195 protein-coding genes and 3 pseudogenes are annotated in these 212,667 nt (G+C 61.8%); 80 read left to right on the plus strand and 118 right to left on the minus strand.

The annotated features are described in order from the left end of the window. Positions 1 to 1,479 (minus strand): histidine--tRNA ligase (gene hisS / locus AC0ZT5_RS20005; RefSeq protein ID WP_488497815.1); only part of this gene is annotated, 1,479 nt, incomplete at its 3' end. 250 nt (positions 1,480 to 1,729) lie between these two features. Between hisS and AC0ZT5_RS20010 the strand changes: the two genes are divergently transcribed. Further along, positions 1,730 to 1,978, plus strand: coding sequence for a hypothetical protein (locus AC0ZT5_RS20010; RefSeq protein ID WP_488497816.1), 249 nt, complete (start codon positions 1,730 to 1,732; stop codon positions 1,976 to 1,978). Between the two features lie 52 nt (positions 1,979 to 2,030). Here the strand turns inward: AC0ZT5_RS20010 and AC0ZT5_RS20015 are convergent, their stop codons facing one another. Next, positions 2,031 to 2,669: a DNA-3-methyladenine glycosylase I gene (locus AC0ZT5_RS20015; protein ID WP_184871953.1), complete on the minus strand. Its 639-nt coding sequence runs from the start codon at positions 2,667 to 2,669 to the stop codon at positions 2,031 to 2,033. Positions 2,670 to 2,882: 213 nt separating this feature from the next. Between AC0ZT5_RS20015 and AC0ZT5_RS20020 the strand changes: the two genes are divergently transcribed. Together AC0ZT5_RS20020 and AC0ZT5_RS20025 are read left to right on the plus strand one after the other, a co-directional pair. Then, a complete protein-coding gene (locus AC0ZT5_RS20020) occupies positions 2,883 to 3,626 on the plus strand; it encodes a L,D-transpeptidase (RefSeq protein WP_488497817.1) in 744 nt (247 codons plus the stop codon). A 268-nt stretch (positions 3,627 to 3,894) separates the two neighbouring features. Beyond that, complete coding sequence (locus tag AC0ZT5_RS20025) at positions 3,895 to 4,815, plus strand: bifunctional 5,10-methylenetetrahydrofolate dehydrogenase/5,10-methenyltetrahydrofolate cyclohydrolase (RefSeq protein WP_095088843.1); 921 nt, start codon at positions 3,895 to 3,897, stop codon at positions 4,813 to 4,815. Between the two features lie 22 nt (positions 4,816 to 4,837). Here AC0ZT5_RS20025 and glcF read toward each other — a convergent pair whose 3' ends face one another. The 5 genes from glcF to AC0ZT5_RS20050 all read right to left on the minus strand — a co-directional run bounded on the left by glcF (position 4,838) and on the right by AC0ZT5_RS20050 (position 11,169). Next, positions 4,838 to 6,163 carry a glycolate oxidase subunit GlcF gene (gene glcF / locus AC0ZT5_RS20030; protein ID WP_488497818.1) on the minus strand — a complete coding sequence of 442 codons (1,326 nt, stop codon included), beginning with the start codon at positions 6,161 to 6,163 and terminating at the stop codon, positions 4,838 to 4,840. Positions 6,164 to 6,173: 10 nt separating this feature from the next. Further along, positions 6,174 to 7,379 carry an FAD-binding protein gene (locus tag AC0ZT5_RS20035; RefSeq protein WP_488497819.1) on the minus strand — a complete coding sequence of 402 codons (1,206 nt, stop codon included), beginning with the start codon at positions 7,377 to 7,379 and terminating at the stop codon, positions 6,174 to 6,176. After that, positions 7,376 to 7,960: an ASCH domain-containing protein gene (locus tag AC0ZT5_RS20040; RefSeq protein WP_488497820.1), complete on the minus strand. Its 585-nt coding sequence runs from the start codon at positions 7,958 to 7,960 to the stop codon at positions 7,376 to 7,378. The genes AC0ZT5_RS20035 and AC0ZT5_RS20040 overlap by 4 nt, the downstream gene beginning before the upstream one ends. Before the next feature lie 250 nt (positions 7,961 to 8,210). Beyond that, a complete protein-coding gene (locus AC0ZT5_RS20045; protein ID WP_488497821.1) occupies positions 8,211 to 9,707 on the minus strand; it encodes an FAD-linked oxidase C-terminal domain-containing protein in 1,497 nt (498 codons plus the stop codon). Positions 9,708 to 9,846: 139 nt separating this feature from the next. Then, positions 9,847 to 11,169 (minus strand): DUF3422 family protein, encoded by a 1,323-nt coding sequence (locus AC0ZT5_RS20050; protein WP_477290124.1) that lies wholly within the window; start codon positions 11,167 to 11,169, stop codon positions 9,847 to 9,849. Between the two features lie 208 nt (positions 11,170 to 11,377). Between AC0ZT5_RS20050 and AC0ZT5_RS20055 the strand changes: the two genes are divergently transcribed. The 3 genes from AC0ZT5_RS20055 to AC0ZT5_RS20065 are packed head-to-tail and all read left to right on the plus strand — an operon-like array spanning position 11,378 to position 14,158. Beyond that, positions 11,378 to 12,157: an FCD domain-containing protein gene (locus AC0ZT5_RS20055; protein ID WP_488497822.1), complete on the plus strand. Its 780-nt coding sequence runs from the start codon at positions 11,378 to 11,380 to the stop codon at positions 12,155 to 12,157. Positions 12,158 to 12,200: 43 nt separating this feature from the next. Continuing rightward, the gene (locus AC0ZT5_RS20060; RefSeq protein ID WP_488497823.1) at positions 12,201 to 13,337 is read left to right on the plus strand and encodes an alpha-hydroxy acid oxidase; all 1,137 of its coding nucleotides are present in this window, start codon (positions 12,201 to 12,203) and stop codon (positions 13,335 to 13,337) included. Positions 13,338 to 13,372: 35 nt separating this feature from the next. Beyond that, positions 13,373 to 14,158 carry a metallophosphoesterase family protein gene (locus AC0ZT5_RS20065; RefSeq protein ID WP_488497824.1) on the plus strand — a complete coding sequence of 262 codons (786 nt, stop codon included), beginning with the start codon at positions 13,373 to 13,375 and terminating at the stop codon, positions 14,156 to 14,158. A gap of 35 nt (positions 14,159 to 14,193) precedes the next feature. On the opposite strand, the gene AC0ZT5_RS20070 is transcribed toward AC0ZT5_RS20065, so the two are convergent. Together AC0ZT5_RS20070 and AC0ZT5_RS20075 are read right to left on the minus strand one after the other, a co-directional pair. Next, entirely contained in the window at positions 14,194 to 14,325 is a 132-nt protein-coding gene (locus AC0ZT5_RS20070; RefSeq protein WP_257784452.1) for a hypothetical protein, read from the minus strand. A 294-nt stretch (positions 14,326 to 14,619) separates the two neighbouring features. Beyond that, positions 14,620 to 15,318, minus strand: coding sequence for a type 1 glutamine amidotransferase (locus tag AC0ZT5_RS20075; protein ID WP_488497825.1), 699 nt, complete (start codon positions 15,316 to 15,318; stop codon positions 14,620 to 14,622). A gap of 88 nt (positions 15,319 to 15,406) precedes the next feature. Between AC0ZT5_RS20075 and AC0ZT5_RS20080 the strand changes: the two genes are divergently transcribed. From AC0ZT5_RS20080 to AC0ZT5_RS20095, 4 genes are all read left to right on the plus strand, one after another. After that, positions 15,407 to 16,069 carry a hypothetical protein gene (locus AC0ZT5_RS20080; protein ID WP_488497826.1) on the plus strand — a complete coding sequence of 221 codons (663 nt, stop codon included), beginning with the start codon at positions 15,407 to 15,409 and terminating at the stop codon, positions 16,067 to 16,069. A 31-nt stretch (positions 16,070 to 16,100) separates the two neighbouring features. Continuing rightward, on the plus strand, positions 16,101 to 16,835 hold the full coding sequence (locus AC0ZT5_RS20085; RefSeq protein WP_488497827.1) for a 16S rRNA (uracil(1498)-N(3))-methyltransferase: 735 nt from the start codon (positions 16,101 to 16,103) through the stop codon (positions 16,833 to 16,835). 246 nt (positions 16,836 to 17,081) lie between these two features. Continuing rightward, positions 17,082 to 18,455 (plus strand): glutamate--cysteine ligase, encoded by a 1,374-nt coding sequence (locus AC0ZT5_RS20090; RefSeq protein WP_477225528.1) that lies wholly within the window; start codon positions 17,082 to 17,084, stop codon positions 18,453 to 18,455. 104 nt (positions 18,456 to 18,559) lie between these two features. Then, complete coding sequence (locus AC0ZT5_RS20095; RefSeq protein ID WP_488497828.1) at positions 18,560 to 19,573, plus strand: DUF937 domain-containing protein; 1,014 nt, start codon at positions 18,560 to 18,562, stop codon at positions 19,571 to 19,573. 164 nt (positions 19,574 to 19,737) lie between these two features. Here AC0ZT5_RS20095 and AC0ZT5_RS20100 read toward each other — a convergent pair whose 3' ends face one another. Beyond that, positions 19,738 to 20,028 (minus strand): DUF1127 domain-containing protein, encoded by a 291-nt coding sequence (locus AC0ZT5_RS20100; protein WP_477290140.1) that lies wholly within the window; start codon positions 20,026 to 20,028, stop codon positions 19,738 to 19,740. Positions 20,029 to 20,205: 177 nt separating this feature from the next. Between AC0ZT5_RS20100 and AC0ZT5_RS20105 the strand changes: the two genes are divergently transcribed. Further along, positions 20,206 to 21,162, plus strand: coding sequence for a LysR substrate-binding domain-containing protein (locus AC0ZT5_RS20105; protein ID WP_184871984.1), 957 nt, complete (start codon positions 20,206 to 20,208; stop codon positions 21,160 to 21,162). A 24-nt stretch (positions 21,163 to 21,186) separates the two neighbouring features. Here AC0ZT5_RS20105 and AC0ZT5_RS20110 read toward each other — a convergent pair whose 3' ends face one another. Further along, positions 21,187 to 23,397: a bifunctional diguanylate cyclase/phosphodiesterase gene (locus AC0ZT5_RS20110; RefSeq protein ID WP_488497829.1), complete on the minus strand. Its 2,211-nt coding sequence runs from the start codon at positions 23,395 to 23,397 to the stop codon at positions 21,187 to 21,189. A 119-nt stretch (positions 23,398 to 23,516) separates the two neighbouring features. Here AC0ZT5_RS20110 and xseA point away from each other — a divergent pair, with 119 nt between their 5' ends. Together xseA and AC0ZT5_RS20120 are read left to right on the plus strand one after the other, a co-directional pair. Further along, positions 23,517 to 25,082: an exodeoxyribonuclease VII large subunit gene (xseA, locus tag AC0ZT5_RS20115; protein WP_488497830.1), complete on the plus strand. Its 1,566-nt coding sequence runs from the start codon at positions 23,517 to 23,519 to the stop codon at positions 25,080 to 25,082. 4 nt (positions 25,083 to 25,086) lie between these two features. Further along, positions 25,087 to 26,218, plus strand: a pseudogene (locus AC0ZT5_RS20120) (DmpA family aminopeptidase). 61 nt (positions 26,219 to 26,279) lie between these two features. On the opposite strand, the gene AC0ZT5_RS20125 reads toward AC0ZT5_RS20120, so the two are convergent. Together AC0ZT5_RS20125 and AC0ZT5_RS20130 are read right to left on the minus strand one after the other, a co-directional pair. Next, on the minus strand, positions 26,280 to 26,534 hold the full coding sequence (locus AC0ZT5_RS20125; RefSeq protein ID WP_477225521.1) for a hypothetical protein: 255 nt from the start codon (positions 26,532 to 26,534) through the stop codon (positions 26,280 to 26,282). Positions 26,535 to 26,980: 446 nt separating this feature from the next. Next, positions 26,981 to 27,433 carry a lipocalin-like domain-containing protein gene (locus AC0ZT5_RS20130; protein ID WP_488497831.1) on the minus strand — a complete coding sequence of 151 codons (453 nt, stop codon included), beginning with the start codon at positions 27,431 to 27,433 and terminating at the stop codon, positions 26,981 to 26,983. A gap of 405 nt (positions 27,434 to 27,838) precedes the next feature. On the opposite strand from AC0ZT5_RS20130, the gene AC0ZT5_RS20135 reads away from it, so the two are divergent. Beyond that, positions 27,839 to 28,492 (plus strand): YjbE family putative metal transport protein, encoded by a 654-nt coding sequence (locus tag AC0ZT5_RS20135; protein ID WP_488497832.1) that lies wholly within the window; start codon positions 27,839 to 27,841, stop codon positions 28,490 to 28,492. A 106-nt stretch (positions 28,493 to 28,598) separates the two neighbouring features. Here AC0ZT5_RS20135 and AC0ZT5_RS20140 read toward each other — a convergent pair whose 3' ends face one another. From AC0ZT5_RS20140 to uxuA, 4 genes are all read right to left on the minus strand, one after another. Next, on the minus strand, positions 28,599 to 29,624 hold the full coding sequence (locus AC0ZT5_RS20140; protein ID WP_488497833.1) for an NADP-dependent oxidoreductase: 1,026 nt from the start codon (positions 29,622 to 29,624) through the stop codon (positions 28,599 to 28,601). A gap of 29 nt (positions 29,625 to 29,653) precedes the next feature. Continuing rightward, positions 29,654 to 30,976 carry an LLM class flavin-dependent oxidoreductase gene (locus AC0ZT5_RS20145; protein ID WP_488497834.1) on the minus strand — a complete coding sequence of 441 codons (1,323 nt, stop codon included), beginning with the start codon at positions 30,974 to 30,976 and terminating at the stop codon, positions 29,654 to 29,656. Between the two features lie 404 nt (positions 30,977 to 31,380). After that, entirely contained in the window at positions 31,381 to 32,400 is a 1,020-nt protein-coding gene (locus AC0ZT5_RS20150; RefSeq protein WP_488497835.1) for an isopenicillin N synthase family dioxygenase, read from the minus strand. A 324-nt stretch (positions 32,401 to 32,724) separates the two neighbouring features. Continuing rightward, positions 32,725 to 33,909, minus strand: coding sequence for a mannonate dehydratase (uxuA, locus tag AC0ZT5_RS20155; RefSeq protein ID WP_488497836.1), 1,185 nt, complete (start codon positions 33,907 to 33,909; stop codon positions 32,725 to 32,727). 193 nt (positions 33,910 to 34,102) lie between these two features. Here uxuA and AC0ZT5_RS20160 point away from each other — a divergent pair, with 193 nt between their 5' ends. Continuing rightward, the gene (locus tag AC0ZT5_RS20160) at positions 34,103 to 34,888 is read left to right on the plus strand and encodes an SDR family NAD(P)-dependent oxidoreductase (RefSeq protein ID WP_488497837.1); all 786 of its coding nucleotides are present in this window, start codon (positions 34,103 to 34,105) and stop codon (positions 34,886 to 34,888) included. 649 nt (positions 34,889 to 35,537) lie between these two features. Here the strand turns inward: AC0ZT5_RS20160 and AC0ZT5_RS20165 are convergent. Together AC0ZT5_RS20165 and AC0ZT5_RS20170 are read right to left on the minus strand one after the other, a co-directional pair. Continuing rightward, the gene (locus AC0ZT5_RS20165; protein ID WP_488497838.1) at positions 35,538 to 36,800 is read right to left on the minus strand and encodes a DUF763 domain-containing protein; all 1,263 of its coding nucleotides are present in this window, start codon (positions 36,798 to 36,800) and stop codon (positions 35,538 to 35,540) included. Positions 36,801 to 36,850: 50 nt separating this feature from the next. Beyond that, positions 36,851 to 37,084, minus strand: coding sequence for a hypothetical protein (locus AC0ZT5_RS20170; RefSeq protein WP_477290163.1), 234 nt, complete (start codon positions 37,082 to 37,084; stop codon positions 36,851 to 36,853). Positions 37,085 to 37,569: 485 nt separating this feature from the next. Between AC0ZT5_RS20170 and ku the strand changes: the two genes are divergently transcribed. The 4 genes from ku (at position 37,570) to AC0ZT5_RS20190 (ending at position 40,867) form a co-directional block, all read left to right on the plus strand. Beyond that, positions 37,570 to 38,406, plus strand: a complete 837-nt coding sequence (gene ku, locus AC0ZT5_RS20175) for a non-homologous end joining protein Ku (protein WP_488497839.1) — start codon at positions 37,570 to 37,572, stop codon at positions 38,404 to 38,406. Positions 38,407 to 38,969: 563 nt separating this feature from the next. Then, positions 38,970 to 39,377 carry a hypothetical protein gene (locus AC0ZT5_RS20180; protein WP_488497840.1) on the plus strand — a complete coding sequence of 136 codons (408 nt, stop codon included), beginning with the start codon at positions 38,970 to 38,972 and terminating at the stop codon, positions 39,375 to 39,377. A gap of 179 nt (positions 39,378 to 39,556) precedes the next feature. Beyond that, positions 39,557 to 39,919: a hypothetical protein gene (locus AC0ZT5_RS20185; RefSeq protein ID WP_488497841.1), complete on the plus strand. Its 363-nt coding sequence runs from the start codon at positions 39,557 to 39,559 to the stop codon at positions 39,917 to 39,919. 201 nt (positions 39,920 to 40,120) lie between these two features. After that, a complete protein-coding gene (locus tag AC0ZT5_RS20190; protein WP_488497842.1) occupies positions 40,121 to 40,867 on the plus strand; it encodes an SDR family NAD(P)-dependent oxidoreductase in 747 nt (248 codons plus the stop codon). Between the two features lie 39 nt (positions 40,868 to 40,906). Here AC0ZT5_RS20190 and derI read toward each other — a convergent pair whose 3' ends face one another. After that, a complete protein-coding gene (gene derI, locus AC0ZT5_RS20195) occupies positions 40,907 to 41,347 on the minus strand; it encodes a D-erythrulose-4-phosphate isomerase (RefSeq protein ID WP_488497843.1) in 441 nt (146 codons plus the stop codon). 238 nt (positions 41,348 to 41,585) lie between these two features. Here derI and AC0ZT5_RS20200 point away from each other — a divergent pair, with 238 nt between their 5' ends. From AC0ZT5_RS20200 to dhaL (AC0ZT5_RS20235), 8 genes are all read left to right on the plus strand, one after another. Further along, a complete protein-coding gene (locus tag AC0ZT5_RS20200; RefSeq protein WP_488497844.1) occupies positions 41,586 to 43,064 on the plus strand; it encodes a sugar ABC transporter ATP-binding protein in 1,479 nt (492 codons plus the stop codon). A 40-nt stretch (positions 43,065 to 43,104) separates the two neighbouring features. Beyond that, on the plus strand, positions 43,105 to 44,109 hold the full coding sequence (locus tag AC0ZT5_RS20205) for an ABC transporter permease (RefSeq protein ID WP_488497845.1): 1,005 nt from the start codon (positions 43,105 to 43,107) through the stop codon (positions 44,107 to 44,109). A 98-nt stretch (positions 44,110 to 44,207) separates the two neighbouring features. Beyond that, positions 44,208 to 45,194, plus strand: a complete 987-nt coding sequence (locus AC0ZT5_RS20210) for a substrate-binding domain-containing protein (RefSeq protein ID WP_488497846.1) — start codon at positions 44,208 to 44,210, stop codon at positions 45,192 to 45,194. Positions 45,195 to 45,254: 60 nt separating this feature from the next. Further along, positions 45,255 to 46,025 carry an SDR family oxidoreductase gene (locus AC0ZT5_RS20215; RefSeq protein WP_488497847.1) on the plus strand — a complete coding sequence of 257 codons (771 nt, stop codon included), beginning with the start codon at positions 45,255 to 45,257 and terminating at the stop codon, positions 46,023 to 46,025. A 22-nt stretch (positions 46,026 to 46,047) separates the two neighbouring features. Next, positions 46,048 to 47,040, plus strand: coding sequence for a dihydroxyacetone kinase subunit DhaK (locus tag AC0ZT5_RS20220; RefSeq protein ID WP_488497848.1), 993 nt, complete (start codon positions 46,048 to 46,050; stop codon positions 47,038 to 47,040). 11 nt (positions 47,041 to 47,051) lie between these two features. Then, positions 47,052 to 47,714, plus strand: coding sequence for a dihydroxyacetone kinase subunit DhaL (gene dhaL, locus AC0ZT5_RS20225; RefSeq protein ID WP_488497849.1), 663 nt, complete (start codon positions 47,052 to 47,054; stop codon positions 47,712 to 47,714). Between the two features lie 130 nt (positions 47,715 to 47,844). Then, a complete protein-coding gene (locus tag AC0ZT5_RS20230; protein ID WP_488497850.1) occupies positions 47,845 to 49,923 on the plus strand; it encodes a bifunctional sugar-binding transcriptional regulator/dihydroxyacetone kinase subunit DhaK in 2,079 nt (692 codons plus the stop codon). 59 nt (positions 49,924 to 49,982) lie between these two features. After that, positions 49,983 to 50,636: a dihydroxyacetone kinase subunit DhaL gene (gene dhaL / locus AC0ZT5_RS20235; protein WP_488497851.1), complete on the plus strand. Its 654-nt coding sequence runs from the start codon at positions 49,983 to 49,985 to the stop codon at positions 50,634 to 50,636. 95 nt (positions 50,637 to 50,731) lie between these two features. On the opposite strand, the gene AC0ZT5_RS20240 is transcribed toward dhaL (AC0ZT5_RS20235), so the two are convergent. From AC0ZT5_RS20240 to AC0ZT5_RS20255, 4 genes are all read right to left on the minus strand, one after another. Next, positions 50,732 to 50,989 carry an exopolysaccharide production repressor protein gene (locus tag AC0ZT5_RS20240; RefSeq protein ID WP_488497852.1) on the minus strand — a complete coding sequence of 86 codons (258 nt, stop codon included), beginning with the start codon at positions 50,987 to 50,989 and terminating at the stop codon, positions 50,732 to 50,734. A 461-nt stretch (positions 50,990 to 51,450) separates the two neighbouring features. Further along, positions 51,451 to 51,990: an A24 family peptidase gene (locus AC0ZT5_RS20245; RefSeq protein WP_488497853.1), complete on the minus strand. Its 540-nt coding sequence runs from the start codon at positions 51,988 to 51,990 to the stop codon at positions 51,451 to 51,453. Position 51,991: 1 nt separating this feature from the next. Continuing rightward, positions 51,992 to 52,531: a tetratricopeptide repeat protein gene (locus AC0ZT5_RS20250; RefSeq protein ID WP_488497854.1), complete on the minus strand. Its 540-nt coding sequence runs from the start codon at positions 52,529 to 52,531 to the stop codon at positions 51,992 to 51,994. Between the two features lie 58 nt (positions 52,532 to 52,589). After that, a complete protein-coding gene (locus AC0ZT5_RS20255) occupies positions 52,590 to 53,405 on the minus strand; it encodes a type II secretion system F family protein (RefSeq protein WP_488497855.1) in 816 nt (271 codons plus the stop codon). Between AC0ZT5_RS20255 and AC0ZT5_RS20260 the strand changes: the two genes are divergently transcribed. After that, positions 53,382 to 53,573: a hypothetical protein gene (locus tag AC0ZT5_RS20260; protein ID WP_488497856.1), complete on the plus strand. Its 192-nt coding sequence runs from the start codon at positions 53,382 to 53,384 to the stop codon at positions 53,571 to 53,573. The two genes, AC0ZT5_RS20255 and AC0ZT5_RS20260, sit on opposite strands and share 24 nt — an antisense overlap. On the opposite strand, the gene AC0ZT5_RS20265 is transcribed toward AC0ZT5_RS20260, so the two are convergent. The 3 genes from AC0ZT5_RS20265 to AC0ZT5_RS20275 form a co-directional block, all read right to left on the minus strand. Continuing rightward, on the minus strand, positions 53,557 to 54,528 hold the full coding sequence (locus AC0ZT5_RS20265) for a type II secretion system F family protein (RefSeq protein WP_488497857.1): 972 nt from the start codon (positions 54,526 to 54,528) through the stop codon (positions 53,557 to 53,559). The two genes, AC0ZT5_RS20260 and AC0ZT5_RS20265, sit on opposite strands and share 17 nt — an antisense overlap. Continuing rightward, positions 54,528 to 55,910, minus strand: a complete 1,383-nt coding sequence (locus AC0ZT5_RS20270; RefSeq protein WP_488497858.1) for a TadA family conjugal transfer-associated ATPase — start codon at positions 55,908 to 55,910, stop codon at positions 54,528 to 54,530. The genes AC0ZT5_RS20265 and AC0ZT5_RS20270 overlap by 1 nt, the downstream gene beginning before the upstream one ends. Before the next feature lie 102 nt (positions 55,911 to 56,012). After that, positions 56,013 to 56,858 (minus strand): phosphatase PAP2 family protein, encoded by an 846-nt coding sequence (locus tag AC0ZT5_RS20275; RefSeq protein WP_488497859.1) that lies wholly within the window; start codon positions 56,856 to 56,858, stop codon positions 56,013 to 56,015. A 794-nt stretch (positions 56,859 to 57,652) separates the two neighbouring features. Here AC0ZT5_RS20275 and AC0ZT5_RS20280 point away from each other — a divergent pair. The 10 genes from AC0ZT5_RS20280 (at position 57,653) to AC0ZT5_RS20325 (ending at position 65,836) form a co-directional block, all read left to right on the plus strand. Next, the gene (locus tag AC0ZT5_RS20280; protein WP_488497860.1) at positions 57,653 to 57,874 is read left to right on the plus strand and encodes a Flp family type IVb pilin; all 222 of its coding nucleotides are present in this window, start codon (positions 57,653 to 57,655) and stop codon (positions 57,872 to 57,874) included. Positions 57,875 to 57,973: 99 nt separating this feature from the next. Next, complete coding sequence (gene cpaB, locus AC0ZT5_RS20285; RefSeq protein WP_488497861.1) at positions 57,974 to 59,017, plus strand: Flp pilus assembly protein CpaB; 1,044 nt, start codon at positions 57,974 to 57,976, stop codon at positions 59,015 to 59,017. Positions 59,018 to 59,082: 65 nt separating this feature from the next. Further along, complete coding sequence (locus AC0ZT5_RS20290; RefSeq protein WP_488497862.1) at positions 59,083 to 60,525, plus strand: type II and III secretion system protein family protein; 1,443 nt, start codon at positions 59,083 to 59,085, stop codon at positions 60,523 to 60,525. Further along, positions 60,512 to 60,805 carry a hypothetical protein gene (locus AC0ZT5_RS20295; RefSeq protein WP_488497863.1) on the plus strand — a complete coding sequence of 98 codons (294 nt, stop codon included), beginning with the start codon at positions 60,512 to 60,514 and terminating at the stop codon, positions 60,803 to 60,805. The genes AC0ZT5_RS20290 and AC0ZT5_RS20295 overlap by 14 nt, the downstream gene beginning before the upstream one ends. A gap of 71 nt (positions 60,806 to 60,876) precedes the next feature. Beyond that, complete coding sequence (locus tag AC0ZT5_RS20300) at positions 60,877 to 62,391, plus strand: TadE/TadG family type IV pilus assembly protein (RefSeq protein ID WP_488497864.1); 1,515 nt, start codon at positions 60,877 to 60,879, stop codon at positions 62,389 to 62,391. 6 nt (positions 62,392 to 62,397) lie between these two features. Further along, complete coding sequence (locus AC0ZT5_RS20305) at positions 62,398 to 62,889, plus strand: TadE/TadG family type IV pilus assembly protein (protein WP_488497865.1); 492 nt, start codon at positions 62,398 to 62,400, stop codon at positions 62,887 to 62,889. Beyond that, complete coding sequence (locus tag AC0ZT5_RS20310; RefSeq protein ID WP_488497866.1) at positions 62,883 to 63,518, plus strand: TadE/TadG family type IV pilus assembly protein; 636 nt, start codon at positions 62,883 to 62,885, stop codon at positions 63,516 to 63,518. The genes AC0ZT5_RS20305 and AC0ZT5_RS20310 overlap by 7 nt, the downstream gene beginning before the upstream one ends. Next, positions 63,515 to 64,681: a CpaE/TadZ family protein gene (locus AC0ZT5_RS20315; RefSeq protein WP_488497867.1), complete on the plus strand. Its 1,167-nt coding sequence runs from the start codon at positions 63,515 to 63,517 to the stop codon at positions 64,679 to 64,681. Before AC0ZT5_RS20310 ends, AC0ZT5_RS20315 begins: the two co-directional genes overlap by 4 nt. After that, positions 64,662 to 65,255, plus strand: coding sequence for a L,D-transpeptidase (locus tag AC0ZT5_RS20320; protein ID WP_477225483.1), 594 nt, complete (start codon positions 64,662 to 64,664; stop codon positions 65,253 to 65,255). Before AC0ZT5_RS20315 ends, AC0ZT5_RS20320 begins: the two co-directional genes overlap by 20 nt. After that, the gene (locus AC0ZT5_RS20325) at positions 65,252 to 65,836 is read left to right on the plus strand and encodes a hypothetical protein (RefSeq protein WP_488497868.1); all 585 of its coding nucleotides are present in this window, start codon (positions 65,252 to 65,254) and stop codon (positions 65,834 to 65,836) included. Before AC0ZT5_RS20320 ends, AC0ZT5_RS20325 begins: the two co-directional genes overlap by 4 nt. A 157-nt stretch (positions 65,837 to 65,993) precedes the next feature. Here the strand turns inward: AC0ZT5_RS20325 and AC0ZT5_RS20330 are convergent, their stop codons facing one another. The 5 genes from AC0ZT5_RS20330 to AC0ZT5_RS20350 form a co-directional block, all read right to left on the minus strand. Continuing rightward, positions 65,994 to 66,530, minus strand: a complete 537-nt coding sequence (locus AC0ZT5_RS20330) for a hypothetical protein (RefSeq protein WP_477290201.1) — start codon at positions 66,528 to 66,530, stop codon at positions 65,994 to 65,996. A gap of 206 nt (positions 66,531 to 66,736) precedes the next feature. After that, entirely contained in the window at positions 66,737 to 67,132 is a 396-nt protein-coding gene (locus AC0ZT5_RS20335; protein ID WP_488497869.1) for a hypothetical protein, read from the minus strand. A 196-nt stretch (positions 67,133 to 67,328) separates the two neighbouring features. Next, the gene (locus tag AC0ZT5_RS20340) at positions 67,329 to 68,930 is read right to left on the minus strand and encodes an MBL fold metallo-hydrolase (RefSeq protein ID WP_488497870.1); all 1,602 of its coding nucleotides are present in this window, start codon (positions 68,928 to 68,930) and stop codon (positions 67,329 to 67,331) included. An 11-nt stretch (positions 68,931 to 68,941) separates the two neighbouring features. Further along, a complete protein-coding gene (locus AC0ZT5_RS20345; protein WP_488497871.1) occupies positions 68,942 to 69,778 on the minus strand; it encodes a universal stress protein in 837 nt (278 codons plus the stop codon). Positions 69,779 to 70,005: 227 nt separating this feature from the next. Further along, positions 70,006 to 70,608, minus strand: coding sequence for a pyridoxamine 5'-phosphate oxidase family protein (locus AC0ZT5_RS20350; RefSeq protein ID WP_488497872.1), 603 nt, complete (start codon positions 70,606 to 70,608; stop codon positions 70,006 to 70,008). Between the two features lie 532 nt (positions 70,609 to 71,140). Between AC0ZT5_RS20350 and nthA the strand changes: the two genes are divergently transcribed. The 3 genes from nthA to AC0ZT5_RS20365 are packed head-to-tail and all read left to right on the plus strand — an operon-like array spanning position 71,141 to position 72,778. Beyond that, positions 71,141 to 71,788 (plus strand): nitrile hydratase subunit alpha, encoded by a 648-nt coding sequence (gene nthA / locus AC0ZT5_RS20355; RefSeq protein WP_488497873.1) that lies wholly within the window; start codon positions 71,141 to 71,143, stop codon positions 71,786 to 71,788. Next, positions 71,788 to 72,426 carry an SH3-like domain-containing protein gene (locus AC0ZT5_RS20360; RefSeq protein ID WP_488497874.1) on the plus strand — a complete coding sequence of 213 codons (639 nt, stop codon included), beginning with the start codon at positions 71,788 to 71,790 and terminating at the stop codon, positions 72,424 to 72,426. Before nthA ends, AC0ZT5_RS20360 begins: the two co-directional genes overlap by 1 nt. After that, complete coding sequence (locus tag AC0ZT5_RS20365; protein ID WP_488497875.1) at positions 72,413 to 72,778, plus strand: hypothetical protein; 366 nt, start codon at positions 72,413 to 72,415, stop codon at positions 72,776 to 72,778. Before AC0ZT5_RS20360 ends, AC0ZT5_RS20365 begins: the two co-directional genes overlap by 14 nt. A 61-nt stretch (positions 72,779 to 72,839) precedes the next feature. Here the strand turns inward: AC0ZT5_RS20365 and AC0ZT5_RS20370 are convergent, their stop codons facing one another. After that, complete coding sequence (locus tag AC0ZT5_RS20370) at positions 72,840 to 73,700, minus strand: DUF1194 domain-containing protein (RefSeq protein ID WP_488497876.1); 861 nt, start codon at positions 73,698 to 73,700, stop codon at positions 72,840 to 72,842. A 103-nt stretch (positions 73,701 to 73,803) separates the two neighbouring features. Here AC0ZT5_RS20370 and AC0ZT5_RS20375 point away from each other — a divergent pair, with 103 nt between their 5' ends. Both AC0ZT5_RS20375 and AC0ZT5_RS20380 read left to right on the plus strand, forming a co-directional pair. Next, on the plus strand, positions 73,804 to 78,690 hold the full coding sequence (locus AC0ZT5_RS20375; RefSeq protein ID WP_488497877.1) for an nSTAND1 domain-containing NTPase: 4,887 nt from the start codon (positions 73,804 to 73,806) through the stop codon (positions 78,688 to 78,690). 305 nt (positions 78,691 to 78,995) lie between these two features. Continuing rightward, positions 78,996 to 80,648 (plus strand): alpha/beta hydrolase, encoded by a 1,653-nt coding sequence (locus AC0ZT5_RS20380; RefSeq protein WP_488497979.1) that lies wholly within the window; start codon positions 78,996 to 78,998, stop codon positions 80,646 to 80,648. 80 nt (positions 80,649 to 80,728) lie between these two features. On the opposite strand, the gene AC0ZT5_RS20385 is transcribed toward AC0ZT5_RS20380, so the two are convergent. Beyond that, on the minus strand, positions 80,729 to 81,034 hold the full coding sequence (locus AC0ZT5_RS20385; protein ID WP_477290217.1) for a hypothetical protein: 306 nt from the start codon (positions 81,032 to 81,034) through the stop codon (positions 80,729 to 80,731). Between the two features lie 111 nt (positions 81,035 to 81,145). Continuing rightward, the gene (locus AC0ZT5_RS20390) at positions 81,146 to 81,367 is read right to left on the minus strand and encodes a hypothetical protein (RefSeq protein WP_488497878.1); all 222 of its coding nucleotides are present in this window, start codon (positions 81,365 to 81,367) and stop codon (positions 81,146 to 81,148) included. A 153-nt stretch (positions 81,368 to 81,520) separates the two neighbouring features. On the opposite strand from AC0ZT5_RS20390, the gene AC0ZT5_RS20395 reads away from it, so the two are divergent. Beyond that, positions 81,521 to 82,726 (plus strand): M14 family metallopeptidase, encoded by a 1,206-nt coding sequence (locus tag AC0ZT5_RS20395; protein WP_488497879.1) that lies wholly within the window; start codon positions 81,521 to 81,523, stop codon positions 82,724 to 82,726. Between the two features lie 90 nt (positions 82,727 to 82,816). Here AC0ZT5_RS20395 and AC0ZT5_RS20400 read toward each other — a convergent pair whose 3' ends face one another. The 3 genes from AC0ZT5_RS20400 to AC0ZT5_RS20410 all read right to left on the minus strand — a co-directional run bounded on the left by AC0ZT5_RS20400 (position 82,817) and on the right by AC0ZT5_RS20410 (position 85,553). Continuing rightward, a complete protein-coding gene (locus AC0ZT5_RS20400; protein ID WP_488497880.1) occupies positions 82,817 to 83,149 on the minus strand; it encodes a hypothetical protein in 333 nt (110 codons plus the stop codon). A gap of 569 nt (positions 83,150 to 83,718) precedes the next feature. Next, entirely contained in the window at positions 83,719 to 84,021 is a 303-nt protein-coding gene (locus AC0ZT5_RS20405; RefSeq protein ID WP_488497881.1) for a hypothetical protein, read from the minus strand. Positions 84,022 to 84,650: 629 nt separating this feature from the next. Next, the gene (locus tag AC0ZT5_RS20410) at positions 84,651 to 85,553 is read right to left on the minus strand and encodes a GNAT family N-acetyltransferase (protein WP_488497882.1); all 903 of its coding nucleotides are present in this window, start codon (positions 85,551 to 85,553) and stop codon (positions 84,651 to 84,653) included. Positions 85,554 to 85,795: 242 nt separating this feature from the next. Between AC0ZT5_RS20410 and argE the strand changes: the two genes are divergently transcribed. The 6 genes from argE to AC0ZT5_RS20440 all read left to right on the plus strand — a co-directional run bounded on the left by argE (position 85,796) and on the right by AC0ZT5_RS20440 (position 92,373). After that, positions 85,796 to 86,920 (plus strand): acetylornithine deacetylase, encoded by a 1,125-nt coding sequence (argE, locus tag AC0ZT5_RS20415; protein ID WP_488497883.1) that lies wholly within the window; start codon positions 85,796 to 85,798, stop codon positions 86,918 to 86,920. 11 nt (positions 86,921 to 86,931) lie between these two features. Then, positions 86,932 to 87,855: a 2-hydroxyacid dehydrogenase gene (locus tag AC0ZT5_RS20420; protein ID WP_488497884.1), complete on the plus strand. Its 924-nt coding sequence runs from the start codon at positions 86,932 to 86,934 to the stop codon at positions 87,853 to 87,855. 23 nt (positions 87,856 to 87,878) lie between these two features. Continuing rightward, complete coding sequence (locus AC0ZT5_RS20425) at positions 87,879 to 88,232, plus strand: cupin domain-containing protein (RefSeq protein ID WP_488497885.1); 354 nt, start codon at positions 87,879 to 87,881, stop codon at positions 88,230 to 88,232. A gap of 148 nt (positions 88,233 to 88,380) precedes the next feature. After that, positions 88,381 to 89,844, plus strand: a complete 1,464-nt coding sequence (locus AC0ZT5_RS20430) for an aldehyde dehydrogenase family protein (protein ID WP_488497886.1) — start codon at positions 88,381 to 88,383, stop codon at positions 89,842 to 89,844. A gap of 10 nt (positions 89,845 to 89,854) precedes the next feature. After that, a complete protein-coding gene (locus AC0ZT5_RS20435) occupies positions 89,855 to 90,898 on the plus strand; it encodes a tartrate dehydrogenase (protein WP_488497887.1) in 1,044 nt (347 codons plus the stop codon). 17 nt (positions 90,899 to 90,915) lie between these two features. After that, on the plus strand, positions 90,916 to 92,373 hold the full coding sequence (locus AC0ZT5_RS20440; RefSeq protein WP_488497888.1) for an NAD-dependent succinate-semialdehyde dehydrogenase: 1,458 nt from the start codon (positions 90,916 to 90,918) through the stop codon (positions 92,371 to 92,373). 39 nt (positions 92,374 to 92,412) lie between these two features. Here AC0ZT5_RS20440 and AC0ZT5_RS20445 read toward each other — a convergent pair whose 3' ends face one another. After that, complete coding sequence (locus tag AC0ZT5_RS20445) at positions 92,413 to 93,687, minus strand: NAD(P)/FAD-dependent oxidoreductase (RefSeq protein ID WP_488497889.1); 1,275 nt, start codon at positions 93,685 to 93,687, stop codon at positions 92,413 to 92,415. 16 nt (positions 93,688 to 93,703) lie between these two features. Next, complete coding sequence (locus tag AC0ZT5_RS20450) at positions 93,704 to 94,372, minus strand: haloacid dehalogenase type II (protein ID WP_488497890.1); 669 nt, start codon at positions 94,370 to 94,372, stop codon at positions 93,704 to 93,706. Between AC0ZT5_RS20450 and AC0ZT5_RS20455 the strand changes: the two genes are divergently transcribed. From AC0ZT5_RS20455 to AC0ZT5_RS20490, 8 genes are all read left to right on the plus strand, one after another. Then, positions 94,371 to 94,511, plus strand: a complete 141-nt coding sequence (locus tag AC0ZT5_RS20455) for a hypothetical protein (protein ID WP_477282689.1) — start codon at positions 94,371 to 94,373, stop codon at positions 94,509 to 94,511. The genes AC0ZT5_RS20450 and AC0ZT5_RS20455 overlap by 2 nt on opposite strands. A 180-nt stretch (positions 94,512 to 94,691) precedes the next feature. Next, on the plus strand, positions 94,692 to 95,531 hold the full coding sequence (locus AC0ZT5_RS20460; RefSeq protein WP_477282687.1) for a GNAT family N-acetyltransferase: 840 nt from the start codon (positions 94,692 to 94,694) through the stop codon (positions 95,529 to 95,531). Between the two features lie 10 nt (positions 95,532 to 95,541). Further along, entirely contained in the window at positions 95,542 to 96,915 is a 1,374-nt protein-coding gene (locus AC0ZT5_RS20465; protein WP_488497891.1) for an aminotransferase class III-fold pyridoxal phosphate-dependent enzyme, read from the plus strand. Positions 96,916 to 97,182: 267 nt separating this feature from the next. After that, positions 97,183 to 97,875 carry an HAD-IA family hydrolase gene (locus tag AC0ZT5_RS20470; protein ID WP_488497980.1) on the plus strand — a complete coding sequence of 231 codons (693 nt, stop codon included), beginning with the start codon at positions 97,183 to 97,185 and terminating at the stop codon, positions 97,873 to 97,875. Positions 97,876 to 97,939: 64 nt separating this feature from the next. Further along, positions 97,940 to 99,550 (plus strand): ABC transporter substrate-binding protein, encoded by a 1,611-nt coding sequence (locus AC0ZT5_RS20475; protein ID WP_488497892.1) that lies wholly within the window; start codon positions 97,940 to 97,942, stop codon positions 99,548 to 99,550. A gap of 86 nt (positions 99,551 to 99,636) precedes the next feature. Then, complete coding sequence (locus AC0ZT5_RS20480) at positions 99,637 to 100,587, plus strand: ABC transporter permease (RefSeq protein ID WP_477282683.1); 951 nt, start codon at positions 99,637 to 99,639, stop codon at positions 100,585 to 100,587. Beyond that, positions 100,584 to 101,435 (plus strand): ABC transporter permease, encoded by an 852-nt coding sequence (locus tag AC0ZT5_RS20485; RefSeq protein ID WP_477282681.1) that lies wholly within the window; start codon positions 100,584 to 100,586, stop codon positions 101,433 to 101,435. The genes AC0ZT5_RS20480 and AC0ZT5_RS20485 overlap by 4 nt, the downstream gene beginning before the upstream one ends. Next, on the plus strand, positions 101,432 to 103,087 hold the full coding sequence (locus AC0ZT5_RS20490; RefSeq protein ID WP_488497893.1) for an ABC transporter ATP-binding protein: 1,656 nt from the start codon (positions 101,432 to 101,434) through the stop codon (positions 103,085 to 103,087). Before AC0ZT5_RS20485 ends, AC0ZT5_RS20490 begins: the two co-directional genes overlap by 4 nt. Positions 103,088 to 103,128: 41 nt before the next feature. Here the strand turns inward: AC0ZT5_RS20490 and AC0ZT5_RS20495 are convergent, their stop codons facing one another. Then, positions 103,129 to 103,605, minus strand: coding sequence for an Lrp/AsnC family transcriptional regulator (locus AC0ZT5_RS20495; RefSeq protein ID WP_095091725.1), 477 nt, complete (start codon positions 103,603 to 103,605; stop codon positions 103,129 to 103,131). A 222-nt stretch (positions 103,606 to 103,827) separates the two neighbouring features. Here AC0ZT5_RS20495 and AC0ZT5_RS20500 point away from each other — a divergent pair, with 222 nt between their 5' ends. Then, positions 103,828 to 105,153 (plus strand): NAD(P)/FAD-dependent oxidoreductase, encoded by a 1,326-nt coding sequence (locus AC0ZT5_RS20500; protein ID WP_488497894.1) that lies wholly within the window; start codon positions 103,828 to 103,830, stop codon positions 105,151 to 105,153. Between the two features lie 41 nt (positions 105,154 to 105,194). Here AC0ZT5_RS20500 and AC0ZT5_RS20505 read toward each other — a convergent pair whose 3' ends face one another. The 5 genes from AC0ZT5_RS20505 to AC0ZT5_RS20525 form a co-directional block, all read right to left on the minus strand. Continuing rightward, on the minus strand, positions 105,195 to 106,565 hold the full coding sequence (locus AC0ZT5_RS20505) for an FAD/NAD(P)-dependent oxidoreductase (RefSeq protein ID WP_488497895.1): 1,371 nt from the start codon (positions 106,563 to 106,565) through the stop codon (positions 105,195 to 105,197). After that, positions 106,562 to 106,864 carry a (2Fe-2S)-binding protein gene (locus tag AC0ZT5_RS20510; protein ID WP_488497896.1) on the minus strand — a complete coding sequence of 101 codons (303 nt, stop codon included), beginning with the start codon at positions 106,862 to 106,864 and terminating at the stop codon, positions 106,562 to 106,564. The genes AC0ZT5_RS20505 and AC0ZT5_RS20510 overlap by 4 nt, the downstream gene beginning before the upstream one ends. Continuing rightward, complete coding sequence (locus tag AC0ZT5_RS20515; RefSeq protein WP_488497897.1) at positions 106,861 to 108,846, minus strand: hydantoinase B/oxoprolinase family protein; 1,986 nt, start codon at positions 108,844 to 108,846, stop codon at positions 106,861 to 106,863. Before AC0ZT5_RS20515 ends, AC0ZT5_RS20510 begins: the two co-directional genes overlap by 4 nt. A gap of 3 nt (positions 108,847 to 108,849) precedes the next feature. Next, complete coding sequence (locus tag AC0ZT5_RS20520; protein ID WP_488497898.1) at positions 108,850 to 110,928, minus strand: hydantoinase/oxoprolinase family protein; 2,079 nt, start codon at positions 110,926 to 110,928, stop codon at positions 108,850 to 108,852. A gap of 91 nt (positions 110,929 to 111,019) precedes the next feature. Further along, positions 111,020 to 111,925, minus strand: a complete 906-nt coding sequence (locus tag AC0ZT5_RS20525; protein WP_488497899.1) for a LysR substrate-binding domain-containing protein — start codon at positions 111,923 to 111,925, stop codon at positions 111,020 to 111,022. Between the two features lie 103 nt (positions 111,926 to 112,028). Here AC0ZT5_RS20525 and AC0ZT5_RS20530 point away from each other — a divergent pair, with 103 nt between their 5' ends. Together AC0ZT5_RS20530 and AC0ZT5_RS20535 are read left to right on the plus strand one after the other, a co-directional pair. Further along, the gene (locus AC0ZT5_RS20530) at positions 112,029 to 113,147 is read left to right on the plus strand and encodes an NAD(P)/FAD-dependent oxidoreductase (protein WP_488497900.1); all 1,119 of its coding nucleotides are present in this window, start codon (positions 112,029 to 112,031) and stop codon (positions 113,145 to 113,147) included. 854 nt (positions 113,148 to 114,001) lie between these two features. Next, positions 114,002 to 114,211 carry a hypothetical protein gene (locus AC0ZT5_RS20535; RefSeq protein WP_488497901.1) on the plus strand — a complete coding sequence of 70 codons (210 nt, stop codon included), beginning with the start codon at positions 114,002 to 114,004 and terminating at the stop codon, positions 114,209 to 114,211. On the opposite strand, the gene AC0ZT5_RS20540 is transcribed toward AC0ZT5_RS20535, so the two are convergent. Beyond that, positions 114,155 to 114,574: a hypothetical protein gene (locus tag AC0ZT5_RS20540; protein WP_488497988.1), complete on the minus strand. Its 420-nt coding sequence runs from the start codon at positions 114,572 to 114,574 to the stop codon at positions 114,155 to 114,157. The genes AC0ZT5_RS20535 and AC0ZT5_RS20540 overlap by 57 nt on opposite strands. Between AC0ZT5_RS20540 and AC0ZT5_RS20545 the strand changes: the two genes are divergently transcribed. The 3 genes from AC0ZT5_RS20545 to AC0ZT5_RS20555 all read left to right on the plus strand — a co-directional run bounded on the left by AC0ZT5_RS20545 (position 114,524) and on the right by AC0ZT5_RS20555 (position 116,595). Then, on the plus strand, positions 114,524 to 115,255 hold the full coding sequence (locus AC0ZT5_RS20545) for an AI-2E family transporter (RefSeq protein WP_488497989.1): 732 nt from the start codon (positions 114,524 to 114,526) through the stop codon (positions 115,253 to 115,255). The genes AC0ZT5_RS20540 and AC0ZT5_RS20545 overlap by 51 nt on opposite strands. A 501-nt stretch (positions 115,256 to 115,756) precedes the next feature. Beyond that, positions 115,757 to 116,104: a hypothetical protein gene (locus tag AC0ZT5_RS20550; RefSeq protein WP_488497902.1), complete on the plus strand. Its 348-nt coding sequence runs from the start codon at positions 115,757 to 115,759 to the stop codon at positions 116,102 to 116,104. Beyond that, complete coding sequence (locus AC0ZT5_RS20555; protein WP_488497903.1) at positions 116,089 to 116,595, plus strand: tyrosine-type recombinase/integrase; 507 nt, start codon at positions 116,089 to 116,091, stop codon at positions 116,593 to 116,595. Before AC0ZT5_RS20550 ends, AC0ZT5_RS20555 begins: the two co-directional genes overlap by 16 nt. Here the strand turns inward: AC0ZT5_RS20555 and AC0ZT5_RS20560 are convergent. From AC0ZT5_RS20560 to AC0ZT5_RS20570, 3 genes are all read right to left on the minus strand, one after another. Beyond that, complete coding sequence (locus AC0ZT5_RS20560) at positions 116,540 to 116,785, minus strand: hypothetical protein (protein WP_488497904.1); 246 nt, start codon at positions 116,783 to 116,785, stop codon at positions 116,540 to 116,542. The genes AC0ZT5_RS20555 and AC0ZT5_RS20560 overlap by 56 nt on opposite strands. A gap of 20 nt (positions 116,786 to 116,805) precedes the next feature. Further along, positions 116,806 to 117,015 (minus strand): hypothetical protein, encoded by a 210-nt coding sequence (locus AC0ZT5_RS20565; protein ID WP_488497905.1) that lies wholly within the window; start codon positions 117,013 to 117,015, stop codon positions 116,806 to 116,808. A 76-nt stretch (positions 117,016 to 117,091) separates the two neighbouring features. Next, a complete protein-coding gene (locus tag AC0ZT5_RS20570) occupies positions 117,092 to 117,610 on the minus strand; it encodes a hypothetical protein (protein ID WP_488497906.1) in 519 nt (172 codons plus the stop codon). Positions 117,611 to 117,901: 291 nt separating this feature from the next. On the opposite strand from AC0ZT5_RS20570, the gene AC0ZT5_RS20575 reads away from it, so the two are divergent. Continuing rightward, positions 117,902 to 118,150, plus strand: a complete 249-nt coding sequence (locus AC0ZT5_RS20575; protein ID WP_488497907.1) for a hypothetical protein — start codon at positions 117,902 to 117,904, stop codon at positions 118,148 to 118,150. A 222-nt stretch (positions 118,151 to 118,372) separates the two neighbouring features. Here AC0ZT5_RS20575 and AC0ZT5_RS20580 read toward each other — a convergent pair whose 3' ends face one another. The 8 genes from AC0ZT5_RS20580 to AC0ZT5_RS20615 form a co-directional block, all read right to left on the minus strand. After that, complete coding sequence (locus AC0ZT5_RS20580; protein WP_477226488.1) at positions 118,373 to 118,663, minus strand: DUF982 domain-containing protein; 291 nt, start codon at positions 118,661 to 118,663, stop codon at positions 118,373 to 118,375. Between the two features lie 522 nt (positions 118,664 to 119,185). After that, the gene (locus AC0ZT5_RS20585; protein ID WP_488497908.1) at positions 119,186 to 120,874 is read right to left on the minus strand and encodes an ABC transporter ATP-binding protein; all 1,689 of its coding nucleotides are present in this window, start codon (positions 120,872 to 120,874) and stop codon (positions 119,186 to 119,188) included. Continuing rightward, a complete protein-coding gene (locus AC0ZT5_RS20590; protein ID WP_488497909.1) occupies positions 120,874 to 121,818 on the minus strand; it encodes an acetamidase/formamidase family protein in 945 nt (314 codons plus the stop codon). Before AC0ZT5_RS20590 ends, AC0ZT5_RS20585 begins: the two co-directional genes overlap by 1 nt. Positions 121,819 to 121,916: 98 nt before the next feature. Continuing rightward, a complete protein-coding gene (locus AC0ZT5_RS20595) occupies positions 121,917 to 123,545 on the minus strand; it encodes an ABC transporter substrate-binding protein (RefSeq protein ID WP_488497910.1) in 1,629 nt (542 codons plus the stop codon). Between the two features lie 28 nt (positions 123,546 to 123,573). Further along, positions 123,574 to 124,494 (minus strand): ABC transporter permease, encoded by a 921-nt coding sequence (locus tag AC0ZT5_RS20600; RefSeq protein WP_488497911.1) that lies wholly within the window; start codon positions 124,492 to 124,494, stop codon positions 123,574 to 123,576. A 2-nt stretch (positions 124,495 to 124,496) separates the two neighbouring features. After that, positions 124,497 to 125,345 (minus strand): ABC transporter permease, encoded by an 849-nt coding sequence (locus tag AC0ZT5_RS20605; protein ID WP_488497912.1) that lies wholly within the window; start codon positions 125,343 to 125,345, stop codon positions 124,497 to 124,499. Positions 125,346 to 125,352: 7 nt separating this feature from the next. Beyond that, positions 125,353 to 125,937 carry an ANTAR domain-containing response regulator gene (locus tag AC0ZT5_RS20610; RefSeq protein WP_488497913.1) on the minus strand — a complete coding sequence of 195 codons (585 nt, stop codon included), beginning with the start codon at positions 125,935 to 125,937 and terminating at the stop codon, positions 125,353 to 125,355. Next, positions 125,934 to 127,073, minus strand: a complete 1,140-nt coding sequence (locus AC0ZT5_RS20615; protein ID WP_488497914.1) for a transporter substrate-binding domain-containing protein — start codon at positions 127,071 to 127,073, stop codon at positions 125,934 to 125,936. Before AC0ZT5_RS20615 ends, AC0ZT5_RS20610 begins: the two co-directional genes overlap by 4 nt. Positions 127,074 to 128,030: 957 nt before the next feature. Between AC0ZT5_RS20615 and AC0ZT5_RS20620 the strand changes: the two genes are divergently transcribed. From AC0ZT5_RS20620 to AC0ZT5_RS20635, 4 genes are all read left to right on the plus strand, one after another. Continuing rightward, complete coding sequence (locus tag AC0ZT5_RS20620; RefSeq protein ID WP_488497915.1) at positions 128,031 to 130,256, plus strand: adenylate/guanylate cyclase domain-containing protein; 2,226 nt, start codon at positions 128,031 to 128,033, stop codon at positions 130,254 to 130,256. Between the two features lie 366 nt (positions 130,257 to 130,622). Then, positions 130,623 to 131,780, plus strand: coding sequence for a D-alanyl-D-alanine-carboxypeptidase/endopeptidase AmpH (gene ampH, locus AC0ZT5_RS20625; protein WP_488497916.1), 1,158 nt, complete (start codon positions 130,623 to 130,625; stop codon positions 131,778 to 131,780). Between the two features lie 157 nt (positions 131,781 to 131,937). Continuing rightward, the gene (locus AC0ZT5_RS20630; protein WP_488497981.1) at positions 131,938 to 132,267 is read left to right on the plus strand and encodes a gamma-glutamylcyclotransferase; all 330 of its coding nucleotides are present in this window, start codon (positions 131,938 to 131,940) and stop codon (positions 132,265 to 132,267) included. Continuing rightward, positions 132,168 to 132,428, plus strand: coding sequence for a gamma-glutamylcyclotransferase (locus AC0ZT5_RS20635; RefSeq protein ID WP_488497917.1), 261 nt, complete (start codon positions 132,168 to 132,170; stop codon positions 132,426 to 132,428). The genes AC0ZT5_RS20630 and AC0ZT5_RS20635 overlap by 100 nt, the downstream gene beginning before the upstream one ends. A gap of 218 nt (positions 132,429 to 132,646) precedes the next feature. Here AC0ZT5_RS20635 and AC0ZT5_RS20640 read toward each other — a convergent pair whose 3' ends face one another. Continuing rightward, positions 132,647 to 133,933, minus strand: coding sequence for a mechanosensitive ion channel family protein (locus AC0ZT5_RS20640; RefSeq protein WP_488497918.1), 1,287 nt, complete (start codon positions 133,931 to 133,933; stop codon positions 132,647 to 132,649). Between the two features lie 209 nt (positions 133,934 to 134,142). Between AC0ZT5_RS20640 and AC0ZT5_RS20645 the strand changes: the two are divergent. Next, positions 134,143 to 134,496: pseudogene (locus AC0ZT5_RS20645) on the plus strand (ATP-binding protein); the annotation flags it as partial. A 176-nt stretch (positions 134,497 to 134,672) separates the two neighbouring features. After that, complete coding sequence (locus AC0ZT5_RS20650) at positions 134,673 to 136,058, plus strand: adenylate/guanylate cyclase domain-containing protein (protein WP_488497919.1); 1,386 nt, start codon at positions 134,673 to 134,675, stop codon at positions 136,056 to 136,058. 824 nt (positions 136,059 to 136,882) lie between these two features. Here AC0ZT5_RS20650 and AC0ZT5_RS20655 read toward each other — a convergent pair. Both AC0ZT5_RS20655 and AC0ZT5_RS20660 read right to left on the minus strand, forming a co-directional pair. After that, positions 136,883 to 138,679: an adenylate/guanylate cyclase domain-containing protein gene (locus AC0ZT5_RS20655; RefSeq protein WP_488497920.1), complete on the minus strand. Its 1,797-nt coding sequence runs from the start codon at positions 138,677 to 138,679 to the stop codon at positions 136,883 to 136,885. Positions 138,680 to 139,408: 729 nt separating this feature from the next. Then, complete coding sequence (locus tag AC0ZT5_RS20660; RefSeq protein WP_488497921.1) at positions 139,409 to 139,924, minus strand: substrate-binding domain-containing protein; 516 nt, start codon at positions 139,922 to 139,924, stop codon at positions 139,409 to 139,411. Here AC0ZT5_RS20660 and AC0ZT5_RS20665 point away from each other — a divergent pair. After that, positions 139,923 to 140,054: a hypothetical protein gene (locus AC0ZT5_RS20665; protein ID WP_488497922.1), complete on the plus strand. Its 132-nt coding sequence runs from the start codon at positions 139,923 to 139,925 to the stop codon at positions 140,052 to 140,054. The two genes, AC0ZT5_RS20660 and AC0ZT5_RS20665, sit on opposite strands and share 2 nt — an antisense overlap. Positions 140,055 to 140,490: 436 nt before the next feature. Here the strand turns inward: AC0ZT5_RS20665 and AC0ZT5_RS20670 are convergent, their stop codons facing one another. Beyond that, positions 140,491 to 141,093 (minus strand): TetR/AcrR family transcriptional regulator, encoded by a 603-nt coding sequence (locus AC0ZT5_RS20670; RefSeq protein ID WP_488497923.1) that lies wholly within the window; start codon positions 141,091 to 141,093, stop codon positions 140,491 to 140,493. A 134-nt stretch (positions 141,094 to 141,227) separates the two neighbouring features. On the opposite strand from AC0ZT5_RS20670, the gene AC0ZT5_RS20675 reads away from it, so the two are divergent. Further along, positions 141,228 to 141,620 carry a nuclear transport factor 2 family protein gene (locus tag AC0ZT5_RS20675; RefSeq protein WP_488497924.1) on the plus strand — a complete coding sequence of 131 codons (393 nt, stop codon included), beginning with the start codon at positions 141,228 to 141,230 and terminating at the stop codon, positions 141,618 to 141,620. 125 nt (positions 141,621 to 141,745) lie between these two features. Here AC0ZT5_RS20675 and AC0ZT5_RS20680 read toward each other — a convergent pair whose 3' ends face one another. After that, positions 141,746 to 142,135: a helix-turn-helix domain-containing protein gene (locus tag AC0ZT5_RS20680; RefSeq protein ID WP_488497982.1), complete on the minus strand. Its 390-nt coding sequence runs from the start codon at positions 142,133 to 142,135 to the stop codon at positions 141,746 to 141,748. 13 nt (positions 142,136 to 142,148) lie between these two features. On the opposite strand from AC0ZT5_RS20680, the gene AC0ZT5_RS20685 reads away from it, so the two are divergent. Both AC0ZT5_RS20685 and AC0ZT5_RS20690 read left to right on the plus strand, forming a co-directional pair. After that, positions 142,149 to 142,544, plus strand: a complete 396-nt coding sequence (locus tag AC0ZT5_RS20685) for a DJ-1/PfpI family protein (RefSeq protein WP_488497983.1) — start codon at positions 142,149 to 142,151, stop codon at positions 142,542 to 142,544. Positions 142,545 to 142,687: 143 nt separating this feature from the next. Next, positions 142,688 to 143,365: an HD domain-containing protein gene (locus AC0ZT5_RS20690; RefSeq protein ID WP_488497925.1), complete on the plus strand. Its 678-nt coding sequence runs from the start codon at positions 142,688 to 142,690 to the stop codon at positions 143,363 to 143,365. Between the two features lie 279 nt (positions 143,366 to 143,644). On the opposite strand, the gene AC0ZT5_RS20695 is transcribed toward AC0ZT5_RS20690, so the two are convergent. From AC0ZT5_RS20695 to iolG, 9 genes are all read right to left on the minus strand, one after another. Next, positions 143,645 to 144,664 (minus strand): Gfo/Idh/MocA family oxidoreductase, encoded by a 1,020-nt coding sequence (locus tag AC0ZT5_RS20695; protein ID WP_488497926.1) that lies wholly within the window; start codon positions 144,662 to 144,664, stop codon positions 143,645 to 143,647. Between the two features lie 63 nt (positions 144,665 to 144,727). Beyond that, positions 144,728 to 145,852: a Gfo/Idh/MocA family protein gene (locus tag AC0ZT5_RS20700; protein ID WP_488497927.1), complete on the minus strand. Its 1,125-nt coding sequence runs from the start codon at positions 145,850 to 145,852 to the stop codon at positions 144,728 to 144,730. Between the two features lie 93 nt (positions 145,853 to 145,945). Then, complete coding sequence (locus tag AC0ZT5_RS20705) at positions 145,946 to 146,860, minus strand: substrate-binding domain-containing protein (RefSeq protein ID WP_488497928.1); 915 nt, start codon at positions 146,858 to 146,860, stop codon at positions 145,946 to 145,948. 152 nt (positions 146,861 to 147,012) lie between these two features. Next, positions 147,013 to 148,104 carry an ABC transporter permease gene (locus AC0ZT5_RS20710; protein ID WP_488497929.1) on the minus strand — a complete coding sequence of 364 codons (1,092 nt, stop codon included), beginning with the start codon at positions 148,102 to 148,104 and terminating at the stop codon, positions 147,013 to 147,015. Next, entirely contained in the window at positions 148,094 to 148,843 is a 750-nt protein-coding gene (locus tag AC0ZT5_RS20715) for an ATP-binding cassette domain-containing protein (protein WP_477291572.1), read from the minus strand. Before AC0ZT5_RS20715 ends, AC0ZT5_RS20710 begins: the two co-directional genes overlap by 11 nt. 306 nt (positions 148,844 to 149,149) lie before the next feature. Then, positions 149,150 to 150,124, minus strand: a complete 975-nt coding sequence (locus tag AC0ZT5_RS20720) for a hydroxyacid dehydrogenase (RefSeq protein WP_488497930.1) — start codon at positions 150,122 to 150,124, stop codon at positions 149,150 to 149,152. After that, the gene (locus AC0ZT5_RS20725; protein WP_488497931.1) at positions 150,124 to 150,936 is read right to left on the minus strand and encodes an HpcH/HpaI aldolase family protein; all 813 of its coding nucleotides are present in this window, start codon (positions 150,934 to 150,936) and stop codon (positions 150,124 to 150,126) included. The genes AC0ZT5_RS20720 and AC0ZT5_RS20725 overlap by 1 nt, the downstream gene beginning before the upstream one ends. Positions 150,937 to 150,948: 12 nt before the next feature. Further along, positions 150,949 to 152,385, minus strand: a complete 1,437-nt coding sequence (locus tag AC0ZT5_RS20730) for an NAD-dependent succinate-semialdehyde dehydrogenase (RefSeq protein ID WP_488497932.1) — start codon at positions 152,383 to 152,385, stop codon at positions 150,949 to 150,951. Next, positions 152,378 to 153,397, minus strand: coding sequence for an inositol 2-dehydrogenase (gene iolG, locus AC0ZT5_RS20735; RefSeq protein WP_488497933.1), 1,020 nt, complete (start codon positions 153,395 to 153,397; stop codon positions 152,378 to 152,380). Before iolG ends, AC0ZT5_RS20730 begins: the two co-directional genes overlap by 8 nt. A 108-nt stretch (positions 153,398 to 153,505) precedes the next feature. Here iolG and iolD point away from each other — a divergent pair, with 108 nt between their 5' ends. The 3 genes from iolD (at position 153,506) to AC0ZT5_RS20750 (ending at position 157,159) form a co-directional block, all read left to right on the plus strand. Further along, on the plus strand, positions 153,506 to 155,350 hold the full coding sequence (gene iolD / locus AC0ZT5_RS20740; RefSeq protein ID WP_488497934.1) for a 3D-(3,5/4)-trihydroxycyclohexane-1,2-dione acylhydrolase (decyclizing): 1,845 nt from the start codon (positions 153,506 to 153,508) through the stop codon (positions 155,348 to 155,350). Between the two features lie 91 nt (positions 155,351 to 155,441). After that, positions 155,442 to 156,347 carry a myo-inosose-2 dehydratase gene (iolE, locus tag AC0ZT5_RS20745; protein ID WP_488497935.1) on the plus strand — a complete coding sequence of 302 codons (906 nt, stop codon included), beginning with the start codon at positions 155,442 to 155,444 and terminating at the stop codon, positions 156,345 to 156,347. Further along, a complete protein-coding gene (locus AC0ZT5_RS20750; RefSeq protein WP_477291558.1) occupies positions 156,344 to 157,159 on the plus strand; it encodes an SDR family oxidoreductase in 816 nt (271 codons plus the stop codon). Before iolE ends, AC0ZT5_RS20750 begins: the two co-directional genes overlap by 4 nt. Before the next feature lie 72 nt (positions 157,160 to 157,231). On the opposite strand, the gene AC0ZT5_RS20755 is transcribed toward AC0ZT5_RS20750, so the two are convergent. The 23 genes from AC0ZT5_RS20755 to AC0ZT5_RS20865 all read right to left on the minus strand — a co-directional run bounded on the left by AC0ZT5_RS20755 (position 157,232) and on the right by AC0ZT5_RS20865 (position 179,954). Continuing rightward, complete coding sequence (locus tag AC0ZT5_RS20755; RefSeq protein WP_488497936.1) at positions 157,232 to 158,107, minus strand: MurR/RpiR family transcriptional regulator; 876 nt, start codon at positions 158,105 to 158,107, stop codon at positions 157,232 to 157,234. Between the two features lie 435 nt (positions 158,108 to 158,542). Beyond that, the gene (locus AC0ZT5_RS20760) at positions 158,543 to 159,556 is read right to left on the minus strand and encodes a nicotinate-nucleotide--dimethylbenzimidazole phosphoribosyltransferase (protein ID WP_488497937.1); all 1,014 of its coding nucleotides are present in this window, start codon (positions 159,554 to 159,556) and stop codon (positions 158,543 to 158,545) included. 123 nt (positions 159,557 to 159,679) lie between these two features. Beyond that, positions 159,680 to 160,195 (minus strand): hypothetical protein, encoded by a 516-nt coding sequence (locus AC0ZT5_RS20765; RefSeq protein WP_488497938.1) that lies wholly within the window; start codon positions 160,193 to 160,195, stop codon positions 159,680 to 159,682. Continuing rightward, positions 160,192 to 160,782 (minus strand): DUF2135 domain-containing protein, encoded by a 591-nt coding sequence (locus tag AC0ZT5_RS20770; protein ID WP_488497939.1) that lies wholly within the window; start codon positions 160,780 to 160,782, stop codon positions 160,192 to 160,194. Before AC0ZT5_RS20770 ends, AC0ZT5_RS20765 begins: the two co-directional genes overlap by 4 nt. Then, positions 160,775 to 161,344 (minus strand): MotA/TolQ/ExbB proton channel family protein, encoded by a 570-nt coding sequence (locus tag AC0ZT5_RS20775; protein WP_488497940.1) that lies wholly within the window; start codon positions 161,342 to 161,344, stop codon positions 160,775 to 160,777. The genes AC0ZT5_RS20770 and AC0ZT5_RS20775 overlap by 8 nt, the downstream gene beginning before the upstream one ends. 31 nt (positions 161,345 to 161,375) lie before the next feature. Further along, entirely contained in the window at positions 161,376 to 161,753 is a 378-nt protein-coding gene (locus AC0ZT5_RS20780; protein WP_488497941.1) for a hypothetical protein, read from the minus strand. Positions 161,754 to 162,007: 254 nt separating this feature from the next. After that, the gene (locus AC0ZT5_RS20785; protein WP_488497942.1) at positions 162,008 to 162,712 is read right to left on the minus strand and encodes a DUF1275 family protein; all 705 of its coding nucleotides are present in this window, start codon (positions 162,710 to 162,712) and stop codon (positions 162,008 to 162,010) included. A gap of 151 nt (positions 162,713 to 162,863) precedes the next feature. Beyond that, positions 162,864 to 164,498 (minus strand): NAD-dependent malic enzyme, encoded by a 1,635-nt coding sequence (locus AC0ZT5_RS20790; protein WP_488497943.1) that lies wholly within the window; start codon positions 164,496 to 164,498, stop codon positions 162,864 to 162,866. A gap of 26 nt (positions 164,499 to 164,524) precedes the next feature. Then, positions 164,525 to 165,961 (minus strand): class II fumarate hydratase, encoded by a 1,437-nt coding sequence (gene fumC / locus AC0ZT5_RS20795; protein WP_488497944.1) that lies wholly within the window; start codon positions 165,959 to 165,961, stop codon positions 164,525 to 164,527. Positions 165,962 to 165,999: 38 nt separating this feature from the next. Then, positions 166,000 to 166,779: a succinate dehydrogenase iron-sulfur subunit gene (locus AC0ZT5_RS20800; protein WP_488497945.1), complete on the minus strand. Its 780-nt coding sequence runs from the start codon at positions 166,777 to 166,779 to the stop codon at positions 166,000 to 166,002. 110 nt (positions 166,780 to 166,889) lie between these two features. Continuing rightward, complete coding sequence (gene sdhA, locus AC0ZT5_RS20805; protein WP_488497946.1) at positions 166,890 to 168,683, minus strand: succinate dehydrogenase flavoprotein subunit; 1,794 nt, start codon at positions 168,681 to 168,683, stop codon at positions 166,890 to 166,892. Positions 168,684 to 168,692: 9 nt separating this feature from the next. Further along, positions 168,693 to 169,109, minus strand: a complete 417-nt coding sequence (sdhD, locus tag AC0ZT5_RS20810) for a succinate dehydrogenase, hydrophobic membrane anchor protein (protein ID WP_488497947.1) — start codon at positions 169,107 to 169,109, stop codon at positions 168,693 to 168,695. Positions 169,110 to 169,118: 9 nt separating this feature from the next. Then, positions 169,119 to 169,499, minus strand: a complete 381-nt coding sequence (gene sdhC, locus AC0ZT5_RS20815) for a succinate dehydrogenase, cytochrome b556 subunit (protein ID WP_488497948.1) — start codon at positions 169,497 to 169,499, stop codon at positions 169,119 to 169,121. Between the two features lie 17 nt (positions 169,500 to 169,516). Beyond that, entirely contained in the window at positions 169,517 to 169,843 is a 327-nt protein-coding gene (locus AC0ZT5_RS20820) for a succinate dehydrogenase assembly factor 2 (protein WP_488497949.1), read from the minus strand. Positions 169,844 to 169,962: 119 nt separating this feature from the next. Continuing rightward, positions 169,963 to 170,358: a cytochrome o ubiquinol oxidase subunit IV gene (cyoD, locus tag AC0ZT5_RS20825; RefSeq protein WP_488497950.1), complete on the minus strand. Its 396-nt coding sequence runs from the start codon at positions 170,356 to 170,358 to the stop codon at positions 169,963 to 169,965. Continuing rightward, on the minus strand, positions 170,355 to 170,987 hold the full coding sequence (locus AC0ZT5_RS20830) for a cytochrome (ubi)quinol oxidase subunit III (RefSeq protein ID WP_488497951.1): 633 nt from the start codon (positions 170,985 to 170,987) through the stop codon (positions 170,355 to 170,357). Before AC0ZT5_RS20830 ends, cyoD begins: the two co-directional genes overlap by 4 nt. After that, a complete protein-coding gene (cyoB, locus tag AC0ZT5_RS20835) occupies positions 170,984 to 172,963 on the minus strand; it encodes a cytochrome o ubiquinol oxidase subunit I (protein WP_488497984.1) in 1,980 nt (659 codons plus the stop codon). The genes AC0ZT5_RS20830 and cyoB overlap by 4 nt, the downstream gene beginning before the upstream one ends. A gap of 2 nt (positions 172,964 to 172,965) precedes the next feature. Beyond that, positions 172,966 to 173,931 (minus strand): ubiquinol oxidase subunit II, encoded by a 966-nt coding sequence (gene cyoA, locus AC0ZT5_RS20840; protein ID WP_488497952.1) that lies wholly within the window; start codon positions 173,929 to 173,931, stop codon positions 172,966 to 172,968. Further along, positions 173,846 to 174,916: a heme o synthase gene (locus AC0ZT5_RS20845; RefSeq protein WP_488497953.1), complete on the minus strand. Its 1,071-nt coding sequence runs from the start codon at positions 174,914 to 174,916 to the stop codon at positions 173,846 to 173,848. Before AC0ZT5_RS20845 ends, cyoA begins: the two co-directional genes overlap by 86 nt. Positions 174,917 to 175,165: 249 nt before the next feature. Beyond that, entirely contained in the window at positions 175,166 to 176,452 is a 1,287-nt protein-coding gene (locus AC0ZT5_RS20850; protein ID WP_488497954.1) for a threonine/serine exporter family protein, read from the minus strand. A gap of 188 nt (positions 176,453 to 176,640) precedes the next feature. Next, positions 176,641 to 178,353, minus strand: coding sequence for a thiamine pyrophosphate-dependent enzyme (locus AC0ZT5_RS20855; RefSeq protein ID WP_488497955.1), 1,713 nt, complete (start codon positions 178,351 to 178,353; stop codon positions 176,641 to 176,643). A 168-nt stretch (positions 178,354 to 178,521) separates the two neighbouring features. Beyond that, complete coding sequence (locus tag AC0ZT5_RS20860; protein WP_488497956.1) at positions 178,522 to 179,076, minus strand: helix-turn-helix domain-containing protein; 555 nt, start codon at positions 179,074 to 179,076, stop codon at positions 178,522 to 178,524. 239 nt (positions 179,077 to 179,315) lie between these two features. Further along, a complete protein-coding gene (locus tag AC0ZT5_RS20865; RefSeq protein ID WP_488497957.1) occupies positions 179,316 to 179,954 on the minus strand; it encodes a response regulator transcription factor in 639 nt (212 codons plus the stop codon). Between the two features lie 415 nt (positions 179,955 to 180,369). Between AC0ZT5_RS20865 and AC0ZT5_RS20870 the strand changes: the two genes are divergently transcribed. Continuing rightward, positions 180,370 to 180,693: a response regulator transcription factor gene (locus tag AC0ZT5_RS20870; RefSeq protein ID WP_488497985.1), complete on the plus strand. Its 324-nt coding sequence runs from the start codon at positions 180,370 to 180,372 to the stop codon at positions 180,691 to 180,693. On the opposite strand, the gene AC0ZT5_RS20875 is transcribed toward AC0ZT5_RS20870, so the two are convergent. The 20 genes and pseudogenes from AC0ZT5_RS20875 to AC0ZT5_RS20970 all read right to left on the minus strand — a co-directional run bounded on the left by AC0ZT5_RS20875 (position 180,656) and on the right by AC0ZT5_RS20970 (position 209,332). After that, entirely contained in the window at positions 180,656 to 184,978 is a 4,323-nt protein-coding gene (locus AC0ZT5_RS20875; RefSeq protein WP_488497958.1) for a PAS domain-containing sensor histidine kinase, read from the minus strand. The two genes, AC0ZT5_RS20870 and AC0ZT5_RS20875, sit on opposite strands and share 38 nt — an antisense overlap. A gap of 542 nt (positions 184,979 to 185,520) precedes the next feature. Continuing rightward, entirely contained in the window at positions 185,521 to 187,176 is a 1,656-nt protein-coding gene (locus AC0ZT5_RS20880) for a fatty acid--CoA ligase (protein WP_488497959.1), read from the minus strand. 99 nt (positions 187,177 to 187,275) lie between these two features. Next, complete coding sequence (locus tag AC0ZT5_RS20885) at positions 187,276 to 188,256, minus strand: 3-hydroxyacyl-CoA dehydrogenase NAD-binding domain-containing protein (RefSeq protein WP_488497960.1); 981 nt, start codon at positions 188,254 to 188,256, stop codon at positions 187,276 to 187,278. Between the two features lie 2 nt (positions 188,257 to 188,258). Then, complete coding sequence (locus AC0ZT5_RS20890; protein ID WP_488497961.1) at positions 188,259 to 189,203, minus strand: 3-hydroxyacyl-CoA dehydrogenase; 945 nt, start codon at positions 189,201 to 189,203, stop codon at positions 188,259 to 188,261. A gap of 74 nt (positions 189,204 to 189,277) precedes the next feature. Beyond that, entirely contained in the window at positions 189,278 to 190,063 is a 786-nt protein-coding gene (locus AC0ZT5_RS20895) for an enoyl-CoA hydratase (protein WP_488497962.1), read from the minus strand. Between the two features lie 42 nt (positions 190,064 to 190,105). Beyond that, a complete protein-coding gene (locus AC0ZT5_RS20900) occupies positions 190,106 to 191,332 on the minus strand; it encodes a CaiB/BaiF CoA transferase family protein (protein ID WP_488497963.1) in 1,227 nt (408 codons plus the stop codon). A gap of 26 nt (positions 191,333 to 191,358) precedes the next feature. Then, positions 191,359 to 192,162, minus strand: coding sequence for an enoyl-CoA hydratase-related protein (locus tag AC0ZT5_RS20905; RefSeq protein WP_488497964.1), 804 nt, complete (start codon positions 192,160 to 192,162; stop codon positions 191,359 to 191,361). A 66-nt stretch (positions 192,163 to 192,228) separates the two neighbouring features. After that, on the minus strand, positions 192,229 to 193,449 hold the full coding sequence (locus AC0ZT5_RS20910; protein ID WP_488497965.1) for an acyl-CoA dehydrogenase family protein: 1,221 nt from the start codon (positions 193,447 to 193,449) through the stop codon (positions 192,229 to 192,231). Positions 193,450 to 193,878: 429 nt separating this feature from the next. Next, the gene (locus AC0ZT5_RS20915) at positions 193,879 to 194,319 is read right to left on the minus strand and encodes a hypothetical protein (protein ID WP_488497966.1); all 441 of its coding nucleotides are present in this window, start codon (positions 194,317 to 194,319) and stop codon (positions 193,879 to 193,881) included. Positions 194,320 to 194,630: 311 nt separating this feature from the next. Then, positions 194,631 to 195,869: a 5-aminolevulinate synthase gene (gene hemA / locus AC0ZT5_RS20920; RefSeq protein ID WP_488497986.1), complete on the minus strand. Its 1,239-nt coding sequence runs from the start codon at positions 195,867 to 195,869 to the stop codon at positions 194,631 to 194,633. Positions 195,870 to 195,925: 56 nt separating this feature from the next. Next, positions 195,926 to 197,281, minus strand: coding sequence for an NAD(P)/FAD-dependent oxidoreductase (locus AC0ZT5_RS20925; RefSeq protein ID WP_488497967.1), 1,356 nt, complete (start codon positions 197,279 to 197,281; stop codon positions 195,926 to 195,928). A 374-nt stretch (positions 197,282 to 197,655) separates the two neighbouring features. Continuing rightward, entirely contained in the window at positions 197,656 to 197,877 is a 222-nt protein-coding gene (locus AC0ZT5_RS20930; RefSeq protein WP_488497968.1) for a hypothetical protein, read from the minus strand. Positions 197,878 to 198,000: 123 nt separating this feature from the next. Beyond that, positions 198,001 to 198,219, minus strand: a complete 219-nt coding sequence (locus tag AC0ZT5_RS20935) for a hypothetical protein (RefSeq protein ID WP_488497969.1) — start codon at positions 198,217 to 198,219, stop codon at positions 198,001 to 198,003. 35 nt (positions 198,220 to 198,254) lie between these two features. Further along, complete coding sequence (locus AC0ZT5_RS20940) at positions 198,255 to 199,016, minus strand: ATP-binding protein (RefSeq protein ID WP_488497970.1); 762 nt, start codon at positions 199,014 to 199,016, stop codon at positions 198,255 to 198,257. A gap of 356 nt (positions 199,017 to 199,372) precedes the next feature. Beyond that, a pseudogene (gene poxB, locus AC0ZT5_RS20945) lies at positions 199,373 to 201,093 on the minus strand (ubiquinone-dependent pyruvate dehydrogenase). Between the two features lie 284 nt (positions 201,094 to 201,377). Next, the gene (locus AC0ZT5_RS20950) at positions 201,378 to 203,354 is read right to left on the minus strand and encodes a mechanosensitive ion channel domain-containing protein (protein ID WP_488497971.1); all 1,977 of its coding nucleotides are present in this window, start codon (positions 203,352 to 203,354) and stop codon (positions 201,378 to 201,380) included. Further along, the gene (locus tag AC0ZT5_RS20955) at positions 203,351 to 204,346 is read right to left on the minus strand and encodes an HlyD family secretion protein (protein WP_488497972.1); all 996 of its coding nucleotides are present in this window, start codon (positions 204,344 to 204,346) and stop codon (positions 203,351 to 203,353) included. The genes AC0ZT5_RS20950 and AC0ZT5_RS20955 overlap by 4 nt, the downstream gene beginning before the upstream one ends. Beyond that, positions 204,336 to 206,675 carry an ABC transporter permease gene (locus tag AC0ZT5_RS20960; RefSeq protein WP_488497973.1) on the minus strand — a complete coding sequence of 780 codons (2,340 nt, stop codon included), beginning with the start codon at positions 206,673 to 206,675 and terminating at the stop codon, positions 204,336 to 204,338. The genes AC0ZT5_RS20955 and AC0ZT5_RS20960 overlap by 11 nt, the downstream gene beginning before the upstream one ends. Further along, the gene (locus tag AC0ZT5_RS20965) at positions 206,675 to 207,847 is read right to left on the minus strand and encodes an HlyD family secretion protein (protein WP_488497987.1); all 1,173 of its coding nucleotides are present in this window, start codon (positions 207,845 to 207,847) and stop codon (positions 206,675 to 206,677) included. Before AC0ZT5_RS20965 ends, AC0ZT5_RS20960 begins: the two co-directional genes overlap by 1 nt. Before the next feature lie 156 nt (positions 207,848 to 208,003). Continuing rightward, the gene (locus tag AC0ZT5_RS20970) at positions 208,004 to 209,332 is read right to left on the minus strand and encodes a patatin-like phospholipase family protein (RefSeq protein WP_488497974.1); all 1,329 of its coding nucleotides are present in this window, start codon (positions 209,330 to 209,332) and stop codon (positions 208,004 to 208,006) included. 556 nt (positions 209,333 to 209,888) lie between these two features. Here AC0ZT5_RS20970 and AC0ZT5_RS20975 point away from each other — a divergent pair. Beyond that, positions 209,889 to 210,569, plus strand: a complete 681-nt coding sequence (locus AC0ZT5_RS20975) for a DUF1275 family protein (protein ID WP_488497975.1) — start codon at positions 209,889 to 209,891, stop codon at positions 210,567 to 210,569. A 245-nt stretch (positions 210,570 to 210,814) separates the two neighbouring features. On the opposite strand, the gene AC0ZT5_RS20980 is transcribed toward AC0ZT5_RS20975, so the two are convergent. From AC0ZT5_RS20980 to AC0ZT5_RS20990, 3 genes are all read right to left on the minus strand, one after another. Continuing rightward, complete coding sequence (locus tag AC0ZT5_RS20980; protein WP_488497976.1) at positions 210,815 to 211,243, minus strand: hypothetical protein; 429 nt, start codon at positions 211,241 to 211,243, stop codon at positions 210,815 to 210,817. A 162-nt stretch (positions 211,244 to 211,405) separates the two neighbouring features. Continuing rightward, entirely contained in the window at positions 211,406 to 211,660 is a 255-nt protein-coding gene (locus AC0ZT5_RS20985; protein WP_488497977.1) for a hypothetical protein, read from the minus strand. A 331-nt stretch (positions 211,661 to 211,991) separates the two neighbouring features. After that, a partial coding sequence (locus AC0ZT5_RS20990; protein WP_488497978.1) for an MFS transporter occupies positions 211,992 to 212,667 on the minus strand: 676 nt, incomplete at its 5' end.

The raw sequence follows: 212,667 nt of genomic DNA on the forward strand, positions 1-212,667 counted from the left end.
GGCCTGCGCCGCCAAGATCTTCTTCACCTCGGCGACCAGCTCGCTTTCCGCCACCGTCACCTGGGCCGGGCGCGCGGCGCGCCATTCGGCGTTGTCTGTGATCTCGGCCGACATGCGCGCACCTTCGATCAGGTCCTTGATCTGCAGTTCGCCCTTGGCGCGTTCGTCGCCGCCCTGGATGATTGCGACCGGGCAGCCGCGGCGGTCGGCATATTTGAGCTGCGCCTTCATGCCGGCGCCACCGAGATACATTTCAGAGCGGATGCCGGCGGCGCGCAGATCCGCCACCATCTTCTGGTAGCGGCCGAGGCTGTCGGTGTCCTTGTCCATGACCAGCACGACGACCGGCGCGATCACGTCCGCGCTGTCGAGCTTGCCGAGGTTCTTCAGCGCGGTCATCAGCCGGGAGACGCCAATGGAGAAACCGGTCGCCGGTACCGGCTCGCCGCGAAAGCGCGAGACGAGGCCATCATAACGGCCGCCACCACCGACGGAGCCGAAGCGGACGATCTGGCCGTCCTCATTGGGGATCTCGGCCAGCAGTTCGGCCTCGAAGACTGGGCCGGTGTAGTATTCTAGGCCGCGCACGACGGAACGGTCCATTGCAATACGGTCTTCGGCGTATCCCGCTGCCCGGACCAGGGCTTCGATCGTCTTGATCTCGCCAACGCCTTCCTGGTAGACCGCATTCGTGCTGACGCTGGAATCCTGACCGGCCTGTGCATTCCTCGCTGTCGCACGAAGAACTGCCTCGGCTTGCCCGTCATTCAACCCGGCGCCCTTGGCGAAGTCGCCCTCGCCTTCCTTGCCGCCATCCCAACGCCCCGGCCCAAGCAGAAGTCTCACCCCGTCGGGCCCGAGCTTGTCCAGCTTGTCGATCGCCCGCAGCACCGTCAGCCGGCGGCCGACATTGTCGTCGCCGCCAAGGCCGATCGCCTCCAGCACGCCGTCCAGCACCTTGCGGTTGTTGACGCGGATGACGTAGTCGCCGCGCTTGATGCCGAGCGCTTCCATCACGTCGGCCATCATCATCGCCATCTCGGCGTCCGCCGCCACGCCCGGCGTGCCGATCGTGTCGGCATCGAACTGCATGAACTGGCGGAAGCGGCCGGGGCCAGGCTTCTCGTTGCGGAACACCCAACCGGAGCGGTAGCTGCGATAGGGCTTGGGCAGCCGCTCGTAATTCTCGGCGACAAAGCGCGCCGTCGGCGCGGTCAGGTCGTAGCGCAGTGAGAGCCACTGGTCGTCATCATCCTGGAAGGAGAACACGCCTTCATTCGGCCGGTCCTGGTCGGGCAGGAACTTTCCCAGCGCATCGGTGTATTCGATCAACGGCTGGTCGGCCGGTTCGAAGCCATAGAGCTCATAGACCGAGCGGATCGTCGCCATCATCTTCTCGACGGCGCGGATGTCTTCGGCGCTGCGGTCGGCAAAACCGCGCGGCAACCGCGCTTTCGTCTTTTCCGATTTGTCGGCCATGGAATGGGTACTCGGTGTTTCGTGGCGATGTGCGATAGGAAATTTCCTATTTCCGCAGCGCGCGTGTCCTAACCGATGCAGCTTTGTGCGGCAAGGGTTTGCCGCCTTGCCTCTCCGTGCCGGGAGAAGACCGAACCGAACCACCCTGAAACAAGAACGCACCGAAAATGAAACAATCCCGCCATGGGTACGGCATCGTGCCGACACAATCGCGGCCGATAAGTCGCGCCGACACGAAGGGGTTCGGGCCATGACCAGCACAGCGAGATTCCATGCCGTCGGCGCAGGCGAAGTGCCCACGCGCCTGCGTCCAGCCGACCTCCACGCCCAGAAAATGGTCAGCCAGGCTGCTGGTCCGTTCGAGATACCGGCCGACACCGGCAAGGGACCATCCATGCGCGACGCATTGATGACCGGCCTGCTGGTGATCTACCCGACCGTGGCCACGGTGGTGGCGATTGTCGCCGGGCTTTTCCTGGCCAGCGCCAACGGCACCTGAAGGTACCCACCCGCGCCTTCGGGCGACTCACCAAAAGGGGATGCAAGCGCCGCTACTTCGGCCGCTTGAAAGCCTTTCGCTCTTTCTCGACTTGCTTGCGGCAGACGCAGCCCTCGAGATGGTCGTTGACCAGGCCCATGGCCTGCATGAAGGCGTAGACCGTGGTCGGGCCGACAAAGCTCCAGCCGCGCTTCTTCAGCTCCTTCGAAATGCGAACCGAGACCGCCGTGGTCGGGTTGGCGCGCAGATGGGCGAGATCGACGATTTCGGGCCGCTCGTCCTTGCCGGGTTCGAACTTCCAGAACCAGGCGGCCAGCGAGCCGAATTCATCGGCCATCTCGCGGGCACGCTTGGCGTTGTTGATGGTTGAGACGATCTTGCCGCGATGGCGGATGATGCCGGCATTGCCAAGCAGGCGCTCGACATCCTTGTCGGTGAAGGCGGCGACCTTGTCGAATTCGAAATTGGCGAAGGCCTCACGAAAATTCTCCCGCTTGCGCAGGATGGTCAGCCACGACAGGCCCGACTGGAAACCTTCGAGGCAGATCTTTTCGAACAGCCTGCGGTCGTCCGCCACCGGCCGGCCCCATTCATGATCGTGGTAGTGCAGATAGTCGGGCAGATTGCCGTGCCAAAAGCAACGCGCGACACCGTCGGGGCCGGCGAGCAGGCCGGTGTTTTCTTTTTCCATAGCCAAAGATCCGTTCGTTAATGCGCCTTTGCGCTGCATTTACTGCGGCTTTACCAGATTCCTGAACCCGGCGGTAACCACACCAAAAGCTTTACTGACACTTACGCATTTTACGCATTCCGATTCATGTTTCGGTTGCTGCTTGCGCGCCAATGATCGCTGAACCGGGGGGCGTTTCCACCCGGTCGTATCAGACGATCAAGGTGCGTTCCGATGAAGACAGTTTTGTTTCCCGTGCTCGGCGCCGTGGCTGTGTTTGCCGCAGGCGTCACGCCTTCAACCGCCGGCGATCGCTACGCCGACAGGCCGCCGGTTATGGTGAGCCCCGACCTTTCCGCCCCCTGGGTGCTGCAGCTTGGCCATGCGCCCGGCATCGTTCGCCAGAACCGCCAGGTCGTGCAGCAGCCGCGCCTGCGCTACGCTCAACCGGGGCAGCCTGACCGGGTGCAGACGGCAGCGGTGCAGCAGCCTTCCAAGCGGATGGTCATGCGTCCGCAGATCAACCCGATCTACCTGCCGCAGGAAGTCGCCTATGACGGCCCGCAGAAGCCGGGCACGATCGTCATCGATACGACCCAGAATTTCCTCTTTCTGGTCGAGAAGAACGGCAAGGCACGGCGCTACGGCGTCGGCACCGGCAAACCCGGCTTCGAATGGTCGGGCACGCACAAGATCACCAACAAGCGCGAGTGGCCGGACTGGCGCCCACCGGCGCAGATGATCAAGCGCGAAGCCGCCAAGGGCCGCTACCTGCCGACCTACCTGGCCGGCGGCATGGAGAACCCGCTCGGCGCACGCGCGCTCTATATCGGCACGACCGAGTATCGCATCCACGGCACCAACCAGCCATGGACAATCGGCGGCGCGGTGTCGTCAGGTTGCATCCGCATGCGCAACGAGGACGTCGTCGACCTCTATGAACGGGTCAATGTCGGAACCACGGTCGAGGTGATATAGTTCCGGCGACGAATCACTTGGTCGGCAAAGCACCTCGCTTTTGGCGGCCAGTCTGAAGATATGGGGGACGGGCCGTATGGGGATGCGGCCAGTCAGGAAGGGCAGCACGGGAAACCGCGCTGCCCTTTCCGTTTCGACCGGAGCCTGAGGGTCAGCGAGACACTCCCCGGTCGGCACGTCGCGCAAAAAGCATGACGGTTCGCTTTCGCGCTGCCCTTGGCGATGTTCTTTTGCTATGTCGGCGGCAACCAAGCAAAAGGGTTCACCCATGTCCCTGTCCGACGACAGCCGCTATCTCAAGGGCGGCCCGGTTGCCCAGCGCATCATTGCCGCCGTGCGCGAGGATGCAGCGATCGCCAAAGCCGAGGGGTTTCCGCCCAAGCTGATTTCGATCACCGTCGGCGACACCGCAGCGGTGGATGTCTATGTGCGCAACCAGCGCGCCAAGGCGCAGCTGGCCGGCATCGATTTCGAGGAACGGCGCTTTCCCGCCACCATCACATCAGGCGAACTGGAAGCGGCCATCCACGGCCTGAATGCCGATCCGCGCGTCACCGGCATCATCATCCAGCGGCCGGTGCCGGCGCATATCCCGGTCAGGACGCTGCAGGCGGCAGTGCATCCGCTCAAGGATGTCGAGGGCATGCATCCGGCTTCGATCGGCAATATCGTCTACAACCAGCTCGACCTCGCGCCTTGCACCGCGGCCGCCTCGGTCGAGCTGCTGAAGGAGACCGGCCTCGATCTCAAGGGGCTGGAAGTGGTCATCGTCGGCCATTCCGAAATTGTCGGCAAGCCGATCGCCTTCCTGCTGATGAGCGAAGGTGCGACGGTGACGGTCTGCCATCACATGACGCGATCGGTTGCCGCGCATGCGCGGCGGGCCGACGCGCTGTTCGTCGCCGTCGGCAAGCCTCGGCTGATCAAGGCCGACATGGTCAAGCCGGGTGCGGCGGTCATCGACATCGGCATCAATTCCGAAATCGGGCCTGATGGGTCCAGCCGCATCGTCGGCGACGTCGACACCGAGAGCGTCCGAGAAGTGGCCTCCTGGATCACGCCGGTGCCGGGCGGCGTCGGCCCGATCACGGTGGCGATCCTGCTGCGCAACACGATGGTGGCGCTCAGCCGGCAGCGCGCGCTCTATGAAGCGACCTACGGCACGGCCGACAGGCTGGCGGCCGAGTAAGCGCCGAGACAGCCACAGAGGCCTACTCCGCGGCGATCAGGCTGTCTTCCGCAACGCCGTCCGGCTTTCGCCCGCCATAGGCCCAGTCGAGCAGCTTTATCGTGTGCACCACCGGCATCTTCGCCGCGGACGCGATCTGGGTGATGCAACCGATGTTGCCGGTGGCGACGATCGAGGCCCCCGTGGCCTCGATGTTTTTTACCTTGCGGTCGCGCAGCCTGGCCGAAATCTCGGACTGCAGGATGTTGTAGGTGCCGGCCGAACCGCAGCACAGATGGCCCTCCCGCGGTTCGCGCACGATGAATCCGGCCTTGGTCAGCAATTCCTTCGGCTGGCGGGTGATCTTCTGGCCGTGCTGCATCGAACAGGCCGAATGATAGGCAACGACCGTGCCCGGCTTGCGCACCGGCTCGGGCAGCTCGATCCCGGCCAGATACTCGGTGATGTCCTTGGCCAGCGCCGACACCCGCGCCGCCTTGTCGGCGTAGGCCGGATCGAGCCGCAGCATGAAGCCATAGTCCTTGATCGTCGTGCCGCAGCCGGATGCGGTGATGACGATGGCATCGAGCCCGCTCTGGTCGATGGCGCGCGTCCAGGCGTCGACATTTTGCCTCGCCGAGGCAAGCGCAGCCTGTTCCCGCCCCATATGATGGACCAGCGCGCCGCAGCAGCCCTCGCCCGGCGGCACCACGACCTCGACGCCAAGCCGCGTCAGCAGCGCAATCGTCATTTCGTTGATGGCGGGATCAAGCACAGATTGCGCGCAGCCGGTGAGGATGGCGACGCGGCCTTTTTTGGCCCCTTGCCCGGCGTGGATACCCGGCGAGGCCATCGGTGAGACTGCGGGGATCGATGCCGGGGCGAGCTTGAGCATCGCGCTGAGCGGCTTCAGCGCCGGGACCCGTTCGAACAAGCCAATAAACGGCTTGCCCAGCCTCGCCAGCCTGAGCGCTGCGCGGAAGCGCGCGGGATCGGGCAGCACGAAGGCGAGCATGGCGCGGGTCAAGCGGTCAAGCAGGGGCCGCTTGTAGGTCTCCTGGATATGGGCGCGGGCGTGGTCGACCAGATGCATATAGTTGACGCCCGAAGGGCAGGTGGTCATGCAGGCAAGGCAGGACAGGCAGCGGTCGATATGGGTGACGATCTCCTTGTCGGCGGGGCGGCCATTCTCCAGCATGTCCTTGATCAGGTAGATTCGCCCGCGCGGTGAATCGAGCTCATTGCCGAGCGTCACATAGGTCGGGCAGGTGGCGGTGCAGAAGCCGCAATGCACGCATTTGCGCAGGATTTTTTCCGATTCCGCGACATGAGGATCGGCGAGTTGGGCAAGCGAGAAGTTGGTCTGCATCGCGTAAGTCCTAGGCCATGCGGCCGGGATTGAGGATGTTCTTCGGGTCGAATTCCTGCTTCAGGCGCTGACTGAGTGCCGCCAATGCAGGCGCCTGCGGTTCGAACACTGGCAAGGCAGCGCGATGGGAGGGTGCCGCGCGTACCAAGGTTGCATGGCCGCCGCCATGCTTTCTCAACAGCCCGCGCAGCAAAGCGGCTTCCGGATCACCCTCCTCCATACGCAACCACACCAGCCCGCCCTGCCAGTCATAAAAAGCACTGACGGCGGCCTGCATGCGCAGTGTCAACACCATTTGGTGGCCCTCTCCCGGCGTCATCGAGACGCGCCAGACCGGTTTCTCGCTGCCGTCGGCGAAAGGCCTGCAATCGCGCACATCGCGCCATATGGCGATTGAAGCCTCGCCGGAAATCTCCTCCAGCGGCCCGGCCTTGCCGAGCAATGTTTTCAGAGCGGCGATGCGATAGGCGACGGAAGGGCCAAACCCTTCGACGCGCAGCAACGTCGCGGCATCGTTGCCGAGCTGGCCGGCGGCGACGCGCGCGGCGACGCGTTCGGGCAGATGGGCGGCACTCGACACTTCCGCGCTGGAGCCGAGCGCCAGGGCCATGGCGGCGGCGGCCGCGTCGTCGAGCAGGCCGCGGATGGCGAGCGTGACCTCGGTCTCGGCGGCGGGCAGTACCTTGAAGGTGACGTCGGTGAAAGCGGCCAGCGTGCCCCAGCTGTTGGCCATCAGCTTCGACAGATCGTAGCCGGTGACGTTCTTGACGACGCGGCCGCCGGACTTGAAGGCCTCGCCGCGGCCTGAAACGGCATTGATGCCCAGGATATGATCGCGCGCAGCACCTGCCTTCAGCCGGCGCGGACCGGAAAGGTTCGCGGCAAGCACGCCGCCGATGGTGCCTTTGCCAGCTTCGCCCCCGAGCAGCGGGCCGTAATCCATCGGCTCAAAGGCGAGCTGCTGGCTGTTTTGTGCCAGCAGCTTTTCGATGTCGGCCAGCGGTGTGCCGGCCTTGGCCGACAGCACCAGTTCGGCGGGCTCATAGAGCGTAACGCCGGTAAGCTTGGACAAGTCGAGCGTGTGTTCGCTCTGTTGCGGACGACCGATGCCGCGCTTGGAACCATGTCCAAGGATTTCCAGCGGAGATTCCTCCGCCGCCGCCCAGGCGACGGTGGACAGGACTTCGTCCGATGTGGTCGGGGTAAAAGACGTCAAAGCCTGTGCTCCCGGAGCTTTTCGAGCACGGCTTCGCCCCTTGGCGACAGCCGGTAACCGACCTCGAGGCTCTCGGTGAGGCCGAGTTCCTTGAGCTTGCGGACATCCTGCTTGAATTTCAGCGTTTCGACGCCGGCCATCGCAGCCAGCTCAGCCGCCCGCACTTCCGGGTGGGCGCCGATCGTCCGCAGGATCGACGGGAAGTAACCCGGTGCCGTCTTATCCCAGCGCGCAAATCGTGCGGTCAAGGCGTGCCAATCCGCATCGGAAAGCGAGGCCTCGCCACGCAAGGCAACGCGTTCGTCGGGTTCGATACCGTTGAGTTCGATGCGGTAGACCGGGGTGCCGTCATGGGAGCCCAGCATCTCCTGAAGAGCTCCGAGTGCCGGAAAGCCGGCCGCAGTTGCGTCCTTTTCCGTCAGTGCGGACATGTCCACGATCGCAATATCGCCGATCAGCACGACGCCCGACGCCGTCCTCACCCGCCCGCCGGCCTTGACCGTCGGCCGCTTCCAGCGGCGGAAGGCGAGCGTCACCTCCTTGCGCGCGATCTTGTCCAGCGAGGATTGCTTGAACAGCAATTCAGACCTCACTCGGGTATTGGGCGAAGCCTGCGCCAAACAGAGGTGTGGAGATGCCGCGATCCTTCCCACCCCCCTCTGTCCTGCCGGACATCTCCCCCGCAAGGGGGGAGATCAGATCGTCACCACGGCTTTCGCAAATTCCTTTGGTTGAAGGACAAGCACCAGCATTGCGGCCAGCCAATCTCCCCCCTTGCGGGGGAGATGTCCGGCAGGACAGAGGGGGGTGTTCAAGCGCCGACATTTCCCCTCAAAACCTCGGAATGTCCGGAAACGGCAGCTTGCCGCCGGAAATGTGCATGCGGCCGAGTTCGGCGCAGCGGCGAAGCTGCGGGAAGACCTTGCCGGGATTCAAAAGATGATTGGGATCGAAAGCACATTTGACCCGCATCTGTTGGTCGAGGTCGATTTGGTTGAACATCTCCGGCATCAGGTCGCGCTTCTCGACGCCCACCCCGTGTTCACCAGTGAGCACGCCGCCGACCTTGACGCACAGCCGCAATATGTCGGCGCCGAAGCTTTCGGCCTTGTCGAGTTCGCCCGGCACATTGGCATCGTAGAGGATCAGCGGATGCAGATTGCCGTCGCCGGCGTGAAAGACGTTGGCGACGCCGAGACCGTATGTCTCCGACAGCTCGCGCATGCCGGCGAGCACGCGCGGCAGTTCCTTGCGCGGGATGGTGCCGTCCATGCAGTAATAGTCGGGCGAGATGCGGCCAACCGCCGGAAAGGCCGCCTTGCGGCCGGCCCAGAAGCTCAACCGCTCCTGCTCCGACTGCGAAATACGGCAGGTGGTCGAGCCGTTCCGGATGGCGATCGCCTCGACAGCGGTGATGAGGTGATCGACCTCGACACTCGGCCCGTCGAGCTCGACGATCAGCAGCGCCTCGACATCCAGGGGATAGCCGGCATGGACGAAATCTTCCGCGGCATGGATCGCCGGCCGGTCCATCATTTCCATGCCGCCCGGAATGATGCCGGCGCCGATGATGTCAGCGACGCACTGGCCGCCCTGCTCGCTGGTCGGAAAGCCGATCAGCAAGGCGCGTGCGGTCTCCGGCTTTTTCAGGATGCGCACGGTGACCTCGGTGACGACGCCGAGCAGTCCTTCGGAACCGGTCATGACGCCGAGCAGGTCGTAACCTTCGGCGTCGAGGTGACTGCCGCCGAGCCGCACCACCTCGCCATTCATCAGCACCATCTCGATGCCGAGGACATTGTTGGCGGTGAGGCCGTATTTCAAGCAGTGCACGCCGCCCGAATTTTCAGCCACATTGCCGCCGATCGAGCAGGCGATCTGGGAGGATGGATCGGGGGCGTAGTAGAAGCCCTCCTGCTCGACGGCGGTGGTTATGCCGAGATTGGTGACGCCCGGCTGGGCGACGACGACGCGGTTGGGGAAATCTATCGCAAGAATGCGGTTGAAACGGCTCATGACCAGCAGCACCGCGTCTTCCAGCGGCAATGCGCCGCCAGACAGCGAGGTGCCGGAGCCCCGCGGCACGACGCGGATGTTGCGGTCGTCGCAGTATTTCAGCACGCGGGAAACCTGCGCCACCGTCTGTGGCAGCACGACGACCAGCGGCAGCTGCCGATAGGCGGTCAGGCCATCGCTCTCGAAGGCCCGCATGGAATTGGCGGCGTCGACAACGCCCTCGCCCGGCACGATGATGCGCATGTCGGCGACGATCTCGTCGCGCCGGCGCATCGTGGCGTCGTCTGGTTTCGGCATGGCCAGGCCGGACATCTGCAGCCTCGTTTTACTTGACTGGTCAAAATCTTTTACCAGTGAAGCGCGGTGGTTGCAAATCCCGCTTTGGCGGAAAGTCCAAAGTCACCGCCGGACAGGCTTCCGCAGCGGCAATCTGCCGCTGCGGATACAAGTATTATTCGCCCGCCGGCTTGCCAGGTTCGGAATGCATCCGGCGCACGCGCCGCACGCCCCACCACACCAGCAGAATGGCGACGGGTACCGAGGCCGCGGTGACGACCTCCGGCGCGAAGGCATGGCCGAAGATCGAGGCGCCCTTGGCGACATAGCCGACGAGGCCGACCACATAGTAGGAGACGGCGGCGACCGAGAGACCTTCGACGGTCTGCTGCAGGCGCAGTTGCAGGCGGGCGCGATTGTTCATCGACGCCAGCAGGTCGCGGTTCTGCTTCTCGACCTCGACATCGACCCAGGTGCGCAGCAGCGTGGTGGCGCGGGTCAGCTTGCGCGACAGATTGGCCTGGCGCTCCTCGACCGAACGGCAGGTGCGCATGGCCGGTGCGACGCGGCGCTGCAGGAACCCACCCCAGGTGTCGTAGCCGGGCACGGCTTCTTCGTCGAGCGCCTCCAGCCGCTCGACGACGATGCCGTCATAGGCGCGGCTGGCGCCGAAACGGTAGAGGCTCGACGCGGCGTCCGCTTCCAACTCGGCGGCAAGCTCGGTCAGGTCTGCCAGCAGCGTCTGGCTGTCGCGGGTTTCGGCGACCTTCATTTCCAGCGTGGTCTGCGCCAGCCTGTCCTCGATGCGGCGGGCGCGGCCGGACAGGGTCAGCGCCAATGGCAGGCCAAGCATGGCCAGCGTTCGGTAGGTTTCGATGTCGATCAGCCGTTGCGACAGCGCCCCCGTTCGCGCCGGGGTCAGGCCGCGGTCGAGCACCAGCATTCGGGTCATGCCGTCGCCATCCTGGCGGAAATCGGTGACGATGGCGGCGTTGCCGCGTTCGACCAGCGAATAGCACAGGCTGGTCGGGTCGAAGCCGGCGATCAGCCGCTCACTCGCTTGCGTCCACTTGCGGATTTCGAGCCTGATCCCCGAGATGACGGTTCCCGGCGGGGAAAACCCGTTGCCGAACGGCGAGTCCTCCAGCGCCCTGCCGCTTTCGGAGAGCGGGCCTTCCCACAGATAGGTCGAGAATTCCGTGTGCCGCTCCCAGCGCAGCGAGCCCTTGCCCCACTTCATGGCGTGGTGGCGGGCCTGGCGGTCGGGCGCGGCAATGCCCAGACGCCGCGATAGTTCGGACAGCACCGCATGGTCGACACCGGATCCGCCCTCGGTCATGAAGGCGAGTTGCACCAGGACACGCGGCTTGTCGATCAGCGGATGCGGCCGGGCATGGACCTCGCCAAGCGCACCGGGCCGGCCCTCATGCGCGGGAAAACCCATGACGCTGCCCTTGGCGCGCGGCTGGAACTCGAGATTGGACGGGTCGTCTGACACGGCTTGTCCCCCGGGGTTCTCTAGACCCTCTTACATTGCGTCCCTCTAGGGCCAATGGCCAGATGACGCAAACAGCAAAGTTTAGCCGAAGACGATATGGCGTCAGGCGTCAAAATCGACCCGCTTCGACCAATTGGATAAATAATTTGACCAGTTGGCGACGCAGGCTTTATCCTGCACGACAGCGGTTCACCTTCCAGGCATTCTGTTGAGCGACATTTTTTCCAGGATCGAGCATTCGCGCACCGCCGACGAGGTGGTGCAGCAGATCGAGAGCCTCATCCTGGAAGGCGTGCTGCGCACCGGCGACCGGTTGCCGGGCGAGCGCGAGCTCGCACGCCAGTTCGACGTGTCGCGGCCGATCCTGCGCGATGCGCTGAAGGCGCTCGAAGGGCGCGGCCTTTTGACGACGCGGCCCGGCGGCGGCACGCATGTCGCCGACATCATCGGCCAGCTGTTCACCAAGCCGGTGGCGGACCTGATCTCGATGCATCGCAAGGCGGTGGCCGACTACCTGGAATACCGCCGCGAGATCGAGGGCGTCGCGGCCGAGTATGCGGCGCGACGCGCCACGCCGGAGGATCTGGCGCTGCTCGACCGCATCATGGCGCGCATGGACGAAGCGCACCGGACCGGCGATTTCGACGGCGAAGCCGAAATCGATGTCGAGTTCCATCACGCGATCTGCGAGTGCGCGCACAACATCCTGCTCTTGCACACGCTGCGCTCTTGCTACCGGCTGCTGTCGGAAGGCGTGTTCCAGAACCGGCTGCTGGTGTTCACCGTGCCCGGCGCGCGCGACGCGCTGCTTGCCCAGCACCGGGCGATCCATGCCGCGGTGAAGGCCGGTGACCCTGCGGCCGCGCGGCAAGCGGCGATGGACCACATGATCTATGTCGAGCGGTCGATGGCCGAGGCCGAGCGCAGCGGCGACTGGCAACGCGTCTCGCGGCTGAGGCTCAGGCAACGTTCTGAAGGGGCCAGATGAACCCACACGCAGACGCTTCCAGGACTGATAAGTGGGGACCCTCATGAGCCAAATCCTCACCATCGCCGATCTCAAGGACCTCGCGCGCCGGCGCGTGCCAAAAATGTTCTTCGAGTACGCCGATTCCGGCGCCTGGACTGAAAGTACCTACCGGGCCAACGAGGAGGATTTCGCCAAGATCAAATTCCGCCAGCGCGTGCTGGTCGACATGAGCAACCGCTCGCTGGAATCGACCATGATCGGCGAAAAGGTGACAATGCCGGTGGCGCTGGCGCCGACCGGCCTGACCGGCATGCAGCATGCCGATGGCGAGATGCTGGCAGCGCAGGCGGCCGAGGAGTTCGGCGTGCCATTTACCCTGTCGACGATGAGCATCTGCTCGATCGAGGACGTCGCCTCGGTGACCAAGAAGCCATTCTGGTTCCAGCTCTATGTGCTGCGCGACAAGGATTTCGTGCTCGACCTGATCGACCGGGCAAAGGCGGCGAAGTGCTCGGCGCTGGTGCTGACGCTCGACCTGCAGATCCTCGGACAACGCCACAAGGATGTCCGCAACGGACTTTCGGCGCCGCCCAGGATGACGCTGGCCAACATCGCTGACATCGCCATGCGCCCGCGCTGGTGGATGGGCATGGCCGGCACCAAGCGCCGCACCTTCCGCAACATTGTCGGTCACGCCAAGGGCGTCGGTGACGTCGCCTCGTTGTCCTCCTGGACGACCGAGCAGTTCGATCCGCATCTGTCGTGGAAGGATGTCGCCTGGATCAAGGAACGCTGGGGCGGCAAGCTGATCCTCAAGGGCATTCTCGACAAGGAAGACGCGCTGATGGCGGCCAAGACCGGCGCCGACGCCATCATCGTCTCCAACCATGGTGGGCGCCAGCTCGACGGCGCGTCGTCTTCGATCATGGCACTGGAGGAGATTGCCGACGCGGTCGGCGACACGATCGAAGTCCACATGGATGGCGGCATCCGCTCGGGCCAGGATGTGCTGAAGGCGCTCTGCCTCGGCGCCAAGGGCACCTATATCGGCCGGCCATTTCTTTACGGCCTGGGCGCGCTCGGCAAGGAAGGAGTTACCAAGGCATTGGAAATCATCCGCAAAGAGATGGACATCACGCTGGCGCTGTGCGGAAAGCGTCTGGTCACCGACATGGGCAAGGACCAGCTCCGACGCTAAGTCCGTGACAGCCTGACCACGGAGACAGCGCAGAGTTGGCAGAACCCGGCATCCATTTTCTCGACGCGCATGGGCCGGAGGGTGTGCGTCTCTACGCGATCGGCGACGTGCATGGCCGGCTCGACCTGCTGGCCGCCATGCACCAACGCATCGAGAGCGAACTGGAATGGAAACCGGCTCGAGACTGGCGCGTGATCCACCTCGGCGATTATGTTGACCGCGGGCCGGATTCCAGCGGCGTCATCGATTTTCTGATCGAAGCACGAGCACGAGATCCGCGCCATTTGATGCTGGCCGGCAATCACGACATCGGCTTTCTCGATTTTCTGCGAACTCCGGATCCCGAAGGACTTTTCATGCGCTATGGCGGCACCCAGACGGCGCTGTCGTATGGTGTGTCCCTGACCGCGGACGCCAGCTGGTTCGGCAAGGCGGAGACTATACGGCGGGGTCACGCGGCCCTGGTCGAGGCCATGCCGCCAGACCACGTCGACTTCCTGCGCTCGCTGCCCTTCTCACTGACTTTCGGTGATTTCTTCTTCTGCCATGCAGGCATCAGACCGGGCATTGCTCTGGAGAAGCAAGACCAACAGGATCTGATCTGGATCCGCGACGTCTTCCACAATTACCAGGGCCTGTTCCCGAAGATCGTGGTGCACGGGCACACGCCGGTGCCGGAAGCAGAAGTGATGGCCAACCGCGTCAATGTCGACACGCTTGCCTGGCAATCAGGGATGCTCACAGCGCTCGTCGTCGATGGCCCGGACAAACGCATCCTGACGATCACGATCAAGGAGCCTGGGACGACAAAGGAAGCGTGAGCGGCGCGTCCGGGGACGCGAAAACGTTCCGGCTTTTAGCGAAGCGAGGCGGTGACGCCGTAGCCGTCGACGGCGTTGTGGTTGTTGGCTGCGTCGGCGGAATAGATGCCGAGGCCGCACAGCACGATGGCGGACAACATGGCAAAGGACAGAAGCGCTGCTTTCACGGACGTCATCTCTTGTTGAGCTTGCTGCATCTGTGCACCAGGCGGTTACCAATGCGTTGAAACGGAGAATTCGCTTCAAAGTTTCGACGATTTCGCGCTTCTAGGCGCGTTCTGTATCGACGGTGTGTCGCGCGGGTCACACCAAAGGTTCATCGCGGTTGCACAGCCGATGCAGAGCGCGCGCCTTCTAGGATGATGGGCGGACACAAGCCAAGGATGAAAGGGGTTTTCCCCAGGCGGTTTCACCACTGCGTGCCAATTATGTCACGCGGCGAGGCGCCGAGGGTTGGACGCTCAGATCGTCGCGACCCAGGCGCGGGCAATGGCCAGGCCGGCAGCGTCGGCATCAGGCCCGTTACGGGCCATTTCGCCATCGAGCTTGCCAGCCCAATCGGGATGGCGCGCGGCGATGGTCGGGGCAAAGGACGTGCTCCAGTCCTGCACCATCGGGCGGTCGGCCTCGAAATGGAACTGGAAGCCGTAGACGGCACGGCCAACGCGGAACGCCTGGTTCTCGGCGACATCGTTGCCGGCGAGCCGCACGGCGTTCTCAGGCAGCACGAACGTGTCGTCGTGCCACTGGAAGATCGGGAATTTTTCCGGCAACGCGCCAAGCACGGGATCGGCCTTGGCGTCCGGGGTCAGCGACACGCCGTGCCAGCCGAACTCGTTGGCGCCACCGATGCGGTTCTCGCCGCCGAAAGCGCGGGCAACGAGCTGGCTGCCGAGGCAGATGCCGAGCACGGCACGGTCGTTGTCGGCGAAATCGCGGGTCAGTTCGAGCAGAGCCGGGAAATAGGGGTAGTCGTCATCGTCCAGCGCATTCTGGCCACCGCCGAGCACCACCATGGCATCGTGCCCGGCCGCATCATCCGGCAGGGGATCGCCCTTGTAGGGCAAGCGCAGATCGAGGTCGGCGCCCGCTTCCGCCAGGGCCGCGCCTACCTGGCCAAGGCCGGTATTGTCGTAGTTCTGGACCACCAGCACCCGCATCGCAAAACCCTGCTGACATGAAAATGATGCGACGAGCGATATCATGCCGCCAGCGTTGCAGCCAAGATGCGTGTTGCGGGAGAAAACTATGCCACTGCAGAATCGGGTCGATCCGTTCGGCGCCATCCACGCCGTGCCCGAGCGCGGGCTGTTCACCGGCAATCGCGGCATCATCCACGATCCCGAGACAAAGACACTGTTGAAAAAGCGCTGGGCGCTTCCGGCCTGGATCGTTTGCGTATGCCAATTCCGCAACGTGCGGCGCGAGCCGATGGGGCGGAACCGGAAGAGCGACGACCATTTGGGTGGCAAAGCGGGCTGGACCGAGCTGTTCTTCCTTGACGAGGTGACGGCGCTGGCGGCCGGGCATCGCCCCTGCTTCTTTTGCCAGCGCGAACGGGCCAAGGATTTCGTCGGCCGCTTCGGCGATGCCTTCGGCATTGCCGAGCCACGTGCGCCGCAGGTCGACAAGCGGCTGCACAAGGAGCGGCTGGCGTCCGGTGGCAAGCCACCGATGCTGGCCCTTGAGGAACTTGCCGGTCTTCCCGACGGTGCGATGCTTGCTGATGGGGGCACCGCCTATGCCTTGCGCGGCCGCAAGGCGCTGCGCTGGTCTTTTGCCGGATATGGCCCACCCGGCGATTTCAGCCTGCTCGAAGGCAAGGCGCTTGCGCTGCTGACGCCGGCCACGACGCTCGCCGTCCTGCAGCACGGCTTTCGGCCGGTGTGGCATCCGACCGCTGAGGCTTGACGCCGGCGGGCGGCTCGCTCATTCCTCGGCGATGCGCGCCAATTACAAGATGCAACGCCTGTTCGTGCCCGACGACCTCGGGCCCGCGATCGAGTTCGATGCCGGTCAGCAGCAGAGCCACTATCTGCTGCATGTGCTGAGGCTTGGCGAAGGCGCCGAAATCCTGGTGTTCAACGGTCGTGACGGTGAATGGTCGGCCGCCATTGCGGCGAAATCAAAAAGGGCGGTGCAGCTGAAGGTGCTGACGCTGCAGCGGCCGCAACCGCCGCTGCCCGATCTCATCTACTGCTTTGCGCCGCTGAAGCAGGGCCGGCTAGACTATCTCGTGCAGAAAGCTGTCGAGATGGGCGCCGGCATCCTGCAGCCGGTGATCACCCAGCACACGCAAGTGGCCAAGCCCAGCATCGATCGTCTGCGCGCCAATGTCGTCGAAGCCGCCGAACAATGCGGCATCCTGGCGGTGCCGGAGGTGCGCGAAGCCGAAAAGTTCGACCGCCTGCTGACCGGCTGGGACAGAGAGCGGCGGTTGATCTTCTGCGACGAGGACGCCTCGACCAACAACCCGCTGCCGGCTCTGCAGGCGGTCAGGGAAAAGAAACTTGGGCTGCTGGTCGGGCCCGAAGGCGGCTTTTCCGATGACGAGCGCAAGATGCTGCGCGCCCTTCCCTTCGTGACAGCCATTCCACTCGGAGCGCGCATCCTGCGCGCCGACACGGCGGCGGTGGCAGCACTTGCGGTGATCCAGGCAACCGTAGGAGACTGGTGAGACTTCATTTCTTGCAAGGGACGGAGAGCGCCGTATCGTTCAATTCCTGTTGACCTGTGGCTCAGGATTTTTCGCTTGATCGACTACTGACATTTCGTCCATCTAGCGCCGGCGGTCGTCCGACCGTCCTACAACTTCGCGCGTCCTTTCGGACGCGCAAACGACGCTGTAGCATTTTGAAGGGGCACATGATCCTTTTCGAAAATCGAAAGCCGATTTTCGGGATCATGTGCGGAGGGCTTTGTCATGGCGCGCGATACTACCGATTTCCGCCCGATCGAAGGCGTCGATGAGCTCGTCGAGCATCTGGCCGAAGGCAACAAGCCGCGCGACAAGTGGCGCATCGGCACCGAGCACGAAAAATTCCCGTTCTATGTCGATGGCAACGCGCCCGTGCCCTATGGCGGCGAGCGCGGCATCCGCGCCATCCTCGAAGGCATGCAGCAAAAACTCGGCTGGGATCCGATCATCGATGACGGCCGCATCATCGGCCTGGTCGAGCCGACCGGCCAGGGTGCGATTTCGCTGGAACCCGGTGGCCAGTTCGAGCTGTCCGGCGCGCCGCTGGAGACGATCCACCAGACCTGCCGCGAGGGCAATGCCCATCTGGCGCAGGTACGCGAGATCGCCGAGCCGATGGGCATTCGCTTTCTCGGCCTTGGCGGCAGCCCGAAATGGTCGCTGGCCGAAACGCCGAAAATGCCGAAGTCGCGCTACGAGATCATGACGCGCTACATGCCCAAGGTCGGCACCAAGGGTCTCGACATGATGTACCGCACCTGCACGATCCAGGTGAACCTCGACTTCGAGAGCGAGGCCGACATGCGCCGTAAGATGCAGGTGTCGCTGAAGCTGCAGCCGCTATCGACGGCATTGTTCGCCAATTCGCCGTTCACCGAGAGCCGGCCGAACGGATTGCAGAGCTGGCGCGGCGACATCTGGCGCGACACCGACAACCAGCGCTCGGGCCTGCTCGAATTCTGCTTCTCGCCCGATTTCGGTTTCGCCGACTATGTCGAATGGGCGCTTGATGTGCCGATGTATTTCGTCATCCGCGACGGCCACTATCACGACATGACGCACATCACCTTCCGCCAGTTCATGGCCGGCGCCGCGCGCAATGAAGTGCCGGACGGGCTGCCGACAATGGGCGACTGGGCGAACCATCTATCGACGCTGTTCCCGGACGTGCGGCTGAAGCGTTTCCTCGAGATGCGCGGCGCCGATGGCGGGCCGTGGCGGCGCATCTGCGCGTTGCCGGCTTTCTGGGTCGGATTGCTCTATGACGAGGCAGCGCTCGACGCCGCCGAGGCACTGACCTCAAGCTGGACATATGACGAAGTGCTGGCTATGCGCAACGCGGTGCCGGAACAAGGCATTTCAGCGCCCTTCCGCAACACCACGCTGCGCGAGATCGCCCGCGACGTGATGGTCATCTCGCGCATGGGCCTGAAGAATCGTGGCCGCAAGAACCGCGACGGCTATGACGAGACCTCGTTCCTCAACACGCTCGATGAAGTGGTCGCACGCGGCACCACCAGCGCCGAGGAGATGCTCTCCGCCTACCACACGCGCTGGGGCGGCTCGATCGAGCCGGTCTTCATGGAATACGCCTACTAACCCTGCGAGTGCAGGCGCGGCCGATTGATTGGCAAAAGCCGCTTCAATCGGCCATCGAAACGAATTAGGCTCTCCACCCTAGGATTTCCCGGAGGAGAAAGCCGATGCCTACCTTGTTCGATATGCTGGCGCAGGCCCAGAACGGCAACGGCATGCAGGCCCTTGCCCAGCAATACGGGCTTTCGATGCAGCAGACGCAGGCGGCCGTTGCCGCTCTGCTGCCGGCCTTTTCGCAGGGGCTGCAGCGCAACACTGCCGATCCCTATGGGCTCGGCGCCTTCATGACGGCAATGGCAAGCGGCCAGCACGCCAAGTATTTCGAGGACGCAAACCGAGCCTTCTCGCCGCAAGGCGTCGATGAGGGCAACGGCATTTTGGGGCACCTGTTCGGCTCGAAGGACCTGTCGCGGGCCGTGGCCAGCCAGGCGGCGCAGGCCAGCGGCGTCAGCCAGCAGATCCTGCAACAGATGCTGCCGGCGATCGCCTCGATGGTCATGGGCGGGCTGTTCAAGCAGACGACAAATCAGATGCAAGCCGCCGGCGGCCTTGGCGGCGGCAACAATCCGCTCGGCGAGATCATCGAGCAGATGATGCGGCAAAGCGGCATCCAAGCCCCCGCTCCGCAGCCACGCCAGGCACCGCAGCCGCAGAATCCGATGGACAACCCGCTCGGCAAGGTTTTGCAGGACATGTTCGGCGGCGGTGCCCCGCAGCCGCAAAGCCAGCCTCAGCCGGCACCCAATCCCTATGGCGACAATCCGCTCGGCAAGGTGCTGCAAGACATGTTCGGCGGTGGGGCGCCGCAGCCGCAGCAATCGCAACCACAGCAGACCCAGAGCCCCTATGGCGACAACCCGCTGGGCAAGATCTTCGAGGAGATGCTGCGGCAAGGTGGTGGCGGCTTCGGCGGGGGCGGACAGCCGGCGCCGCAACAGCCACAGGCACCACCGCAGCGGCAGGCGCCGCAACCGCAGACCAATCCGAGCGGCCGGCCGAGGAACCCGTTCGACGACCTGTTCGGCAAGATGTTCGAGACTGGCGCCCAGCAGCGTGACGAATATCAGAAGGGCGTGGAAACGATCTTCGACCAGTTCAAGCGGGACATGGACCGGCGGTAACCCGATCGGCCCTTCAAAAGAAAAGCCCGGTCCTGGGAGGACCGGGCCAGAGTGCAGGCGGGCCGGCGGGGATCCGGCAGGGAGTGGGGCCTGCATACTCGTCAGTCGCGTCGAACCTCAAAAAGGTTCACGGCAACCGATGTGATAGCAACCAAGCCGGGCGATCAGGCCACCTTGCGGGCGAGGTCCTCGATCGTTTCGACGCGATCGCTGGCGATTGCGCGCAAGATCTTCGTCGGATCGCGGCCAAACGGTATGTCGATGGCGACATGGAGGTCGGCGCGCGTCAGGCCGATATCGGCGAGTTCGGAATCCGACATCTCGCCAAGGCGATAGAAGGCGCGGCGGTTTTTCCAGGCGCGGTAAACGTTGGAGACAGTGTTTGCCACGCGCGTCGCAACGGCCGGACGCGAGGTGATGCGCGAGGTCTCGGTGGCGAAATCAAACGTGGTCATGTCGGTCTCCTTCAGACTCGAACGGACGAAATCAGGCAAGCGGCGCTGGCGACAGCGGCCGTTCCGGCTTCGATTCACATGCCTTCATGTGGACAATCACAATTTGCCATCGACCGATTGATTAATCCAACGAATGTTTCTAATCCTAGGCATCAACACTAGTGATGGATTGGACCGATGAAAGCGCCACTCGATCTCGATCAGTTGCAGACCTTCATCTCGATTGCCGATACAGGCAGCTTTACGCGGGCGGCCGAAGAGGTGCACCGGACCCAGTCGGCAGTATCGATGCAGATGCGCCGGCTGGAGGAGCGGATCGGCAAACCGCTGTTCGAAAAGGACGGGCGCACCAACAGGCTGACCGAGGAAGGCGACAAGCTGCTCTCCTATGCGCGGCGGCTGCTCTATCTCAACCGCGAAACACTGGCAGCCTTCGACGACCGGCGGCTCGAAGGCACGATCCGAATCGGCACGCCGGACGACTATGCCGACCGTTTCCTGCCCGAAATCATGGCGCGGTTCACGCGCTCCAATCCCCGCGTCGAACTGACCGTCATCTGCGAGCCGACGCCAGGGCTGGTTGAGCATATCAAGCGCGGCAATCTCGACCTGGCGCTGGTGACGCACAACGATGTACGCGGCCAGTCGGAGGTGGTGCGGCGCGAGCCGCTGCTGTGGGTCACCTCCGCCAACCATGCGACGCACGAACAGCAGACGCTGCCGATGGCCTTTGGCCGGCCAAATTGCATCTGGCGGCGTGCCGCCGTCGATGTGCTCGACCAGCAGAACCGCGACTATCGCATCCTGTTCACCAGCTTCTCGGCAACCGTCATCACCGCCGCGGTGCTTTCCGGCCTGGCGATCTCGGTGCTGCCGGAATGCGCGCTGAGGCCCGGCATGCGGGTGCTGGGCGAAGCCGACGGCTTCGGCGCCCTGCCCGATTGCCGCATCGGCATCATGCGCGGCCAGACGTCGCGGCCGGAGATCGTCGATGCGCTTGCCCGCCACATTTCGGAAAGCCTGGACAATATTTCCGTGCCGATCGGCGAAGAGACCGGGACATTCGACTTCGCAGCCCTCGCCTATGCCAAGATGAAGCGGACGAAGCCGAACCAGATCTTGCCGGGCTGGTAGGCCAGATCCTCCCTGACAGGAAGATCAACCAAGAGCCGAAGCCGACCTGCCCTCACCGGGCGACAGGCCTGCGAGGGCCAGCATCTGGGCCGGCTCCAGCGGCGGCGACAGCAGATAGCCCTGCAACTGATGGCAGCCCATGCCGACGAGCAGAGCCTTTTGCTCCTCGGTCTCGACCCCCTCGGCGGTGACCTCGACTTCAAGAGCGATGGCAAGGTCGACCAACGCCTTGACGATCGCACTGGAACTTCGATCATGGTCGAGAAGGCGCACGAAGGAACGGTCGATCTTGAGCTTGTCGATGGCATGGCGGCGCAGGTAGTTCAGCGAAGAATAGCCGGTGCCGAAATCATCGAGCGCGACCCCGATGCCCGTTTGGCGCAAGGCCGCCAGTACCGTCCTGGTGGTGTCGTTGTTTTCCAGAAGCACACTTTCGGTGATCTCGAGTTGCAACCGCGACGGCGCCAGCCCGGTCTCCGCAAGGATCAACGCAACCTCGTCGGCGAACCCGGCGTCGCGCAGCTGCAGCGGCGAGACGTTGACGGCCACCCAGGGCAATTGCGTGCCGACGGCGAACCGGCAGGCCTCGGCCAGCACCCATTTGCCGAGTTCACCGATCATGCCGCGTTCCTCGGCAATGGCGATGAACTGCTGGGGCGGCAACGCGCCATGGATCTCATGCGCCCAACGGATCAGCGCTTCGGCGCCGGCGATCGTCCTGCCATCCGCGGCGAAAATCGGCTGATAGGCCAGTTTTATCCCGGTCCCGCCGGCAAGGGCGCTGCGGAGCTCGTTCTCGACCTTGCGCTTATGCAGCAAGAGGTCGTCCATGTCGCCGGCGAAGATCTGATGGCGACCGCGGCCGTTCTTCTTGGCCTCGTAAAGCGCAATATCGGCCTTGCGCAGCAGGTCGTCAGCATCAACTTGCGGACCCGACGCCAAGGCTATGCCGATGCTGACACTGACGAAGACCTGATCGTCCATCAGCCTGAACGGCTCCTGCATTTTCCGTAGCAGCCGTTCCGAAACATCCTCGGCCGCCCTGATGTCGCGAACATCGACCAGAATGATCGCGAACTCGTCGCCGCCGAGCCGCGCCACCGTGTCGATTTCCCGGATCGTCTGCTGCAGCCTGGTTGCCGTCTGGCGCACAAGCTCGTCGCCGGCGGGATGGCCGAGCGTGTCGTTGACATGCTTGAAACGATCGACATCGAGATAAAACAGCGCCATCCTTGCCGTATCGCGCCCGGTCGTCAGCAAGGCCCGCCGCAACCTGTCCTCGAAGAGAGCCCGGTTGGGGAGGCCCGTCAGCGTATCGTGGAATGCGAGATACTGCGCCTGCGCCTGGCTGGTCTGCAACGCCAGCGAGGTCCGCCGCAGGCGCCGCAGGAGAAAGATCAATGCACCCGCGGCAAACAGCACGCCGGCGACCAATGCCGGGCCCGCCTTGCGCACCAGCGTCAGACCGGGGCGCTCCTGATCCCAGCCGATGTAACCGAGGATGACACCGCGTGAATTCATCAGCGGAATGGCGGCTGAGCTGACCGGTTGCGACAACAGCAGCAGGTGCGCGCCATCCAGCAGATACTTTTCCGCGATCTTGCCGATGACAGCGTCGTTGATGAACTCGATCGAGACATGCAGATATTCGCTGCCTGGCGCCTGTGTGACGCGGTCCGAACTTGGCACCAGCGGTGCGATACTGAGGATCGCGGGCTTGCCCCCAAGCGACACGAGGTCCTCGGCGACCATCTTGGTCGCGCCGCCGGATGCGTTCTGTTGCGGCGGTTGGGCGATCAGCTGGCGCAGCTTTTCGATGGTGGGCCGCAAAGCAGGCTCATCCGCGCCATAGACGGCCAGCGGCATCACCTTGCCTTCCTGCATGGCGTGGATCGGCCGGTTTGCATCGTCCAGCACATAGACACGGTTGTGACCGTAGTAGGTATACATCCAGACGCTGATGTTCTCGACCATCCATTGCTCGTTGCCGGCCTTGGCGTTGAGGATGGAATCGTCCCAGACAGAGATACTTTCCTGCTCGCGCTCCACGGTAGCGATCTGATCCTGCAAACCGTTGGCGAAGAATATCTTTTGTCGCTCAAGCGAGGCACGATCGGTCTGCACGGCCGCGTAGAAGCCAAATCCGACGACCATGACCAGCGCAAAAGCGGCAAGCGCCAGCACGGTCAGCGTGACCTGATACGTCAATGGGCTGCGATGTCCGCTTGCGCTCATGCGTCCTTGGCCAGCTTCGTTGGATGCAACTCAATCAAAGCAGGCTTAAGATCACGTTATGACGTGTGGTCCGTCACAGGTGCCTTGACGCGAGCGTTCAACCGTTCCCCAATCGGCCAATGAGCGAGGCAGCATCCGAATCACGCACCAACGCCACCGAATACACGGTGAGCGAGATTTCCGGCGCACTCAAGCGCACGGTCGAGGATGTGTTCGGCAATGTGCGAGTGCGCGGCGAAATATCCGGCTATCGCGGGCCGCATTCGTCCGGTCATGCCTATTTTGCGCTGAAGGACGACCGCGCGCGGCTCGACGCCGTGGTGTGGAAGGGCACGATGAGCCGGCTGAAATTCCGCCCCGAAGAAGGGATGGAGGTGATCGCCACCGGCAAGCTCACCACCTATCCCGGCAAGTCCAACTACCAGATCGTCATCGACAATCTGGAGCCCGCCGGCGCCGGCGCCCTGATGGCGCTGCTGGAAGAGCGCAAGCGCCGGCTGCAGGCCGAGGGCCTGTTCGACCCCGGCCGCAAGCGGTTGCTGCCGTTCATGCCGCGCGTCATCGGCGTCGTCACCTCGCCGACAGGGTCCGTCATCCGCGACATCATCCACCGCATCAAGGACCGGTTCCCATTGCATGTGCTGGTCTGGCCGGTGCGCGTGCAGGGCGAGACGGCAGGCGCGGAAGTGACCGCCGCGGTCAACGGCTTCAACGCGCTGGCGTGGGATGGCGCCATCCAGCGCCCCGATCTGCTGATCGTGGCACGCGGCGGCGGCAGCCTTGAAGATCTTTGGGGCTTCAACGACGAGGCGCTGGCGCGTGCCGTTGCAGCCTCCGCCATTCCGGTGATCTCGGCTGTCGGCCACGAGACCGACTGGACGCTGATCGACCTCGTCGCGGATCGCCGGGCCCCGACACCGACAGGTGCCGCCGAAATTGCGGTGCCGGTGAAGGCCGACCTCGAAGCGACGTTTGCCAGCCTTGGTGCGCGGCTCAAGGCGGCGGTCTTGCGCAATTTCGAGCGCAAGCGGCAAGCCGCGCGTGCCGCCGCCCGCGCTCTGCCCTCGCCCGATCAATTGCTGGCGCTGCCGCGCCGCCGCCTCGACGAGGCGACAAGCCGGCTCGGCCGGGCGCTGTCCGTCAGCGTCGACCGCAAGCGGGCGCGGCTTCAAGGCCAAAGGCTGACGCCGGCCACGCTGTCGCGGCGCATGAATGAAGCCCGCACGCTGACCGGCCGCGACCTCGCCCGCGCGCAAGCGGCATTTTTTGCCATCGTGCGCGAACGTCGCGCACGATTTTCGCGCACCGCGACGCGGCTGTCTCCGGCACCGATCGCGCGGCGCCAGAAGCTGCAAGGGGACACGCTGGCAGCACTGGCGCGGCGGCAGGATCGGGTGATCTCCGTCCGGCTCGAGCGCCTGCGCGGACAATTGAGCCAGGCCGACCGCCTGTTGACCACGCTTTCGCACAAGGCCGTCCTGGCGCGCGGCTTCGTCCTGGTGAAGGACGCCGACGGAGCGGTGATCAAACATGCCACCGAAGTGGCGTCGGGAATGGCGCTTTCGCTGGAGTTCGCCGACGGCACCGCCGATGCGATTGCCACCAGCGGCACGGCAAGACCGAAAGCCGTGGCCAAGCCGGCGGGCAAGGCCAAAGAGCCCGGCAATCAGGGATCGCTGTTCTGAGATCATGACCGACAATCCGAACCATCTGGCAACGCCTTCCGGCAAGCCGCGCGCGCGGCGTTTCGGCATCGGTTTTGACGGCACCCCCGGTCCGTTCAACGCGATCACCGATGTGCCGGGCGTCGCCGTCGGTTACACGACGCTGATTTCAGGCGATGGCGCGCTCGTCGTCGGCCAGGGACCGGTGCGTACCGGCGTCACCGCGGTCCTGCCCCGGCCGCGCACCGATCTTGCCACGCCGGTCTTTGCCGGCATCTTCAGCCAGAATGGCAATGGCGAACTGACCGGCTCGCACATCGTCGAGGAAACCGGCGCATTCAACTTTCCGATCACCATTACCAACACGCATTCCTGCGGTGTTTCACGCGATGGCACGCTGCGCTGGATGGAAAGAGTACTGCCTGCGGCACTCGACAGCGGCTGGGGCCTGCCTGTGGCGGCGGAGACCTATGATGGCTTCCTCAACGACATCAACGGCCACCATTTGAAGTCAGAGCATGTTGCGCAGGCACTTGACGGTGCGGCCAGCGGACCGATCGAGGAAGGCAGCGTCGGCGGCGGCACCGGCATGATCACCTTCGGCTTCAAGGCCGGATCCGGGACCGCGTCGCGCATCGTCGACTGGCACGGCCGCGCCTACACGGTCGGCGCCTTCGTGCAGTCGAATTTCGGCAAGCGGCACAATTTTACGGTTCGCGGCCTGCGCGCCGGGCCAGAGCTTGCCGAGCCGGCGATCCGGCAGGGCACGCCGCGTGCCGAAAAGGGCTCGATCATTGCCGTCATTGCCACCGACGCGCCGTTCCTGCCGCACCAGATGAAGCGGCTGGCGCGGCGCGTGCCACTTGGCGTCGCCATGACCGGCGGCTTCGGCTATCACAGTTCAGGCGACATCTTTATCGCCTTCTCGACCGCCAATGCGAGCGCGGCGCTGGCACCATCCGGCCGCATCGCCAGCGCCGATTTTTGTTCCCGACACCGACATCGATCCGTTTTTCGATGCGGTGATCCAGAGCGTGGAGGAATCGATCCTCAACGCCTTGGTCGCCAATGACGACATGAGCGGACGCGACGGCAATTTCGTGCCGGCGTTGCCGAAAGTGTGGCTGAAAGAGAAATTTGGCGGAGGGGATGACTGATACGAAGACGCGGGCCGAATAGCCCGCGTTCAGACGGTTACCCTTGAATTGCTCTAAGCGGCTATTCCGCGGCTTTGCTGGGGGCCTGCTGGTTCTCGTCGGCCTCGGCCGCTTCCTCGAGCCGGGAGGCGATCAGTTCCTGAATGTCGCCGACCTCTTCCTGGATATCCTCCAGAGGGATGCCGACCTCTGCCGCCTTGGCAGCGCATTCCTTGGCCAGAGTCTCGGCCTGCTTGTCGATCCTGGCGTGGGATGACTGGCAGTGGACCTTTTCGCCAATCCATCCCCGCAAGAACTCGATCGCGTGTTCACTCATACTGCTGTTCCCTGGCGGCAAAGCCGGTTGGTAATCATAAACGCCGACACCCCGCAAAGGATGCATGCTCCCATACGAACCGAGTCGTCGCCAACCGGCAAGCCGATCTTGTCCAAGGTCCACAGCGTCAAAGGAAATCGAGGGGTCAAGAGCATTCTGTCTCTGAGGGGTCGGTACCGTTGGCTGGGATCACGCCCAGCTTTGCGCCACTGTTTCTATTTGCTTTTTTCCGGTTTCCGAGCCGATTTTCGTCACAATAGATGGCGCAATCCGTAACACATTTACAGTCGCTTCGGCGGCGCTGCCCTCAGGCGCGCGGGTCGAAGCCGCCGGTATATAGTGACATCCTCATGCAATGTCGACTCTGCTCGCAATCAGCTAGTGTCTCAGTTTGAAATTTTGCGATACGGACAATGCCGAGACCTGAGAGGCAGATCGACCCAGGGTCATTTCTCTCGCGCATAAGTCACTTCGTGAATAATCTCGCGCCCGTCGAACGGATTTTGGGTGGGGGGCGAGGTGTAAGACAGCGTATGTTCGTCGACTTTGCAGAACCGCACCTGTTCCGTGCCACTCCATGCTTCATTCCAGCTCATGTCGACATGATGGACAACGCGATCTGACTCAACCGTATAGCTGCCCGAATAGGCGAACATCGAGTCGAACAACGCAATCTTCTCTTCGTCGGATGGCGGCAAACGCTGCGGCCGATTGCGATTGTTCCTAAGGATAAAGAAAATGACGCGCTCAGGTGTATAGATGACGATGCCATGAGGTTCCTGACCCAGAGCTGGCTGCCGCTCCCCGGTCGAAACGTCTCTCGTCATCCAAGACGTCATTCGCCAGCTTCCAAGCAGGAGTTCGCGGCGAATTGGTTGAACGGGCATATCTTCAGCCATTGCCCACACCTCCGTTATTTCTCGGCAAAGCGCTCTCTATACCATCCGCGTGGTCCCGGCCTCGGCGCATCCGGGCAGTCTGGACGGCGTATGGAATGAAATCTCCCCATCCTTTGCGGTAAGCATATAGGAGTTCGGACCGGATCGCGACAAGCGAGCCTTCAAACCGAGACACGACCGGATCGTGCGCATCGAGAACGGCGCAGCGAATGCCGCCGCCGCGTCCAAGCCGATTATGTGCTGGAGTTCATGCCGCCATTGACGCTGCCGCAGGACGAGGTGCGGTGGCAACGGGCCACCCCTATCTTGCCAGAAGCGAAGCCCCATATGCATGGTAGGATCCATTCGTCTTGCTGAGTCCTGCCTAGGGCAAGGAAAACTGCGAACGACAGGGAAGCTTACCGGATGTCCCTTGGGATCGATCAGGCGACGATCACAGCCTATCTGGAAGTCATCACCATCAATCTCGTTCTGTCGGGCGACAATGTCGTGGTGATCGGCATGGCGGCCGCGGGCCTGGCAAAGGCGCTGCGGCAGAAGGCGATCATCGCCGGCATCGCCGCGGCGGCTGTTATCCGCATCGTCTTTGCCGTGGTGGCCGTGCAGTTGCTGGCGATCCCGGGCATCATGCTGGTCGGCGGCCTGCTGTTGTTCTGGGTCTGCTGGAACATGTTCGGGGAATTGCGCTCCGCCGGCGATGCCGATGACGGGGACGGTGCAGACGCCGATCCGACCGTGGCTTTCCTTGCAGCGACACGACCGGCCAAGGCGCTGCGCACAGCGATCGTGCAGATCGTCGTTGCCGACGTTTCGATGTCGTTGGACAATGTGCTCGCCGTGGCAGGCGCTGCCAGCGACGACATGGATGCGCTTGTCTTCGGCCTCATCTTGTCGGTGGTGCTGATGGCGATCGCCTCGACGCTGGTGGCGGCGCTGCTGGCCAGGCATCGCTGGATCGGCTGGCTCGGCCTTGCGGTCATCGTCTATGTCGCAGGCAGCATGGTGCTGGATGGCGTCGAGCAGTTGAAAGCACTCGACTATTGGACGGTTCTTTCATGAACGCAGAGCCCGATGGGAGCGTTAACAGTTAGAGTATCCATGCGGGCCAAGGATTGAGCGACCATTTCTGGATTCGAAATCCCGGAAATCCTCTTGGGCAAAGCCTTCAGCGACTTTCGGCGACCCGCACGATGAGCTTGCCGAAATTCTTGCCTTCGAGAAGGCCAAGGAAGGCTCGCGGAGCGTTCTCTATTCCATCCACGATATCTTCCCGGTACCGAACGCGGCCGGTTGCTATCCAGTCGGCCATGTCGCGGTAGAACGCCGGGCGCTGGTCGACGAATTCACGCTGAATGAACCCCCTGATCGTCAGGCTGCGGTGGAGCACCTGCTGCATCAGCGTCGGCAGCCGATCGATGCCGGACTCCGCGATGACATTGTATTGCGCGATCAACCCGCAGACCGGCACGCGGGCAAAATCGTTCAACAGGGGGAACACCGCATCCCAGACAGGGCCGCCGACATTCTCGAAATAGATGTCGATGCCATCAGGGCAGGCCGCCTTCAGCTGCGCGGCAAAATCATCGGCACGGTGATCGACGACCGCATCGAAGCCGAGCTCCTGCCGCACGAAAGCGCATTTGTCAGCGCCGCCGGCAATGCCAACGGCACGCGCGCCCTTGATGCGAGCGATCTGTCCAACGGCTGACCCGACCGCGCCGCTGGCCGCCGCCACGACGACCGTCTCGCCAGGCTTTGGCTGTCCGATCGTGAGCAGGCCGGCATAGGCGGTGAAGCCCGGCATGCCGAGAACGCCGAGTGCCGTGGTGACGGGCGCCGCCGCGGGTTCGAGCTTGCGCAGCCCGACGCCGTCGGACAGTGCAAAGCTCTGCCATCCCGAGTGCGACAGGACGACATCGCCTTCAGCGAAGCCGGCGTGGCGGGATCTGAGGACACGCGCAACGGTGCCGCCTTCCATCACGCCGTCGATCTCGACCGGCTTGGCATAGGATTTGGCGTCGTTCATCCGCCCGCGCATATAGGGATCAAGCGACAGATAGAGGATCTGCAAGAGGAGTTCGTTCTCCGCCGGCTCGACAATTTCAACCGTCTCGATACGAAAATCGCCTGGCTTCGGCCGGCCTTGGGGTCGCGCTGCAAGCACGATGCGGGTGTTTCTCTGGGCTGACATTTGGGGACGACCTCGTTGTCAAGAACACTCTATTCGAAAAACCGGTTGGGCGGCCGCTTCAGGCCAAGATTCTCGCGCAACGTCGTTCCCTCGTACTGCCGCCTGAAGATCCCACGTCGCTGCAGTTCGGGCACGACCCTCTCGACAAAGTCGTCGAGCCCGGCGGGCAGATAGGGAAACATGATGTTGAACCCGTCGGAGCCCTCGGTGACCAGCCATTCCTCCATTTCGTCGGCGATTGTTTGAGGCGTACCGACGAAAGCAAGGCCGGAATAACCACCCAGCCTCTGTGCGAGTTGTCTTACGGTCAGGTTCTCGTTGCGCGCCAGTTCGATGACACGCTCGCGGCCGCTCTTGCTGGCATTGGTTTCGGGGATTTCGGGCAAGGCCGCGTCCGGATCAAAACCGGATGCATCTTGCCCGAGCGCGATCGACAGCGAGGCGATGCCGCTCTCGTAGTAGACGAGGCTGTCGAGCTTCGCCCGCCTGGCCTGCGCGTCCTCGACGCTGTCGCCGACGACGACAAAGGCGCCGGGCAGGATCTTGATGTCGTCGCGCGAGCGGCCGAGTTTCTCCGCACGGCTTTTGACGTCGGCGAAGAAACGTTGGCCGGCGGCGAGATCGGCATGCGCGGCGAAAATGACTTCCGCCGTTTCTGCCGCCAGTTGCCGCCCTGCCTCCGACGCGCCGGCCTGGACGATGACCGGCCAGCCCTGGATTGGCCGGGCGATGTTGAGCGGCCCGCGCACCGAGAGATGCTCGCCCTTGTGATCGAGCACATGCAATCTGGAAGGATCGAAATAAAGACCGCTTTCAGCGTCGCGGATGAAGGCATCGTCAGCAAAGCTGTCCCACAGGCCGGTCACGACATCATAGAATTCCCGTGCCCGCCGGTAGCGCTCGTCATGCTCGACATGTTCGTCGAGGCCGAAGTTGAGCGCCGCATCGGGGTTGGATGTGGTGACGATGTTCCAGCCGGCGCGGCCGCCGCTGATATGGTCCAGCGAAGCGAAGCGGCGGGCGATGTGGTAAGGCGCGTCGAACGTCGTCGATGCGGTTGCGACCAGCCCGATATGATCGGTGACGGCCGCCAGCGCCGACAGCAGCGTGAACGGCTCGAACGACGTAACCGTGTGGCTGCGCCGCAGCGCCTCGATCGGCATGTTGAGGACGGCCAGATGGTCTGCCATGAAGAAAGCGTCGAACTTCGCCGCCTCCAGGGTCTGAGCGAAGCGCCTCAGATGCGCGAAATTGAAATTGGCGTCGGGATAAGCGCCCGGATAGCGCCAGGCGCCGGTGTGCAGGCTGACGGGGCGCATGAAAGCGCCAAGCCGCAATTGTTTCTGTGTCATGAAAATCGTTCCAACCGATTAATATGATCGAGCGTCATCGCTCGAATCCTGATCGTTAGGATCGGCCTGTCTGACCAACCCGGGAAGGTATTCCGTTGCGCGGCGCCCGGTTTTTGCAGCAATTCCGTTTTGCGATCCACGACCGCGGCATAAAAAATGGCCGGGCGCGAATGCGGCCCGGCCAAAAGAAGGTTCAAACCTTCAGAGGGGAACACCGCTCAGCGGAATGGGAGGAAACCGCCGAACGATTTTACCTGTTTGAGCTTATTTCCGCGACTTGGCGACGAATGACGTTCCAAAGAACAGGCAAAACGGCGAAAATCTGTTCGGCATTGAGGTTTTGCCTATGCATGTCGAGCTCCCAAAAACCGGGGGCCTCTTGCGTGGGCGACATGCATAGGGCTTCACGGGCGCACCGCTCCGGTCTGGAGAAGATCGGCATAGTGGCGACGCGCCACGTCGGGATGTGAACGCAGACGGCTTTTCAGGACATTGGTGCCGACATCGCGGAACAACGGGTTGTCCGGGTCGCTTGCCGGTCCGCGTGCCTCGGCTGCCAGTTCCTCGGGCAAACTCAGCAGCGGAATCGTCGCATCCAGCCGCGCGCTGAAGAAGAAGGGAACGGAAATCCGCTCGACGCCGGCGGGCGGCGTCACGACGCGGTGAACGGTGGCGCGCAGATAGCCATTCGACGCCAGTTCGAGCAGTTCGCCAATGTTGACGACAAGCGTTCCGGGGAGCGGGTCGACATTCACCCAGCTGCCGTCATATTCAACCTGCAGCCCCTTGTTGTCGTCCTGCAGCAGCAGCGTCAGGAAGCCGCCATCCTTGTGCGCGCCGACACCCTGGTCGCCATCCGTCGCGTCACGCCCGGGATACCGCACGATCTTCATGCGATGGTTGGGCGAGTCCCTGTAGATCGCGTCGAAGGCGTCCTCGGGCTGATCGAGCGACAGCGCGAAGGCTTTCAGCAGCCGGATCGCCACAGCCGTAGCCCTGGTCTGCCATGCCAGCAGCGCCGGCTTGAGATCGGGCAGTGCCGAGGGCCATTGGTTCGGTCCTTGCAGCCGTGTCCAAGGCGCAATTCCCGGCCCTTGCGGGATGGGCTGGCGCTCGACGCCGATGTCGAGTTGTTCACGCCAGTCGGCGGCGCCCTTGGTCAGTTCACCGCCGGCGCGCGTGTAGCCGCGAAACTGCGAGGACTTGACCATTTCGATCGCCAGCTTGTCGGTCTCCGGCAAGGCGAAGAACCGGCGTGAGGCATCGAGCACTTCATCGGTCTCCGACGCCGAAATTCCGTGGCCGCTGAGATAGAAGAAGCCGACGTCCCGGGCCGCCGTGCGCAGGTCCAGGAGAAAGGTGCGATGCTCGGACGCTCCTTGTTCGAGACGGCTCAGATCGAGTACCGGCACAATTCTGGGCATGGGCAGGTTCCTTCTTTTCTCCGCCCTTGCCGAGGAGAAGTAGAAGCGACATCGGCAAGCACTCGAGGCATGGATCGTGCGTCCAAGGTGCCACGCAGGGGCAGCCGATCAAAGCAATGGGCACCCCAATCTCGGCACCAACAGAAGAAAGTCAGCGCTGCATATTGTGGCCTGAGGGCAAATAATATTCCCGACGGATGTTCTATGCACAATGCGACGGAGACATAGATCGGAGAGTTTATGCGGACTTCCGCATAAACTGACGACCCCCGCAGGGTTGGTCCTTGAGCTTGGATCCCTTCTCACGCCGCCTGCCTAATGACTTCAGGCCAGCCCGAACGTCTCCACGGCGCGCATGATGCCGCGCAGTTCGGCGAGGCCTTTCAGCCGGCCGATCAGCGAGTAGCCGGGATTGATCCTGGTCTTGCCGATATCGTCGGCAAGCAGGTGGCCGTGATCGGGGCGCATGGGGATGCGCCAGTCGGCGCGGCCTTCCCTGCTGCGGCGCGCCTCTTCCTGCATCAGAGCGAGGATGACATGCGCCATGTCGGTGCCACCCTCCAGATGCTCGGCTTCATAGAACGACCCATCCTCCTCGATGGTGATGTTGCGCAGATGGGCGAAATGGATGCGGTCGGCGAATTCCTTGACCATGGCGACGATGTCGTTGTCGGCGCGCGTCCCGTACGAGCCGGTGCAGAACGTCAAACCATTGGCGGGGCTGTCGACGGCGTTGAGAATAAAACGCGCATCCGCGGCGGTCGAAACGATGCGCGGCAGGCCATAGAGCGAGAAGGGCGGATCGTCGGGATGGATGCACATGCGCACCCCTTCCTGCTCGGCCACCGGAATGATCTCGCGCAAGAACCAGGCGAGGTTGTCGCGCAATTCCTTCGGCCCGATCGCATCGTAGTCCGCCAGAGCCTCGCGAAAACTGTCCCGGTCGTAGCTCCGCTCGGTCGCCGGCAGGCCGGCGATGAGGTTGCGCTCGATCCTGTCGATCTGCTCGTCGCTCAATTCCTTCAGCCGCGTTTCCGCCTCGGCGATGCGGGCGGCGCTGTAGCCGGCCTCGGCATTCCTGCGTTTCAGCACGAACAGGTCGTAGGCCGCGAAATCGATTGCATCGAAACGCAGGGCGTAGCCCGTTGTCGGAAGCCGATAGGCCAGATCTGTGCGGGTCCAGTCGACCACGGGCATGAAATTGTAACAGACCGTTGTGATCCCGGCCTTGGCAAGGGCGCGGATCGTGTCGCGATAATAGCCTGCGTAGCGCTCGCGCTCCGGCGCACCGATCTTGAAGGAATTGTGGACGGGAATGCTCTCGACGACCGACCAGGTCAGCCCTGCCGCCTCGATGATCCGCTTGCGCTCCAGAATGTTCTCGAGCGGCCAGGCGCGCCCGTCATAGATGTCGTGCAGCGCGGATACGATACCCGTCGCGCCCGCCTGCTTGACATGATCGAGCGTCACCGGGTCGTTCGGGCCATACCAGCGCCAGCATTGTTCCATTACGGCTTTCCTTCTGCGAGGACGGCAACCTATTGTTGGACCGTAACGAGTGTCAAACCAAAGCGCGTCGCGTTTGAGCGGATTCAGGCGATGCGCTTTAGGTCCTTGTTTTTATGCATGTCGTTGCCCCCAAAACCGGGGCCGTTTTGGGCGACATGCATTAAGGGCCACAGCAAATAACGGAGTACCCGCAATGAAGGATTTCGACGGCAAGGTCGCTCTGGTGACGGGTACGACCGGGATTGGCCTCGCAAGCGCTATACGCCTTGCGGCAGGAGGTGCCGCGATCATCGCCTGTGGCATCGACCGCGCGGCCAACGCGGCGATGCAAGCGCAACTGGAAAGCTCCAGGCCAGGCGTGCTGGTCATAGGCACCGACGTCTCTGTGCCGGATCAGGTTCGCGATGCGGTCGCGGCCGGCGTCGAGCGGTTCGGCGGCCTCGATATCATCGTCAATTCGGCGGCGGTCCATCCATACGGAACAGCTACCAGCACCGATTTCGAGACCTGGAACAAGGCAATGTCGGTCAATGTCGGCTCGATCTACCTGACCGCGCATTTCGGCATTCCGGAAATGATCCGGCGGGGCGGCGGAGCCATCGTCAACGTGGCCTCGGTGCAGGGTCACGCTAGCCAGCAGAATGTCGCCGCCTATGCGACGACCAAGGGGGCGATCCATACGCTGACGCGCTCGCTGGCGCTCGACTACGCGCGCTCCGGCATCCGCGTCAACTCCGTGAGCCCCGGCTCGATCCGCACCCCGATCCTGGAAAAAGCGGCACGCGGCGAAAACGGCACCGATGCCGATGTCGAGGCCGCCTACAAGCGCTTCGGCGAAGCGCATCCCATCGGACGCATCGGCGAGCCGGAGGAAGTGGCGGAACTCATCGCCTTTCTGTGTTCGGCCAAAGCCGGATTCTGCACCGGAGCGGACTATAAAATCGATGGCGGCCTGACTGCCGGCATCGGCGTGAAATAGAGCCATGTAGATCGGTTTTGGCCTTTACCGGGAGTCGCCGACATCTGACGACCTCCGGCGCGACCGCTTTTGGCGGGCGCGGCGTTGAAGTCTTCTTCGCCCAGCTCGCAAGTTCTTGCCACCGCGAACCTCGACCAACACCGATTTTGGGTTTTTGAACAGATTTAGCACTGCATCTAGGCGCCTCAACCAACTGCTCTTTTTCCTCCATTGTCGCATTGATCAACGATGGAGGTTGGCATGGATCGGCGATTATTTCTGACTGGAATGTTAGGATTGGCGAGCGCTGCGGCCGTGGTCGCGGTAGCTCGCCCGGTTAGGGCGGTGGCTGGCACCCCGAGCACGGGGGAACGGCATTATCGATGAGATGGACAAGCCGGTAGACGACTTGTGGAGCCGGGTCCTGATAGCCAGAATGACGTCGAACCTGTGCAGTACTATCGATGGAGGCGGCAGCGTGTATGGAGGCCGCGGCGTGGATGGCGCGTGGTCTGGCGTCGCTATTGGCGTCGAGGCCGCTGGCGCCGGAGATGTTTCCGCCGATCCTACTGGATCCGCTTCTATTGAAATCCCGTAAACCGCGAAGGCTCCGGCATCTTGCTGGAGCCTTCGCAAAGAATTTTAAAGTCGAGGGACAGGGCCTTCGGCTTCATTCCTCGGTGCCGGATCGAACCGGCTGTGCTTGCGGCGGTGGTTCCCATCCGAAAACACTGCGTCCGCCCAGCATGTGCGACTGGTCGAACTCGCCTGCCACGATTTCCTTCAGGCTGGGACCGGTGACATAGCGCTCGACCTGGCGTGACTGGTCGTCCAGCCGTCTCAATGCATCGATTTCCTCGGTGCGGCCGAGTTTCGCCTTGTGAACGGCCGATTTCAGCACGCCGATCGTCTCGTCATAGACTTTCAGCGGCACGGGGAACGGGTGTCTGTCTTTGCCGCCATGCGCTAGCGAGAACCGGCCGGGGTCCGAGAACCGGCATGGCGCGCCGCGCACCACCTCGGCCACCATCGCCAGTGCACGCACGGTGCGGGCACCGACGCCCGGCACCATGAGCAGCTCCGGAAAATCCGCAGGCCCGCGTTCGACGGCGGCGGCGATATTGCCGTGCAGGCGGCGCATGACGACATCGCTTTCGCGGACGTCATGATGGGCCGGCATGATCAGATGCGGCAGCAGGGGCTGCGCGGGAGCGGGCGGCGAGCCATGCTCCAGCAAGGCGAACTCTTTCACGATGCGATCGGGACCCAGATCCCGCAGCAGCTCCAGTTGGCCGTGACGCGAAGCATCGGCGCGCCGGTCGGTCAGATTGACGATCTCGCCCTGATTGGCGCCTTCGATCGCGGCATGCGGCTGCTCGACGAAGCTCGTCAGCCCCTCGGACAGCCAGTGGTAGCGACGCGCCACCTTGCTGTCGCCGTTCATGCCTTGTTGCACCACGACCCAGTCGCCATCGTCGGTAACGATGAAGCCATGAAGGTAGAGGTCGAAGCCGTCCTGGACGGCGGCGCTATCGACCTTGGCGACCAGCCGACTGGCCTTGGCCAGGCCCGTTCCGTCGAAGCCGACGCGCTCGCCGATCAATGCCAGTTCGTGCGGGGTCTTGCGCGAATGCGTGCCACGCCCGCCACAGACATGGATGCCGAGTTCGCCGGAGAGTGGAGACAGGCCACGTTTGAGGGCGCCGACAACGCTTGTCGTGATGCCGGAGGAATGCCAGTCCATCCCCATCACCGCGCCGAAAGACTGGAACCAGAACGGGTGTGCCAGGCGGCGCAGCAATTCGGTTCGACCATAGTGATGGATGATCGCCTCGCACATCACCGCGCCAAGGCGCGTCATGCGATCTCCGAGCCATTTGGGCACGCGACCGCCATGCAGTGGAAGATCAGCACTTCCCGATCGTTGCGCCAATTTGTGCCGCCCGCGTTGCTCGTTGCGTAGAGATAGGCATTGCGGACCTGTCAGGGAAGCCTGCCGTCGCCCTTGGCTTGGCCAACGTCAAGCAACACCGCTAGACGTCTGGCTGCGGCACTTTCGATGATGATCTCTTCCAATTGACGGTCGGACAAACTCGTACCGGTTCGCTTGCGAACCTCATCAATACTGCCGCGAATGGATATCGGGACGGAATGTGCCTGATCGTCAAGGTAGGCGCCGATCGCCAGCACCGCATCGGCATCGACGTTGCGTGGCAATGGCCGCATCGAGCTTCCTCCCAGCAGCAGTCTCCCTGAAGGCAAAGTCGGAGTCGAGATCGATCTCGTGTATGTACGATTTGAACATTGGTCGCGCCTCATAGTGCCGGCCGGAACCATTCAGCCATCGGGCGATTTAAGAGCCCGGTAAATCTCTCGTCGGAGGTTAGAATGGCGAAACGGAGAATGCGTGACCCGTATCAGCTGCGCGCGCAAGCTGACCGGATTTCGAAGGAGATTATCGACCTCGAGCGCTCAGCCCGAGAAACGAAGACCGCAAAGCTCAGGGCCCAGCGCGAAGCCCTGCAACAAGCATCTGCCCGGACAAAGCCCGATAGGGTCGGCAGCGGCGACGTCGAATAAACTGTCACATCCACGAAGAGCCAGCAAACGCGCCCTGCGGGCTCGTGCGGTTTTGCCGATCCCGGCGTCCAAGCCGGAGGAACGATTTGGACGGAAACCCGTTTGCCCTGACTGGAAACAGGATGAGCAAAATGGTCGCGCCGCGTGCTGCCTGGAAGGGTTTTTTGAAGGTTGGTTCGGTGTCGTGCGGCGTGAAGGTCGTCGGCGCCACCAGCGAGGCATCGAAGGTTCATTTCAGGATATTGAACCGCAAGGACGGTCTTCCGGTCAAAAGCGTCTATGCCGACGAGGAGACTGGAAAGCCGGTCGACGCGGAAGACCAGGTGAAGGGCTTCGAGGTCGAAAGGGATGAGTTCCTCCAGATCGAGCCTGACGACATCAAGGCGCTCAAGCTGACCTCAAAACATACGCTCGAGGTCGGCGAGTTCGTGTCGATTGACGAGGTCGATACGCGCTATCTCGAGAAGCCCTACTATCTGATCCCGGCCGATGGAGCTGCACTGGAGGCCTACTGCGTGGTCCGCGATGCCATGAGGAACAAGGGCGTCGCCGCGCGATCCTGCGTCGTGCTTTATCAGCGCGGCCGCGAGGTTCTGATCCAGCCCTATGGCAAGGGCATGGTGATGACCGAGCTGCGCAACCACAATGAAATGGTCTCGCAGGACAGCGTATTCGATGGCTTGAAGAAGCAGAAATATGATCCCGAACTGCTCGAAATCGCCGGCATGCTCATCGACAAGAAGGTGACGACTTTCGATCCTTCGAAGTTCGAGGACGCCTACGAAGATGCGCTGATTGCCATGATCGACGCGAAACGCAGGGGCAAGCAGCCGCCGAAGCCAGCGCCGAAGCCGAAAGAGAACGTCATCAACCTGGCCGAGGTGCTGAAAAAGAGCCTCAAACAGGAAGGGTTGGGGCCGCCTAAAAAGGGCGCCCCGCCGAAACGCAAGACCGCTTAGCACCTGTCGTCGCTGGCACGCGCCAAGACGCTAGAATTGATCGAAGTGGGGAACGGCAGCCACGAGGTTGGCCGGCACGGTTGCAGCCTTCGGGGTGGCGCTGGGCCGTGCCGGCCGGTGCTGGGGCTTCGAGGGACCAGCAACGATCAAGCTACAAGCATATTAGCAACCTCGCAATTAAGCCAAATGGCCTATTCTGCGCGGATATTGCGAAGGATGCGCATGCGGGTCCGCTCGCCATCGCGTTTCGCAGACGCGATCTCATTCATAGCGGCACTATAGCAATTTTCCCCAAGCCCTGGACACCGCAACGCTGCAGGTTGTGGCGGCAATGTTCCGACGCCGACACGGGCCTCTATCGCAAAATTCCACTAGGCGGCGCTCTTGCAGCACGACAATGGACCGGCGGGGCTACGCTGGCGGTTTGGTTCGTCTACCTGGAAACGAAAGGCAGCAGGACGATGACGATTTCTCCGTTTCTCACCGCTCTCGGATCCGAAGGTCCCCCAGCCGACCGGGCGAAAGACATGGCCTTGTATGGATGGCTGGTTGGAAGTTGGGAAATGGACACGGTCCACCACCTCGATGACGGCACAATCCAGAAATGGAATGGAGAATGCCACTTTGGCTGGGTGCTCGAGGGCAGCGCGATCCAGGACGTGTGGATCAGGCCCAAGCGGCCTGCGCCGTCCACTATGTATGGCACGACCTTGCGCATCTACGATCCTGGGATCGATCGCTGGCACATCCTATGGAATGACCCGCTCAACCAGGATCACTCGCGCCAGGTCGGGCGGGCCGAGGGTAAGGACATCGTCCAGCTCGGCGATGACTCGCGCGGTTTGAAAACCCGATGGCGTTTCACCGAGATCTCTGCCGACAGCTTCCATTGGATCGGCGAGGAAAGAGCTTCCGAGAGCGACCCCTGGCAAATCACCTATGAACATTTTGCGCGCCGACAAAAACCCTGAAGCCAGGTAGCCGTCGAAGGAAAGGCCGTCGTTTTCCTACAAACGACGGCCCCATGCTTGCCTGCCCACCACCCCCAGGACAGCACGCGCCTATTTTAGAACAAGCTAATGTCTTCGTCTATTAACTTTGACATACAGGCAGCAGGATTTTGCCATCTTGATTGGAGTACGCTCGCCTGATGGGCGCGATCAGGGCAGAGATGAATCACTTCTCGCGCAGCCGCTGTATTTTCCGCTTCGCCTCGTCATCCGCGACAGCGATCAAGGCATCGAATTCCTGCACTTCCTCGATGTCGCCTCCGGGCGCTACCGCCCTTCTGCGCTCGGGGATCCTCGCCGCCTATGCCGCGTCGGACATGGTCGACGGACGCGACGACCTCGCCCGCACGCGCTACGCGATGATCGCCTCGCAGGGCTTTGCCGACTACGCCTCCGCGCTCGGCGTGCATTATGCCGCCGCCGCGCGGTGGGACACAGCCTTCTGGCAGCGGCGTCGGCCTCAACCCGAAGAGCGCGCGGCAGATTTGTATCACAACACGTAGCACATTTACGGAATTGCCCTCGCCGACACCATTGACGTCGGGCTCAGCTGCCTGAAAATGTCGATACTGCCCGCCCGCACAAAACAAGCGTCAGGCCGCCGCGTTAGACGAGGGGGTTCGGCAGTGCCCGGTCGGCGATTTCCATGCCAAACCGGGCGCGCCGTCGTGTGGCCGCATATCGATCGCCAGGGATTGAACGCAATGAACAAAATCGATCTTGAAGGACAGGTCGCCGTCGTTACCGGCGGAGCGCAAGGGCTGGGCCTGGCCTTTGCCAGGCGGATGGTCGCATCGGGCGCAAGGGTGAGCCTGTGGGATATGAACAAGGCAGGGCTAGAGGTGGCCGTTGCCGGCCTCGGGGACGCAGTCAAGGGCGTCCTCGTCGACATCACCGATGCCGAGGCGGTGCTTGCGGCGCACGCCCGCACCGAAAACGAGAGCGGGGCCGTCTCGATCCTGGTCAATTCGGCGGGAATAGCCGGGCCCAATCACACGCTCGAAGAGTATCCGCTCGATGCCTGGCGGCGCGTCATCGATATCAATCTCAACGGAACCTTTCATGTCAACCGCGCTGTCGTGCCTGCCATGAAGGCGCGCAACTACGGCCGCATTGTCAACATCGCCTCGATCGCAGGCAAGGAAGGCAACCCCAACGCTTCGGCCTACTCGGCGTCCAAAGCAGGCGTCATCGGGCTGACCAAGTCACTGGGCAAGGAGCTTGCCGGCTACGACATAGCGGTCAACTGCATCACGCCGGCTGCGGCGCGCACGCCGATCTTCGACCAGTTGAAACAGGAACATATCGACTACATGCTGGCCAAGATCCCGCGCGCACGGTTCCTCGAAGTCGACGAGGCGGCGAACATGGTCGCCTGGCTGGTCTCGAAGGAGAACAGCTTCACCACCGCGTCGGTATTCGATCTCTCCGGCGGCCGCGCCACCTACTGATCCCAAACCACGAGAATTCGCGCGCGGCCCTTCGTTTCTCTAGCGCTTGATCTCATCAAGACGATCGACCGCCTTGACGTTCTCGGCTGAAGGCCCGGTGGGATCGAAGTCGGACGCCAGATACTTGTCGACAATCGCCTTCGCCAGCTCCGGGCCGATCACGCGCGCGCCCATCGTGATGATCTGAGCATTGTTGGACTTGGCGGCCCGTTCGGCCGAGTAGGTATCGTGGGTCAGTGCGGCGCGTATGCCCGGCACCTTGTTGGCGGAAATCGAAACACCGATGCCGGTTCCACAAAACAGCAAACCGCGGTCGAATTCACCTTCAACCACCTTTCGAGCAACCGTCTGCGCTATGTCGGCGTAAAAGCCCGGCTGACTGAAATCCGTTAGCGTCATGCCGGTCTTTCCGGCCAGATGCGCCGCAATCACATCCAGAAGCGGCTTTCCCGCACTGTCGGCGCCGATAGCGATCTTCATGGGCTCACTTCCTTTCAGATTCTGTGCCGCGGATGCGCCGTCTGGCGCCTGGGTCCTGGGCGTCAGCGGGTGCATTCCATCCGCGGCCAACGGTTGGCATTCATAGTTTCGCCCACAGCTTGACATTTGTCGAGTGCTAATCGACTATTGTAAAAATCGACATCTAGAACAGAGATCATTCGTGTCGATCAGCTCGCGCCAAGGAGGGGTGTCGAGCGCCCTTGGGAGGAGAGCCGACGTGGAATTTTTGCTGGAGGTGGAAGGGCTGAAGAAGTCCTTTGGTGGCGTCACTGCCTTGCGCGAGGGCCGCTTTCAACTTCGCGCCGGCACGGTTCACGCGCTCTGCGGCGGCAATGGCGCCGGCAAGTCGACCTTTCTCAAGATACTGATGGGTATCTTCAAGCGCGATGCCGGCTCAATCCGCCGCCGCGGCAAGGATGTGGAATTCGCAAGCCCGGCCGACGCATTGGCCTCGGGCATCGCCATTATCGAACAGGAACTCAGCCCCGTCCCTCACATGACGGTCGCGGAGAACATCTACCTCGGCCGCGAGCCTTCCGCGCGGTTCGGAGGCATCGATTTCCGCGCGATGAACCGGTCGGCGCAAAAGCTGCTGGACGATCTCGAGTTCGATATTCGAGCCACACAATACATGATGAACCTCTCCGTCGCGCAGATGCAGCTCGTCGAGATCGCCAAGGCGCTCAGCCACGACGCCGAGGTCATCTTCATGGATGAGCCGACATCGGCGATCGGCGAGCGGGAGGCGCAGCACCTCTTTGCCGCGATCCGCCGCCTGCAGGCCCAGGGCCGCGGTATCGTCTACGTTTCTCACCGGCTGTCGGAGATCTTCCAGATCGCCGATTCCTACACGGTCTTCCGTGACGGCGCCTATGTCGGCAGCGGGGCGCTTGCAGATATCGATCGGCACAACCTGATCCGCATGATTGTCGGCCGCGAACTGTCCGAGGAATACATCAAGACCAACACGCCCACCTTGGAAACCGTTCTCGAGGTTACCGCGCTCACCTGCCCGAACAAGATCGAGGATATCTCCTTCACCGCACGAAAGGGTGAGATTTTCGGCATTTACGGCCTGATGGGGGCCGGGCGGACGGAGATCTTCAACTGCCTCTTCGGGCTCGACAAGCCTTCGGCAGGAAGCATCAAGCTCGACGGTGCCAAGGTCACCATTTCCAAGTCGGCCGATGCCATGGCGCACGGGCTGGCGCTGGTCACCGAAGACCGCAAGCTGACCGGCCTCAATCTCTCCGATTCCGTGCGCGCCAACATCTGCATGGCGAGCCTGCCGGAAATGAGCCCCGCCTTCAGCATGGATCGGCCGCGGGAGGCGCAAGCAAGCCGCGACATGCGGGAAAAATTCCAGATCAAGGCGGCGCGCGACACGATGCCGGTTTCCGGCCTTTCAGGCGGCAACCAACAGAAGGTGGTGCTGGCAAAATGGTTCCTTCGCAACCCGAAGGTCCTGCTTTTGGACGAACCGACCCGCGGCGTCGATGTCGGGGCCAAGCGTGAAATCTATCGGATCATCAGTGACTTCGCCGCCGCCGGCGGCACGGTCGTGATGATCTCGTCGGAAATCGACGAAGTTCTCGGCATGTCGGACCGCATCATGGTGATGCGCGCCGGCAAGAGCGCCGGGATCTACAGCCGGGAGGAAACGGATGCCCAATCACTCGTCCACCTATCAACCTGAGCAGGGGCAGGGTGTTCGTCCGGCGGCAGAGGAGTCAATGATGTCGGTTGGAAACAACGAGAACGCAAAAAGCTGGCTCGGTTCGGAGCAGCGCCGGCTGCTCATTCAGGAATACGGTATCTTCTTTGCCTTCCTGATCCTGGTTGCGGTTCTGTCGGTCTCCAACGAGTTCTTCTTGACAGCTGGCAACATCTCGAACGTGCTGCTGCAGACGTCGATCAATGGTGTCCTCGCCATCGGCATGACCTTCGTCATCCTGACCCGCGGCATCGACCTCTCGGTCGGCTCCGTGGTCGCGCTTGCCGGTCTCATCAGCGCCAGTTTCGTGACCACGTCCGCGACCGCCGGGATTCCCGGTTCACCCTATCCAGTCGTCTTCGGCCTCGGCATCGGTCTTTTGGTCGGCGTTGCCTGCGGCGCCGTTTCGGGTGTCATCGTGTCGCGCTTTTCGGTGCCGGCCTTTGTGGCGACGCTGGGCATGCTGTCGGCCGCACGCGGGCTGACCCTCATCTATGGCGGAGGCCGGCCTGTTCCCGCGCTGACGCCGGCGTTTCGCTGGATCGGCACAGGCGACATCCTTGGCATCCCGGCCCCGGTCGTCATTCTGGCTGTCGTGTTTGCCGTCTCCTGGTGGATCCTCAACCGGACCCGCTTCGGCCGCTACATCTATGCCGTCGGCGGCAACCCCCACGCTGCCAGAACCTCGGGCATCAACATTACCCGCATACAGTTCGTCGTCTATGTCGTCTCCGGCGGTCTTGCCGGCCTCGCCGGAATGCTGCTCAGCGCCCGCACCGGCTCCGCACTGCCCCAGGCCGGTATTGCCTATGAGCTGGACGCGATCGCCGCGGTGGTGATCGGGGGAACCAGTCTTTCAGGAGGGGTGGGCCGGGTGACCGGCACGCTGATTGGCGCGCTGATCATCGGCGTCATGAACAACGGCCTCGATCTGATGGGTATCCAATCCTACTACCAGCAAGTTCTCAAGGGCGCCCTGATCGTTGGCGCCGTGATGCTTGATCAGAAGAGAAACTACGGGGCTTAGAGCATCGGACCCAAAGCCCCTCCGGGATCGGACCTGCACACCGCGTGTCCGTTGATAGGCGAACCATGTCGGTCGCTCACTTAAAGTGGAGGTACGAAATGAAAACATTGATGATAGCGCTCGCGTCCGCGACCGCGCTGCTGGCCTCGTCGGCCGTGGCGCAGGAGAAGATCAAGATCGGCGCAGCACCTTACGGGTTGAATGCGGAGTTCATGCAGATCTGGGCTGCAGCGCTTCAGGAGCACCCTGCCGTCAAGAGCGGTGAAGTCGAACTGACGGTTTTCGACGGCCGCTATGATGCCCTGGTCCAGCAGGACCAGTTCAAGACAATGGTCACGCAGAAGTACAATGCGATCATCTTCGCACCGATTGACGTCGATGCAGGCGCGGCCGCCGTGCAGTCGGCCGCCGATGCCGGCATCCCGGTTGTCGGCTCCAACACCCGCGTCAATTCCGATCTCCTGGCCTCCTATGTCGGGTCCGACGACACGATCTCGGGCTACATGGAAGCCAAGACCGTGCTCGACAAGATCGGCTGCAAGGGCAACGTCGTCATTCTCGAGGGGCCGGTCGGTCAGTCGGCGCAGATTTCTCGCCTCGAAGGCAACAAGAAGGCGCTTGCCGAGTGCCCGGATGTCAAGATCCTCGAAGATCAGACGGCGAACTGGTCGCGCGCTGAAGCCCAGACGCTGATGGAAAACTGGCTCACCGCCCACCCCAAGCAGATCAATGGCGTGATTGGCCAAAACGACGAAATGGCCCTCGGCGCCATCGAGGCGATCAAGGCCGCCGGCCTTGATACGAAGAGCTTTGCCATTGCCGGCATCGACGGCATCACCGACGCGCTCCACGCCGTCAAGAACGGCGAGATGACGTCGATCCTTCAGGACGCACGTGCCCAGGCACAAGGGGCGCTCGATCTCGCCATCTTCAATGCCAAGAAGGGTGACTACAAACCCCAGTCCGACATTTGGGCAACCTACAAGGACATGCCGTGGAAGGACGGCAAGGAGAAGATCTACAATGTGCCGTGGACGCCGGTGACGGCGGAAAACGTCGACAAGCTTCTTGCGACACGCAAGTAATTCAGCCGTGGGGTGTGCCGACTTGCACACCCCACTTTCCAACAGGCCGGGAAGAGAACCATGACTGATTCAATACAGGTCGATCTCAATTTTTCACTTGGCGGCAAAGTCGCCCTGATCACCGGCGGCGCCTCCGGCATCGGCAGTGCCATTGCATCGGCATTTGCCTTGAAAGGCGCTACCGTCGGAGTGATCGACATCAATGAATCGGTTGCGAGATCGAAGGCCGACGAACTCGGCAACGGTGCCAAGTTCTTCGTCTGCGATGTGTCCGATCCGAAATCCGTGGAGGCCGTGTTTGCCGCGGCGCAAGCGGCTTTCGGCCATATCGACATCGTCGTCAACAGCGCCGGCGTTGCCATCCTTGCTCCGGCCGAGGAGCTCAGCCTCGATGCCTGGGACAAGACCATCGCCATCAATCTCAAGGGAACTTTCCTCGTCTCCCAGGCCGCCGGGCGCGTCCTGATCAAAGCCGGCAGGGGCGGCAAGATCATCAACATGGCTTCGCAGGCCGGCACCGTCGCGATCGACCAGCACGTCGCCTACTGCGCCTCGAAATTCGGTGTCATCGGCCTGTCCAAGACGCTTGCCGCCGAATGGGGCAAGCATGGCATCACGGTCAATACGATTTCGCCGACAGTGGTGCTGACCGACCTTGGCCGAAAGGCATGGCACGGTCCGCGCGGCGAGGCGCTGAAGCAGCGCATCCCGACCGGCCGCTTTGCCTTTCCGGAGGAAATAGCCGCCGCAGCGGTGTTCCTGGCATCGAACGGCGCCGACATGATCAACGGGGCCGACCTTCTGGTCGACGGCGGCTACACCATAATCTGAGCGGCGCAGGATTGGAGCAACAATGCAGCGGTTTATCAACAATCCCGACGAGGTCGTCGAGGATACGGTCAAGGGCTTCGTCAAGGCGCATGCCGATATCGTCAGGCTTGGCAGCAATCCCCGTGTCATCGTCGCCCGTCATGCGCCGGTCAGCGGCAAGGTCGGCGTGATCACCGGGGGTGGCTCCGGCCACGAGCCTGCCTTCATCGGCTATACGGGACGCAATATGCTGGATGCGGTTGCGGTCGGCGAGCTGTTTTCGTCACCAACGGCAAAGAGCTTCCTCGACGCCGCGCGCGAGGCAGATGGCGGCAAGGGTGTCGTCTGCCTCTATGGCAACTACGCCGGCGACAACATGAATGTGAAGATGGCGATCAAACTCGCGGCCAAGGAAGGCATCGAGATCGCAACCGTCGTTGCCAACGACGATGTGTGCTCGGCAGGGCCGGATGAACGCGACAAGCGCCGAGGCGTTGCCGGCGAGATCTTCATGTGGAAATGCGCGGGCGCCAAGGCCGCGGAAGGTGCCGGTCTCGCGGAGGTGCGGGCGACAGCGCAAACGGCGATCGACAACTGCCGCTCGATTGGCGTTGGCCTTGGCCCGTGTACGCTGCCCGCCGTGGGACATCCCAACTTCTCGATCGAGCCGGGCACGATGGAAGTCGGCATCGGTCATCACGGTGAACCGGGTGTCCGGGTCGAACCGCTGAAGCCCGCTGCCGAGATAGCACGGGAGATGGTCAAGATCGTCCTCGATGACCATGACCTTGCAGCCGGAACGGAAGTTGCGGTCCTTGTCTCCGGCCTCGGCGCAACCCCGGTCAACGAACTCTACATCCTCAACGATACGATCGAACAGGAGATCACCGCGCGAGGGCTGAGCATCCACCAGACCTATATCGGCAACTATTTCACCTCGTTGGAAATGGTCGGCGCCACACTCACGGTCATGGCGCTCGACGCCGAACTGAAAAGGCTGCTGGATGTCGATGTCGATTGTCCCGCAAGTTTCTAGGAGACAGGCGAATGCAGCACTTTGACAACGCTTCCGCTGGCGACATCGTTCTTTCGGTGGCGGACCGGATCATCGAAAACCGGGCCTATCTGAGCGAGATCGACGGCAAGATCGGTGACGGCGACCACGGCGTCAACATGGCCAAGGGCTTCGGCATGGCCGCGGAGAGGATCAGGGGCAACGACATGTCGCTGGCCACCGCCTTCGATACGCTGGGCACCGTGCTGATGACCGAGATCGGTGGCTCCATGGGTCCGCTCTATGGCGTCATGTTCACGCAATTCGCCGAGACGATCGAACACTCATCGTCAATCGATGCGAAGACTTTTAGCACCATGCTCACCAACGGTCTCGACGGCATCCAGGCCATCGGGTCGGCCAAGGTTGGCGACAAGACGCTTCTCGACACGCTCGTCCCGGCCATCGACGCCTTCGACGCCTCCAACGCCGACGGGAAGCCATTTCCGGACGCGCTGGATGCCCTGGTTGCCGCGGCCGAAAAGGGCCGCGACGGCACCAAGGACCTTGTGGCCAAGATCGGCCGCGCCAGCCGCCTGGGTGAACGATCGCTCGGCGTCCTCGACGCCGGCGCCACATCCTGCGCGCTGATCCTGAAAGCCCTGGCGCTCGGCGCCAAGCAGAAACTGCAGCAGTCCGCGACCGCGGTGCGTTGAATTTTGAAGAATGCTCCTCCCGAGCAATGGCTCCCGGCTGATCTTCCAGCCGGGAGCGGAGCAAGATTGAGAGTTCGCCCGTTTGCGCTCATCTTGGCGAGCGATTTTGGATTCGGGGAAACCAGGTAGCATGACCGTCAAGGCATCATCGGCGCGGAAGAACGGCGAGGCCGGCACCGAACCCATCCCGCTGCGCTACGGTGACGACCCCTATGTCTGGGCCTGCTGGCTCTATTACGAAGATCGCATGACGCAAGGCGACATCGCCGACATCATGGGCATTTCGCGGGCGACGGTAAACAGCTATCTGGCCGATGCCCGCGCCCGCGGGATCGTCAACATTTCGCTCGAGCCGTCACGGCTGAGTTCGCTCTCCGTCGCGCAGGAGCTCAAGCGTCACTTCGGGTTGCATGACTGCCTGGTCGTGCCAAGCGACGACAATGCGCGCCCGCTGATCGATCGTCTTGGCGGGGCTGCGGCGCAGGCGCTTGCCAAGCTTTTGAAATCCGGCGACACGCTTGCCGTTGCCTGGGGACGAACTGTGTTGGCGATCGGGGAGCAGGCCTCCGTGCCCGGCCTCCAGGACGTCACCGTCGTTCAGGCGACCGGAGGCACTCGTGCGAGTTTTGCCTATACGCCGGAACTGTGCGCGGCCGCCATTGCCGGCGCCGTGGATGGGAAGCTGATCAACATCACCGCGCCAGCGGTCGTTTCGACGGCCGAGGTTCGCGACATGCTGTTGCGCGAGACGCTGATCGAAAGCCAGTTCGAGGCGCTTGCCAAAGCCAACAAGGCGCTTTTCGGCATCTCTTCCCTGCGCCCGAACTCAACGATCCACACCAGCGGCTTCTTCGAATCGGTCTCCCTTCAACAGTACCTCGCCAAGGATGCCGTGGGTGTCGTCGCCGGCCGCTTCATCGACGGACAGGGCAATCCGGTGGCCGGCCCGCTCGACGACCGTACGATCGGGATATCGCTCGACAGGCTGAAGGCGATCGGCCTGCGCATTGCGGTCGCCGGCGGTTTCGACAAGGTGCCGGCAATCCTTGCCGCGCTGCGCGGCGGCTACGTCAACGTGCTCATCACCGACGCCGCCACCGGCCGCGGCATCCTCAATGCCGACGGGGTGACGGAGCTCGACCAGAAGCTCTCGCAACGCCCAAGGCTCGACAACGCCGTGGCTTTGCCCAGCAACTTCCGCACCCATATCAAGAAGTTCCTCAACGACCCCGACGATGTCGTGGAGGAGATGCTTGACGGCGTGGTGAGGGCCCACGCCGCCTATATCGAGCCGATCAAGGGTTCGCATCGTGCTCTCGTTGCCCGCACGGGGCCGAGGCCCGGGAAAGTCGGGCTGGTGATCGGCGGCGGCACGGGGCACGAGCCCTGCTTTCTCGGCTATGTCGGCAAGGGGCTCGCCGATGCCGTGGCCGTCGGCAACATCTTTTCGTCACCGCCTCCCGGCACGATCTTCCAGTGCGCCAATGCCGCGTCGGGTGGGCAAGGCGTGCTGTTCGTCTACGGCAACTATGCCGGCGACGTGATGAACTTCGAAATGGCGGCCGAGATCGCGGCGGAAAACAACATCGAGGTCCGCACGGTGGTGACGACCGACGACATCGCCTCGTCGCCGATCGAGGACAGGGAGGGCCGCCGCGGCGTTGCTGGCAACTTCTTCATGTTCAAGATCGCCGGCGCAGCCTGTGACCGCGGCTTGTCGCTCGACGCCTGCGAGGCCGTGACGCGCAAGGCCAACGCACGGACTTTCACCATGGGCGTTGCGCTGGAGCCTTGCTCCATGCCGCAGACCCGTCGCCACAATTTCGAGATCGGCCCCGACGACATCGAGATCGGCATGGGTATCCATGGCGAGCCCGGCGTCATCCGCGAAAGGATGATGAGCGCCGACGCGATCACGGACCGGATCATGGACCGCATCTTTTCGGAAATGAAGCCGGCAACGGGCGACCGTGTCGCGGTGCTGATCAATTCATTCGGCGCCACGCCGCTGATGGAGCTCTACATCCTGTTCAGGCGCGTCGCACAGCGATTGAGCGCCAAGGACATCACCATAGAGGCGAACTGGGTGGGGCATTATTGCACATCGCTCGACATGGTCGGTGCGTCGGTAACGGTCTTGCACCTCGACAACGAGTTGACGGAACTGTTGCATCATCCTTGCGACACGGCTGTCCTGCGGGTCGGCTGAGATACGAATATGCGCCGATCGACGATGGGTCGCATCCTGCTTGAACTGGGAGGAACACGATGTCGGACAATGCGGCGCGACGCCTGAGCAGGATGTTTTATCGCATCTCCATTGCGATCGAGGCGGGAAAGGATCACCTCTCGGATCTGGATGGCGCCATCGGCGATGCCGACCATGGCATCACCATGTCGCTCGGCTTCATGGCGGTGAACGCCGAGCTGGCCAAGCTCGACCTCGACCACATGCTTGCGTCGGACGTTTTCACCGCTGCCGCGTCGGCCTTTCTCGATGCCGTCGGCGCCTCGACGGGGCCGCTTTATGCGGCAGCGTTCCGAAGAGCAGCACAAGCCCTCAAACAAGATGAACGGCTCTCGGCTGCCGACCAGGCGGCGATCGTCGAGGCCATGACGACCGGCATCAAGGAGCGCGGCAAAGGCCAGCGCGGCGACAAGACGATGCTGGATGCCTGGATCCCAGCAACGGAAGCTGCCGTCGGCGCACGTGCCCGCGCAGTCGGTAGCCGGGAAATGTGGGCCAGCATCCTGGAGGCCGCGGAAGCCGGCGCAAATTCGACACGATCCATGGTCGCAGCCCGCGGAAGGGCGGCACGGCTGGGAGAGCGATCCCTGGGGCACATGGACCCGGGAGCGGCCTCGGCCGTCATCATCCTGCGCGCGATGAAAGACAGCTTCGGTGAAGACATCGCGAAGTAATCCGCGATTGTGCCGCCCGGCTTTGCCACGACAGACCATGACTGGGTTGGAGCTATTCCAGGAAGGTGTGAAACGGTTTTCCGTCCGGGATTGCCTTAGAAGGAGATACCGTCGCGTTTGGCGGGAAACGCTCCATCTGACTTCTTCTGAACCGCTCGATCGGCATCGGTTGTTTCATCGACGCGGCGGAAAATCATGACGAGCAGGCAGGCGAAATACCCCACCTGCAGCACGACGGCGCTGATGACTGTCCACGCGAACGAGACCCAAAACGAGCCCGTGACGCTGTAGATCCAGCCAAAGATGACGGCCAAAGCCGCCGTTGCTCCCACCAGAAACTGTGGAAAATACATTCGCCCTCGAAAGATTCCGGGAAGCATCGACCCGGTTGTCTTTCGCCCTATCGCATGATTTCTACCCCGCACGAACAGTTCCAGTTTTTGGACATCAATGCAAGCATGAACTAATATGCCTTGACGGCGCGCTATGACGGATCTTTGTCTGTCAAAATTGCAAAACGAGACCCGCGCGGCGGAAAGCGTTGCTGCACGCCCGCGTCGTCACCCGAGGAGACCGAGCGCCGGCAACTGGAGAGTCTCGTGAGCGCATGTTTGCCGGCGCTCGGTAATCGCAGCACCGGGGGGTCACTGGGGTGTGTTGGGGCTGCGACCTCTATACGTTAGCACAAGCTAATATAGAGGTATACGGCCATTTTGCTGGCTATCATCTCCAAGCCCTGCATTCGCACATGGAATGCCGCCGGCCCATCAGGCAAAGATGGCACGTTTCCGACGGCGGAACGGACTGTCGAGGTTCAATTAAGCTGATCGAGGATTCCAGAGTTGGTCGTCATCACCAAACTTTTGTAGATCAGGAACGCTATCGTACAGATCGCGGCCATCGAGATCGGCACTCCGAATGGCACCACGCCCTTGCGGTCCAAATGCTGGATAATGAGCCGAAAAGCGCCCGCAGGCAGCATGAAGGGTCTTTTCACAATCGCCGCGGTGGTGAGGGCGAAAACCAGGAGCAGCACTGAAAACACAATGAAATCGCGGCCGCCGATCAGGAAGGGCACGACAGCCATTAATTTGACATCGCCGGCGCCGATCTTGCGCAGCGCCCAGAACGGGAGCAGCGCAGCGAACAAAACAAGTCCGGCCATGGCGCTCAGCCCCATGTCGAACCACGATCCGGATTGGAGCGACAGCAGCAGCATGCTCCCCGCCCCCAGGCAGAGCAGCAGCAGCACGTCGCGATTGGCGATCTTCTGGGTGGTGAAGTCGATCCAGGCAATCCTTGCCAGCAGAGGGATGGCGAGCGCTTTCAGCAGAAGCGATTCGACCAGCAGCATGCTAGCGCTCGATATTCTGCACGCTGGATGACAGCAGCTTCAGATTGTTGGCGACAGTCGGATCTTTGGGCGCCAGTTCGTAAGCCTTGAGGAAATTGCTGCGTGCGTCCTGCAGCTTGCCGCGCAGCAGGTAGGAATAGCCGACATTGTTGTAATATTCCGCCGTAGGGCCAACCAACTTGAGGGCTCGGGCATAGGCCCGGTCGGCGAGATCGAAGCGGTGGATCCGGTCGCTGCAGGCAGCCAACCCCATCCACGCGTTGCCGTCATTGGGCGACAGTTGCGTCGCCTTGAAAAACAAGGCGCCGGCATTGCCGTAGTTTTCCGCGCGGAACTGGTTCTTGGCTTCGGCCACGGCCTGGTCCGAGGCGTGATATTCGACATCGCTGACCGTCTTCAGCCCGTCGAAAGCATCGCCGAAGGACGTCACATCACCCTTCGACGGCTCGTTCGTGCGGACGACACCGTCGGTGGCGTCCGTCTGACAGCCGGCAAGTACTACCGTCAACAGGCAGGCTGCGACAGCGATAAGCCTCTTCATATAGTTAGTTCCCCTCGAGGGTCCCCCGACTCACATTAGGACCAAAGCATAGACGCAACTAGAAGAAAATCCCCTTCATCCGGATGATGACCGGCAACATGATAACCATCAGCACGACCGGAAAGATACACAGCCCCAATGGAATCATCATTTTCACGGGCAGTGCGTTGGCTTTCTCCTCCGCGCTCAGAATTCTCTGCCCTCGCATCTCATCGCTGTAGACGCGCAGTGCATCCGTGAGGCTGGTGCCCAGCTCTTCCGATTGCCGGAACAATACGGCCAGCGCCCTTGCTTCTTCAAGCCCAATGCGGTCCGCGAGCTCGCGCAGCGCCTCGCGCAAGGGCTTTCCCGCGCGCAATTGCAGGTTCATGATCGCAAGCTGGATGCCCAACCATTTATGGGTGCCGGCCAACTCCGAGCCAACTCGCTCGACCGCTGCCTCCAGGCTCATGCCGGCGTCGGCGCAGGTGATCATCATATCCATGAAATCCGGGAACCCACGACGGTAGGTTTCCTTCTGCGCCTTCTCAAAGCGATCGAGCAGAATGCTCGGAATCACCAAGCACGCCAATCCCAGCAGGGCTGAGCCGGCAAGGCCGACGAACCCGGGCAGATGCGGTGGCAACACGCGCGGCAGAAGTGCGTAGGCAGCCAAAAATCCGATACATACCACGCCGAGTCGCGACAGCGTATAGATCAATGGAGCGCTCGCTTGATAGAAGCCGGCGCGGAACAGCTTTGCTTCAAGCGCACTCGGCTCCTGGCGCTCCTTCTCCATCGTTCGAAAGTAGGCGTCGACCGGCCGTTGCGCTGCGATCTTGACCAACTGTTCTTGACCCGCGAGCGATCGATGGTTGACCGCACCTTCGGCCATGAGGCTTCGCGCGACGAGCTTTCGCGTCTGCAGAGCCGGCAAGAAGACAAGCGCGCCAAACAGGAAAAGGGCCACCGCAGCTACGAAAACAGCGACGGAGACCAGAAAGCTCAGGTCGTTGGTGTTGGAAAGCAGGTTGATCGCACGCTCCTCAGAAGTCGAAGTTGACCATTCGATACATGATGTAGTCCCCCAATAGAGCCCATGTGCCAAAGCCCAAAAACACGGGCATAATCAGCGGGTTGTGCCATACCTTGCCATAATATGACGGGGCAATGAGCTGAAGGACCAAGAACATCACTATTGGAAACAGCGAGATGATCCAGGCTGAGACCCGCCCCTCGGACGAAAGCGCTCTGATCTTCATTCGCAACTTCTGCCGCTCACGCAGAACCGAGGAAAGATTAGCCAGAATTTCGGTAAGATTGCCACCGGTCTTGGACTGAATGGAGAGCGCTATGGAAAGCAGGTGAAGACCCTCGAATCCGACGCGCTGAGACAGCTTTCGCACTGCCTGTTCAATGCTTAGACCAAAGGTGATCTCGTCGGAGACGATGCCGAACTCCGTGCCCAGGGGATCAGGCATCTCGCGCGCCACAAGGCCAATGGCCACTGAGGCCGGATGTCCGGCACGCAGCGAGCGCACGATCATGTCGAGAGCATTCGGGAGTTGCGTCGCGAACTTCAGGATTCGCTTTCTGCGCGCGCGGCGAAGCATGAATAGGGGCAACGCAAACCCGACAATCATGAATACAACGAGTGCCAGTATTGCCGACAAATGGAAGAGGAACGACAGCAGCAGCGCCAATGCCAACCCGGCACAGATAAATATTCCAGCGAATGTCAGCGGGTTTCCGGTGATGCCGGATTGGGTATAGAGCCTGTTCAGTGCGACCAGCCCAAAAAGAAAGTCTCCCGATTCCGTCAGCCCGCGCTCGCGCAGCAGGTTTTGCAAAGTCCGTTCCGCCGGAACTTCATCAGACAATCGCCTCAACCGACGATTGATGGCGCCGACCGCGGCACGGCGACCGGAATAGGAAAGATACAGGGCCTCACCGGCGAGGATGACCGACGCCGCCGCCAGGACGTAGATAAAATAGAGCAATGTCTGGCCGGACGGCATCAGAGCGCAACCTGCGGATTGAAGGCGTCCTTGCTGAAATGGTGCCCTAGCGTTGCCGCTTCCGCCGCGAATCGGGGCCTGACACCGGTGGCACGAAATTCGCCGATGATCGTACCGTCGGCGGCGACATCGCGCCGCACGAAATGATAGATTTCCTGCAATTGCACGACATTGCCCTCCATTCCGGTGATTTCCGAAATCGATGTCACGCGCCTGCCGCCGTCCGATAGTCTTTGCGTCTGCACGATGATGTCGATGGCGGAAGCAATTTGCGCCCGAATGGACTCGTGCGTCATCGGCATGCCGGCCATGCCGACCATCTGCTCCAGCCGCGAGATCCCATCGCGCGGGGTGTTGGCGTGGATGGTGGTCATCGAACCTTCGTGGCCGGTGTTCATCGCCTGCAGCATGTCGAAGGCTTCCTCGCCGCGCACCTCGCCGACGATGATGCGATCGGGGCGCATGCGCAGAGCGTTCTTGACCAGCTCGCGCTGGCGAACCTCGCCTTTCCCCTCAACACTGGGCGGGCGTGTCTCCAGCCGGCCGACATGCGGCTGCTGCAGTTGCAGTTCCGCAGCATCCTCGATGGTGATCAGGCGCTCCCTGGACGGGATGTAGCTCGACAGCGCATTCAGCAAGGTCGTCTTGCCGCTGCCGGTGCCGCCTGACACCAGGATCGATTTGCGCGCCTGCACGGCGATCCGCAACAGGTCGATCATCGGCTGCTTGATCGAGTTGAGCGCCATCAGGCGTTCAAGCGAATAAGGATTCTTCGAGAATTTGCGGATTGACACCAATGGGCCGTCAACCGAGATAGGCCGCACGGCGATGTTGACGCGCGAGCCATCCTCCAGCCGCGCATCGACCATCGGCGACGATTCATCGACGCGGCGGCCGATGGCGGAGACGATCTTGTTGATGACGCGCAGCAGATGCGCCTCATCACGAAACCGGATTGCCGTCTCTTCAACCAAGCCACGCCGCTCTATGAAGACGCGCTTGTGGGTGTTGATCAGGATATCGGTGATGGAATCGTCCTTGAGCAGCGGCTCGATCGGCCCGAGCCCCAGCATCTCGTCGGCCGTGTCGCTGGTCAGCTGATCGAGTTCGCGGGCATTCAGCGGCACGTTTCGAAGGCGTACGAACTCGCGAACGATCGGCCGGATCTCATTCAGGATCTCATCCTTGGACGCACTTTCAAGAGCGGTCAGATTGAAGCGATCGATCAGGTGGCGATGAAGCTCGACCTTGAGCGTTAGGAAGGCGTCCGCGCCCTCGGCGACCACCGTCGCTGGAGACGGAACGCTGGGCATCACCGCTACGGGCGCCGGCTCCTGCAGCGCCCGCGTCTCACTCGGTCCCTTGATGAAACGACCTAGCATCTTCTAAGTCCCCAATGCCGCTGAACGGATACTAACGGATACTACTGACTGGCCACAAGGAGTTCGTGAGACGGCTCATTCCATAGTTAAGTAAGGTCATGATCAGGCCTGCCGCTCCGATGATTGCGCATCTTCGTAACCAGTTTGTTGCCGAGTCTCGAGTTTGGCAATCAAACGGACCGCTTGAATCGAGACGGCGGCGACCGCGAATCCCGCAAGAATATCGACAAGGTAGTGACCGCCTTCTGGCAGCGCGGCGAGTATCAGCATGGCGTTCAACAGATAGACGGGGAACGCCACGTAACGAATGCCTCGCACGGAATAGACAAATATCGCAGCCAGTGCAGAGTGGAACGATGGGAAGGTCACAAGACCCTCCGGATTCTGGATCAGGAACGGCTTCAACATTCGAAGTGCGTGGAGTTGTTCAAGGTGCCGCGCCGAGGCACCGGGACCAAAAGAACTCAAAAGATCCGGCGAAGGATGGTAGAAATCGAAAGTTCCCGCCGCCGGCACCACCATCATGATCAGGCAGGTCAAACAACCGGCCAGCCCAAAATGCGCGGCGAATTCCTTTAGCCGGCCCGAGCGGGCGGTCAAGGCAAGGATGGCTGGCAACAGAAGAAACTGAACCTTCAGGCTGAAATAGGCGGACGAAAGTACCGACACGATCCAAGGATGTTCATTCAGCCGCCCGACATATGCCACCCAATCGAAGCCCAGGGCAGCGTCGCCCGCGGCCAGATATACGTCCATCAAAGGACGGCTGGTTGCGGTTGCCAAATAGGACAACAACAAAATTTCGATCGAGAAGAGAGTGATTACGCTCAATGTCACGATCAGATTCTGGAGCCTGCTTGCGACATCGCTCAACATGTCGCGATAGCGAAAGGGAGTTTTGCGAAGTTGGTAACGCATCGCGCCAAGCGCAACCCACATCAGGACCATGGGCAATGCTGCGATGGCAGTGCGAGGCCAAAGAACCGGCTCTACGCTTACGGTCGAAAACGGGTACCAGATCAAGACTGCAGCCGCGAGCCCTGCGAGCAAGGCCAAAACAAACGCAGTGAGCTGACGGCCCCGAAAAATTGCCGCACTGCCTTGAGCCGATTTATACTCTGAACATCCCGTGGGTCTGGCGTGAGGCAAATCAGCAGTCACATCGCATCCAAGATGCGACACCTGCATAACCACCTGCTCCCCGCCCATTGCCAACCGGCCCACCACGATGCCTTAGCCCCCGCTAAATTTGCGACACGGAAACTAACTGTTAACCACGCGTGGCACAAGCGCCGAGCGAGGTCGCGACCAGCCAATACTTACGGCATAGTTAACAAGAAGCGCAAAAAAAACGTTTTTATTTGGCAACGCGTCGAGACCCGGCAATCGGCCCGCCCCCTCACGGAACATGAACGATCGTAATGAGCCACGTCGGGTCGATACCCTTCCGTAAGCCCTTATATATAAAGGATTATGCATATTGACTAATTTAGCGATACCGAATTCGGATGTATGGCCAAATTGTGAACGAATGGTTAAGGAGCTTGAAAAATTAATCGAATCAAGCTGTTGTAAAACTCAACTCGGCCTCGGGTCAGGTATTGGAAGGTTAAGGAACTGTTAATCCGTTTGACTCTGCTTTTTTGCGGGACCTAGGATTGAGATGACGGGGGATGCTTGGGTATGGATTTCATCCTTGGCTCTGTCTCGTCGGGTTCAAACCTCCAAAGGGAGAAATTATCATGAAGAAGCTCATGACGATGACCCGGCAGTTCCGCGACGACGAAAACGGCGCTGCCATGGTCGAATATTCCATCCTCGTCGGTATCATCGCCGCCGTTTCGCTGCTCGCAATCCTTGCTATCGGCGGTTGGGTTGGTGATCAGTTCACCGGTCTCTGCCACAACCTCAACACCAAGGGTGTTACGGCCGGTGGCGGCGCCGGCGGCGATTGCACACCGTAACCATAAACTCCTGGGTCGGGATCGCTCGGTCCCGACTCGGGGCATTCTGCATCACGAAAAAACTAGCATCGCCCTTGGGGGGCGATTTGGGGTGGGAAGATGCGCGCCAATACACTAATCATGATTGTTCTCGCCGGCGTGTTCGGCGTGCTGGCTGTTGTGCTTGCCAACATCTGGCTGGCCAATCAACGCAGTGCGATGGCACAGTCGAATGGCAACCAGGGCGACGACACGGTCGTGGTGGCGGCAATGCCGCTGAAATTCGGCGACACACTTAGCGCGGACAAGCTGCGCGAAATTCCGTGGCCGGCCGGCGCAATACCGGCAGGCGCGTTCAAAACGACCAAGGATGCCCTGGCCGGAGAAGGCACAAGGCAGGCGCTGCAAGCGATCAGCGCAAACGAACCCGTCCTTGCCAGCAAAATCACCGGCCCCGGCCAGCGTGCCACGCTTTCGGCGGTGCTCGGCGAAGGGATGAAAGCCGTATCCATTCGCGTCAACGACGTGCTTGGCGTCGCCGGCTTCGTCTTCCCGGGTGACCGGGTCGATGTATTGCTGACGCAGACCACGCGCGGAGACGATGGCGCGGACAAGAGTTTTGTCGACGTGCTACTGCAGAGCATGAAGGTGCTCGCCGTCGACCAGGTGGCCGATGTGAGCAAGGACAATCCGACGGTGGTGAAGTCGGTGACGCTCGAGGCCAGCACCAAGGATGCGCAGAAACTGACTCTCGCGGCAGGGGCGGGCCAATTGTCGCTGGCGCTTCGCCAGGCAGCAGCCAGCCAGGGCGAGACGACCCAACGCGTAACGCTTTCCGACCTGACCGGCGAAACGGCGGCCGACGTCGCCAGAAGGCAGGCCGAACTCGACAAGAAGGCAGCGGAGCAAGCCGCGGCCGCGGAGGAGCGCAAACGCGCCGACGACAAGATAGCCGGCTTGACCCAGGCCGTGGAACGGGTGGGAAGCCGTCTCGACGATTTGAGCAAGGTGAAGCCGGCTCCGGCGGTGGTGTCGGCACCCGAAGCGCGTGAAGTTGTTAAGGAAGTAGTCAAATATGTCACACCCGAACCGCCGGCGCGTGCTACTGTGGGCGTTTTTCGGGGCGTGAAACTCGAGACATATGACGTGCCGCGACAACCATAACCAGCCGTAACGATGATGCGGCGAATGAAATGAGGCTGCTGCCGGCAGCGACTGGGGAGACGGGGATGCAGTGGTCTTGGTTGAGGATGGCGGCCGCGTTGTCGTGTCTAGCGGCGCTGTTGCTGTCGAGCCTGGCGGCTGAGGCAGCCGACCGTTTCATCGACGTGTCGAACCCCAGCATGCATAAAATCTTCCTGCCGATGTCGCAATCGGTAACGATCCAGGTGAATGCCAATCTGGGCGACATCGTCGTCGGCGACGAGAAGATCGCCGATGCCCAGCCGATGACCGACCGCACGCTCTATGTCATCGGCAAGGGCGCCGGCACCACCACGGTCAATCTCTTCTCCACGGACAAGCGTTCGCTCGGCGTCATCCAGATCGAGGTCGGCGTCGACGTCAGCGACATGGCGCAGGCGATCCGCCAGGTGGCGCCAAAGTCGCGCATCGAAGTCGGTTCGGTCAACGGCAGGGTCAGGCTTGCCGGCCATGTCAAGGACGGCGCCACGCTGGCGGCGATCATGGAGGTAGCACAGCAATATGGCCCCGATGCCATCATCAACTCCGTCATCGTCGACGACAGCCAGCAGGTCAATTTGGAAGTGCGCGTGCTGGAAGCCAAGCGCAACGCCGGCCGCGATCTCGGCGTGTCGATCAGAACCACCAACAGCAGAGGCACGACTCAATCCGGAACTGGAATTGCTGCCGTCGACAAAGACGGTACGGTGCTTGGCTCGGGCGGTTTGCTCAGTGGCCTCCTGTCCAACTCCAGTCCCTTCGGAGCCCTCCTCACGCGCGTCATCGACAACAACATCAAAGTCGACCTGTACATCGAGGCGCTGGAGGCCAAGGGGGTGGTGCGCACGCTCGCTAACCCCAACCTCACCACGCTTTCCGGCGAGCCGGCCAGCTTCAACGCCGGCGGCGAGGTCCCAATCCGCAGCATTGGCACGGATGGCCTGGTCCAGATCGATTTCAAGCAATTCGGCGTCAACCTTACGTTCACGCCGATCGTGCTCGACGACGGCAAGATCCATATGAAGCTGGCGCCGGAGGTCAGCGACCTGACCGGCTTCACCACCGCCGGCGACCCGATCTTCACCAACCGCAAGCTGGCGACAGTGGTCGAGTTGCGCGACGGCCAGAGCTTCGCAGTGGGCGGACTTCTGTCGAGCAAAACCACCAAGCTTCAGAACCAGGTGCCGTGGCTCGGCCAGGTGCCGGTTATCGGGACGCTGTTCCGCAATTCGAGCAACCAGCAGGAAGAAACCGAACTGGTGGTCATCGTCACGCCGCATGTCGTGCGGCCGGTTAAGCCCGGCGAGCAGCTGGCGACACCGTTCGACAAGACGCGGCCCGCCAACGACCCGGAATTCTTCGTGCTGGGCCAGCTCGAGGTGAACAAGGACATGATCCGCAAATATGAAACAGGCGACGGCGTCACCGGCCCCTATGGCCACATGCTGGACTTCAAATCGAAGGACAAGATGCTCTATGTCAAGAAATAGCGCCCTGATCCTCATCCTGTGCGCCGCTGCGCTGTCGGGCTGCGCCGCGGACTATCTGAACAACTACGATTCGGTGACCTTGGCCGCCGGCGACACGCAGAAGTTCAATTCGCTGCTGCAGACGGTCGACACGCTCAACCCGGCTTCAAAGAACACCAGGATCGAAGGTGACGGCACGCGTGCCGCCAATGTTGGCGAGAACTACAAACATCCACCACCGCCGCCGGCGGCGCCACCCATCACGGTCAATGTCGGCAACTCGGGTGTAACATCGCAGTGAACTGAACGGAAGGATGCGGAGGGCGCCGGGCGTGCGAGGGGCCCTGGCGCAAAGTGAGAGAGAGTAAGGTCATGTTGGGGGCCATTCGTGCGTTCTGGAACGATCAGCGCGGTATCGCGATGATCTTCGTGGCGATAATGTTTCCGGTTCTGATCGGTTTTTCCGTGCTGGCGATCGATATGGCCCGGCTCAACGGCCTTCACAACGACCTGCAAAAGGGTATCGATGCGCTTGCGCTTGCGACAGCTTCAGAGCTTGATGGCAGGGCGGATTCGATTGACCGAGCCAACCGGGCGGCGACTACTCTCCTCAGCAACACAACCAAATTTTCAACGGCTGACAATCACACACTGGCTCTTGCCGATGTCACGATAAAATACCTGACCGGGATACCCGCCAGCGATGACACCACTTTGACTGCTGATGGCGTCGACTCCACTGGCCATGATTGGTCAAGCACCGACCCGAAAGCGGTGCAGTTCTCCTTAGTGACGGTGAACGCGTCTGGTTTGGCGGATGGTGCCGGCGCATTTGCGACGATCTTTCCGGCAAGCATGATTGGCAGCGCCAACACCATGGACATCCAGCCACAGGCCGTGGCCGGGTTCGTTCAGTCGATCTGCGAAACCGTGCCGATCTTCATGTGCAACCCATTCGAGACGACCGATCCGTTGACCAGCAAAACGATCCAGCAGGCGTTTGCGTCGGGCGCTACCTACAGTCGGGAATTCCGCATTCTGAAAGTGGACTCGAACCCTGGACCCGGCAACTTCGGGTTGATCGACAACAATCTGAGTTCACTGCGAGATGCCATAGCGATGGGCACCTCAGGCACCTGCTACAACCGCGATGCGCTCACCACGAAAACCGGCGTCACCTTGGGACAGGTCAATACTGGACTGAATACCCGGTTCGATCTCTACAGCGGCTCACTGAACAAGCAGAACAAGAACTGGGCCTATCGCCCGGCGAGCAATGTTCGCAAGGGCCAGAAGACCGGTTGCAGCAAATACGACCCCGTTACGGATGGAACGGCGCTGCCTCTCCCGCCAGGAAGCAACTACGTCGACTCAAAAGGAATGTCCGATCAGATTGCGACGCAAGGTTTTTGGTCCAGTTATTGGTCGATCAATCACGGCACGACATACCCCAACGTCCCTGCCGCCACCAACCCCACTGGCACCACCACTGTCCCGGCTTCCAGATATGACGTCTATAAATACGAGATTGCGCACGGGCTCGTCGGGGACAAGTCCCTGGCGCCGACAAAAGAAACCGGGACGCCCTCTTGCTACAAGGGGGACAACCCAACGCCGGATCCTGACCGCCGTCTGCTGAACATGGCGATTGTCGACTGCATCGCCAACCAGGCCAAGATCAATGGTCACGTCCAGATCAAACCAGACGGCTATGCGAGCGTGTTCGTCAACACTCCGGTTCAAAAGCAGGACAACACCAAAGACCCCGAAGATCCTTCGGCCGGCGAGAAGCCTATCAGTCTGGAGATCGTCGACGTCGATGGAGGGTTTGCTGACAACACCCTTGTAGACAAAGCATTCCGCAACGAAGCCCAGCTGTATCGGTAGGGCGACATGACCAGGTTCGGCAAAATCATCCGGCGGTTCCAAGGCGACGAAAGTGGCGCCGCCTTGGTGGAAGTCGCGATCACCGTACCACTCGTATTGCTGTTATCAGCCGGTGTGTTCGAGTTCTCCAATGTGCTGAATACGCGCCTGCTCCTTGAAGCGGGGGTCGAAGACGCAGCCCGCTATATGGCGCGTTGCAGCAGCGATTGGGATACTTGCAAGGGCCTGGCAACAAACCTTGCGGTGAATGGTGCCACTACAAGCGGCAGCGCAAGGGTTCCGGGATGGACCACGGGTCAAGTCTCGATCACCAAGGCTCTTTCCACCGATGCGGTCGATGGCAGTGGCACCGAACTCTACCTGAGTAGCACCGGCACCGTTGTTGTCGTGCAGGTCAGCACCGAGTTGCCATACAACGGCATCGTGTTCTGGGATTATCTGGGCCTTGGAACCCTGAACATCAACGTATCGCATCAGGAGCGCGTCTTCGGATGGTGATGGAAAGCCGAAGGTTCCGCGCCGAGCAGTCAGGCGCCACGATGGTCGAAATGGCCATCGCTCTGCCATTGCTGCTGACGCTCCTGCTTGGTTTTGTCGACTTCGGATACGCCTTTTTCCAGTGGAACGCTGGGAACAAAGCCGTGCAAGCCGGCGCAAGACTGGCAGAGATCTCTGCACCTGTCGCCAGCGGGCTTTTGCTTGAGACGTTGACGCAGAGCGATGTCACTAAAGTCGGTACCGCAGTGCCCGCAAACACCTACAACTATATCTGCACGGCCAACGCCGCTGGAACCGTCTCTTGCACTTGTGGCGCAGGCGCCACGTGCCAGAACCTGAATGTGAGCCAGGCCTCATTTGATTTCATTTTCAGCGGCAACGGCAACCGAGCCGGAATGCAGAGGTTCCTGCCGACCCTGTTGAAGTCCGAGGTGCGGATACAATATCAGGCGTCAGGCCTCGGCTACTGGACGCGCCCTGGCGGGCCGGTGCCGACCATTACGGTCAGCATCACCGACCATCCCTTCCAGTTCTTTTTTCTGGCCGGATTGCTCGGATTCGGAACCATCACCATGCCCTCCATGCTGAGCACGGTCACGGGCGAAGACATGAAGAGTACCTGGCCATGAATGCCATCAACACCAAGGTTACACCGACCAAGCGCAAGCAGGTGGCGCTGTTCTCGTCGGATCCGAACTTCAAGCGCGAGGTGGCGACGCGGCTCGATGCGCTGGCGATCTACGATGTCCGGATTTCCGAGACGAGCGACTTTCTCAAGGGGCCATTGGTCGATACGCGCCCCGGCATCGTCATCCTCGATCTCGGCAATGGCGAGTTGCTCGGCAGGCCGGGCATCGTCGAGGCGCGCGCGCTGTGGGCGGCCGTGCCGCTGATCGCGGTTTCCGACGAGCTGACGTCGGAACAGACGCGCGTGCTGGTGCGCATGAACGCCTCGGACTGGCTGCACAAGCCGCTCGACGGCAAGGAGCTGCTCAACGCGGTGACCTTCCACGACACCGGCAACCAGGGCACCAAAAGCCGGATCATCACCTTCATCAGCGCCAGCGGTGGCGCCGGCGCCACGACGCTGGCCTTGTCGGCGGCCGAACACCTGGCGTCGAAATCGACAGAACGCGCGGCTTCCACCTGCCTGGTCGATCTCGATTTCCAGAGCGCCAATTGCGGCGCCTATCTCAACCTGTTCAACCAGTTCGATCTTGCGGGCATCATCGGCCAGCCGGAACGGCTCGATGTCGAACTGATGGATGTGATCAAGCTGTCGCGCCCGTCCGGGCTCACCCTCTATGCCTTCGAAAGGCCGCAACTGCCTTTCGAGCCGCAAGGCAGCGATTTCGTCTTCCGGCTACTGGACCTCGTCGCCTACCGTTTCGACGACATCGTCATCGACCTGCCGAACATCGAGACGCCCTGGCATAACTCCGTGCTGTCGACCAGCGACGAGATCTTCATCGTCTTCGAACTCAATGTCGCTTCGCTGCGGCAAGGCAAACGGCTCTACAAGAAGATCCGCGAGCTGCGCGGCAATGCGGTCAACATCACGCTGGTCGCCAACAAGCACAAGCGCAAATGGTTCGGCAACCACTTCTCGCGCAGTGAGCTCGAGAAGATCTTCAAGGCACCGCACATCAAGTCGGTCGCGCTGGACAATGCGTTGCTGACCGATGCCTTGAATCGTGCGATCCTGCCTTCCGAAGTCGATGGGCGGGCGCGCTTCAACAAGGACCTGAAGCGGATGTTCAAAGAGCGGCTCGATGACGCTGCTGCACGCTAGCTACCGGATCGCCCAGGGGTTGGCCTACGCCAGCCTGCTGGGCGTGGTGTTGGCGCTACCAGTCCAAGACTTCGCCCAGGCGAGATCGAGCCTTTCGGATCGGCCGCCGTTGCCGGCGATGGGGCCCAGCCTGCGCAAGACGGTTGCCTTCGCAACCACCGAGCAGCCGGGAACGATCATCATCCGCAAGAACGAGAAGGCGCTTTACCTGGTGACCCGCCAAGGCCAGGCGCTCCGCTACCAGATCAGCGTCGGACGCGACGGGTTTGGCTGGACAGGTGTCGTCAAGGTGGGGGCCAAGACCGAATGGCCGGAGTGGCGCCCGCCGCAGGAAATGCGGGCCCGCCAGCCGGAGTTGCCGAAAATGGTGCCCGCCGGCCCCTACAACCCTCTCGGCGCAAGGGCGCTCTACCTGCTTCGTGACGGTCGCGACACACTCTACCGGATACACGGCACCAACGATCCGTCCGGTGTCGGGTTCGACGGGACATCGGGATGTTTCCGGCTTACAAACACCGATGTGATCGATCTTTTCAAGCGCGTCGCGGTCGGCGCGAAGGTGGTGGTCCAATGACGATGCTCAGCGAACCGGACATGCCGGCGATCGATATCGGACAACAGGAGCAGCGCGAACAGGTCGTCGTCATCGAGAGACCCAGCAAGGCAAGGGCCATCGCCATTCTCGTCGCCAGCGGTGCCTTGGTGATCACTGCGATCAACATGGCCGCCGCGATCTATCTCTATCGCGGCATGAGCGACCTGCGTTTCGTCGAAGCGCGGCTGGAGCAGCTCGGGGCGTTCGAGCAGCGGATCGCGGCACGGCTCGACACGGTCAACAACGGCTTCCAGAGCCGGTTCGAGAAACTGGACAGCCAACTGCAAGGCAGTTTCAACGAGATCAATAGCAACGTTGCCCAGCTGGCACTGACTAGGCCGATCGCCGGCGACGAGGCCACGCCGGGTGCGGTGGAGCCGCCGGAGATGACCACCAGCACGCTGGCGGAAGCGCCCGAAGCTCTCCAAGGCGAAAGCGCGAGCGAACCCAGTATCACGCCCAGGAAGAGGGCCGCGCCGGCGTCGCCCCCTCCCCCAAGCTCCAACTACCAGCGCATCCAGCAGCCTGACGGCAAGGTCTATTACAAGAGGATCAATTAGACCTCGTAGGGCATGGATTTTGGCAGGGCACAGGTGGCGAGTGGCGCCCGCTCTAACGCTTGTTCTGACGCGACTCCCCAAGGGAAAGCGCTACCCGCTTTTCCCGGGAAACCGTTTCACACTTTTCCTGGAATTGCCGTAGAGATCGCGGAATTGGTTAGAGATCGCGCTGCAGGGCCATGATGCGGGTGGTCCGGGCTTCGGACCGCGCCCGCGCTTCGGCGAGGAAGACGATGTGGCAGTACGCACAGGCCGCGGTGCCCAGAAGCAGCACAAGGCTGTTCTTCAAGGTGAAATCCATCGCCAGCGAGAACGGAAGACCGCCGGGCGAGGTGAACGCAGCGATCGTGCTCGCCGTTTCGGAATGGCTGCCGACCGCGATCATCAGCCCGGCGAAGAGCAGGGCGACGTGGTTGGTGAGAAAGAAGAAAGCCGACCTTCGGGTCTGGCACGCCATCCAGCAGACGATCGATGCGGCGGCGAGGACGGCGGCGTCGACGGCCATCGAGCCACCCAGATAGACATCGACCTGCTGCCAAAGCATCGTCGACAAAGGGCGCAGTTCAAGCCATATCCACCACGCGGTGGGGCTGGCCGGATAGGCTCCCAGCAGGAAGGCTGCCATGCGTTCCCCAGCCAGGATCGCAAGAATGAGAAACGGGAAGGCAAAAAGCAGAAGCGGCTTGCGTTTCATGTTCCCTCGCCAATCTGCCCCTGAAGATAGACCGCGAAGATTGCGCAAGGCTTAACGCCTTTCGCCGCCACGAAGCGCCGGCCCGCAGCGAGGGGCCGCCCGATCTAGGGGAAGCTCGGCTCGGGCGGAACCACCCGAGGCGAAACAGGCGCCAGGGCTGGACGGCGGCAGTCGCGGGCCTGGGAATCGATCAAAGATTGAATCGATCAAAGATTGAAGACGTGCGAAGCCGTCAGCCCGGCGAGGAGCACACCCGCAAGGAGCGCGACGATCGAGGCGAGGAACCAGCGCAGCGTGACCTGATAAACCGGCTCGTCATCGTCTCGTGGGAGCAAAGACCGCCACAGCGCAACGAACTGAAGGACGATGGCCAGTGCCAGCAGCAGCGTCGCCAGGATCGAGGCAAACGTCCATCCGCCCTCGACTTCGAAATTCCAGTACCGCAGGAAAAGAAGCGAAAATCCGAGCAGCACGGTGATCGCGGAGATGACACCTTGTCGGTAGCCAGCGGGCAAGGGAACTCTGCGCTCAAAACCTGTTTCCTGCTGGCGATCGATCTGGCGATCGGGATAGTCATCCTGGTGCTTGGGCTGGTCGGTCATGCGGTTCACAATATCGCCAGCGTCGGCATCGTCAAATGGTGACGATTTTTAAGGTATCGCGCGCCGTAGAAGATGCGATCTTCTTCCGCTTCAAGGTAGGGAAATCACACCTTCCCGCGGCGCCCGTTCGAGCAGCCCGGCCTCTATGAGGACAATGGCGCCGGTGCAGGGGAGCAGTTCCCAAGAAGGCCGGCCCCTACGCGTCCTTGTCCTCGAGCGCCCTGCGCATGCGCCTGATCACAGCGGCGCGCCCCCGTTCGTCGGTCGCGGCGCTGACCGCCTCGTTTACGTCCAGGAGAAGCCTTGAAAGGTCATTGTGCCAGTCGAGGCGGGCAATCTTTTCCGGCCTCAATCGGCGGGGCTCGTTGAGCTCGACCGGCAAACTGCGACCGGGAGTCAATTGGAAAGCATCGTCCAGCCTCGGGATGATGATCTTGTCGTCGGGTATCAATCCTGCAAGCCTTCTACGCAGGCCGCCCAGTCCAGCCTCCTCTCCATGCGTCAAGAACACCTGCTGCTTCACCGGAGTTCGGGCCCTGATCCAGGCGACGAGTTCACTGGCATCGGCATGTCCGGAATAAAGGTCGAAAAGGCTGATACAGGCCTTGACCTCGACTTCCTCACCCTGGATGCGCACGCGCTGCGCGCCGTCGAGCAGGATCCTTCCGAGCGACCCCTGGGCCTGATATCCGGCCATCATCACCGTGGCGTTCCTGCGCCAGAGATTGGCCTTGAGATGATGGCGGATACGCCCCGCGTCGCACATGCCACTGGCTGCAATCACCACGAAGAAGCCGCTCAGGCGATTGATCGCCTTGCTTTGCTCCACTGTCTCGGTGAAGCGCAACTCCTTTGAACCGAGAGCCTGGCGCAGCACGTTGCTCTGTTCGATCTCGTCGGCATGCCGCTCGAAAATCGCGCTGGCACGCGTCGCCAGCGGCGAGTCGACAAAGACCGGGGCTGACGGAACCTCCCCAGCTTTCATGAGCAAATACAGATCGATCAGCAGTTCTTGCGTCCTCTCTACGGCGAAAGAGGGAATGATGAGGGGGCCGCCGGCCTCGGCGGCGCCACGCACGACGTCACCGAGCTGAGATCGCCGCCGTTCGGGCGAAACGTCCGGGCGGTCCCGGTCGCCATAGGTCGATTCGCAGATCAGATAGTCGACGTCGGCCGGCCCCTCGGGATCGGTCTGAAGCAGCTTGTGGCCTGGGCCGATGTCGCCCGAAAACACGATGCTCAGCGGCACATCATGTCGGTCGATCTTGAGCTCTACCGACGCCGAACCAAGCAGGTGGCCCGCGTTCCAGAAGCGGGTGCGAACGCCTTCGGCGACGGTGGTCCATTCGCCATATTCCGAAGCCCGGAACAATGTCATGCACGCGGCGGCATCCTGCTGACCGTAGATCGGCTCGACGGGCGGGCGCCCGCGCTGCGCATTGCGACGGTTCAGGTGCTCGACCTCCATCTCCTGGATATGCGCCGCGTCCGGCAGCATGACCGAGCAGAGATCAATGGTGGCACGGGTCGTATGGATCGGACCGGAAAAGCCCTGTTTGACCAGTTTCGGTAAAAGGCCACTGTGGTCGATATGCGCATGGGTCAGGATGACAGCGTCAATCGCGTCCGGTGGAAACGGGAACGCACCATAGTTCAGTTCCCTCTCGGACTTGGAACCTTGGAACAGGCCGCAGTCGATGAGGATGCGCGAATGTGGCGTCTCGATCTCATAACATGAGCCGGTGACACCATGGGCCGCGCCGTGGAAGCGTAGGACTGGATCCGTCTCGCCCCTCATCTCACAACGACCTAATGCGACAGGAGAACAGGCAGGCGCATGTCCGCGAGAATGCCTTCGGTGGCTCCGCCGAGCACGAAGTCCCTGACGCGGGAATGCCCGTATCCGCCCATGACAAGCAGGTTGCCGCCGACCTTGAGAGCATGTTCCTGCAGAGCAGTTCCGATTGAACGATCCCCCGCTTGAATAGAGGCGGCCTCGGCCACCAGACCACGCGTCCTCAGGCCCTGTGCAAGGCGTTCGCCGATATCCTGTCCCGGAAGCGGTTTTTCGTCAGTCACGGTCACAACTGTGACCATCGAGGCACGTTCGAGAAACGCCTTTGCGTCGGCAACGGCCCGTGCGGCGACTCGGCTGCCGTCCCAGGCGATAACGACATGTCCAAGAACCCCGACGTCAGCGGAGTCGGGAAGAAGCAGGGTCGGTCGACCCGAACTGAACAATATCGCCTCGGCTATCATCCGCGCCGTCTGGTTGGCCGGCGCCCAGCCGACCAGACAGATATCGAAATAGCGGGAGTGATTTGCGGCAACCTCGCCCATCAGCGCCGGTGGTGCGGTCAACTCCTGAGTGGTGAGAGTTACACCGCCGTGCGCGGCCTCTTGGATGACTGCCTCAAGTAGATCTTTGCCGCACTTGCGGCTGGTCGCCTCGACCTCTCGTATCTTGCTTGGAAGATCAAGCAAGTAGCTCGACAGCGCGTTCGAAACGTCGGGAATGTCGACATTGATGGCAACAGCATCAAGCGATGCGTCGATCTGCTTGACGAGGGCGATCGAGTTCGCCGCGACTTTCGAGGAGTTCGCGTCCGGATAAGTCGCCAAGGACAGGGATGCCATCAGCTTCATTGGAATCGTCTCCATGGTCGAACGGCCAACTGCCATCACCATCTTGTAGTCACAATGGATGAGACGAGCTTTGACCCAGCGCAAATGCGATCCGTCAAATACTGAGCAGCAGGGTCGGCCAAGCTGAGCGCGGCTAGCGCCCCGAGATGGAGTTGACTTGGAGGGCGGCGTCACCGCCTATCCCCGCGCTTCGCGGGTTTTTGGGGTGACAGGGTGATTGCCGTCGATCAGCCTTTCCATGTCGGCTGGCGCGGATGGATGTCGTCCTTGAAGGCGTCGAAGCCCTTCCAAGCAGGTTCGATCAGATCGCAGCCCGGCATGGGCGTGAAGGGCGACGGCTCGCTGAGCTGCATCGTCGGGATGTAGCGCGGACAGTTCGGGAAGATCACGCGCGCCTCCACGCGCACCATCATCTGTGCGCCGACCGTCCTGCCTGTTAGCGGATCGTCTCGGTCGATTCGGGCGGCGCCGTTAATGCGCAGGCGACGCGGCGTGCCGTGCATGGCGATGAACAACAGCGCGACGTTCGGATTGACGTCGAGGTTGCCGAGGCTCCTGAACATGCCGTTGCCGTCATAATCCGGGAACGCCAGCTCCGACGGCCCAATGACACGCACGAAGCCGGCCGGGCCGCCCTTGAACGAGCAATCTGGCCGTCCCTCGGCGTCGACCGTGGCAAGAAAGAAGTAAATCGCATTCTCGATGAACGCCTTATCCTCGTCGGTGAAGGCCGTCCGCGCCATCTCTGCCAGGCGGTCGGCGATGCGCCGGCTCTCGAAGCGGTCCTGCAGAGAGCGATTGCCTTCGTGGTAGAATGCGTCGCCGGTCATGGACGTTCCTCCTTCACAACTCGGATCATGGTCCGATCCTAAGTGATGCGGTTAGGTCGTATGTTGAGGCGCGAGGCTCTCGCCGCCCCTAGGATGGGCTGCCTGCGATGCAATCGCGAGAAAAAGCCAGTCACGAGCGCCAGATCGCGCGAGCCCATGCCCATCGCTCGGTACGCGATCCTCGCCATCACTTCTCGAATGTCGGATCTTGGCCGGGCGCATCGTCTCATTCCTGAAGCACTGAGGACCTCGATCATTTTACACGATATCAAAGGCCGATCATATCGGAGTGTCGAACTGCAATGGTGTCGCGCCTGGCGCGGCCCTAGTAGGCGCCCGGTCCGGTCGCAGCATGCAGGAGCCCCAAAGCTGCAAGACATAGGCTTCGACCTCTAAGCTGACGTAAGGTAAGAAAGTCAATGACTCGAGTGCACCGCTCCAATAAACTGATGGTCGGCGGGGAGTTAGCCACGCAGCCCTTAAGGGCCCCCGGGCGCGGTCGAAGCAAGGATGATACTCAGGGAGATCAGCTGTGAGTTCATACGATTCCGACAAGGTTGCCAAACTTCATCGGGAATTGCACAGCCATCTTCCGCCTGAACCGGCGCTTCGCCTGAGAGCACTGGAGACGGTTCTGGTCGAGAAAGGCTTTCTGGCGGCCGACGCCGTGGACAAGTGGCTCGACGACTACTCGGAAAACGTAGGTCCTATGAATGGAGCCAAGGTCATCGCGCGGGCGTGGACCGATCCCAAGTTCGCGGAACGCCTGGCGAAACATGCGGCTGAGGCGTTTTCGGAAATCGTCCCAAGCGTCAGGAAGGATTACCCCCTTGTCGCAGTGTTCAACACGCCTGAGATCCACAACGTTGTCGTCTGCACCTTGTGTTCCTGCTATCCGGTTGGAATCTTGGGAATGTCTCCATCTTGGTACAAGTCGACCGAGTACCGGGCGCGAGTGGTCCGCGATCCGCGTGGCGTTCTCGCCGAATTCGGAACCGACCTGCCGGACAAGGTTCAGGTCACGGTGTGGGACTCGACTTCAGACCGTCGGTACATGGTGGTCCCGGAGCGTCCAATGGGGACGGACGGCTGGACCGAAGAGGACCTCGCCGGCCTCGTGACGCGCAATGCAATGATCGGGACGATGAGGGACCTGTCGCCAAAGCAGGAGGTGGGGTGATGGATACCGTACACGACCTCGGCGGCAGGCAAGGGTTCAGGCCGATCCCGAACGTAGCAGAAGATGACTCGCCTCTGTTTTCCGATGAATGGAAGGCGCGCACATGGGCGATCGCCATGATGTCGATGAAAAAGCTTACGACGGATCGCACGGGCTGGACGCTCGATTGGTATCGCCACGTCTTGGAAAGGCTTCCGCCGGACGCCTACCTCGGCCTCGACTATTTCGAGAAGTGGATTCTGGCCATGATGGTCACGTCTGTGGATGAAGGCGTCGCGGGCGTTCAGGAGTTCTTCGACGGCAGGGCCTCAAGTCGAACCTTCGAATACGAGGCGCCCAGGCCTACGGTCGAGGTCTCGCCCACAGGGGCAAGGTTCAAGGCTGGCGACAAGATTGTGGCACGGCGCGACGTCGCCACAATGCACACGCGGCTGGCTGGGTATGTGCGCGGCCGACCCGGGGTTGTCGACAGCGTGAACGGACCACAGCCTTTGCCCGACGAGAAAGCTGTCGGCACGATACGGCGCGAGCAGACATACGTCGTGCGGTTTCGCATGTCGGATCTTTGGCCTGAGGCCGGCGACAGCGCAGACAGCCTGCGGATCGACATGTGGGACAGCTATCTTGAGCCGGCCTGAGATCGACCGTCGCGCGCGGCGCCATCGCGATGGCGAACCTGTCTTCTCCGAGCAATGGCACGCTCAGGTCATTGCGCTGGTCGAACTGCTCATCGCCGACGGAAAGATCGAAGCCGCGGATTGGTCTCAGACCTTGGGCGCCGAGCTTGATCGACGGGCGACCGATCCAGCCATGGACCCCGACGCGATCTATTACGGGGCCTTTCTCAGCGCTCTGGAGCAGATACTGGACAGGAGCCAGTTCGCCCTACGGGCCGAGGTGGACAGACGCCAACAGGATTGGCGAAACGCCTACCTGACTACACCGCATGGCAAGCCAGTGGCCCTGGGTCAGCAAGCAACTTCAACTTGACTGTAGGCAGCGGTGCGCGTTGCTGCCACCCTTTACAACGCGGCCACCCAATCGCCTATCGCTACCGGCCCGGCACCTGAGCGATCCCATTGCAATCGACCGTGCGGTCTGAACGCACGGTGTAGCTGGCGTGGATCACCTGACCCATGTTCATGGAGATTTCACGCACCAGCTTTCGACGAACCGCGGTGGCGAACATAGCGGTCTCGGTGACGCCGATTGTAAATGCGTCTGGCCCGCCAATGACGCAGCGCTCGAAATAGGATTGGAGGTTGGAGCGGTCGTACATCGCAAACCCGTCGGCCAGGCCAATGCGGGGCATTGCGATAGGCAGCCCGTTGATCGTCACGCCTTCCGCCAGAAGAACCTCCCGGATAGGGTCAAGGAGCGCTCCGGCATTGTTGGGTCCGTCGCCGGATACGTCAATAACCCTGCGCGGGCTGCGCAAGCCACTCTTCGCGAACTGATCATTCGCGGCCGACAATGCGCCGGAAATCGACGTTCCGCGGCCTTCAGTCAACGGCAGCGCCGCGAGGCCGTCTGCCAAAATCAGAGCATCGTCGAGGCTTTCGACAATTGTCCAAGGCATAATGACTGTTTGCTGATGTGGCCCCGCCCACTCCAGATAAAGCACTGCGATCCTGCCCCGCTCTCCCGACTTGATTGCCCTCGCGATGTCTGCGTGGCGGAAAGCATCGACGTAGCCGTCGCGTTGCACTCTTTGCTCCACCTTGCTCATTGATGGCGAGACGTCCACGGCAAGGATCAATTGCAGATCGACTTCGGCCAGGTCGTCCGCGCGACGGTTGGTCGTGTGAGCCTGTGACGCCATCGCGAAGAACAGACTGAGCAGGCAGAGGCTCGTGAGCCGTGGCACCGGTCTTGCACCCGCAGATCGAGCAATCCGCACCAAGTAGTCCATGGCGAGCCTCCCGCTGAGAATGCAATTGTCGGCCCGAGCGTCTCTTGGGTCACGAACGGCTTCCGATCATTCGCCGAAATCTGCTCCCCCACCGGTCTGGATGATGATGATTCTTCGCAGCGCGAACCGTGCTAAGATCGTAAAATTGGACTGCGGCTTCGTGCGTGAGGGAATCGGCTTGAATAGCTCGCCGCCCACGACGTTCGTACTCAACGGCATTACCGCCGATCTGAGCAGCGAGACCTTGCGCGACAAGTCCAACAGGACAATCGCACTTCGCCACCAGACCTTCGCGGTGCTTCGTCACCTTCTGGAGAACGCTGATCGCGTCATCACCAAGGACGACCTGATGAAGGCAGTCTGGAACGGCATAGCCGTCACCGACGACAGCCTGGTGCAATGCATTCACGAGATCCGTGCGGCGCTCAACGATAATCGGCAGGCCGTCGTGCAGACGGTTCCGAGGCGCGGATACAGGCTGGTCCTTACCTCAAATGCCGGACCGAGAATGGCCACCATCTTGGCCGCCGAAGTGGCCGCTGGGCGCCGCTCGACAGGCAAGGATAAGCCGATCTCTGCTGCAACTTTCCGGGTATACAGGCAGATCATCGATCGGCTGCTGGTCCAACATGCGAGTGGTGTGTTCTGGAGCGCCGAAGAGAGCGTGGTCGCCGAGTTTGCCGGCCCTGTCGAGGCGATGCGGTGTGCGGGCGAGATCCAGCATGATGTCGATAGGCGGAACTGCGAAATTCCCGAGACAAAGCGCCTGCGTTTCCGCATCGGTGTCCACCTGGGTTATGTCGTCGCCGAGGGCGACCACCTCGCGGGCGAGGCAGTCGAGGTCGCCGCTCATCTGCAAACGTTGTCACGACCGGGCGGGATTTGCGTCACGGAAGCGGTCCAGGCCCAGGCTCAAGACCGGCTCTCGCTGGAATTCATCGATCTCGGCGAGCACAAGCTGAAGGACGTAGCACGTGCCTTGCGCGTCTACCGGGTACCCCTTGCTTCGGAGGAACCGGTCAGGTCGCCATTTCGCGGTCTCGATGCCTTCGAATTCGAAGATGCCGATCTCTTCTTCGGCCGAGCGCGGGCGATTGCTGCCTGCACTGCAAGACTGGAGCGGCAGGCAGCTAGCGGCACGGCATTCCTTCTCATTTACGGAATGAGCGGTTGCGGCAAGTCTTCCCTCCTGCGCGCTGGCCTGCTGCCGTCATTGACACAGCCTGGAGCCGTGGCCGGCATATCCTTGTGGCGCCGCTGCCTGATCCGCCTTTCCGAAGGACCGGATCCATTCGCCGTGCTGGCTGCGGCCCTGCTTCGCGAAGCTGCTGTGCCGGAGTTGGCCTGTGAAGTAACGGCCGCGGAGTTTGCTCGGCTCTGCAGGAGCACGCCGGATCGGGCACTGGCGATGGTCCGACAGGCACTTGGCAAGGCCGCCGGGCCGGCCCGCCCGCAGATCAGATTGCTTGTCGCCATCGATCAGCTGGAGGAGCTGTTCACGACAGAGAGGCAGCCGGCGACGCGCGAGGCCCTTGTGCGGTTCATGGCGGTGCTGGCCGCGAGCGGACTGGTCTGGGTGATCGCGGCGATCCGTTCGGACTTCTTTCACCGCTGCGGTGAGGTCCGGGGTTTCTCGGCGCTCAAGGATGGCCTCGCCAGCTACGAACTCCTGCCGCCGACTGGCCCAGAGATCGCGCAGATCATCCGCGAGCCTGCGGGCGTTGCCGGGATCCGCTTTGAGGAGAGTGCAGAGTTGGGGCGGCTCGACGATGTGCTGCAGGAGGCAGCAGCTGCCGATCCCGGATCATTGCCGCTTCTCGAGTTTGTGCTCGACGCGTTGTACGAGGCCGGCCGCGAGCGCCGAGTTCTCACCTTTGCGCATTATCGCGCGCTCGGCGGGCTCGAAGGCGCAATCGCGCGCCGAGCCGATGAAGTCGTGGACTTGCTGGCGCCCAACATCCAGGAGGCCTTACCCGCGGTACTGCGCGCCCTCACCACAGCAAGTCCAAGTGATGAAACGGTGACGGCACGTCCGGCCCTGCTCACCGAAATTGCGGGCACTCCCGCGCGATCGGCTCTAGTCAGGGCCCTGATCGACGCACGGCTCCTCGTTAGCGATGAGGACGCCGGGGGGCATGTCTTCGTCCGCGTCGCACATGAAGCACTGTTGAGCCGTTGGCCGCGCGCCAGTGACATTGTGAATGCAAACCGTGATTTCCTCGAGACGCGCGAACGCCTCAGGGCCGACACCCACCGATGGCACCTGGAGAGCAGGAATCGAGAGCTTCTCCTTCCGTCCGGCAAACGTCTCGCGGAGGGCGAAGAGCTGATGCTGTCAAGACGGGAGGAGGTCGACGATGACGTCCTTGAATACATCGAGGCGTCCTTGCGTGCCCATCGGCAGAAAGAGGAGAAGGACCGGCACACAGAGCTGGCGCTGATCGAGGCCGCAGAAGAGGCAAAACGCGAGCGCCTTGAGCGCGAGGCCGAGCGCCGGAGCCTCGCGGCTGCCGCAGCAAACCGGCTTGCCCGCCGTACGCGCAATGCAGCGATTGTGGCGATAATGCTCGCTCTCATGGCGGGCGCAGGTGCACTGGTCGCCTTCAGGGCGCAGGAGGAAGCAAGGTCGCAACGCGACCTGGCGCTGCGCAACCAGTCTCTTTCGCTCGCTTTTCTTTCGCAGCAGTCCACGGCGACAGGCAACACCGAGGCTGCGATCCTGTTGGCGCTCGAAGCACTGTCGTCGAAAGACCAGTCCGAGCGGCCCTATCTCTTTGAAGCGGAGGCAGCCCTCTTCAAGGCCCTGCTGGCGCACCACCAGATCAAAATCTTCCGCCATGGCGCCGGCGTCGCTGATGCGGCGTTCAATCCGAGCGGCGATCACATCGTCACTGCATCCTACGATAAAACTGCAGGCGTCTGGGACATCTCCAGCGGTGCCGAAACTGCGGTTCTAAAAGGTCATGGAGGGGCCGTGGAGAGGGCTGAATTCAGCCCGGACGGGAGCCGTATCCTGACGGCCGCGAGGGACGGCACTGCACGCGTCTGGAACGCCATCTCGGGAGAACAGCTCTTCATCCTGCAGCCGGTAGGCAATTATCCAACCGCAATCTTCAGCCCGAATGGCAACCAGGTGCTGACGGCGGGGGAGAACAGCGATGCAGTGCTCTGGGACGCTCGGACCGGAAGAAAAGTCGTGAGTGTAAGAAGCGACGGATATGCACGGGCTGGCTTCAGTCCGGACGGTCACAGCTTCGCGACGGCCCACAAGCACTTTGTTTCGATCTGGAATACCGCGGATGGCGCACTGACGCGGTCAATCCGGGTGAACTCCCGGCCCTACAGCCTGGCGTTCAGCCCGGACGGGGGCCGGCTGCTGGCTGGCGCATGCGGCCCGCTTTCATACGGCGGCACTTCCAGCCTGTTAGATGCGTCGAAAGGAACGGAGATCGCGAAGCTGGACGGCCACAAGAGCGACACGCAATTGAACGGCGTGATTTTCAGTCACGGGGGTCAGCGGATCGCCACGGTATCACTCGATGGCGCTGCCCGGATTTGGGATGGAGCGTTGGGAACGTTGCATGACCTGCTCGGCCAGGAGGTTTCGGGTTTGAAGCTCGCCGATATCGGTGCGGATGAACGCGATGAAGAGATGAACGGTGCTTTCAGCCTGGACGATCACTTCCTGGCAACCGCTTCCGTCAATGGGCCGGTCCGCATCTGGGACGTTGAACGCGCCTCGTTGGTCACGACGATCGCCGGTCATGAATCTTTGGTCGAGCATCTGGAATTCAGCCCGGCCGACAGCAACATTCTTCTCACGGCTTCGCACGATGGCACTGCTCGGCTGTGGGACGTCGACGGCGCACTGACGACCACGCTCTCTCATGAATATCGGCCGACTTTCGCGGTCTTCAGTCCCGACAATATCCACCTGCTGACCGGTGGCGGCGACAGCGCGGCGCATCTCTGGGATGTCGTGAGCGGCCGCGAGATCATCCGGCTCGATACACATGAGATCGTTCAACGCGCGACGTACAGTCCCGATGGGAGGCGCGTCGCGACGGCATCTCTTGGGGGCCAGGTCCGAATTTGGGAGGTTGCCAGGGGATTCGAGACCGCCCAGTTCCGGGCACATGGCGGACTGATCCAGATCCAGTTTGGTCGCGACGGCAAATCGCTTGTTTCCGCATCGATCGACGGTACCGCGCAGCTGTGGGATGCGGCGACCGGTACCGAGCTGGCCGTCATCAATACAAGCAGCAAGCTGCCGCAGGCCATTCTTAGCCCCGACGGACGTCTGGTCTTCGCGGCCAGGGAAGACAATGCGGGCCACCTCCTGAAGGCGGGCGGAGCTGAGCTTAAGGCCCTTGTGGGGCACCGGGACCGCATCACGGCAGCGGCCTTCAACCCGAACGGTCAACTGATCGCCACGGGCTCACTCGACCACACGGCCCGAATTTGGTCGACAGCGGACGGAGCAAACGTCGTAAAGCTAGAAGGACATACCGGCGAGGTGACGGTGGTCTCCTTCAGTCCCGACGGTCAGTCGCTGATGACGGCCTCACGCGATGGAACCGTCCGGATCTGGAGCGTCGCTGGCGGACTGGAGAGGGCCGTCCTTAGAGGCCACAGCGGCGCGGTGGACAGCGCCCAGTTCAGTCCCAGCGGTTTGTATGTCGTGACCGCGTCGTCCGAAGATCACACGGTCCGGCTATGGGCGACGCAATCGGGGCGCCAGATTGCCGTCCTTGCCAGCCAGGACGAAGCGACCGTTCGACCGGGCCTCACACGCGCAGCTTTCAGTTCGGACGGCACCCAGATCGCAATTGTTTCCGGCGAAGAAAGGGTCCGCATCGTTCGCGTCTTCCAGACACCCAAGGACCTCATTGACTTCGCCCGGCGCACCGTGCCTCGCGAACTCACCCCTTGCGAGCGGCGAAGCTTCTTCCTTCCTGAAGACCCTGCAATTGGTACTTGTCCGGGCTGAGGTCGACAATGGAGCCAGATTTTGCCGCCTGAGCCGGCTGCTGGAACGGGCAACTTGACGCCGCATCTCGACTGTAGAGGCCAGCTTTGCCGCTTCCTGAAAGCTGACGTCACAGGCGACTACGCTGGCGGTCGTGGTGGCGTCGGCGCGAAAGGTCGACGCTCAACCGAGTACATGTTGCGACCTGCCGGACGAGGCAACCGGAAATTTCAGCAGCTGCGTCCTTCTATTAAACGCGAGAGCGAGCCATGATGCCTCTCGTATTCATCGAGACAGGTCATCCCAAGGAGAAGCGAAACGGCCGTATGCGCAGCTGGGTGACAAGGTTTTGGCGCTCGCTTTCCGCCGGCGGCCTCGTTTTGGGCACGTTGTTCTTCGTCGCCTCGCTTACTCCGACGCTCATTCCCCGCACCTACCTGACCCAAGGCGTGCTGTCCGGGGCATGTTTCGCCGTCGGATACGGCATCGGAGTCGCCTGGCGCTGGCTGTGGACCTATATGGAACTGCCGGAACCGCGTGAGCGGCTTCTGCTCTCTCTCAAGATTGCGGTCGCGGCCGCTTGCGCCGTCATCGCCATACTGTTTCTGTGGTGGGCGGCGGAATGGCAGAACTCGATCCGTCGACTGATGCAGCTCGAACCCGTGACGAGCGCGCATCCGGTTGAGGTCTGTTTCATCGCGATCGCTACGTTCCTCGTGGTCATCGCGCTTGCCAGGCTCTTCAAAGGTATCTCCCGCTGGTTTTCAGAAAGGTCGGGCCGCTTCGTCCCACGCAGGGTTTCGAAGGTGATCGGTTTCGCAGTCGCAATACTGTTGTTCTGGACGATGGCAAACGGCGTGCTCTTCCGCTACGCGCTGCACTTGGCCGATTCGTCCTTCGCGGCAGTTGACGCCCTCATCGAGCCGGACCGGCCGCAACCTGAATCTCCGCTCAAGACCGGCAGCTCGGCTTCCCTCGTCCGCTGGAAGGAACTTGGACGGGCAGGACGCGAATTCATCGCGACAGGACCCACCGCCGCCGAGATTCGCGCGTTCACGCACGCCGATGCGCTCGAACCTATCCGGGTCTATGTCGGGCTCGGTGCCGCCGACACGGCGGAGCAAAGGGCGCAAATCGCCCTCGATGAATTGAAACGCGTCGGCGCCTTCGAACGCTCCGTACTCGTCGTCATCACGCCCACCGGCACCGGCTGGATCGATCCCTCTGCGATGGATACGGTCGAGTATCTCCACCACGGCGACGTGGCGAGCGTGGCCCAGCAGTACTCCTACCTGTCGAGCCCGCTAGCGCTGCTGCTCGAGCCGGAATACGGCTCGGAGGCCGCAAAGGCTTTGTTTGCCGCAGTCTATGGATACTGGACGACGCTCCCGCACGAGAGTCGGCCGAAACTCTATCTGCATGGCCTGAGCTTGGGAGCGATGAATTCCGAGAGATCGATGGAGCTTTTCGAGATGCTTGGTGACCCTGTCCAGGGGGCTCTGTGGAGCGGTCCGCCGTTCAAGAGCAGAATCTGGCGCAGCGTGACGGAGCATCGCAATGCCGGGTCACCGGCCTGGCTGCCGCAATTCCGGGACGGGTCCTTCGTCCGTTTCATGAACCAGAACGGCGACCCCGGTCCGAGGGACGCGCCCTGGGGTCCGCTGCGCATCGTCTACCTCCAGTATGCGAGCGATCCACTGACGTTCTTCGCCTATAGCGATTTCTATCGCCGTCCGGCCTGGATGAATGCGCCGCGCGGCCCGGACGTCTCGCCGGAGCTGCGGTGGTACCCCGTCGTATCGATGCTGCAGCTCGCCCTCGACATGGCCGTGTCGACCAACTCGCCGATGGGTTACGGACATGTTTTTGCGCCCGAACACTACGTCAATGCGTGGCTCGCCGTGACTGACCCGCAAGGGTGGTCGGCCGTCCAGATAGCGCAACTGAAGCAACATCTTGCCGCGCGCGCCAGGAAGTGATCGCTGCTTGCGACAGGCGCCTCATGCGATTGTCTCGCCGGTTCGAACGGCCGGCCGCGGTGGCCGGACCCGCGACGAGGTCACCGCCTGATGCGGTGCAGATCTACGACACGGCCATTGCGCGCGTTCAACCCGATTTCAAACAGTCCGGTGGCGCGGCGTGCCCGATAGGTGAAAAGGCGCCCGCGGCAATCCACTCGCCGGACGTCCCAAAAACCACGGCTGCGCAGCAGTCTCTCGCCCTCTCGGCATGTGATCGCCCGGCCATTGTTGAGGCTGGTGCCGATATTGATGTTGATCGTGACGGCATGGGCGGGCGCCGGCAGAGCCAGAGGCACGACAAGACTGAGAACGAGACCCAGGCAAGCAAACAAGCGACGAGGCATGGAACTCTCCGTGACGTTGCTTTGGTTTCCGTAGTATAAGTTCCTCGAAAGGCTTATTGTCAAGGGACTAGCTTCTAGACTAAGCGAGCCGGTGTCTGTATGGTCTTCGTCTCAAAAGGAGCCGAACGCGACCACCGCCACCAAGTGACCGACGACGCCGACCATGACGATGTCGAGATAGCTCACCTTGTGCGTTGTGCCGCACACGGCAAGCAACGTCGCCACGGCACCATTATGCGGCAGGCTGTCGAGCGTGCCCGAGCTGGTCACCGCCACGCGGTGCACGCGCGGGATCAAGCCCGGAAGGCGCAGAACTCCTCCCTTTGCCGACATGGGTTCCGCGTAGTTCCGACAAACCGGACAATTGTGTGATACCCAACCCGGACAACTCCTGTGCTTACGGCACAGAAATCATGACAGCTTGCGTGTTCGGCGGCATACCAGTATTTTGAAGTCGCGGGGGATTTTCTGCAAAAAGGCCCCATCATGTCGGACAAATCTGTAAAGGGCATTGATCGACGCGATCTTATAATGGCATCCATTGCAACGGTCGGCGCCGCGGCCGCCTTGGCGGCCAACGCCGGCGCCGCGAACGCCGAGGACTCGGCGACTTCCTCGTCCGCTCCGGCAGCGGGTGCGCCATCGGCGACGATTTATGTCGGCGATGTGATCCAGGGGAAGAAAGTCGTCAGCACGCTCGACGTCAACGACCTGGAACCCGGCAAGAAGCACCTTCTGTATTTCCAGGGCGTGGAGATGCCCACCGGACAGCACTGGTATGTGTCCGTGACCGTCGCCAAGGGGGCAAAGCCGGGCAAGCGCGGCGTGCTGGTCAGTGGCGTGCATGGCGACGAGATGAGTTCCGTGCATACGATCCAGACCGTGATGAGCCAGCTCGACCCGGCGCAGATGTCGGGCACCGTGATGGCGGTCACGGACGTGTCCCGCCCGGCCATCGAAGGCATGCAGCGCAGATGGCCCAATTTCGGCAGGGGCACTGACTTGATCGATATGAATCGGGAATGGCCCGGGAACGAGAACGGTGTCACCGCGGCCAGCCGGCACGCAGGGCTCCTGTTCAACCGGCTGCTCCGGCCGAACGCCGACTTCGCGATCGATTTCCATACCGGGACAACCGGATTCGATGTCGCGGCCTTCAACATTGGCGGCATGGATGTGCCCGAGATCAAGGCAATGCTGGAGCTTTACCCGGTCGGCCAGATCTTCGACAATCATGTGTATCCCAGTGTCCTGCACAACGCGTTCATCGACGCGGGCATTCCGTCCTTTTGTCCGGAGATCGGCGCTGCACGTGTCCTGGACCTCGAGATGATCTCCCTGTTCGTGGACGGCACGATGAACGTCCTCAAGCATCACGGCATCGTTGCCGGCCCGATGGGACGTACGGGCAAGGACGTGGACGTCTTTGTCGGCAACAGTGCGTTCCCGATCCTGGCTACCGCCGGCGGGCTCGTCGAGCATCTGGTGAAGCTCAACGACAAGGTCGAAGCCGGACAGAAGGTGGCCATACAGCGCGATAGCTTCGGCGAAGTGGTTGCGGAGTACGCAAGCGGCGTGGCTGGAGAGATATCGGGCCTGCGCAGCGATGCAATGTCCGAGCCCGGCAATCCCTTGGTATTTATCCTTTTCAACAAGCCAGGGCCGGAGGATGTTGGGGGCTACCCCGAGTGAGTTCACCAGTGCGAGCGAACCTTTCGGATCATCGCTTGAGAACGACCGCTGCGCGCAGTTGATCCCCAAACGAGCGTGCAGCGGCGATGTTCAGCGCTGTAAGCTCTTGAGATCCCCGATGAACGGTACGATGTGCAGCTCAAGGTGCGAGCGATAGCTGTCTACCGTGGTGCGCTTCCGACCGGCTGCCTCGATGCTGGCTATCCGGAACAAGGTGCGGATCGAGGAGATCACGCCGAAGGTGAAGAAGGGGCGCTGACCGTCAACAAATGCAGCACGCCCCGGCCATCTCCCTACATCGTGATCGAGACATACGATAACAGGTAAAGGATCGCCGTGATCGCCGTCGCGAGTATGACCCACAAGCCCAAGCTGCTCATGCTTCCTCACTTCCCCTAGGTGAGGATTGCGCCAGTCGAGCACAAACGCAACCCGCCCTGGGTGCGTTGTCCACTCCTTTCTTTTGGACCACTAGCTCTAGCGGCGCGGCTCCGCCCAGCGTCGCACAAATTGGCTGGTGCTTTTCTGAAATGCCGGTGCTGCTGCCGAAGGGATAGGGAAACGCGGGCCGCTTCCGACCCGCATTGCCAAGCGCGCCGAAGCTGGACCTAGACTAAGGGTTAGTTGCAATCCGCCGCGAGCATCCCGACCTTAGAGGGCGGACCTACCCGTCCGAGAGAATTTGCTGGAGCTTTGCGCCGCGTACATGGGTAGAGATCATGAGAATCATAGCTCGCACCGCCACCGTGATTGCATCGATAGCTGTGGCTATCGTTCTGACCTTTATGGCAGCCAAAGGATTTGAGCTATCGACGCCAGATCCGGTCGTGGCTCATACCTTCGAGAGGAACATCTGAGGCGCTACGCTAGGGCGCTGACTTCCTCAGCCTCAGCCTGCCATCATGCACAATGACGGGAAACCTACGACTACGATCCTATCTCGTTGGAATGACGAATGTCGGGCAGAACGCGCGCTGGGGCTCTAATTTGGTCTAGCCATGAATTAAATGAAAAAGAAGTTTCAATACGGGAATGACGAATATCAATATTAATACAACAATGTGAGAGCGCTTTATATTCACGTTTTTCGGCCCGGGCAGCGCGTTACCGGTCGAGACTTTGTTGTAAAGAGCCACAATCCCAAACATTCCAATAAGGATGAGGAGAGCCATTGGGAGCGCGTACGGCTTGAACCAAGCAGGAAAGAACGGTCTGCCGATCAAAAGAGGGAAAATCACCATGCTAGCAACAAGCACGATCGCACTGCGAAAGTCGAACCGTCGGAAACGTTCCATCTGCCCCTCCCAAGAACTTTTCTGGGACAGATAAACCAAGGTCAACAGCTATTTGCCACGCAAAATAAGGTGAACGGACGGGCTTTTCGTATGGCTAGCAGATAGAGAGCCATGCCGACCATCAGGAGGCAAGCGGACATGCCGATCATGTCGCGCTGGCTGTAGCGCCAGACGGCGCCAGGATGGAGGCTGCTTCGTGGGCGCAACCAGAGGTACGCGGTCGAAACCGCCGTTACATCCTCCTGCAATGTCGACTCTACGCCCCATCCTGCTTCTTTCCGCCGCGCCGAACTGACCGCCTATTGTCCAAAAAAGAACTTGGTAGGCCGGAGGACGTATCAAGAACGTTGATTTTATTTAGTTTTTCGTGGGCCGAAATCAGAAATCTTCCCGCATCGTTTCGCATGGTTCCGCGACGCTTCACCATCGAAACTCGGCTAATTCTATGACCCCTATTGATCCACGCGCCCTTAAGCAATCTGGAAGGCTGTAACACTTCCAGTTTGGTCTGCTGCGTTTGGTCCAGCATGGTTGCAAAAAAAGCCGTCTCGCCTCGATGTCGGTTCTCCCAGCTAGCGCCGCGATTGTGCCGGCGTGAACCGCAGCGCCGGCCCGCGCCCTGGACTAAACTACCCGAGAGTTTGACTGGCGAGGCCATAGGTCACCGGCGCAGATGCGCCGCCGACGGCAAAATCGGCGAGGCGTTTGCCCATCGACATGGTGAGAACCGTGTCGAAAACCGGCATTCCGCTGTGTGACAGAAAGGCGGCGAACTCGCCTTTGTCCATGTGGGTGTCGATGCGCAGGAAGGCCCCCGAATGGTCGGCCACGTGCGGCCGCACGATCGCCACGGCATCCGCGTCGCTTTCCGCCACAACCGGCCCCACGACATGGCCCCGCCCGAACGGCCGACAGAGCGCGAATGCGTTCAGCCTGCCATTCTTGAAAAGACCATAGCCGGCCGAGTGGGCGAATAGCTGTTCGACGAGCGCCGTCCGCCTCACGCCAAATCCTGCCGCATCGAGCGCGATCGCAGCGGGAATATCCCTTGCGTCCAAAGTCCGGACATCGCCTCGAGTATTTGCGGGCCTACCCGTCGTCGGCATGCGGGCGATGCCCTGGCATTGATAAACGGTCTTCTCCGGCTGGAAGTCGAGCGAGAGATAGAGCCGCCTTGCCGCGCGCGTTGCATTGAGGCGCAGATCACTGCCGACGACCTTGTCGAAGACCCGCTTCATCAGCCATTGCCCCGCCCCCAGGGTTTGGAGCCGCGGCGAGGTGATGACCATGCCCACGGTTGCGAAATCGGCACCATGCGCGAACCACATGGCCGAACCGAGAACCCGGCCGATCTCATCCAGCGCCACGAACCCCTCTCCCGACTCGCGCAGGAATTGCCAGTCCTCGGCGCGATGTGGCCATCCCACGGAGAGCGAGAGCGCGTGCAACAGGTCCAGCTCGACGCTTTCGATGTCGCCGACGCGCATCGAGAAGGTATCGATTTTCAAGCTTCCGGACGGCTTCAAGTCCATGCCCCTGTAAGATTATCGTACCAGAGGGCGACGCACCGATGGCCACCCTCTGCCCCTACCAACGCTAAACAAGCAGACCGGTACGATTTGCTCGAAAGCCGCGCACCAACGCTAGATTCAACTGAAACATTTCCGCTTTCGGCACGCAATCGCGAAAGAACGCAGACATTCTCTGCGGAAATGTAGCAGCACACAATCGTCGGCATCGATCCCGGCGATCCCGATATGCTTTGAGGGCTGGAATGGACGTCTTCGACATCCTCGACCGTCTCGTCGCCTTCCCATCGGTCGCCGGCAAGCCGAACGGTGACATCGCCGACTGGATCGAGGCCTATCTCGCGGGGCACGGCGCGCAGGTCACGGTGCTGCCGGGGCCGGAAGGCGACCGTTCCAATCTTTTCGCGACGATCGGCCCTGCCGATGTCCCGGGCTACATACTGTCCGGCCACATGGACGTCGTCCCCGCCGGCGAACCGCAGTGGAGCTCGGCCCCTTTTGCGCTGCGCCGGGAGGGCGAGCGGCTCTACGGACGCGGCACCACGGACATGAAGGGGTTTCTGGCCGCGGTGCTCGCGGCCGTGCCCACGCTGGCGAAGCTGCGCCTTGCCAGGCCAATCCACTTTGCCTTCTCCTATGACGAGGAGGTGGGATGCCGCGGCGTGCCGCATTTGATCGCCCGCCTTGCCGAACTTTGCGCCAAGCCGCTCGGCGTGATCGTCGGCGAGCCAAGCGGCTTGCGCGCCGTGCGCGGCCACAAGGGCAAGGCGGCCGCCCGCGTGACGATCAACGGGCGCTCAGGCCATTCCTCGCGGCCCGATCTCGGCCTCAACGCCATCCACGCCATGGCCGGTGCGCTGAGCACGGCCGTGAGCGAAGCTGAACGGCTGACGAACGGTCCGTTAGACCCTGCCTTCGAGCCGCCCTACTCCTCGCTGCAAGCGGGCGTGGTGGCGGGCGGACAGTCGGTCAACATCATTCCCGGCACCTGCACGCTGGACCTGGAGGCGCGCGCCATACCTGGCGTCGACCCGGCCAGCCTGCTCACGCCGGTCAAGGCGCGAGCCGAGGCCCTTGCGGCCGAAGGCTTTCGGGTCGAGTGGACGCCGATGAGCGCCTATCCGGCGCTGTCGCTGCCGCAGGACGCGGCACTGGCGGCACTGTTAGCCGAGCTGACCGGCGAAGAGCCGCTTGCCGCCGTCAGCTACGGCACGGAGGCCGGACTTTACCAGGCTGCCGGGGTCGATGCGATCATCTGCGGCCCCGGCGACATCGATCGCGCCCACAAGCCGGATGAGTACATTCTCACCAGCGAACTCGCCGCCTGCCAGCGGTTGATCGAGGCGCTGGGCACCCGCTGCGCGGCTTAAGGGGAACCGGAATGGCATTCCTGTTCAATTCCGATGCGCGGCGCGGAGCGGTCTTCGCCGATGCCTTCGCCGAGGAACTGCCGGACGTCCCCTTCACGATGGATGGCGCGACGGTCGATCCTGACTCCGTACGCTATCTCATTACCTGGACCGCGCCAGAAGACCTCGCGCGCTACAGGAACCTGGAGATCCTGTTCTCCATTGGCGCCGGCGTAGACCAGTTCCGCCTCGATACCTTACCGGAACAAGTGAAGATCGTGCGCACGGTCGAGGAAGGCATCGTGCGCATGATGCAGGAGTATGTGACGCTGGCCGTGCTCGCCCTGCATCGCAACCTGCCCGCCTATCTCGCACAGCAACGCGCCGGCGAATGGCACGATATTCCGCAGCTCCAGGCCGGATCGCGCCGGCTCGGCGTGCTCGGCCTCGGGCAACTCGGCCAGGCCATCCTCGATCGCCTTAAGCCCTTCGGCTTTCCACTCGCCGGCTGGAGCCGCTCGCCGCGGCAGATCGAAGGCGTGACCTGTCATCATGGCGAACTTGGGCTGGGGGAGATACTCGCGGCCAGCGACATACTGGTCTGCCTGCTGCCGCTGACCGAAGACACGCGCGGTTTCCTCGATGCCGACCTGTTCGCGAAACTGCCCAAGGGCGCGGCGCTCGTCCACACCGGCCGGGGGCCGCAGCTCGACCACGAAGCGCTTCTCGCCGCGCTCGACCGCGGCCATCTTTCTGCGGCGATGATCGACGTCACCGATCCCGAACCGTTACCGACGAGCCATCCGTTCTGGTCGCATCCGAAGATCATACTGACCCCGCATGTCGCCAGCGTCACCCAGCCCGCGAGCGCCGCACGCGCCGTCATCGAAAACATCCGACGCCACCGCGCCGGGCTCGACCCCATCGGGCTCGTCGACCGGTCGCGCGGCTATTGAAGTCCAACCTGAAAGGCCGTCCTTTGTCCCTGCTCAAAACCGTCGATACCAGCCCTGCCTTCCCGCCGCGCGAATCCAGGGCGCTGCCCGAGCGGCTGATAGCCGGCGACCCCGCCTTCAAGACCTGGGCGCAGGACGCCGCCAAGGACGATCTCGTCCATACCGGCGTCTGGGAAGCGACGCCGGGAGAGACGCGCTCGATCAAGGGCGAGACTTTCGAGTTCTGCCACATCCTTTCCGGCGTGATCGAGATCACGCCCGACGCCGGCGAGACGGTGACCTACCGCGCCGGCGACAGCTTCGTGATGAAGCCCGGCTTCACCGGTGTCTGGAAGACCATCGAGACGGTGCGCAAGATCTACGTAACGGTAGGGTAGTGGGTCTGCGCGAGCCGGCGCCGCCGCAACAGATTTTGCCGTCCCTCATCGCCAGCACGCAACAATCATCCGCGACCGATCTTCGAACGGTGCATGCTGCGCCGTTGCTCGCGCTAGGGTCCTCCAGAGCAGCTGAAAGTGGGCGCCCATGGGCTTGAGCTTCGACCCGGATTCCGTCTCCCTTCCCGTCGGCCATTTCATTGGCGGAGAGCTGATCGCGGCCGAGAGTGCGATCGAGATGCGCCGACCCTCGGATGGCAAGGCATACGCCGCCAGCCCCGTAGCCGACGTCGACATGGTCGACCGTGCGGTGGAGAGCGCCAAGGCGGCGTTGAAGGCCAGCAACTGGGGCGGAGTCCGTCCACGCGAGCGCACCAGGGCACTCCAGGCCTGGGCCGACCTGATCGAGGCGGAAGCCGAAACGCTGGCAAAAATCGAGGCGCTGTGCTCGACGCGGCCCGTCGGCCAGCTCTTCGCTGGCGACATTGCCATAACCGCCGAGCAGATCCGCTTCTTTGCCGAATTCGCCGACAAGGAAGGCAGCGAACTGGTGCCGACCGACGACGCCAGTCTCGGCATGATCATGGGCGAGCCCTATGGCGTGGTCGGCGCGATCACGCCTTGGAATTTTCCCATCTCTATGGCCGGATGGAAGCTCGGTCCGGCGCTGGCCGCGGGCAATGCGGTGGTGCTGAAGCCGTCGGAAATGACACCCTTCTCGGCCGTCTATATGGCAGAGCTCGCCGTCAGGGCTGGCCTGCCGGCCGGGCTTATCAACGTGGTGCTCGGCGACGGTCCGACGACCGGCACGGCGCTGACCGGTCATCCCGAGATCGCCAAGGTCTCGTTCACCGGCTCGACCCGCGCCGGCTCGGCCATCATGGAGAACGTCGCCCGCGCCGGCGTCAAGCCGATGACGCTGGAACTCGGCGGCAAGAGCCCGCAGATCGTCTTTGCCGATGCCGACCTGGAAAAGGCGGCGGCGGCGATCACCGGGAGCGTCACCTTCAACGCCGGCCAGGCCTGCGTCGCCGGCACGCGCCTGATCGTCGAGAGGAGCGTAGCCGACAGGCTGACGGCCGCCATCCTGGAGAAGATGAAGGCGGTGCGGCCCGGCCCGACCTGGGATGAGGCAACCCACTATTCGCCGATCATCTCGGGACGGCAGCGGGCGCGTGTCGATAGCATCGTGCGGACCGCGATCCAGGCCGGCGGCGAATGCCTGACCGGCGGCGCCGCCATGGACAGCCCCGGCTATTTCTACGAGCCGACACTGATCGCCAATGTCGACCAGGCCAACCCGGCGATCGTCGAGGAAATCTTCGGCCCGGTCCTGACCATCCAGACCTTCAAGACCGAGGAAGAGGCGCTGGCGCTGTCCAGCCATCCGACCTACGGGCTGGCTTCCGGCCTGTTCACCTCCGACCTGTCCCGTACCATCCGCCTGGCACGCAGGCTCGAAGCGGGCACCGTCTGGGTCAACCGCTACAGCCGCTCGCGCGACCATATCCTGCCGACCGGTGGCTACAAGCGCTCCGGCATCGGCAAGGATCTCGGCCGCGAGGCCTATCTCGCCAACCGCAGGACAAAGAGCGTCCTGATCAGCCTCTAGAGAGATGCCGATGAAGTCCTACTCGATCGCTTTGATCCCCGGTGACGGCATCGGGCGCGATGTGACCGCCGCCGCCTGGACGGTGCTGGAAACCACGGCCAAGAACTTCGGCTTTGCCCTGACGGGAACCGAGCTCCCCTGGTCCTGCCGCTTCTTCAAGGAGACCGGCCGCATGATGCCCGAGGACGGCATCGAGACCTTGCGCGGCTTCGACGCCATTCTTCTGGGCGCCGTCGGTTGGCCGGCGGAGGTGCCGGATTCGGTCTCGCTGCACGGCCTGCTGCTGCCGATCCGCAAGGCATTCGTGCAATACGCCAACATAAGGCCGCACCGCCTGCTGCCGGGCGTCACCGGACCGCTGCGGGCGGAAAACTTCGACGTCCTCTGCATCCGCGAGAACACAGAAGGCGAATATTCGGGCGCGGGCGGACGCGTCCATCAGGGCACGCTGGACGAAGTTGCCGTGGAGACCTCTATCTTCACCCGCGCCGGCGTCGAGCGCATTCTGCGCTTCGGCTTCGAGCAGGCGCGGTCGCGCCGGCGCAAGCTGGCCTCGGTCACCAAGTCCAACGCGCAGAAATATTCGATGGTGTTCTGGGACGGCATCACGCGAAAGCTGGCCGCGGATTATCCGGACGTCGACGTCACCAGCTATCATGTCGACGCGCTCGCCGCGCGCATGATCATGGCGCCGGAGAGCCTCGACGTGGTCGTCGCCTCCAACCTGTTCGGCGACATACTGACCGACATCGGCGCGGCGATCCAGGGCGGGCTCGGCTACGCCGCCTCCGCCAACATCAACCCCGACCGCTCGGCGCCGTCCATGTTCGAGCCGGTGCACGGCTCCGCGCCCGACATCGCCCGTCTGGGCATCGCCAATCCGATCGCCACCATATGGTCCGGCGCCATGATGCTCGACCATCTCGGCGAAGCGGCCGCCGCCGGCCGGGTCATGCAAGCGGTCGAAGCGACAACCGCGCGCGGCATTGGAACCACTCCGGGCAAAGACAAAACGGAGGCCATCACCGCCGCCGTCGTCGCAGCGCTCTCCTGATTGCAAGGTCGTTTTCGATGAGAAACCTCAAAGACAAAAACCTCTTCCGCGAAGCCGGCCTGATCGGCGGTGAATGGGTCGCGGCCGCTTCCGGAAAGACGGTCGATGTCGTCGATCCGGCGACCCAGGCGGCGATCGGCACGGTGCCCGATATGGCCGGTCCGGAGACCCGGGCGGCCATCGAGGCAGCGGCGTCCGCATATGCTGGCTGGAAGAAGAAGACCAACGCCGAGCGCGCTGGCCTCCTGGAGGCCTGGCATGGCCTGATGCTCGCGCATCTGGACGATCTCGCCCTGATCCTGACGACCGAGCAGGGCAAGCCGCTGGACGAGGCGAAAGGCGAGATCCGCTACGGCGCGTCCTTCGTCAAATGGTTTGCGGAGGAGGCACGCCGCATCAATGGCCACACCATCCCCTCGCCGACGCCGGACCGGCGCATCATCGTGCTGAAGGAGCCGGTCGGGGTGTGCGGCATCATCACGCCGTGGAACTTCCCCAACGCGATGATCACCCGCAAGGTCGCGCCGGCGCTGGCCGCCGGCTGCACGGTGGTGATCAAGCCATCCGAGTTCACGCCCTATTCGGCGCTGGCACTCGGCGTGCTTGCCGAACGGGCGGGCATCCCCGCCGGCGTCATCAACATCGTCACCGGCATGCCGGTCGAAATCGGCAACGAGATCATGGCGAACGAGACCGTTCGCAAGATCTCCTTCACCGGCTCGACACGGGTCGGTTCGCTGCTGATGCGCGGCGCGGCCGACAGCGTGAAGCGGCTCAGCCTCGAACTCGGCGGCAACGCGCCCCTCATCGTCTTCGACGACGCCGATCTCGATCTCGCCGTCGAGGGCGCGCTTGTCTCGAAATTCCGCAACGGCGGCCAGACCTGCGTCTGCGCCAACCGTATTCTTGTCCAGGCTGGGGTCTATGACGCGTTCGCTGCGAAGCTCACTGCTCGAGTCAACACCATGACGGTGGGGCCCGGCACGCAGCCCGGCGTCGCCATCGGGCCGATGATCAACATGGCGGCGGTTGAGAAGATCAACCGCCATGTCGAGGACGCGCTCGCCAAGGGTGCTTCGATCATCACAACGAGGCCGGCATTGCCCGACGGTCCTCAGTATGTGGCGCCGCTGGTGCTGACCGGCGCCACAAGAGACATGCAGCTCGCCGCCGAGGAAACGTTCGGCCCGGTCGCGCCGCTTTTCCGGTTCGAGACGGAAGAGGAGGCGATCACGCTCGCCAACGGCACGCCCTATGGGCTTGCTTCCTACTTCTACACCGAGAACCTGAAACGCGCCTGGCGCGTCGGCGAGGCGCTGGAGTTCGGCATGGTGGGGCTCAACACCGGCTCGGTCTCGATGGAAGTCGCCCCCTTCGGCGGCGTCAAGCAGTCCGGCCTCGGCCGTGAGGGGGCGCAGGTCGGCATCGAGGAATATCTCGAGATGAAGAGCTTCCACATGGGCGGGCTCAGCTGAGGCAATTTGGCTGAAAGCCCGAGCGGGCTGGATCGACGATCACTGGATACGGTCGAGCGCCTTGTAATAGAGGCCGACCATCGGCAGGAACCAGGGCTTGCCGGAATAGCCGGGGATGGAGGGCCACTCGAGCCCCTTCATCGGATTGCGGTCTTCGCGGCCGAGCATGGCATCGGCCAGGATCATGCCGAGATGGGTGGAAAGCTGCGCACCGTGGCCGGAATAGCCCATCGCGTACCAGACACCGTCATGGTAGCCGGCCCGCGGAAAACGGTCCTTGGTCATGTCGACCAACCCACCCCAGCAATAGTCGATCTCGACCTTGGCGAGCTGCGGGAAGATAGCCGCGAGGCCGGCCTGTAATATCTGTCCGCTCCTGGCATCGGAGCGCTGGTCCGATGTCGCCGAAAAGCGCGCGCGACCGCCGAAGATCAGGCGCCGGTCTGGTGAAAGCCGGAAGTAGTTGCCGATATTCATCGAGGTCACGCATGTCCGGTTACCGGGCATGGTCGCGGCGATCTCGGCGTCGCTCAATGGCCGCGTGGCGATGATGAAGCTGCCGACGGAGATGATCCTGCGGCGAAAATAGCCGAAATTCGGCGTGGTATAGGCGCCGGTCGCCACCAGCGCATTGTCGGCGCTGATCCGGCCGCGGGAGGTCGTCAGCTCATGCCTGCCACCGACCTGCTTGCGGTCGGTCACCGCCGCGTTCTCGTGGATGATGGCGCCGTGGCGGGCGGCGGCTGTGGCCAGGCCTGCCACATAGCGGCCCATATGCATCATGGCGCTCTTCTTCGACAGCATCGCGCCGTGGAAGGGCGAGCCGATCTCGGATTTGAGGTCGGCCGCCGACAGCAGCGCCGTATCCGGATCCACTTCCGCATGGAGGGCTTCGAAGTTGCGGGCGATCGCTTCGAAATGCTGCGGCTTGGAGGCGAGCTTCAGCTTGCCGGCGCGGCGGAAATTGCAGTCGATGCCCTCTTCGGCAACCAGCGCCTCGATGGTGTCGACGGAGTCGTCGAGCGCGCGGTAGAGCGCGATTGCCCGTTCCTTCCCAAGCTCCGCCCTGGCCGAAAGATAGCTGTGGGCGAGGCCGTTGTTCAGGTGCCCGCCATTGCGACCGGATGCGCCCCAGCCCACCCGCTCCGCCTCCAGCACCGCCACCTTCGCGCCGGCCTTCGCCAGTTGGCGCGCCGCGGCGAGACCGGTGAAGCCGCCACCGACGATGACGGCGTCATAGTGCCCCTCGACCGGGCCTTGCGCTCCGCCGGAAAAGACAGGGGCGGTATCGTGCCAGTAGGAGATCAGTTTCATCGACGATCCGCCTGTTTCAAAGCCCGACCACTCCCGGAAGACCGGAAATGTCTGATATCTCGACATAGCCATAGTAAGGGTTTGCCGGTTCGTGGCCGCGATTGACCCAGACCTTGTTCTTGATGCCGAGATCGTGTGCCGACATCAGGTCGTAGCGGAACGAGGAGGAGCAGTGAAGAATATCTTCCGGCCCGCAACCCAGCATGTCGAGCATGTACTCGAACCCCTTGAACCGGGGCTTGTAGGCCTGCGCCTGCTCGGCCGTGTAGACGGAATGGAACGGCGCGCCGAGCTTCTCTACATTGAACATGATCTGCGCGTTCATGGCGTTAGACAGGATGACCAGCGGAATTTCCTTGGCGACCTTCGCCAGGCCGGCTGGAACATCTGCATGGGGGCCCCAGGTCGGGACACGTTCATAGACCAACCTGCCGTCGTCAGGGCTGAAGGCAACACCATTGCGCTTGCAGGCCCGCTCGAGCGCGTTGTGGACAACGTCGGCATAAGGCTTCCAGTCACCCATGATCTCGTCGAGCCGATAGGCGGCGAAGTTCTTGATGAACTCCTGCATACGCGGTTCGTCGAGCCGGCTGCCGTAAAGGTCTCGCGCCGCTTCCGCCATCTGGAAATTGGTCAACGTGCCATAGCAGTCGAAGGTGATGTATTTGGGCCTGAAAGAAGCCATGTCCGTCGATCTCCAGTGGAAGCACATTCGCGTTGGGATGTATTTCATCATAGGACGGGTGGCGGCGACCCACCTGACCGAAATCGCCCTCCCAAAAGCAGAAAGTTCCGTATCCACCATCCGGTTTGGCACGCTGTAGCATCTGGTGTGTCGAACGCGGCGCCGCGCGTGACGTGACGCGCGTCCGCCGTGGCGGGCGCCAGCACAAGATGCGGCGCACCCCTCGCGCTACGGTGAAAGATACCGCCGAAGCCGAAGCCTTCAGACGATTTGCGACGCGCCAATGGTCGAGACTTGAGGGCAGACGGAAGGATGCCTCATGCAGCAGGGCGAGATCGAGATTCAGGACTTCGGGCCGGACCATATCGAGGGAGCAGTGGCGCTTTCTCGCCAGGAGAATTGGCCCCATCGCCCGCAGGACTGGCAGATGGCGCTGCGGCTCTCCAGGGGCGTGGTCGCGCTCGACGACCAGGGCCGTGTCACCGGAACCATCCTGGTGACGCCCTACGGCACGGATTGCGCCATGATCAACATGGTGATCGTCGACAAGAACGTGCGTGGCAAGGGGCTCGGGCGCCGGCTCATGGATCAGGCCCTCGCCCTTGCCGGCGACCGTCCGCTGCGGCTCGTCGCGACGACTGACGGCATGCCTCTCTATGAGAAGCTCGGCTTTGTGTCCTCCGGCACGATCCGGCAGCATCAAGGCACGGTTGCAGCGCTCGGCGCACCCGATGGCGTGGAAGCAGCAGGCGCCGGCGATCTGCCTGACATCAAGACGCTGGACCGCGACGCCTATGGCGCCGACCGGGAAGCCCTGATCGATGCGCTGGCCGAACGCGGCCAATTCGCCGTTGTCCGCCGCAACGGCACCATCGAGGCCTATGCCGCGATCCGCCCGTTCGGACGCGGTGAGGTGATCGGACCGGTCATCGCGGAAAGCGCTGACACCGCGAAGGCCCTGATTGGCTTCTTCGCCGCGAGCCGCCCCGGCGCCTTTCTGCGCGTGGATACCGACAGCAGGACCGGCATTGCCGGTTGGCTCGAGGAAATCGGCCTCGCCCATGTCGGCGGAGGCGTGGCCATGGACCGTCCACCCAAGAACGGCGCGGAACAGGCCAGGCCAAAAGTTTACGCCCTCGCCAACCAGGCGCTCGGCTAGGAGGACAACAATGCTCGCCAATTCCCTGATCGAACTCGACCGCGCCCATCTCATCCATCCGGTCTCATCATATCGCGGCCATGAGGCGCTCGGCGTGCGCGTCTTGAAATCGGCGAAGGGCGCGACCGTGACCGATGCGTCCGGCAAGCAACTCGTTGACGGTTTTGCGGGGCTATGGTGTGTCAATGCCGGCTACGGCCACGACAGCATCGTCGAGGCTGCGGCCCGGCAGATGCGCGAGCTCCCCTACGCCACTGCCTATTTCGACCTCGGCTCGGAGCCGGCCATCCGCCTCGCCTCGGAATTGGCTGAGCGCGCGCCCGGGGATCTCAATCACGTCTATTTCACGCTCGGCGGGTCGGACGCGGTCGACAGCACCATCCGTTTCGTCCGCTACTACTGGAATGCCAGGGGCGAGCCGAAGCGCGACCAGTTCATTTCCATCGAGCTGGGTTATCACGGGTCATCGGTGGTCGGCGCTGGCCTGACCGCATTGCCCGCCTTTCACGCCGGTTTCGGCATTCCCTTCGAATGGCAGCACAAGATCCCCTCCCCCTATCCCTATCGCAACCCGGTGGGCGAGGACGCGAACGCGATCATCGCCGCATCGCTCGCCGCGCTGAAGGCCAAGATCGAGGAGATTGGACCGGAGCGGGTCGCTGCCTTCTATGCCGAGCCGATCCAGGGCTCGGGCGGCGTCATTGTCCCGCCGAAGGGCTGGATCAAGGCGATACGCGAACTCTGCCGGAAGTACGGCATCCTGTTCATCGCCGACGAGGTGATCACCGGCTTCGGCCGCACGGGACCTCTGTTCGCCTGCACGGAGGAGGACATCGTTCCCGACTTCATGACGACCGCGAAGGGGCTGACCTCGGGCTATGTTCCTATGGGCGCCGTATTCATGTCTGATCATGTCTACAACGTCATCGCCGACGGCGCGGGCGCTTCGGCGGTCGGCCACGGCTACACCTATTCCGCCCATCCCGTCAGCGCCGCCGTCGCGCTAGAGGTGTTGAAGGTCTATGAAGGCGGCCTGCTGGAGAATGGCATCAAGGCCGGCGCTCGCCTGATGGCGGGATTGGAAAGCCTGAGCGATCACCCGCTCGTCGGCGATGTTCGCGGTCGCGGGATGCTTGCCGCGATCGAACTGGTGGTCGACAAAAAGAAGAAGACACCGCTTCCCGCATCGGCCATGCCGGCGCGGCGCGTCTTCGACAGGGCGTGGGACAATGGCCTGATCATTCGTGCCTTTGCCAACGGGGTTATCGGCTACGCTCCCCCGCTCTGCTGCACCGACGACGACATCGATGCGATCATCGAGCGCACGCGCCGGACGCTAGACCAAACATTGGACGATGCTGATGTCCGCCAGGCCCTGGCATGACGGGCGACAAATACCACGTGTTTCGAAATAGCGCCGGGGCAGACGATTTCGCAATTTTGTGCCGCAGCCCAGCGCCTTTTCGGCGAATCCAGCGCGGGGGAAGTGCCAGACTGCTTATAAGACAAGGCCAGAAGCCCCGAACTTCCGGGTTTTTGAAAAGGCCGATGCCCCGGACAGCACGGAATTTTGTTCTGTTCAGCACCATGCAATTCGGCCGCGCGCAGAGGAGAGCCAGTCTTGGCCAGGGGCTTTAGCGAATTCAAATACATGACCTTCGACATCGTCGGCACGCTGATTGACTTCGAAGGTGGCATCACGACCTGCCTGGCCGGGATTGCCGCCGACGCTGGCGTTTCCGTCGATGGCGAAGCCGCGCTGGCCCTGTATCGGCAGGCCCGCTACATGCCCGATGCGGGCCTGTTCCCCGACGATCTCGTACGTGTCTACATGGTCATCGCGCCGCAACTCGGCCTGCCGGTCGAGGAGAAATATGGCGTGCGCCTACGCGACTCCGCCAGCGCTTGGCAAGGTTTCCCCGACAGCGCGGCGGCATTGGCCGAGCTTGCGAAATCACACAAGCTGATTGCCATGACCAATGCCCGGCGCTGGGCGCTCAATCATTTCGAGAAGCAGTTGGGATCGCCCTTCTTCGCCACCTTCACCGCCGACGATGCCGGAACGGAGAAACCGGATCCGGCGTTCTTCCAGAAGGTCTTCGATTTCGTCGCCTCCCGGAGTGACAGCAAGGACGACATCCTGCACGTCGCGCAAAGCCAGTATCACGACATCGGCATATCCCGGACACTTGGCCTGACCAACTGCTGGATCGAACGCCGGCACGCCCAGAAGGGCTATGGCGGCACGATCGAGCCGGAGCGCTTCACCGCGCCGGACTACCACTTCACCTCAATGGCCGCATTGGCGGCGGCCGTGCGGGAAAGCCTGAAGGAACGAACCTGAGCCCAAGCCCGGAAAGCCGCGACAAGACGAGCATCCCGACCAAACAACCAGAAAGGGGAATACCATGACCGACAAGATCACGAACTGGACCAGCGCAGACGATGCCATGGTCGAAAACGCCATCCGGCGGGGCGCGAGCCGCCGCGAACTTCTCAAGATGCTGTTGGCCGGCGGCGCCGCGGTTGCCGCGGGCAGCCTGGTGCTCGGCCGCGCCACCAATGCCGTCGCCGCCGAGCCGGTTTCCGGCGGAACTTTCAAGGCCGCCGGCTGGTCGTCATCGACCGCCGACACGCTCGATCCGGCAAAGGCTTCGCTCTCCACCGACTATGTCCGCTGCTGCTCGCTCTACAACCGCCTGACTTTCCTCGACAAGGGCGGCGTCACGCAGATGGAGCTCGCCGAGAGCTTCGACAGCAAGGACGCCAAGACCTGGACCGTGAAGCTGCGCAAGGGCGTCACCTTCCACGACGGCAAGGATCTCACGGCCGACGACGTCGTCTTCTCGCTGAAGCGTCATCTTGATCCGGCGGTCGGCTCCAAGGTCGCCAAGATCGCCGCACAGATGACCGGCTTCAAGGCGGTCGACAAGTCGACCGTGGAAATCACGCTCGCCGACCCGAATGCCGACCTGCCGACCATCCTGGCGCTGCACCATTTCATGATCGTCCAGGACGGCACCACGGACTTCTCCAAGGGCAAAGGCACCGGCGCCTTTGTGCTGCAAACCTTCGAACCGGGCGTGCGTTCGGTGGTCACCAAGAACAAGAACTACTGGAAGTCGGGCAAGCCCTATCTCGACTCCTTCGAGTTCATCGCCATCAGCGACGACAGCGCCCGCGTCAACGCCCTGCTTTCCGGCGACATCAATTTTGCGGCCTCGATCAATCCGCGTGCGATGAAGCTCATCGGCGGCCAGCAGGGCTTCGAATTGTCGAAGACGACTTCGGGCAACTACACCGACCTCAACATCCGGCTCGACATGGATCCGGGCAGCAAGTCCGACTTCGTGGCCGGCATGAAGTATCTCGTCAACCGCGAGCAGATCGTCAAATCGGCGTTGCGCGGCCTCGGCGAAATCGGCAACGACCAGCCTGTCTCGCCGGCGAATATCTTCCACAATCCCGACGTCAAGCCGAAGGCTTTCGACCCGGACAAGGCGAAGTTCCACTTCCAGAAGGCAGGCCTGCTCGGCCAGTCCATCCCGGTGATCGCTTCCGACGCCGCGACCTCGTCGATCGACATGGCGGTGATCATCCAGGCCGCCGGCGCGGATATCGGCATGAAGCTCGACGTCCAGCGCGTCCCGGCCGACGGCTATTGGGACAATTACTGGCTCAAGGCTCCAATCCATTTCGGCAACATCAATCCGCGCCCGACGCCGGACATCCTGTTCTCGCTCCTCTACGCTTCCAACGCGCCCTGGAACGAAAGCCAGTACAAGTCCGAGAAGTTCGACAAGATGCTCATCGAGGCGCGCGGCTCGCTCGACCAGGCCAAGCGCAAGGAGATCTATGGCCAGATGCAGGCTATGGTCTCCGAGGAGGCCGGCACCATCATCCCGGCCTACATTTCCAACGTGGATGCCCTCTCCAGCAAGGTGAAGGGTTTGGAGGCGAACCCGCTCGGTGGCATGATGGGCTACGCAATGGCGGAATATCTCTGGCTCGAAGCCTGAGAGACGCCAGCCGGGGGCCGGTCAGCCAGCCCCCGGCAGTTCATTGCGCAAGATTGCTTGGCCGAACAACCGCAGGGAGCGCTTCCATGACGTCTGGGGTTCTCAACCTCGTGCTGAAGCGGCTGGGGATCGCGGCCGTCACGCTTTTGATCGTGCTGTTCGCCGTGTTCTTCGCCACCAGCATGCTACCTGGCGACACCGCATCGATCCTGCTTGGCCAGGCGGCGACTCCCGAGGCCGTCGCCGGCCTGCGCGAGGCCATGCATCTCAACGATCCGGCGATCCTCCGCTTCCTGCTCTGGCTTGTCGGACTGCTCCACGGCGACCTCGGCACCTCCTATGCCAACGAGATGCCGGTCGCGGCGCTGATCGGCGGGCGCCTGGTCAACACCATGAAGCTCGCCGGCATCACCACGCTGCTCTCGGTGCCGCTGGCGCTGACGCTCGGCATCACCGCCGCCATGTTGCGCGGCTCCGTCTATGACCGGACCGTCACCATCCTGTCGATCGGCATCATCTCAGTGCCGGAATTCATGGTCGCGACCCTCGCGGTCCTGCTCTTCGCAGTTTATCTCAAATGGCTGCCGGCGCTGTCCTCGGTCAACGAGGCGCATTCGCTGACCGACCTCGTGCGCATCTATGCAATGCCGGTGATCACGCTCACCTTCGTCATCTCCGCCCAGATGATCCGCATGACCCGCGCCGCGGTGATCGAAACGCTTTCCACGCCTTATGTCGAGATGGCGCTTCTGAAAGGCGCCTCGCGCGGCCGCATGGTGCTGAGGCACGCGCTTCCGAACGCTCTCGGCCCGATCGTCAACGCGGTCGCGCTCTCGCTGTCCTATCTGGTCGGCGGCGTCATCATCGTCGAGACGATCTTCAACTATCCCGGCATCGCCAAGCTGATGGTCGATGCGGTCGCCACCCGCGACCTGCCGCTGATCCAGAGCTGCGCGATGATTTTCTGCCTTGGCTATCTCTTCCTCATCACCGCCGCCGACATCGTCGCCATCATGTCCAACCCGAGGCTCAGATGACGATAGCGCGCTTGACAACCTCCCGACGGTCCTTCCTGGGTCACAGCTACAGCCTGGTCGGCGTCGTGGCCGCACTGGTCATCCTGGCCTGGACGCTCATCGCGATCCTGGCGCCCTACGTCATTCCCCATTCGATCGGCGACATTGTCGACGACGACTATTTCGGCCCGATGCGCCAGGGACTGTGGCTAGGCTCGGACTATCTTGGGCGCGATATGCTCTCGCGGGTTCTGATGGGCGCCCGCTACACGGTCGGCATATCGCTCGCCGCCGTCTCAATCGCCTGTTTCTCAGGTGTCGTGCTGGGGATGATCGCGGCCGTCACCGGTGGCTGGCTCGACACCTGCCTCAGCCGCTTCCTGGACGCCATGAACTCCATTCCCAGCAAGCTGTTCGGCCTTGTTGTCGTCGCCGCGGTCGGCTCGTCGATCCCGGTGCTGATCCTGACGCTGGCCGTCATCTATATCCCCGGCGCGTACCGCTTCGCGCGCGCGCTCGCCGTCAACATCAATACCATGGACTTCATCACCGTCGCCCGTGTCCGTGGCGAGAGCACCGCCTACCTCATCGGCTCCGAAATCCTGCCCAACATCATCCGCCCTGTGCTTGCCGACTTCGGGCTGCGCTTCGTCTTCATCGTGCTGTTGCTCTCCGGCCTGTCCTTCCTGGGGCTCGGCCTGCAGCCACCGCTCGCCGACTGGGGCGCGCTGGTGCGCGAGAACATCGGCGCCCTGCCCTTCGCGGCCCCCGCCGTCATCGTGCCGTCGCTGGCAATCGCCAGCCTCACCATCAGCGTCAACCTGCTGATCGACAACCTGCCGCAGAAGATCAGGGACCGGGACGCATGAGCAATCTCGTCGAGGTCAGAAACCTGAGGATCGAGGCGAAGACCGACTCCGGACGGCTTGTCGAAATCATCAAGGGCGTCAGCTTCGACATCGCCGACGGCGAGATCGTTGCCCTGATCGGCGAGAGCGGCTCCGGCAAGACGACGGTAGCGCTCTCGCTCATGGGCTATGCGCGGCCCGGCTGCCGGATCGTCGGCGGCGAGATCAGCGTCAACGGCAAGAACATGGTTGCCCTTTCCGAAAAGGAACGCGCCAGCCTGCGCGGCACCGACATTGCCTATGTTCCGCAAAGTGCCGCCGCCTCGTTCAACCCCTCCTCCACGATCATGGAGCAGGTCATCGAGGTCACGCGCATCCACAAGCTGATGCCACCCGAGCAAGCGCGCCAGCGCGCGGTCGAGCTGTTCCGGGCCTTGTCGTTACCAGATCCGGAAGGGATCGGCGCGCGTTATCCGCACCAGGTTTCGGGCGGGCAATTGCAGCGGCTTGCCGCGGCCATGGCGCTCATCGGCGATCCCAAGCTGATGATCTTCGACGAGCCGACGACAGCACTCGACGTGACGACGCAGATCGACGTGCTGAAGGCATTCAAGTCGGTCATGCGGGCGGGCGGGATAGCGGGTGTCTATGTTTCCCATGACCTCGCGGTCGTGGCCCAGATCGCCGACCGCATCGTGGTGCTGAAGGGCGGCGAAGTGCAGGAGACCGGCACTACCGCGGCAATCCTTTCGGCTGCCCAGCACCCCTACACGCGCGAACTGCTGGCCGCCTTCGAACCGAAGCCGCGGCAAGCACATGCAGACGCGGATGCCGGGACGAAACAGCTGCTGCGTATCGACAATGTGACGGCCGGCTACGGCGCGGTGCGGGATGACGGACTGCCGCTGATCCGCGCGGTCGATTCCGTCAGCCTCGTTGTCGAGAAAGGGCGCAATCTCGGCATCATCGGCGAATCCGGCTGCGGAAAATCGACGCTGGCGCGCGTCATCGCCGGCATCCATCCCGCGGCCGCCGGTGACATCGTCTTCAACGGTGAGGAACTGCAGCGTGCCGCCAGGAAACGCAGCCAGAACCAGCTGCGCGAGATGCAGATTGTGTTCCAATATGCCGATACCGCGCTCAATCCGGCCAAGCCGGTGGAAGACATCATCTCCCGCCCGCTGGCCTTCTATCACCGGCTCGACAGGCAGGCGCGCTCGAAGCGCGTCAACGAACTGCTCGACATGGTGCGCCTGCCCAAGACGCTGCGCTACCGTCACCCATCGGAGCTCTCGGGCGGCCAGAAGCAGCGCGTGAACTTCGCACGCGCGCTGGCGGCCGACCCCAAGCTCATCATCTGCGACGAAATCACCTCGGCGCTCGACACGGTGGTGGCGTCCGCCGTGATCGAGCTGCTCAAGGAACTTCAGCGCGAGCTAGGCCTCTCCTACATCTTTATCAGCCACGACCTCTCCGTAGTCGAGGCCATCTGCGACGAGATCATGGTCATGTACAATGGCGAGCGGGTGGAGCAGATCACGCCCGACAGGCTGACGGCGCCCACCCATCCCTATTCCAAGCTTCTGTTCTCCTCGGTGCCGAAGCTTGACCCGACCTGGCTGGACGGCCTCGTCCGCGACCCCGAACTCGTCAGCCAGTACGGCCACCGCTGACTACATCGACAAACGGGCCACCGTTTCAGGAAGCAGCCGCCTCACCTGGGAAACAGGCTGGGTAGCGGCATGTGCGCCTTGACGATGGGAGACTTCAGCACCACAAAGCTGAAATACTTGTCGATGCCGATATCCATGTCGGTCAGCCGTTCCATGATCGTCTGGTACTCGCCGATACCGGCGGTCACGAATTTCATCAAATAGTCGTAGCCGCCCGACACGAGGTGGCATTCGATGACCTGGTCGATCTTCTCGACAACGGCGAGAAAGCGGGCGAAGTCCACCTGGCGATGGTTCTTCAAGGTGATTTCGGTGAATACGGTCAGCGTCTGGCCGAGCTTGCCGATATTGACCTGTGCGGAATAGCCCTCGATGTAGCCTTCCGACTGGAGTTTCTTCACCCGCATCAGGCACGGGCTTGGCGACAGATGCACCAGATCGGCCAATTCCACATTGGTTATGCGGCCGTTCTTCTGCAACTCGTAGAGGATCTTGATATCGATCCGATCCAGTTTCACGGCCGTCTCCGCAGAACGCACGCCACAGCACAAAATGCTGCCTTGCCAATAGCCATTGACACTACCACAGCCCGCTGGCCTGTCCATCCAAGCGAAACCGCTTTGAAACGCAGCGACTCCCGATTTCAGCCGAGCTGCCGGAATAAAATTCTGCTTCGGCCTCAACTGCAGCAGCGGCTGCCTGCGCAACGCGCTAAATTGGCGCTTCAGGGTAGAGAGACCATGCGCGCGCAGCTACAGCAAATCGAGACATCTGGCGAACTGCCCCAGTCCGCGGACGCGGTGGTGATCGGCGGTGGCATCGTCGGCGTCTTTGCCGCCTACTATCTGGCCAGGCGCGGCATGAAGGTCGCGCTTGTCGAAAAGGGGCGCATCGGCGCCGAACAATCCTCGAGAAACTGGGGATGGTGCCGCCAACAGAACCGCGACGCCCGCGAACTGCCGATGGCGACCCGCAGCCTCGATCTGTGGGACAGCTTCGCGGCGGAAACCGGGGAGGACACCGGCTTTCGCCGTTGCGGCCTGCTCTATCTCAGCAATGACGAGGCGGAACTGGCCGGCTGGGCGCGCTGGCGTGACTTTGCAAGGACGGCCGGCGTCACCACGCTCATGCTCGACGGCGGCGAGGCCAGCGAGCGGGGCCGCGCTACGGGGCGAACATGGAAGGGCGGTGTCTTCTCGCCGACCGACGGCACAGCCGACCCGTCGCGCGCCGCGCCGTCTGTCGCCCGTGCCATCCCCAAGCTGGGCGGCACCGTGCATCAGAATTGCGCCGCGCGCGGTATCGAGACCGAGGGCGGCCGCCTGAGCGGCGTGGTCACCGAAAGCGGAACGATCCGGACGAAGCTGGCCGTCCTAGCCGGCGGTGCCTGGGCCTCCTCTTTTTGCCGGCAGTTCGGCTTCCGCTTTCCGCAGGCGTCGATCCGTTCCTCCATCCTGTCCGTCTCGCCCGGTGCTGAAGGTCTGCCGGATGCGCTGCACACGGCAAGGATCTCGGCCACACGTCGCGGCGACGGCGGCTACACGCTCGCCATAAGCGGACGCGGCCGGGTGGACGTGACGCCGCAGCAGTTGCGCTTCTCGTCGCAGTTCCTGCCCATGTTCCTGAAGCGCTGGCGCAGCCTCGTACCCGGCGGTCTGCAGGGCATGCGCTCGGGCCACGAAACGCTCGGTTGCTGGCGGCTCGACCAACCGACACCGATGGAGCGGATGCGCATCCTCGATCCGGCCCCGGATCAGGCGACCATCCGCCTGACCCATGCCCGAGCGCTCGAACTCCTGCCCGACCTCAGAAAGACCAGGATCAGCGCGGCCTGGGCAGGTTACATCGACAGCACGCCGGACGGCGTGCCCGCCATCGGCGAGATCCAAACGGTGCCGGGCTTCTTCCTGGCTGCCGGATTTTCGGGACACGGCTTCGGCATCGGCCCGGGCGCCGGTCACCTCGTCGCCGATCTGGTGACCGGGTCGGAACCGATCGTCGATCCGAATTCCTATGATCCGCGGCGCTTCGACTCTTCGGCCTGGGGGAAGGTCGCCGATTTCTAATACGTGATCCATGTCTTCCTGGTGTGGACTCCGGAATTGCATCAGCCGTCCCGGACGAAGGCACCGACAGGCGCCGGCCGGACAGGCGCCTGTCCGCGAAACCGGCCGACAGCGTCGGCCGCACAGCCGGCCTGCGCCGCCACGAGTTCGACGGCAGCCAACTGGCAGTAGCGTCCCTGGCATCGCCCCATGCCGACGCGCGATAGCGATTTCACCCTGTTGGCCTCGCCGCCACCGAAATCCACGCTCTGGCGTACGGCTCCGGCTGTCACGTTCTCGCAGCGACAGACGACCGCTTCATCGGGAAGTGCCCTCGCCATCGCTGCCGGCCAGGGAAAGGCGCAAGCCAGGCCGCGGGCAAAGCGCTCGAGCCGTGCCAGCTTGCGCAAGTCGACGCCGGTGGCGGACGCAGGAATTCCGAGATCGGCAAGGCATGCCGCAGCCGCGAGACGCCCAGCGATCTCCGCGCCGTCCGCTCCCAGAAGACGAACCCCATCGCCCGCCAGGTAAACTCCGTTGCCGGCACGACCCATCTGGTCGGTCCTTGGCAGCCATTGCCGCCATTGCTCGTCATAGGTGAAGGTGCATCCCGCAAGGTCGGCCAGATGCGTCTCTGCCCGCAAGTGCCAGCCCATGCCGATCATGTCGCAAGGGGTGCGGTGCTCCCGGCCGCCGGCGTCGCGCCAGCGCATCGCCGCGACACCTTGCTCGTCGGCCTCGATCCGTTCGAGCGTCACACCCGCATGGTAGCGGCCGCCGAGCCTTGCTCGCAGGGCCATGCCGCGCAGCGCAACCAATGGCCGGGCAGCAAGTCCCCAGACCGCCCCTCGCATCTGCTGGCGCCAGGGCGAGGTGTCCAACACCGCCGCAACATCCGCTCCGGCCTTGACAAGCTGGGCGCCGACCAGCGTCAGCAGTGGCCCTGATCCCGTCAGCACGATCCGCCGCCCAAGCGACACGCCCTGCGCCTTGAGCGCGATCTGCGCCGCGCCGAGGCTGTAGACGCCGGCGCTCTGCCAGCCCGGCACCGGAGCGACACGGTCGGATGCGCCGGTGGCAAGGATCAGGCGGTCATAGAAGACCACCTGCACACCACCCTCCCCCAGCACGTGCAGCCGACCCTCATGCACTGCGATGACCGAGCTCGCCGCACAATGGGTGAGCCGCCCCTCTGCGGATAGCCGGTCGAAGAGCGAATGCAGCGCTTGCGCCTTCGCCGCCTCCGACCCGTAGAGTTGCTCCGGTGTGCGGGTGAAGCCGGCGGACGGGCGGCGATAGATCTGTCCGCCTGCGCGCTGCCCTTCGTCGATCACCACCGGGTGGAGCCCGGCCTCCACAAGCGTCGCGGCGGCCCTTATGCCAGCCGGACCGGCGCCCACGATCACGATCCGCGGCGGCGGGGTCTCGCTCACGGCCAGTGCTCCGGTGGCATCGTGCGCAACCGCATGCCTTCGCTAAGAAGTGTCGAGCACGCCCGCAGGCGCGGTCCCTCGTCCTGCCATACCCAGCAATCCTGGCAGGCTCCCATCAGGCAGAAGCCGGCGCGCGGCTCTGGTCCGAACTCGGACTTTCGCAACGCCTGCCCTGACGCCAACATGGCGGTCAGCACGGTGTCGCCCGCCAGTGCACTGCGCATCTGCCCGTCGAGAAAGAAATGCAACTGCGCCCGGTCGCGCTCGGCCAGCCGGACGATGCGGCCGGCGGTGATCATTCCGCTGCCTCTCGCACGGGGCGAGGACGCGGCAGTTCGGGGAACCGCTCGCAGGCCGCATCGAACGCCGCCTGGACGCCCTCCGGCCCCGAACGTCCCTTCATGCGGCGGAAGATCTCCGTCTTGGCGAAGAACCGCCAATGGATCGGCAAGTCCCTCAGTATGGCGGTGAGCCGGTCATAGGCCGCTGGGGTCCACTGCGCTTCGTAACCGTCGCGCTCCGGACCGAAATGGAAATGGCCGGAGGTCGGCCCCTGCAGCGCGCGCAGCCTTTCCGTCGCCTGCTCGTCGACCTCGCCGTTGCGGATGACGACGCCATAGTCGCGCTCGGCAGCCGTTGGCGAGACATAGCCTCGCTTCACATCCTGCGCGACCCGCCAGGGCTCGCGCAGATGGGGATCGCCGCGCCCGCCGCCTCCGGCGGAACGGATATCGAGCACGTCGCCGGGCTGAAGCACCGCAGTGTCGATGTTGCCCAGCCGCAGCTCGTGCTCGGTCCCCGGATTGACGAGCATGTCCGACAGGCCGGCCGCCTTGCCGCCCAGCACACCCCAGGGACGAAAGAAGCTGCGGTCCCGGTTTCGCGCCGTGATCCTGGAATCGGGGGCGAAGACACGGAAGGCCATATCGGTCGCCAAGCCGCCGCGCCAACGGCCCGCACCGCCGCTGTCCCTGGCGAGCCCGTATTTCACGAATTCGACCGGAGTCTCGGTCTCGGTGATCTCGATCGGCGTGTTCTTGAGATAGGCCGCATCGGCACCCGATCCGTTGGTTCCGTCGCGATGCGGCATGGCGCCGCCGCCGCCCACGACGGGATTGACCGCGGCGATGACGGACCGGCTGGTCCGCTCGTCCGTGGTCATGACATTGACGATGCAGTTGTTGCCGGCGGGTGCCGCTGGCAGGCGCTCCGGCACGGCTTGCGAGAAGGCGCCGAAGATGACCGACCGCAGCCGGGCACAGGTGAGCGAGCGCATGCCAACCGCGGCAGGGTATACCGGGTTGAGCACCGAACCTTCCGGCGTGATGCAGGTGAAGGGCCTGGTGAGGCCCGTATTGAGCAGGATCTTCTGGTTGAGCGGGTAGAGCACATAGTAGACGCCCACCAGCAGCATAGTGTGGCGCGGGTCGCCGCCTGAAGGCACGTTGAGCGAGGAGCCGAGTTGCGGATCGGAGCCGGTGAAGTCGAGGACCGCTTCGTCGCCCCTGATCGTCAGCGTCAGCTTCAGCCGGCAGGGATTGGCCTCGACCGAATCCTCGTCGGCATAGTCCGCGAATTCCCACGTCCCGTCGGGCATGGATCGCAGCACATCCCGCGCCTGCGCCTCGGCATGGTCGAGAAGCGCGGAAACGCCTTCGATGAAGCCGGCCTTGCCGAACTTCCTCACCATCGCCTGGATCTTGCGCTCGCCGGTGTTGAGTGCCCCGACCAGCGCCTTGATGTCGCCGATGTTGAGGTCGGGCTTGCGCACATTGGTGCTCATGATCCGCAGGATCGTTTCGTCGAAGACGCCTTCGTTCACAAGCTTCATCGGGGGAAAGCGGATACCTTCCTGATGGATTTCGGTCAGCGCCCGGCTGAGCGAGGCCGGCACCGCCCCTCCCATGTCGGTGTTGTGGATATGCCCTCCGGTCCAAGCGACGATATCGTCATCGACGAAGACCGGCTTCCACAGATGCGTGTCGGGCGCGTGCGTGGCGACGTGGCCGGAATAGGGATCGTTGGTGAAGGCGACGTCTCCCGGCCGGTAGTCGTCGACCATCGCGATAGCGCGGTGATACGAAAGCCCCGGATACCAGGTGGCGCCGAGGTCCATCGGCACGGCGAAGGTCGCCCCTGAACGGTCCATCAGCATCACCGTAAAGTCCTGCGTTTCCTTGACGAAGGCAGAGTGCGCGGTGCGGTGCAGCGTGTGGGCCATGTTCTCGGCCGCGGCGCGGGCATGGTTCGCCAGAACCTGCAGGTTTGTCCGGTCAAACATGGCTTACTCCGGGAAGGTCAGTAGAAGGTTGAGATGGCGGTCGACCCTTGCCTGCGCTCCGGCGGGAATGGCGAAGGTGGTGTCTTCCTGAACGACCACGGCAGGCCCGTGGAACGTGCTGCCCGGCACGAGGGCCTGCCGGTCGTGGAGGTCGACGGTTTCGAGGCTCCCGCCCGTGTAGACCGGGAGACGGCGCGCCGGAATGGCCGGGGCGTCGATCACGTCGACCGCCGGGAAGTGGAGTTTCGGCCCCGCGCCCACTGCGGACAGCCGGACATTCACAAGTTCGATCTCGCCGTCCGGGTCGTGGAAATCGTAGAGCTGCTCATGGGTGAGGTGGAAGGCTCGCGCGATGTCGGCCGCATTGCCGTCCGTCAGCCATTCCGGCTGAAGGACGACCTCGATCTCATAACTCTGCCCGACATAGCGCATGTCGCAGGATAGGCTGAGTTCGGCCGCCCCCTCATGCCCCTGCGCGGCGAGCCAGTCGCGACCCTCTTGCGCGAGGGCCTCGAAGGCATCGCGAATTCCTGCAAGCGACATGCCCGACAGCGGGCTGAAGATGGTGCGAATGAAGTCCCCGCGCAGGTCCGCCACGAGCCCGCCCAGCGCCGACACCACGCCGGGACGGCGGGGCGCCATGACACGCTTCATCCCGAGTTCGCGGGCAAGGAAGGCGCCGAGCATCGGGCCGCCGCCGCCGAAGGGCATTAGCGTGAAATCGCGCAAGTCCACGCCGGCGCGCGAGGCGAGCTTCTCGACCTCGACGAACATCTCCGACACCGCGATGTCGAGGATCGCCTGCGCGGTCTGCTCGACTGGACGGCCGAGGCGGGCGGCAAGTTCGCCGATTGCGCGATGCGCCAGCCCGGTATCGATCCTGAGCTGGCCGTAGGCCATGTCGCTGTGACCAAGCCATCCACACACCACCATGGCGTCCGTCACCGTCGGCCGCTCGCCGCCACGGCCATAGCATGCAGGTCCTGGCGTCGAGCCGGCCGACTCCGGCCCGACGCGCAACACCCCTTGCGCGTCGACGCTGGCGATCGAGCCGCCGCCGACGCCGATCGAGCTCACCGACACGGAAGGGATATGAAGCGGAAATTCGCCGATCAGTTCACCGGTGCCGAACTGCGCCTCGCCGCCGATGATGAGCGCGAAGTCGGCCGAGGTCCCGCCTATGTCGAGGGTAAGGACCTTGTCCTCGCCTGCCTGGCGCGCCAGCCACGAGGCGCCGATGACGCCGGAGGCCGTTCCCGACAAAAGCATGTTCACGCAGGCACGCTTGCCTTCGGCAGCGTTCATCAGCCCACCATTCGACTTCGTCAGCATCGGACGGGCCGGCACGCCGCGGTCCTTCAGCCGCTCTTCCAGCGCCGTCAGATAGCCCGAGACGCGCGGATGGACATAACCATTGAGAATGGCGGTCGAGCTGCGCTCGTATTCGCGGATGACCGGCCACACCTCGGCGGAGGAGAAGACGAAGAGGTCGGGCGAAAGACGCGCGATCGTCGCCTTGACGGAGGTCTCCTGCGCAGCATTGCGCCATGAATGGAGGAAGGAGACGATGATCCCTAGCGCCCCATTCGCTTTCGCCGCCGCCACCGCGCTGGCCACCGCCGCCATGTCCGGTGCCTGGGATTCGCTTCCATCGGCACGCATGCGGACCGGAATTCCGAACACCATGTCGCGCGAGATCAGTGGGTCCGGCCGCGCGCAGAACAGCGAATACATGTCCGGCATTCGCAGCCGTGCGAGTTCGATCACGTCCTCGAAACCGGCATTGGTGAACAGCGCTAGCGGCGCACCCTTGCGCTGGATGATCGTGTTGATGCCGACCGTCGTGCCGTGCACGAAGCGCGTCATGCGCCCAGGATCAAAGCCTTCGCGTTCGGCCAGAAGGGTGAGGCCCGTCATCAGCTCGGCGCCCGGATCTTCCGGCGTCGTCAGCACTTTCAGCGAGGCGACGCGACCGGAACGGGCTTCGAGCGCGCAGAAATCGATGAATGTCCCGCCAATATCGACGCCGACCTTCCAGTCGGCCCCGTTTTGCGCTGCATCCGCCGCGATGGCACTGTCCATGATACGTCCCTTCCTGTCTGCCACACGCAAAACTGGCATGACCGGATGGTGCGGGTCCAAGACGTATGATGAGCAAAGATATAAGTCTTGCTTATGCGTTCACGCGATGCTCATCCAAGACGGCGGAACAGGCGGCGCGGATTTCGTCGCGCATCATCTCATCGGCCCGCGAAAGAGCCCGTGTGCGCGAGGTCAGCAGCGCGATCGGAAATTCCGGCCCCGCGGCGAGCGGCCTGACGGCAAGCCCGGCAAACTGGTGCCACGGCAACAGCGCATCGACCAGCGCGATGCCCAAGCCAGCCTGGACGAAGCCGACGGCGGAGATGGATACGTCGATCTCGAGCGACGGCGAAAGCACCACGCCCTGTGCGCGGGCCGCATGGGCCAGTTCGTCGGCGGGACGGGTGTTGCCACGATAGGATATCAACTCCTCGCCGGCCAGATCGGCGAGCGTCAGTTCGGCTTTCTTTTGCAGCGCATGCCGGGCGGGCAGCAGGCATGCGAAGCCGACGCTGCCGATCACCTCGGCCTCAATGTCCGGAGGGAGCCGGTCGTCCATGGCCACGCCGAGGCTGGCATCACCGGCGCGCAGCATGTCGACGATGGCGGCGATCGGCGCGCTATGAGCACGCAACATCATGTTGGGATGCTCGGCCCGGAATTTGGTGAACGCACGCGGCAAGATAGCCATGGCCGGCGGAGGTGAGGCGGCGACCCGCACCAGCCCTGCCCGACCCAGGCGTAGATCGGTGGTCTTGCGGCGCAAGCCTTCAAGCCCCGCCGACAACCTCTCGGCATCAGGGAAGATTTCGAGCGCCTCCGGGGTCGGTCGCAACCGGCCTTTCACCCGCTCGAACAGGGTGAAGCCGAGTTCGTCCTCGGCGTGGAGCAGGATCTGGCTCAAAGCAGGCTGGGAGATGTTCAGCATCCGCGCCGCGGCGGTCACCGTGCCCGCGCGCATGACGGCGATGAACACTTCGAGCTGCCGGGCCCGCATTGCCACTCCATAGGTAAAGCTTATGGCTTCTGTCCAAACCCATCTTTGACGCAATACCGTGGTGCGGACAAGATTGGTCAAGGATTCAATGCAAGAGGGCGCCATGGATGTGATCGTGCTGGGCGGCGGGCTGATGGGAACGGCTTCAACCTATTTCCTGGCCCGGCGCGGCGCGCGCGTGACGCTGATCGATCGCAACCGGATCGGCACCGGAGCAACCGTCGCTTCCTTCGGCAACATCCGGCGCACGGGGCGTCATCCGTCCCAGCTTCCGCTGGCCCATCGCTCGCTCAGGCTGTGGGGCGAGGCCGAAAAAATGCTTGGCCGCGACGTGGAATTCCGCGCTACCGGCCATATCCGGCTGGTCTTCGATGAAGATAGCCTCGCCGACATGCGGGCCTACGCCAAGGCGGCGCGCCCCGAGGGGCTTGAACTGGAGGAACTCAGTCCACGCGAAATTCGTGCCCGCTTTCCCGGCCTCGGTCCCGAAGCGATCGCGGCATCATTCTCTCCGCAAGATGGCAGCGGCAATCCGCGGCTGATCGCGCCTGCCTTTGCCGAGGCAGCCCGTAAGCTCGGTGCGGAGATCATCGAAAGAGCGGAGGTCGAGAAGATCGCTCACACGGGCTCCGGTTTCCTTGTCGCCAGCTCGAAAGGTAAATTCGCCGCCGGCTGCCTGCTCAACACCGCCGGAGCCTGGGGCGCGCGCATCGCAGCGCAGTTCGGCGAAGAGGTCCCGCTCGACGCCTATGGCCCGCAAATGGGCGTGACCGAGCCGCTGCCGCATCGGATCCTGCCGGTGGTCGGCATCTGGACGCGCGACAAGGACCATGGCGCCTATCTGCGTCAGGTCGAGCGCGGCAACATCGTCTTCGGCGGCGCAGCCGAGAGAGTGCCGGTGGATCTCGATCCCGGCCATGCGAGCGCCGACCCCATGCGCCTGCCGATGCAACTGCGTGCCGTCGCGCGGCTGTTGCCGGCGATCGCGCAAGTCGCGATCATCCGCACTTGGTCCGGCTGCGAGGGCTATGTGCGGGACATGCTGCCGGTCATGGGACGCTCGGCGACGACGCCAGGCCTGTTCCACGCTTTCGGCTTCAGCGGACACGGCTTCCAGCTCGGTCCGGGCGTGGGCGATGCCATGGCCGAGCTCATCATGACCGACCGCTGCGAAACGCCGCTCGACGATTTCCGGGTCGATCGCTTCGCCCGCGCAGCCTGAAGAAGCAGCAAAGGACAGAGGCGTAGTGAGCTTTGGCGGCAGACGGGATCGCACCGCGTTGTGATCAAACTTGTCCTATGCGATCGTGCTGCCACTTTCCCGCGCGAGCGCCGGCTCCCCTGCTGATGCTTTGGCTATTAACTGTACCTCTTTTTGGATGTTGACGCTTAATCAGGAAATGGCGACGCCGTTGGGGCTAAAGGGGAACGCAGCGCGGCCGGAATAGTCGTCGCAACTACCGTTGTTTGGCCAAGATCTGTCTGTGGACCGCCATGTTGATAGCTGGCCGTTTGAGGGACTTATGCGTTGACAATAGACGTTTATTAAAACAAGCATATCGATCGTTCAACAAGTTTAAATGGAGATTAGATAGTCGTCTGACGCGGCACATATGCCAACGCAACTGCGACATCGCTTCAAAATACTCCGCCAACCGGAGACGATCCCTGCGGCCTTGCCGAAAATACGACCATCTTCACTTCCACGCCGCAGGCCGCTGTTTCTGTCGATCCGTTGAGCAATGCAGCCGGGATCGGACTTTGCCCTATCGATGATTGGTTTCCAGCCTCGGCCGACACAAAGAGACCCGGGGGGCGCCGATTGTAAGGTTTCAGCCGACATCGGGTATTCGGCGGGCTCGCCAGCGTGGGCCTTTGGTGTCGGTACAAATGTCATTGCCCTGAACGCGAACTCATTGGTCCTGGCACGCTCGCCCGGCATCAACCCGTTTGTTGTTGGCGAAGGCGAACTTGCTTGCACAGCTTCACAATTTTTGAGCGACCCCGCCACAAGCGGCAGGTCGACGTCGGCAGTTCTTGACCTACAAGAACAACGAGCGAAATAGGGGTTAGGACATGGCAACGACCATTGGCACGATCGGCAACGACAATCTGGTCGGCGGTAGCGGAGACGACGTGCTTTTGGGGGGCGCTGGAAGCGACCGCCTGAAGCCTTATGGCAAGACCATATGCGGGAGGTTACCCGGGCGGCTATCGACCTGCCTAGCTTCACACACGTATTGGGCGCTTGTTCGCTTGCGCATCACCGGGTATCCAATTAATTGAAACCGAAGAGGACTTGGCTGCCTCTGCAGGTGAAAAGTGCTGACCTTCCCAGGGTTCTATCTCGCGTCGTGCCTGCTCGCGCTTGTTGCGCTCGTCGCCGTTCTCGAGCTCAGCCTGCTTCCGGCACTGCTTTCGGGCCTTCTCGTGTTCAACCTCGTTCATTTCGCCGCACCGATGCTCCATCGAATCGGGGTCTCCAGCAGCCTGACGAAAAGCCTTGCACTGACCTTGGTGGCATTGATTTTCATGCTCCTGATAGCCGCTGCTATCTTTAGCGGCGTGTCGCAATTGACTGGCGGTTCGGAGAATGTCGTGACGCTCCTCAAGAAGATGGCCGAGATCATCGATACCGCGCGCGTCCATCTCCCAACCTGGGCGATGGAGTATTTTCCGTCGAACATCGAGGAACTGGAAGTGTTCGCTGCCCGATGGCTCCGCGAACATGCCGGCCAGCTTCAACTCGTCGGTCGGGATGTCGGCGTCCTGGTGGTCCACATTATCGTCGGCATGGTGATCGGCGGCTTGATCGCGGTAAGCTCGGCGGCGCCATCGGGCGAGCCCGGCCCATTGGCGGACGCGCTGGCGGATCGTGTCAACTTACTGAGCAAGGCCTTTCGCAACATCGTGTTCTCGCAAATCCGGATTTCGGCGTTGAATACGTTTCTAACTTCGATCTATCTCGTCGCTGTTCTGCCGTCCTTCGGCATCGATCTGCCATTCATCAGGACGATGATAGCGCTGACTTTCGTCGCCGGCCTTCTGCCGGTCATCGGCAATCTGATCTCCAACACGGTGATCGTGGTTGTCAGCCTCAGCATCTCCTTCCTTGCAGCGCTAGGCTCGCTTGCCTTTCTCATCGTCATTCACAAGCTCGAATACTTCGTAAACGCCAAGATTATCGGTTCGCGGATCAATGCGCGTGCCTGGGAGCTTCTTCTGGCGATGGTTTTCATGGAGGCCTGGTTCGGTATGCCGGGTCTTGTCGCTGCGCCGATCTATTATGCCTATCTGAAGGCTGAACTGACGATGCGCGGGCTGATCTAGGGTTACAGCAACTGGCGATTTGATGACGCAAGCATGCCGTGCGCGAATACAGAGCTTGAGCTTGAACCACGATTGCCGTTCCATAGATTATGTTCTGCGACTTCAGCGACAGGCTAAAGCGCCAGAAGCAGCCAATCGAATGCGACTTCGCACATGACGGCAGTTGGCCGAAAGCGGAATGGCGGCTTTTGGTACGCGAAGGACGATAGCGGACGTTCTGCCCAGTCAGACCAAGGTCTGGAGCTGATCTGATGCAGGCCGCAGTGGACTCGAAGTGGTACTCGCAAACGCGCAGGCAATCTCCCTGACTGCGAAGTGCCGGCGGGACGTTTGGCGCAGTAAGTTTTGCGCTCGCAACCTACGCAGATTAGGCGTACCGTTGGCATATTGTCGGCTGCTAATACATGAGCCGGCGACTGAGAGCGCAAGACTCCCGCATCGGACTAGGCGCGCTAGGTTCCACAACTACTCGTCGCGCTCACCAAGTGGCGCGATACCCCGGTGGAACATCTCGATGCCGACCGACTCCGCGTCATTGTAGAGGGTATTTTCGCGACCAACAGGACTGTCGCAAAACACATCCTGATAGCGATCAAGAAGCTTCTATGGGTGGCGATTCATGTCGAGAAATGGATCAAGCCGCAGGACGACCCGTCATTGTCGATCCGTGTCCGCATACCCAAGTCCACAGCCAATCCGGCTTGGCCAATTACGATCCGTGAGAGATTCGAGGCACGGCACCCGATCGGAACGGCCGCGCGTACCTGCTATGCGCTGGCTTCTGGCTCGGCAATCGGCGTGGGGACGTCGCGGCGCTCGATTGGGAGCATCTCGTGGTCGAGGAAATAGAACATTTCGACGGCTCAGTGGAGGTGATCGAGGCCTTCGACTTCCGGCACCGAAAGAATCGCAACCGCCACGGTGGCCGCGAGATGTTCATTCCCATCGTGGACAAGCTGGCCCAGGCCTTGGCGCCGCTGGATCGGTCGGAAGGCGGCGTCGTGCTGAAGAATGCCTATGGGCGCCCATACACGGAAAAAAGCTTTACCGGTATGATCGCACACAGGAACAAGCAGGCTGACATTCCCCAAGGATACACCCTGCATGGTCTTCGCCGCACGTTCGGCACTTATCTGGCAGAGTGCAACATCCAAGCGCGCGCAATCATGGAGGCAATGGGCCATTCCTCGATGACAGTGACCGACGAATACGTTCGCGAGGCGAACAAGAAGCGGATGGCCGTCGATATCGCCCGAGCGAGACGGGTCAGCTCGCATTCGTCTTTTAACCAGCAAGTGGCGGACTTGGTGCGATCACAGCTTCCGGTTTTCTTTCACTGATCGATATGATCCCGTGCTTGAAGAAGACGGTGCTGGTTTCGCTGCCAGGAGCGCCTAATTCTGCCGAAACGACGACGAGCTCGAAGTGTCCTTTTGAGCTGAGCTGATCCACAAGGCTTTCCAATGGTGCATTTTCGCTCTGGCCGAGATGCTGTCTTCCGTCAATCGTGGTCACAATAACATCAGTCATACTGACCTCCTACCAGCCTGTCAGGACAACGAAGTCACAGGCTCGACAGACGGTCCAGACCGTGGGGTCCTGCTCTCTTCGGCCATCACCAACAGCGCTTCAAGGGTCACTGCAATGCCCGACATCAGCGCGGAGATATCGGTGTTGCCGCCGGGCAAGGCGAGTTCATCCGCCCTGGTTTGCATGCTGGTGCTGAGTTCCTTCAATTTCAGGCGCAGATCGTCGTCCATGACTTTCCTCCGTTAGCTGGAGGCCTAACGTGTCTATGAACGGGAAGTTGCCCCGCACGCGTCTAAAAGACTGATTTTAGCCGTTTAGGTCCTTGGTTTTCACAAGGACCTTCCTTGGCTTCCCGTAAAGCGCGTGTAGCTTGTCCGCGACCGCCATTACCGTAGGGAATGCGGCATAGAAGGTCGTCATGGTGTCGCCTGTAAGGCCGTTACGAGAAGCGTAGTCCTCCAAGGCTTCTTGCGAAACGGTCAAGGTGAACGTGCCACCATCTTGGTCCCATACTAGAACCTCTACACCGCCCGCATTTATGTAGGGTTCATTCTTGCGCCTATGATCCAGCAGGGTAGCACCATACTGCGCCCACAGCTGCTCGCAGTCGTTTGCCCTCAGGCTTGGCGTACCCGGTTTGCCATAGAATACCATCGCTGCCCGGACGTCATATCCAAGCACCGCTGCATTGGCGACGAACTGGATGGCGTTCCCGAGGCGAGTGGTGCCGAGCTTGACTTCCGTTTTGCTCGCGAGGTCAATCACACCAATGATTTCGGCTTCGTTATTCCTGGCAGCCAACACCGAGCATACAGCCGCGAGCATATGACCCTCCGCTAATATCTTAACCTCCAGGAGCCGGCTTGTTCCTCGCCGCTACTAGCCCACCTGCAAACCAACACAGACAGCCGGCCCAACCGGGGCCGCTGATACCGTCGGCGAGAGAGAATGCCCGCACTTGTTAAAAAAATACCAAAAACCTGAAAGGCCCTGGCCCAGGCCGGCCCAAAGGGATCCCGAACAAGACCACGGCGCTGCTTGAGGATGCTATTCTGAAGCAGCGGCGGAATACGCCTGACTGCGCGGGGCTTCACAGCCGGGGCGATGAGGGGCAAAATGCCGCTCCGACTGCCAAGAGAGTTGCGTCTTTCAATACCCCTGTGGGCGCTACTTCTTTCGCGCAGCCAGGTCAGCATATATTTTCTCTCGATCACCCTGATGCTTTTTCACCAGGGCAAGAGTCTGCTCACGATCGAGAAGCCCGAGCTTCATGATGAACGTCAATTCATGCTTGGGCACAGCCGTGTAAGGCAGCTGAGCCCGTACACCGAGCTCTCGCCTGCCACCGAAGGTTTGTTCCTCTGACATGAGCTATGGACTCGCACCCTGTGAGGTCAACGCTGACCTCCATCTCAAGACCCCATGGTTGGCATTTGCCGCGAGACGATAAGCTTCATCGCGCGGCAGCCCGATCAAGGTTCGACCCGCGAAATCGGCCGGCAGACCGAAAATCTCATCGAACACCGCCCACGTTCCTGACGGTTCCTGTACAACCCTGAACCTCATCCAGCGCTCCCCACAATCGGCTCAGTGCTGGACCGTCGGATCATAGTCGCTGGTTTCATACGGGAGAGTATTTTCTCCTTCGAACAGGATGTCTTTCCTGCGAGCGAAGGCGATAAGCACCCCACGAGCTGTCTCGGCGTCGACGTCACCGGTCAGCGCTGCCTTACAGGCGCGTATCGCGGCCCTTTGCTCAGGACTGTTTCCGCACCATTCCGTGACGAACTGATATGCATCGGCCACGGTGTTGAGTTGACGAGGGAAGCCAAGACCGACCCATACGCGGACGGGCTTTTCAAAAGGCTTCGCAAGCATAGTGACCTCCTTAGCTCTTGGCCGGCAACCCGGCTCCAGTTTGATGAATGGCCGCAACGCGGCGTGAAAGAATTTGTGAAGCGCTGGCATTTTTTCAAGGGCTACGCGCCACGATTCGGAGCGGTTACCAGCGGGCGTTTCCAACCGCTAATTCCTCATGGGGAGTTGAGTTCCTTGGCCGCCAGATACATGACGGCTGCAGCTGCTTGTCTACGCTCCCAACCGGCCGCTTCGATCTCCAGATCATCCTTCGCCGTACTGAGGAATGTAGCCGCTCGCATCGAAAGCCCGCCGCATGGTCGCACCCGTGGCGGTTTTTTTCCGTAACAATACTGGCAAAAATGGCCGGCGATGCTGCCGGATCATTGCAACGCCGACCACTTTCGCGGTGCGGAACTAGCCTTTGTCGTAAAGCACTGTGCAAATGCGGCTTTTCGAAAACGCCGACCGCTGCGCTAACGGTGGCTGGCCTCTTCAAGGCACGAGAACGCGAGGTACCCACACTCATGGCACTTGAACACGCTACCTCTGTGGGTCTGCGACGCGTGGGGCCGGAATGGGCACGGCGGCGATCAACTCGCGTGTGTAGGCCTCGCGTGGCGAGGACAACACTGAGCGGCGCGGGCCAGCTTCGACGATGCGGCCGGCACGCATGACGGCGACATCATGGCTCATGCGCTCGACCACCGCCATGTCGTGCGAGATGAAGAGATAGGCAATCCCGAGCGTCTCCTGCAGCTCCAGCATCAGGTCGAGCACGCGCGCCCGCACCGACACGTCAAGCGCGGCAACACTCTCGTCGGCGACGATCAGCTTTGGTTCGAGCGCTAGCGCCCTGGCGATACAGATGCGCTGGCGCTGGCCGCCGGAAAATTCGTGCGGATAGCGCGAGGCATGATCGGCGGCGAGCCCCACGCGCCCGAGAAGCGAGGCCACTCGCTCGCGCCGCTCGCTCTTGGTGCCGATGCTATGAATGGCGAGCGGCTCGGCAATTGCCGCACCGACCGTCATGCGCGGGTCGAGCGAGGCGTAGGGATCCTGAAAGATCATCTGCGCGGCGCGCCGCACCGGCCTCATCGAGCTGGCGGAGAGACCCTGGATGGACGTGCCGCCGACAGTCACCGAACCAATGAAAGGGACAAGGCCGAGCACAGCCTTGCCGGTAGTGGACTTGCCGGACCCGCTTTCGCCGACGAGTCCGAGCGTCTGACCCGGCATTATGTCGAACGAGACGTCCTGCACCGCCGGTGCCTCCGAGGCGCGGCGGCGGAAGACATTGGAGGAAGCGCCGTAGTCGACGACAAGGTTCTTGACCGCAAGCACCGGAGTGGCGCCGTTTTGTACAGGTCGCGGAGCGGTGGCCGTGACCCGAGGCGGCGTGTCAGTCCCTGCGAATGCACCGAGGCGCGGCACGGCCGCGAGCAATTCGCGCGTGTAGTCGGCTTGCGGCCGCTCGAAGATGTCGAGCACGGATGCTGCCTCGACGATCCGCCCATCGCGCATGACGGCCACTCGGTCGGCCATTTCAGCGACGACGCCCATGTCGTGGGTGATGAGGATAATTGAGGTGCCGAACTCCCGCTTCAGCTCCCGCATAAGTTTCAGGATTTGCGCCTGCACGGTAACGTCGAGCGCTGTCGTCGGCTCGTCGGCCAAGAGCACCTTCGGCCGGCACGAAAGCGCCATGGCGATCATAACGCGCTGGCGCATGCCGCCGGAGAGTTCGTGTGGGTATTGCTTCATGCGCCGCGCCGGGTCGCTGATGTGCACGACGTCCAGCATATCGCGGGCACGATTTTCAACGCTGGCGCCTTCCGCGCCCTGATGGGTCCGGATCGCCTCGGTCAGCTGCGCGCCGATCGAGTGGACCGGGTTGAGCGAGGTCATCGGCTCCTGGAAGATCATGGCGATCTCGCCGCCCCGCACGTCGCGCATGGCGCGCTCTGACAGGCGCGGCAAGCTCTGGCGTTCAAGCCTGATGTCGCCGCCGGCGATGCGCAGCGAAGTGCGCGGCAACAGGCGCATGATCGAAAGCGCCGTCACCGACTTGCCCGAGCCGGACTCGCCGGCGATGCACAATGTCTCGCCCGGCGCCAAGGCAAAGCTGATGTCGTCGATGACGCGCCTGGCGCCTTCAGGTGTCAGCGCATCCACCGACAGATTGTCGACGGTCAGGACGGCATCCTGCTCCTGCCCAGAACCGTCCGGCATCAGTTGAAGACGATTCTGGGGAAATAGAACGAGACCACCCAGTTCGGCATGTCGACGATCTCGCTGATGCGCAGGTCGCCGCAGACCGAACAAAGCATGTAGGCGTCGACGGGCTTAAGCCCATGCTCGGCCGCGAGCAGATCGACCATGCGCATGACGCTTTCGCGCGCAGCGGTCATCAGGTCCGGCGCGATGCCGGTGGTGGCCTCATAGCCGGCCGCGTCGAGATGGCGGGTCACTGGCCCCGGCGTGGTGAAGCGCGGGCTTTGCAGTCGCGCGTCCTTAACGAGCTCGATCGTCGCCTCGACATCCATGCGGCTCTCGATGGCGGTGCCGCAGACCTCGCCGTCGCCCTGGGCGGCGTGGGTGTCGCCGATTGAAAACAGCGCGCCCTCGACCTCGACGGGCAGATAAAGCCTGGTGCCGGCCGCCAGGTCGCGGATATCGAGATTGCCGCCGACACGGCGCGGCGGCACCACCGAGTGTAGGCCGGGTTCGGCAGGTGCTACGCCGATCGTGCCGGCGAAGGGTTTCAGCGGCACGCGGCCACCTGGGCCATAGAGCGCCGGCGTCATCGAGGCGGCGTCATATTTCCAGATGTGCAGCGCCGGCTCCTTGAACTGGTCGGCAAGCAGGCCGAAGCCCGGAATGTTGGCGGTCCAGCCGAGGCCCGAAGGTTCGAAATGGCGCAGCGTGATCTTCAGCGCATCGCCTGGCTTTGCGCCTTCGACATAGACCGGTCCGGTCACCGGATTGACCTTGCCGAAATTCATCGTCTTGACATGCTCGACCGTAGAGCTGGCGTTGAACTGCCCGCCTGAGGAATCGAGACATTCGAAGTGGATGGTTGAACCCGGCCTGGCCGTCAGCGCCGGCTCAAAATCACGGTTCCAGCCGAAATGATGGCTGGCGCGATGGATGGTGTAGTCGCACTTCACGCACATGGTTGCTTCTCGTTTGTCTTGGGCAAGCCGCCTCCCGTTTGGGCGGGCATCATGGAAAGGTCCCGGCGGCGGCCGAACGCCCGCCGCCGGGGAGCGGTCTATTTGTTCACGTAGATCGCTTCGTAATCGATGACGCGGGTCGGATCGATGTAGATCTCGTCCGGGCCGCCCATGCGCTTGGACTTGGCCACCACGCGGCGCTCGTTGAAGACCGGGATCCAGGGCGCGTCATTGGTCTGGATGTCGGTGAAGATCTGCGCCCAGGCCTTGTTGCGCTCCTCGGCCTTGGCCGGCACCGGCATGGCGTCGGCGGCCTGGCCGCGGGCGTCGATGTCCTTGTTGCAGTACCACGACCAGTTCCAGCCGCCGGCGACCGCACTGCCGCAGCCGAGGATCGGCCCGTAGAAGTCGGACGGATCCGGGAAGTCGGCGATCCAGCCGAGGCCACCGGACCAGACCATCGGCGCCTGTCCCTGCGTGCCGCCGGCGGCAATCACGTTCGGGTTGGCCACCGCCTTGATCTCGGCCTTGACGCCGATCGCCGCCAGGTCCTGCTGGATCGCCTGGGTGATACGCGGCTGCGGATCGGTGTTGGAGGTGTAGATCTGCGTCGAGAAACCGTCCTTCAACCCGGCTTCGGCAAGCAGCGCCTTGGCCTTTTCGGCGTCGTAGGCGTAGCCCTTGTAGCTCTGGTCATAGCCCGGCATCAGCGGCGGCAGCACTTGGCTGGCCGGCGTGGCGCGGCCGTTGATGATGCGCACGATGCGGTCCTTGTTGATGGCCATGTTGACGGCCTGCCGCACCTTGGCATTGTCGAAGGGCTTCACATGGGTGTTCAAGGTGACATAGCTGGTCTCGAGCTGCTGGCGGTCGACGATCATGCCCTCGAACTCGGCCGACTTCTTCATCTCGAGGTATTTCGCCGGCGGGATGCCGTCGCCGGCGATATCGACCTCGCCCTTCTGCAGGCGCAGCAGCGCCACCAGCGGTTCTTGGCCGACCTCGATGGTGAAGCTATCGACATGCGGCCGGTCCTTGACGAAATAGTCGGGGTTCTTCTGGAAGACGAGGCGCTGGCCGATCGTCCATTCCTTCAACGTGAAGGCGCCACTGCCGATAGGGTGCTTGCCGAAGTCGCCATTGGCGGCTTCCACCGCCTCTTTCGGCACGACCGAAGCGAAGTTCAGCGCCAGCACGTTGAGAAAGGTAGCGTCGGGCTGGGACAGCGTGAACTTGACGGTGTGGTCGTCGACCGCGGTGATGCCGTCCATCCTGTCGCCGGTGCCGGCGGTCATCTTGTCGGCGCCGACGATGGAGTGGAAGAAGCCGGCGCCCGGCCCTTGCGTCTTCGGGTTGACCGCGCGCTCGATCGACCATTTCACGTCCGCCGCCGTCACCTCGCGGCCGTTGGTGAACTTGACGCCGGGATGCAGTTTGAATGTGTAGATCTTGCCGTCGTCGGAGACGTCGTAGCTGTCGGCAAGCGCCGGCCCGAGTTCCGTCGTGCCCGGCTTGTAGTCGACCAGGCGCGAGAACAGCGCGTTGATCATGGACCAGTTCTGCCAGTCATAACCGACGGCCGGGTCGAGCGTGGCGATGTCGTCCTTGTAGGTGACGATGATGTCGCCGCCATTGGTCGGCGTGTCAGCGAAAGCAAGCTTTGCCGGCACTAGGGCCGAGGTGGCGAGCAAGGCCGCCAGGCCGATTCTTTTGGCGAATTTATTCATGAGTTCACTCCTCTGTTGGTTTTGTTGGTTATTGGCTGCGGATGCGCGGGTCGACGAATGGCGCGACGAAGTCGGCAAGCAGGTTGCCGAGCACGATGGCCAGCGCCGAGACCAGGGTGACGCCCATGATGATGGGCACGTCGACTTGCTGGATGGCCTGCCAAGCGAGTTGGCCGATGCCGGGCCAGCCATAGACGGCCTCGACCACCACCACGCCGCTCATGAACTGGCCGATGTCGATGCCGACCATGGCGATAATCGGCAAAAGCGCGTTGGGCAGCGCGTGGTTCAGCACGACGCGGCGGCCGCTGAGACCCTTGGCGTGGGCCGTGCGCACATAGTCCTGACGCAGCACCTCGATCATGGCCGAGCGCACCATGCGCGCGTACCATCCGGCGCCGAGCACGCCGAGCGTCAGCGCCGGCAGCACGACATGCCGCGCGGTGCCGAAACCGGACATCGGGAACCAGCCTAGCGTGGCGGCAAAGACGTATAAAAGCAGCAGTGCGACGACGAATTGCGGCGACGAGACGCCGACGAAGGACAGCATCATGATTGAGCGGTCGACGAAACCGCCGCGCCAAACCGCCGCGATGATGCCGAAGGTCAGACCAAGTGCCACCTCGACGAGGATGCCGGCGGCCATGAGCACCAGCGTCGCCGGCAGGCGCGCCAGGATCAGCGGCAGCACCTCGGTCTTCTGCGTATAGGAGCGGCCGAGATCGCCATGCAGCAAGGAGCCGACATAGTGCAGGAACTGCATGACCAAGGGCTGGTCGAGGCCGAGCTCATGCCGGATGGCGGCCACCATCTGCGGCGTCGCGGAGCGGCCGGCGATCAGGACGGCGGGGTCGGCCGGCAGGTAGTAGAGCAGAAGGAAAGTGATGGCGGCGACGCCGAGCAGGATCAGCATGGCCTGGACGAGACGGCGAGCGAGGAAGACGGCCATCGTCACAGCCTCCCGCGCTGCGTCGGGTCAAGGATGTCGCGCAACGCGTCGCCGATCAGGTTGAAAGACAAGGCTGTGGCAAGGATGATCGCGCCGGGAATGAACACCAGCCAGGGCGCATCCTGGAAATAGCTCTGGCTTTCGAAGATGATGTTGCCCCAGGAGGGCTGTGGCGGCTGCACGCCGATGCCGAGAAAGGACAAGGTCGCTTCCAAAAGCACCGTGGTGGCGATGCCGAGCGTGCCCCAGACGATTGCCGTCGGCATCAGATGCGGAAGGATGTGCAGAAAGATGATGCGGCAGTTGCCGGCGCCGAGCGAACGCTCGGCGACGATGAAGTCGCGTTCCACCAGGCCGCGCGTTTCGGTGTACACAATGCGGGCGACCTGCACCCAGTTGACCAGGGCGATCACCATCGCGACGATCCACAGGCTGGGCTTGAGCAGCGCCGCGAGCGCGATGGCTAGCAGCAGAGCCGGGAATGCCATCATCAGGTCGGTGAAGCGCATCAGCAAATTGCCGACAGTGCCGCGCAAATAGCCAGCGAGCAGCCCGACCAGAAGCCCGATCGCAACGGCGACGCCATTGGCGACGAGACCGATGATCAGCGACGTGCGGGCGCCGAACAGCACGCGCGAGAGGAGATCGCGGCCGAGCGTGTCGGTGCCGAACAAATGCTCGCCGCTGGGTGGCAGCGGCGCGCCTTCGAGCGACAGGCCGTCGGTGAGCTGGTTGTCCGGCGAGAAGTGCACGATCCACGGCGCGAAGATCGCCGCCAGCAAAACGATCACGACCACGATCAGCCCGAACAAGGCGGAAGGCCGTCTGACAAGTTCGCGCAGGACCCGCATGCGGCGCCTACATAGCCCGCGGCACGGGCTCGTGCCCGGCGACGATGGCGGCGGCGACGTGCTCGACGGTGAGCCGGCGCTGCATTGCGAGGTGGCACAGGATGCGATAGGCGCCGGCCTCATCCGTGCCCTGCGCGGCCATGATGGAGCGCATGGCGTCGTAGACGATCGGCCGTAACCGCAGGCGCTCCTCCAGGCCGGCAATGCGCGCCCGCACAGCCGTGCGTTCGTGGTGGGCGTGCGTGGCGAGCACCAGCGCCGGGTAGACCGAGGAGGCGACAACCGGCTTTGCCATGATCGCGCCGGCGCCCTTCGCAAGCGCCCAGGCGATGCGGCCCGGCGCTTCGGAACCCAGGAGCGCAACCACCGGAACCGGCGCGTCGTCGCCATCCCATGGCAGAAGATCGTTCCAGCCTTGGTCGGCGTCGACGAGGACGAGATCGGCCGGCGTTTCGGCAAGATCGAGCGGCTTCCACTGCACCAGAACGGTGACGCCCAGCCGTTCGAGCTGCCGCTTCACGCGCTCGATGTTGTCGTCGGCGCGATGCAGGATTGCGGCGCGCCAGGAAACGAAATTCGGCGTCCGCGTCATTGCACCACCCTCAGATGCGGGGCGTGCTGGATAGGCAGCGTGCCGACGAGATAAGGGTCGGCGGCGATGGCGCCATGCGAGGCGATGATGTCGAAGCCGGAGCGCTCGTTAATGCGGCCAAGATGGAAAGGTAAGGCGGCATGATTGGTGCGCGGATCGATGGCGAGCGCCCCGAGCACGGTTTGCCGCGGCCGGGCATGCAGGAAGCCGCGTACGCTGGCGGGGTCGTCGCGATCGGCCTCCGACACCGCTTCGGCGCAAAGCTTCACGGCTGCGTAGGCGCCGGCGAAGAAGCTGGAGACGCGACGCCCGGGGCCGAAGCGGGCGGCGACGCGTTGCTTAAAGCTGCGATTCTCGAACGACGCCAGGCTTTCGAAATAGGAGGCTGTCGAGAGCTGGCCGACGGCCACGCCCGGCTCGATCTCACCCAGCTCGCATTCCGTCAGGTCGCAGCTCAACACCGGGCAGCGTTCCGGCGCGAAGGCGCGATTGCGCTCGCCCAGCCGCTTGACAGCGGCAAGGAAGGCATAGCTCGACGGGCCGATCATGTTGTTGAGGATGAAGTCCGGCCGGTGGCGCTCCAGATCGGCGATCAGTAGGCCGACATCGGTCTCCTCGATCGGCAGACAGCGCTCGCCGAGCACCTCGCCGCCGGCGCGCATGAGAAGCTCGCGCGCCAGCCTATTCATCTCCCAGCCCCAGACATAGTTGGCGCCGGCGAGATAGACGCGCTTGCCGTGGCGCGGCAGCATATAGTCGAACAGCGGTATTAGATGCTGGTTGGGACAGGCGCCTGTGTAGATGACGTTTTCGTTGGCCTCGAAACCTTCATAGGGGCAAATGTACCAGAGCAGCCCGTCGTATTTCTCGACCAGCGGGATGACGTCCTTGCGCGACAGCGAGGTGATGGTGCCGATGACACTGCGGCAGCCCTCGTCGCGCAGCATCGAACGGATCAGATCGAGATAGCGCTCCGGCTGTCCAGCGGGATCGCCGAACACCGGCTCAATGCGCACGGGGCTGCCGGCTTTCTCGAGTTCCTCGATGGCGAACTCGGCGCCGGCGCGGCAATCGCGGCCGATCGCCCCGTAGGGGCCGGTGGTCGAATAGAGGATACCGACCCTGAACGTCTTCACCAGGACCTCAAAAAACAAAGGCCCCACACGCATCCCATGCTCCATGAGACGCGGCGGGGCCATGCTGCCCTTGCCCGGCCTTGCCGGACGCGATTTGTTACGCGGGAAAGTGTGCGCTTGCGGAATAGAACACGAGCAGGCGCACCCTTGTCAACGGCGACTTGCTCGAATGGAATGGCTTGGAGCTTAGCTCATTAAACGGTCGGCTTCGAAATGGAGCATGCAGGTCAGTCCACAGTCTGCATTTCGGCCGGGCTACTGAAGGATGCCGGTTAGAATGCGAGCCGATCGACTGCCTGCAATCCGGCAAGGGGAAACGCCCGATCCTGGCGTAATCACGACCTGCAAGTGGTCGCACGCATGTCCGCTTTCGTGAAGCGGCGAGGCTGACCTCTACGTCCGAGATGCGGCGCATTGCTGATGTTCACAGCCTTAAGGTTGGACTTTCGCTCTCTGGCCAATACGCGACATCGCCATGTCCGGCAATCGACGTGTTGCTAACAGCGAAATGCGGTGGCCGGTGTCTATCTCATTTGCGCCATGAACAATCTAGGGTCTAACGTCTCACTTGGGCCGCAAGCGGACGGGCAGCTGCGAGTGTCGGGAGTGTCGGAAGCGCACCTTGAGGATCCTTGAGTGCATCGACATCGTTTGACCCAACGGACTCTGCCGTGTCGGGAAATTCACCGTATTTCAGACGTTGATACCGCTCTTCCGGAAGCCTTCGAGCCAGTGATCCCTATCCGCCTGTCTCGAGCACATTCGCATCCAAAATGACAGCGATAAGAACGCCCGCAACTTCGGCTATTGGCCCTGGCTGTGTGACACGTTTTGACACAACCAAGGCCCAAGGCGGACCCTTCGCAAGCGTCAGCTGGGACCTAGTGAGATCTTCTCATAGTGCCGGTTGTCCCATTTTCTGGTATGTAGACTGTCCACCCCGGGACCTAAGACCCGATGGACCGCAAGCTGGCAGCCATCCTCGCCGCCGATGTCGTCGGCTACTCGGCGCTCATGGAGCGCGACGAGAAAGGAACCCATGAGCGGCTGACGGCGGGCCGGAAAGAGCTGTTCGAGCCCGAGATCGCGCGACATCACGGGCACATATTCAAGCTGATGGGCGACGGGATGCTGGCCGAGTTCGGCTCGGTCGTCGATGCAGTAGAATGCGCGGTCAGCCTGCAGCGCGGGCTGGCGGAACGCAATGCCGACATTCCACAGGGCCAGCGCGTCCTGGTGCGCATCGGCATCAATCTCGGCGAGGTGATCGTCGAGGGCGAAGACCGTTTTGGTGAGGGGGTCAATATCGCAGCACGGCTCGAACAGCTGGCTGATCCCGGCGGCATTTGCGTGTCGGGCAAGGTGGCCAAGGAAGTCGAGAAGAAGCTCGCCTTCGGCTTCGAGCCGATGGGAGAGCAGAAGGTCAAGAACATCGTCGAACCCGTGTTGGCTTTCCGCGTCAAGCTCGACGGCGTGCCGCAGGGACGGACCGCTGCGATGGAAGCCAAACGCGTTTGGCCGTGGATGGCGGCCATGGCTGGAATCCTGCTTCTGGTCGCAGGCGCCTGGCTTATGTTGCGCGAAACTGCTTCCGTCGACGTCATTGCCACCAAACCGGCGGCATTGGATGGCAAGGCTTCACTCGTCGTGCTTCCCTTCGACAATCTCAGCGACGACAAGGAACAGGGTTACCTCGCTGACGGCATCACCGAGGATTTGACAACCGAGCTTGCTCGCGTGCCTGGCCTGTTCGTGATCTCGCGCAATGCCGCTTTCGCATACAGGGACAAGGCCACGCAGCCCGCCCAGATCGCCAAGGAACTGGGTATGCGCTACATCCTCGAAGGCAGTCTACGGCGCGGTGGCGAGGATATGCGCGTCAACGCCCAACTGATCGATTCCTCAACCGGCGGCCATATCTGGGCCGAACGCTACGATGGCGCCTGGACCGATGTTTTCGCCTTGCAGGACAAGATCGTCGGCGAAATCGCCACGGCGCTCAAGCTGCGTCTGGTGGAAGGACCGCGCACTGCCGAGATCGCCGGCGGCACCGGCAATTCGGCGGCCTATGAGGCTTTCCTCCAAGGCCTTGAGCTCGAGTATCGCGGCACGCCCGAGGACATCGCGAAGGCGGCCACGTTTTTCCGCCAGGCGCTTGCCCTTGAGCCGGATTTCGGTCGAGCCACTGCCGAGCTTGCTTATCTGCATTGGGATGCAGCCGGCAACAATGCCAAGGAAAAGGCCCTAGGCCTATCGCATGACGAAACCCTATCTAAGACCCGTGGCTATCTCGACGAGGCGGCGAAGCATCCTTCGTCCGCCTATTACCGTGTCCTTGCCGACTTCCAGCTTTGGCGGCAGCAGTCGGACGAGTCCGTGGCCAATGTCCAACGCGCCATCGCACTCGATCCGAGCGATCCCGATAACTACCTGGAGATGAGCCTGGCGTTGATCTACAACGGCCGCGCCGCCGACAGCTTGGTCTTCCTCGACACGGCTATGCGCGTCGATCCCGGCTGGACCATCTTCCGCCGCTACCTGTCGGGATTGGCCCAGTTCAACATGGACCGCTTCGCCGAAGCCGTCACTTCCTTCGAGGCCATGGACCCGAAGTCCCCCGACTATTGGTCCACATATAGCGGTCTTGTGATGTCGATTGCCACCTATGGCCACCTCGGGCGCAGCGCCGATGCCGCGAACGCCATGGCCAAGCTCAAGACCTATCCAGTCGACACGAAAGACGGAACGCTTTCGATCCTCAGGATGCAGGGACTTTTCCCGTTCAAGAACTTCGCCGACACCGAACGCGTACAGGACGGCCTGCGCAGGGGGAGCATGATCGAACTACCCTTCGGCCTCGATCCCAAGTCGAAGGACCGACTGACCGGGGCCGAGATCAGAAAGCTCATATATGGTCACGAAACGATAAGCCGGCAGCTCGGAACTAATCTTCCCGGCTGGTCGCACACCGACGCCGAGACTGGCCAGATAAACGTCAAGATCGGCGATTGGTCGGATTCCGGGCCGACCTGGATCGAGGGGGACACCATGTGTTTTTCCCTCGCGGCTGAGCTGAGGACTTGTGCGGTCGTCTACCGCAATCCCGCAGGCTCCTTCGAGGAAAAGAACGAATACATTTTCTATCAGCCCTGGCAAATTTTCGAGTTTTCGGTCGTGAACTGAGGGAGGAGCCGTCAGTTGCCAAATCTCAAAAGAAGGCGAACCTTCGTGCGGCCGCCTGAAACCTGAATGTCGACTTCTGGCGCATCGTGGTGCCGACGATGCTGCTTTCAGGAAGCGGCGAAATTGATCTGAGGCACAGACGCCCGACATCCAGGCGGCGGCCCCTAGGGATGATATCGCCAGAGCTTCCACAGGGTCTCGCCGAGCTTGTCAGCGCCCTCGACCGCCGGCTCGACCCCGTTCCTATGATCCACTCGTGGATAGCGGTTCAACCGTCGCCGGCATTTCTCGAACCTGTCCGGATGGCTATTTGCTGTTGTTACACCGTGTTAGGTTTCATGGCGTCCCAGGAGAAGGATAAGACTGATGTGCCTGTCACGTTTATGCCGACCGATAGCTTCGGCCGTGCCAGCCCTTGCGGCGATCATACTTTCCTCGCCGACACAGGCCGAGGATAGACTGCTTGCAGAAGCCCTTCAGTTTCACGGTACGATCCTCAATCTCACCACCAAGGTCCCCGGCTTGGTGGTGGGCGCCGTGCGCAACGGCGAGAGCGCTTTCGCCGGTTTTGGCGAGATCGCCGATGGAACCGGCAAGGAGCCGGACCGCGACACGATGTTCCGCATCGGCTCGGTGAGCAAGGTCTTCTGCGGCGGGGTGCTTTCCGCCCTCGCCATCGAGGGCAGGCTCAAGCTCACCGACGCGCTTCAAGATCGGCTGGGCTATGACGTCGAGCTGCCACGGATAGACGCGCGGGAGCTGCGGATCATCGATCTAGCCACACAATCGTCCGGCCTGCCGCGCGAGCTACCGACGCCCGTCGCGCCACCCGATGATCCCTTCTCGCTAAACACTCGGGAGGCGCAGATCGCGGCTCTGAAAGAGAACCCGCTACTCTTTGCGCCCGGCACCTCCGTGCTCTACTCCAACTTCGGCTACGACCTGCTCGGCGCCGCACTCGCCAACGTTGCGGGCAAGCCCTATGCCGAGCTGCTAAAGGAGCGCATACTCGACCCTATCGGTATGAAGGACACCGTCTTCAACCCTCGGCCCGGTGACAAGGCGCGGCTGATGCAAGGCCATTTTTTCGATGGGAGCGCCATGCCGAGGGCGCCGACGCCGGTGAGCATCGAATGCGCGGGCGGCCTCTACTCGACTGCGAACGACATGCTGCGTTGGATCGCTTGGCATGTAGACACCAAGCCCTCGGCAGCCAATGCGGAACTGCGCCTCATGAATCACGCCGCCTTTCTCTATCGAGACGGGCTGAAGTCGGTCGTAGGGCTTGACGATGGCGGGCCGATGGACGCGATGGGGCTAGGATGGGTGATTACCTTGCCTGATGACAACCGTCCTTTGATCCTTGAGAAGAGCGGCGGCTTACAAGGGACGTTCAGCTATGTCGCCATAGCGCCGACCCGCGGCGTGGGCGCCTTTTTCGTGATGAACGAGTTCAATGCGGCGGCGTTCGAAGCCGCCGTCAAGATGACCAACGATCTCGTCATGGACCTGGCGCCACGCTAGAAGCGGAGAGTAGCCCTACGAGGGACGCCAGCACGAGGCCCGGAGCGCGAGCCCAAGCCTAATACAGCGGCCAAGGCGCGCCGAGGTGTGCAGCGGGCTGTACATCGTGTCCGCGCTACGGTCGGAGCTGAAGCAATAAAATTCGACTGCATTCTATATCGTCGAGCAGCGGGTCGGTGTTGCGCGGGGCTGGCACCGCTCATTCTGTCTCGGGTGGGATCGCCGTTTCCGCGGAACAAATGAGCGACCGGGCCTCATGTTGGCGCTCGACCGCGGCGGGACATGCAAGGGTATTGTCCAGCGTCTGCCGCCAGACGCTGTCGAGGCCAATCTCGACAAGCTACTGCGCCGTGAGATGCTGACCAGGCCGTCACCGTTCCCGCCCCGTTGGGTGAACGTCCTGACCGCCACTGGACCGCTTCGCACCACGCGTTCACGATGGATCGCAAAAGCGAAGCTTACATCGGTGGACTATCGGTCGAGGTAATCGCTGACACACTCGCGACGGCGGTGGGCTACTGGGGGTCGATGGCAGAGTACCTGCACAATACCGTCAAGCATCTCGAACGGGCGGGGGCAGACGACCGCCTTCTCTGGCGCCTGCAGGAAATGGTCGCCGAACGGATCGAAGCGGCGACGGCGATGTGAATGTCCGTTTGTGACACAACGACGATGTCCAGCGGGGTCGCTGGCAACGTCTGCTATCGGGCAACAGCAAAGATCAAATCAATGGCCGACATGAGGCGCGAAGCAGTCATTGGGTCGCCGCCCAGCCACCCTGGCTACTGCCTTGATGCCACCGGCAGGCCGTCGGCGCCGATGATCTTTTCACCCCACCCTTGCCGGCGAGCAGCGCTCCCGCACCCTCAGCGCCCGTCCGCCGGCTTCATGATGATCTCGCGGTGCGGATAGGGGATGCTTATGCCGTTTGCCTTGAATATGTCCCACAGGGCCAGCAGTACCTTGCCGCGCACGTTGGTCAGGCCTTGCTGGGGGTCGCGGATCCAGAAGCGCAAGACGAAATTCAGCGAGGAGTCGCCGAAGTCGGTCAGCCAGCAGACCGGCCGCCGGTCGGCCTCGACCCGGCCGACGCTGATCGCGGCCTCTATCGCCAGTTCGCTGACCTTGTGGGGATCGGCATCATAGGAGACGCCGAAGTTCACATCGAGCCGCACGAGGTTGTCGCTGAACGACCAGTTGATGACCCTCTGGGTGATGAAGTCCTCGTTGGGGATCAGGAATTCGCGGCCGTCGCGTGTCACCACCGAGACGAATCGTGCCCGCAATTCGCGGATCCAGCCGAAGGTGCCTTCCAGCGAAATGGTGTCGCCCGGCTTGATCGACTTGTCGAGCAGGATGATGACGCCGGAGACGAAATTCGAGACGACCTTCTGCAGCCCGAAAGCGAGACCGACGCCGACGGCGCCGGAAAACACCGTCAGCGCCGTCAGGTCGAGGCCGACGGCGGAGAGTGCGACGGCGCCGGCCACCAGCACGAGGCCGATCTTTGCGACCTTGCCTACGAGGACGCGGATCGACGGCGTCAGCTCCTCGGACATGCGGACGCGCTCATCGATGTAATTGCCGGTGACCACCGCAAGCCAGACGGTGGCGACCAAGAGCAGCGCCGCCTTCAGTACCATGAGCGCCGAAACGCGAACCGCGCCCAGAGGGATTGCGAGGCTGTCGAGGAAGGCGGCCGCCTCGTCACCTACGCCGAGGATGACAAGGGCCGCGGAGATCCAGGCCAGCCAGCCGAGCGTGCGCGCGACGAGGCGGTTGCGGATGATGCGAGACAGCACGGCCGCGAACAGCCACGCCAGCGAGAGCAACAGCACGACGAGCAGGAGATAGGTGCGGCTCGGCCAGGTGATTGCGCGCAAAATGTTGAGCGCGGCAAACAGCAGAACCGTGAAAAGGATCCAGTCGGTGCGCCGCAACAGCGCGATGACGACCCTCAGCAGTCCGGGATGGCCCTTGATCTGGCGTGCCTGGTTTTCGACCAGCGGCTCGACCCGCAGCGCCGCGAGCTTCGCCACCAGAAAGAGCGAGACGATGATGGCGGCCTGATAGACAGACCACGGCGTGGCGGCATAGTCGAACCATCCGCCGGCCCAGGCCAGCGATCTATCGATGGCGTCGCGAAAATCCATTGCCACACGACCACTTGGCTACGAATTGCACGTCCACAATGTCGTCGGCCCTGTGATTGGTCAAGTCGACCTTAGGGGTCAGTAGCCGTCGCCCTCGATACCGGCTCTGCCCCAAACGGACATCCAGAACGACTAATCATTGCTCCGCATGCGAGCTGGACCGGATTGGGGTTTCAGCACTGCGGCGAGAACAATCCCCGCTACGAACACGCGCCAGAGGGCGGTTCTTCAACCTCGTCGATCTCGTCGACCAGCTTGAGCAGGAGAAGGCCGCCGGCGGCAGTGGGCGCTTGGCCGAGAAGCTGCTGCGCCACGATCTCATCGTCATCGACGAGCTCGGCTATCTGCCGTTCAGCCAGCCTGGCGGCCAGTTGCTGTTCCACCTGATCAGCAAGCTCTATGAAAACACCTCCCTGCTGATCACCACCAACCTCGCCTTCGCCGATTGGCCCCAGGTGTTCGGGGACGCCAAGATGACCACCGCCATGCTCGATCGACTAACCCATCACTGCGACATCATCGAGACCGGCAACACCAGTTGGCGTTTCAAAAACCGCAGCTGACAAAACCCTCCCCCCGCCCCCCGGCCATTCTGCTAATGTGGGAGATTAACTGCTCCTTGCCGCGAGATCTGTTCAAACGCACGCATGAACCGCATGCAGATTGCTAAGGTTAGGAACTTGGCCACGTGCTACCATTGGTGGCCTGATTGTGGCGTCCGAAGCAGGCTCAACGGTGCTTGATCGCATATCTCCAGTCCACGGTTGAGATTGGCTTCGTTTCCGGGATTCGAACCGCCATGGCTCCACGCACCCAGTACGCGAAGTGCGGCAATCTATCGATCGCCTATCAGGTCCTTGGTGACGGGCCAATCGATCTTGTCTATGCGCAAGGTTGGGTCTCCCATTTGGAGTATGCATGGGAAAGTCCCGACTATGCGCGGTTCTTCAGGCGTCTCGCCAATTTCTCGCGCTTGATCAGGTTCGATCGTCGGGGCGTGGGTCTATCCGATCGAGATGTCGGGCCCGCGACGCTCGAAGAGCGAGTGGATGATATCCGGGCGGTCATGGATGCTGCCGGGTCGGAACGGGCAGCCCTCCTTGGCGTGTCCGAGGGGGGCTACATGGCGGCAATGTTCGCCGCAACTCATCCCGAACGTACGGCCGCGCTTATTCTCTGCGGGAGCTATGCTCGCCAAAGCTGGGCGCCTGACTATCCGTGGGGCATAACGCTAGAGGATCGTGACGCGTGGAACACGCTCATGGAAGAGAATTGGGGTGAGCCTTTTGAGCTCGACCAGGCTGCGCCGAGCATGGCAAAGGATGAGGCGGCGCGCTCATGGTTCGGCGCCTATCTTCGCTATTCCGCAAGTCCGGGTGCAGTTCGAGCGCTCAACGATCTGAGTTTTGAAGTCGATATACGCGGTGTTTTGCCGAGTGTTCAGGTGCCTACTCTAGTGCTGCATCGCAGCGGAGACCGCTGGCATTCTGTCCCCGAAGCCCAATATCTTGCCGATCATATTCCAGGCGCCAAGTTGGTCGTGCTTCCCGGCGACGATCACTTACCGTGGTGGGGTGACCAGGAACGACTGGTAGGTGAAGTGCAGGAGTTCCTGACTGGAACCCGAAATAATCCGCCCTCCGAGCGGGTCCTCCTGACCGTGCTCGTGACCGATATTGTTGGATCAACCGAAAAGCTCGCGGCAATCGGAGACCTCAAATGGAAGGAGACTCTGCAAGCGCATGACGGTGTCGTGCGACGAGAGCTGAAGAACTTCGGTGGCCAGGAAGTCAACCGCACGGGCGATGGCTTCGTTTTGGCTTTCACCGGGCCAACCCGGGCTATCCAGTGCGCGCGGGCAATCATACAGGAACTGTCGCGTCTCGGCCTCACCGTGCGCGCTGGACTGCATACCGGTGAATGCGAGCGGCGCGAGACCGATCTGAGTGGGCTCGCGGTGCATGTTGCGTCACGCATCTGCAGCAATGCGTCGCCGGGCAGTATCCTGGTGTCCAATACGGTCAAAGACCTGGTTGTCGGCTCGGGGATCGGGTTCATTGACCAAGGCATGTACTCGTTAAAGGGGGTGCCTGGTGAATGGTCCCTTTTCGCCGTCGTTGAATAAGCCGCAGACTTCCGAGACGGCGGTTGGTGGCTACGGTTATTCACTATGCACCATCCAATCTCGATCTCTGCTCGTACCTAGAAGGTCCGGCCAAAGCGTCATTTCGTGACTTGGTGATCGGGCTGGGGGCGACGATCCAAAAAAAGGGACGGCCGCCAGTGTATAACTGGCGGCCGTTTGATTCCCCACGTTAACCGAATGGCCCGCCGGACCCCCTCCCGGGCTTACCCGCGTGGGTGCACATGAACCTCCCACGCCCTCCGCTCCGCGCAACGCCGAGGGCGCTGCGCTCCGGGCGCGGGTCCCTCCTATGCACTACCCGGATAAGCCCAAACCTGGGCACCCAGAAGGGTCGCGATTGGACGCGAAAAGGGGGGCACGGTTGGAAGCGAATTGACATCAAGGATGGCGAGTTCGTCGCCATCAAGACGGTCACCCGAACAAGGCCGAAAAGATGGCCGACACCTTGGCCGCTGCCTCACGTACGCTGCGGTCGATGGAATCCCAGCTTCGGGGCGCGCATGCCCGCACGATGCTGATTTAACAGCCCCGGCCTTTTCTCCGTGGAGAGCGGGTGCTAGTGGTCAAAATCTGACGTTTGATACCGAGGTCGTAAGCCCGCTCAGGGTGGAACTCCGCCGTTCCTTGGTCGTCGATAGGAACCGGCAAGTTGCGCCATGCGCCGACGCTTAGCATCGAGGCAATGAACGTCTCAATATGGCCGAAAGCGGAATGGCTGCTTTCGGGGTGATTGGGCTGAAAAGCGGACCTTCGCGTCCAGCATATCCCGGGCGGCTTTGCGCCAAATATCGGTGATCATGTGTTCAGTCCGGCAATCCAGCTTTTCGTAGACCCTCGACCAGGCAATCAAGCGCTCCGACGTCCGCGATCGGCCAATAGTCGCGGACGAAAGCCAGATCTATATCGGGGCGCAGAGCCCTCAGCCGATCGACGCTACGCTGCGCCTCGTCCATTCGCCCAAGGTGTGCTTGAGCGGCAGACAAAATGGCCCAACGCGACCATTGGACATTGGGCTCGCGGAGTGACCGTTCGGCCCATTCAACCGCGTCATCCAGCCTTCCCAGAAAGAGGCAGGCTTCCGCCTTTCGCAGCAAGAACTGGCCATAATATGCGTCTTGCGGGCTGAGTCGCATCGCGATGTCTATATGCGGCAACGCTTGCTCCGGGTGTCCGCTGGTGGAAAGCGCCATGCCGAGCGCGTAGTGGGCCTGTGCAAAGCTTGGGTCCAGTTCTGTCGCCTTGCGAAGCTCAAATATGGCCGCGTCGTGGCGACGCACCATTGTTAGTGCTCGTCCCAGAGCGTAGCGGTTGAACGCGTCTTGGCCGTCGAGTTCGACCGCCCTCCCTGCGAACCGAAGTGCATTGGCTTTCGCATCCACCGTGTCGACGTAGCCGCCTATGATCTGAAAGAAAAAGGCTTCCTCGGCACCGGCGTAGGCACGAGCTAGACCGGAATCGACTTCTATCGCTTGGCGGAAAAAATGCTGCGCCTGAGCAAGGTCCGCTTCGGTACGTCTGTAGATGTGCCAGAAGCCGCGCTGGCAAAAATCCCATGCTCGCAGGTCGTCCGGGCGTTTGGCCCGTGCCCGCTCCCGGTCGGCCCGGCCAAGTTCCGGCTCAATCGCGCCGACCAATGTGGTTGTGATCTCGTCCTGAACGGCGAAGATGTCTTCCAGGTCTCGGTCGTAGCGTTGCGCCCAGACATGATTGCCCGATGAGCCCTCGATCAATTGCGCAGTGACACGAACGCGGTTGCCTGCCTTGCGCACACTGCCTTCGAGCACATATGCCACCCCGAGCTCGCGGGCCACAGCGCGGATGTCCGGGGACTTCCCCTTGTAGGCGAAGCAGGAGTTGCGGGCGATCACGAAGAACCATCGAACTCGCGACAACGCGGTGATCAGGTCCTCGGTGACCCCATCGGCAAAGTACTCCTGCTCGGGATCGCCACTCATGTTCGTGAATGGCAGAACGGCAATCGAAGGCTTTTCTGGAAGCTCTATCGGGGCAGCCGGACTGGTGGCAGTAGGTCGCACCGGCGCGGCCAGGGGCGGGATAGCGCCCGCCTTCGCCGAAGCGCCGACCTCGAGCGAATAGATCCGCATCGGCTCGGCGATGTTCTTGAGGTGGGTTTGGCCGAGATCGCTGACTAAGAGATCGAGCCTCGACCTGACCTGCCGATAGGCATCCTCCGAAAGGCAGATGGTGCCGGGGGCAGCGACGCCTTCCAGGCGTGCCGCGATGTTGACTCCGTCACCCATGAGGTCGCCGTCGCTCTCCTCAACGACGTCTCCTATGTGGATTCCGATGCGGAACTCAATACGGCGCTCGAGCGCAACACCTGCATTGCGTTCGAGCATGGCGGTCTGCACCTCAATGGCGCAGCGCACCGCGTCGACCACACTACGGAACTCGACGAGGGCTCCGTCCCCGGTTCGCTTGACCACGCGACCATGATGCACGGCGATCGTGGGATCGATCAGGTCGCTTCGAAGTGCCCGCAGCCGCGCCAAGATGCGATCCTCGTCCGCGCCGGCGAGCCGGCTGTAGCCAACGACGTCGGCGGCCAGGATTGCAGCAAGCTTTCGGGACTCGCTCATTCCGTCCTTCCCTGTCCAGCCGAGCACCATAGCCCGATCAGACCCTCCCCGTCTCGGCATAGAGCAGTCACGTCAACGCACGATAGCCCGAACCTTGGTCGAATGTCCGCCTCTGGGTCAAACCCGGACATCCGATAGGAAAACGAACGATAGGAAGTGCCCCTCTCTTTGGCCCGGATGCGGACCGGAAGCTTCAGGAAAAAAGCCTCCCAGGCGGACAGTTCGCATGGCGCCGAGTCCGGCTGATAGTGGACCTTCAACAATTTGGCAGCGAGTGGCCACATTGTGCCAACCTTGCCGAGGACGAACGTCTGACCTAAACCCCATCCCGGATTCCAGTGGTGCAGCCAGTAATATTCGTTCTGTTCCGCGCGCGGGCCGTTCGGATTCCGGAAGATCTCGGCACAGGCCCTTGTGTCCCTGAAATAGAAGCAGTCCCGGTTGCCCTCGAAATGCGCATACCCGCCGCTGTCGGCAACATCACCCCACGTGTAGGCATAGGTCGATCCATCTGCCGACGCAGTGACGCTCCACGGGACCCCGCTCTTGAAATCCTTCGCCTGCAGCGTGGCGGCGTTCGTCGTGCGGGTCCAGCACACGCCCCGGCGATCGTGTGGCCGAACATCAGTCTGTGCATCTCGTCGCCGCTCAGCCTGTCCGGCGACTTCGGATCGAAGTCGAACGGCAACTCCGGCATACCGGCCTTGAGCAGTCCTTCCTGAAAGCGCATCACGTCTTCAAGCTTTGCGAAGGGGAGATTCTGCGCGGCAAGCAGAACAAGGGGGGCGTCACCGCCGCCGTCCAGTCGGCGTCGTCAAAACAGATGAGCGAAACCTTGTCGGGTATTGATAAACCTAGCTCTCGAAGGACGCCGAGAAGGACGAGGGCGACGGAACTGTCCGTCGCGAGAAACGCGGTCGGACGGTTCGCAGACTGACAGCGCTGGCGCAACTGGCGAGCAAGATTCTCAGTGTCCCAACCTCCGAGGATAATCAGCTTGGGGACAATCTGGATTCCGGCGTCGTGGAGCGCTGCGCGGTAACCGTCGATACGCTCGCGAACAGAGGAAATCAGGTACTGTCGCTCCCCGTGAGAGGGGGCGTTGGACACAAGTGCGATGCGTCGGTGTTCTCGCTTGATGAGAGACGCCACCGCCTGATGGGCCGCGCGAAAGTTATCAATCGCAAAGGTGTCGGCATTGAGTACCGGTACACGCCTGTCGAGAAGGACGAAGGGAAAACCCATGTCCCGCGCCGTTGAGGTGATCCACCTCGATGCTGGAGGTTGGCGAAACAATCGGGCCATCGACACGGTTGGCGAGCAGCACGCGCACCGCGTTCCGTTCGAGTTCGATATCCTCGTCCGTGGTGGCTAGAACCACACCGAAGCCATTTGCGCTGGCTGTGTCCGTGATGGCCCGAATGGCTCGTGCAAAATACAAATTCTCAATACCGGCTACGCCAATCATCTCGCTGCGGCCCGTGGCCATGCTGCGGGCGAGTAGATTTGGCTGGGATCGCCTGCGACCACAAGCAATTGTTTCTATTCGCTTTTTAACGACTTCAACAGCCGATTTGTATCACAATAGGTATCACAATATGTAGCACATTCACTGCTGCTTCGTGGGCGCAACCAGAGGTGCGCGGTCGAAACCGCCGCTATATAGCTACAACCTCATGCAATGTCGGCTCTACACGCCATCCTGCTTCTTTCCGCCGCGCCGAACTGACCGCCTATCGTCCAAAATGAAATTGGTGGGCCCGGAGGGTCGCATGGCGGCTGAGCCAAATAAGCCATCGCAACAGTCGAGGTTACCGGATCTGGGCGTCGATCAGCACCTTTGCCGTGTCGATCAGTTCGCGTCTCAAGCCATCGGGTCCAAGGGTGACGGCGTGGCCATATGCGCCGTCGATGAGCAGCGCAAGTTGATCCCCAAGCCTTTGCGGATTGCGCGCGCCGAGAGCGCGAGCGATCGCGCGCAGGCGTTCGCGCATTTCCTGCTTGTTGGCGCAAGCAACGGCCGTGCCCGGGTGTTGACGATCCGGAAACTCGTTGGCCAGGTTGATGAACGGGCAGCCCCGGAAATGCGGGCTTGCGATCTGATCGCCAATGCCTTCAAGCAGCGCTCTCACCTGTCGAGACGGCGCATCGGCGTGGCGTTCCACAGTTTCGTCCCACCATTGCCAAAACCGCAGGTCCTCGCTTTCCGCAAAGGCCGCGATCAGATCATCCTTCGAGGCGAAGGTCCGGTAGAGGGAAGACTTGGACACCCCCGAGCGCGCCACGACCGCGTCGATGCCGACGGCGCGAATTCCTTCCTGATAGAAGAGCTCGGTCGCGGTTTCGACCAGGCGGGCGCGTGCGGAAGGCTCATCCCGACGCGGCGCGCCTCGCCGTCCTTTAGTCATGCTCATGCTTGCATTTTCTCTGCGGCGTCGATTGACAAAGGGACAGATCGGTACCTATAAAAGAACCGATCTGTACCTATGCACCTTTACTTGACGAGTTGGGGACTGGCAAGTCCCGGCCGCGGACGGAGCACGACTGTATGACGACCTCAAACACGGTGGAAGCCAACAAGGCGCTTGTTCTCGAGGCGATCAGGGGCGTCTTCATCCAACGCGATCCCGCTGTAATCGATCGCCTGTTCAGCGCCGATTATCGCCAGCACAATCCGCAGATTCCAAATGGACCGGCAGCGATCAAGGCGCTGCTGGGAAGCCTGTCGCCAGATTTCAAATACGAACCCGGCCTGGTCATTGCGGACGACGATTACGTCAGCATTCACGGCCGCTATACCGGGTGGGGACCGAAGCCCATGATTGCGGTCGACGTCTTTCGGGTCGCCAACGGCAAGATCGCCGAACATTGGGACGTTTTGCAGGAAGAGGTTCCGGCCGCGCAGAGCGCCAACGGGAACAGCATGTTCATTGAGCCGTAAGGCGCGCCCCGGCGGCGTCGGCAGCGAGATTCGGTCCCCGGAACTTCTCGTTGGAGCGGTTTGGACGTTGGTCGTTGAAGGTCTTGATACACTGCCGCGCTCGTGCCAGGGCACCCTTGAGGAGCTCAGTTCCGAGCGGACCGTCTGATGGATTGGGGTGGTCGCCCGTAGATCCGGATAAATGCCCGCCTCATGTTCTCGGCATCTCCAAAGCCCACTGCCTCCGCGATGCGTTCGACAGGTTCCGCTGTTGCCTCTATGCGGCCTCTTGCCAGATCCGCGCGAAGCCGTTCCACGACACGCGCAGGCGTGGTGCCGGTCTGCGCCCGGAATGTCCGGCTGAACTGGCGCAGGCTCATACCGGCCACCTCCGCCAGGCGCTCGACAGGAAGGTCCTCAGCAATGTGATCCCGCGCGTGACCTAAGGCAGCGGCGATCCGATCGCTCTTTGGCGCAAGATCGATCGACGCGGCGAATTGCGACTGCCCGCCATGGCGACGATGGTAGACAACCAGATACGCTCGCTATCTGACGTCTGTATGCTCTGGCTCGCTCATCCTCGGAGCTGCTGGCTTCCTCGTGGGTCGCCGGGCGGCTTGCCATTGGGCGTGGCGGGACCTGCTGCCGATCTTTGGGGCCATCGTCGACGACAGCCGCATCGTCCGGGATGGCAATATCCTGTCCGGCGGCGGCGTCACGGCAGGTATCGATTTTGTCCTGGCCCTCATCGCCGAGCTAAGCGGCCAACGGGTAGCCGAAATGGTGCAGCTCGGCCTCGAGTACGCGCCCCAACCGCCCTTCAATGCGGGCCGCCCGGACACGGCGTCGCCTGAAATTCTGGAAGCCGTGAACGCGCGCAACGCGATGAACCAGGCGCAACGGCGGGCACGTCTTGAAGGCTGGGCGGCGGCCCGTCAGGCGTAAGGTGTTCAGGTATGTGTGGGCGCCACGCCTTTGTAGCCGAGGCAGGAACACAGGCGCCGGATCCTCGGCCCGGGCTTCGTGGCGCCAGTCTCTTGACCCGACGGGAACGGACATAACCGTCCGCAAAACACATGGAGTCCGAGATGAGCGGTCTGGACAAGCCTGACTTCCTTGATGCACTGGCAGTCGGCCGGACATTGGATCTTGCGTTGCCCGACAGTCGCGCCGTACGGGATGCTTATGAGGCTGCGCAAGCTGAGTCATTGCCTTGGCTCTTCAATCACGTGGTGCGTTCCTGGCTTTATGGCGCCAAGCTTGCCCAGAAGCGCGTGCTCGCCCCGGACGCGGAACTGGTTGCCGTCGCGGTGCTTTTGCACGATCTCGGTCTTTCGCGCGGTGGCGCTCCGGACCGTCGATTCGAGGTTATCGGAGCAGATGCTGGCCGCGACTTCGCCCTTTGCCACAAGATGGGAGAGCGGCGCGCAGACACGATATGGGACGCTATCGCCTTGCACACCACGGGGTCGATTGCCCGGTACAAAGGGGTCGACATTGCATGCTGCATCAGTGGTATCGGGTGTGACTATGGTGGCTTCGGTTACGATGAACTGAGCGACGACAACAAGGACGTGATCCTGTCAGCCTATCCTCGCCTTGGGATGAAAAAACATCTGACGACTTGCCTCTGTGACATCGCAAGGAACCATCCGGATACTACGAGAGACAATTTCATCGCCGACTTTGCCTCGAAATATGTCCCGGGATATACGCGCGGCCGCTCGTCGGTCGACTTGCTGCATAGATCGCCGTTTGCCGAGTAGCCGGCATGGCTATGGCCTACGGGCGGCTCAGCTAGAGCAATTCCAGGAAAGGTGTGCAGTGGTTTTTCGCCCAAGTTTGCGTAAAAACAGAGAGTTAGAGCGGTTCGGCGATTCCGTTAAAACGCTGAACCGCTTTAACGAGGAGGGCAAGGTCTGCGGCGCTCGGAAATCAGCACACATCTTTGTGCGACTGAGCAGATGTTCTGATGTCGCCTTTGGGGCCGGAAGTCCGTTTGTCGTTTCCGTTTGCACCAGAAACGGCCTTTGGCCCAGCCGATTTCAGTTGTGATCGCCACTCTGGTAGAAGGCAGGTTGGCTTTCCATTTCAACCGTAACCCTTCGATTTTGGGCTAGAGCGCACACCCCTGCTTCGGCAGCGATGGCAGCACAGTATCCATCCCAGGCATTCGCGGCGATCGCGGGGAACTGGCCGGTTTGCACGAATTTCAGGAAGGCGCGGTTCTGACGGCGATAGGCCTCGGCATAGCGCCCTCTCCAATCGCTTTCGTAACGCGTGACGTGCTCCAAGCCAGAATCGACCGTCGCAAAAGACAGCGCGCTGAGCGATGTCGCGCCTTTCTCGCCTACCAGCTCCCCACGCACATCATAACCATAGGATGCGTTGTTGTTGATCTCGATGTTGACCAGTTGGCCTTCTGATGTTTCCAAGACCATAAAAACCGGAGCGACCTTCGAATCTGAACGAAGCGGCTGGAAAGCCGAGATGAAGCTGTATTCGACACCAAGCACGAAGCGCGCGACGTCGAATTCATGCGGAGCTGAATTCGTAATTGCCATCGCGGCGGTAAAGTCGGCCTGCGGGGTTTCCACGTTGCGATGAAAGTTGTGCATCATCAGTGCTCGACCGAGGCTCCCGCCGTCCACCGCGGCTTTCATCTCGGTGTAAGACTGATCGAAGCGCCGCATGAAACCGACCTGGACCAAACGACGGTTAACGGCGATCTCATTTTCCATGACCTGCAGACATTCCTTCGAAGACTGCGACAATGGCTTTTCACATAGACTCGGCTTGCCGGCACGAAGGCTAGCCAGCGACAGTGGTGCGTGGGTAAAATCCGGGCTCGCGATCACGACCGCGTCGACATCGTGGCGCGCAATTGCGGCTTCCGGGTCGGTCAGCACGTGTACTGCGCCGACTCTTTCCGCCAAACTCCGCGCCCGCTGCTCCGATGCGTCGCAGATCACCTGCAAAGTAGATCCCGGCAATTCTTCCGCGAAAATGCGAGCATGGTCACTACCCATGATTCCGGCGCCAATCACGGCAAGGCGAATTGACATAAAGGGCTCCAATGGCTGTCGCTGCTACCGAGCGGGTGGTTGAATTTCGGAGTCGATTTGGCGTTACTCGCTGACGTCGATCCACACTCCGCCGGCGGAGGACCTATGCACGTCCTCAACAAGGGCCTGGATACGCGCGCCGGATTGGAAATTCATCGGTTCCGGCCCCTGTCCGGATATGGCTTTCACGAAGTTCGCAATCTCAATGGCCTTGAGGTCATTGAAACCCAGCTGATGTCCGGGGGCGACACAGAACAGTCCGTACGGGTCATGGTCCGGACCGGCTTCGATACGCCTGAATCCACGACGTCCGGCTTGATCCGCGGCACTGTAGAAGTGCAGTTCGTTAAAACGTTCCTGGGTGAAGACCAGCGCGCCGTTAGTGCCATACACTTCGAAATCGTGCTGCATCTTGCGCCCCGTGGCAATCCAGCTGGCTTCGATTGAGCCCGATGCGCCATTGTCGAATCGAACGAACATCCGGGACAGGTCGTCGACTTGCACATCACGCCTACCACCGGCGCCATCGGGGCGCGCACCGATTACTGTGACGCAATCGCCCAACACCCGTGTTATTGGGCCGACAAGATACTCGGCCGTGGCAAGCGCATGGCTTCCAAGGTCCGCAACCGCACCTCCGCCAACTGGATCGTGGCGGAACGTGAACTGGCTTTCCGGATCCGCCATATAGTCCTCGGCATGGATGCCGCGGTAGCTCCGGATCTCGCCAAGCTCTCCGTTCCGGATCATCTCACGCGCCAAGCGCAGCATCGGGTTGCAAAGATAGTTGAAGCCGACCTGCGTGCGCACCCCAGCCTGTTTGGCCGCTTCAGCCATTTCCCATGCGTCGGTCGCCAGCGGTGCGAGGGGCTTTTCACAGTAGACGTGTTTGCCGGCGGCGATGGCTGCGAGTGCCATTTCCTTGTGAAAGGCATTCGGGGCGGTGATGTCTATCACATCGATTTCGGGATCTGAAATGAGCGTGCGCCAGTCGCCGCTCGACCGGGCAAAGCCTAGCGCTCGCGACGCCTGGGCTGCGATCTCGTCAGAGCGGTCGGCGATTGTATGCAGAACGATCTCAAACGGCAGATCGAAAACACGTTGTGCGGTTGCGAAGCCGAACACGTGGGTCTTGCCCATGAAGCCGGAGCCGATCAGGCCAATGCGCAGCTCAGGTCTGACTGTCATGCTTTCAAGCTCAATAAGGTGCAAGTTCGGAACGGCCCGTCGAGGACCGTCCATGGGAGCGGGAGGCGAGATTTCTCCCGCCTCCTTTCCTGGTTACTTCGCGATGCAGGTGTCGGCCGTCTCCGGCGTGCAGACGTCAAGTCCGGTGTAGGTCGGATCCGTCGGAGCCGGCTTGCCGTCCTTCATGTCCTTGAACGCGAGCATGGTCTTGTAGCCCATTTCGAAGGGACGCTGACCGACCTGGCCGAGGGAATATCCTTCCTTCATCTGTTCAATCTGCGTGGGCAAGGTGTCGGCAACGACCAGCGCCAATTCCTTCTTGGCGATCTTGTCCTTGTACGGCTCGACCGCGGCGCGGTTGGCGTCCGGCACAAATTGCGGGAAGCCGCCGGTCGGCACGAATGCGTCCAGGTTCGGCATCTTCGCCATGAAGTCCTGGAACTGCTGTACCGACAATGGGAAATCGTCGTTGGTATACAGCGGGCAGCCTGGCGCCTCGGTCCAGCCGTTCTGGCCGGTCAAAGGATCGCCCGGCGAGGCGGCTGACTTGGTCCCGGAGAGCGTGTCGCGGATGCCCTGCATGCGCTCGTTGTGGTTTGCCGCGGCCGCGCCACCGGACTGGATGCAGATGGTGCCCCCTTTCGGCTTGATCGTCTGCACGATCTTGGCGAGGTTCACACCGATCTCGTAGTTGTGCGTCCCGACATACGCGGCGCGCAGGTCCTTGTTCTCGGGCAGCACGTCCGCGTCCCAGGTCAACACAGGAATACCTGCTTCCTTGGCAGCTTGCAGCGCGACGGCCATCGCGGCCGCGTTCGCAGGCGCGACGGCGATACCATCGACCTTCTTGGCGACCAGATCCTGCACGATCTGAACCTGCTCCTCACCGCCACCGTGTTCGCCGGGTCCGATGTACATGCACTCGAATGCGCCTTTGGACTCGGCTTCTGCCTTCTTGCAGCCATCACGCGCCTGATCGAAATACGGGTTGTTCATGTTCTTCGGCACAAGCGCGAATACATATTTCTGCTGGGCGTAGGCCTGTCCCGCCATCAGGGCGGATGCTGCTACCGCAGCTGCCAAAAGGTATTTCGTCATTGATATTCCTCCGTTTGTTGTGTCCACCTCAGGATTTTCCGCCGGCCTAGGCCGGCAGAACTCTAGCCGCGCTTGATGATGAAAAAGGACTTCAGCGATCTGCCGGACGTCCCCATGCCAAGAAGCACGGCGAGAATGATGAAGATTCCGACGAAGGCACCCTGCCAGTTGGAATCGATGCCTGCCATCAGCAGCGCGTTGCGGACGACCTCGAGGAAGGCCGATCCGATAACCGCGCCAAACGCGGTGCCGTAGCCACCCATCAGACTGGCGCCACCAATGACGGTGCCGGCGATGACGCGCAACTCGTACCCTGTTCCCACCGCGTTGATCGCTGAGCCGCTGTAACCGAGCAGGAGCAGGGATGCGATCGAGGCGCAAAAGGACGAGAACACGTAGGCTTGGAATTTGATCTTATCGACGGGAACGCCCGTCATGCGCGCCGCGGTCTCATTGCCGCCGATTGCGAAAAGATGGCGCGCCCATGCGGTGAAGATGAACACCCAGCCGAGGGCTAGCGTCATAACCACCATCACCCAGAAGTGGGACGAGAACTGCGGTATCCAGTAAGGAACCCAGCCCTCCGGCGAGTGTATGGGCCACTTTGCCTGGCCGATGGCCTTTACGATCGGCGCGTCGGGTCCAAACTGATAGAGCATCTGGTTGCCTGACAGCACGACAGCCAATGATCGCGCGACCGACAACATGCCGAGTGTGACAACGAAGGACGGCATGCCGATATAGGCGACGAAAAACCCGTTGAACGAGCCGCAGGCGATACCGGCGAGAAGGCCCGCGCTAAAGGCCACGTACCATGAATAGTGAGCGGTCAGGAGCACACCGGCGACGATGGCGACCAGCCCCATGACGGATCCCACCGAGAGGTCGATCCCACCCGTGATCAAAACCACGGTCATGCCGAGCCCCATGATGGCGATTGGCGCGAAATTGCGGGTGATGTTGGTTGCGTTCTCGGCCGTGCCGAAACTCGGCTCCAATATGCTCATGAATACGACAAGGACGAAGAGCGCGACCGATACCCAGAAAGCCTGACTGGTCTTCAGCTTCTGAAATGCGGATTGCTCCACGATACCGACGACGTCGGCAATCGAAGCATGGCCATCTTCCGCAGTTTGGGGTTGACTAGGCTGCACGGATCGCTCCCGTGATTAGTCCGGTGATTTCTTCCGGAGAGGTCTGATCAGTTGGCTTATCGGCAACCTTCGTGCCGCGCCGGAGAACGACGATGCGGTCGCACACGGCAAAAACGTCCGGCATGCGGTGGCTGATCAGGATCACCGCAACACCGCGGGCTTTCATGCGCCTGATCAATTCCAGGACCTCAGCGACCTGGCGTACGGAAATTGCAGCGGTCGGTTCGTCCATCAGCACGAGCTTGGCATTGGACAAACGAGTTCGCGCAATCGCGACAGCCTGGCGCTGACCGCCAGACATTTTCTTTACAAGGTCGCGTGGCCTAGTTTCCGACTTGAGTTCGCCGAACAGCTCCGCAGAACGATCGATCATCGCCTGTTTGTCGAGAATCCGGAAAGGCCATACGCCCTTCTTGAGTTCTCGCCCCAAAAACACGTTCTGGGCGGCGGTCAGATTGTCCGCCAGAGCGAGATCCTGATACACGACCTCGATCCCCTCCGCGCGCGCATCGATCGGCTTGTGGAAGTGGCAGGCCTTGCCGTCGACCCTGATCTCGCCTTCGCTCGGGGGGAAATTTCCGGAAATCAGTTTGACCATCGTTGACTTGCCAGCGCCGTTGTCGCCCATCAGGCCGGCCACTTCACCGGGCTCGATCGAAAAGCTGACGTCTGACAGCGCGCGGATTGCTCCGAAGCTTTTGCCGACGCCCTGCACTTCAAGCAAAGACACGTGGTTCATCCTCCCATGGACCGGCGGCTCTTGGAGTCTCGCCTCGCCTCATTCTGCAACGGAAATTGCGTATGAAGTTCTTGTGCAACAATGTTTATTGCAGAGATTCTTAATTTGCAACAACTATTTTCTATATCCATTAACTAACTGTTTTTGATAAGATATTTCTTTTGTGCCGCTTTGGGGGAAATCAAAATCGGACGATTGCCGGAGATCCCAGCATCCCCTGTTGCAACGTTTCTTGTTACTCCGGAATGGGAAGGCTTTGGGAGCGGCTACGGCATTTGTTCAGCTGCCAAGATTATCAATGGCTGTTCAACGACGCGCTTTGGCCTCCAGCTCTTTGCCGTTGACGACGAGCGCTGGGTTGATCCTGCTCTCGAAGAAATCGAGCACGTTGCGCACCGCCGACACGGCCATCCGTTCACCGCATTCGGCGGTGAGGCCGGCAATATGGGGCGACAGGATCACCTGATCGCAGGACAGGAGCGGATTGTCGGCAGCGGGTGGTTCCTCATCGAACACATCCAGGCCAGCGGCCGCCACCTTGCCGGACTCAAGGGCTGCGAGAAGTGCCCTTTCGTCGACTACGCCGCCGCGCGCGGTGTTCACGAGCCAGGCTCCCGGCTTCATAAGAGAGAACTCGCGCTCGCCGATCACAGGAGCGTCACCCTTGGGTGCATGCACGGAAATCGCATCCGCCCATTGAAGGGCCGACGCCAGATCGGAGACGGCTTTAGCAGGGCCATCCGGCCATCCAATTTTCTCGAGATACGGATCGTAGGCGGCGATTTCCATGGAAAAGGCAGCCGCCATCTTCGCGAGATGCCGGCCGATGCGGCCGTATCCAAGAATCAGCAGACGCTTGCCGGCCAGTTCCGAAGCTTCCAGCCTGTTTCGCCAATTCCAGGCGCCCTCGCGAACCGATCGGTCCCCGCGCACCGAATGCTTGGCGCAGGCAAGGAGCATCATAATGGCGTGCTCTGCGACAGATATGGAATTGACGTCTCCGACGACAGCGAGCGTGATGCCGCGCTTGTTGAGGGACGGCAAATCGACAGAGTCGTAGCCAACACCATGACGGGACACGATCCGGAGCCTGCGCGCCATGTCGACGGTCGAGGCCGAGAGAGGCTGTGTGCGGATCACCAGCCCATCGGCCTTGTCGATCAGCGGCGCATAACTTGGCTCGGAGACTTCCTCCACGTAATCGTAGGTGATGCCTGCGGCCTGCTCGAGCAAGGAAATTCCAGCCGGATGGAGCTTCCCGGCAATCAGAACATGCGGCATCAATACCCTCCCTTGGAACCGGCGTTGACGCTTGATCCGCCCGTGAGTTCCCTGAACATATTGACGTTCGCTTCCGCCGCACCGGCCAGCATGCGTACGTCATTGGAGACGGTGGTCATGTTGTAGCCCCACCCGATCGCGCGCGCCGCGTAGGCCGGAGTTCCGCAGTGCAATGCCGCGGCTATGCCGGTTTTTTTGCAGGCCGCCACGATGCGCTGGATGGCCTCGATCATCTCCGGCTCTTCGCGGTCGAAGGCAGGCGGCAGCCGGCCTTGGGTCATGCCGAGGGTCAGATCGGCCGGGCCAACGTAGATCCCGTCAAGCCCCGGGGTCGAGGCGATCGCGTCGAGGTTGTCCATCGCCTCGGCGGTTTCAACCATGGCAAAAGCAAGTATCTCGGCATTCGCTTCCGAAGCATAATTGGCACCGGCCGCGAAATTCGCACGTGTCGGGCCGAAGCTTCGGCTGCCCAGCGGCGGATAGCGCAGGCAGCTGACAAACTCGGCCGCCTGTTCGGCTGTATTCACCATCGGACAGATGACGCCATAAGCACCCGCATCGAGCACTTTCATGATGATGCCCGGCTCCAGCCAAGGCACCCTGACGAGTGGCACCGTGGCGGAGGCCCGCATCGCCTGCAGCATTGGCAACAGGCCGTTGTAGTCGAGCACTCCATGCTGGAGATCGACGCCGATGCTGTCGTAGCCTTGCGCCGCCATGATCTCGGCGGTGAAACTGTTGCCGATTGAAAGCCAGCCGTTGATGGTCGGCTTCCCTTCGGCCCAGAGCTGTTTGAGCCTATTCTTGATCATGCGACGACCCCTTTAGAATACAACCTGAGCCAGCTTGGTATCGAGGTAGTCCCGGATACCTTCGGCGCCGCCCTCCCGGCCCATGCCGGAATGGTTGGTGCCGCCAAACGGCGCCTCGGAAGCCGCGAGCGCAAAGCTGTTGATGCCGACCATCCCGGCCTTGAGCGTCGCGACAACTCTGCGAGCGCGCCCCGCATCCCGGGTGAAGGCATAGGCTGAAAGTCCCATCTTCGAGGCGTTTGCCCGACCCAGGACCTCCTCTTCGGACGAGAAACGGCTGATAGCTGCCACCGGACCAAAATTCTCCTCGGCAAACACGGTCATGTCCTCAGCAACATCGGTAAGAACCGTCGGCTCGAAGAAATGGCCGGAATTGAAGGCTGGCGAGCGCCGGCCGCCCGCGGCAATCCTGGCGCCGGCCTTTTCGGCGTCGGCGACGATTTTTTCGATTTCGTCGAGCCTCCTGGCATTGATCAGTGGGCCCATCTGCACCGTCGGGTCGAGACCATCGCCCAGCTTCAGGGCCTTGGCCCGCGCAACGAAACCATCGACGAAAGCATCATGGACCCTTTCGTGAATGAAGAAGCGGTCCGGGGTGACGCAGACCTGCCCAGCATTGGCGTATTTCGTGGGCACGGACACGTTGAGCGCGCTTTCGATGTCCGCGTCGTCGAAGACGATGAGGGGTGCGTTACCGCCTAGCTCCATCGACACCTTCTTCACCGTATCGGCTGCGTCGCGCAGCATTTGCTGCCCGACCCGTGTAGACCCGGTCAGCGACACCTTGCGCACAAGCGCCGATGCCATCAGCGGCACGTAGGTCGTGGCCGTCGACCCGACGAGAAGGCCGACCGTGCCGGGGGGCAGCCTGCCCGCGCGCAGGCAGTCGATCATCACCATCGCGACGCCTGGCGTCTGGCTTGAAGGCCGAAGGATGGCCGAACACCCGGCGGCGAGCGCTGGAGCGATCTTGCGGGCGACGAGCGCTGCCGGAAAATTCCATGCCGTAAAGGCCGCCACGACGCCGATCGGCTCGTGCAGCACTTCGAGGCGACCTCCGGGGACACGGCTCTCGATGATGCGGCCGTAAATGCGTCGAGCCTCTTCGGCATACCAGCGGAACTGATCCGTCGCCAGCACCCACTCGCGTCCGGATTGCGCGATGGGCTTGCCAGTCTCCAACGTAATTATCCGAGCGGCTTCGTCCTGCCGCCGGCCCATTTCGTCGGCGATGGCGTGAAGTGCATCCGCGCGCTCGAACGCGCTCTTTGCCCGCCAGGCGCCAAGGCCACGTTCGGCCGCCACCAAGGCAGCCTGCGCATCTTCCAGCGTCGCCGTCGGCGCTTCGCCAAGTGAACGTTCGGTGACGGGACTGTCTACCGTCGCCGTGCCTCCGTCGGAAGCGGCGCGCCATTCACCGTCGATGAAAAGTCCGTATTTGTCATACATTGCCGGCACCGATCTCGCTGGTGTTGACCACGCGACGCTCAGCGACAGATTTCATCGCGGCCTCGGCGAGAACCAGTGCAAGGCGTCCATCCTCGAAGACGACCGACGGCTGGCGTCCGTTTTCGATTGCGTCGACGAAGTCGTCGATTTCAGCGTTGAATGCTTCCCTGTAACGCTCGATGAAGAAATGAAGGTAGGGCTGCGCCCGATCGGTCAGCCCATCGGCATAGATACGCGCCTCATGCGCGCGGCGGTTCTCGGAAATTGCCATGCCGGCAGATCCGAAAGCCTCGACGCGCTGATCGTATCCATAGACTGCCCGTCGTGAGTTGTTGATGATGCACTGCTTGCCGCTGGCGGTGCTCAAAACCACGGTCACCGTATCCCAGTCATTCGTCTCGGTCATCAGGTCGGGGTCGACCAGCCGGCTGCCGGTCGCAAAGACCTCAACGGGCTCTTCACCGAGCATGAAGCGAGCCATGTCAAAATCGTGGATTGTCATGTCGCGAAATATGCCGCCGGAGACGCGTATGTAGGCAGCTGGCGCCATGCCAGGATCCCGCGACGTGATGATCACCTGGTGAAGCTCGCCGAGCTCCCCACCTTCGATTGCAGCTCTCACCGCGGCATGCCCAGGGTCGAAGCGGCGGACGAAGCCAATCATGATAGGCAGTTTGCTTCCACGGATATTGGCCGCGCAGCGATCGACGCGCTTCAGGTCGAGATCGATAGGCTTCTCGCACAACACCGGCTTTCCGGCGGCAACTGCCCGCTCGATGTAGTCGACATGGGTATCGGTCGCCGTGGCGATCAAGACGGCGTCCACATCGCTCGTATCAAACATGGCGTTGGCCGAGTCCAACGCGGGAACCGCGAGCAAAGCTGCCACTTCGTCGGCCGCGGCGCGATTGACGTCGTAGACCGCAGCGAGTTTCGTTCGTGGATGAGCAGCGATGTTGGCGGCATGCATGCGCCCGATGCGCCCGCAACCGAGCACGCCAATTTTCAGCATTGAATTCCTCCGCAACAATATTTTTGCAATGATCGTTGCAAAGAGGTTGATTTGTCAATGGCTATTCCGTAAAAGTCTGGACAACGGAAATTCGCCAGGGAGGAAGCGATGACGAAGACCATTCGTCTGACCATGACGCAGGCGCTTGTGCGCTATTTGAGCAATCAATTCACCGTCGTCGACGGCAGCAAGGTTCCGCTGTTTGCGGGCGTGTTCGCCATTTTCGGTCACGGCAACGTCACCTGCCTGTCCGAGGCCCTGGAGGCCGCGCAGGACGTCCTTCCCACATGGCGCGGCCAGAATGAGCAGTCCATGGCACTGGCTGCTATAGGGTTCGCGAAGGCGAAGCGCCGGCGCCAGATTATGGTCGCCGCCACCTCTATCGGCCCGGGCGCTCTGAACATGGTAACCGCTGCGGGCGTCGCCCATTCAAATCGGCTTCCAGTGCTGATGATTGCGGGCGACACCTTTGTCAGCCGCCGGCCAGATCCGGTGATGCAGCAGGTCGAGCACTTCAGCGATCCCACAATCAACGTCAACGACGCATTCAAGGCGGTGACCCGCTACTGGGACCGTATCGTCCATCCCGAACAGATCATCTCCTCGCTGCCCCAGGCGGTCGCGGTTCTGCTTGATCCGGCCGACTGCGGGCCGGCCTTCATCGCCCTCCCCCAAGATGTGCAGGAAATCGCGTGGGATTATCCCGAGTCCTTCTTCGAACCCACGGTCCATGCGATTCCGCGCCCCCGGCCGGATCGCGCGCGCCTCGAAGAGGCGGTGCGTCTTCTCAAGACCGCCAAGCGTCCACTGATCATTTCGGGCGGCGGCGTGCGTTACTCCGGTGCGGAGGCCGCTCTTGCAAAATTCGCCGAAGCGCGCGGTATTCCGCTTGCTGAAACCATCGCCGGTAAGGGTACCGTGACGCACGACCATCCTGCCCATGCAGGGCCTATCGGCATCGTCGGCTCGACATCGGCGAACGCGCTTGCGGGTGAAGCCGATGTGATCCTGGCCGTCGGCACGCGGCTCATGGACTTCACGACGGGATCGTGGAGCGCATTCAGCCCCGACGCCAAGTTCGTCTCAATCAACGCCGCACGCTGGGATGCCACAAAGCACCGGGCTCTTGCCGTGGTCGGCGATGCATTGGAAACCATCAACGAGGTCGAGGCCGCGCTTGGTGACTGGAAGGTTGACAGCCGTTGGACCGAAAAGGGCAAGGTCGAGTTTGCCAAGTGGAACACTGCGCTCGACGGTTTCCAGAAGCCCACGAATGACCCGGTTCCGACCTACGCGCAGGTCGTTGGCGTGGTCAACGCGAAGGCCGGCGAGCGGGATCTGCTGATCACCGCGGCAGGCGGGCTGCCCGGGGAAGTCATGAAGAACTGGCGTGTGAAAGAGCCGAACACGTTCGACTGCGAGTTCGGATTTTCCTGCATGGGCTATGAGATCGCCGCCGGATGGGGTGCGGCGATGGCGGATCCGAGCCGCACGCCGATCGTGATGATCGGCGACGGCACCTACATGATGATGAATTCCGACATCTACTCATCGGTTCTCGCCGGCCACAAGATGATCCTGATCGTCTGTGACAATGGCGGCTATGCGGTGATCAACCGGCTCCAGAACGCCAAGGGCGGCGCGTCCTTCAACAACATGATCAAAGATTGCCGGGTCAACGAGCCGTTTTCGGTCGACTTCGCCAAGCACGCCGAGGCCATGGGCGCCCTGACGCGGCGGGTCGAGAGCCTTGCGGATCTCGGCCAGGCTGTGGAGTGGGCCAAAGGGACGGATCGCACCACGGTCATCACCATCGTCTCCGATGGCTACACCTGGACACCCGGCGACGCGTGGTGGGACGTTGGCGTGCCGCAGGTCAGCGAGCGCGCCGAGGTGCGCGCCGCGCACAAAGCCCAGGAGGACGGCCGCAAGAAACAGCGCGTCGGCGTTTAACGCTGCTGCCCCGCACGGGGCATTGCAGCCGGCGGCGCGGGGTGGCCTCCTTGCCCGGCGTCGCCGGAGCCAATCCAACTCGGAGCAAGAGATGAAAGCGAGACTCGGGATCGCACCGATTGCGTGGTGGAACGACGACCTTCCTGAACTCAGTGACGACGTGTCCCTGGAGGAATGTTTGTCACAAGCGCGCAGCGCGGGATTCACCGGCATGGAAACGGGCCGGCGCTTTCCGATGGATGCCGAGATCCTCATTCCGATCCTGCAGAAGCAGGGCATGAGCGTATGTGGAGGCTGGTTCTCAGGCCTGCTGCTCGACGGCGACCTTGAAACCGAAAAAGAGAGGATTGGCCAACAGCTGCGGCTGTTCAAGGCAGTGGGCGCGCCATGCATCGTCTACGGGGAGACGGCGGGATCGATCCAAGGTGACCGTCTTGCGCCGCTTGCTTCCAAGCGACGTCTTACCGAAGACGAGGTCAAAGCCTACGGACGCAAGCTAACAGCTTTCGCGGAATGGTGCGCCGGAGAAGGGATGCCCATTTCCTATCACCACCACATGGCGGCGCCCATCGAGACGGAAGCCGAGGTGGATCTCCTCATGAGGCACTCGGGCGAGGCGCTGCCCCTGCTCTTCGATGCCGGCCACATGGCTTTCGCCGGCGGCGACGTACTGCGTGTCATCGACCGTCACCACGCGCGGATCTCACACGTTCACACCAAGGACATCCGGCAAGACGTCGTCGATGCCCTCGACCGGTCGCGGGAAAGCTTCCTGAACGCCGTGATCAAGGGTGCCTTCACGGTGCCCGGCGACGGTTCACTCGACTTCGAGGCGATCGTCCGGCGACTCGCCTCGCATGGTTACGAGGGTTGGTTCGTCGTTGAGGCGGAACAAGACCCGATCAAGAACCCGCCGCTGCGGATGGCGATGACTGGTCACAAGGAATTGCTGCGCGTGATGGCTGCGGCTGGCTACACAGTGGAGGACAAGGCATGAACCGAATGGATGGTAAGATCTGCGTCGTTACCGGATCGACGCAGGGACTGGGCGCTGCTATCGCTCGCCAGCTGGCGCAAGCCGGAGCGGCGGGCCTTGTCACACTTGGCCGCAACGAAACCAAGGGCCGCGCGGTGGCCGCCGACGTTTCACACGCCACGGGCGTGCCTGTGCACTATGTCAACGCCGATCTTGGAAATGTCGAGGATTGCCGCCGCGTGATCGCGGAAGCGGAGCGCGTTTTCGGTAGGATCGACGTGCTGGTCAACGCCGGTGCCCGAACGGACCGGGGCACGATCCTCGACACGTCGCCAGAATTGTTCGACGCCCTGTTCGCCGTGAATGTGCGCGGACCTTACTTCCTCATGCAGGAAACCATACGGCACATGATCCGCAATGGCATCGAGGGTGCGATCTGCAACATCGGCTCGATCTCACAGCAGGCCGGCCAGCCGTTTATCAACGTCTACTGTGCCACCAAGGCGGCACTGGCGACGCTGACCCGCAACACGGCGTTTTCGGTCATGAAGAACCGCATCCGCGTCAATCAGCTGGATATCGGCTGGATGGCGTCCGATCATGAGCGGGAATTGCAGGCGAGCGAGAAAGGCGATCCTGACTGGGAAGCCAAAGCCGTTGCAAACCTGCCGTTCGGACGCCTGATCGACCCCCGCGAAGCTGCTCGGGCGGTAAACTTTCTCGTTTCGGACGATGCCGGGCTGATGACGGGTGCTGTTGTGGATTACGACCAGACCGTGCTTGGAGCCGCACCAGGCCCCATGGCCGTTCCTGAGAAGGCGATGGCGCTCTGAAGCCATGAACCGCCGAAGCGGAGACGGAGAAAAACCAATTGTCTTGAAGAACCGCGCAAAGCGCCGAGGCAGCTACTGAGTTGTGACCGTGGGAATACGAGGATTGAGCGGATCTTTTTGAAGGCGCGCCGCCAAGCCTAAGGTGACGGCTTGCGCGAGGCACATCGGAGCGGCAAGCGAGCGCGAGAACGTATATTCGTGCTCGGGCACCGCGAATAACACCCGCGCGCTCTTCGCAAGAGGCGAAAGAGTGCTGTCTGATATTGCCACGATAGGCACGCCGCGCTGAGCCGCCTCTTCCACCACGTTCACGACCTCGTTGGCGTAGAACCGGAAAGACACGGCGAACAACACGTCGGTCGTCCGCATCGCCCGCGCCATATGGGTCGCCAATCCGCCACCGGCATCCAGCAGGACGCAACGTTTACCCAGCATCGTCAAAATGTAGCGGAGAAGCTCGACCACCGGCGCCGAGCGCAGTTGGCCGAGGAGGTAGATGACGTCCGCCTCTTCGAGCAGGTCTACCGCTTCGCTCAGACGATCCGGATGGATTCCACTCAGGAGGTCCTGAAGGGAGGCGATGTCTCGCACGACGAGATCTTGCATGAAGCCATATTCGCTTTTGTCGATCCGCCCACCAAGCTCCGTTTCCAGTGCCTTCACACGAGCCTCAAAACCGGGGGCGGCGGTCGACAGTCGCTTCTGGAACAGAGACTGAAGCTCTTTGAAGCCCTCGTAACCGAGCGCCTGCGCAAAGCGCACGAAGCTCGATGCGTGGACCCCGCTGCTATCCCCGATCGAATTCACGGACCTGACTGCGACGTCGTTTGGGTTCTGCGTGAGATAGAGAGCGATCTTCTGGTACGATTTGCTCATTTCGTCATATCTATCGTGGATGAGCCGGATTAGTTCTTCGTAGTCTCTCGGCGCTTTAGCGGTCGGTTTCATGTCTCAATCTTTCGCAATATTCATTGCACCATGACGTATTGGCGTTGATTCCGCTAGCTAAATCCGTCGCAACATTGCAGCGGGGCCGAGAAACTTCGAGCGCGGAGGTATGCAGCAATAGCCGATGTTAGCCGCGAGGCTTATTCGGTTGAATGCTGCAACCAAGATCGGAGCGGTACCGTCTCCAACCCCACCGGAACGTGTGCAGGCGGCGGAGAGGCTTCAATATGGCGCTTGTAGTGGCTGCCCTTGCGAGACATCTCCAACTGCGCATCGAGGTGCGGCGAGACGCATGCTGCGAACCGCGAGAGGGCACGGCAGATTGGTTCGCTGACCACGTCGGCTGTTCGTGCAGCCGCGACCTCCAGGGCCGGAGACGTCTTCTTTTTGAGCGTCTGCAAAATTGAACACTACGACCGAGATGCGTGCGCAAAGTCATGCGGGCAGCGCCGCGAGCATCCCTGAATGGATGAGTGCAACCGCCTTGACCATGCTGGCGGCGAGTGCGGCGCCCGTGCCCTCCCCCTCGCCAATCCCCAGATCGAAGAGTGGTGTCAGGCCGATCTTCTTCGCGAGCTGACGATGGCCGGGCTCGGTCGCGGAGACATAAGCCAACAGGCAGTGGTCGAGAGCCGTCGGATTGGCGCGATAGAGCACCGCCGCGGCCGCTGTTGCCGCAAAGCCCTCAAGGACGACGGCGACCTGTGTCCGCGCCGCTATGATTGTGCCGGCAATCGCCGCGAATTCGCGTCCGCCCAAGCGGCGCAGAACTTCGAGCGGATCCTCGAGATGGCCGGCGTGCAAGGCGAGCCCATCATCGACGATCTTCGCCTTCCGGCCGATCATCGTAGCATCGGCCCCTGAGCCAGCGCCAACCCAGTCGACACCACTGCCGCCGAAGAGCGCGGCCGATACCGCCGCGGCGGCAGTCGAGCAGCCGACGCCGACACTCGCCAGTGCCATAAGATCGACGCCGTCGCTGACCGCCTCTATGCCGTATGCCATGGTCGCAGCGCAGCCTCCCTCATCCAGCGCGGCGTCTGTGGTGAAATCGGCGGTCGGCAGGTCGAGCGCGAGGTCGTACAGGTTCAGCCCGAGGTCGTGGGGTGCACAGACCTGGTTGACTCCCGCGCCGCCGGCCGCCGCAAGCTCGACGAAGCGCCGAGTGGCGCCCATCGGACGCGGTGAGACCCCATGTCGCGCGATCCCGTGATTGCCGGCGAAGATCGCCACGACCGGGCGCTGAACAGTCGGCAGCCGACCCGTCGAAGCGGCTAGCCAAGCGGCAATCTTTTCGATGCGGCCAAGCGAATTTTCGGGCTTGCCCATGCGTCCGAAATCGTCGCGAACGCGTGCAGCCGCGTGCTCATCCAGCGGTGGCAGCCGCTCTATGAGCGCACGATAATCGTCGAAGGGCAGGCCGGTATCAATCGACGAAAGAATTGCCATGTCCAGGTTCTCGGTGAGAAATTCACTGTCAGCGCTCGCCTTTCGGCATCACTTTCGCGACGTTGCAGCAACGGCGTTCACACGGTGAGAGAAGGGCGAGCTTTTGTGAGACGGCATGCTCAGTTAGTGAGTCCCATCGGCCGTGGGGACGGGCTGCGTATACGCGAGCGGGCGCTCACCGTTCTGATAGTCCTTTACCGGCAGGGCCGGTTGCGGCCGTGCGTAGAACATCGGCTCGCGGGTATCGAGACCGGCGTCGGCGGCCTGCATCTTCATCTCTACCCCAGTACCGTCGGCTTCCGCTTTGCCCATCGCATCTTGCAGTTGTTGCGCGGCTTGCTGGCTCCATGGCAGCACATAGAAGCGCGGCTCGGTCGAGCCGGCCGTAGTGAGCCATACGTAGATGGCTTCGTTCTCAACCGGGACGGCGCCCACGACCTGGGCTTTTGCCATGTCCCGCCATTCGAAAGTAAGCGGCTTGGGGCGGCCGAGAAGCTCGCTGGCACCAACATAGACGATGGCGATCAGCGCCAGGAAGATGCCGACCGAGAGGGTGCGGCGAGCAATGCCTGCCTGCGGCAGGATGATGAAGATGAACGCGCCCAGCAGCAGGGCGAAGATGACAGGAGCGATCATCATTGGGTGGCCGCCACGCGTAGAGGTTTGAACAGACTGTTGATGCTGCCTGGCACCAGTTGGCCAGTCGAATCGAGCCGGAATCTCAAGGCGGTAAGCTCCTGGTTGGGCTTGCGCAATTGGATCGTCGTTGTGGCGAGCGGCGCAGACGACTTGGTAGAATCGGGCTTTACGCTGACGGTGACCTTCACCGGGATGGGATATGTAACGTTGACGCCGCGATACATGTGAACATTGACGATGTATTCACCCGCGGGAGCTCCTCGCGAATAGGCGACCTCATGGTTGGAGTCGGTCATGTCCTGTGCCATCCCCAGATCATCGCGCAGCAGATCGAACACCTTGCCGCTCTTGTTGGAGTAGCCGACCGGCACATCGCCGGGCGCCTGGACCCACAGGTCGACATCGGCGTCGAGCATGTCCGGCCATTGCGTCTCGACGGTGACGTTCCCGGGCGCCGTGACGCCATCGGTCTCGCTCGCCTTGGCCGGCGGGTTCATCACCGTCATCATGAGCGTGGTCATGAGGACAAAGCCGCCGAGCATCAAGAGAGCGGTGTCGAGCCAGACGGTGAGAGTTTCCTCATCCATCGAAGTTACCGAGCAGGCGAAGATTGATCTTGAGCCACAGGTTCGTGGCTATACCGAGCAGTGTCGCATAGAGCGCGACATACATGCCGTCGATCACCGACCCGATCATCGAACGGATCGCATTGGGGTCGGCCGTGCCGCCGGCGCGCGCCGCAGAGAAGGCGACGATGAGCCCAACCACGGTTCCGAGCAGCCCGATCCGCACCACATGGGTGGCCAGCCAATCGACGTCGCGCCAGCGCCGAAAGAAGACGCACAGAATGCCCAGGGCGCCAATGGCTGCGATCAGCCAGCAGAGAAACGCGTTATTGCCGGCGAAGGGTTTGCCGGCAATGCCGACGGCCCATAGCCCCACGATACCAGCCGCGCCGACCGCCTGAAGCACGATGAACCGCGACAGAAAAGCCTTTGGAGCGCCGTGGTCGGAGTGCGTGTCCGGCAGCCTGCGGACAACGGCCTGTGTTCCAAGGTCAGCTGCCTGTTCTAGCCGCAGCTTCTGGGCAATCGGACTGGGCCACGCCATCTGCCGCGGTGCGCTTTCGCGGGAATAGATATCAACCATCTTGCCGTTCCTTCCTTCACGATCCATGCGATCAGGCGCCGCGCTCGCCCTTGGCGCCGACCCGCTTCAATTCTTCCCAGCCTTCGCCGATGGCGACGAGGCAGCTTGAGCCGTTAGGCTGGCTGACCAGGATCGTCCAGGTCTCGCCATCGTCGCTGGTCAGCACTTCGACGACTGAGCCGTTCTTGGCCAGGCCGAGGGCAACGGGCGCTTCCTTGAATCGGCTGGAAAGTTGCTTCAGGATTTCTGGTCGCGAGCCGCACGGGGGCAACCCGCCCGCCGGGGCTGCTGGCGATTCCGCCGCCACGGGCATGGTGGAGATGGCGATAAGCGAGACTGCCGCGCTCATCGCTTTGATGCGCGTCAACGCAAAACGTGTTTTGATCCGTAAGGGAGCTTCATTGGACATCGGGATTCTCCGAATTCGGGGCGAAGGCTGACCTCTCAGCCGTCGCTGCGGTTGAATTCAGTGCAATACGCCGACCTTTTCCTGAGTTTGGCTAAAACTGGCCAGCAATGGTCCTGAGGCCATCTTGCTGCTCCGAGTTCATACGAATAGGCCAATATGTAGTATGGTCGTCAGGGTCGGCGTCCATTCCTCTACGTTACATAGTCGAGGGGAAATATGCTTGTACGGTGCTGCTAAGTCGGGGCCGATCGTGCTCAAAGAGTCGGCCGCGCGACGTTGACTAGTAGCGCAGCGAGGCTGAGCAAGACCGAGAGCAGCAGGGCAGGCAGGCCGATTTGCCATTCGAGAACACAGCCCGCCCCGCAACCGATGAGAAACCCGACGATCGGCGGGAAGGTTGCTGCGACTTTTTCGTGCGCGGCCCCGCGACTTGTTGCGGGACCTGCAACGCTCTCAATAGCGGCTACCGTGAATCGCGTGATGTTGGTGGTCAGGACCGCCGTCGAGGGAGCACCGGGTATCGAGATCTGAACCAGGACGTTCTGGACCGCCATAGCCGCTACGCCGCACATGCCCGCAAGTGTAGCCCACGGCGCTTCGGTGTCAAAGCTGTGGCCAAGCGGGAGACAGAGAAGGAAGAAGCCGAGCAGCAGGGCGAACTGGAGTATCAGGAGCGCACAGTCGACCGCCCCCTGTCCGTATCGGTCGAGCGCGAGACCCATCAGCCGGGCCAGGCCGAGCACCACCACGAACACGGGTACGGAGATCATCTCCGCGATTCCCGCCCTGCCCTGTGCAACCAGATGGCTGGCGAGGATGACAATGTTGCCAGTGATGTGCGCGGTGAACAGGCCGTTGAGGCCAAGAAAGCCGATGGCATCCGTCGAGCCCGCAGTCGCGCTCAGCAGCAGCAAAGCCAGGGTTCGACCGCGCTCCGACTGATGGTTGGCTAAGGTCATTGCCCGCCTTGAGAGCTAGAGCCTAGAGCGGCGAGCGCTCAAACGGGATCGCCTTCGCCGCTCTATCTTTTGTTTGGGCATCGGACTCATCCGAGAAACCTCTTCGCACTTTCGGTCCGATGCTTGCTACGCCAAGAGACAGACCTTCGCCTCACACTGGGTAGACCGGGCGGTAGACCCTCGAGCGGATCAGCGCGCCGACATCGTCCGGCTGCGGTACCCCCGCCAGCCCCTGTTCGAAGATGCGAGCCGCAACCCGCTCGGCCACATGCAGCGAGGCGCTGAAAATCCGCCCGCGCGGAGGGTAAATCAGCCCTGCCGCGAGGTTCTCCTCGCTGACCTGCTCGGCGATGGCCTGCGCGGCGGTGAGGAACATGTCCTCCGTGACGCGCTTGGCCTCGGTGGCGAAGATCGCCATAGCCATCGCAGGGAAGATGTAGACGTTGTTGCCCTGGTTCGGGACGAGTTTCCGGCCGTCGAGCTCGACCGGGGGAAAAGGGCTGCCGCTGGCAAAGATGGCGCGACCGTCCGACCAGCGATAGACTTCTTCCGCCGTGGCTTCGGAGCGCGAGGTCGGATTGGAGTAGGGAAAGATGATCGGCCGTGGATTGAACTCCGCCATGCTTTCGATCACCTCACGGGTGAACAGCTTCGGCACGCCGCTGACCCCGATGATGCCGGTGGGCCTCAAGGTCCTGACCGCCTCGAGGAATGTCGAGATCGGCGACCGGTCCTGCACGAATGGGCGCTGAAAGTCAGCAACATCGTTGCGCGACGTGACGAGCAGACCATTGAGATCGAAGAGAGCGTTGCGACGCCTTGCTTCATCTATGTCCATCCCGGCTCCAGCCATGGCCTGACTGATCAGCTCCGCAATCCCGGTCGCCGCAGAGCCTGCACCGAGAAACAGGAACCGCTGATCGGTGATCTTCTGTTTTGTGATGCGCAAGGAGGCCAGAATTCCAGCGAGCGCGACCCCCGCGGTGCCCTGAATGTCGTCATTGAACGTGCAGATCTCGTTCCGGTAGCGCTGGAGGATGGGGACGGCATTGATGTTCCCAAAGTCTTCCCATTGAATGCAGCATTTCGGGTACAGCTGCTGTACCGCTACGACAAATTCCTCGACGAACGCCATGTATTCGTCACCGCGAACGCGGCCCTGCCGCAGTCCCAGGTAGAGTGGGTCGTCGAGTAGAGCCTGGTTGTTCGTGCCGACGTCGAGGACGACGGGCAGGCAGCTTTGCGGCGGCACGCCGGCGCAGGCCGTGCACAGAGAGAGTTTCCCAATTGGAATGCCCATGCCGCCGGCGCCGAGATCCCCTAACCCGAGGATGCGCTCGCCGTCGGTCACGACAAGGAAGCGCACGTCCTTGTCGGGCCAGTTGGAAAGCAACTCCTTCACGCGGCCGCGCGCGCTTATCGGCAGATAGATGCCGCGCGGCTGGCGGAAAATATGGCCGAATTTCTGGCACGCCTCGCCTACCGTGGGAGTATACACAATCGGCATATAGGCCGCCGGATCCGACATCAGGACGGCGTAATAGAGCGTCTCGTTACGCGCCTGCAGGTCCGAGAGCACAAGATATTTCTGCAGATCGTCATTGAGGCTGGAGATCTCGTCGTGGCGGCGCGCCACCTGCAGCTCGGTCGATAGCACGGCGGGCGGCAGCAGACCTTCGAGCCCCAAGGCGTGGCGCTCCGACTCCGTGAACGAGGTGCCTTTGTTCAGACGCGGATTGCGCAGCAGATCGTAGCCTGTGAGGCGCTCCGGCGCTGGTGCATTCATCGTTTTGCTCCATTTGCTTGCGGTTGTCAGATACTGTTGAGGGCCGAAACGCTCCCGTCGACTTCATTGGCCACGTAGGGCCTGACCATCTTTGCCGGATCGATCACGCGCTCAAACGTCGCCTCGTCGACATGGCCGAGATGCAGCGCAGCCTCCTTCAGAGTCAGATCGTGCTCCAATGCGTAGTGCGCGATCGCCGAGGCCTTGTCATAGCCGATCACCGGCGCGAGCGCGGTCACCAGCATCAGCGAGCGGCGTACATATTCGGCAATCTGCTTGCGGTTGGGCTGTGTGCCCTCGACGAGAAACTTTCGAAAGTTCGTGCACCCGTCACTGAGCAGCGTAATCGACTGAGCGATGCCAGCTATTATCAGCGGCTTGTAGACATTCATCTCAAGATAGCCGCTGGCGCCGCCGAAACCGACCGCCACGTCGTTAGCCATGACCTGCACGGCGATCATGGTCAGCGCCTCGGCCTGCGTCGGATTGACCTTGCCCGGCATGATCGACGAGCCGGGTTCGTTCTGCGGGATCAGCAGCTCGGCGAAGCCAGCCCGTGGGCCGCACGAGAGCAGCCGGATATCGTTGCCGATCTTGTAAAGCGACACCGCCAGGGTTCTCAGTGTTCCCGACAATTGGACCAGAGCGTCATGTGCGCCTTGAACCGCGAACTTGTTCGGTGCGGTTACGAAGGGCAGCTTCGTCAGCTTGGCTATCTCCGTAGCCGCCGCTTCGGCGAAGCCGGGCGCGGCGTTGATGCCGGTACCAACCGCCGTACCGCCGAGGGCAAGCCTGTAAATGCCCGGTAGCGCTGCCTCGATCCGCTCCAGGTCATCGGCCAGCATCGCGGCATAACCCGACCATTCCTGGCCCAGGGTGAGCGGCGTCGCATCCTGCATGTGGGTGCGCCCGATCTTCACGATGTCGTCCCATTCAGCTGCTTTGGCGGCAATTGCGTCGCGCAGCGCGGCAATGGCGGGAACCAACCGCTCCTTGACATTGACAGCCGCGGCTATGTGCATCGCCGAGGGGAACGTGTCGTTCGACGATTGCGACATGTTGACGTGGTCGTTGGGATGAACCGGTTGCTTGCTGCCGAGCTCCGTGCCGGCCATCTGGCAGCAGCGGTTCGAGACGACTTCATTGACGTTCATATTGAACTGAGTGCCGCTACCAGTCATCCACACATGGAGCGGAAACATCTCGTCGTGTTCGCCCGCAAGGATTTCGTCGCAGACGCGGATGATCAACTCGCAAACCTGATCATTCAACCGCTGGCCAGCGTGGTTTGCAACGGCGGCGGACCGCTTTATGATCGCGTAGGCAGCTATCATCTCTCGCGGGATCAGGTCCTGCCCGATGCTGAAGTGCATCAATGAGCGCTGGGTCTGGGCGCCCCAGAGCTTGTCAGCCGGCACATCGATGTGGCCGAAGCTGTCGGCTTCCGTACGAACTCGTGTCATGTTGGTCTCGCCTATTGCTGAGCCATGTTCGAGGATGCTTACGCGCGCTCGCTCATCATCCGCTTAGTGTTGCCGATCGCCCGCGCCGGGTTCAGCCCCTTCGGGCACGTCCTGGTGCAATTCATGATCGTGTGGCAGCGATAGAGGCGGAAGGGATCTTCAAGTCGATCAAGTCGCTCTCCGGTGTGCTGATCACGACTGTCTGCAAGCCAGCGATAGGACTGCAACAGGATCGAGGGGCCGAGATACTTGTCCTGGTTCCACCAGTAGCTCGGGCAGGAAGTGGAGCAGCAGAAGCAGAGGATGCACTCCCACAGTCCATCGAGCTTGGCACGATCTTCCGGGGATTGCGGTCGTTCGCGATCCGGTGCCGGCTGGTCGGATTGCAGCCACGGCTCGATCAGCTCGTACTGCGCATAGAGGCCGGTCAAGTCCGCAACGAGATCCTTCAAGACCGGTAGATGCGGCAGTGGCGTGATACGGCTCGCCCCCTTCTTCAGGCTATCGATCGACGTGAGACAGGCCAGCGTGTTGTGCCCGTCGATGTTCATCGCACAGGAGCCGCACACGCCTTCGCGGCAAGAACGCCGAAAGGACAGTGATGGATCGATCTGATCATTGATCTTGAAGAGCGCATCGAGAACCATCGGTCCGCAATGTTCGAGGTCTATGTCGTATGTATCTGTGGTCGGATTGGCGTTATTTTCCTGAGCCCAACGATAGATATGAAAGCTCTTGACCTGGGCGCTCTTTGTCGGCGACGGCCAGTGTTTTCCTTTGCCGACTTTTGAATTCGCGGGAAGCGTAAATTCGGACATTTTGATAATGCTCCTTGTTTGGGCGCGAGATGCGATGGACGCGGACCGGGGGCCGGGACACCCTCCCGATCGAGGTCCGGCAGCCCTGGAGAAAATTTGGTGACCGACGCCTAGTGGGTGCGCTCTGCCGGCGGAAAACTTTCCACTTCGCTGGAGAGCGTATCCAGCCGCACCGGCCGGTAGGCGAAGTTGACGTCCCAGTCCTCATTCTTCCAGGCAACGGTATGCTTGAGCCAGTTTACGTCGTCTCGTTTTTGATAGTCCTCGCGCGCATGAGCACCTCGAGATTCGGTGCGCGCGTTCGCCGAGTGAGCGATCACCACGGCTTGATCTGCCAGGTTGGCCAATTCCAGTGCCGAAACCAATCCGACGTTCCACGTCAGGGAAGGATCGTCGACGGTCACGCGGTCTAGCGGATCGCGCAGGGCGATCAGCTTGGTAAGCCCTTCCTTCAAAGTGTCGCCGCGCCTGAATACGCCGAAGCCCGTTTGCATCACCTCCTGCATGAGCGGTCGGATCTCACCCGGCTTGTTCCCGCCCTTGCTATGGCGCGTTCGGTCAAAGCGCGCCAATGCCGCCTCCTGCGAAGGGCCGTCTGCTTCGCGCACGCGCGATCCGGGCTTGATCACCTCCGCAGCGCGCTGCGCTGCGGCCCGACCAAAGACGATCAGATCGAGCAGGCTGTTGGTGCCAAGGCGGTTGCCGCCATGTACCGAGACGCAAGCGGCTTCGCCAATCGCCATCAAACCCGGGACGACTTCCTCGGAGTTATCCTTGGTCGGACTCACGACCTCGGCCCTAATGTTCGTGGGAATGCCGCCCATGACGTAATGCACGGTCGGAATAACCGGGATCGGTTCCTTGTGCGCGTCGACGCCGGCGAAGGTGCGCGCCGACTGGACGATTCCTGGCAGCCGCTGATCGAGGACGTCCGCAGGCAGGTGCTCGAGATGCAGGTGGATGTGATCCTTCTTCTCGCCGACGCCGCGGCCCTCGCGGATCTCGACGGCTTCTGCCCGGCTGACCACATCTCGTGAAGACAGATCCTTCTCGCGCGGCGCATATTTGGGCATAAATCGCTCGCCGTCGCTATTGGTCAGATACCCGCCTTCGCCGCGCGCGCCCTCTGTGATCAGAACGCCCGCGCCATAGACACCGGTTGGATGGAACTGGATGAACTCCATATCCTGCAACGGCAGCCCGGCGCGCAGCGCCATGGCACTGCCGTCGCCCGTGCAGGTGTGCGCCGAAGTGCAGGACTGATACACACGTCCACATCCGCCCGTGGCGATGACCGTCATGTTGGCGCGGAAACGGTGGATCGAGCCATCCTCCAGGCACCAGGCAAGCAGGCCACGACAGACACCGTCCTCGTCCATGATCAGGTCGAGGGCGAAGTATTCGACGAAGAACCGCGCTTTGTGCTTCAGACACTGCTGGTAGAGAGTGTGCAGGATAGCATGGCCGGTGCGATCCGCTGCGGCGCAGGCCCGATAGGCCATGTCGCCCTTTGTGTACTCGGTTGTATGCCCGCCGAACCGCCGTTGGTAGATCTTGCCAGCGTCGGTCCGGCTGAACGGCACGCCCAAATGCTCGAGCTCGACAACCGCGTCGATCGCCTCTCGGCACATATATGCGATCGCGTCCTGGTCACCGAGCCAATCAGAGCCTCTCACCGTGTCGAACATATGCCAACGCCAATCGTCGTTCTCGATATTGCCGAGAGCAGCGCTGATTCCGCCTTGCGCCGCGACCGTGTGGCTACGCGTAGGAAAGACCTTGGTAATACAGGCAGTGTTCAGTCCGGCCGCGACCATCCCGAGTGTTGCTCGCAATCCGGCGCCGCCGGCACCAAGAACGATGACGTCGAAGGAATGATCGATGATGTCGTAAGCATTGGGCATGCCGTACTCCTAGTGGGTGAGAAAGAGCTTGAGGATGGCGAGAACACTCGCAGTTGCGAGAATTACCGCTGCCGCCCGGATGAACAGCTCTGCTGCAAGCCGCCGGGCCCGCGTGTGTACATAGTCAAGAAGCACCGAACGGATACCGATCAGCGCGTGGGTGATTGCGGCAAATACGAAAAGGATGACGAGCAATGCCGGCACGGGTGACGCAAGCCAGGCGGCTGCAGTCGTTCGGTCGGACGTCGCGAGCCAAAGAACTGACGCGGCGAAATACAGACCGAGGGGAATTAGCGCTAGCGCCGTCAAACGCTGCAAGCGCCATTCCTGCAGCCCGTCACGCGCGCTGCCAAGCTGGTTCACGCGCCGGAGCACTGTCGCATCGCGCAGTGCGGTTGAATCCGCTGAAGACGAAGACTTTGTCATCGAGCCCTCCTAGGCCAGAACCACGTAGAGCCAGGTGATGAGGGTCAGGACAACTGTCGCTGCCAAGACCCCGTAGCCGCTGCGGTAAGCGCTGCGGAGTTCAAAGCCGTAGCCGGCATCCCAGGCTAGGTGACGAACGCCGTTGCACAAATGGTAGAAGAAGGCGAGCGACCAGCCAAACAACAACAACAATCCGACTGGAGAAGCGATGAAGGCATGGGTCCGGGCGAAGGATTCGCCCCCGGCCGCCACGCTGACGAGCCACCAGGCGAGTAGAATTGATCCCACTGCCAGAGCGATTCCAGTAAGCCGGTGCAGGATCGACAGTGCCGAAGTGATCTGGAAGCGGTACCAGATCGGAAACATGAAAGGCGATAGCGGACGTTCCATGGTGTGTCCCTTGATTGTCAGAATTTATACTGTTTGCTGTTTAGGGGTCTTCGACGGTGCGCTCCGCAGAAGCCGCGCAGCAAGCGCATCACGTCATGATCATGCTCCGCCGGCGGCGGGCTGTTGCCCAGGATCCAATCGAATAGATCGGCGTCGGTGCAATCGAGCAGTGCTTCGAGCCGATCAAGTTGAGCATCGCCCAATTTGCCGATGGATTGTTCCGCGAACGAACCGAGGATGAGGTCGCTCTCTTGAGTTCCCCTATGCCAGCAGCGGAACAACACACGCTTGCTTCGGATGTCCATGTCTGCACGCTGCGATGCGTATGAGAGGCAACCGTTCATATCCGAGCGTCCTTCTCTGAATTGAGAACCGGTCTTGCAGATCGGTCCGGTGATGGCGGGCGAACCCGCCATCCAGCGCCATATGTGGCGACTTGCCAGGGCTGTTCCGCGCAGAGGGGTCAGTCCTGCATTTGCATATTCATCATGTCGCCGGGCGGCATCATGCTGCTGTTCAGATCGGTCATAATTACTAGGGAACCGCCCATCACCAGCAGAACGATGAGCACGCCAAACGCGAGCGCGAGCACATTGTTGGTGTTGTCCGGGCCGGTGGTGATGTGCAGGAAGAACACCAGGTGGATACCCATCTGGGCGATCGCGAGGACGGCCAGGCCGAGGGGAATTCCGGCAGCCCAGAGCAGCGATGTGTTGGCCACCCAGAACGACAGGGCGGTCAGGATCACCGCGAGAAGCAGCCCGATCGTGTAGACGAGCACGCCCGAGGCGACTGGCTCTTCCTGGTCCGTCACTATCGACTGGTCGCCAGGAGCGCGATGGTAACTAGTTGTAGTCATGGGGTAACTCCCATCAGATAGACGACCGTGAACAGCCCGACCCAAACGATGTCGAGCGCGTGCCAGAAAAGCGAAAAGCACTGAAGCCGACGCAGCACGGGGGCGCGAAACCCCTTCAACGCGACCTGCGTCATCATGACCGCCAGCCAGATCAGTCCGGCGGCGACGTGCACTCCGTGACAGCCGACGAGAGCGAAGAACGATGAGAGAAATGCGCTGCGTTGCGGGCCTGCGCCATGTGCAATCATGTCGGCGAATTCGCGGAACTCGAGAGCGAGGAACGCAGCGCCGAGCGCGAATGTCAGCAAAGCACCGACATACGTGCCGAAGCGGTTTCGCGAACCGACCGCCAATGCCATCAATCCGCACGCATAGCTCGACGCCAGAAGGCAAACGGTTTCGATGGCGACCCTGCCCTGATTGAACAGCTCAGCACCGGTCGGTCCGCCCGCGGTGGCATGCCGCAAGACAGCGTAGCCGGCAAAGAGCACCGAGAACATCACGATGTCGCTCAGCAGGAAGATCCAGAAGCCGTAAGCAACGACAACGCGCTTGGGGGCTGGACCGGCTTCGCTCACGCTCGACAGTGCTTCGCGAGCGACGTCGTCAACGGCAACAGTGACATTCATAGCGCGACCTCCGCCTGGTGAACCCGATCAAACTGGGCAAGCTGCGCTGCCGGCACCTCGGTCTCGTCCTCATCGCGAAAGGCGAAGATGAGGATTGTCAGGAACGTGCCGATCAGGCCCAGCCCGGCCATCCACCAGATGTGCCAGATCAGGGCGAAGCCAATGACGACGGCAAAGAACGCGTTGACGAACCCGACCGGACTGTTTTTCGGCACTTCGATCGGCTCGTACTGGCGCCCTGGCTCCGAGTGAGCTTGCTGTGCCTTGGCGCTTTGCTTCGTGGCCCAGTAGCTGTCGCGCTCCGCTACATGCGGCAGGACAGCAAAGTTCCAGGCCGGCGGCGGTGACGCCGTAGACCATTCCAGGGTGCGGCCGTTCCACGGATCGCCGGTCACACGAAGCAGGTCGCGATTGCGGATCGAGACGACCAACTGCACGATCTGACAGACAATCCCGACCAGGATGATGACGGCGCCGAGGGCCGCCACGACCAGCCATGGCTGCCAGGCCACATTGTCGTAGTGCTGCATGCGCCGGGTCATCCCCATCAGACCCACCACATAGAGCGGCATGAAGGCGAGATGAAAGCCGATGAACCAGCACCAGAACGAGCGCCTGCCCCAGCGTTCGTCGAGCATGAAGCCGAAGGCCTTGGGGAACCAGTAGTTGTAGCCGGCCATCACGCCGAACACGACGCCGGGAATGATCACGTGATGGAAATGAGCGACCAGGAACAGGCTGTTGTGCATTTGGAAATCGACCGGGGGCACGGCAAGCAGCACGCCGGTCAAGCCGCCGAGGACGAACGACACCATGAAGCCGATGGTCCATAGGACTGGCACCGTGAATCGCACGCGCCCGCCGTACATGGTGAACAGCCAGTTGAAGATCTTCACACCCGTCGGCACCCCGATGATCATACTCATGACACCAAAGAAGGCGTTGACGTTCGCGCTGGCGCCCATGGTGAAAAAGTGGTGCAGCCAGACCGTGTAGGCCAGAATGGTGATCACCATCGTCGCAGCGACCATTGAGCGGTAGCCGAACAGCGGCTTGCCGGAGAATGTCGCGCTCACCTCCGAAAAGATGCCGAACGCCGGCAGGATCAGGATGTAGACCTCGGGGTGACCCCACACCCAGAACAGGTTCACGTACATCATCGCGTTGCCGCCGGCGTCGACTGTGAAGAAGTGAAAGCCGAGATAGCGGTCGAGCAGCAGCATCGCCAAAGTCGCGGTCAGCGCCGGAAAAGCCGCGACAATCAGCAGGTTGCTGGCGAGCGCGGTCCAGCAGAAGACGGGCATGCGCATGTAACCCATTCCGGGTGCCCGCAATTTCAGGATCGTGGTGACGAAATTGATTCCAGTCAGCAGCGTGCCGACGCCGGAGATCTGCAGTGACCAAAGATAGTAGTCGACGCCCACGCCAGGCGAGAATTGCAGCTCGCTGAGCGGCGGATAAGCGACCCACCCCGTCTTGGCGAACTCGCCGATAACGAGGGAGACGTTGATCAGCAGGACGCCAGACGCCGTCAGCCAGAAGCCCACCGAGTTCAGCGTCGGGAAGGCGACATCGCGAACACCAAGCTGCAGCGGCACAATGAAATTCATCAGCCCGATCACAAACGGCATCGCCACGAAGAAGATCATGATCGTGCCGTGTGCCGAGAATATCTGATCGAAATGCTCAGGAGGCAGGTACCCCTGGGCGCCGCCAGCGGCGACCGCCTGTTGCGCCCGCATCATGATCCCGTCGGAGAATCCGCGCAGCAGCATGACAAGCGCCAGCAGGAAGTACATGACGCCGATGCGCTTATGGTCGACGGACGTGATCCATTCGCGCCAGAGATACGGGACATACCCTTTCAGCGTGACCCAAGCCAGGATGGCGACTATCGCCAGGGCAACGACAGCCCCTGTGCCCATGATGATCGGCTGGTCGAAGGGGATTGCGCTCCAGTCGAGCTTGCCGAGCAGGTTCATTTGACTGTCCTCTGTGATGCCTGGTCTGCGAGCCGCGAGGAATCATTTGGCTGCGCCGCGAGGCTCGGGATGCGGTTGAAAAGGTCGGATGCGACATCTCGATAGGTGAAAGCCTCAATCGCTTCGCTTGGTCGCGCCAAGTCGGCATAGGTTTGAGCATCGAGCACCGGACCAGCGTCGCGAGTTGCGTTCACCCACTGCGAGAAGGCTGTGGCCGGCACCGCATCAACGGCAAACTGCATGTCGGCAAAGCCGTCGCCGCTGAAATTGGCCGACAGCCCCCGGTACGTTCCAGGATGGTCGGCCTGCAGGTGGAGGCGCGTCACCATTCCCGCCATGGTGTAGATCTGGCCGCCGAGCTGCGGCACGAAGAAGCTGTTCATCACGCCTGAGGAGGTCAGTTCGAAGCTGACCGGCGTGCCAACAGGGATAGTCAGATGATTGACGCTTGCGATGCCCTGGTCGGGGTAGATGAACAGCCATTTCCAGTCGAGCGAGACCACCTGAACCCTGACAGGGTTGACTGCAGAGGCAATCGGCTTTCGCGGATCGAGGTCGTATGAGCCGACCCAGGCGACACCACCGACCAAGATCACCGTCATGACTGGGATCGACCAGACGAGTAACTCGAGACGGCCGGAATACTCGAAATCAGGCAGGTATCGCGCCCGCGTATTTGACGAACGAAACCAGAAGGCGACGGCAAGCGTGGCGATAATTGTCGGGATCACGATCGCCAGCATGATGCCGAGCGAGTTGAACAGAATCTGACGCTCGGCGGAGGCGATAGGCCCCTGTGGACTGAGAACACCTTCCGAGCAGCCAGCGAGTGTCACGGCGGCGATCGAACCAGTAGCGAGCAGCCTGAGCCGCATATCAAACCTCATCTGTGCCGGTGGTAATGGAAGTGCCTGCGGTGCGTACGACGCGGGGCATAGGCACGGCATGGGCAGCGCCGGCATCAGTCCGGTAACTGGACGCAGAGCGCGGCGGCTGAGCGGCGTGATCGATCAGGAGCGCCGCAAACAACACGAACAGGTACACGATGGAGAACGCGAACAGGCGGCGGGGAGCGCGGCGGTCGGCCTTGTCGCTTCTCTGCAACTGTATCGCGAGCACGACAAGAATTGCTCCGCACGCCATGGCTGCCGCACCATAGATCGGGCCCGCAAACCCGAGCGCCCACGGTAGCGCGGAAACCACGGCCAAAAGCGCGCAGTAGATCAGGATCTGCCGCGTCGTCGCGGCCCGTCCTGCAACGACCGGCAGCATCGGCACGCCAGCACGCGCATATTCGTCAGCGCGGTTGAGGGCCAGGGCCCAGAAATGGGGCGGCGTCCAGAGGAAAATGATGAGAAACAGGACCAGCGGCTCAAGCCCGATTTGGCCCGTCGCTGCAGCCCATCCGATGACCGGCGGAAGCGAACCGGCGGCACCGCCGATGACGATGTTCTGGGGTGTCAGCCGCTTTAGCCATGCCGTGTACACCACGGCGTAGAAGAGGATTGCGCCGGCGAGCAGTGCTCCCGCCATGGCGTTTGCCACCAAGCCAAGCAGCCCGACGGCGCCGCCGGCGAGCATAACCCCGAATACGAGCCCCTCGCGCCGCGAGATGTTACCGCGGGGAATCGGCCGCATCGCCGTGCGCGTCATGACGGCGTCGATATCGGCGTCGTACCACATGTTGAGCATGCCGGCCGCACCAGCGCCCGCGGCGATCGCGATAACCTCTAAAAGGGCAGGGAGCGGATCCAGATCGCCCGGTGCGATGATCATCCCAACCACCGCAGTAAAGACAGCCAGCACCATCACGCGCGGCTTCATGAGCCTCAGAAAATCTCGTAAGCGCCCGCACTCGGCCAGAGAGGCGGCGTGATGCGACGATGGTCTGGCACCGACTTGCGAAGACAAGGTTAGGCGGGAGCGGAGAGCGGCTGTGATCGCCATTTCCGATCGTCCTCTACGCGAGAGATCTGTCGTTTGGCATCGCAATCTTCTTGATGCCGTCGTTCCGCTAAGTTGCCCTTTCGAGGCGCGCCAAGCTTGTATGGTGCTGCTGGACCTGGGGCGATCGTGCGCAAAGAATCCGCAATGAGACGCTTGTACTGAGCGGTCGAAGTAGAGCGTCTCGCCGACATTGGCGGCTGGCGTTGATATTCAGGCGTCGTGGCAGTCGACTATCGCGGATATTGTCCGCTAGTTCCCCGATGCTGCGGGCGACAGGAAGTGCCCGAAAAGCATGCGCGGGACGATCAGTCCGACGGTCATGGCCAGAATGATCAGGAAGGCCGTGGCTCCGTTCACGACGCAGCTCGCGAGCAGATTTGCCGAGGCGTGCGGCCCAATCGAGACCAGCTGGACCAGGTCCTCCGCTGCATGAAACAGGAAGAAGCCTGGCATCATTGAGACAACCGCGGAAAAGCCAAGGGCTGCAAAGGGTAGGCGCAGACGGTTCGCGACCGGTGTGACCAGGAGTCCGGCAAGGACAGACGCAACCAGCGCTGCGGTTGCGACATGAAATCCCGCGAGCGAGATCACCACCCAGCGCGCCGCATGCACGAACATGCCGACCAAAATCGGAAAAGGCAGCAGGCTCCATGGCATGGAAAAGAACGTGGCGAATGCGGCGACCGCGCAACCCGCGGCGAATACATCGGCCACGAGCGGTACCGGCAGGGATGATCCGCCGCCCTGAAGAGTTGCGCCGCCGGTGGCCAGACCGGCGAACAGGCCAGCGCAGATTGTGAGGACGATGATTCCGGCGTAGACCAAGCGGGCGCTGCCGAGCGCGATGCGCGTGCGCGCCAGGTCGATCGCGCCATTGAGGAAGTGTGGACCTGGAACCAGTATCATGCACGGGCAGAGCGCGACGAGGGATTGCGCGTCTGACAGCTGCAAACGGCCCGCGACGGCCGCAACGATGCCGGCGATGAAAGCTGCACAAAGCGGCTGGATGAAGGGATTGCGTGAAAGCGTCGCCATTTGGCGGCGGGCGAGTGCGCCTGCTCCCGCACTCGCCGCGATCAGCAGCAGGCTCACAACGTCCAGCGCGCCGAAGATGACACCCATCGACGCGGCGCCGATGGCCGCGAACAGAATGAAGCGCAATATCGAAACCGGAGGCAGAGTTCTCACCGCCGAGAGGGCGGCACGCACCCCCTCGACAGGCAAGCGGCGATCGCAGACCTGATCCACTATCGTCATGACGGCCAGCACTCTGCCGAGATCGACCCCGAGAGGTGTGGCCGGAGCAATCTGCGATTGCGGCGCACCGTCGATCTCGACGGTAATGTCGCCCCACTCCGGCAATATCTTGGCCTCCACGCACAGGGCGTGCCCGAGCCGTTCAGCGGCAGTAACCGTCTGTTCGGTCGTCTGCCCGTGCTCGAACAGAAGCGCGGCCGCCAGCGCGATGGTGTCAAGTTCAACTTCGCGGCCCGGGAACGCGGGGGCCGGCGGCGGTGGTGGGATAGGCCTGGTCACGTCGGTTTGCCATGATGTACTGGATTTGGTGCACAGAGGCAGACCACCTGTGCGGCGGACGCATCAAGACCGGTTTAGATCAACCGCCACCCGCATTGCCGGATGCAAGTCCAGGTGGAGCTTGGATTGGGGCGCAGCCTTGGGCGGACAGTGCGCCGATGCGTCCGTCCTAACAGGACGATGCCAGGTCAAAGGAAGTTTTCCTTCACCATTTCCCAGACATCCCCTCCCCGGCCATGCAAAACGGCGCGGGCTGAATAGAGCGCCATGCCTGCTGCCGGTGCCGCAGCCATGAATGGAGGGATGACCAGTTGCAGGGGGCTGACATGCACGTGCAGCAGTGCCGGCCCCGGTTGCGCAAGCCAGTCTTTGACGCTCAGTTCAAGTTCATCCGCCTTGGAAACCGTTTGGCCCCAAAAGCCCAGCGCTCGCGCAACCTCGGCAAAGTTCGGGTTTTTCAGCCGCGTGAATGTATCGAGCATCCCCTCGGCCTTCTGCTCGATCTCCACGAAGCCGAGCTTGCCATTGTCATACACTGCAATCTTGATCGGCAATTGCTCCTGGATCACAGTCATCAGGTCACCGAAAAGCATTGAGAGCCCACCATCGCCGGCCAGACAGATGACCTGGCGGCCGGGCTGGGACTTCTGTAGCCCAAGGGCTGACGGCAAGCCTCCTGCCATGGTTCCATGCAGCAGACTGGCAAACGTGCGGCGCTGACCATTGGTTTCGATGTAGCGAACAAGCCAGGCGGCCGGCGTGCCATCGTCGGCAGAAAATACTGCGTCCTTCGCCGCATGGCGGTTGATCGCCTCGGTAAGATATGTTCCGGGAATACAGCCGCCGTGACCCGCCACAGCCTTTGTCTTTTCCGCTTGCCTGGCCTTGGCATAACGCCGCACATATTGGTCGCGGAAGGAGGGGTCAGAGCGCTCGACTAACTTGGGCAGCAACGCTTCCAGGGTTGCTCTCACGTCGCCAACAACACCCTTTGTGATCGGATGCCGTCGCCCGAGATGTGTCGGGTCGATATCGATCTGAACAATCTTCGCCTTATCGGGGTAGAACTGCCGCCAGGCAAAATCCGCCCCCAGGAGCAGCAGCGTGTCGCAGTCGAGCAAGGCGTGATAGCCGGCCTCGTTGCCGAGCATTCCGGTCATGCCGATGTTGAAGGGATTGTCGAACTCGAGGAAATCTTTCCCGCGCGAGGTATGAGCGATCGGGGCCTTCAGCCTCTCGGCAACGGCCAAAATTTCCTGGCGCGCTCCCTGGCAGCCGGAACCGCCATAGATCGCATGGTTCCCGCTGTTGTTGAGTATCCCTGCGATTTCGTCGAGGTCAACATTGCTCGGACGAACAACGGGCTCGGAAACATGAACCGCGTACGGGATATCATCGGCCACCGTTGAGGCGGAAACGTCCGCCGGCACGATGAGAACGGCAACACCCCGCTTCGACAAGGCGGTCTGACAGGCAATGACGGTTTTGCGTCGCGCCTGCTCCGCCGTATAGATCATGTCGCAGAAGACGCTGCAGCTTTGGTAGATCTGCTTGAAATCGACTTCCTGGATGAAATCGAAGCCCAGCTCGTCGCGAATGATCTGGCTTGCAATGAGAATGACGGGCGCACGGTTTCGGTTGGCTTCAAAAATCCCGTTGATGAAATGGAGGCTGCCGGGGCCGCAACTTCCGGCGACAGCCGTCAATTGACCCGTCAGCTGTGCTTCGGCCTGTGCTGCGAAGGCACCGGCCTCCTCGTGCCTCACCGACACCCATTCGATCTTGCTTCGCTCGAGCGAACGGGCGATCAGATTGAGCGTGTCGCCCACAACGCCGTAACAATGTTCAACGCCTGCACTCTGCAGCGTTTCAACAATGATGTCTGCTACCTGTCTGCTCATGCCGCCTAACACCTGTGAGATCGTTTCAAGGACTCAACATGTGGTTTCCCTGCTGGGCGATCTTGGTGCGGGCTGCGAGGACTTGTCTCGGATTGCTGCGATAGTTCGGCGAAGACGCCTAACTCCGCGCACGGCGGTGGGACGCGGTCAATTGCACGCGCACGCAGGTCAGCGGCGCCACATGGTCTCGCGCTCGCGCCGCCAGTTGGCCGGGCTTTGACCAAACGCATGCCTGAAAAGCTTGGACAAATGCGCCTGGTCGGAGAAGCCGACGGCTAGAGCGATTTCGCTCAGCGAAGCTGGGCTGGTCAGCATCAGGTGACAGGCTTCCTCAAGCCGTCGCCTAACAATGTAGGCGTGCGGCGGCTCTCCGAACGCCTGTTTGAATGAGCGGGAAAAGTGCGCCGTGCTCCGCCGCGCAACGGCGCTGAGATCACTCGCGTGGATGGTTCGGTGCAGGTTCCGGTCGATGAAGGATCGGACACGCGCTATCTGCCAACCCGCCAATCCACCCGTGCCGGAGCTTTTTGCACCTGAACGGCGCTCGATCTCCGACTGGAGCATGGATGCCGCAGTGGACAGCGATGTCTTTGCCGCCTCATGGTTGTGCTCGATCTCGCTTTTGGCTGCTTCAAGAAGCAGCACGAGACTGTTTGCCAGGCAACCGAACTCGAGATCGATCGGAGACGAAACGTCTGCAGTCTCGTTGTAGAGCCTGTCCATGTCGAACCCTCGACAAACATCCGCATTAGCCGTGGGACAAATTTCATGTGCCGCTCTCATAGAGACGAAACACGGTGTCGACCGCGGTGACTTGCAGTGTGATGCTTTGGAAGGCAGCGATCTAGTGCACGCGAGTGGCGTTGAGTACCGTCGTGGTTTCGCTAAGCTGAACTTTGGCTTACGCGGGAATAAAGGGCGATCGAATGCCGGTGGATCACCGCTGCTGGTGTGCCTTCGGCTCAGCAGTGCTGCGGCCCCTCGTCGGGCACCAGCTGCAGCTTTTCCGCCATTCGGCTGAGCGCGAGGAGCGAATTGGCTTTCATTTTTCGCATCAACCGGCTGCGGTGCACTTTCACTGTCGCTTCGGCGATCCCGATATCGCCGGCAATCTGCTTGCTGAGGCGACCGCGCGCGACGTGGATCATGATCTCGCGCTCCCTGGGACTCAGCGAAGCGAACCGCTCCCTGATAACCACCAGAGCCTCTTCGCTCTCCCGCCGGGCCCGATCGCGAGAGAGGCCGATCTGAATGGCGTCGAGGAGCTCCTGGTCGCGGAACGGCTTGGTCAGGAACTCAATGGCACCGCCCTTCATCGCCTGCACCGACATGGCTATGTCGCCATGGCCTGTGATGAAGATGATTGGGATCTCACGGTTCGCGATGGCGAGCTGGCGTTGGAGATCGAGGCCGCTTCGTCCCGGCAGTCTGACGTCGAGCACCATGCAAGTGGGACCGTTCGGCGGATCCGACTCGAGAAACTCGGGGATGGACGCAAACAACCGAGCTTCGAGATCGAGCGATCGCAACAGACGCCCGATCGAGGCCCGCAGGGCGGGATCATCGTCGATGACCAAGATGGTGGCGTTCGCGTCCGACATTGCTGCTGCTCACGGATCAAAGGGCGGGCAATGAGCCTTTGTCTCGGTTTGCAAGGTTCGCGTGGCTCCTCCGCTAGAAACTTAGTCCCGACCGATGGCCGTGAACAGTCTCATTTTCGTCAGCGACACGCGCGGACGTAAACGAAAGTTTATGCGCTCCGTGATCCGCATGATGGGCGTCCTGCCGCACAGCTGCAGAATTCGTGTGTGCTGGCATAAGCCAAAGTTTACAATCACTGGTATTGCTCCACCATAACACTTGGGCGCAGGCTGACCCGTCGCATGGGGGTGCGGGGGCGTTGTTGGGGCGCCCGCATCGCAGTTCGTGCGCACTTCCGGAGCGCATATGCCCGTGGCGTCGTTGGTCTCAGTCGTCGATGACGATCAGTTCTTTCGCGAATCCATGAGGAGGCTCATGAGGTCGCTTGGCTATGACGTCGCCGCGTTCCCTTCGGCAGCAGATTTCCTCGCGTCGCCCCGTCGCGCCGAAACCGCCTGTCTCATCGCTGACGTGAATATGCCAGCGATGACCGGGCTCAAGCTCTATGACCACCTCATCGAGGCGGGTGACGCGATTCCGACGATCCTCGTTACGGCCTATCCCAACGATCTTGACCAGGCCCGCGCGTTGGACGATGGTGTGGTTTGTTATCTTCTTAAGCCGTTTGATGAGCGGCATCTTGTACGGTGTCTCCACGAGGCTATCCAGTCCGGCGAACCGAGCGACGAGACGTCCTGAGTTCGTTGCCTGCGCCTGGCAAGAAGAACCGAAGTACGGCCCCACGCGATGCATTCCTGTCTGCCCACAGCCGACCCCCGTGAGCATCGATGATCGACTGGGAGATCGACAGTCCCATCCCCACTCCGCTCGGTTTCGTGGTGTAAAAAGCTTCGAAAATGCGATCGAGATGGTCTGGGTCAATGCCCAGTCCCGTATCGTGCACGGACACGAGAACGTCACCGGTCTGGGTTTGCTCGGTGCTGATCGCCAACTCCCGTGGTTCCACTTCGACCGCGCTCATCGCTTCGACGGCGTTCAGGATCAGGTTCAGCACGACCTGTTGCAGTTGGACACGATCCCCCTCGACGGGAGCCAGCGCATGCGTGAGACGGGTCCGCACCGAGACTCCGTTCGTGGTGATGGAGCTTTGCGCCAATCCAAGCACTTCGTCGATCGCCTTGTTCAGATCGAAGCGAGACTTTCGTGGCGGCGCTTTCTTGATGTGATCGCGGATGCGGTCGATGATATCTCCCGCTCGGTCGGAATCGTCGACGATGGAGGCGAGCGCTTCTCGGATTTCGCCTAGGTCTGGCGGATTTCTGTCCAGAAAATGCATGGCCGCACGGGCGTTGTTGCGCGCCGCGGCAATCGGTTGCGTGATTTCGTGGGCCAGCGAGGCGGTCAGTTCCCCCATGACGCTCAAGCGGTTCATGTGCGCGAGATCCGACTCCAGCTGGCGCAGCATCTCATGCTCCTCCTGCGCGCGCATGAGGGCTGTCACGTCGGTGCCGGTACCGCGATAGCCACGAAACTCTCCGTCGGTGTCGAACACCTGCTTGCCGGTCACCTTCACATGTATGGGAGAGCCGTTTTGGCGAGCGCAGTAATACACGAAGTCACGGAACGGTTTTCGTGCATCGAGAGTTGCTCGGAGCAACCGCCATTTCTCCGGCTCTGTTTCAAGATCGAGAGCGCGATCCCAACACGCCGTGCCGATTCGATCGGCCGCGTCTGAACCAAACGCATTCTCGGTCAGCAGCGTGAATTTGTAGTCCTGACCGATTTCCCAAAACCAATCGGAGGCACTTTCGGCGTAGTCGCGGAACTTCGCCTCGCTCTCCCGCAATCCTTCCTCGGCGCGCTTGAGCTGCTCAATATCCAGAGTCGCCCCAACCCACAGCAGCAGGGTTCCATCGCTCGCCCGGAGCGGTTCGGTGCGAGTGTGGAACCAGCGGTACTCTCCTTGAGCGGTACGGACTCGATAGTTATGTTCATAGCCTTCGCCCGTGCGCAGACTGTTTGCCCAGAGTTTGCGTCCGTCGTCTTGGTCGTCGGGATGCAAAAACGGGATATGGACGTCCCACGGTGCGCCAGTGTCGATGCCAAAACGCAGGGGATGATCCTTCGGAACACCAAGATAATCCGCTTGTCGCTTATTCACGAAGGTGAGGCTGCCGGACGGAGTGCCGTACCAAGTATACGCCGGGAGCACATTTAGGATGGCTTGCACCTGTGCCATGAACCCTGGCTGGCCCGTTGACCAGGTGAGGCCCGGTACCGTGTCCATGAGTTGACGGAGTTTGTATTCGCTTTCCCGCAATGCTTCTTCAGCGCGCTTTCGTTCCGTCACGTCGATGAGTGTAGCGACAGATTCGACAAGTTCTCCGCCTTCTGAGAACTTAGGATGAGCGGTTGCTTCGATATATTTTAAGGTTCCTTCGGGTAGTATGATTCTGTACTCTACTATATAGACTCTCTTCTCCCGTATCGCTCGCCCCACCTCCTCGCGCACCCGTTCTCGGTCGTCAGGATGGGTCATTTGCACCACAGCTTCGCGGCTCGGGACCCCGTTACGCGGATCAAGCCCGAAGATTCGATAAGTCTCATCCGACCAATAGAGAATCGCTTTATCGTTGTAGGCTGCAGAGCCAGTGTGGCTCAGCCTCTGTGCTTCGGCCAGATAGGCTTCGCTACGGCGCAACTGATCTTCGGCCTTCTTGGCCTCATCGATGTCGACAGACACGCCATACCACTGGACAATGCGTCCTTGACGGTCGCGCAGAGGCTCACCACGAGCATGGTGCCAACGAAATTCCCCGTCCGCCCGGCGCAGACGGAACACGGCCTGGAACGAAGTTCCGGTCTGAAATGCATGATTGAGGGCCCTTGCGGTTTCTGGAAAGTCGTCGGGGTGCAGGAAGGCCTCCCAGCCGCCATGCTTGAAATCCTCAAATCGCATGCCGGTGTAGGCCAGCATGCGCTGATTGAGTTGGGTCGGTTCGCCAGAGGGGTCCGTAGACCAGAGTAGGCCCGGTACCGTTTCGAAGATCTGGCGGAGCGTGTGTTCGCTTTCCCGCAGGGCTTCCTCGACCTGCTTGCGCTCCGTCACGTCGATCTGTGTGGTGACAATCTCGACAAATTCCCCGCTTGGCGAGAATGCAGGTCGGCCGATTGATTCGAGGTGTTTGACCGTTCCATCGGGCAGTACGATTCGGTACCCGTGCGAGTAGTCTCTTTTTTCGCTCACCGCACGCTGAACCTTTGCGTTCAGCCCGTCGCGGTCGTCTGGGTGGATCCGTTGGAACACCGCTTCGCGGCTCGGAACACCCTGCGCAGGATCAAATCCCCAGATGCGATAAGTTTCCTCAGAGCCATAGAGAATCTTCGTGTCGTTGAAGGCCGATACACCACTGTGACTGAGCCTCTGTGCTTCCGCCAGATAGGCTTCGCTGCGGCGCAGCTGATCTTCGGCTCTCTTGCGCTCAGTCACATCGATCTGTGTAGCTACAATTTCGACAAGCTCTCCGCCTGGTGAGAACACAGGCTCCCTGATTGATTCGAGGTGTTTGACCGTTCCATCGGGCAGTACGATTCTGTACTCGTGCGAATAGCCCTTTTTGTCGCTTAACAACCGCTCAGCCGTTGCGCGAACCCGGTCCCTGTCGTCGGGGTGAACCCGTTGGAACATGGCTTCAGGGCTCGGAATACCCTGCGCCGGATCAAACCCCCAGATACGATAAGCTTCCTCCGAAAAATAGAAAATCGTCGATTCGTTGGCGGCCGACGTACCGCTGTGACTCAGCCTCTCGGCTTCGGCAAGAAGGGCTTCGCTGCGGCGTAGCCGGTCTTCGGCCTTCTTGGCTTCATCGATGTCGACAGACAGGCCATACCACTGGATAACGCGTCCATGTCGGTCGCGCAGAGGCTCACCACGAGTTTGGTGCCAACGAAACTCGCCGTCCGCCCGACGGAGACGGCTTACGGCCTGGTACGACCTCCCTGTTTGAATAGCTTCCTGGAAAACCCTCGCAGTTTCTGGAAAGTCGTCCGGGTGCAGGAAGGCCTTCCAACCGCCATGCTTGAAGTCCTCCAATCGCATCCCGCTATAATCCAACAGGCGCTGATTGAGTTGAGTCGGTTCGCCGGCGGGGTCAGTTGACCAGAGTTGGCTTGGTACCGTTTCAAAGATCTGACGGAGCTTGTATTCGCTTTCCCGAAGGGTCTCCTCCGCCCGCTTGCGTTCCGTCACATCCATGTTTGTGCAGAAAAACTCGACAATCCTTCCGTCCGAAGAAAAAACAGGACGGCCGATTGATTCCAAGTGTTTGACCGTTCCATCGGGCAGTATGATTCTGTACGCGATCGAATAGCCTCTTTTCTCGGCGGACGCGCGCTCAGCCGTTGCGAGCACCCGGTCCCGGTCGTCGGCGTGGACCCGTTGCGACGCGGCTTCGAAGCTCGGAACACCCTGCGCCGGATCAAACCCAAAGATATGGTAAGTCTCTTCCGACCAGTAGAGAAGCGTGGTGTCGTTATAGACCGAGGAACCGGTGTGGCTCAGGCTCTGCGCTGCGGCCAGATGGGCTTCGCTACGGCGCAGCCGGTCTTCGGCCTTCTTGGCTTCATCAATGTCGATGAGAACGCCGTACCAGCGAAGCACGCGGCCGTCATTGTCCTTCAACGGTGCTCCCCGCACGTTGAACCAGCGATGCCGGCCGTCCGCTCCGCGAAATCTGCAGACCACATCGGAAGGACTTTTGGTCTCGAGATTTGAGAGCCAGCTCCTCACCTTGAAGGCGACGTCATCCGGATGGACTCTTTCCACCCATCCCCAGCCGGTTATTTCGTCCAGCGGCGCGCCAAAATAGTCGAGCACACGCTTGTTGACGTATTCGATATTGCCCCCGGGTTCGGCTTGCCACACCAGCGTCGGAAGCGTCTCCACCAACAGGCGAAGCTCTTGCTCGCCGCTGAAAAGGGCCTCCTCGGCTCCGTCACCGTCCTTTGACTCGGGTCGCTCCATGGCCAGACTCCAGGTTCGGACCTGCCTGTTGCCGGAGACGGCGATTTTGCTGAGGACCGCTGACGATCCGGCAAGGCAGCACGGTCATCTTATCCGTTGCGCCAGAGACGGACTATATCCCCTCGCCTCATGCGAGCGATTCGCGAAGCTCCACAAATTTCCGCCTCATCCTCGCAGGCAACACTCTGCAAGCAGGTATTGGCAAATCAAGTGAACGCGTTCGAGAGAAACGTTTCGCGTCGCCAATCCATATATGTCTGCAATGAAGGGGCTTGTTAGAAATGCGGCCAACAATTCATCAACTGCTGGCGAGCCTGTGGTGAGTCTTTCCAAAAGATCGCCTGAAAGACGGTCCATCCCGTGTCGGAATATTGGCGGAAGCTTAGCCGGGAGGGATGTCTGTCGCTTGCATCGGCGTGCTGCGATTTGGTTGTTTTCTGCGCACTCTGCTGCACGCGCAAGTCGGCCCAACAGATGCCCTGGCCTTTGCAGAGGACCGGACTGCGGCAGTTTGCGGCTCCGCTGTTGAACCCCTGGCGTGATTATGAGTGCTCGCCGTATGTCTCTCTGAGCTTCTTCTTGTCGTATTTGCCGACGCTTGTCTTAGGGAGCGCATCGACAAACAGGATCTTGTCCGGGATTCCGAATTTCGACATCACGCCGGCATCGGCGAAGGCTTTCAGGTGCGCCTTGATCTGTATGTCGCTGACATCGTCGCCTGCGTCGGCGTCCCTGATGACGAGCGCCAGCGGTCGTTCTCCCCATTTGTCGTCCTTGACGCCGATGACAGCGGCTTCCGACACACCTTTGCACTGCGAAATGAGATCTTCGAGCTGCAGCGATGACACCCATTCGCCACCGGTCTTTATGACGTCCTTGATCCGGTCGATGATCCGAACGTACCCGCCCGGCTCGATGACGCCGATGTCGCCGGTGTGCAGATAGCCGCCGGCCCACAACTGCTCGGACGCTTCGGCGTTGTCGACATATCCCTGCGTGAGCCACGGCGCGCGCACGAAGATTTCGCCGGGCGTTTTTCCGTCATGCGGCAGTTCGCTGCGGTCCGTACCGACCAAACGGATATCGACCAGCGGTGCAGCCATCCCTGCTTTGGTTCGGATATCGATCTCCTTGTTGGACCCGCCCGCGAGATCCGCTGATTTCACCTGCGCCAGGCAAAGCACCGGTGCGCTCTCCGACATGCCGTAGCCGGCATAGACGTCGACGCCCAATGCAAGCGCCTGCCTGGCAAGCGCCTTCGGCAGTTCGGAACCACCTACCACCATCTTCAAGCCGGCGAGATCGGTGTTTGCCGCCGTGGCCGCGCCGAGCAGCATCTGCAGAATCGTCGGCACGCCGTGTGTGAAGGTCACGCCTTCGGTCTTGATCAGCTTGAGAAGCAATGCGGGATCGTAGCGTCCCGGATAGACCTGCTTGACGCCGGAAAGCGTCGCCGTCCATGGAAACCCCCAGGCGTGTGCGTGAAACATCGGGGTGATCGGCATATAGACGTCGTCGCGGCAAAACCGGCCTTGTTTCGCGGCGCTGCCCAGGAAGGCCATTTCGGCGAGCGAATGCAGCACCAGCTGGCGATGGCTGAAGTAGACACCTTTCGGCGCACCCGTTGTCCCCGTCGTATAAAAGGTGGTGGCAATCCTGTTCTCGTCGAAGTCCGGGAAAGCATAATCCGGCGAAGCGCTGCGCAGCAGGTCCTCATATTCGCCGGCGAAGGAAAGGCCACCTGTCTCGGGTACCGCTCGATCCGACATCAGGATCAGCGTCTTCACTTCGGGCAGTTGCTGTCTGATACCTTCCAGAACCGGGACGAAGTCGTCGTTGACGAGAAGCACCGACGAGCCCGCGTGTTTGATCGTATAGGCGATCTGCTCCGGCGGCAGACGGACGTTCACCGTCTGCAAGACAGCTCCCATCATTGGAATGGCAAAGTAAGCCTCCAGGAAACGGTTGCTGTCCCAGTCGAGCACACCGACGGTGTCGCCGGCACGGACACCAAGCCTGTCGAGGCTGTATGCCAGCCGCCCGATGCGCTCGCGCAACTGGCGATAGGTGAAGCGTCCTAGGTCACGAAAGACGATCTCCTGATCGGGCGCCTGCAGCAGCGGGGTATGCCACAGCTGCTTGATGAGCAGCGGATACTGATAGGCGGACCTGGTGACTTCTATGGGTCTTCCGGCCATGGCGGCGTCCTCCGGATATTGTCGCGTCAGCGCTCGATGGCGAGGACGCCGGCCAGATGGCGTTGATGACGGCGGGTCTCACATTGTCCCGATTCGTTTCTAGGCGACGCGGTTGGTTTTTATCGACTGCGCCGCTTCTGCAACCGCCTTGTTTCGCAATTCCAGAAGCCCAAGAAGGACCTCGTCCCGCTCCGCGGCCAGATCGTCGATCGAACGCGAGCCCACCTCGGCGTGAACGCCATCAATCAGCTTCTGCTGCAGCTCCGGTGTCAGTTCCGGCGAACCCAGGACCTTCCACCAGGCGGTCATCGGACCGGTGAATTGCTGCAGGAAATGCTCCATTCCACCTTGGCCGCCACCGAGATGATTGAGCAGGACCTGGCCCATGATGCCCCACCGCAGTCCCGGCCCCCAGGAGAGGGCGGTGTCGACGTCGGCGACACTGACGACGCCCTCGCCAACAAGATAATACACCTCCCGGGCAAGGGCAGATTGCAGCCGATTGGCGACATGCCCGGGCACTTCCTTATGCAGGCGAACCGTTTTCTTGCCCAGAGCCGTATAGAATTCCGAAGCGCGCCGGATCGTCTCCTCGGAGGTCTTCGCGCCACCGACGATCTCGACCAGCGGAACCAGATGCGGCGGATTGAACGGATGCGCAATGACGCAGCGCTCGGGGTGGTACGGACAACCGGACTGGATCTCGCTCATCGTCAGGCCAGACGAACTCGAGGCGATGATCACATCGGATGGCAGCAATTCGTCGAGCTGACCGTACAGCTTCTTCTTGAAGTCGATCCGCTCCGGTCCATTCTCCTGGACGAGATCGGCTCCCTTGACGGCCTCCGACAGGTCGGCGTTAAAGGCCAGCCTCATGGGAGAGGCGCCGGGGGCGAGCCCCAGCCTGTCGAGCGCGGGCCAGGCCGCGTCGATGAAGCGCCTCAATGACGCTTCCGCATTGGGGGCGATGTCCGTCGCCACGACATCGAGGCCCTTTGCCAGGAATTGTGCCGCCCAGCTCGCGCCGATAACACCCGTTCCGATAATGGCGACCTGAGAGATCTGCTTGCTGCCAGCCATGGTCATTTCTCCTTCGAGGGGATTTCGGCGTAAGCGACGCCGGACAGATTGCCTTGGGCGAAGAGAAGCGCGCGCTTCTCGGAGCCATCGAGCTTTGCGGAATAGACCGAGCCTCCGAGATCGGTGACGAACATCCGATTGCCGGGAACGTCGAGCGCGATGCCGATGCCTTCCATCAGGTCGCTGACGAGGAGCTCAGGTGCATATCCATTTCTGGCCGGCGCATCGATTGAGGCACGGTTGACCGTATTGCCGACCGGTGGATTGCCGCGGTCCGTCCAGTAGAGAAAACGGCTTTCGAGGTCGAGCTCAAGGTCGATCGGTTCAGGCAGGTCGTCGAACAACACTTCGATGTCTGTTCGACCGAAGGCGTCCTCGCCCTTAGGTAGATCCATACCAGCCCGGAACATGCAGCCGAGGCCGGAATTGTCCGGACCTTTCTGTGTCCAGTAGATTTTCCGATCCTTCGGGTCGACCGTTATCCCGACGCACCAGTTGGTCGCATCGCGACTATCGTCCTCGCCCTCGCCTGTCTGGACCAGCGTCTCGACATTCGTGCCGTCGAGATTCGCGCGCATCACCCGCATGCCCTCGCGGTCGCACCAGTAGAGCTTGCCGCTCCGCTTCTCCAAGTGGATCTGCTTTGGTGTGTGGGTGACGCCCTGAGGGACGATGACCTTGCGATTGCTGCCATCGAGGTCGGCACGCTCGATCGAACCGTCATTGAGGCTGGGCACTCCCATGTTTGTCCAATAGATATGGCCGGCCCCGACATCGACGACGATGCCGTCGGGCAGATGACAACCGGTGACGATGACCCTTCGGTCAGAACCGTCCGAGTTCATCGAGTGGATACGGTCACCACTCAGTTCGAGAACGTACAGTCGCCCGACCGTGTCCTTGCTGTCCGATGGTGATATTGCCTTTTTCGCGAAAGCGTCATTCATAGCTCTTCCTTTCACAAGCTCAGGGCTGCGATGCCGAAGCGCCGCATCCTGCAAGTTCGTTCGTCCCCAACGGCCTACACGGCCGCTAAAGGCTTTCTGGTTTTGGTGAAGTCGGGAGGACGCTTTTCCAGGAAGGCTGTCAGCGCTTCCTTCGCCTCCTCGGAGCGGACATGAGCGCTGAAGGCCTCGTTCTCGGCCCGCATTGCCGCCTTGATCTGTTCGCGAAAGGGACGCTTCAGAAGTCGCTTGGACGCTTGCAGCGCACCAGCCGGTTTCGCTGCCAGCTTGCGCGCCGTGTCGGTCGCCACCGGCAGCAGGTTCTCATCGAGCACGACCTGCGTGACCAATCCCAACTCCGTGGCGCGCCTGGCATCGAACGCCGATCCCAGCAAAATCAACTCGGCTGCACGGATGTGCCCGATCGCAGCCGGAATGGCGTAGCTCGAGCCAAATTCCGGCACCACGGCAAGGTTGATAAAAGGCATCTGGAACCTGGCGCTTTCGCCGGCATAGACGAAATCGCAGTGCAACAGCACGGTGGTTCCGCTACCGACCGCGGCGCCTCGTACGGCCGCAACGATCGGCTTGCCGAAATCAGCCAGCGCATTCATGAGTCGAGCCTGAGGAGATTCTCCAGCACCCGGAGGATTCTTCAGAAAGTCCTGGATATCGTTGCCGGCGCTGAATGCATCTCCCGCACCGTGCCAAAGCACGACACGTATGTCTTCGTCCTTGGCGGCATCATTGAAGATATTCGCGAGCTTCGTGTACATGCTCGAAGTCATCGCATTCATCTTTGCCGGTCGGTTCAGTTCGACGCGAAGTATGCCTTCGGATCGTTCAGTAGCTATGTCATCCATCGTCTTCAGTCTCCGACCATCCAATAGCTGCGGTACCTAGCTCTAGGCGGCGCGTCCTGGTGCCTTCGGAACGGTGCCGTTGGTGCGCAGCCCGTCGATCTCCGTAGAGCTGAAGCCGAGCTGCTTGAGGATTTCTTCGCTGTGTTCGCCGAGCTCGGGTGCCCGTCTGGCCGAAGCCTTGGCAACGCCGTGCACCTGGAGGGGGCTGCCAATCGTGAAATCAAGGTTACCGCCGGCGCCTTCGAGCGGCACCACGATATCGTTCGCTCTGAGTTGCGGATCCTTGATCACGTCGGCAGGCGCCTGCACCACGCCAAAGGTGAGATGGGCTTGCTCGAAGACTTCGCGCCAATGTGCCATCGGCTGCGCGGCAAAAGTCGGATCCAGGATCGCAGTGAGCTGCCCTGAATTCGCGGCTTGTTTTGCAGGGTCGGCGAACCGGACATCCGTCAACAGATCCGGACGGCCAATCCCGTTGACCAGAGCCGGCCACTTGTCGGGCGTCAGCACGATTACGAACCATGTGTCATCAGCTGCCCGATAGACGTTGAAGGTCGCGTTTGGCGGATTGGCACGATCGTGCAATGGGAAGAAGGTGGCGTCGGCAAGCGCGGCCTGTGCAGTGACAGCACTAGCCCAGACGCCAGCGGCGAGCAGCGAGGTGGTGACGTACGAGCCCTTTCCGGTGCGTTCCCTCCGGTAGAGTGCCGTGACGATTGCGGAGTAGAGGCTGACCGCCGTCGCATGGTCGCCGCTGCCTGCTACTGGCAATGTCGGCGGGGCACCGGCATCTCGTGTCAATGATAGCAGTCCGCTTCGTGCCCAGTAGGCCGTGATGTCGAACCCCGGGAGCTGGGCGTCAGGTCCATTGTCGCCATAGCCGGTAACGTCTGCATAGATCAGACGTGGATTCCACGGCGCCAGGTCCTCGTAGCCGAGCTTCAGTTTTTCGCGAGCTGGATGTGGTGTGTTAACAATCAGAACGTCCGTCCACTCAACCAGCCGCCGCAGAACTTCCCACGCTTCGGGCGACTTCAGGTCGAGCGCCAATCCGCGCTTGTTGCGGTTGTTGAGATGCCAGGGATAGTTGTCTTTTGCTCGGGGCTGCGGCGGGATCTTATATCCTATCCGCCATGTATCGCCGGTCGGCGGCTCGACCTTGATCACGTCGGCGCCGAAGTCGGACAGGATCACCGCGGCGCCTGGGCCCGCGATGAAGCTGGCCAGGTCTACTACCTTCAGCCCGGTGAAAATGTTGTCGGTTGCCATATGGGCTGTCCTTTCTGAGGGTTTGTTCAGCGTCCACGGAACTGTGGCGCGCGCTTCTCGAGGAAGGCGGTCGTGCCCTCCTTCTTGTCCTCGGTTGCGGCGCACAGCCCGAAGTAGGAGGCCTCGAGCAGCAGGCCTTCGCCCTGGCTCGTCTCCATCCCCTTGTTTGCCGCCTCGAGCGCGAACCTGATGGCGATCGGAGCGTTGGCGGCTATCTTGTGCAGGATCGACTCGGCGCGTGCGATCAGTGCGGCGGCCGGAACAATCTCGTTGACCAGTCCGATCCGATGCGCCTCCTGGGCTGTGATCATCTCCCCGGAGAGGATGAGCTGAAGGGCGCGGCCCTTGCCGACTAGCCGCGGCAGTCGTTGCGTTCCACCGCCACCGGGTACCAATCCCAGTGTGACTTCCGGCTGGCCGAACCTCGCCGTTTCCACCGCGATCCTGATGGTGCAGGCCATCGCCGTCTCACAGCCGCCGCCGAGCGCAAATCCGTTCACGGCTCCAATCACCGGCTTGCCGAGATTCTCAATGAGATCGAGCACCCCCTGCCCGAAGCGACTGGACTGTTCAGCCTCGAACGCTGAGACCTGTGCAAGCTCGCTGATGTCGGCGCCCGCGATAAAAGCCTTGTCGCCGGCACCCGTCAGAATGACGCCACGTATCGCGGCATCGTCGCGAGCGTCCGCGAAGGCCTTTCCCAAATCTGACCACGTCGGCGTATTGAGCGCGTTGAGAACCTTTGGGCGATTGACGGTGACGTAGGCAATAGCGCCCTTCTTCTCATAGAGGACGTTTGCGAGCGCCAGGCCCGCCGCTTCAACGGCCATGATGAATCTCCTGTTCAGGAAGGGGGGGCGAGCCAGGTGGGGGGAGCGACCCTGGCTCGCCGCTGCTCACACGAATGCGCCGAGGCCGGTGATGGCTTTGCCGACGATCAGATTCTGCATCTGATAGGTGCCTTCGTATGAGTAGAGCGCTTCGGCGTCGTTAAAGAAGCGCGCGACATTGTAGTCGGCAACGATGCCGTTGCCGCCGAGCAGCTCGCGGCCCCACGAAACCGTCTCGCGTGACTTTGCCGTGCAGAAGGCCTTGGCCAACGAGGCGTGGTGGTCGGCGAGCTTGCCTTCGTCATCCATCTGCGCCAGGCGGACCATCAGGCACTGGCACGCCGTCACGTTGGCGAGCATCTTGGCCAGGATATCCTGCACCATCTGGAACGAGGCGATCGGCTTGCCGAACTGCAGACGCTCCTGCGTGTATTTCAGTGTCGCCTCGAAAGCACCCATCTGGATGCCGGTCGAGGCCCAGCCGACCATGTAGCGCGTCATCCGCAGCACGCGCGCGGTATCGCGGAACGAGTTGCCGCCCTGCAGGCGGTTGGATTCCGGTATGCGGACATCCTGCAGTGTGATCTGGCCGTTCTGGACGACCTTGAGTGCGATCTTGTGTTCGATCTTTTCGACGCTGAACCCCGGCGTCGTCTTGTTCTCGACGATGAAGCCCTTCACCTGATTGTCGGCGAGGTCGCGCGCCCAGATGATCGAAACGTCGCACCATGTCGCGTTGCCGATCCAGCGCTTCTGGCCATTGAGCACCCACGTGTCGCCCTCGCGTTTGGCGGTCGTGGTCAACCCTCCGCTCGTGCCCGAACCGACCAGTGGCTCGGTCAGGCCGAAGCAGCCGATCTTTTCCCAGCGGGCCATCGGCGGCAGCCACTTCTGCTTCTGCTCCTCGGAGCCGTCGAGATAGATCGAGCCCATGGCGAGGCCGCTGTGAACACCGAAGAAGGTGCAGAATGACGCGTCGACGCGTGCCAACTCCATTGCGACGAAGCCGAACAGCTTCTGGCTGCCGCCGGCGCAACCGTAGCCCTCATATCCTAGGCCGCCGAGGCCGAGTTCCTTGAAAGACGGTAGCAGCTCGAAGGGAAATGCGTCGTCGGACCAGTATTTGTTGATAATCGGCTGGACCTTGCTCTCCATGTAGGTCCGCACCTTCCTGACCACCGCCGATTCGTCGGGGGTCAGGACATCGGCGAGCTGGTAGAAGTCGCTGTTCGGCGCCGGCAAAGGCTTCGCCTTCTTGTCTTCCTTGGTTGCGACTGCCATTGCCATCCTTCGTTCTCCTGCTCGATTGTCCCGATCTCTCGGAATGAAGTGTGAGTGGGACTATGGCTTCAGCCAGCGCTTTCTTCTTGGAGAACTCTGCGGCGGGTAGGACACCTGTGCCCCCAATCCTTATCATCTGAGCCGAACTTGCTTCGGTTGCGGAGTTGCACCGGAGCGGCAGGGTCTGTGAACGCGGGGCATGGACAGGGTCCGCTGCATCAGCCACCGCCCGCGGCGCGCCAGTCCGGATTGACGAGGAGGACGGAGGCAGCGCCCCGGCTCGGCAGTCGCGAGGACATCGGGAGATAAGCTTCCGTCTTGAAACCGGGCAGTCGGATAGCCGGCCTTGCGGATGGCGGATGAACAGCGAGAACCGCTATGTCGCCCTTGAATTCCGTATCTAGACTTGGGCCATCAGCCGGAGATCCAATTCCGCTATCCGTTCGGCGGTTCGTTCTGAAAGAACTGACGGCTCCGCAGCTCGGCGTCAGCGAACGCCTTCTCACCCTCGGTACGAAGGTGCTTCGGCTTGTGTTTGCACACTATCTCACAGTCGCAGCCGGGACCTTCGCGGTCACAGAGCTCAAGGTAGTCGGGTTTGTCACCCACCCCCTCCGCCAGCTGCATGAGTGACACGATGTGCTGGAGCCGCCTGGATGTCATGTAGGCGTAGCAGTGGACGGTCCTGAGGACTGCAGCGGCCTGCAACACATTTAGCGCCGTCTGGCTGCATTTTCGGGCGCCCTTCAGGTTTTCCTGCGCGGTGTGTTCTAGGATCTCGTGCAGCTGATCGATCAGGCCATTGGTCAGGTGGTTGGCGACTTCCCTGAGCCTCGCTCGGTCAAAACCATCGTCGATCATGGGCTTCTTGGTCATTGCCGTGCTCCTGCAAGCTGCCGCGCACTTTAATCGGTTGCAGCAGAAGCTTATCGCGACCGGTCGTCGCTGGATTTGATCGACATGCGCCGGCTTGTTTGTTTCGACGGCAAGTCAAAGCAACTGGCTCGAGAGATCTATCCTCCGCGCTACCGGTCCGGCGATCGTTCCACGACGAGACCGGAAACCATACTCACCAGCGTCAGGAGGTTGGCGCGAAGTGCCACGATGCGAACCGCATTCACGGCCATGAATGCTCCGCCCCGCTCTGTGGCAGCAAGGTTGCGCGCTGATTGCGATCCCAACGATTGTCACTCTGCCGCTGGAAGATCGTCTCCTAGAGGCAATCCCAAGTGGGACCATACGTCTACCAGCGAATCACGAAGTTCGCCGACCATGCGGTCATTGTGCAAAGGTGACGGGGTTATCCGAAGCCTCTCTGTTCCCCTCCGAACCGTGGGGAAGTTGATCGGTTGGATGTAGATGCTGTGCTCGCTCAACAGCAAATCGCTGATCGCCCTGCACTTCTCGGGATCGCCGACAAATAGAGGAATAATGTGGGTGTCGGTGTGTCCAACCGGCAGACTGGCATTGGCCAGATGTGATCTTACCTCATGAACGCGCTTTCGGTGATGGAAGCGCTCCCGATCGGAGGTCTTCAAATGCCGGATCGCCGCGGTCGCTGCCGCTGAGATCGGCGGAGGAAGGGCGGTCGTAAAAATGAAGCCGGGCGCGTATGAGCGAACCGCGTCGATCAGATTCCTGCTGCCAGCAATGTACCCGCCGAGACAGCCGAAAGCTTTTGCAAGAGTTCCTTCGATCACGTCAATGCGGTGCATGACGCCTTCGCGTGCCGCTACTCCAGCGCCCCGCGGACCGTACAGTCCGACTGCGTGAACTTCATCGCAGTAGGTCATGGCACTGTGCGTTTTGGCTAGCTCGCAGATCTCTGAGATCGGAGAGACATCGCCGTCCACGGAGTAGAGGCTTTCGAACACGATTAGCTTCGGGCGCCCCTGCCCCGCCGCCGTTAGCAGCCTTTCCAGATCTGCCATGTTGTTGTGGCGCCAAATCATTTTTTCCGCGCCGGACTGGCGGACACCCTCGATGATGGAATTGTGATTGAACTCGTCCGACAGGATCAGACAGTTCCGGATCAGCCTTGCAATAGTCGAAATGCCCGTCTGGTTCGACACGTAGCCCGAGGTGAAAACCAAGGCTGCCGTCTTGCCGTGAAGATCGGCAACTTCACGCTCGAGCTCGACGATCGGCGAGCTTGTTCCGGCTATATTGCGCGTCCCGCCAGCGCCCACTCCCGCCCTGTTCGCGGTGGAGCACATGGCACCCACAACAACCGGATGCTGGCTCATCCCGAGGTAATCGTTCGAGCACCAGACCACAACCTCCCGGGGGCCTTCCGGAGACTGCCAGATGGCAAGGGGATAGGAGCCAGCAATTCGCTCGATCTCGACGAACACCCGGTAGCGTTGTTCCTCGCTAAGCCGCGCAATTGCCGCGGCAAAGAAGTCGCCGTAGCCAGGCGAAGACACGCCAGACCAGTGGCGTGGCTGCCTTGAGAGATCTTCGCTTTCGCGCACGGGACGAATCACGGCACCGTAGTTTCTTTGGTCGCGACCGGGGCATTTGTGGGTCGTGGGGCTTCAGAAATCAGCCGCGAGCTGCGCTGACCGGTCAGATACGACCACAGCCATTGCGATTGCACCCGCCAACGGTTCTGAAGTTGGGGTAGAGCGAGCAGGTGGACGAAAGCCCATATGAAATAGGTGAGGAAGCCGCTCGTCCTCAGATGACCGGCTTCCAGAATGGCGAAGTTCTTGCCGACGACTGCCATGTTGCCTTTGTTTCGATACCGAAACGCGCGCTTTGGTTTGCGCCCCTTGATCTGGTCGGAGATCACACGGCCTACATAGCGCCCTTGCTGGATGGCCGCTTGCGCGACGCCGGGCACGGGTCGCCCGTCCTGCTGTATGGACGCTGCGTCGCCGACCACGAATATGCTTGGTTCACCTGGCAAGTTGAGGGAAGGCTCGACCAGTGCCCTGCCCGCCCGGTCCGTTTTGGCGCCGAGCAGCTGGATGATGGGCGATGCGACCATGCCTGCCGTCCACAACACGGTCGCGCTGGGGATTCTTTCGCCCCCCGCGATCACACCCTGTGCGTCGACACGGTCGACCTTGACACCAGTCGCAACCTTCACGCCGAGCTTGGCGAGATGTCTGGCGACCTTTTTCGACAGCGACGGAGCAAAGCTCGGAAGCACCCGGTCGCCTCCCTCGATCAAGATGATGGTGCTGGTAGCCGGATCGATCTGCCTGAAATTCCCACGCAGCGTGACCTTCACCATCTGCGCAATCGATGCCGCGAGTTCGACACCGGTCGGTCCGGCACCGACGAGCACAAAATTCATCTGGCGGGCGCGCTCGTTCTCATCGTCGGTCGCCTCGGCCATTTCGAATGCGCTCAGGATCTTGGTTCTGATCGCCTCGGCGTCGCTGAGATTCTTGATGCCCGGTGCGAAGGCCGCGAATTCGTCGTGGCCGAAATAGCTCGGACGCGTGCCCGTAGCGACCACGAGGAAATCGAACCGCACCTTGCGAATGCCGATCCCGGGACAGAGGGTGTCGACCGTGCGGTGGATCGTATCGACGTCGACGACGTCGGCGAGCATTACATCCAAATTGGCTTGCTTCGCCTCAAGTTGTCGGATCGGCGCCGCGATCTCGGATGGTGAAAGCACTGCGGTCGCCACCTGATAGAGCAGCGGCTGGAAGATATGATGGTTGCGGCGATCGATCAGAACCACGTCCGCATCGGACCTTTTCAAGGTCCGCGCCGCGGCCACTCCGGCAAAACCGGCGCCCAGGATGACGACCCGCGGTCGCTGGGGGCGTGAGCCTTCACCGTCGACGGCGTTCTCAGAGGCATCAGTTACAGCCAACATAGCTCATCACCTCATGATTAGCTGGGGTCGTGCAACTGGCCGACCTGAAGACCATTCAATCGAATAGCTCGAGAGAGGCGCCGCTTTCTTGTAGGGACTTGCTGTGACCCGAAGCGGACTGCCACATTCAATCGCGCCGATTTAAGGAGCTGTTCGCCAGGCAGGAAGCCTTGGGATTGCGAGGTACTGGCAGAGGCCAGTGGGGATCACCTTTGGCGCGCTCGCTTAGCCTGCTCAGCGAGAGAAGCCGACAACATCGGCGCCCACAAATCGACAGAGGTGCCTCTCTGCAGCTAACGAGCAGCCGACAGCCGGCCACCCGCTAGCCGATAGGGAGGGCCAAGTGTGACCAGGTCCCCGGGTTCATTCAAAGGTTACCTGCCCCAAATACCGCGACCATATCCGTCCTTGGTTGCCGGAGGTTTCTGCAGGTTTTGCAGGTCGCCGGTATTGCCAATCTCATTGGAAAAGGTGTGCGTCGGGTAGGACATTGTCGCGGGTCCTTGCACTTCTTGCGATCCATAATGATCGCTCGCAGCAAAGACGGTTCCACCTAACAGGAAGAGCGTGGCGACGGCGAGAATGGTGACTTTCATTTCTTGCTCCAATGGTTGGGTCGCGATGTAGCGGAACGTGCTTTCGGCGTTCGGACGGTGGCGGGCTTGGAGACCATGGAGGGGGATCAAATTGCATGCCCTCGGCGTAGTGCGCTCAAGGCCCTAGACGCAGCGCTGGCCTGGCAGGCGTGAGCGCGTCGCCAAGAGAAGCTGCCGCTGCTCTTCGCCCAGGGTATGCACCTGGCGCGACTGAACCAACGCGGCACGGCGCGCAGTAGCCGGTCCAGCCCCTCGCATGTAGTACAGCTCCGGTCGGTAGCGCGGCCAGAAGAAGTCCCTGGTGGTCGAACCAAGTTTGATGATCAGAGTGCGGACATCCATTGCACGTTCTCCTTTCTGCCTGTTGATAGACAACGCTAGTCGGCGAATGACGCCGACATCACCGGCAGCCACAGGTCGATGGTGGTGCCGCGATGAGGCGCGCTGGCGATCGACAGCCCGCCGCCTTGACGCTCCATAAGTTGCCTGACAGTCGCGAGGCCGAGGCCCGTTCCATTTGTCTTGGTCGAGAAGTTCGGCTCGCCCGCCATTTTCAGGGTCGCCTCATCCATTCCGATGCCGCTGTCTGAGATTGTCAGGCGGATCATCGAAGCGCTTCCCAGCGCCCGACCGCTCGACAGACAATCCTGCTCAGCAGCGATCGTCACACGTCCTCCGGTCGGCATCGCGTCACGGGCGTTCAAAACAAGATTGAGCAAAGCCCGCTCGATCAGCTGCTGGTCGATGAAGGCCTCGGGAAGATCCGGGGCGATGTCGACGTCAAGGCGAATGTGCGTCGACAACAAGCTTGCAAGCGGTGCCTCAAGTCGTTCTAGAAGCCGACCGACATCGACCGCAGCGAGCTTGACTGGTCGGGGGCTTGCAAAATCGAGCAGTTGCCGTGCCAACGTCTTGGCTCGAAAGGCACAGTAAATCGCGCCGTCAATCTTTTTCAGTTGCCGCGCCGTCAGGGCTCCGCGACCTTGCATTTCCTCAAGGACGGACACGATCGGCGTCAGCAATATGTTGAAATCGTGAACAATGGAGGTGAGCAATAAGCGCGGATCAGGAACTACCGGCGGGGCAATGTTGTCATCAGTAACGCGCTGCCCGGACGTCGTGTTGAGATTGTCAGCCATGGCTTCTCTCCATCGAGAGCGTCGCAAAGTCTGCTTTCTGTGGGTAGCATATGATCACGTCTCAAGATTCAGGGCTTGTACGAAGCATCTGATCTTTTGACGTTTCTCGCAGGTCTTTCTGGCTGCTCGGTCGATGTTCAAAGCACATGGCGCACAGTCGCCGACCTCATGACGCGACAGGCGCCTACGGTCTCGTGGGCGGCTCCTTCAATGGCTTGACTGAATCCTGCGTAGGCGCCGCAACGTCTCTTGGGTGCGCGTCCGCCACGAATAGGTTATGCGGCGGGCGCAGAAGCAGCCTTGACTGGTGAGCGGACGCTGGTTGCGATCGTGGCTCTGCTCTCCTACTCCCACAGTCAGCGAGAGAGATTTACCTTGGCAAGGTCGACAAGCTGGGTCGCCCGGCCGTCCAGAACCGCCTTCATAGTGTACATCCCGAAATGATAGGCCTGATCCAGCGTGGTCTTGGGGGGCATGGCAAGCTCCTGTCGAGCACTCACCACGTCGACGAGAACCGGTCCCTTGTGCGCCAATGCTGCCTCGATGGCGCCCTTCAACTCCTGCGGCTTCTCAACCCTGATGCCGCGGATACCCGTGGCTTCCGCTATCAGGGCAAAGTTGGGGTTTCTGAGATCGCAGCCTGTATCCAGAAATCCGTTCGCTTTCATCTCCATCTCGACAAAGCCGAGCGTTCCATTGTTGAGGACGATGACCTTTACCGGAAGCCCCATCTGGGTCAGCGTGATAAAATCTCCCATCATCATGCTGAAGCCGCCGTCGCCCGACATTGATATGACCTGGCGATCCGGATAGGTCGCCTGTGCGCCGATCGCTTGCAGCATCGCATTGGCCATCGATCCGTGATTGAACGAGCCGATAATACGCCGCCTGCCGTTGACCTTAAGATAGCGCGCCGTCCAGATGATCGGCGTTCCTACATCGCAGGTGAAGATCGCATCATCCGCCGCCAATTCGCTGACCAGGCGGGTGACATATTGGGGATGGATGATGTTGCTGTTTGGACCACTTTCCGCCAAGGCATCGAGATCTCTGCGCGCTCTCCTGTAGTCGATCAGCGCATTGCTGAGATGACTGGAATCCGTATTCTCCTCGACCGAAGGCAGCACGGCCTCGAGCGTGTCCTTGACGTTGCCGAGCAGGCCAAGATGAAGCGAGCAGCGATTGCCGAGCGCTTCAGGGCGCACATCCACTTGAGCGATTTTTGCATGCGCCGGAAAGAACGCCCGATATGGAAAATCGGTGCCGAGCATCAAGAGGGCGTCGCAGTTCTTCATGGCCGCGTAGCCGGATGCAAAGCCGACTAGGCCTGTCATTCCGACGTCGTAAGGGTTGTCGTATTCGACAAACTCCTTGCCGCGAAAGGCATGAACGATCGGGGCCTTCAGTTTGCGGGCGAGTTCGATGACCTCTGCATGGGCGCCTGCACACCCGGCGCCGCAGAATAGGGTTACCCGCGATGCGTTGTTGAGAAAGTCTGCCAGATGCCCGATATCGACCTCGCTTGGCCGCAGGACGGGTGCAGTGGGCGCTATCCATTCCGGCACATCGGCATCAATTTTCATCAGCGCGACATCCCAGGCAGTACAACGACTGCAACACCTCGCTTAGCGATGGCGACCCGGATGGCCCGTTTCAAAATCTGTGGAAGCTGCTTGGGATTGGAAACCAACTCGACATAGTGGCTGCAATCTCTGAACAGGTTCTCCGGATGTGTCGCCTGGAAATAATCGATCCCGATTTCGCTGCTGGGGATGTGGGCCGCGATTGCCAGAACCGGCACACCGTTGCGTTGGCAATCAAACAGGCCGTTGATCAGATGAAGGTTGCCTGGACCACAGCTACCGGCGCACACTGCAAGGCCTCCGGTAAGATGAGCTTCAGCCCCGGCCGCAAAGGCTGCGGCCTCTTCGTGGCGCATATGAATCCAATCGATTGACTTTCGCCGCCGCAGCGCATCGGTAAAGCCGTTGAGTGAGTCTCCGACCACCCCATAGACGCGCTTCACCCCCGTTTTCTCAAGGGTTTCGACCAAATATTCGGATGCAGTTTTGCTCACAGCTTTCCTCACCTATCGCAGGAAAACCTCCGCCAAGGACCAGGGGGCGGGGGGTTCTCCTATGTTGAACTCGGGTGTTTCTCGGCGAACTGTCGGCGATGATTTCGCTTCCGTTTCGGCGGATCGAGTTGCCGATGCGCGCGCAACCGGCAGAAGGCGCGATCGACCCTGCACCACCAAGTGGGTGCAAAGCTTGTAGGAAGCGTCTGTGCTTTGGACGCTTCTCGCAGGATTGCTGACCTTTCGATGGAAGCAACATTCGTCGGCGACCAAGGATTGATTGGTCAAAGTGAAAGATTGAAAAGCTGCCTGATGCGCGCGCGTAACGGCGGTATCGTTGTAGCGGGATCCGCGCTGTCGCCTCTGCCGAGCCGACGCCGCTCTGATGCGCTCCGCTTCGAGAGAAGCAAAGCCAGCTCGTCGGCGATCGCAGGGCGATCCCGCATCAGTGGCGCCAGACCTTCTTGGGTGATCTCATAAACGACGACGAAGGTGAGAGCGTCAATGCAGCCGAACTCACCGGCGCCTGTCAGAAGACCGGCTTCGCCGAAGCAGTCTCCCGGCGCAAGACGCTCCAGTTCCATCTCGCGCGCGCCCTCGCGCCGATTTACGGCCACCACGCCGCTGCGCACAATCATAAGCGACTTCAGCACCTCGCCCTGTTCCGCGAGGGTTTCACCCTTTCGGAAAGTCTGGCGCGTCATCGTCGAGGCGAGCGCGTCCTTCTCATTCTCGGTCAGCGAAGCAAATAACGGGATCGCGTCCAGAAGCCGCCTTGGCGTGGTATGGAAGCCGAACGGCACCTCAATCGCGTTCGGTTCCGGGAATGCCGGACCGACAGATTCCACAGGCGCGGCGAGAGTGAGTCCGGCTGCCTTCGCATGACGGAAGATCAGGTCGAACACTTCGCTCTTTGCCTTGCTGGCGAGGGTTCTGTCTCCAACACTGAAGGCAAGCTCCAGTTCCACCGCGCCTCCGTCCAGCGACAGGATTTGTACACTCGGCTCCGGCTGCGCCAATATCGAATTGCTGCTCAAGAGGACCGCGCGCATCACATCGGCCATCGTGGACGGCCCTGTGCTCGGCCGAAAACGGACTGAGAGCGTCACGCCGTGGCTCCGCTGGGGACTGCTGACATTAGTCAGCCTTGCCTTCGCGAGGTCGCTGTTGGGGACGACCACCAGGTCGTTTGTGCCCGTTAGAAGGTGGGTGGCCCGCCAATTCGTCTCGACCACCTTGCCTTCGATGCCGCCGCTCAGCACAAGCCAGTCGCCGATCCTGTAGGGCTTGGCGAGGTTGAGTGCTATGCCCGAGAAGACGTCGCCCAAAGTGCTTTGCAAGGCAAGGCCAAGGACAATGGCGACCGCGCCTGATGTGGCTATCAGCGTTCCGACCGGGGCGTTGAATACGTAGGCGATGATCGAGAGGAATGCAGCTACGTAGATGACACCTACAACAAGATCTTGGAGAAGCCGCCCCTCACGGGGCTGATGTTCGAGGATGAGAAATACGCGAACCAAGCCGATCAGCGACCATGCGGCATTGATCCACCAGACCACCTTGATGATATCTAGGAACACCAGCTGCACCCTTGAGACGTCGGCCGGATCGACCTCATACGGGATGATCCCGTGATACAGCAGCAGCGCCGTAAGCACCAAAAAGAATCCCAGCTGACCGACCAGACGCAGGGTCTGGCGGCCGCGGCGTAGAATGCGTGTAACCAGTGCGCCCGCCGCAGCAAGCACGCCGGTCTGGACGGTGGGATCCGCTATGATTTCGGATAGGTGTGCGTAGTTAACCATGGGATTGGGAGCCACATATTGTTCAACGACAAGAGGACCCGGTATGAAAGTCCCGCAGTGCAGGTCCGCCTCGATATCCGCGGTGGTGGTTAAGACTGCCTCCTGAATTGGGTTGGAAGTCATATTGCGAGCTGCGAAGAACTGCTGGTTGAAGAAGACGGTGACGTGCGGCCGCTGCCCGCGCAGGATGTTCCGCTCGAGATTTTCAGGAATGTAGACTGCGGCAACAGCCTTGCCGAAACGCACGGCGGTTTTGGCCTCGCAGAGGTCGTAGGAGCGCATTGTTACCTTGACCCCGGGAGACGAACGGATCGCGTCCACAAACCTTCCAGAGACTTTTGATCCGTCTCGATCGACCACCTCGACCGGAAGGTCGCGGACGATTGCTCTGCTGAGTATGGCGCGCCAAGCCGACGACTTTCCGGGCCTTCCTTTCGCGGCCACGACCGACCTCATCCGACGAACCTCGGGGACCTACGGTTGGGGGTGAGCCAAACAGTCATGCCGGGCTCCAGCCCTTCGGCACTGCCGCTTGGATCAAGGCGTAATCGGAAGGAATTGAGATCATGGTCGCCGACAGCGCGGGCCGCGCGCCAGGTCGCGAATTCCCCCAATGGACGCAGTTCCGTCACGCGAGCGTCGATTTGACGACCGCCCTGCACCGTCAGTGCTACCGTTTTGCCGAGCGTCAGTTCGCGTAGATCATCTTCACGCAGGGTGAACGCGAACCAGGCCTGACCATCCACTTCCAACGTCATCACCGGCTTTCCCGGGCCGATGATCTCGCCAGGTTCGGCAACGCGGATCCCTATCGTGCCATCCATCGGTGCGGTCAGTCTGGTCTTGTCCAACTTGGCCTCGATATCCGTGACTGTCGCCTCGGCCAACGCCACCTGAGCGTCCGCCAGAGCACGCTCCTCGGCGGTAGGACCCGCGCTTGCTTCCGCCGCTTGCGCCTGCTTGAGATCAAGATCAGCTTTCGCCTTCGCGAGGGAGGCCCTGCTCGTGTCGAGCGTCTGTTTGCTGGCGAAGTCCTTGCCGGCAAGTGCCGATGCGCGGTCATACTGTTGCTGGGCGAGCAGAAGGTCGGCTTGCGACGTCTGGATCGCTTGGTTCGCGATTGCCACCTCTTCCGCCCGCACGCCCGAATAGACCTTATCTCGTTGTGCTTTGGCGCTCGATGCGGCGGCTTTGGCCTCGCCGACAGATGCTGTCAGTTCAGGGTCGTCAAGCGCGGCAAGCAGATCACCCTTGTGGACGTGCTGGCCCGCAATGACGGCCACCGACACCAGACGCCCCGTAGCGTCGGGGGCGATGCGAATCTCGGTCTGCCGAACCATGCCTGCGATCGGCGGGTTCGCCTGTTCTGCCGACGCGTCCCAGACACTGCAAACCATCGCGCCTGCAGCCAGTACCATTGCAAAAATATATGGAGGTCTAGCCAGCATCGGACGCCCTCCAAGCCGCATTGATTCTGGCTGACGCGATCGCAAGGATTGCGTAGACGCCTGTCAGTATCCACAGCCGCATCCAGTCCTTCGAGACGTCCGGCAAATTCGCCCCCATCTGGTTGACCCGCACCAAGCCATCGATCCCGGAGGTGCTTGGAAGGATAAAGCTGACCGTCCGAAGCATTGGCGGGATCGCTTCCTGCGGCCATGCGACGCCGACCAGAAAAAACATCGGAAGACTGACCGCAACAAACAGAAGAACCGCCGTTTCGCGCCGCTTGAACCAACTGCCGACGAACTGCCCGAGCAGGCTGACCGAGAGAATGAAGGGAATGGCCATGACGGTCAGGTCGAGCACATGATCGTTTGCCGAGAAACCATAGATCCTCGGCAGCACGACGAGGAATAGCGCGAAGCCCGGCAACGTCAGCAGCAGATGCGCGAGGCTTTGACCGATCACCGCTGACACGGCGCCACGACGACGGCGAGCGCTGCGTCCGCCCTGCTCATAGGCCACCCCACCCAGCGTCGCCGAGCCCATCAGCAGCGTCTGCTGCAGAATCAACATAAAAGCGGCCGGGACGATGTAGCTGCCGTAGCCGCCGGTGGGATTGAACAGAGGCTGATTCAAGATCTCCACAGGCGAGGTCGTTGCAAGAGCTGCCCGATAGAGACTTCCATCCGGGCGGGCGCTGCGCGCCGCAAGATCTGTCGCGACCGCACCCACTCCTTCCTGAATGCCCTCCAGCGTCCGGTTATAAAGCAGGAAGTAGGCTGAATCGACATAGGCAGGGAGTCTGGCCTGATCGCCCTTCAGGATCTCGCGCTCAGTTCCTGCCGGAATGCTCAGGATGCCGAAGATCTCCCGACGTGCGAGCGCCGCCTGCGCGTCCGCCAACGTGGCCGGCCGAAGCGCCACCTTCACCGCTTCGTCGGCATTGATTGCCTGGATGATCGTGCGGCTAACGTCGGAAGAATCCCCATCCACGACGGCAATGGGGATGTCCTTGATAAGTTGGCTAAGATAGGGTTGCGGGTAGAACACGCCGTAGATGATAGGTGCCAGAACAATCAGGCCGAAGGCGCTGCGGTCACGGATGACTCTGCTGTATTCGTCGGTGAATGCTCGAGCAATGCCGATCCTGGCCGGCCCCTGGTGCTGAGAGGGTTCGGCCGATTTCGGCAGCGGGTCGTGACCGATGGCACGCAGTCTCAGCCAGGTTAGGCTGAAATAGATGACTGCCAATCCGCCCAGCATCATGAAAGGCTCGGCTGAATCCCTTGCCGGAACGCCACGGGCCGCTTGGTCAAACAGGATCTGGATGTACCAGCGTAGCGGCAGGATTGCACCCCAGGTGCGGGCGAAGAGATTCATGGCCAACACAGGAAAGCCGACCCCGGCGAAGCCGAACGCCGGCGAACAGATGATGCCGGTAAGGCTGAGACCGAGGGCAAGGTTTCTTGCGAGAAGCTGCAGCAGCGCGCCCAGCGACAAATAGGCAATGATCATCAGGCAAGCGCCGGCGCCCACCAGCACAGGGTCGCCGCGGAAAGGTATCTCAAAAATACCGTGAATGATGCCGAGCCCGAGGGCCATCATGACCAGGAAGATGCCGAAATAGGGTGCCAGCTTGCCAACGAGCGCGATGAGCATGCTGTCGCCGGCCGTCGCCTGCCAGTCCCGCATGTTGCGCGATCCGAACTCGGAGCCGACCGCATAGCCGCCTGAAAGTGCGATCACGATATGGAGAACGGTCGGCAGGATCGCTCGCAACAAGAACTGCGCATAGTTCAGAGCCGGATTTGTGAGAACGTATTGTTCGACGACAAGTGGACCCAGCGCGAAGGCAGCGCTGCGCGGCCCTGCCGGCAGGTCGGCGACGGCTGCCGATAGCGCCGACTGCAGCGAACTCGAGGCGACGTTGCCGGGCGTGAAGAACTGTTTGTTGGAGAAGATCACGACTTGCGGGCGGCGCCCACCCATGATGTCGCGTTCGAAATTCACAGGGATATAGACCGCAGCGATGGCCTCACCGGAGCGGATGGCATGCGTGGCTCCATTAAGGTCGGAGGAACGTCTCGCCACGGTAACGCTCGGTGCCGAGCTGATCGCCAGCACGAAGGCCTCGGATGTCTTCGACTTATCCTGATCGACCACGTCGACACGCAGGTCACGGATAACGGCATTGCTGAATGTGGCGGAAAGGATCGCAAAGGCAATCAACGGGATGACGACGACGAGCAGCAGGGCTACCTTGTCACGGCAGATCCAGGTCACCTCGCGGAGAGCGACATCGACAATGCCAAAGCGACGGGTTCTCCTCATCAGTGCGCCTCGTTCCAATCCGCGTAGGCGCTCATGCCGGGCCTAAGGTTGGGAAGCTTGTCGACTGGATAGGCCCGCACCGCAAAGGTCCTGAGATCGAAGTCGCCAGTCGCGCGTGTTGCGCGCCATCCGGTATACTCGCCGCGGGTTGCGATGGTCCGCACCTCGACTGTTACGGGCATGTCGCCAAGCGCCGGGATTTTGACTGTGAACCGGTCACCTATCTTCAGACCCTTGACCAGATCCTCGCGCAGATCGAAATGCACCCAGACGTCGCTGAGGTCCACCAGCGAGAGCAATGGCACCCCAGGCGATACATATTCGCCAACCTCCGCCCCGACCTGATAGACCTGCCCGGCAATCGGCGCCTTGACGGTCATTTCGTTAGCCTGCGCCTGCAGGGTCGCGATCGCGGCCTCAGCCTTGGCGACAGCCGCTTGCGCAACGCCGCGTTCTTCAGGGGTATGTCCTGCGACAGCTTCTTGATAGGCGAGCTGTGCTTGCTCCAGGGTTCGCTTCGCCACATCAAGCGAAGCGGTCGCCTCGTCGAGCTTCTCGACAGACTCGAACCCCCCCTCGGTAACCTGCTTGACCCGGTCATAAGTCTGCTGGGCAAGCGTCAGACTGGCCTGCGCTGACGCGACCGCAGCCTTACGTTCCGCGATCTCCTCGGCACGGGTGCCGACCTGGATGCGCGTGAAGTCGGCCTGAGCGACGACCCTTGCTGCCTGCGCCTCGCGAAGCTGCGTCAACAGCTCCGGATTATCGATCGCCACCAGCAGTTGCCCGGCCGTGACATTGTCGCCGCGCGAAACCGGCCGCTGTCCGACCCTGCCATCGACGCGAGCCGCGATGTCAAAGCGGGTGGCATCGGCTTCGCCTTGCACCAGCAGTGGCTGCGGGCGAACGAGATACCACAATGACAAACCGACGATCGCCAGCACGCTGAGCGCAACAATGATCGCCGCCATTTTCGAGGTTTGGGGCGGCTCGGCGGCGAGTTGTACTGGTGTGGGCGCGCGAGGATCCGATTGCCGCAATTCGGTTTGAGGGCTTCCAAGGCTTCGGTCCGAAGCTCCAAGCACTTCAAGACGGGCGACCGTCGCAACGCGACCGGGCGGCGACGACTGATCGGTCGAATCTAAAGTTTTGCCTATCGGGTCACGCGACATGTCCGACACCGTGTGTCTCCGTTTGGTCTGGACAATGCTTGATGGCGATTGTCATCGTGTCTGTCGTCTCGGCCCGCTCTCTGAAATGAGCCTGCCGCTCGTCGGGACGCGTGGCTTCGAAAGCCGTCGACGCATCACCACTCCTCCCCGGTAGGCTCACCTCAAAAATCCAGGCGGAGTTTTTTTCCAATGCACGCCGTTGCGACCCATCTCGTAGCCTTCTGCGTACAGCGCACGCATGAACCTGTTGTCGAACGGGCTCTTGGCTTCAACGGTGAAGTCGGCCGGGATGTCTATGTAGTTGAAGTCAATCCGATCACGTTCGGCGTCTGCGTAGAGCCGATAGACGTCGCCGATGGCTTGCGTCTTGATCAGCGACGAGACCGCCTTCTCGGCAATATCCGGCAGGGTGGCCTTGACCGAGCTGTACTCCGGCGTGGTTCGACCGTTGCGGATCACGTACAGCCGCGCCCTGACCCTGGTGTGGAAGGTCTTGTCGAGTTCGCCGAGCGTCAGCCCTGCAGGCATGAGAAAGACCTCGTTGGCAGTGCCGCCGTCGACATGCATCTCGTGATAGGTCCTGCCGGCTGCGGTCACTTCCAGATTGACGGGTGGAAAGATGCCGGGAACGGACGTGGAGGCGAGGATGACCTCGCTAAACAGTTTTTTGCGGTCCGGCCGCCCACTGGCCGCGATGGCCCCCATGTCCCAGATGACGGCGCGGTCTGCATCGAGATTGGTCGTCCCGATAAACAGGCGGCGTCCCTTGGCGTACTCGCTGGCGATCGCCGCAAGCACGGCGTCAGTGATGTGTTCGTCGAGCATCTTGGCGAGCGGCGCATTGCTGGTGAACGAACCGCTCGAGAGCGCTCCAAGAAAACTGTACCTTTTATAGATATTTGCGTCGCTAACCTCGGTGAAACCCTCCTTGAGCTCGCCGTCATAGGCTGGCCCCAGGAACGCAAAGGGTGCGATGAGCGCGCCGGCGCTGATCCCCGTGACGATGTCGAACTTTGGCCTGGTCCCGGCTTTCGCCCAGCCGGCAAGAAGCCCCGCTCCGAAGGCGCCGCTGCTGCCACCACCCGACAGTGTAAGAGCGTTTAGTTCCCTCATATTTATGGATGGATCGGTCTTGGACGCTTTCAGTCGCTCGTCGCGTAGCCGGACGAGCCGGCCGGCCGGATAGCTGGCGTAGGAATCTCCCCAGACCCGGATGTCGCGCTGATAGCCGGGCGGCTCGGCCGCCGACGCAAATTGCTGGGGCACGCTATCGCGCGGAAAGGCTGCAATGCATGCGGTGAGCTGGCTTGTGCAGAGGCAAAACGCGATCATTCGCGCGAGCGCTCTTCTGGAGCTGCGCAAAGGGTTGTAGACCTGCTGCAGGATGCGCATGGCGATGGCAGAACGGGCTGAATCGGCAAGGCAGGAAGACAATGACCGGGACAAGCTGCCTTCCGATGACCATGCGGTCCGGACTGTCGTCATGGATCCTTCCTCTCTCAAGCAGCTTGCGACAAGCGATAGGGGCTTGCGGGAAGTCACTCCTCAACTGTCTCGCCGCCTGGCGCTGCTTACGAGAGATCCTTTGACCACAGGCGGGTGTTGGGTGCTTGTACAAAGCAATGGGTTTTTTGACGTCCCATGCGTGATCGACATGCGAGCCGCCCCAATCCATTTGGACCAGCCAATCGCGGCGAACGGCCCTGACGTGGCGAAGAAGGTGAACCGAGCGCCACACGTGGACGGTTGAAACGCTTTCGCCATTGAGGGGTCGAATGTGTTCGGGTGTCGTCCAAGCACCCTCTGCTGAACGCTCAACAATCCTGCGAGAAACGTCAAAAGCGCGGACGCTTCCTACAAGCCTTGAATTTCGAGGGGTGATCCAGTGCGCCTCACGGAGAAAAGCGCAAGCACAGAATGCTCGCCGTCAGGGCACCGAGCATCAATCCTTTGCAACGAGGACAACCATGCCGTCGAACGCCATTCCACACGCTGCGAACTCGGCATGCGTCACGGGAACATTGCGTATGCGGAGATCTTCATGACCAGACCATCGCTCGGCGTCCTTCTCGGTCTCAACGGCGGTTACGTCGACACAATGGGCTTCCTCGCCCTTGCCGGCCTCTTCACTGCCCATGTGACGGGGAATTTCGTGACGCTGGGCGCTGCGCTTGCCTTCGGTACGACTGGCGTGGTCGCGAAGCTGCTCGCATTGCCGGTCTTCTGTATCGTTGTCCTGCTGTCGAGTGCGCTAGCGCTGCGCCTTAAGCTCGAAGGACGAAGAGCCATCGTCACACTCCTCACCCTGAAGCTTGTGCTGTTCACGATCGCCGCCATCGCCGCCTTCGTTCACGGCCCTGTCTCGAATGGCGACTCGCCTGCCGCAATCGCCATCGGGATGACCCTCGTAACGGCCATGGCGATCCAGAACGGGCTGCATCGCGCCCATCTTTCCAAGCTGCCGCCGACGACGCTCATGACCGGCACGACGACGCAGATCATGATCGATCTCGCCGACCTCATGTCCGGTACGGCAAGCGACCACGCGCTCGAGGTCAAGGAACGGCTGAAGCGCATGGCAACCAGCCTCCTCAGCTTCGCAATCGGATGCGCGGCCGCAGCGCTCGCCTTCGTCGCCTCTCCGACCTGGTGCTTCGTGGTGCCGCCCGTGCTGGTCGGTCTCAGCTTCCTGCCCACTTCCCGTGAACCCTCCGACGCGTAAGCTCGACAACGTCAAGGGAGCACCCCCGTATAGCGGCCGATCCGGCCTTGCAAAGGTGCTCACATGGAAGATCTTGGCCCGACCGAGCTCCACCCGATTCACATACAGCGTTGCCGCCTGAGCATTCTGTGCTTGGACGGCACGAACTACATCCCATGGCGAGAGCCCGAGGCTTTTCAGCTGCGAGCTAGCGGCCTGAACGTTAGGGCGCGTCTCTAGCAGCGAACTGGGCCGTCGGCCACGATCTAAGCGTTTAAGTCTTCTCGACACGCATCACTGAACGCGCGAAGCAAATCGACCTCGTCGGCCCGCCTGCTGTCCGGATTGCGAAAATCTAAATTGGGGCGGTCGTAGATTTCGACAATGCGTTGCATGACCGCCTCAGCCTTCGAGACGACGTCAACAGAGGCGAAGAGCCGCAATTTCCCGGTCAATGCGTAAAGGCGGATAACTTTTGATGGATCGTCGAACTCATGGGATAGGGCATCTGTGAACAATTTCGAAGCTTCGTCGATGAACTCTCCATACAGATGTTCGCGGCGAGCTATCGCTTGAGTCACGCGTTGGGCACGCGCCTGCCCGTGCTGAGTTAGCCAGGTCGTCGCGAATGAAGCTATCGCACCAATCGCCGAACCTGCGAGAGCTGCGACAGCGGACACATAGGCATTGTCCATAGCACCTCACCTCCTTGCTAAGTTGATGTTAGAGCCAGGCAGACTGATCGAACCGCGCCCAGGAACTTCGTGCAGAGCACTAGGCAAGCCGCACCGGTCTGCCGCAGCTCTTGGGCAAGCGTGGTAAGACATGGGCCAGGAGGCGGGAACGCAGCCATAAGCTTACTCCCGCCCTGCCGCCCTGTCGGCGTTCGCATCGAGAAATTCCGCGCGCATGTAGAGGGCTTCGATTTCTGCAAAATAGAGTGAATGGGTCGGTGTCCGGATGAGAGAACGTGGCCTTTCCACCTTTGGCAGGCGTTCCATGACGAAACTGATAGCCTCCTTGAGGCTCGTTTCGCGGACGCGCATTGTCACCGTTTTGTTTCTGGAAAGCGTCAGTACCGTCGCCGGTATGGTGGGATCAATGTGCAGCATCGTTGGACCTCGGGGCAATTCGCGCGATTGGCTTTGGGGAGCGGCATCATGCGTATGCTGCGCAAGGTCGGCCGCCTTAGGCCACCGCGACGCATTCGAACGCTGAGCGGCCTCGCCTTGCTGCGATCAAGGCTGACGCGAAACCGACGGTCGGCTAGAGACCAGGAGCTGGCCGCGACTGCTTTGAGTTTCGATGCTCCAGCGTTTAACGGCGTTGTCATTGGCGAGAGCACACCACTCTTCGGAATCAGGAGCCCCCGCCGCGGTCGGGAACGGCGTTGGAGACCAATCTTCTCCACTTGAACGTCGGGCCGAATTCGGATCCGCGGGATCACTCCATGACAGCATTGTGATCCACTTCGGCAGGATGCGACGGCTTGCGCAGGAGCAGGAGCAGCGGAACGGCGGCAAGCGACAGGATCATCATCAGCTTGAAGTCGTTCATGTAGCTGATGATCGTCGCCTGCAGTGTGACGACGCCGTCGAGCGCGGCACGGCCGGCGGCGCTGTAAGGGTTCATCGCCTGGAAGATCGCCGGGTTGCTGAACGCCTGGTTGTAGGGCGTCACATAGGTGGCGATGTTGGCGTGGTTGATCTGCACGTTCTGCGTCAACAGCGCGGTGACCACCGATATGCCGACGCTGGAGCCGATGTTTCGCGACAGATTGTACAGTCCGGTGCCTTCCGCGCGCCGTTCCGGCGCCAGCGTGGCAAAGGTGATGGTGGTCAGCGGAACGAACAGGAAGCCGAGCCCCGCGCCCTGGATGAAGCCTGTGCTGATGATCGTCCATTGCGAGACATCAGGCGTCCAGCCGGTCATGTCATACATTGCCCAGGCGGTGATGAGCAGACCGGTCAAGAGCAGCCAGCGCGTATCCACCTTGCCGACCAGCCTGCCGACCAGAAACATGCAGGCCATCGTACCAAGTCCACGCGGCCCCATGACGATGCCGGCCGTCACCACCGGATAGCCCATCAGCGTCTGCAGATAGGGCGTCATCAAGGCC

It is taken from the genome of Mesorhizobium sp. CNPSo 4670, assembly GCF_057784235.1.

Excerpts from the sequence above, each read along its gene's own strand:
- AC0ZT5_RS20010 (WP_488497816.1), top strand. The coding sequence starts at position 1,730 with ATGACCAGCACAGCGAGATTCCATGCCGTCGGCGCAGGCGAAGTGCCC.
- AC0ZT5_RS20015 (WP_184871953.1), bottom strand. The coding sequence starts at position 2,669 with ATGGAAAAAGAAAACACCGGCCTGCTCGCCGGCCCCGACGGTGTCGCG.
- AC0ZT5_RS20020 (WP_488497817.1), top strand. The coding sequence starts at position 2,883 with ATGAAGACAGTTTTGTTTCCCGTGCTCGGCGCCGTGGCTGTGTTTGCC.
- AC0ZT5_RS20025 (WP_095088843.1), top strand. The coding sequence starts at position 3,895 with ATGTCCCTGTCCGACGACAGCCGCTATCTCAAGGGCGGCCCGGTTGCC.
- glcF (WP_488497818.1), bottom strand. The coding sequence starts at position 6,163 with ATGCAGACCAACTTCTCGCTTGCCCAACTCGCCGATCCTCATGTCGCG.
- AC0ZT5_RS20045 (WP_488497821.1), bottom strand. The coding sequence starts at position 9,707 with ATGTCCGGCCTGGCCATGCCGAAACCAGACGACGCCACGATGCGCCGG.
- AC0ZT5_RS20060 (WP_488497823.1), top strand. The coding sequence starts at position 12,201 with ATGAGCCAAATCCTCACCATCGCCGATCTCAAGGACCTCGCGCGCCGG.
- AC0ZT5_RS20075 (WP_488497825.1), bottom strand. The coding sequence starts at position 15,318 with ATGCGGGTGCTGGTGGTCCAGAACTACGACAATACCGGCCTTGGCCAG.
- AC0ZT5_RS20080 (WP_488497826.1), top strand. The coding sequence starts at position 15,407 with ATGCCACTGCAGAATCGGGTCGATCCGTTCGGCGCCATCCACGCCGTG.
- AC0ZT5_RS20085 (WP_488497827.1), top strand. The coding sequence starts at position 16,101 with ATGCGCGCCAATTACAAGATGCAACGCCTGTTCGTGCCCGACGACCTC.
- AC0ZT5_RS20090 (WP_477225528.1), top strand. The coding sequence starts at position 17,082 with ATGGCGCGCGATACTACCGATTTCCGCCCGATCGAAGGCGTCGATGAG.
- AC0ZT5_RS20095 (WP_488497828.1), top strand. The coding sequence starts at position 18,560 with ATGCCTACCTTGTTCGATATGCTGGCGCAGGCCCAGAACGGCAACGGC.
- AC0ZT5_RS20100 (WP_477290140.1), bottom strand. The coding sequence starts at position 20,028 with ATGACCACGTTTGATTTCGCCACCGAGACCTCGCGCATCACCTCGCGT.
- AC0ZT5_RS20105 (WP_184871984.1), top strand. The coding sequence starts at position 20,206 with ATGAAAGCGCCACTCGATCTCGATCAGTTGCAGACCTTCATCTCGATT.
- AC0ZT5_RS20110 (WP_488497829.1), bottom strand. The coding sequence starts at position 23,397 with ATGAGCGCAAGCGGACATCGCAGCCCATTGACGTATCAGGTCACGCTG.
- xseA (WP_488497830.1), top strand. The coding sequence starts at position 23,517 with ATGAGCGAGGCAGCATCCGAATCACGCACCAACGCCACCGAATACACG.
- AC0ZT5_RS20125 (WP_477225521.1), bottom strand. The coding sequence starts at position 26,534 with ATGAGTGAACACGCGATCGAGTTCTTGCGGGGATGGATTGGCGAAAAG.
- AC0ZT5_RS20130 (WP_488497831.1), bottom strand. The coding sequence starts at position 27,433 with ATGGCTGAAGATATGCCCGTTCAACCAATTCGCCGCGAACTCCTGCTT.
- AC0ZT5_RS20135 (WP_488497832.1), top strand. The coding sequence starts at position 27,839 with ATGTCCCTTGGGATCGATCAGGCGACGATCACAGCCTATCTGGAAGTC.
- AC0ZT5_RS20140 (WP_488497833.1), bottom strand. The coding sequence starts at position 29,624 with ATGTCAGCCCAGAGAAACACCCGCATCGTGCTTGCAGCGCGACCCCAA.
- AC0ZT5_RS20145 (WP_488497834.1), bottom strand. The coding sequence starts at position 30,976 with ATGACACAGAAACAATTGCGGCTTGGCGCTTTCATGCGCCCCGTCAGC.
- AC0ZT5_RS20150 (WP_488497835.1), bottom strand. The coding sequence starts at position 32,400 with ATGCCCAGAATTGTGCCGGTACTCGATCTGAGCCGTCTCGAACAAGGA.
- uxuA (WP_488497836.1), bottom strand. The coding sequence starts at position 33,909 with ATGGAACAATGCTGGCGCTGGTATGGCCCGAACGACCCGGTGACGCTC.
- AC0ZT5_RS20160 (WP_488497837.1), top strand. The coding sequence starts at position 34,103 with ATGAAGGATTTCGACGGCAAGGTCGCTCTGGTGACGGGTACGACCGGG.
- ku (WP_488497839.1), top strand. The coding sequence starts at position 37,570 with ATGAGCAAAATGGTCGCGCCGCGTGCTGCCTGGAAGGGTTTTTTGAAG.
- AC0ZT5_RS20180 (WP_488497840.1), top strand. The coding sequence starts at position 38,970 with ATGGACACGGTCCACCACCTCGATGACGGCACAATCCAGAAATGGAAT.
- AC0ZT5_RS20185 (WP_488497841.1), top strand. The coding sequence starts at position 39,557 with ATGGGCGCGATCAGGGCAGAGATGAATCACTTCTCGCGCAGCCGCTGT.
- AC0ZT5_RS20190 (WP_488497842.1), top strand. The coding sequence starts at position 40,121 with ATGAACAAAATCGATCTTGAAGGACAGGTCGCCGTCGTTACCGGCGGA.
- derI (WP_488497843.1), bottom strand. The coding sequence starts at position 41,347 with ATGAAGATCGCTATCGGCGCCGACAGTGCGGGAAAGCCGCTTCTGGAT.
- AC0ZT5_RS20205 (WP_488497845.1), top strand. The coding sequence starts at position 43,105 with ATGTCGGTTGGAAACAACGAGAACGCAAAAAGCTGGCTCGGTTCGGAG.
- AC0ZT5_RS20210 (WP_488497846.1), top strand. The coding sequence starts at position 44,208 with ATGAAAACATTGATGATAGCGCTCGCGTCCGCGACCGCGCTGCTGGCC.
- AC0ZT5_RS20215 (WP_488497847.1), top strand. The coding sequence starts at position 45,255 with ATGACTGATTCAATACAGGTCGATCTCAATTTTTCACTTGGCGGCAAA.
- AC0ZT5_RS20220 (WP_488497848.1), top strand. The coding sequence starts at position 46,048 with ATGCAGCGGTTTATCAACAATCCCGACGAGGTCGTCGAGGATACGGTC.
- dhaL (WP_488497849.1), top strand. The coding sequence starts at position 47,052 with ATGCAGCACTTTGACAACGCTTCCGCTGGCGACATCGTTCTTTCGGTG.
- AC0ZT5_RS20230 (WP_488497850.1), top strand. The coding sequence starts at position 47,845 with ATGACCGTCAAGGCATCATCGGCGCGGAAGAACGGCGAGGCCGGCACC.
- dhaL (WP_488497851.1), top strand. The coding sequence starts at position 49,983 with ATGTCGGACAATGCGGCGCGACGCCTGAGCAGGATGTTTTATCGCATC.
- AC0ZT5_RS20240 (WP_488497852.1), bottom strand. The coding sequence starts at position 50,989 with ATGTATTTTCCACAGTTTCTGGTGGGAGCAACGGCGGCTTTGGCCGTC.
- AC0ZT5_RS20245 (WP_488497853.1), bottom strand. The coding sequence starts at position 51,990 with ATGCTGCTGGTCGAATCGCTTCTGCTGAAAGCGCTCGCCATCCCTCTG.
- AC0ZT5_RS20250 (WP_488497854.1), bottom strand. The coding sequence starts at position 52,531 with ATGAAGAGGCTTATCGCTGTCGCAGCCTGCCTGTTGACGGTAGTACTT.
- AC0ZT5_RS20260 (WP_488497856.1), top strand. The coding sequence starts at position 53,382 with ATGGTTGACCGCACCTTCGGCCATGAGGCTTCGCGCGACGAGCTTTCG.
- AC0ZT5_RS20255 (WP_488497855.1), bottom strand. The coding sequence starts at position 53,405 with ATGGCCGAAGGTGCGGTCAACCATCGATCGCTCGCGGGTCAAGAACAG.
- AC0ZT5_RS20265 (WP_488497857.1), bottom strand. The coding sequence starts at position 54,528 with ATGCCGTCCGGCCAGACATTGCTCTATTTTATCTACGTCCTGGCGGCG.
- AC0ZT5_RS20270 (WP_488497858.1), bottom strand. The coding sequence starts at position 55,910 with ATGCTAGGTCGTTTCATCAAGGGACCGAGTGAGACGCGGGCGCTGCAG.
- AC0ZT5_RS20275 (WP_488497859.1), bottom strand. The coding sequence starts at position 56,858 with ATGGTCCTGATGTGGGTTGCGCTTGGCGCGATGCGTTACCAACTTCGC.
- AC0ZT5_RS20280 (WP_488497860.1), top strand. The coding sequence starts at position 57,653 with ATGAAGAAGCTCATGACGATGACCCGGCAGTTCCGCGACGACGAAAAC.
- cpaB (WP_488497861.1), top strand. The coding sequence starts at position 57,974 with ATGCGCGCCAATACACTAATCATGATTGTTCTCGCCGGCGTGTTCGGC.
- AC0ZT5_RS20290 (WP_488497862.1), top strand. The coding sequence starts at position 59,083 with ATGCAGTGGTCTTGGTTGAGGATGGCGGCCGCGTTGTCGTGTCTAGCG.
- AC0ZT5_RS20295 (WP_488497863.1), top strand. The coding sequence starts at position 60,512 with ATGTCAAGAAATAGCGCCCTGATCCTCATCCTGTGCGCCGCTGCGCTG.
- AC0ZT5_RS20300 (WP_488497864.1), top strand. The coding sequence starts at position 60,877 with ATGTTGGGGGCCATTCGTGCGTTCTGGAACGATCAGCGCGGTATCGCG.
- AC0ZT5_RS20305 (WP_488497865.1), top strand. The coding sequence starts at position 62,398 with ATGACCAGGTTCGGCAAAATCATCCGGCGGTTCCAAGGCGACGAAAGT.
- AC0ZT5_RS20310 (WP_488497866.1), top strand. The coding sequence starts at position 62,883 with ATGGTGATGGAAAGCCGAAGGTTCCGCGCCGAGCAGTCAGGCGCCACG.
- AC0ZT5_RS20315 (WP_488497867.1), top strand. The coding sequence starts at position 63,515 with ATGAATGCCATCAACACCAAGGTTACACCGACCAAGCGCAAGCAGGTG.
- AC0ZT5_RS20320 (WP_477225483.1), top strand. The coding sequence starts at position 64,662 with ATGACGCTGCTGCACGCTAGCTACCGGATCGCCCAGGGGTTGGCCTAC.
- AC0ZT5_RS20325 (WP_488497868.1), top strand. The coding sequence starts at position 65,252 with ATGACGATGCTCAGCGAACCGGACATGCCGGCGATCGATATCGGACAA.
- AC0ZT5_RS20330 (WP_477290201.1), bottom strand. The coding sequence starts at position 66,530 with ATGAAACGCAAGCCGCTTCTGCTTTTTGCCTTCCCGTTTCTCATTCTT.
- AC0ZT5_RS20335 (WP_488497869.1), bottom strand. The coding sequence starts at position 67,132 with ATGACCGACCAGCCCAAGCACCAGGATGACTATCCCGATCGCCAGATC.
- AC0ZT5_RS20340 (WP_488497870.1), bottom strand. The coding sequence starts at position 68,930 with ATGAGGGGCGAGACGGATCCAGTCCTACGCTTCCACGGCGCGGCCCAT.
- AC0ZT5_RS20345 (WP_488497871.1), bottom strand. The coding sequence starts at position 69,778 with ATGAAGCTGATGGCATCCCTGTCCTTGGCGACTTATCCGGACGCGAAC.
- AC0ZT5_RS20350 (WP_488497872.1), bottom strand. The coding sequence starts at position 70,608 with ATGACCGGCGACGCATTCTACCACGAAGGCAATCGCTCTCTGCAGGAC.
- AC0ZT5_RS20360 (WP_488497874.1), top strand. The coding sequence starts at position 71,788 with ATGGATACCGTACACGACCTCGGCGGCAGGCAAGGGTTCAGGCCGATC.
- AC0ZT5_RS20370 (WP_488497876.1), bottom strand. The coding sequence starts at position 73,700 with ATGGACTACTTGGTGCGGATTGCTCGATCTGCGGGTGCAAGACCGGTG.
- AC0ZT5_RS20375 (WP_488497877.1), top strand. The coding sequence starts at position 73,804 with ATGATGATTCTTCGCAGCGCGAACCGTGCTAAGATCGTAAAATTGGAC.
- AC0ZT5_RS20380 (WP_488497979.1), top strand. The coding sequence starts at position 78,996 with ATGCGCAGCTGGGTGACAAGGTTTTGGCGCTCGCTTTCCGCCGGCGGC.
- AC0ZT5_RS20385 (WP_477290217.1), bottom strand. The coding sequence starts at position 81,034 with ATGCCTCGTCGCTTGTTTGCTTGCCTGGGTCTCGTTCTCAGTCTTGTC.
- AC0ZT5_RS20390 (WP_488497878.1), bottom strand. The coding sequence starts at position 81,367 with ATGTCGGCAAAGGGAGGAGTTCTGCGCCTTCCGGGCTTGATCCCGCGC.
- AC0ZT5_RS20395 (WP_488497879.1), top strand. The coding sequence starts at position 81,521 with ATGTCGGACAAATCTGTAAAGGGCATTGATCGACGCGATCTTATAATG.
- AC0ZT5_RS20405 (WP_488497881.1), bottom strand. The coding sequence starts at position 84,021 with ATGGAACGTTTCCGACGGTTCGACTTTCGCAGTGCGATCGTGCTTGTT.
- AC0ZT5_RS20410 (WP_488497882.1), bottom strand. The coding sequence starts at position 85,553 with ATGGACTTGAAGCCGTCCGGAAGCTTGAAAATCGATACCTTCTCGATG.
- argE (WP_488497883.1), top strand. The coding sequence starts at position 85,796 with ATGGACGTCTTCGACATCCTCGACCGTCTCGTCGCCTTCCCATCGGTC.
- AC0ZT5_RS20420 (WP_488497884.1), top strand. The coding sequence starts at position 86,932 with ATGGCATTCCTGTTCAATTCCGATGCGCGGCGCGGAGCGGTCTTCGCC.
- AC0ZT5_RS20430 (WP_488497886.1), top strand. The coding sequence starts at position 88,381 with ATGGGCTTGAGCTTCGACCCGGATTCCGTCTCCCTTCCCGTCGGCCAT.
- AC0ZT5_RS20435 (WP_488497887.1), top strand. The coding sequence starts at position 89,855 with ATGAAGTCCTACTCGATCGCTTTGATCCCCGGTGACGGCATCGGGCGC.
- AC0ZT5_RS20440 (WP_488497888.1), top strand. The coding sequence starts at position 90,916 with ATGAGAAACCTCAAAGACAAAAACCTCTTCCGCGAAGCCGGCCTGATC.
- AC0ZT5_RS20445 (WP_488497889.1), bottom strand. The coding sequence starts at position 93,687 with ATGAAACTGATCTCCTACTGGCACGATACCGCCCCTGTCTTTTCCGGC.
- AC0ZT5_RS20455 (WP_477282689.1), top strand. The coding sequence starts at position 94,371 with ATGTCCGTCGATCTCCAGTGGAAGCACATTCGCGTTGGGATGTATTTC.
- AC0ZT5_RS20450 (WP_488497890.1), bottom strand. The coding sequence starts at position 94,372 with ATGGCTTCTTTCAGGCCCAAATACATCACCTTCGACTGCTATGGCACG.
- AC0ZT5_RS20460 (WP_477282687.1), top strand. The coding sequence starts at position 94,692 with ATGCAGCAGGGCGAGATCGAGATTCAGGACTTCGGGCCGGACCATATC.
- AC0ZT5_RS20465 (WP_488497891.1), top strand. The coding sequence starts at position 95,542 with ATGCTCGCCAATTCCCTGATCGAACTCGACCGCGCCCATCTCATCCAT.
- AC0ZT5_RS20470 (WP_488497980.1), top strand. The coding sequence starts at position 97,183 with ATGACCTTCGACATCGTCGGCACGCTGATTGACTTCGAAGGTGGCATC.
- AC0ZT5_RS20475 (WP_488497892.1), top strand. The coding sequence starts at position 97,940 with ATGACCGACAAGATCACGAACTGGACCAGCGCAGACGATGCCATGGTC.
- AC0ZT5_RS20480 (WP_477282683.1), top strand. The coding sequence starts at position 99,637 with ATGACGTCTGGGGTTCTCAACCTCGTGCTGAAGCGGCTGGGGATCGCG.
- AC0ZT5_RS20485 (WP_477282681.1), top strand. The coding sequence starts at position 100,584 with ATGACGATAGCGCGCTTGACAACCTCCCGACGGTCCTTCCTGGGTCAC.
- AC0ZT5_RS20490 (WP_488497893.1), top strand. The coding sequence starts at position 101,432 with ATGAGCAATCTCGTCGAGGTCAGAAACCTGAGGATCGAGGCGAAGACC.
- AC0ZT5_RS20500 (WP_488497894.1), top strand. The coding sequence starts at position 103,828 with ATGCGCGCGCAGCTACAGCAAATCGAGACATCTGGCGAACTGCCCCAG.
- AC0ZT5_RS20510 (WP_488497896.1), bottom strand. The coding sequence starts at position 106,864 with ATGATCACCGCCGGCCGCATCGTCCGGCTGGCCGAGCGCGACCGGGCG.
- AC0ZT5_RS20515 (WP_488497897.1), bottom strand. The coding sequence starts at position 108,846 with ATGTTTGACCGGACAAACCTGCAGGTTCTGGCGAACCATGCCCGCGCC.
- AC0ZT5_RS20520 (WP_488497898.1), bottom strand. The coding sequence starts at position 110,928 with ATGGACAGTGCCATCGCGGCGGATGCAGCGCAAAACGGGGCCGACTGG.
- AC0ZT5_RS20525 (WP_488497899.1), bottom strand. The coding sequence starts at position 111,925 with ATGCGGGCCCGGCAGCTCGAAGTGTTCATCGCCGTCATGCGCGCGGGC.
- AC0ZT5_RS20530 (WP_488497900.1), top strand. The coding sequence starts at position 112,029 with ATGGATGTGATCGTGCTGGGCGGCGGGCTGATGGGAACGGCTTCAACC.
- AC0ZT5_RS20535 (WP_488497901.1), top strand. The coding sequence starts at position 114,002 with ATGGCAACGACCATTGGCACGATCGGCAACGACAATCTGGTCGGCGGT.
- AC0ZT5_RS20540 (WP_488497988.1), bottom strand. The coding sequence starts at position 114,574 with ATGGACGCGCGCGGTATCGATGATCTCGGCCATCTTCTTGAGGAGCGT.
- AC0ZT5_RS20560 (WP_488497904.1), bottom strand. The coding sequence starts at position 116,785 with ATGACTGATGTTATTGTGACCACGATTGACGGAAGACAGCATCTCGGC.
- AC0ZT5_RS20565 (WP_488497905.1), bottom strand. The coding sequence starts at position 117,015 with ATGGACGACGATCTGCGCCTGAAATTGAAGGAACTCAGCACCAGCATG.
- AC0ZT5_RS20570 (WP_488497906.1), bottom strand. The coding sequence starts at position 117,610 with ATGCTCGCGGCTGTATGCTCGGTGTTGGCTGCCAGGAATAACGAAGCC.
- AC0ZT5_RS20575 (WP_488497907.1), top strand. The coding sequence starts at position 117,902 with ATGCCGCTCCGACTGCCAAGAGAGTTGCGTCTTTCAATACCCCTGTGG.
- AC0ZT5_RS20580 (WP_477226488.1), bottom strand. The coding sequence starts at position 118,663 with ATGCTTGCGAAGCCTTTTGAAAAGCCCGTCCGCGTATGGGTCGGTCTT.
- AC0ZT5_RS20585 (WP_488497908.1), bottom strand. The coding sequence starts at position 120,874 with ATGCCGGACGGTTCTGGGCAGGAGCAGGATGCCGTCCTGACCGTCGAC.
- AC0ZT5_RS20590 (WP_488497909.1), bottom strand. The coding sequence starts at position 121,818 with ATGTGCGTGAAGTGCGACTACACCATCCATCGCGCCAGCCATCATTTC.
- AC0ZT5_RS20595 (WP_488497910.1), bottom strand. The coding sequence starts at position 123,545 with ATGAATAAATTCGCCAAAAGAATCGGCCTGGCGGCCTTGCTCGCCACC.
- AC0ZT5_RS20600 (WP_488497911.1), bottom strand. The coding sequence starts at position 124,494 with ATGGCCGTCTTCCTCGCTCGCCGTCTCGTCCAGGCCATGCTGATCCTG.
- AC0ZT5_RS20605 (WP_488497912.1), bottom strand. The coding sequence starts at position 125,345 with ATGCGGGTCCTGCGCGAACTTGTCAGACGGCCTTCCGCCTTGTTCGGG.
- AC0ZT5_RS20610 (WP_488497913.1), bottom strand. The coding sequence starts at position 125,937 with ATGACGCGGACGCCGAATTTCGTTTCCTGGCGCGCCGCAATCCTGCAT.
- AC0ZT5_RS20620 (WP_488497915.1), top strand. The coding sequence starts at position 128,031 with ATGGACCGCAAGCTGGCAGCCATCCTCGCCGCCGATGTCGTCGGCTAC.
- ampH (WP_488497916.1), top strand. The coding sequence starts at position 130,623 with ATGTGCCTGTCACGTTTATGCCGACCGATAGCTTCGGCCGTGCCAGCC.
- AC0ZT5_RS20640 (WP_488497918.1), bottom strand. The coding sequence starts at position 133,933 with ATGGATTTTCGCGACGCCATCGATAGATCGCTGGCCTGGGCCGGCGGA.
- AC0ZT5_RS20655 (WP_488497920.1), bottom strand. The coding sequence starts at position 138,679 with ATGAGCGAGTCCCGAAAGCTTGCTGCAATCCTGGCCGCCGACGTCGTT.
- AC0ZT5_RS20665 (WP_488497922.1), top strand. The coding sequence starts at position 139,923 with ATGTCCCGCGCCGTTGAGGTGATCCACCTCGATGCTGGAGGTTGGCGA.
- AC0ZT5_RS20660 (WP_488497921.1), bottom strand. The coding sequence starts at position 139,924 with ATGGGTTTTCCCTTCGTCCTTCTCGACAGGCGTGTACCGGTACTCAAT.
- AC0ZT5_RS20670 (WP_488497923.1), bottom strand. The coding sequence starts at position 141,093 with ATGAGCATGACTAAAGGACGGCGAGGCGCGCCGCGTCGGGATGAGCCT.
- AC0ZT5_RS20675 (WP_488497924.1), top strand. The coding sequence starts at position 141,228 with ATGACGACCTCAAACACGGTGGAAGCCAACAAGGCGCTTGTTCTCGAG.
- AC0ZT5_RS20690 (WP_488497925.1), top strand. The coding sequence starts at position 142,688 with ATGAGCGGTCTGGACAAGCCTGACTTCCTTGATGCACTGGCAGTCGGC.
- AC0ZT5_RS20695 (WP_488497926.1), bottom strand. The coding sequence starts at position 144,664 with ATGTCAATTCGCCTTGCCGTGATTGGCGCCGGAATCATGGGTAGTGAC.
- AC0ZT5_RS20700 (WP_488497927.1), bottom strand. The coding sequence starts at position 145,852 with ATGACAGTCAGACCTGAGCTGCGCATTGGCCTGATCGGCTCCGGCTTC.
- AC0ZT5_RS20715 (WP_477291572.1), bottom strand. The coding sequence starts at position 148,843 with ATGAACCACGTGTCTTTGCTTGAAGTGCAGGGCGTCGGCAAAAGCTTC.
- AC0ZT5_RS20720 (WP_488497930.1), bottom strand. The coding sequence starts at position 150,124 with ATGCCGCATGTTCTGATTGCCGGGAAGCTCCATCCGGCTGGAATTTCC.
- AC0ZT5_RS20725 (WP_488497931.1), bottom strand. The coding sequence starts at position 150,936 with ATGATCAAGAATAGGCTCAAACAGCTCTGGGCCGAAGGGAAGCCGACC.
- AC0ZT5_RS20730 (WP_488497932.1), bottom strand. The coding sequence starts at position 152,385 with ATGTATGACAAATACGGACTTTTCATCGACGGTGAATGGCGCGCCGCT.
- iolG (WP_488497933.1), bottom strand. The coding sequence starts at position 153,397 with ATGCTGAAAATTGGCGTGCTCGGTTGCGGGCGCATCGGGCGCATGCAT.
- iolD (WP_488497934.1), top strand. The coding sequence starts at position 153,506 with ATGACGAAGACCATTCGTCTGACCATGACGCAGGCGCTTGTGCGCTAT.
- iolE (WP_488497935.1), top strand. The coding sequence starts at position 155,442 with ATGAAAGCGAGACTCGGGATCGCACCGATTGCGTGGTGGAACGACGAC.
- AC0ZT5_RS20750 (WP_477291558.1), top strand. The coding sequence starts at position 156,344 with ATGAACCGAATGGATGGTAAGATCTGCGTCGTTACCGGATCGACGCAG.
- AC0ZT5_RS20755 (WP_488497936.1), bottom strand. The coding sequence starts at position 158,107 with ATGAAACCGACCGCTAAAGCGCCGAGAGACTACGAAGAACTAATCCGG.
- AC0ZT5_RS20760 (WP_488497937.1), bottom strand. The coding sequence starts at position 159,556 with ATGGCAATTCTTTCGTCGATTGATACCGGCCTGCCCTTCGACGATTAT.
- AC0ZT5_RS20765 (WP_488497938.1), bottom strand. The coding sequence starts at position 160,195 with ATGATGATCGCTCCTGTCATCTTCGCCCTGCTGCTGGGCGCGTTCATC.
- AC0ZT5_RS20770 (WP_488497939.1), bottom strand. The coding sequence starts at position 160,782 with ATGGATGAGGAAACTCTCACCGTCTGGCTCGACACCGCTCTCTTGATG.
- AC0ZT5_RS20775 (WP_488497940.1), bottom strand. The coding sequence starts at position 161,344 with ATGGTTGATATCTATTCCCGCGAAAGCGCACCGCGGCAGATGGCGTGG.
- AC0ZT5_RS20780 (WP_488497941.1), bottom strand. The coding sequence starts at position 161,753 with ATGTCCAATGAAGCTCCCTTACGGATCAAAACACGTTTTGCGTTGACG.
- AC0ZT5_RS20785 (WP_488497942.1), bottom strand. The coding sequence starts at position 162,712 with ATGACCTTAGCCAACCATCAGTCGGAGCGCGGTCGAACCCTGGCTTTG.
- AC0ZT5_RS20790 (WP_488497943.1), bottom strand. The coding sequence starts at position 164,498 with ATGAATGCACCAGCGCCGGAGCGCCTCACAGGCTACGATCTGCTGCGC.
- fumC (WP_488497944.1), bottom strand. The coding sequence starts at position 165,961 with ATGACACGAGTTCGTACGGAAGCCGACAGCTTCGGCCACATCGATGTG.
- AC0ZT5_RS20800 (WP_488497945.1), bottom strand. The coding sequence starts at position 166,779 with ATGTCCGAATTTACGCTTCCCGCGAATTCAAAAGTCGGCAAAGGAAAA.
- sdhA (WP_488497946.1), bottom strand. The coding sequence starts at position 168,683 with ATGCCCAATGCTTACGACATCATCGATCATTCCTTCGACGTCATCGTT.
- sdhD (WP_488497947.1), bottom strand. The coding sequence starts at position 169,109 with ATGACAAAGTCTTCGTCTTCAGCGGATTCAACCGCACTGCGCGATGCG.
- sdhC (WP_488497948.1), bottom strand. The coding sequence starts at position 169,499 with ATGGAACGTCCGCTATCGCCTTTCATGTTTCCGATCTGGTACCGCTTC.
- AC0ZT5_RS20820 (WP_488497949.1), bottom strand. The coding sequence starts at position 169,843 with ATGAACGGTTGCCTCTCATACGCATCGCAGCGTGCAGACATGGACATC.
- cyoD (WP_488497950.1), bottom strand. The coding sequence starts at position 170,358 with ATGACTACAACTAGTTACCATCGCGCTCCTGGCGACCAGTCGATAGTG.
- AC0ZT5_RS20830 (WP_488497951.1), bottom strand. The coding sequence starts at position 170,987 with ATGAATGTCACTGTTGCCGTTGACGACGTCGCTCGCGAAGCACTGTCG.
- cyoA (WP_488497952.1), bottom strand. The coding sequence starts at position 173,931 with ATGCCGGCGCTGCCCATGCCGTGCCTATGCCCCGCGTCGTACGCACCG.
- AC0ZT5_RS20845 (WP_488497953.1), bottom strand. The coding sequence starts at position 174,916 with ATGGCGATCACAGCCGCTCTCCGCTCCCGCCTAACCTTGTCTTCGCAA.
- AC0ZT5_RS20855 (WP_488497955.1), bottom strand. The coding sequence starts at position 178,353 with ATGAGCAGACAGGTAGCAGACATCATTGTTGAAACGCTGCAGAGTGCA.
- AC0ZT5_RS20860 (WP_488497956.1), bottom strand. The coding sequence starts at position 179,076 with ATGGACAGGCTCTACAACGAGACTGCAGACGTTTCGTCTCCGATCGAT.
- AC0ZT5_RS20865 (WP_488497957.1), bottom strand. The coding sequence starts at position 179,954 with ATGTCGGACGCGAACGCCACCATCTTGGTCATCGACGATGATCCCGCC.
- AC0ZT5_RS20870 (WP_488497985.1), top strand. The coding sequence starts at position 180,370 with ATGAGGTCGCTTGGCTATGACGTCGCCGCGTTCCCTTCGGCAGCAGAT.
- AC0ZT5_RS20875 (WP_488497958.1), bottom strand. The coding sequence starts at position 184,978 with ATGGAGCGACCCGAGTCAAAGGACGGTGACGGAGCCGAGGAGGCCCTT.
- AC0ZT5_RS20880 (WP_488497959.1), bottom strand. The coding sequence starts at position 187,176 with ATGGCCGGAAGACCCATAGAAGTCACCAGGTCCGCCTATCAGTATCCG.
- AC0ZT5_RS20885 (WP_488497960.1), bottom strand. The coding sequence starts at position 188,256 with ATGGCTGGCAGCAAGCAGATCTCTCAGGTCGCCATTATCGGAACGGGT.
- AC0ZT5_RS20890 (WP_488497961.1), bottom strand. The coding sequence starts at position 189,203 with ATGAATGACGCTTTCGCGAAAAAGGCAATATCACCATCGGACAGCAAG.
- AC0ZT5_RS20895 (WP_488497962.1), bottom strand. The coding sequence starts at position 190,063 with ATGGATGACATAGCTACTGAACGATCCGAAGGCATACTTCGCGTCGAA.
- AC0ZT5_RS20900 (WP_488497963.1), bottom strand. The coding sequence starts at position 191,332 with ATGGCAACCGACAACATTTTCACCGGGCTGAAGGTAGTAGACCTGGCC.
- AC0ZT5_RS20905 (WP_488497964.1), bottom strand. The coding sequence starts at position 192,162 with ATGGCCGTTGAAGCGGCGGGCCTGGCGCTCGCAAACGTCCTCTATGAG.
- AC0ZT5_RS20910 (WP_488497965.1), bottom strand. The coding sequence starts at position 193,449 with ATGGCAATGGCAGTCGCAACCAAGGAAGACAAGAAGGCGAAGCCTTTG.
- AC0ZT5_RS20915 (WP_488497966.1), bottom strand. The coding sequence starts at position 194,319 with ATGACCAAGAAGCCCATGATCGACGATGGTTTTGACCGAGCGAGGCTC.
- AC0ZT5_RS20925 (WP_488497967.1), bottom strand. The coding sequence starts at position 197,281 with ATGTTGGCTGTAACTGATGCCTCTGAGAACGCCGTCGACGGTGAAGGC.
- AC0ZT5_RS20930 (WP_488497968.1), bottom strand. The coding sequence starts at position 197,877 with ATGAAAGTCACCATTCTCGCCGTCGCCACGCTCTTCCTGTTAGGTGGA.
- AC0ZT5_RS20935 (WP_488497969.1), bottom strand. The coding sequence starts at position 198,219 with ATGGATGTCCGCACTCTGATCATCAAACTTGGTTCGACCACCAGGGAC.
- AC0ZT5_RS20940 (WP_488497970.1), bottom strand. The coding sequence starts at position 199,016 with ATGGCTGACAATCTCAACACGACGTCCGGGCAGCGCGTTACTGATGAC.
- AC0ZT5_RS20950 (WP_488497971.1), bottom strand. The coding sequence starts at position 203,354 with ATGAGGTCGGTCGTGGCCGCGAAAGGAAGGCCCGGAAAGTCGTCGGCT.
- AC0ZT5_RS20955 (WP_488497972.1), bottom strand. The coding sequence starts at position 204,346 with ATGCTGGCTAGACCTCCATATATTTTTGCAATGGTACTGGCTGCAGGC.
- AC0ZT5_RS20960 (WP_488497973.1), bottom strand. The coding sequence starts at position 206,675 with ATGAGGAGAACCCGTCGCTTTGGCATTGTCGATGTCGCTCTCCGCGAG.
- AC0ZT5_RS20965 (WP_488497987.1), bottom strand. The coding sequence starts at position 207,847 with ATGTCGCGTGACCCGATAGGCAAAACTTTAGATTCGACCGATCAGTCG.
- AC0ZT5_RS20970 (WP_488497974.1), bottom strand. The coding sequence starts at position 209,332 with ATGACGACAGTCCGGACCGCATGGTCATCGGAAGGCAGCTTGTCCCGG.
- AC0ZT5_RS20975 (WP_488497975.1), top strand. The coding sequence starts at position 209,889 with ATGACCAGACCATCGCTCGGCGTCCTTCTCGGTCTCAACGGCGGTTAC.
- AC0ZT5_RS20980 (WP_488497976.1), bottom strand. The coding sequence starts at position 211,243 with ATGGACAATGCCTATGTGTCCGCTGTCGCAGCTCTCGCAGGTTCGGCG.
- AC0ZT5_RS20985 (WP_488497977.1), bottom strand. The coding sequence starts at position 211,660 with ATGCTGCACATTGATCCCACCATACCGGCGACGGTACTGACGCTTTCC.